Origin of the sequence: Streptantibioticus cattleyicolor NRRL 8057 = DSM 46488, assembly GCF_000240165.1 — a bacterium.
Classification (GTDB): domain Bacteria; phylum Actinomycetota; class Actinomycetes; order Streptomycetales; family Streptomycetaceae; genus Streptantibioticus; species Streptantibioticus cattleyicolor.
Map to the genome: position 1 here is coordinate 165,407 of NC_017585.1, position 230,686 is coordinate 396,092.

Consider the following 230,686-nt stretch of genomic DNA (forward strand, 5'->3'; position numbering starts at 1 on the left):
CTCCTCGTCGCAGGTCGGCGCCTGCGGGGTGACGGCCACCCCGCCGTTAGTCGTCAGCCGTCGGCTCGCAGGGTGCCAGGTGACGGAGTCCGCCGGTGCGGCGGCCCTCGTTGAGTACGTGCCATACGAGGGCGTGCATGTCGTCGTGGAGTTCGCCGACACGGCGGCTCAGCCCCCTTACGGTGCAGACGACCAACTCGTCGTGGCCGGTGGAGGGATGGCGGACCGAGCCGATGGCGCGGCGCCCTCCGGCCCGTGTCTTCGGCACCTCGCCGTCACGGTCGTCGGCCGCCGCCCCCGGTGGTCGGGGTGGGGGGTCGGGACGGGGTCCAGCGCAGGTGGACGTCGGGGTCGGGGTCGTCCGCGCGGAGGAGGGAGAGCCGGGGGCGTACGGCATCGGTGCGGGCGGAGGGCGGTTTGCGGCGGCCGGGCCGGTATTGCCGGGGCCAGTCGGCGCCGGCGCCCAGGTGGTCCTGTTCGGCCGCCGCGTGCAGGGTCCAGTGCGGGTCGTACAGGTGGGTGCGGCCGAGGGCGCACAGGTCGGCGCGGCCCGCCAGCAGGATGGAGTTGACGTCGTCGTAGGAGGCGATGGCGCCGACCGCGATGACCGCGGTGCCGGTGGCAGTGGCGGCCTCGTGCCGGATCCGGTCGGCGAACGGTGTCTGGTAGGAGCGGCCGAACGCGGGGCGCTCGTCCTTGGTGACCTGGCCGGTGGAGACGTCGATGGCCTGCGCGCCGTGGGCGATGAACGCCTTGGCGATCTCGACGGCGTCGTGCTCGGTGTTGCCGTCCGGCGCCCAGTCGGTGGCGGAGATCCGCACGATCAGCGGCCGTTCGGCGGGCCAGACGGCGCGGACGGCGTCGAAGACCTCCAGGGGGTAGCGGAGCCGGTTGCGCAGTGGGCCGCCGTACTCGTCGGTGCGCCGGTTGGCGATCGGCGAGAGGAAGGAGGAGAGCAGGTATCCGTGGGCGCAGTGCAGTTCGAGCAGGTCGAACCCGGCTTCGGCGCCGCGGCGCGCGGCGGCGGTGAAGTCGGCGGTGATCCGGTCCAGGTCGGCGCGGGTGGCTTCGCGGGGGACCGCGGACCCGGGCCCGTACGGCAGTGGGGAGGGGCCGATCGTCTCCCAGTTGCCGTGCGGGAGCGGGTCGTCCATGCCGTCCCACATCAGCCGGGTGGAGCCCTTGCGTCCGGAGTGGCCGAGTTGGAGGCCGATGCGCGCGGTGCTGCGGTCGTGGACGAAGGAGACGATCCGCGCCCAGGCGTCGCGTTGTTCGTCGGTCCACAGCCCGGTGCAGCCGGGGGTGATGCGTCCGTCCGGCGAGACGCACACCATCTCCGTCATCACCAGCCCCGCCCCGCCCATGGCCCGGGAGCCGAGGTGGACGAGGTGGAAGTCGTCCGGCACGCCGTCGACGGCGCTGTACATGTCCATCGGGGAGACGATCACCCGGTTCTTCAGCTCCAGCCCGCCCAGCCGGAACGGCTGGAACATCGCGGGCGCCACCGTGGTGAGCCCCTGCGACGCGGCGAACGCGGTGTCGACGCGGTCGGCGAACCGCCGGTCGCGGGTGCGCAGGTTGTCGTAGGTGATGCGGCGCGAGCGCGTCAGCAGGTTGAAGCAGAACTGGGTGGGCTCCTGGTGGACGTACCTGCCGATGTTCTCGAACCACTCCAGTGACGCCTGCGCGGCCCGCTGGGTGGACTCCACGACGGGTCGCCGTTCGGCCTCGTAGGCGGTCAACGCGGCGGTCACGTCGGGGTGTTCGTGAAGGCAGGCGGCGAGGGCCAGCGAGTCCTCCATGGCGAGCTTGGTCCCGGAGCCGATGGAGAAGTGGGCGGTGTGGGCGGCGTCGCCGACGAGGACGAGGTTGCCGTGGTGCCAGCGTTCGTTGCGTACGGTGGTGAAGGTGAGCCACTTGGAGTTGTTCGCGAACAGCCGGTGTCCGGCGAGTTCCTCGGCGAACAGGTCCCGGAGGCGTTCGACGGCCCGCTCGTCGGAGGCGCCCGGCGGGAACTCGGTCCCCTCGGTGGCGTCGAAGCCGGCCCGGCGCCAGACGTCCTGGCGCATCTCGACGATGAAGGTGGAGCCGCGGTCGGAGTAGGGGTAGGCGTGGACCTGCATGGTCCCCCACCGGGTCTGCTTGATGAAGAACTGGAACGCCTCGAAGACCCGGTCGGTGCCGAGCCACATGTAGGTGTTGTGTCTGCGGTCCAGGGTGGGCCGGAAGGCGTCCGCGTGGCAGCCCCGCACCGTGGAGTTGACGCCGTCGGCCCCCACCACCAGGTCGTGCCGGGCACGCAGCGCCCCGACGTCGGGGGCGGGCGTCCGGTGGTGGACGGTGACGCCGAGGCCGTGGCAGCGTTCCCGCAGCAGGCGCAGGAGTTCGCGGCGGCTCATGGCGGCGAAGCCCTGGCCGCCGATGGTGTGGGTTTCGCCGCGGTAGTGGATGTCGATGTCGGTCCACCGGGCGAAGCGCCGGGCCATGGCGTCGGCGAACCGTGGATCGGCGTTGGCGATGCCGCCGAGCGTCTCGTCGGAGAAGACGACGCCGAAGCCGAACGTGTCGTCGGGGGCGTCGCGTTCCCACACGGTGATGTCGTGGGCCGGGTCGAGCTGTTTCATCAGGGCGGCGAAGTAGAGGCCACCGGGGCCACCGCCGACGATCGCGATCTTCACGGGACGACCTCTCACTTCACTGCCGGGCGGCGGTGTCCTGCTCTTCCTCGACGATCCTGCGGAGCGCGAAGCGCTGGAGCTTGCCGCTGGCGTTGCGCGGCAGCGAGGTGCGAAAGCGCACGTCACGCGGGTATTTATAGGGGGCGATAACCCGTTTGACGTGGTCCTGGATCTCCCGTGCCTTGGCGGCGTCGCCGACCACGCCGTCCCGCAGCACGACGAAGGCGCACACCACCGCGCCGCGTTCGGCGTCGGGGCGGCCGACGACGGCGGACTCCAGCACGTCGGGGTGGGTGTCGATGGCGGCCTCGACCTCGGGCCCGCCGATGTTGTACCCGGAGGAGACGATCATGTGGTCGCCGCGGGCGTGGTAGTGGAAGTAGCCGTCCTCGTCCCGGTGGAAGATGTCACCGGTGACGTTCCAGCCGCCGACCACGTAGTCGCGCTGGCGTTCGTCGTCCAGGTAGCGGCAGCCGACCGGGCCGATGACGGCCAGCCGTCCGGGTTCGCCGGGGCCCAGTTCGGAGCCGTCGGGGCCGAGGACGGTGGCGCGGTAGCCGGGGACGGGTCTGCCGGTGGCGCCGGGCCGGATGTCGTCCCCGGCGGCCGAGATGAAGATGTGCAGCAGTTCGGTGGCGCCGATGCCGTCGATCACCTTGAGGCCGAGCCGGTCGTGCAGTCGTCGCCAGGTGTCGCGGGTGATGTGTTCGCCGGCGGAGACGGCGGTGCGCAGTCCGCGGAGTTTGTGTTCGCTGCCGTCGCGCAGGATGGCCCGGTACGCGGTGGGGGCGGTGGCGAGGACGGTGACGCCCTGCCGTTCGACGAGGTCGGCGAGTCGGGGCGGGGTGGCGGCCTCGGTCAGCAGGGCGCAGGCGCCGGCCCGCAGCGGGAAGACCACCAGCATGCCCAGTCCGAAGGTGAAGGCCAACGGGGCGGTGCACGCCACCAGGTCGTCCGGGAGCAGTCGCAGCACGTGCCGGCCGAAGGTGTTGTCGATGGAGAGGATGTCGCGGTGGAAGTGCACGGTGATCTTCGGGGAGCCGGTGCTACCCGAGGTCGGCGCGAGGAGCGCCACGTCGTCACCGGCGGTGTCCACGTTGGCGAAGTCACCGGATTTGCCCGCCGCACGGGTCGTCAGATCGCCGGGCGCGGTGCCGCCGTACTCCACGATCCGCAGCGCGGGCGCGACGTCCCGCACGGCGTGGACGTCCTCGGTGAAGCGGTGGTCCACCAGCGCGATGGAGGGCCGGGTGCGCCGTGCCAAGGGCGCGATCTCACGGGCCCTGAGCGCGGCCATGGTGGTGACGGCGATGCCGCCCGCCTTGAGTATGCCGAGCCAACTCGCCACCGCCCAGGGGTTGTTGGGTGCGCGGAGCATGACGCGTCCGCCGGTGACCAGGCCGAGGTCCTCGGTGAGCACCTGGGCCACCTGGTTGGCCCGGGTCCGCAGCGTTCCGTAGGTCCACATCTCGCCGTCCGGGGTGCGCAGCGCCGGGGAGTTAGGGCCGAAGGCGGCGGCGGGGACGTCGATGAGTTCGGTGGCGGCGTTGAGCCGTGACGGGTACCGCAGTTCCGGTGTGGTGAACTCGATCACCGGCCACTGTCGTGCGGCCGGGAGGCGATCGCGGGCGAAGGTGTCCTGGTGCGCGGAGGTCGAGGGGGACGACGGAGGGTTCGGCACGGGGGTCCTTCCGGAAGCCGCCGGCGAAGCGGACGGGTCAGACGGTGCGGATCATGCCCTCCTGGACGACGGTGGCCAGATGCCGGTGGTCGCGGGTGAAGAAGCGGCCGGTGGCGACCCCGCGTCCGGCGTCGGCGGCGACCGCGTCCTGGACGTACAGGAGCCAGTCGCCGACCGGGCCCGGGCGGTGGAACCACATGGCGTGGTCGAGGCTGGCGGTGACCAGTCCGGGTCTGGCCCACGGCAGGTCGAGCACCCGCAGGACGGGTTCGAGGATGGTGTAGTCGCAGACGTAGGCGAGGGCGGCGAGGTCGCGCTGGGCGTCGGTGAGCCCTTCGACCGGCCGCAGCGGGTCGAACGGCTTGAGCCACACCGCCTGGTGCGCGACGCGTTCGCCCTCGACGGTGAGGTAGACCGGCCCGGGCACGTGCCGCATGTCGAATCCGCGCCCCGTGGACCAGTACGTCTTCGAGGTGTCGGTCATCGTGCCGCCGTCGCGTCCGGCGAGGTACCGCGCGGAGCTGGGCAGTCGCTCCGGGTCGGGGACGTCCTCGGGCGGCCGGGCGTGGAAGGCGCCGCCGGCCTCCCCGGCGGCGAAGTTGGCCAGGCAGACGTAGAGCGGTTTGCCGTGCTGGTAGCCGCGCACCTGCCGGGTGCTGTAGCCGCGCCCGTCGCGCACCACTTCCACCTCGTAGCGCACGCTCGCGCCGATGTCGGCGGGGCGCAGGAAGTAACTGTGCGTGGAGTGCAGTGTCTTGCCGTCGGTGACGGAGCGCATGGCCGCCGCCGCTGCCTGGGCGACCAGGTCGCCGCCGTACGCCTTGGGCCACGGGCAGGGCTGGGTGACGGCGGTGAAGGCGAGGTCGAAGTGGTGGGGTTCGGCGGGGACGAGGGTGACGGCGGTGGTGAAGACGGCGGAGGTGGCGTGGCTTCCGGTGGCGGTCTTCCCGGCGCCGGTCACCGGCTCGGCCAGTCGCGCAGGTCGGCGTCGGCGATGTCGGGGAGGTTGACCACGATGTTCTCCGGCGTCCGGGTGGTCATCCAGGTCAGGGGGTTGGTGCGGGAGAGGTTGCATTCGATGTGCGGCATGAACGGCGGCACGAAGACCCAGTCGCCCTCGCTCATGTCGACGTAGTCCTCGAGTTTCTCGCCGAAGTAGATGCGGGCCCGGCCGGACAGGACGTATCCGCCGGTCTCGGCCTCGCCGTGGTGGTGGTTGACGGAGCGGTAGCCGGGCTCGTTGCTGACCTTGCCGAACCACAGTTTCGTCGCCGGGGTGTGCTGGATGCTCACCCCCGAGACCCGGATCGCGCCGCCCGAGTCGGCGGTGTTGGTGTCCTCGTGGCCGCCGCGGGTGACCACCGGGGCGACGAGTCCGCCCGGCAGCCGGTACATCGAGTTGTCACCGTCGAGTCGGTACTTGCTGAGGTCGGGCTCCATGGGTTCGGCTCCGTTTCAGTCGTCACGGGGGTGCCGCCGGAGGGCCGTTGCGGGGTGGAGAGCGCCGGGCGCGTACGCGTCCTGCCGAGCGGCAGGGCGAGGATGACGATGTCTCGTATTTTTCACGGTCGTCATTTATTGTCAATACGTTGCTCAGGGCGGGCCGCGTCCCGCCCGGGACCGAGCCGGAGGCCGTATGACACACCTCGCCGTCAACCCGGACGCCCTCCCCCGCCCCCGCGGCTACTCGCACGGCACGCTCGCCGGGAACACCCTCCACCTGGCCGGGCAGACCGCCCTCGACGCCGACATGCGGATCGTGCCGGGCGGCATCGTCGAGCAGTTCCGCCAGGCGTTCACCAACGTGCTCACCACGCTGCGCGCGGTGGGCGGCCTGCCGGAGGACCTGGTCAGCGTCACCCTCTACCTCACCGACATCCCCGGCTACCAGGCGCACGGCAAGGAGATCGGCGAGGTCTGGCGGGAACTGGCCGGGCCGGTCTACCCGGCGATGGCCGGCATCGGCTGCACCGCCCTGTGGCAGCCGGAAGCCATGATCGAGATCCTGGGGGTGGCCGTGATCCCCGAGCACCGGCTGGTGCGGCCGTAGGCCGTATGGTTGCGGCATGGACACCCTGCCGTCCCCGAAGGAGAACAGGGCACTGGACGTCGTGGTGGCCGCCGCGGGGACGCGGCCCCGGCCGGGCCGTGACACCCGCCTCGGCCCGCTGATCCTCACCGTCCTCGGCCTGTACGCGCGCGGCGAGCACAACTGGCTCTCCGTCGCCTCGGTGGTGCGCCTCATGGCCGACCTCGGCGTGGAGGGCCAGGCGGTACGGTCCGCGATATGGCGGCTGAAGCGCCGTGGTGTGATCCACGGCGAACGCCGCGGGGGCGCCGCGGGCTACCGCCTCGCGGAGCCGACCCTGGAAACCCTCGCCGAGGGGGACGTGCGCATCTTCGAACGCACCCGGGCCACCACCGACGACGGCTGGCTCGTGGTCGTCTTCTCGGTGCCCGAGTCCGAACGCGACAAGCGCCACGAACTGCGCACCGCCCTGACGCGGTTGGGGTTCGGCACCGCGGCACCCGGGGTGTGGGTCGCCCCGGGAAACCTGGCCACCGAGACGCGGCGCACCCTGGAACGCCGGGGGCTCGCCGGGTACGTCGACATCTTCACCGGCGACCACGTCGCCTTCGGCGACCTGCGCGCCAAGGTCGCCGCCTGGTGGGACCTGGACGAACTCACCGGACTGTACGCGGACTTCCTGCGCGCCCACCGTCCCCTGCTCGACACCGTCGCGGCCGGCCGGACGACCCCGGCCGAGGCGTTCCGCGCGTACGTGCCCATGCTCACCCAGTGGCGGCGGCTGCCCTACCGCGACCCCGGCCTCCCGCTGGCCCTGCTGCCGCCGGGGTGGAACGGGGTCACGGCGGGGGCGCTCTTCGCCGAGCTGAACACCGCGTTGCGGGCGCCCGCGCGCGAGCACGCCCTGTCCGTGATCCACGGCTGAACCCCGGGTGCCGCCGCCGGAGGCGGGACAGTGCCCAGGCCAGTGGGGTGGGCCGGGGGGCCGCCCCAACGGCGGGGTGGGGACAGCCCCCCGCCGGTCCCGGTGACTGGCAGGCTGTTGTCGCCGTGCCGGGGCCGGGAGACTCGACGGCATGACGATTTCCACCGAGGTTCCCCTCCTGGCGGGAACGCCCGCCGTCCCCACCCGTACGTCCGGCTCCGGGGCCGGCAGCGACTTCGCCCGGCTGTCCCGGCGCATCACGGACGCGGGGCTGCTGGATCGGCGTCCCGGTTACTACACCGCACGGCTCGCTGTGGTCATCGCGTCGCTGGCGGCGGGGTGGGGTGCCTTCTTCGCGCTCGGCGACTCCTGGTGGCAGCTGGCGGTCGCCGCCTTCCTGGCCGTGGTGTTCAGCCAGATGGCGTTGGTCGCGCACGACCTGGCGCACCGGCAGGTCTTCCGGCGCCGGCGGCCGAGCGAGACGTGGGGCCGGCTCTTCGGCAACCTGGGGATCGGCATGAGCTACGGCTGGTGGATGAACAAGCACACCCGCCACCACGCCAACCCCAACCACGAGCAGCTCGACCCCGACGTCGTCCCGGACATCCTGGTGTGGTCCACCGAACAGGCCCGGGTCAGCCGCGGCCTGCCCCGCTTCATCGGCGGCCACCAGGCGTCGCTGTTCTTCCCGCTGCTCACGCTGGAGGGCTTCAACCTGCACCTGTCGAGCGTGCGGGCGCTGCGTTCGCCGGCCATGAAGCACCGGCTGCTGGAGGGCGCCCTGCTCGGCGCGCACATCGCGGGATACCTCTGCGCGCTCTTCCTGGTGCTCTCCCCCGGCAAGGCGGTCGCGTTCCTCGCCGTGCACCAGTGCCTGTTCGGTGTCTACCTCGGCTGCACCTTCGCGCCGAACCACAAGGGCATGCCCACGTTCACCGGCGACGAACGCCCCGACTTCCTGCGGCGCCAGGTGCTCACCTCCCGCAACGTGCGCGGCGGCCGACTCACCGACGTCGTGCTCGGCGGCCTCAACTACCAGATCGAGCACCACCTGTTCCCCAGCATGCCCACCCCCCACCTGCGCCGCGCCCACGTCATCGTCCGCGACTACTGCGCGGAGATCGGCGTTCCCTACCACGAGACCGGACCGATCCAGTCGTACCGCGAAGCCCTCACCCACCTGCACCGGGTGGGCGAACCGATCCGGCGGCAGCGCAAGGCGTCCGCACGGCGGTGACCGGGCGTCACACCGTCCCCGGTCCGAACCGGCGCCGGTATTCCGACGGCGTCAGCCCCGTCCCGCGGCGCATCACGGTGCGCAGGTGGGCGGCGGTGCCCAGGCCGCTGCGCCGGGCCACCACGTCGACGCGTGACTCACCCCGTTCGATCAGCCGGCAGGCCAGGGTGAGGCGTTCTCCCGTCAGCCACGCGAGAGGGGTCGTGCCGAGTTGGGAACGGAAGCGGCGGTGCAGGGTCGCGCGGCTGACGGCGGCGCGCGCGGCGAGGTCGTCGACCGTCAGTGGTGTGTCCAGCCGCCGCTGTGCCCAGGCGAGCACGGGCGCGAGGGATTCGTCCGGGATGTCGGGCACGGGGCGTTCGATGAACTGCCGTTGTCCGCCGTCCCGGTGGGCCGCGAAGACCAGGCGCCGGCTGACGGCGTTGGCGATCTCCGCGCCGTGGTCGCGGCGGACGATGTGCAGCCCCAGGTCGAGCGCGGCGGCGCTGCCCGCGGCGGTGAGGATGTCGCCGTCGTCCACGAACAGCACGTCCTCCGCCAGCCGGACGGCGGGGAAACGGGCCCGGAAGGCGTCCGCCCACTGCCAGTGCGCGGTGGCCCGCCGTCCGTCGAGGACCCCGGCCTCGGCGAGGGTGAAGGCACCGCTGCAGAAGCCGACCAGCCGCGCGCCCCGCGCGTGCGCCCGCCGGATGGCGTCGAGGACGGCGCCTCGGCGGGGCACGTGCACATCGGGGCGGTTGGGGACGATGACGGTGTCCGCGCGGTCGGCCGCGTCGAGGCCGCGGACGCCGCTCAGGGCGAAGAAGCCGTCCCGCATCGACGTGCTCGGCTCGGGCGAGCAGAGGCAGAAGTCGTACAGGTCGCGGCCGATCTCCGGTCGGCGCAGGCCGAACACCTCGGTGGCGCAGCCGAGTTCGAACGGGTTGGAGTTCTCGTCGACGATCCGGTCGAGGGGGCCGGTGCCGGCCCGGCCGGGGCGTGAGGCCCCCTCGGCTCAGTCGCCGGGGGAATCGTCCGGGGAGCGGTCCCCCTTTCCGCGCCGGGGACCGGAGGTGGCGGCGGGGCGCAGGAAGCGCTGGAGGATCAGGCGCAGGGTGGGGAGTTGGGCGGCCGGGTCGAAGGACGGGTCGGTGGCGGCGGTGGTGTAGAGGGCGCCGATGAGCGCCTGGACCCAGGCGGCGGTGGCCTCCGGGTCGAGGCCGGGGTCGATCTGCCCGGCCACGACGGCGTTCCGCAGCACGGTGGTGAGGGTGGACCGCTCCTCGTCGTTCGCCCGGCTCAGCAGCGCCGCCAGGTCGGGGTCGCGGTACGCCTGGACCATCGCCTCCATGACGAGGGCCGGGACCGACGGCCGGGTGGCGGGGGCGGCGAGGAGGTCCACGGTCTCCAGCAGCGCGGTCCACGGGTCGTCGGCGGTGCGGGCGGCGGCGAGGCGCTGTGCCTTGCCGGCGCCGTCGGCCTCGTCCTCCTCGAGGACGGCGTGGAAGATGGCGCGCTTGTTGGGGAAGTAGTGGAACAGGTTGCCCGTGCTCGTCCCGGCCGCCTTGCAGATCTCCGCCGTGGTGGTGCGTTCGAAGCCCTTGGCGGCGAAGAGCCCGGCCGCGGCGTCGACGATCTGCCTGCGCCGCGCCCGGTGTCTGCCGGGGTCGACTGTCCTCACGTTGGCCTCCTTCGGGCCGGCTCCGGCTCGTCCGGCCTCCGGGCTCAATAATAGACCGAGCGCTCGGTCTATTATTGCGGGGACGGCTGGAGTGGAGGGGGAGAGATGCCCATGGAGACAACCCCGGTACGGGGCCGCGACGACGGCCGGCTCACCGTGCTCGGCGCACCGGGCTGGGGCAGCGTGTGCGTCTGCGTGGTCTTCGCGCTGGTGGGGGCGGGTACCGGCCGGTTGCTGGGGCCGCTGGCCCACTGGCTGGTGACGCTGCCGTGGGCCCCGATGCAGGGCCCGGCCCGGCTCGTCGCGGCCCTGCCCGCACCCGTGCTGTACGCCGTCGGCGCGGTGGCCGGGCTGGCGCTCGGACTGGTCGCCCGGCACGAGCAGTTGGTGATCCGCCTCACCGGTGACCACGTCGTCCTGAGCCGCAAGGGCAGGCAGCACGGGTTCGCCCGGGACGCCGTCGCCACGGTGTTCCGGGACGGCAAGGACCTGGTGCTGCTCGGCCACGACGGCGGTGAACTCGCCCGGCAGGCCTGCGACATCGACGCCAACCGGGTCGCCGATGCCTTCGCCGCGCACGGCTACCGCTGGGCGAAGTCCGATCCCCACGGCGACCGGTTCCGCCGCTGGGTCCCCGGCACGCCGGGGCTCCCCGCGGGAGCCGACGCCCTGCTCAAGGCCCGCCAGACGGCGCTGGACAAGAAGGGTCCCACCGCCGACGAGGCCGGCGAACTCCGCGACGAACTGGCCCGGCTCGGTGTCGTCGTGCGGGACGAGAAGCGGCGACAGTACTGGCGGCCCCTCCGAGCCGAGGGTGAGCCGAGCTGAGGCGGAGGTCGGGGGTCGGTCCGAGGGACGAGGGCCGGGCCCCGGCCGCAGCCGGAGCGAGGCGGAACCCGAGCCTCGCATGGCGAGCCGGGCTGAGGCGGAGGGCGAGGGCCGGCCCCGGCCACAGCCCGATCCGAGGCGGGGCCGGGGCCCGCCGCCTGACCGCGGCCGGGGGGACGCGGGTCCCGACCGCGGGGATCGCTCCGGGAGCGGCACGGCCGCCGCCTCGTTCCCGGACGTCAGCGCAGGCGGGCGGCGATGGCCCGGGCGCACGCCATGGGCCCGGTGTGCGTGGTGTCCACCTCCAGGTCGTAGCGGACGCCCTGGTGCACCAGGTCGGCCTGGGCGGCGGCCATCCCCGGGACGCGGTCGCCCCGCGCGATCTCGCGGTCGGCGGCGGCCGAACGCGCGCACCGGACGCCGACCCACAGTGCGGGCAGGCCGTCCAGCGCCTCGTGCCACCGTTGCCGGGACCGTGCCCCGCCGAGGAAGACGTCGTCGACGACGATCCTGGCACCGGCCCGGGCCATCGCCACGACGCCCTGCCGCCAGGCCGCCTCCAGCGCCAGGAACCCCGGCCCGACGTCCACCCCGCCGTCCGCCGTGAACCCGATGCCCTCCTGGGACCCCCGCATCGTGGCGGGCAGCACGTCCACGAACGAGTCGCACCCCAACGCCGGCCATGGATCGGGCAGTACGGCCTGGAGGCACCGTACGATCCCGGTCTTCCCGGAGCTGGAACCACCGTTGAGGATGATCATCCGAAGCGTCACCGGGCCACCGTAGGGCGCGCGCCCGGCCGTGGCGAAGTGAATTTCCGGCACCCCGACCGCCTTTGCCGCCCCTCGGTGTCCCGTGCCGTGTGCGGGGCGCGGATCCGGCCGCGGGGCCGCCTTCGCACGGTGGTGTGGCGCGCGGCGTGAAATCGCCGGGTATTCCGGTGCGGTCTTGAGCGGCCCACCGCGTCGTCCGATGATTTCGGCCGCAGCGTCACGCTCACCCCCGTCCTCCTGGACGTCACCGGGACGCATCTGGTCGTGGCGGCCACCGCGAGCACCGCCCCGGCCGCGACCGCCGGTGCCTCCGCCGGGTCCGATGCCGACTGGCCCTCGGACCAGCAGGTCTTCCTGCTGGTCGGCCGCGACCTCCTCGCCCGCCTGCTGCAAGGCGCCCTCGACCAGTGGCGCGGCACGTCGCTCGCCAAGGACGACAAGGGCAACGCGCTCGGCAGGGTGTGGTGGGAGGCGACGTTCCAGGGGGCGAGCAACGTCACGGTCGACGCGGACGACCCGACCTCGGTCTCCGCCGACTTCGACATCCCCTGGGCGGTGGGGCTCGACCTGTTCAGCCCCGGCCCCGGCAAGGGGTGCGCCCTGTTCAAGGCGTCCCAGGAGTCCTGAACCCGCCCGTGAGCCAAGGGAGTTGTGCAGCAGTGGACGCAGTGATCGACTTCGAGGTCGTCCTCGGCCCGCCCGTCCCCAACGTCACGTTCAAGGCCACCGGCCTGTCCGACACCGCCCTGACCACGACGCTGGAGAAGATCGTCCTCAACTCGGTCGCCATGGTGCCCAAGTCGGCGGGGGCCGCCGTGCTCGCCGGGCTCGCCAACCTGCTGGCGCTGGCCGCCCCCAAAGTCGTCAAGGACAACCTCGAAGGCGTCAAGACCGCCGACATCCCGCTCAGCAAACCGCTGGGCACCGAGATCACCGTCGCGGGGCAGACCGTGTCCGTGAAGCTGACCTCCCCCGAACTCGGTTCCCACGACGGGATGTTCATGGTCAGCGGCGCCTTCACGGTCTCCTGACACCACCCCGCCCCCGGTCGCGCCGGCCCCGCCGCGCGCGCCGCACCCCTGCCAACCGACCACTCCGGGAGACCCGTTGAGCACGCCCCAGCCCCCGCGGTCCGGCGACGCGGCCGAGACGCTCCACCTCGCCGACACCCCCGGCTACCCCCTCGCCCGCAACGTCGAGATGCCCGACACCCTCGGCTACCCCACCGGTTCCCTCAGCTTCCGCCTCGGCGCGCTCCAGGTGCGTCCCGAGGGCCGGCCGGAAGCCGTCGCCGAGGAGACCCGCGACGGGGTGCGCCGCGTCACCCACCGCATCCCGGCGCTCCTCCTCACCGGCCGCTACGCCCTGGACGCCCGGCCCGACGAGATCCGCGAGATCGACACCGCAGGAAACCTGCGCCCGCTCTCCCAGGAGGCCCGGCAGCCCACGCTGCCCGCCGGTGCCCGCGCGGTCGCGCCCCGCCACCCGGACGACGACACCGTCCGCCGGTGGACCGACCGCGCCGACGCCCACCGCACGAAGCTGATGAAGACCGAGAACGGCCGCCAGGTCCTCATCGAGTACGGCACCCACAACGAGAGCTACTTCGACGTCTTCGACGGCACCTCCGCGACCTGCCGCGCGCTGCGCAAGAAGTGGGCCGAGAAGGGCATCACCCAGCGGATGTCGGAACACACCTACGGCGCCACCGACCCGGACACCACCGACGGCCGGCCGCCGGTCAACGACTGGCAGGACCCGCAGGAGGGCGTCGCCTACAACCTGCACGCCTGGCGCCAGCGCACCACGGTGGTCACCACGCTCAGCACCGAGGCCGGCCGCATCGCGGCGAAGGACCCCGACAAGGCCGACCGCTTCCGCAAGGCCGCCGAAGCCTCCGAGCGGTTCTCCAAGGCGGTCCAGCAGACCGGGAACGACGACACGCAGACCACCCCGATGACCCAGGAGAACGTCTACGCGGCCATCGACCGGCACTCCGGGGAGCTGCCCTCGGTCTGCGCCGCCGAGATGGCCCGCTACGACGGACTCGCCCTGCTCGCCCACGACACCGCGCAGGCGGCGCCCGAGGGACACCGGCCCGACTGGATCGCCCACTCCGATGAGGACCGCGCCATCATCCAGGAGATCGGCGCCGCCGCCTACCACGAGGAAGCCCAGCAGGCCCCGCCCGCCACCGACACCCTGCACACCGGCGCGTGCACCGCGCGGCTGACGGACATCCGCGTCACCACCCACCTCGACCCGGACGGCACCCCGGCGGACGTGACGGTGGAACTGCCGCACCTCGCCCTGGAGATCGACGACGGACAGTGGCGGGGCGCCGCCGCCGACGTGGCCCGCGAACGGCTCGCCGCCATGCGGTTCGTCCGCCACCTGCTGCGCGACGCGGTCGCCGAGACCGTCCGCCACGCCGCCTGTACCGGGATGTCCGGATACGCCCACCCGCGCCTCGGGCGGTCCTGACCGGTGCTCATCCTCGACACCACCGCCCCCGCCGAGGACGTCACCGGCGCGCTGTGGACGGACCTGCTCGCCGACGACCTGCCCCGCTTCGAGGCGTTCCTGGAGCAGGCGCTCGCCCCGCAGCGGGAGTACCTCACCGACGGCGAGCGGGCCCTGTACCGGCACGGCAAACGCCTGCGCCCCGCCGTCCTGCTGCTCGCCGCGCGCATGGTGCACGGCGCCGCCCCGCTGCCGGACAAGGTGCTCCAGGGCGCCGTCTCGCTGGAGATGCTGCACGTGGCGACGTTGATCCACGACGACATCGTGGACGGCTCCGCCCTGCGCCGCGGGCTGCCCTCGGTCAACGCCGCCCGGGGCACCGGGACCGCGGTCCTCGTCGGCGACCTCCAGTTCGTCCAGGCCATCCGCGGCTTCGTCCGCGCGATCGACCGGGACAGCGACATGGGCCTGGTCGAACTCGTCCTGGACACCGCCTTCCAGATCGGCTGCGGGGAACTGGACGAACTGCGCACCGACCTCACCGAGGACCCGGTACGCCTGGCGGAGACCTACTGGCGCACCGCCGACCGCAAGACCGCGGCGCTCTTCGGCCTGGCGGCCGAGGCCGGGGTGACCCTGGCCGACGGCCACACCGGGGACGCCCGCCGGGCCGGTTTCTACGGCCGCCGGATCGGGCGCGCCCTCCAGGTCATGGACGACCTGTTCGACCTCGCCCAGGACGAGTCGGCGTCCGGCAAGCCGCGCGGCATGGACCTACTGCGCCGCCGCGCCTCGCTGCCGCTGATCTACGCCATGCGGGAGTGGGGACCCGACCACGCGGTCAGCCGGATCATGCGCGGTGAACCCGTCGCGCCCGGGGTGCTGGACCGCGTCCTCGCCAAGGTCCGCGGCGGCACCGGATTCTCCCGCGCCTACACCGACGCCCGCACCCAGGTCCTGGAGGCCGTCGAGCTGCTGCGTCCGTTCCCGGCCGGCCGTTACCGCTACGCCCTGGAGGACCTGGCCCTGCACATCGTGGACCGCGGCGTCTGAGCGGTCAGGCAGCGCGTCCCCGCCCGACGAGACAAGGAGAGGTCCGTGGCCACCAAGCTGCTCGACTTCATCTACGCCACCATGCTCAAGCGCGTCAACGATCCCGCCGGCCGCTACTGGCTCCCCACCGTCCTGAAGGACGTCCGCACCCCCGACGGCCAGGCGCTCGATCCGCTGGCCGTCGACACCTGGGACATCGGCGCGCTCGCCGGCGACGAGGGCGCCACCATCGGCGACACCATCAGCGACTCGTGGTGGATCTTCGTCGGCAACGCCTTCGACAACGCCAAGGACCAGGGCGTCCCCGATCTCCCCGACGACCTCGACGCCTTCACCAGCCAGCGCGACGCCGACCACCCCTACCCCGCGCTGACGCTGACCGCCGTCACCGTCGAGGGCCTGGCCAACGCCTCGGTCGGCGACCTGCGCGACCTGACCCCCACCGAGGACGGCTACCGCGGCACGATCCGGGTCACCACCGCCGTGTACGACACGCACGGGTTGCGACCGCGGATCACCATCGACGGCACCTACAGCCTGGTGCAGTACGTCGTGGTGATCGACGACCCCGGGGGACGGCGCGTCGGCCGGCGACGGCCTGAAGCCGCCGACGAAGGTCGTGGTCAGCGGGTTGGACGGGGTGGACTGGCCACGCCAACGCATCGAAGGGCACGGCCACTTCACCGCCACCGCCACCGATCTCGCCTTCGACGTGGTGCTCCGCGCCGGGACCGCGGGCACCGGGGCGGAGCGCACCGCGCGGCTGACCGTCGAGTCGGTCACCGCCGTCTCCCAGCCGGTGTTCCACCTCGACGAGAAGTCACTGACCATCGAGGGCGCCACCATCGACCCGTACACCCTCGACGGCTGGAAGAAGGCGGCGACCGATGCCTTCAACAGCGCTCCGGCAGGCCAGGCGATCACCGGCAAGCTCGTCGACGCCCTCACCGACGACTCGCTGCGCGACCGGCTCTCCGCCGCCGTCACCGACCAGCTGGCCAAGGCGCTCGACGGGGTGCTCGGCGCCGTCCCGCCCGGCGCGCTCCCCACCGACGACCGGGGATTCCCCGCGAAGTACGGGCCGTTGGAGGTCTACCTCTTCGACCGGCTGCGGGCCTGCGTCAACGACACCGCCTCCGGCTTCTACCCGCCCACCGTCGTCCTGGGCGCCACCGACCCGGTGCTCGAACCGTACCGGGTCGGGCGGATCGACCTCGGCTCGTACCGCATCGGCGTCGCCCAGGCGCAGCTCACCTTCTACGACGTCACGGTCAACGGCATCTCCAACGTGCTGATCCCGGTCGAGGACGCCCGCCTCACCGAAGAAGGCATCGCGGCGACGCTGCGGCTCGGCCGGCTCCCCGGGGACGGGAAGGTGCCCCTTCCCCCGCTCACCGTCACCGGCACGGGCGTCATCGCCTTCCCCGACACGGCGGACGGCGCGCGGGACGACGACGACACGATCACCGGTGCCATCACCGTGACCGTCGAGGGCCCCTCGGCCACCGCCGGAGTCTCCTTCACCGGCCGCGATGCCGACGAACTCACCATCGGCCTCGACTCGCTCACCCTCACCATCGCCCCGCCGGACCTGAAGGTCACCATCCGCCTCGAAGAATCCAGCCCGTGGGAGAAGGCCATCAACCAGGTGCTCAACAAGGACGAGGTCAAACGCCGCATCGTCGAGGGGACCCAGCAGACGGCCGACGCGCACCGCGCCGACATCGCCAAGGAACTCACCACCAACGCCCGCACGGTCGTCCGCGCCAAGCTCGGGGGCTGACCGCATGACCATCGACGAACTCCGGGCCCTGAACACCCGGTGCACCCGGGCGGACGTCCTCACCCTCCCCGCCGACGCCATCGGCACCGGGCCCGCCGCCGCGCTGATCGGCACCTGGCTCGACGGCACCCTCACCGTCACCGGCCTGCGTCGCGAGGACCACGACGCGACGGTCGTGGTGCACGGCACCGTCACCGTGTCCGGCCTCGGCATCACCGAAGTGCCGGTGACCGGGATCGAGTTCGGCGTCGACCCCGTCGACCACGAGCCCACGCTCTACGTGCCGCTCGTCCTCCCGGCGGACTGGGACTTCGCCACCTCGTTCCCGGAGACCGGCGGGAGCGACCTGGCCGGCCTCGCCTTCCCCGCCCCGCCCGCGCTGCTGCTCACCTCCGCGGCCCGGCCCGCCCGGCAGGCGTACCCGGCGCTCGACGCCGGGGTCACCTTCCACGCCGCCGAGGTGGCCGACCCGGCGCCGCTCGGTACCCTCGTCACGCTGCTCCGGCCCGGGCCCGGGGAGCTGTCGTTGACCGGTCCGATCGCGCGCCGCCCGGCGACCGGCCCGGGGGACACGGTCCGCACCGAGATCACGCTGCGCTCGGCGGGGCGGCCGGAGGAGGCGTTCTCCGCCTCGTTCCACCTGTGGGCCGGTTCGCGCGGTGGCGGGGCGGAGGGGCCCACGGTCGTCTACGGGCTGCGGCTCGCCGCCGACCTGTTCCTGGGGCAGGACGCCGGTGCCACGGTCAGCGCCCCGGCGGACTCCGGGGGCGGGACGGTGGTGCTCACCGCCGACCGGCTGCCCGGGCGGCTCGCCACGGGTGACCTGGCCGCCTGGAACGGCACCGGGGCGGCCGTCCACCGCCTCGTCGACCAGGAGGGCTTCGCGCTCGGTGACGCCGTCCGGCTCACCGGGGTGTCCGCCGCCATCGACCCCGCCAAGCTCGGCCAGGGCGGTCTGGCGGCGGCGCTCACCCAGGTCACCGCCACCGTCGAGACCACGCCCGGCACGGTGTGGCCCATCGCCGGAGACGACCTCGCGCTGACCGGGGTCGGCGCCACCCTGACCGTCACCGACCCGCTGCGGGCGTCGCGTACCGCGCACGTCACCGGCCACGGCGACTTCACCGTCACCGGTGACATCACCCTGCACGCCACCGCGGAGATACCGCCCGGCACCTTCCAGCTCACCCTCGACGAGAGCACCCCGGTCCGCCTCACCGACGTACTCCGGCACTTCCTGCCGCACGCCGACCTCACCGGCGCACCCGACCTGACGCTCACCGCCTTCTCCGGCACCGCGACCCCCAAGCAGGGCGCCTGCGAGGTGGACGCCACCGTCTCCTCCGACTGGCACCTCGACATCGGCGCCGCCCGCGTGTGCCTCACCGAGGCCGGGCTGACGGTCACCCGCCACGGCGACGGGGCGGCACGGCCCGAGGCCCCGACGGCACCCGGCGGCAGCCCCTCCCGGACCACCGGGACCCTGTCGGCCACGGCCGAGGTCGGCCCGGCCCAGGGCGGCGACGGCTCGGCGGTGAGATTCTCCGCGACCTGGGACATCCCCGGCGCCTTCCAACTCACCGGCGCCTTCCCCGACCTCGACCTGACGGCACTGCTGGCATCCCTCGCCTGCCGGGCCGACGTGCCACTGCCGGACGGACTGCCGCAGGTCTCCCTGCTGCGTCCGGCGGTGACCGTACGCCTCGGCGACGCGCTGGCCGGACAGCCGGCCCGGGGGCGGAGCTACGAGCTGGCGGTCGCCACCACGGCGCGGTTCGACGGGACCGAGCTGGCCTTCGTCGGCAAGGCGGGCCGGACGCCGGAGGGCGCCACCCTGTTCGCCGCCGTGCTGTCGCAAGGGGACTGGAGCTGGTCGCCGGGGAAGGTGTCGTCCTGGGCGCCGGCCCTCGCCTTCCTCGACGGCATCACCTTCACCAGGTCCGGGCTGGCCGTCAGCTCCGCCGACGACGTCCCCGTCGACGGCGGGCAGGACGCGCCCGACACCCTGCCCGCCACGCTCGACAAGGGCCTGACCTTCTTCACCGAACTGGGACTGACCGGGCCGCTGGCACCGCTCGGGGCGCTGTTCCAGGACACCACCGGCATCCATCTGACGGCGCGGCTCACCACCCCCGTGCAGAACTCGGAGTTCACCGCGTCCATCGCCGAGCAGAAGACCCGCGCCGGGTTCGGCGGCCTCATCCTCACCATCCGGCCCGCCGCCAGGGAGGTCTCCCTCCAGACCTCGTGGAACTTCACCGTCCCCGGCGTCGGCACGGCCCCGGCGACGCTGCTCCAGTTCGTCGCCGGAGGAGCGCTCAAGGGCGCCGGGTTCCATCTGTTCCTCGTCCTCAAGCCCGCCGGGTCCGCGGCGGAGTCGGTCGCCGGACGGCCCGTTACCCGTCAACTCGCCTACGCCCTGCGGTCGTCCGGTCCCACCCCGCTGCCCGGACCGCCCGACCCCGCACCGCCCGCCGTACGCCGGACCGCGGCCCGCCTCGCCGGGCTCACCGCGGCACCGTCCGCCAAGGACCGGCCCGCCTGGAAGAACGCCTTCGGCGTCGAGGGGTTCGACATCCACGACTTCTTCATGGAGATCGGCTCCGGGGAGGCCGGGCCGACCCTGGGGGCAGGCGGCTCGGTGGTGATCGGCGAGGCCACGCTGGAACTGGACATCGAAGGCGGCTTCGAACCGGAGCCGTTCGTCACCGTCTTCCGCTTCGCCCTGGGCACCGTCCACCAGGGCACCGGCATCTCGCTGTGGGACATGCTCGCCGTCCTCGTCACAGCACCGGACTGGCTCGGCTTCCTCCGGCAGATCGTCCTCCACGAGCTGGCGATCCGCGTGGTGACCGTCCCCGGCGGCTGGACGGATCCGGCGACCCACGAGGAGTGGCCGCAGGGCTTCTACGCCAAGGGCGACATCGACTTCTTCGGCAACAACTGGCGCTTCGAGGTCAACATCGGCGACGAGGGACTGTACGCCTCCAGCGCCATCGCCCAGCCGCTGAAACTCGCCGGCGTCCTCACGTTCTCCGACGCCACCGGCACGAAGGGCCCCCGGTACCTGCTCGACACCCGGGGCATCCGCGGCGGCCACCTGCCGGCGAAGATCTTCCTCCTGTCCGGCAGGCTCGACCTGCTCGGTGTGTCGGCCACCGTCGAAGCACACCTCGGCGACGACGGCTTCGCCTTCGCCCTCGGCGTCGACGTGCTGGAGATCCTCCGCGGCGAGATGAGCTGCGTCCTCGGCAGCGGCGGCCTGCGCGCCAAGGCCCGGATCGAGCTGGACCTCGACGTCACCGTGGCGCGAGGCGTCGTCCTCGGGGGCATCCCGGTGCCCGCCGGAAACCTGGTCGGCGTCCACCTGGTGGGCGGGTTCGACCTCGTCGTCGACGGCACCGGCGTCGACCTGGCGCTGACGGCGGGATGCGACGCCTACCTCCTCGACGTGCACCTGGTCCACTTCGCCTTCGACCAGCACTTCCCGATCGCCAGGTGGGCCGACATCGCCGGCTACCTCAAGGACGACCCGGAGAAGCTCTTCGCGTCGCTGGGCGAGGGCATCTGGGACGCCATCAAGGACTGCGCGACGACGACGGCCGCTCAACTCACCTGATCCGGGGCGGAGTTGACCGCTACCCCGGCGAGCCGCATCAGCAGATGGCCCCGGCGGAAACGTTCGCCCTCGCGCGGCTCGCGCAGCATCCGGCCGGTTTCGGCGAACCCGGCCTCGCGGGCGAGTTCCGCGAGCGCGTCGATCGGCCACCGGTACGCCGTCACCACCTTGTGGTCGAACGGCGTGACCGGTTCGCCCTCCGACTCGAAGAAGGCGAGCAGCAGGTGGCCGCCGGGGGCGAGCACCCGCTTGAACTCGGCGAAGTACGGCGGCAGTTCGCGCGGCGGGGTGTGGATCACCGAGTACCAGGACACCACGCCCCGCAGCGTGCCGTCGGCCAGGTCGAGGGCGTCCATCGATCCGACCTCGAACCGCAGGTCCGGGTAGGTGTCGCGGGCCAGATCGATCATCACCGGCGACAGGTCGACGCCGAAGACGTCCAGCCCGAGGTCGCGCAGGTGCGCCGTGACGGGGCCGGGGCCGCAGCCCAGTTCGGCGACGGGCCCGGGGCCGTCGGCCGTGACGTAGTCGGCGAACGCGGCGAGCACCGCGCGGTCGAGCGAGGGGCCGGTGAGGTCGTCGCGGGCGAGTGCGGCGTAGCGGACGGCGATGGCGTCGTAGGCGTCCACCGTCTCGCGCAGGCAGGAGGAGGGTTCGGTCACGAGGCAGGACCTTAGAGGGTGCCGCCGTGGCGTCACCAGCCGGCGATCACCTCACGTCCGTGCGGGACGGCGAGGCCGAGCAGCCCGGGGAAGCGGGCGTCGAGGTCGTCCCGGCCCTCTCTCGTCCTCGCCCGCGCCCGGGCCGCCGCGCGCGGCGCCGCCAACCCGAGCCGCACCACGACCCGTTGGCCCCGGAGGAACCATGGACACACCGGTCTCGAAGCGGCATACGCCCGTCTGCTCACGGCCGGCGGAGGCGGTCGGCGACACCACCGTGCCGACCGCGGAGGAACGTCCGCCGTCGACTGGCCCCTGACCCACATCGCCCTGAGCGACCGCCTGCTCGCCGCCGCCGCGCGCGACGTGGCCGTCGGCCGGCCCGTGGTGGCGGTCAGCGTCAGGTTCCGCACCCCGGCCGGCGACTTCCGCAGTCCGCGCGGGGGCAGTTGGGCCATCGGCACCAGGGCGGCGACGAGGAGTTCGCCGAGGGCGCTGACCGGTGGGCCGGGCCAGCGGTCCCGCCCTTCCCGGACGAGTTCGGTCATGGAGCGGGGCCGGTCGTCGGCCATGACCGCCCGGCCGGCCGCGGCCACCTCGTCGAGGTCGACGCCGTCGAGTTCCCCCCGGTAGCCGGCCGCGTCATGGCGGGCCCGCCAGGCGACCAGGTGGACGGTGCACCGCGTCAGGTGCGTCCGCACCACCTGCCGGCCGGTCAGCGCATGGTCGAGCCGGTCCGGCGAGAAAGCCCGCAGCCTTGACACAGCCCGGTGAGGGGGTTCCTGCGGCGCCTGGGCCTGCACTCCGCACAACTGGGCCACCGCCTCCGGCACCGGTACGTCGGCGCGATCGAGCAGATACTGGCGGGCCGGGGTCGCGCGGCCCAGGGCGCGTGTGCTCAGCACGGGCATGGCCGCTCACTCCGTGGCGCACCCGTGACGGGTACCGCCTTCTCCTCGCTCGCGGCGGGCGGCGGCCGCGCGTCCTCCACCAGGGCAGGCCGCCCGGCCGGGCGAAGCGCCCCCGCGCCGTCAGATGTCGAGGAACCGGACGTCCTTGGCGTTGTGCTGGATGAAGTGGCGGCGGGCTTCGACGTCCTCGCCCATGAGGACGGAGAAGAGTGCGTCGGCGACGGCGGCGTCGTCGAGGGTGACCTGGCCGAGGACCCGGTGGGCGGGGTCCATGGTGGTGACGCGCAGTTCCTCGGCGTTCATCTCGCCGAGGCCCTTGAAGCGCTGGATGGAGTCGTCCTTGACCCGGTGGCCGTCGCGCCGGCCCCGTTCCAGGACCGTGTCGCGGTCGCGGTCGGAGTAGGCGTATTCGACGTGGTCGCGGCTCCACTTGATCTTGTAGAGCGGGGGGCGGGAGAGGTAGACGTGGCCTCGTTCGATCAGCGGGCGCATGAAGCGGAACAGGAAGGTCAGCAGCAGGGTGTTGATGTGCTGGCCGTCCACGTCGGCGTCGGCCATCAGGATGATCTTGTGGTAGCGGAGCTTGGCGGTGTCGAAGTCGTCGTGCACGCCGGTGCCGAACGCGGAGATGATCGCCTGGATCTCCTGGTTGTGCAGGATCTTGTCGATCCGGGCCTTCTCCACGTTGAGGATCTTGCCGCGGATGGGCAGGATCGCCTGGTACCGCGGGTCGCGGCCGGACTTGGCCGAACCGCCGGCGGAGTCGCCCTCGACGATGAAGATCTCCGACCGCGCCGGGTCGTTCGACTGGCAGTCGGCGAGCTTGCCCGGCAGCGCCGCGGACTCCAACAGGCCCTTGCGGCGGGTCAGATCGCGCGCCTTGCGGGCCGCGACCCGGGCGGTGGCCGCCTGGATCGCCTTGCGCACGATGTCGGCCGCCTCGTTCGGGTTGCGGTCGAACCAGTCGGTCAGGTGCTCGTGCACGACCTTCTGCACGAAGGTACGGGCCTCGGTGTTGCCGAGCTTCGTCTTGGTCTGCCCCTCGAACTGCGGCTCGCCCAGCTTGACCGAGATGATCGCGGTCAGACCCTCGCGGACGTCCTCGCCGGAGAGGTTGGCGTCCTTCTCCCGCAGCAGCCTCCTCTCCCGCGCGTAGCGGTTGACGACAGTGGTCAACGCCGCGCGGAAGCCCTCCTCGTGGGTGCCGCCCTCGTGGGTGTGGATGGCGTTGGCGTAGGAGTGGACGCTGTCGGTGTACCCGCCGTTCCACTGCAGGGCGACCTCGGCCGACAGCAGCCGTCCGGAGTCCTGGGCGGCGATGGAGATCACCGAGGGGTGGACCGGCTCGCCCTTGCGGGCGTTGAGGTGGCCCACGAAATCGGTGATGCCGCCGTCGTAGCGGTAGGAGACCGTCCGCGCCGCGCCTTCCCCGGCGGTGTCCGGGCCGGCCGCGTCGGCGGTGGCCGTCGCCCGCGCGGACGGCCGTTCGTCGGTCAGGGTCAGGGTGAGCCCGCGGTTGAGGAACGCCATCTCCTGGAAACGCCTGGCCAGCGTCTCGAAGGAGTAGGTGGTGGTCTCGAAGATGCCGCCGTCCGCCCAGAACGTGAGCGAGGTGCCCGTCCTGGTGGTGGCCTCGTGGCGGGTCAACGGCGCGGTGGGGGCGCCGTTCTCGTACTCCTGGGTCCACCGGTGGCCGTCGGTCCGGATCTCCGCCGACAGCCGGGTCGACAGCGCGTTGACCACCGACAGGCCCACGCCGTGCAGTCCGCCGGAGACCGCGTACCCCCCGCCCCCGAACTTGCCGCCCGCGTGCAGCGTGGTGAGTACCACCTCGAGGGCGGGCCGCTGCTCCACCGGGTGCGTCCCCACCGGGATGCCGCGGCCGTTGTCGGCCACCCGTACGCCGCCGTCGGCCAGGATCGTCACGTCGATCCGGTCGGCCACCCCGGCCAGCGCCTCGTCGACGGAGTTGTCCACGAGTTCCTGCACCAGGTGGTGGAGGCCCCGCTCACCCGGTGGAGCCGATGTACATGCCGGGCCGCTTCCGCACGGCGTCCAGACCGTCCAGGACGGTGATCGCGCTCGCGTCGTACGACGCCGTCCCGCCCCCGCCGGCCTGCTGGACGTCAGGGGTACCGAGGGCGGTGCGAGTGCCGTAAGTGGTCACAGATCACTCTCTTTCGGGCATGGCTGACCACGCTCCCGCACCACGGTGCGGGAGCGGCCGGACAGCTGGCGCGGACGGAAAACGGCAGCCCGGACAAGGCCCCGGGGCTCGCGCGACCCCGGAACAAGCGGCTACCGGAACGCTGTCCAGAATATCGAAGGCACCCCCTCCCGACCGGGCGTGAAGCCCGCCATGCGCCCCCACGAGGGGCTCGTTCACGGCCGGTCGATCCCCTCTGCGCCGCACCCCTGCAAACGCGCCAGACGGCCGCACGGGGACTTCGGCGGTGCCTTGTCGCACGGCGCCACAGGCACTATTTCGAGCACGCCCCGGTCACCGGTCGCGTCGGGTCGGGAATTGGCCCCCGCTCACCCGTTACGGGCAGGCTCGCGTGGCGGTTTGGTAGAGCACCTGTACCCATCGACCGCGCCGTGACGAGCCCCGCGGGTGGTGACAGCCGTGCGGGGTTGGTGCCGGCCGACGAAGGAGGCCACCTTCCGTGATCAGACGGCGTGAGCGAGACGGTCAGCGGGCCGGAGCCGGTCAACAGGCGGACGGCGAGGAGGAGTTGCGGTTCGTGGACCGCACCGGGAGCCGGGAGCGGGCCGGGCGGCAGATCCGCCTGGTGGACATGGCGCGCCGGCTGCCGCGGCTGGTACGCCGGTCGGTGGTGCTGGCCTGGGCGACGGACCGGTGGGCCGCGGCGGGGCTGCTGGCGTGCCAGGTGCTCTCCGGGGCGATGCAGGCGATGGGGCTGCTGGCGGTGAGCGGGACGCTGGCGGCGCTGTTGCGCGGTGGGGAGGTCTACGCGCGGTTGTGGTCGGCGTGGCCGTCGCTGGCGCTGCTCGCCGGGGCGGCGGCGGTACGGGCCGGGCTGGGGATCACGGTGTCGTGGCTCTCCTCCCGGCTGGGCCCGCAGATGTCCCGCGAGGCCGAACTGGCCTTGCTGGAGGCGGTGATGGAGGTCGAGCTGGCGGCGTACAACGCGCCGGGGTTCAACCACCGCAAGGAGGCCGCCGACCGGGGCGCCGAGGTCGCGCAGGACCTGGTCGGCGAGGGGCAGGACCTGATCGCCTCGCTGGCGTCGCTGATCGCCGGCGCGGCCGTGCTCACCGCCGTCCATCCGCTGCTGCTGCCGCTGTTGGTGCTGGCGAGTCTGCCGCAGGCGGTGGCGCAGGTGGGTGCCGCCCGGGTGCGGTATCTGGCGCGGTTGCGTTCCAACGGCGATCTGCGGCTGCTGTCGATCCTGCGCTGGCACGTGTGCGACGCCCGTACGGCCGACCAGGTGCGGGCCGGGACGATGGCGGACTTCCTGGCCGGGCGTTACCGGCGCACCACCGGGCGGATCAACCGGGCCGACCGGCGGGCCGCCGACACCGGGGCGCGGATGTCGCTGGCGGGGTCGGTGTGCGGCGGGGTGGCGTCGGTCGTGGTGTGGGCGGCGGTGGTGTGGCTGCTGGCCACCGGGCGGCTGAGCGTCGGCCACGCGGGCACCGCGGTCTTCGCGCTCCAGGCGGTGGGCACCGCGTTGCGCGGGCTGGTGGCCGGTGGCGCGCGGATCATGCGTACCGGTCTGTACATGGACGACTGGTCGACGTTCCTGGAGGAGGCCGGTGGTTACCGGATGCGCCGGGGCACCGTGGTGCCGGCCGCGCCGCGGGAGATCGTCGTGCGGGACGTGGTGTTCCGGTACGAGGAGGCCGCCGTGGACGCGGTCGCCGGGGTGTCGTTCACGCTGCGGCGCGGGGAGGTGGTGGCGCTGGTCGGGTACAACGGCAGCGGCAAGACCACCCTGGCGAACCTGCTGTGCGGCCTGTACCTGCCGACGAGCGGCTCGGTGACGTGGGACGGGGTGCCCACCGACGCGTTGGACCCGCGGGCGATGTGGTCCCAGGTCGCCCTCGTGCCGCAGGAGTACGCGCACTGGCCGCTGACCGCGCGGGAGAACATCACGCTGGGCCGGACCACCGGCGAGGGGGACTCCGCCATCCACGCCGCCTGCGCCCGCTCCGGGGCCGACGAGGTCGTGGCCGAACTGCGCTCGGGGCTGGACACGGTGCTGGCGCGCGACTGGCTCGGCGGCCAGGAACTCTCCGGCGGCCAGTGGCAACGCATCGCGCTCACCAGGGCGTTCTACCGTCCGGCCGGGCTGGTGGTGCTGGACGAGCCGACCGCCGCCCTCGATCCGCTCGGCGAGCACCGCATCTTCGCCGGGCTGTGGGAGCTGGCCGCCACCCGTGCCGTGGTGCTGATCACGCACCGGCTGACCAACGTCGCCGTCGCCGACCGCATCCTCGTCCTCGACAAGGGCGGCGTCGTCCAGCACGGCACCTTCGCCGAACTCCTCGACCGCCCCGGGCTCTTCCGCACGCTGTGGGAATACCAGCACGACCGGGGGGACGGCACCCCGTCGGCCGGCCACGCCGGCTCGCCCGCGCCCCGGCAACGCACCGTACCCGGACGGACCGCCACCCCGTGACCGCTCACCGGCTCCGGGCCGGCGGCGGCGGTCAGCGCGGGACGCGTTCGGCGCGCACCTGCGGGAAGGGGTGGAGGGCCCCGGTGAGCAGGGGCTGCGGGGTGGCCCGGAGGGTGTGGTCGAGGAAGGCGGTGAGGTAGGCGTTGGTGATCGTCAGGGCGAGGGAGCCGTCGATGGGGCCGAGGGCGAGCAGACCGCGTACCGGGGCGGCGAGGTAGTAGGCGCCGTAGTCGCTGTAGTTGAAGTGTGCGGTGCCGTCGATCTGGTAGGCCCAGGCCGGGGCGGAGCCGGCGGTGAGCAGGGTGCGCGCCACGGCCCGGTCGGCGGCGTCCGCGGCGGTGGCCGGCCGGCAGGTGCCGGTCACGCAGGAGTTCTCGGAGCCCATGACGAGCACGGGTCTGCCCACGCCGGTGCGGGTGACCGGCCCGTACTGCGCGCCGTCGAGGTCGGCGGCGGCGGCGCAGCGGGGGTCGGTGCGGCAGGCTTCGAGGGAGGCCGCGCCGCCGAGGGAGTGCCCCACGTAGGCGGTGTGCGCGCGGTCGACGTGTCCGGCGAACGGGCCGGTCGCGTCGAGCCCGGCGACCTGGGCGGCGGCGAACCTGGCGTCGGCGGACCACACCCCGACCAGGCGGTCACCGACGGCGGTGATGTCGGACTCCCCGGGGTCGCCCGCGGGGGTGGCGCGGACCGTGTGACCGTGCAGCACGGTCAGGTTGGCGCTGTAGGTGGGCGTGACGCCGGCGACGAGGTAGCCGTGGCCGGCCAGGTTCTCGGCGATCGTGGTGTATTGCGGCGCCGAGAAGCCGAGTCCGGGTTCGAGTACGACGACGGGGAAGCGTCCGGCGGCCACCGGCACGCCGTCGAGGGCGTGCGGACGCACCAGGTCGAAGTCGGTCTCGGCGATCGTCGCGGGTCCGCCGAAGTGGAGTTGTCCCCAGGCACCGGGCGCGTACGGAACGGGCCGGCCCTGCGCGTCCGGCGGCGCCGGATACCACAGCCAGACGGAGAGTTGGCGCGGCATGCCGGGCCGGGGGGCCAGCGGATCGGCGCGGTGCCGGTCGGTCCACTCGAACATGGCCCGGCCGACGTGGTAGTGGCCGGTGGGGGCGGGTAGCGCGACCGGCCGCTCGTGCCGTTCCGCCACGACACCGGCGTAACCGCCGGCCGTGACGAGCACCGCGGCGAGCACGGCGAGGGTCACCCGCAGGAGACGGCGCGGCCAGGTGGTCCGGCCCCGGTCAGTGCGCATGTGCGTCCCCCGTCGCGGACGGCCGGGCGGCACGCAGACCACGGACGCACGAAGTGGCCGTGGTGACCAGCGCCATGCCCATGGTGACGGCGTACGCGGTCAGCGCGGTGGGGTTCAACGGGGCATCCGGCCAGGCGAGTTGGGAGGTGAGGGCGCTCGCTGTGGCGATAGCCATCAGCGCGGTGGCCAGGGCGCCGGCGATCATGGCGTGGGTGAGTGACCGAGGGTCGGGGTGGCTGTGGGTGAGGGCGGACGCCGGGCCGGCGGCGCAGGCGGCGCCGACCACCAGGCCGCCGGCGGCCAGCGCCAGGAACCAGCCGGTGCCGATCCCGTCGCCCGGCCGCGCCGCCGGTGCGGCCAGCGCCGTCACGGCCCGGGCCAGGGCCAGGAAGAGGAGCGCCGCCACGACCGGGACGGCGAGGAGCCGCACGGTACGGCCGTGTTGGGGCGTCCGCCGGGACGCGCGCAGCATGGCCGCCGCCAGCGGAAGGCCGCCGGCCGCCATGACGGCCGCCGATCCGCTCGCCGCCAGGGTGGCGACGTCGTACCAGCGGCTCGCGCCCGGATGCGCGGGGTCGGCGAGGAGGAGCGCGCCGTCGCCGGTGACCTTGGTGAAGAGCACCGTCCCGGCCGCCAGCGCGGTCCAGCCGCAGAGCACCACGGCCGCCGTCGTCCGCAGCCGGGCCGGCCGGTCGTGCAGGTGTGCCGCGGGGCGCGCCCACGCTCCGGCGGCGCCGGCCGCGACGTCGGCCACCGTCCGCGCGCCGACCGGGGTGTCGGCCAGCAGCGCGGCGAACTCGGTGGCGTAGCGGGCCCGCCAGGCCGGCGGGTACAGGGCGACCAGCGCCCTGGTGGCGAGGGTCGGGGCGGGTTCGGTCTCGGGCGGGGGTGTCGTGGTCATGCCCCGGCCCCCGCCGCGCCGAGCCGCCGCAGTCCCAGGTCGGCGATCCGGCGCATCTGCCGTACCTGCTCGGCCAGGACCCGCTGTCCGGCCGCGGTGATGCGGTACGGCCGGCGGCGGCCCTCGGCGGGCAGCGCCTCGATCAGTCCGTCCCCCTCCAGCCGTGTCAGCACCCCGTACAGGGTGCCCGGCCCCAGGGTGACGGCGACCGTCTCGGCGATGTCCCGGGTGATCGCGTACCCGTGTTTGGGCCCTTCGGCCAGGCTGGCCAGCACCAGCACGACCGGATCGCTCTCCGACGTCAACGCCCGCCCCTCTCCTCGGTGTTGGCGTCGACGCTATATCGTGGGGCGATGTATCGGCAAGCGAAGTAGTGAAGGCCGTCGGAGGTCCGACGGCCTTTTCGGGGCGGCCTTCTGCGGGCCGGTCAGTCCGCACACTCACGGTCGAGGGCGGCGACGTCGCGTTCGAGCGCCTCGGTGGCACTGCCACCCCAGGGGTGGCCGTCGATGAACCGCCGCGCGTCGTCGCGTACACCCTGCCAGTCCGTACGGCTGGTGGGCGCCCCGGCGTTCCGCAGGCCGGCCTGGGTCTGCCGTACCGCCTGACCGCAGGTGAGCGCCGCCGCCCGCGCGCCCGGCGCCAGGCCGCCGAGTGCCGCCGCGGCCACGGCGGCACAGGCCATCACCGTGGAAACCCTCACGATCGCGCACCTCTGTCCCGCCGGTGCCCTCCGGCGCCCGGTACCGCGATGGACACACTCGTCGTTGCCGATGATGCGCCCCGTACGCACGCGGGCACCGGGCGGGGCGGGCGGCCGGGTCACACCTCGCGGGCCGGGCCGGGCGGCCGGTGCCCGGGCAGGAACGCCTCGACCCCGGCGCGGTGCGGCAGGGAGGGCTGGGCGCCGGAGCGGGTGGTGCTCATGGCAGCCGCCGCGCACGCCCAGCGCACCGCGGGCTCCAAGGCGTGCCCCTCCGCCAGGGCCACCGCCAGCGCGCCGCAGAAGGCGTCACCGGCCGCCGTGGTGTCCACCGGCGTCACCGGGTACGCGGGGACGTGCAGCACCGAGCGCTCCTCCACCAGCAACTGCGCGGCGCCGGGGCCGTGGTGGTCACCCTCGGCGGGCGAGCGGCCCGCGCGACCTCGTCCACGGAACCGGGCACCGGTTGGCCGGTGAGCGCGGCCAGTTCGGTGCGGTTGGGCACCAACAGGTCGACGCCGGGCGGGATGACGGCGCCGGGGACCGCGGGTGCCGGGTTGTACACCACGGTGCCGCCGGCCAGCCGGGCCGCCGCGTGGTTGGCCTCGTCCGGCACCTCCTGCTGGAGCACGGTGACGGCCGCGGTGCGCAGCGTCCCGGCGGCGGTACGGCAATCCGCCCCGGACAGGCGGGAGTTGGCGCCGGGGCTGACCACGATGGCGTTCTCGCCGTGCGGGTCCACCGTGATCAGCGCGTGGCCGGTGGGCACGTCGTCGGTGCGGGTGACGTGGGTGGCGTCCACGCCGGCGTCCCGCAGCGCGGTGAGCATCGCGGTGCCCGCCTCGTCGGCGCCGACCCGGCCCACCATGGCGACGGGTGCGCCGAGCCGGGCGGCGGCCACCGCCTGGTTGGCACCCTTGCCGCCGGGGTGGCGCGCCAGGTCGCCGCCGAGCACGGTCTCGCCGGGTACGGGGTGGTGGGGTACGGGGGCGACCAGGTCCAGGTTGAGGCTGCCGACGACTGCGATCACGGGGGGGGGATCCTCGGTGTGGGGAACGGGCGAAGGGGTGGGGGGAGGACGCCGACGGGTCAGGAGGTGACCTCGGCGTCCTGCGGGCGCGGCAGGAAGTACGAGGCGCCGAAGGCCGCCAGCGTGACGACGGCACCGGCCAGCATCGCGGTCACATAGCCGGTCGACACCTGGACGGCGGTGAGCAGGGCGAAGCTCAGCCCGGCGCCGAGCCCGAAGGCGGCCGACACCAGCCCGGGCAGGAACCCGGGGTGGTCCTTGGGCGCGAGGACGACGCCGAGCAGGTTGAGCACGATGTTGGCGACCCCGGCGTAGCTCACCCCGAGCAGCACCGTGCAGACGATCATCACCGGCAGCGAGTGGACCCCGGCCACCGCCATCACCACGATGATCACGGCGCTGGCCCCCAGCCCCCACCGCAGCACCCGGCGGTAGCCGAGGACCGGGGCCAGCCGGCCGGTGAACGGTCCGACGACCCAGCCGACCAGCGCGAACGGGGTGAGGAAGGCGAGCGAGGCCAGGCTGGAGTCCATCCCGAAGCCCGCTTGACGGTTCTGCACGAACGACATCAGCACGCCGTTGACGGTGGCGAACACCCCGGTGAGGGTGAGCGTGGTGGTCAGCAGCGGGGCCCAGCTCGCCCGGCGCTTGAGGTCCTCGATACGCACCAGCGGATGGCGGCTGCGCTTCTCCGCCCGCCAGAAGAGCGCGAAGGCGACGGCCGCCACGATCAACAGGGCGGCGGCCAGCGGCCAGTTGGCGGCGCCGAGCTTCTCGGCCTCGTCCACCGCGAGCAGCAGCGCCGCCACACAGAGCACGACCGGCACCACACCGGGCCAGTCCATCGGCGTCCCCGCCGACGGCCGCGACTCCCGGCACCCCACCGTGACCAGCGCGACGGCGACCACGGCCACCACCGCGATCACCCAGAAGACGCTGCGGAAGCCGTAGGCACCCGCCAGCCAGCCGCCCGCCAGGGCGTCCACCCCGGCGATGCCGCCGTTGACCGCGGCCACCACGCCCATCAGGGTGCCGAACCGCTTGGGGTCGGTGACCTCGGAACGCAGCATCAGCAGCGAGATCTGCACCACCGGGCCGGAGGCGCCCTGCACCACCCGCGCGATGTCGAGGACGGTGATGTCGGGCGCCACGGCGGCCAGCACCGTGCCGGCCGCCATCACCAGCAGCATCCACCGCAGCACCCGCTTGCGTCCGGCGATGTCGCTGAACCGGGGCAGGAAGAGCGAGAACATCGCCGAGGCGGTGAAGAACGCGGTCTGCGACAGCCCGGCCCCGGCGTCGTCGGTGTGGAGTTCCCGGGCCATGGTGACCAGGGCGGGGCTGAGCATGCTGGCGTTGAGCTGGAAGGCCACGCAGGCGGCGAGGAGCGCCGTCATCAGCGCCGCGGTCCCGGCGGCCGTCCGCACCGGGCGGGTGGCGGAGTCGGTGGTCATCGCGCGGTCACTCCCCCGGCCGGCACAGGCGCTCGACGAGCAGTTCGGGGAAGGTGCCGTCGGTCTCCAGCACCACGACGGCGTTGGCGCCGGGCAGTTCGGGGTAGCCGCGGTGGATGCCGCGGGTGTCGGCGACGAGCGCGCCGCGGGCGGCCCCGTCGGCGGTGTCGACGGTGACGGGCAGGCGCGGGGCGAGCTTCGGGGTGACCTCGCCGACCGCGATCCCGGCGGCGAGCGGGTCGTGGCAGGCCGAACCGCGGAAGGGCAGCGCCGACTCCTCGTGGAAGGCGAAGTAGAAGTCGAGGATCTCGCCGGCGAGGCGGCTGACCGGGGTGCCGTGGGCCAGCAGCCGGAGCCGGTGTGCCTCGGTGAGGTTCTCCCGCATGGTCACGTCGAGCGGTACGACGGTCAGGTCCCAGCCGGCGGCGAGGACGAGCGCGGCGGCCTCCGGGTCGTGGCCGATGTTGGCCTCGGCCACCGGTGAGATGTTGCCCGGGTGGTGCACCGCTCCGCCCATCACCGTGACGTGGCGGACCAGTTGGGGCAGGCGCGGTTCCGCGCGCAGCGCCAGGGCGAGGTTGGTCAGCGGGGCGGTGGCCAGGATCTCCAGGTCGCCGCCTGCCGCGCGGGCGGTGTCGACGATCAGCTCGGCGGCGTGCCGGGGGTCGAGGGCGGCGGTGGGCGCGGGGAGGCGCACCCCGCCGAGGCCGCCCTCGCCGTGCACGAAGGTCGCCTCCTCGTTGGTGTCGCCGCGCAGTGTGGTGGCGGCGCCCGCGGCCACCGGTACGTCGGTGCGGCCGGCGGTTTCCAGGACCTGGAGGGTGTTGACGGCGGCCTGCTCGGCGCTGGTGTTGCCGGCCACGGTGGTGACGGCGCGCAGGTCGACCCCGGGGGTCAGACACAGGTAGAGCAGGGCGATCGCGTCGTCGATGCCGGTGTCGCAGTCCATGAGCAGCGGGCGCGGTGCGGTTGCGGACATATCACGTTCTTTCCAGGAGGTGCGGGCCTCTCAATTTGTCTGACAAATTGTGGAGGGCTGGGAGAGAGGGTAAGCACGGTGCTGGAGGGAAGACAAGGGGCGGCTATGCTGAGGCGCCACCGCCCTCTGACATATGTCAGACAAAGATCACTGGAGCTGCGATGTCCGCACCCACGGACCGCCGCCACTCGCCGCGCGTCGAGCTCTACCAGCGCATCGTGGCCGCGATCGACGACGGCACCTTCCCGCCGGGGGCGAAGCTGCCCGCCGAACCGGTGCTCGCCGCCCGGCTCGGGGTGAGCCGCCCGGCGCTGCGCGAGGTGCTGATCCTGCTCCAGGAGGACGGGGTGATCACCCGCCGCCAGGGCTCCGGCAGCACGGTCAACCAGCCGCCGCCCCCGCCCGGTCTGGAACGACTGCTGCCGGTGGAGAAGCTGCTCGGCGCCGGCACCGTACGCTGCCGCCGGCTCGCCGTCGAGCTGGAGGAGCCCACCGACTTCTCCGGCTACCACCTGCGCCTCGGCCCGGCCGAGCGGGCCCGGTTCTGGGAGAGCGTGGTGGACGTCGACGGCGTTCCGGCGTGCTTCGCCCACGAGTGGGCGGCCGAGGGGGCGGTGCGCGAACACCTCACGGAGGCGGTACTCGATCAGGCCGCGCCGCCCGGGCAGCCGTGCGCCACCATGCTCGCCACGCTGCTCGCGGCGGCCGGGCGGCTGCCGTTGACCGGACGCAGCACGCTGGGCGCCACCACGCTCGGCAAGGAACGCGGCCAGGCCGTCTCACGTCCGCCCGAGACGCCCGCGCTGCTCGTCACCCAGACCGTCGCGGCGGCCGGCCGGCCCCTGATGGCCGCCAAGTACCTCTTCCCCGCCGGGGCCCCGCTGCTCCACCTCAACCCGCGCCGCTGAGGCGGGCGGCCCGCGGCCGGTCGTCGGTCTTGAGCCGGTCCCCGGTACGGGAGACGAAGACCACCAGCAGCTTGGCGTGTCCGGTACGGCTGGTGTTCTCCGCGAGCAGATGGTGGGCGCCCGGCCGCTCGACCCACTGCTCGCCCTTGCGGTACGTACGCGCGGGCTCGCCGGCCAGGCGGCTGCGTACCGCGCCCTCCAGCACGTAGGCGTAGACGAACGCGGCGCCGTGCCGGTGCGGCACCGCGCGCGCCTTCGGCGGGAAGTCCACGATCACCGAAGTGAACGTCTTCCCGGCGGCGTTGGGCAGTGGCTGCTGGAGCAGGGGCGTCAGCGTCTCGGCCGGCGGCCGGGTGGCGGCGGCTCCGGACGGAGCGGTGGCGGTCGCGTGCCTCGCCCCGGGGGCGAGGACGATCGCGGCGGCCACCACACCGGCGGCCACCACCCCGCCGGCGATCCGCGTTCCGCTCATGGTCGCGCCCTCCGTCGTCCGTTCCCGGGCCATGCCGATCAGGTTAGGGGCGGCCCCGTGGGTCAGCCGTGATTCCACGCCGACCGTGCGGTCGACGCTGCCCGTCCGGTCCCGGGGGTCTGGGCGGCCCCGTCGGGCATGCCCGTCGCCCCTGACCGTGCCGGTGGTCCACGTCCGCGCCCGGCCTACCGCAGGGCCGCGGCGACCAGTCCCTCCAGGGCCTCGCGCGGTACCTCGCCGCCGCTGACGAGCCGGTCGAAGACGAGTCCGTCGACACATGTCAGCAGGGTGTGCGTGCGGTTCTCGACGTCCGTCACGCCGTGCGCGACGAGGAACTGGCGGACGGCCTCGCGGCCGGTGTTCTCGCGGGGGACCAGGATCTCCCGCAGTTCCGGGGCGCGAACGCTCTCGACCGCGCAGGCGTAGCGGGCGAGGGAGCGGCGGCGGCCCTCGCCGGTGAGCCGGCGGCGGGCGAGCAGTGCCATGCCGTCCACCAGTTCCTCGGCGGTGCGCAGTGGCGCGAGGTGCTCGGCCATGGTCCGCAGTTCGGTCTGGTCGAGGTGGACCAGGCGCAGGACGAGCCCGGTGAGCAGTGCGGCGCGGGTGCGGAAGTAGGCCGACGTGGTGCCGGGCGGCATGGCCGCCCGGCGGTCCACGGCGCGATGGGTCAGGCCGCGGATCCCCTCGTCGGCGAGTACGTCGAGGGCCGCGTCCGCGAGCAGGGTGCGACGGTCCGATGCCATGCCTCCCTTTCTACACCTGTAGAGCTTCGGATAAAGTCCTCTTCTACAGATGTAGAAAGTTTGGGGGCTGACCATGGGCAACACGGCGGTGATCGTCGGAGGAGGCATCGGCGGGCTGGCCACCGCGATAGGTCTGCGCCGCATCGGCTGGGAGACGACGGTCGTGGAGCGGGCACCCGTGCTCGACGACGCCGGGGCGGGCATCTCGCTGGCCGCCAACGGCCTGCGGGCCCTGGACGAACTCGGCGTCGGCACGGCGGTGCGGGAGGCTTCGCAGGGCCAGTACAGCGGCGGCACCCGCACCCCGGGGGGCGGCTGGCTGGCCCGGATGGACGGCGCCGCGCTGGAGCGGGCGGTCGGCACGCCGATCATGGGCATCCCCCGCTCCACGTTGCACCGGCTGCTGCGCGAGGCGCTGCCCGCCGAGACGCTGCTGATCGGCTCCGAGGCCGGCTCGGTGGAGCGGAACGGCCCGGGCACGGTGCGGGTCGCCTGCGGGGACACGGTGCTGGAGGCCGATCTGGTGGTGGCCGCCGACGGCGTCGGCAGCAAGGTCCGCCGCCGGCTCTTCCCGGCCCACCCCGGCCCGGTCTACAGCGGTTCGACGGTGCTGCGCGCCATCACCGCGCAACCGGTCGGACTGCGCACCGACTTCGAGCTGACCTGGGGACCGGGCGCCGAGTTCGGCCACATCGCCTTCCGGGACGGACGGGCCGAGTGGCACGCGGTCCTCACCCTGCCGCCCGGGACGCGGTTCACCGACCCGCTGGCCGAACTGCGCCGGCGGTTCCGCGGCTGGCACGACCCGATCCCCGCCCTGCTCGACGCGACCACGGCCGACGCCGTGCTCCACCACGACGTCAACGAACTCCGCGCGCCGCTCCCCTCGTTCACCGTGGGCCGCGTCGCGCTGCTCGGTGACGCCGCGCACGCGATGACCCCCAACCTCGGTCAGGGCGCCTGCCAGGCGCTGGAGGACGCGGTCACCCTGGCCGCCGCGCTCGCCGACGGGCCGACGGTCGAGGCCGGGCTCGCCCGGTACGACGCCGAGCGCCGGCCGCGCAGCCAGGCGGTCGCGCGGGCCGCCCGGCAGGCGGGACGGATGGGCCACCAACTGTCGCACCCGGCGGCCGTCGCCCTGCGCAACGCGGCGATGCGGCTGACGCCCTCCGGCGCCGCCGTGCGGATGATCCTGCGCCACCACGCCTGGGTCCCGCCGCACCTGAACTGACCCGCGCGGCGGTACCCGAGCCCGTCCGCCGGGAACCGGCGGCGGCCCCGGGCCCGGGATATCGCCGATCCGCTCCTCGGCCGCGTGGCGGACCCGGGCCGCGGTGACCTCGGCGACACCTCGGCCGGCCCCCGTGACGGAAACGGCCGGCGACCGGTTCAGCCCGCCAGCCGTTGCAGCCAATCGCGCAGCAGAGCCGTCTCCGTGTCCCGCAGCGGCACCCCGGGCCCGGTGGTGAGCGCCGTTTCCAGCGCGGCGTCGAGGGCGAGGGCGCGCGAGGCCAGGTCCGACCCGGGCGGGGCGGGCGAGTCGGTGGTGACCGAGGCGATGACGGTGTCCCGCAGCCGTGCCGACGTGGTCAGGTCCCGCACCGAGGGCTCTTCGCCGATCAGCGCGAGGGTGGCACCCGTCGTCGCCGCGTGGATGACGCGGGTCGCCTGCTCCACCGGAACCCGGAGGCGCCCGGCGTCGGCCGCCCGGCTCAGCAGCTCCACGAGCAGGGCGTGCGCCTCGTCGGCGGCGGGGGGCCGCTGCCCGGGTCGCACGGTGCCGTACATGAGCATGTAGAACGCGGGGTGCCGCAGCCCGAAGTCGACGTGCAGGTCCCAGCCGCGGTAGAGGTCGGCCACCGGGTCGTCCGGGGTCAGCGCCAGTGCCTCCCGTTTCTCGGCCAGGTACCTCTCGAATCCGTAGGCCGCCAGCTCGGCCAGGAGTCCGTCCTTGTCGTCGAACATCCGGTAGAGCGCGGGGGCCGTGATGCCCGCGGCTGCGGCGACGGCGCGCGTGGAGACCGCTTCGCTGCCGCCCTCCTCCAAAAGCTCGGCGGCCACCTGAAGTACCTGGCGCCGCGCGGCGCGTCGTCCCTCGTTCATGGAACAACGATATCGCATCTTGCGTATCAACGCTTTATCGGTGCTACTGTTCAAGGCGGAACATCGATCCACGCCCTTGGTGGTCGGTGCCGGCCCGCGATGCCCGGCCGGCACCTCGTCGTCCGCCGGCACCCCACCGAACACGCCGCCGTCGCGGCAGAAGAGGAACACCCATGTCCGACATCTCGATCGTCATCGCGTCGCATTCCGGCTACGGCCACACCGCGCAGATCGCCACGGCCGTCGCCGACGGGGCGCGTTCCGTCGCCGGGACGCGGGTCCACCGGGTGGACGTCGCCTCCCTCGGCGACGCCGACTGGGAGCTGATGGACGCCGCCGACGCCATCATCTTCGGCACCCCCACCTACATGGGCACCGCGTCCGGGGCGTTCCACGCCTTCGCCGAGGCCACCAGCAAGCGGTGGATGAGCCGCGCCTGGAGCGACAAGCTCGCGGCGGGGTTCACCAACTCCGGCTCCATGAGCGGCGACAAGCTGCACACCCTCCAGTACCTGTCGCTCCTGGCGGCCCAGCACGGCATGCTCTGGGTGAGCATGAACCTCCTGCCCGGCTGGAACACCACCACCTCCAGCCCCGAGGACGACAACCGCCTCGGCTTCTACCTCGGCGCCGGCGCGCAGAGCTTCAACGACACCCCCGCCGTCCACGACGCCGACCTCAACACCGCCCGCCACCTCGGCGAGCGCGTCGCCGAACACACCCGCGTCCACCGCGCCGGACTGACCGCCGTAGCGCGCTGACCCGACCGTCCGCCACGCATCGCCTTCCGGTGCCGCCGCCGGCCTGCCCCCCCACCGGCACCGGTCTCAAGGCCATCGACGAGATCCAGCCCCAGGGCGGCCCCGGCGCCCGCTACGCCGACGGGCGCGTGCCCACCTGGGTCTGAGGCGGCGCCGCGGTGAGGCGTGCCATCTCCTCCTCCGACAGCCGCAGCGCGCCGGCCGCCACGTTCTGGACGAGGTGGTCCGGATCACCGGTCCCCGGGATCGCCAGCACGTGCGGCCCTTGCCGCAAGGTCCAGGCGAGCCGGACCTGCGCGGGGGTCGCGCCGTGCGCGCGGGCGACGGCACGTATCTCCTCGCTGTCACCGGGGGCCGGGCCCGCCTCGCGGCCGGGACCGGCGATCGCGAAGAACGGGACGAAGGCGATGCCGAGTTCACCGCAGCGCCGCAGGAGCGCCCGGTCCGCGTCCGACGCGCCGATCCCGTACGGGTTCTGCACGCAGACGACCGGGGCGATGGCTCGCGCCTCGGCCAGTTGCTCGCAGGTGACGTTGGAGACGCCGAGGTGGCGGATGAGCCCGGCGTCGCGCAGTTCGGCCAGCGCTGCGAAGTGCTCGCCGATCGATCCGGTCCGCCGGCTCGGTGGCACGCGCAGGTTGACCACGTCCAGGTGGTCGCGGCCGAGTTGGCGGAGGTTCTCCTCGACCTGGCCGCGCAACTGCTCCGGCGCGGCCCACCACCACGCGCCCGAGGGATCGCGGCCGGGCCAGACCTTGGTGGCGATGACCAGGTCCTCCGGGTACGGCGCCAGCGCCCGGTTGATCAGTTCGTTGGCGGAGCGCGTCGCGGAGAAGTAGAACGCGGCGGTGTCGATGTGGTTGACGCCGAGTTCGACCGCCCGCCGGAGCACGCCGATCGACTGCTCGCGGTCGCGCGGCACGCCGTGGTCGAAGGGCGCGGTACCCGTCAGGCGCATCGCACCGAATCCGACGCGGTTGACGGTCAGGTCACCGAGTCGCCATGTTCCGGCGGCTGCTGCGGTGTTCGTTCGTGGGCTCATGGCACGGCTCTCCTGTCGTGGACCGGGAACATAGGGAACTGGCGGCTGGCCGCGGCGAGTTGGGACCCGACGGCTGTCGGCGCCGGGCATGGAAAAAGCCTCCCCTGCGGATCGGGATCCGCGCCGGGGAGGCTTTCCAGTCGACCGGCACTATAGCAGGCAGCGGCAGCTGAGATCCGCCGGCTCCGGTCCACCCGCGGGTCTCAAATCACGTGACGTCACGGAGCCCGGCGCGTTATCGTCGAGGTATGAACGTCACCGGCCGAAACACCACCGCGACCGCGCGAGCGACCAGCTCGCCGGTTGCCGCCGCCTGACGTACCTCCCTCCCATCGGCGACCGGAAACGGTCCGCCGCTGGTGAGTTCACCCCGATTCCGGTGTCGTGCGGACGCGTTCTCCGGTGCCTCCCGTCCAACACGCCAAGGGGCATCCATGAACACCGAAGAGATCACCGCCACGTTCACCGAGTACTTCCAGGAGCGCGGCCACCGCCGGATCACCGGGTCGACGCTGCTGCCGCCACCCGGCGACCCGGTGCTCTTCACCACCTCCGGCATGCATCCGCTCACCCCCTATCTGGAGGGACGGCCGCATCCGCTCGGCAGGCGGGTGGTCAACGTGCAGCGCTGTCTGCGCACCACCGATCTGGACGAGGTCGGCGACCCCACCCATCTGACGGTCTTCGAGATGCTGGGCACCTGGTCGCTGGGGGACTACGAGGGTCCGCTGAGCCTGGAATGGGGTTACGGGCTGCTCACCGAGGGGTTCGGGATCGATCCGGGTCTGCTGCACGCCACAGTCTTCGGCGGCGACGAGCACACCGGCCCGGACACCTCCTCGCTCGAGGTGTGGCAGCGGCTCGGCGTCCCGGTGGAACGCACCGTGGAGGACAACTGGTGGTCCAACGGGCCGACCGGTCCGTGCGGCCCCGACTCGGAGATCTTCCTGTGGACCGGCAGCACCCCGCCGCGCTCGACCCCCACCCGGGACGACCGCTGGGTGGAGGTGTGGAACCACGTCATGATGCGCCACCGCCGGCTCCCCGACGGCTCCCTGGTACCGCTGCCCCAGCGCAACGTCGACACCGGGCTCGGGCTGGAACGCCTGGCCTCGCTGCTCCAGGGGCGCACCTCGGTGTTCGAGTGCGATGTCTTCGCCCCCTGGCGGCTGCTCGTACCGGCCCTGTGGCGGCTGGACGAACCGTCGCTGCGGCTGGTCTGCGACCATCTGCGGTCGGCCGTGGTGGTGATCGGCGACGGGGTGCGCCCGGCCAACACCGACCGCGGCTACGTGCTGCGCCGCCTGGTGCGCCGGGTGCTCACCGTGTTGTGGCGGGGCGATCCGTCGCGCTCCCTGGTGGATCTGCCGGAGGAACTGGTCGAGCACACACTGCACCACTTCCGGCTGTCGACGGGGCCGGATGAGGTGCGTGGTGTGCTGCTGGACGAGGAACGCCGTTTCGTCCGGCTCCTGGAACGGGGCCGGCGGGTGCTGGCCCGGCCCCGGTTCCAACGCCCGCTGGACGAGGAGGACTTGCGCTACCTCCACGACACCCACGGGCTGCCGCGCGACCTCGTCACGATCCTGCGCCCCGCTACCGGGCCTGCCGACGGATCGCCTCGGCGGTGACCGGGGTGAAGAAGTTCACCAGGTTGCCGTCGGGGTCGCGGAAGAGCAGCGAACGGTTGCCCCACGGCTGTGTGGTGGGCTCGACGACGACCTCGGCGCCGAGTGACCGCACCGTGTCGTAGCAGCGGTCGACGTCGGCCACGCGGAACTCCACGATGACGCTGTGGTTGTCGGCCGCGTGGGCGGCGCCGGCGCCGAAGAGGGCGATGGTGTCGCTGTGGGCGACGGCGAGCGTCCCGGAGGCGGTGACGATCTCGGCGAACTGGTCGGTGGCCCAGGCGGGCGTGGCGCCGGTGACCTGTGCGTAGAAGTCGACGAGGCGCTTGACGTCGTCGGTGATGATCCTGATGGAGACGAAGTTCACGGGGGTTGCTTCCTTTGCCGCGGTTGCGTCGGTTGGTGCGTTCAGGTGGCGTTCCGGCCGCCGTCGACGTCGAGGACGGCGTCGTGGACGAAGCTCGCCCGGGGGCCTGGTGACGAGGGGAACGCTACGATCGATACCGGACAGTTTCCGCCCGGTATCACGAAAGTCCTGGAGCATGACACGTCCCACCGCTCGCGTGCTCTCCCTGCTGGAAGCCCTCCAGGGCGGCGGCACCCACACCGTCGCCGGTCTGGCCGCGCGCCTGGAGGTGGACGAGCGCACGGTGCGCCGGTACGTCGAGCACCTCAGGGACCTCGACGTGCCGGTGCGGACGGTGCGCGGGCGCTACGGCGGTTACCGGCTCGCGCCGGGGTTCCGGATGCCGCCGCTGATGCTCACCGAGGAGGAGGCGCTGGCGGTCCTGCTCGGGCTGGCCGCCGGCAGCCGCTCGGGCCTCGCCGCGACGACCGCCGCCGCCGTCGGCAACGCGGCGGCCAAGCTCCGCCGGGTGCTGCCCGAAGCGCTCGTCCGGCGGGTGGACGCCCTGCTGCGCGCGACCGACTTCACCGCGCGGGAACGTCCGGCCGTGCCGCCGGAGACCCGCGTCCTGCTGCTGTTCGCCGAGGCGGCACGGGGCCGCCGACCCGTCGCGATCACCTACACCGATCGCGGCGGCGAACGCAGCGAGCGCGTCGTGTTCCCGTACGGCATCGTCGCCCACTCCGGCCGCTGGTACGTCAGCGGCCACGACTCCCGCAGCGGTGCGGTGCGCACCTTCCGGCTCGACCGGGTCTCCGCGCCCGCCCTGCGTCAGGGCACCTTCGACGTGCCGGACGACTTCGACGCCGCCGCCCACGTCGTGGAGGGGATCGCCCGGACGCCGTGGACGCACGAGGTGTCGGTCCGGGTCAGCTCCACCGCGGAGCAGGTGCGTGGCCGCCTGCCCGTGGGGACGGCGGTCGTGGAGGACGTCGGCGAGGAGCCGGTGGACGGCGGAACGGCTTGGGTGCGCGTCCGGCTGCGGGTGGAACGGCTCGACTGGCTTCCGGCCGTCCTCGCCTCGCTCGACCGCCCGTTCGTCGTCGAGCACCCGCCCGAGCTGCGCGACCTCGTCCGTGCGCTGGCGCGGCGGCTGGAGGAGGCCGCGGGAGGCTGAACGCCTCCGGCGTGAGCGGCTCAGGTCCGGCGGCCGACGGTGGACTCGCGGACCACGAGCCGGTGACCGGGGCGGACGCGGCGGGCCGGGGTGGTGGCGGCGCCGGCCAGCCGCTCGACCACGCAGTCCACGGCGAGCCGGGCGATGGCCTGCTTGTCGGGGGCGATCGTGGTCAGCGACACGGCGGCGAAGCTCCCCTCCTCGATGTCGTCGAACCCCACCACCGCGACGTCCTCGGGCACGCGCAGTCCGCGCACGGACAACTCGCGCATCGCGCCGAGCGCGACGAGGTCGTTGTAGGCGAAGACCGCGTCGGGGCGCTCACCGCGGTCGAGCAGCGCGGCCATCGCCGCCGCGCCGTCCCGCCGGCCGTAGCCGTGGGTGGCGGCGACCAGGGTTTCGGAGGGCTCCAGCCCGGCGGCCGTCAGCTCCTGGCGCCAGCCGCGCAGCCGCAGGTGGGCGGGTTGCCGGGCGCTCTCGTGGCGGGCCCCGAGGAAGGCGATCCGGCGGCGTCCGAGGTCGATCAGGTGGCGCACCGCGGTGCGGGCCGCCGCGACGTTGTCGATGGCGATGTGGTCGCAGGGCACGTCGTACTCGCGCTCGCCGAGGAGCACCAGCGGGACGCCCTCGGTGCGGGCGAGCAGGTCCTCGGTCTCCAGCTCGATCGGGCTGAGGATGAGGCCGTCGATGACCTGGGCGCGGAAGCCCTGGGAGACCAGGAGTTCCTTCTCCCGCAGCCCGTCGGTGTGGTCGAGCAGGACGGTGTAGTCGTGGCCGGCCGCGGCGTCGACGACCGCGCCGGCCAGCTCGGCGAAGTAGGGGTTGCCCAGTTCGGGGATGGCCAGGGCGATGATGCCGGTGCGCCCCTTGCGGAGATGACGCGCCGTCAGATTAGGTCGGTAGCCCAGCTCGTCGATGGCCCGCTGCACCCGTTCCCGGGTGCCGGGGGTGACGTGCGGGTAGTTGTTGACCACGTTGGAGACGGTCTTGACGGAGACGCCGGCGCGCAGCGCGACGTCCTTGAGGCTGACGCCCACGGCACTCCTCGGGTCGATCCGGGCCCCGCCGGTGCTGCGGGTGCGGTCCGGCCGGCCGCCGGGTGGGAACTGGCCGGCCGGACGGGATCCAACGACGTGCTGGACCTTGCGGCATGGCGGACCGGGCTGTCAAGGTCCGCGAAACCCCGTACGTACGGCCCTTGTTGACACGTATCCCGTACCGGCGGGACCGGCCGTGAAGACGGCGGGCGCCGAGGGTGGACACGGCGGCGGTGCCGTGCTGTCATTCAAAGCGCTCCGCTTTTACAACGTTGTCAGCCGCCCTTTCCGCGTTCCGCGCCGTCACCGCCGGGGCACGCACCGAGGCCCTCCGCGCCGTGCCGTACGACCGTGTGTCCTCCTCGCCGTGGAGCGGCACCGGCCGGCGAAGACGGCTCCGGCGACGACCGGCCCGGGCGCGCGCCCTGATACCGCCGCCGTCCCCGAGGCGGCCTACGGAGGAACCGATGACACAGCGAAACGGCAGCGCCGGCCACCTCGGCGACGACACCCGGGAGCCCGGCGGTCCGCTGAGCCGGCGCGGTCTGATGCGCTGGGCGGGCGTGGCCGGTCTCGGCACCGCGGGATCCGCCCTGCTGCCCGGTGCCGTGCCGGACGCGCGGGCCGGGTCCACTGCGGCCGCCCCGGACGTCGCCGCGGTGGCCCCGCCGGTCTTCGATCCGATCCGGCCACCCGCCGTGCCGCTCGCGGTCCGCTCCCCGTACCTGAGCGCCTGGCTGCCGGCCGACGGCGCGGCCGGTACCTGGCCGGTGTTCTGGACCGGCCGTACCACCGCGATGACCGGCATCGCCCGCGTCGACGGCGTGCCCTACCTCTTCCTCGGCGCGCCCAACGTCCCCGGCCAGGTGCTGCGTGGCATGGCGCAGCGCTCGCTGACGGTCACCGCCACCCGGTCGCGCTACCTGTTCGAGGCGGCCGGTGTGGAACTGGCGCTCACCTTCCTGTCCCCGGTGGAACCGGGCGACCTGCGCCGCCAGTCGATGCCGTTGTCGTACCTGACCGCCGAGGTACGCAGCCGCGACGGCCGCGCCCATGACGTCACCGTGTACTTCGACATCTCCGGCGAGTGGGCGCACGGCGACGCCGGAACGAAGATCCGCTGGGCGCGGGAGTCCGTCTCCGGCCCCGGGGCGACCACGGTGACCGCGCTCTCCTTCACCCCCGACGCGCCCCAACCGCTCGGCGAGAACGGCGACATGGCCACCTGGGGCACCGTGGTGTGGAACGCCACCGACCGGCCCGGGCTGACCTGGCAGATCGGCGCCGACACCACGGTGCGCGCCGCCGCCGTCAAGGACGGCGAGCTGGCCGGCACCGCCGACCCCGACCAGCCACGGCGCATCAACGACAACTGGCCGGTGTTCGCGTTCAACTTCGACCTCGGCAGCGTGCACCGCTCGACCGAGACGGCCGTGCTGTCGGTCGGCCACGTCCGCGAACCCGCCGTCAGCTACCTCGGCACCCCGCTGCCGCCGCTGTGGCGGTCCTACTGGCCGTCCTGGCAGCGGATGGCCGCCTTCTTCCACGCCGACGCCGCCGACGCGTCCCGGCGCACCGCCGCGCTCGACCGCAAGGTCAAGCGTGACGCCACCGCGGCCGGCGGCCCCAAGTACGCGGCGTTGTGCGCGCTCTCACTACGCCAGGCGTACGCCGGCACCGAGCTGGTCAGCCGGGACGGCAAGCCGTGGGCGTTCCTGAAGGAGATCTCCAGCGACGGCAACGTCTCCACCATCGATGTGACCTACCCGGCCATGCCGGTCTTCCTCCACACCGACCCGGCCTACCTCGGCCTGCTGCTCGCGCCGATGCTGGACTACCCCGAACACGGCGGCTGGCCCAAGACGTTCGCCGAACACGACCTCGGTTCCAGCTACCCCAACGCCGCCGGGCACAACGACGGCAACGAGGAGGACATGCCGGTCGAGGAGTCGGCCAACATGCTCATCATGTGCGCCGCCTACCTCGCGCGCGCCGACTCCGCCACCGCCCGTGCCTTCGCCGGCGAGCACTACCGCGTCCTTCGGCAGTGGGCCGACTACCTGGTGGACAACGCCCTCGACCCCGGCTACCAGAACCAGACCGACGACTTCACCGGCTTCATCGGCCACAGCGCCAACCTCGCGCTCAAGGGGATCCTCGGGATCGGCGCGATGAGCCGGGTGGCCGCCGCCGCGGGGCGCACCGCGGACGCCGCCCGCTACCGCTCCACCGCCCGGGACTACGCCGCCCAGTGGGCGGACAAGGCCCAGGACACCACCCGCGATCACCTCAAACTCGCCTACGACCAGCCGGGCACCTGGAGCCTGAAGTACAACGGCTACCCCGACGCCCTCCTCGGCCTGGGCCTGGTGCCCGAATCCGTCGCCGCCGAGGAGGCCGCCTGGTACGCCACGCAGGCCAACCCGTACGGCATCCCGCTGGACGTCCGGCACGCCTACACCAAGGGCGACTGGGAGATGTGGACCGCCGCCTGGCTGCGCGCCCACCCCGTCAGCGGCTACCTGGTGGACGCCCTCTACGACTTCGCCCACACCACGCCGTCCCGCGTCCCGTTCACCGACTGGTACGACACCGTCGCCAACAAGCAGAGCGGCTTCCAGGCCCGCCCCGTCGTCGGCGGTGTCTTCGCCCTGCTCACCCTGGACCGCTGACACATCGGGGCGGGGCCGGAGCCGGGTGTCGACCCGGCTCCGGCCCCGCCGGGGGTCACAACGCGATGGGTACGGCCGCCTCGAGCCGGTCGTCGGAGGAGAGGATGGCCTGGTGGATGTCGCGCAGGGCGCGGCAGGGTTCGAGGCCGAGTTCGGCCTGGAGGGTCCGGCGTGCGCGTTGGTAGACCTCCAGGGCCTCGGCCCGCCGGTTGGAGCGGTAGAGGGCGATCATGAGCTGGTGGTAGAAGGTCTCGTGCAGGGCGTGTTCCGACAGCGCTTCGTAGAGGAAGCTGACGACGGTGCGGTGACAGCCCATCAGGAGATTGGAGTCGGCGAGCAGTTCGGTGCACTCCAGGCGCAGTTTCTCCAGCCAGAGGGCGAAGCCGTCCAGGATCAGGCCGCCGCGCAGATCGCCGAGTACCGGTCCGCGCCACAGGCTCAGGGCGGATTCGAAGTGCCCGGCCGCCGCGAGGTGGTCGCCGCGTGCCTGGCAGGCCCGGCCCTGCCCCAGCCGGGCGCGGAAGACGTCGAGGTCGGTCTCCTCACCCTGGAGGTTGATCATGTAGCCCGGTGCCCGGGTGACGACGGGGTGCTCGGCGCCGCGCGGGACGGTGAGCAGCTTGCGCAGTTGTGAGATGTAGACGTGCACCGCGGCGGTGGCCTGGCGCGGCGGGCTCTCCCCCCAGATCTCCGCGATGATCTGCTCGGTGGACACTACCCGGTTTCCCCGGGCCAGCAATGTCGCCAGGAGCACCTGGACTTTGTGGGGAACTTTTCTTTCGGCGGAGGCGGCGCCCGTCATGCCGTCAACCCAAAGTGGACCGAGTAGCCGATATTTCACTTTACCCCCGTCCCGCGTGTACGCGTTCACCGCGTACCTTGTGAAACTTCACTCCACCTGCAAGCGGTCGCCGAGCAGATGAGGCCGACGTCGGTTACGCCGTTCATCGCCAGTGTGATCGACACCCCTAACTTGCACATCAGGGAAACCACTTACGCACATTGCGCAGAAACTGATGCCCCGGCAGATACCGGCCGACCGGCCGCAGGTCAGCGCCCCCGCGATCGGCTCAAACCTCGTTTCGCCCACCATCGACCCGTCCGATTGTGAGCGTCGTCACACCCTTGGGACGGAACAGGCCAGGCGGTAGGCTCCCCGTGCATCGGGAGCGTGAGCTTGCAGGTCATGGCTACGGAGGGGGACTGCGAGCAGATGAGTGCGACGGACGGAACCGCGGCGGCGCCGGTGTTACGGCGGGCCGAGATCGACGCCTGGTCCCGGTCGCTGGAAGCGCCCGGCGGCACGCTCACCGCGGTGGCCGGGGACCCCGGCACCGGCAAGACCTACCTACTCGCCGCCCTCGGCAACGAGGCCCGGCTGCGCGGGGTACGTACACTGACCGTCGGCGCCGCCGAGGCGGAACCCGGCGGACCGTACGGGATGTTCGGCCAGTTGCTGTCCGCGGGCGCCGACACCCTCGGCCCACGCGCCCGGGCGAGCGCGCAGCCGGTACTCGACGCCCTGCGCGGCGCCGCCGAGGACGTCGGAGGCGACGCGGAACGGGGTCTGGTGGCCGCCGTCCGCTCCTGTCTGCTGGACTGGGCGGACGCCCCGCTGCTGATCGCGCTGGACGACTTCCACCAGGCCGGCCCCGGGGACCAACGCCTCCTCGCGCACCTGCTGCGCCGCCCCGTGGACCGCGCCCCGCTCCACCTGGTCTTCGCGCAGCGGCCCCGCCAGGCGTCCTCCTGGCTGCTCGCCGCGATCGCGGACCGCGCCGAGCTGGGCCCCCTGCGAAGGATCGAGCTGGGTCCGCTCGGCCTCGCCGACTCCGCCGCGCTGCTGGGGCTGCGCACCGGTGACGAACTCGCCCGCCGGCTGCACCGGGAGAGCCACGGCATCCCGCTCTACCTGCGGCTGCTCGCCGAGGTCCCGCCCGGTGGCCCGCTCCCCCGCGCGACGGCCGACCGGCTCGCCGTGCGGCTCACCCCGGAGATCGACGCGCTCACCGCCGACGAGATCACGGTGGCCCACGCCGGTGCGGTGCTCGGCGACCGCTTCGACCTCGATCTGCTCGCCCAGGTGGCCGAGTTGAGCCCGGAACGCACCGGTTCGGCCATCGACCGGCTGTGCCGGCGCGATCTGCTGCGGGTCACCGACGACGCCCCCGGACTGTGCTTCCGGCACCCGCTGATCGGCCGTCTGCTGTACTCCCAGGCCGGCTCCCACTGGCGCACCCTCGCCCACGGCAGGGTGGCCGTCGTCCTGGCCGGCCAGGGAGCCTCCGCCGCCGAATGCGCCTGGCACATCGAGCGCGGCCTGGTGGTCCCGGACCCCGAGGACGTGGCGGTGCTCGCCCGTGCCGCCGAGGAGCGGATGGCCTGCGACCCCGACGCCGCGGTCCGCTGGCTCCGTGCCGCGCTGCGCCGGCTGCCCGGCGGCGGGGACTTCGCCGACCGGCGCGTCGAACTGCTGGTCGCGCTGGCCCGCACCCACGTCTCGGCCGGCCGCAGCACCCCCGCCCAGGAGCTGATCCGCGACATCATCAACCAGGCCCGCGCGGCCTCGTACCGGGTGCGCGTCGAGGCGGTGGCCTTCTGCGCCATCCTGGAGGCCACCCTCGGCCGGGACTCCGCGGCCTGCGACCAACTCGCCATCGAGCTGGACACGCTGCCCGCGGAGAAGCAGGCCGAGCTGGTGCCGTTGCTGCTCGGCCGGGCGACCGTGGCCTTCCTCGGCGGCCACCTGGACGACATCGACGACCTGGCCATCGCGTTGCGGCTGGCCCGCAAGCACCACATGATCCCGGCGGAGGCCGGGGCGCTGGTGCTGCGCGGCTTCTTCCACAGCCTCAACAACGACACGGAGACGGCCGAGCAGTCCCTCGCGCCCGGCCGCGCGATCCTCGACTCCTCCCCCGACGTGGCGCTGGCCGCGCACCCGGAGTACCTGCTGGTCCTCGGCTGGGCCGAGATCCTCGGGTGGCGGTTCGGCGACGCGGTGCGCCATCTGACCCGGGCCGCCGCGGTGATGCGCCAGCGCGGCGCCAACCACATGCTGCCGCTGGTCGTCAACGGCCTGTGCTACGCCTATCAGCAGATGGGGCGGCTGGCCGAGTCGCAGCGGGTGCTCGCCGACCACCAGTCGGTCTTCGTCTCGTTCGCCGCCGAGGCCCAGCGGATCCTGGGCTCCGCGCTGGAGAAGCGCGTCACCGTGCTGACCGAGGGCGCGGAGGAGACGGCCGGCGAACGGGTGCACGCGGACCCGTCCGGGCAGGTCGACCCATGCTCGTCGGACTGGAGCCGGCTGGCGGCGCTGTGTCTGGCGGACGCGGCCCGGATGGCCGGGCGCTTCGAGCCGAGCGCGGAACTGGTGCTGCGCGCCGGGGGCGGCCCTGAACTGCGGGAGCTGCCGACAGCGCTGCTGCCCATCGCCTTCGAGGCGCTGACGGCCGCCTCGCTGCACGTGGACGTCCCAGTACCGACGTGGGTGTCGGACGCGCGGGTCACCACCGGGATGCCGCACCACCGGGCCCACGTCCTGCTGGCCCAGGCCCATGTGGCCAAGAACGGGCGGAACTACCGGTCGGCGATGGTGTTGTACCGGAACGCGGCCGGGCTGTTCTCCACCGCGGGGATGATGTGCGCGCAGGCCCGGGCGCTGGTCCCGGCGGCGCAGTGCGCGGCGGAGGACGCCCGGCCGGAGGACGCGATGGCGTTGCTGACGGAGGCCGAGCAGCTGGCCGGGCAGTGCGAGGCCGGCCGGATCGCCTCCGAAGCGGGCCAGTGGCGGCGGCAGTTGGAGGGGCTGCCGGAACTCGGCGGGGCCACGGTGCTGCAACGGCTGGCCGAGCTGACCGAGCGGGAGCGGGAGGTGGCGGAGCTGGCCGCGTCGGGGGTGCGTACCCGGGAGATCGCGGAGCGGCTGACGCTCAGCCCGCGCACCATCGACGTCCATCTCACCCGGATCTACCGGAAGTTGGGGGTCAGGTCACGGGTGGCGCTGGCGGGGCTGCTGGCCACCGGCGGCGCGTACCAGCCCCGCGCCGCGGCCCGCTGAGGTGCGCGGGCCGCGGCGCGGGGGCGGTGCGGGCTGCCGGGTCAGGTCCCGGCGGTCTGCGGCTCGCCCGCCGCGGCCACCCGCTCGGCCGCGGTGTTGTGCCGCCGGATCAGTACGTGGGTGAGTTCGGCGACGATCAGCCCGGCGACGAAGAAGGCGGCGCCGATGAAGCCGAGGTTCTCCCCGCCGACCAGGTCGAGGCCGGCCGCGCCGACGACGCCGGCGAGTGAGGCGCCGACGAAGATGACCGAGCTGTTGAGGGAGATGGACAGCTGCGCGTCGGCCGGGGAGATGGTGATCAGCCGGTGCTGGAGGGGCACGATCAGCGAGAAGCCGGAGAGCCCCCACACGATGACCGCGGCGAACGCGGTGCCGAGCGCGGCGCCGGCCCACGGGGTGACCGCGAAGTCGACGGCGGCGACCAGCGCGGCGATGACGATCATGCCCCGGTTGCCGAGGCGGTCGGTGAGCGGGCCGGAGGCGAAGCTGCCGATCGCGCCGGCGATCCCGGAGGCCAGCAGCAGCACCGCGAGCGTGGTGCCGTTGCCGTCGGTGGCGCGGTGGAAGACCTGGCTGATGTAGGTGTTGATCACGTAGTTGCCGGTGAAGAAGAGCAGCGAGCCCAGCAGCGTGAGCGCGATCCGCGGGTTGCCGAGCGGGGCCAGCCTGCGCTGCCAGGGCACGGCGGGCGGCGCCGGGATCTTCTGCAGGAACGCGGCGGTGCCCACGGCGGCCAGCGCACCCACCGCGGCCACGAACCACATGGTGGAACGCCAGCCGAAGTGGCTGCCGATGAAGGTGCCGAGCGGCGCGCCGAGCGCGGTGGCCACCGACAGCCCGGCGGTGACGATGGAGAGCGCCTGGGCCCGCTTCTCCGGTGGCGCCAGCGAGGCGCCCGCGACGGTCGCCCCGGGTGTCACCGCGGCGGCGCCGACCCCGGCCAGGATCCGGAAGACGATGACCAGGGCGAAGTCGGGGGCGAGCGCGGTGGCGACGTTGGCCAGGATGAAGACGGTGAGCCCGGTGAGCAGGACCCGGTTGCGGGTCCAGCGGGCGGCGAGGACGGCGATCAGCGGCGAGCAGATGGCGTACGCCAGCGAATAGGCCGTCACCATCTGCCCGGCCGAGCCGACCCCTACGTGGAGGGAGCCCGCGACGTCCGGCAGCACACCGGCCACCACGAAGCTGTCCGTGCCGATTGCGAAGACCGCGAAGGTAAGAGGAAGCAGACGGCGAAACATACCAGTGATTGCTCCGTAGAATGAAGGACCCGGAAAAGCGAACGCCATCGGGCACGGACGATGTTAGGGCGGCGCCGGGACTCACGCCATGCTTAACGAGCCTGCGTGAATTCCCTTACCGGCGGCGGAAATTACCTAGCGCGCCGGTGGTTCCGCGGGGGAAACGGGGGGTTCATTTCGCGTGCCGCAGCACGTGTTCCAGATCGCGACCGGGGTTCACCAGCAGCCCGTAGCAGACACCGCCGACGGCGATGGCGACACCGAGCAGCAGGAAGGCGTGGGAGTAGCCCTGCGCCGGGGTCTTCGCCGCGTCCAGGACGACGCCGCCGAGCCAGGGGCTGATCACACCGCCGAGCGCGCCGAACGCGAGCGCCACCGCCAGCACCCGGGCCCGCTGGGCGGGCGGGGCGGTCTCCGCGACGGCCGGGTTGGACACCGACTGGACGGCCAGCGTCAGCCCGTAGCCGAGGACGACGAGCAGCAGCGCGGCGGGCACCGTCGTGGTCAGCGGGATGAGGGCGAGCAGCACCCCGCCCGCGGTCAGCACCGCGCCGCCGGCCACACCGCGTCCGATCCGCGACGAGCCGCCGCGCCGCAGCCGCCAGTCGCTCCACCAGCCCAGCGTGAACAGGAAGACCAGCCCGGCGACGTTGGGGAGCCCGAAGAGCGATCCGGCGGCGGCCTGGGAGAAGCCGAGCCCGGTCTGGAAGTAGGAGGGCAGCCAGGTGAGGACGACGGCGATGAGCATGTTGGAGACGAAGAGCCCGATGACCGAGCCGATGAAGGTACGGGTGAGGAGGATGGTGCGCAGTGGGGCGCGCGGGCCCTGCGGCGCCTGGTCGCGGCCACGAGCGCTCCGGTAGGGGCCGGCCCTACCCACCAGCCCCCACACCGCCGCCCACACCAGGCCGATCAGACCCACCACGAGGAACCCGGTCTGCCAGCCGAAGGCGATGACGACCGCCGTCAGCGCGGGGGCGAGGGCGAGCTTGGCCAGGGAGGCGCCGGAGGTCAGCAGCGCCGCCGGCACCCCGCGCCGGTCGTTGGGGAACCAGGTGTAGACGGTGGCGTGCGCGGCGGGGAAACCCGGCCCCTCGGTGGCCCCGAGCGCGAAGCGGGTGGCCAGCAGGACGGAGGCGGACGCGGCGAAGAACAGCGGGAGTTGGCTGAGCGACCACAGCACCGCCAGCACGCACAGCGCCGCCCTGGCCGGCATGCGGTCGGCGACGAAGCTGTACAGCAGGGCGGCCGGCGGACCCAGCAGGCCGGCCGCGGTGCCGACGAAGCCGAACTGGGCCGCCGACAGGTGCAGTTGGTGGATGACGGGCTGGGCCACCAGTCCCAGGATCACCTTGTCCAGGTAGGCGACGAGCGTGAAGCAGAACAGCAGCCCTGCCATCACCCGCCGCAGCCGGGGCTCGGTCCTGATGGCGGTGGACCCCTCGGTGCGGGACTCCGGCCCGCCTCGCAAGGTGGGGGACGCGGTCATGAGTGGGCTCTCTCGGTGGGTCGCGGGGCCGGGGTCTCGTCCTCGGCCAGCCGTTCGACGAGGTGGGTGACGAGGGCGCCGGGGGTGGCGTGTTCGAGCAGGGCGGTCAGCGGGATCTCCAGGCCGAGCGCCCCGCACAGCGCGTTGCGCAGTTCGAGGGTGGTCAGGGAGGTGAAGCCCAGGGCGAGGAACTCGGCCTCCGACTCGCTCCGGTCGAAGCCCTCCAGGCCGAGGACCCGGCAGGCGTGGTCGAGCACCACGTCGAGGAGGATCGCCGGACGCTCCGCGGGGTCGGCCTCGGCCAGTCGGCCGCGCAGTACGGCCGACTCGGCGTCGGCGACGGTCTCCTCGGCCTCTTCCGCGATCGCCTGCGCCACCACCTCCACCGTGCCGTTGGCGTCCAGCCAGTAGCGGCGGCGCTGGAAGGGGTAGCCGGGCAGGTCCACCCGCCGTCCCTCGGTGACCGCCTCGGCCCACCGCACCGGCGTTCCCGCGGCGAACAGTTCGGCCGCCCCGAGCAGCAGGGAACGTGTCTCCGGCTGGTTGCGGCGCAGGCCGGCCGCCGTGCGGTGATCTCCGGTGACGCCGTCCAGGCACTCCTGGGCCAGCGGGGTGAGCACCGCGTCCGGGCCCAGTTCGAAGAAGGTGGTGACGCCGAGCCCGGCGAGCCGGCCCACCCCGTCCCCGAAGCGTACGGTGCCCCGGATGTGGCGCACCCAGTAGTCGGGGGACCGCAGTTCGTCGGCGCGGGCCAGGTCGCCGGTCTCGTTGGAGACGATCGGGATCGTGGGCGGGTGGAAGGCCAGCCCGGCGAGTGCTTCGCGGAACGGTGGCAGCGCCGCGTCCATGTGCGGGGAGTGGAAGGCGTGGCTCACCTTCAGCCGCTTGGCCTGCCGTCCTCGGGAGCGCCAGCGCGCGGCCACCTCCATGACCACCCCGGCGTCCCCGGAGATCACGGTGGAGACGGGCCCGTTGACGGCGGCGACGGCGATCCGCGCCCGCTCGTCGTCGCGGAGGTCGGCCAGCGAGGCGCGTACCTCGTTCTCCCCGGCGCGGATGGAGACCATCGCGCCGCCGGACGGGGCCTGACCCATCAGCCGTCCCCGGGCGGCCACCAGTCGGCACGCGTCGGCCAGGTCGAGCACCCCGGCCGCGTGCGCCGCCGTCACCTCGCCGATGGAGTGTCCCAGCAGGTAGTCGGGGACCACGCCCCACCGTTCCAGCAGCCGGAACAGTGCCACCTCGACGGCGAACAGGCCCGCCTGGGTGTAGCGGGTGGTGTCGAGCCGGGCCGCCTCCGCGGTGCCGGGTCCGGCGAAGAGCACGTCCCGCAGGGGGGTGTCGAGATGCGGGTCCAGGTGCGCGCAGACCGCGTCGAACGCCTCGGCGTAGGCGGGGACCTCGGCGTACAACTCCCGTCCCATGCCGAGCCGTTGGCTGCCCTGGCCGGAGAAGAGGAACGCGGTGCGCCCGCCGGGACGGGCCCGGCCGAGGACGACGCCGGGTCCGGTGCGCCCCTCGGCGACGGCCCGCAGCCCGGAACGGAGCGCCGCGCGGTCCTCGCCGACGACCACCGCGCGTGACGGCAGCGCCTGGCGGCCGGCGAGGGTGAACGCGACGTCTCCGGCGCGCAGTTCGGGCCGGGTGTCCAGCGCGTGGCCGAGCCGGTCGGCGGCGGCCCGCAGCGCGTCCTGGCCGCGCGCGGAGAGCACCCAGGCGCGGGCGCCCTTGTCGGCCTCGGGGTCCAGTGGTGTCTCGGCGGGGGCCTCTTCCAGGACGACGTGGGCGTTGGTGCCGCTGATGCCGAAGGAGGAGACCCCGGCGCGGCGCGGACCGGGGCCGGCGGTCCACGGGACGGCCTCGGTCAGCAGGGCGAGGGGCCCCGCTGACCAGTCCAGATGGGGCGAGGGGCGCTCGGCGTGCCGGGTGGCCGGGAGGGTTCCGTGGCCCATGGCGAGTACGGTCTTGACGACCCCGGCGACCCCGGCGGCGGCCTGGGTGTGCCCGATGTTGGACTTCACCGATCCCAGCCACAGCGGCCGGTCGCGGCCCTCGCCGAAGACCTGTTGCAGCGCCTGGGCCTCCACCGGATCGCCCAGCGGGGTGCCGGTGCCGTGTGCTTCGATCGCGTCGATGTCCTGCGGGCGCAGCCCGGCGTCGGCGAGCGCGGCGCGGATGACGCATTGCTGGGAGGCGCCGTTGGGTGCGGTGAGCCCGTTGGTGGCGCCGTCCTGGTTGACGGCGGTGCCACGGACCAGGGCGAGGACCCGGTGGCCGTTGCGGCGGGCGTCGGAGAGCCGCTCCAGGGCCAGCAGACCGACGCCCTCGGCGAATCCGACACCGTCCGCGTCGGCGGAGAAGGACTTGCAGCGCCCGTCCGGTGACAGCCCTCGCTGGCGGCTGAACTCGGTGAACAGCTGCGGGGTGGAGAGCACCGTGGCGCCGCCCGCCAGCGCCAGCGAGCACTCGTCGCGGCGCAGCGCGGCACAGGCCAGGTGGAGGGCGACGAGCGAGGAGGAGCAGGCGGTGTCCACGGTGACGGCGGGGCCGTGGAGTCCGAAGGTGTAGGCGATGCGGCCGGAGGCGACGCTGGCGGTCGTCCCGTTGCCGATGAAGCCCTCGCACTCCTCGGGCACCTGCCGCAGCCGGGTGCCGTAGTCGCTGTACATCAACCCGACGTAGACGCCGGTGCGGCTGCCGCGCAGGGCCTCGGGGTCGAGGCCGGAGCGCTCCAGGACGTCCCAGGCGGCTTCCAGCAGGAGGCGTTGCTGGGGATCGGTGGCGAGCGCCTCGCGGGGGCTCATCCCGAAGAACGCGGCGTCGAAGTCGGCCGCGTCGTGCAGGAAGCCGCCGTCGCGGACGTAGGAGGTGCCGGGGTGCGCGGGGTCGGGGTGGTGGAGGGCGTCCAGGTCCCATCCCCGGTCGGCGGGGAACCCGGTGATGGCGTCGCCCCGGTCGGCGAGCAACCGCCACAGGCCTTCCGGGCCGTCGACGCCGCCGGGGAGGCGGCAGCTCATGCCGACGATGGCGATGGGTTCGTGGCGTGCGGCCTCGACGGCGGCGAGTCGCTGCTGGGTGTCGTGGAGGCGGGTGGTGACCCACTTGAGGTATTCGACGAGCTGTTCCGGGTCGGGGGTGGGGTTCGGGGCGGTCTCGGCGGTCATGCGGATCGGCTCCCTTCGGGCGTGGTGGACGGCGGGTTGGTGTCGTCCGCGCGTCCCAGTTCGCGGTCGATGAACCGCATGACGTCGTCGACGCCGGACCGCCGGATGAAGTCGGCGACGGCGGCGTGGTCGGTGGTGTGACCGGGTGTCCTCGGTGTGTGGTGTGCCGGTTCGGCCGGTGCGGGTAGTGTCGGCGGTTCCAGCCGGCTGTTGAGTTCGGCGGCGACGGCGGCCGGGGTCGCGGCGTCGTAGACGAGGGTGGCGGGCAGTCGCAGGCCGGTGGACTCGCCGAGGCGGTTGCGCAGTTCGACGGAGGTCAGCGAGTCGAAGCCCAGGTCGGTGAAGGCCCGGTCGGGGTCGGGCAGGTCGCCGGTGCCGTAGCGCAGGACGGCCGCGACGGTGGCCCGGACGTGGTCGAGCAGCAGCGCCTCGCGTTCGGCGGTGGTCTCCAGCGCGGCGAGCCGGCGTGGCAGGTCGGCCGTTCCGCCGGTGGTGACGCGGCGCCGCACGGTCGGGGCCATCCGCAGCAGGATGTCGGGCAGCCGGTCTTCCTCGGCGAGGCTCCGCAGCGCCGCGGGGTCGGTGTCGACGGGCGCGAGGTGCGGGCGGGGCGTGGCGAGGGCGGCGTCGAGGCGGACCAGGGCGTCGCCGGCTTCGGTGGGCCGTACCCCGCCGCGGGCCAGCCGGGCGAGGTCGTCCTCGTCCAGCCGTCCGGCCATGCCCGCGCCGGACCACACGCCCCAGGCGAGCGAGGCGGACGGCAGGCCGGTGGCGTGCCGGTGCTGGCTGAGCGCGTCGAGGAAGGCGTTGCCCGCGGCGTAGGCGCTCTGCCCGGGGTTTCCGGCGAGGGCGGCGAAGGAGGAGAAGAGCACGAACGCCGTCAGGTCCGCGTCGGCGGTGAGCCGGTGGAGGTTCCAGGCGGCGTGTGTCTTCGCCCGCAGGACGCGGTCGAGTTGGCCGGGCCGGAGGGTGGCGATCGTGGCGTCCTCGACGACTCCGGCGGTGTGGACGACGGCGGTGAGGGGGTGGTCGGCGGGGATGGTGGCCAGCAGTGCGGCGAGGGCGTCGTGGTCGGCGGCGTCGCAGGCGGCGACGCGGACGGTGGCGCCCAGTGCGGTCAGTTCCTCGGTGAGCCGGTCGGCGCCGGGGGCCTGCTCGCCCTGCCTGCTGATCAGCAGCAGGTGGCGGGCGCCGTGCCGTTCGGCCAGGTGACGGGCGACCAGACCGCCGAGGGCACCGGTACCACCGGTGATCAGGACCGTCCCGGCGGGGTCGAGGTGGCCGGCGGGGCGTCCGGCGGGGGGCGCGGGGACGAGTCGGGGTACGCGCAGCAGCCCGGCGCGGAGTGCGGCCTGGGGGTGTCCGGCGGCGAGGGCGGTGGGGAGGGCGCGTACCGAGTCGTCGTCGGTGTCGAGCAGCAGGATCCGGCCGGGGTGTTCGTTCTGCGCGGAACGCAGCAGTCCCCACAGGGGAGCGGCGGCCAGGTCGGTGACGTCCTCCTCGGTGGCTGCGGCGACGGCGCGGCGGGTGACGAAAGCGAGCCGGGTGTCGGCCCACCGTTCGTCGGCCAGCCATCGGGTGATCAGCTCGACGGTGTCGTGCAGGACGGTCTGGGCGGCGGGGACGGGGTCGGGGTCGCCGGATCCGGTGCAGGTGGTGATGAGCAGCCGGGACGGCGGGGCGTCGTCGAGGACGGCGGCGCGGGCGAGCGGGGTGGGGGTGAGGTCGGCGAGGCCGAGCGGGTCCGCACCGAGGAGGGTCCAGCCGGACGTCGTGGTGGGGGGCGTGGGGGTTTCGGCGGCGGGCCAGTCGAGGACGAGCCCGTCGGGGTTGGCGAGCGCCGAAAGCGCGGACGCCGGCACCCGGCCGGTGGTCAGCGCGCCGATGGCGGCCACCGGACGGCCCTGCTCGTCGGTGACGTCGAGGGCGAGGTCGTCGTCGCCGGCGGGGGTGATGCGGATCCGCAGGACGGTGGCGCCGGTGGCGTGCAGGCGGGCGCCGGCCCAGGAGACCGGCAGACGGATGCCGCGGGGGCCGGCCTCGGACACCGCGGCGGCGGCCGGCACGTGGAGTGCCGCGTCGAGCGCCGCGGGGTCGAGGGCGAAGCCGGACGCCCCGTCGCCGGGGTGCGGTTCGGCGGACACCTCGGCGTACAGCGTGCCGTCGTCGCCCCGCCAGGCCGCGCGCAGGCGGCGGAACGCGGGTCCGTACGCGTATCCGTGCTCGGCGAGCCGGTCGTACAGGCCGGTGAGGTCGACGGGTGTGGCCGCCGGGGGCCAGGCCGCCGGGGGTGTGGTGTCGGGGGCGGCGGGACGGGGGGCGGGGGTGAGCAGGCCGGTCGCGTGCCGGGTCCAGGTGCCGGAGGCTCCGGCGGAGTGCACGGCGACCGCGCGCCGCCCGGAGTCGTCGGGCGGTTCGACGGTGATGCGCAGCCGGACCGCGGTGCCTTCGGGGATGGGGACGGGGCTCTCCAGACGCAGTGACTGCACGGCGGGGCTGCCGGTTCGTTCCCCGGCCGTCAGCGCGAGGTCGAGCAACGCGGTGGCGGGGAGCAGGGCGGTGCCGAGGATGGCGTGGTCGGCGAGCCAGGGGTGGGTGGCCAGGGATATCTGGCCGGTGAGCACCGTGCGTTCCCGGTCGGGCGGGCCGGCCGGATCGGTCAGGTCGATCGCGGCGGTCAGCAGCGGGTGGTCGACCCGGTCCAGGCCGAGCGCGTCGGCACCGGCGGGGGCCGGGGCGGGGGCGTCCAGCCAGTGGCGGGTGCGCTGGAAGGGGTAGGTGGGCAGGTCGATGTGGCGGGCGCCGGGGAAGACCGCGTCCCAGTCGGGGCGGTGGCCGTGCACGGCCACCTGGGCGAGTGCGGTGGCGACGGTGTGGCTCTCCTCGGTGTCGCGCCGCAGCACGGGGAAGGCGACGGGTGCGTCCAGGCAGTCCTGGGTCATGGCGGTGAGTACGCCGTCGGGGCCGAGTTCGAGGTAGGTGCGGACGCCCTGTTGGTGCAGGGTGGCGATGCCGTCGGCGAACCGTACCGCCTGCCGGATATGCCGTGACCAGTACCCGGCGGACCCCAGCTCCTCGGCGGTTGCCAGGGCGCCGGTGACGTTGGAGACCAGCGGGATCGACGGCGCACCGAAGGAGAGCCCCGCCACCAGCGCCTCGAACTCCGCCAGCACACCGTCCATGTGGAACGAGTGGAACGCGTGGCTCACCGCCAGCCGGCGCGTACGCCGCCCCAACCCGGCGAACCGCTGCGCCACAGCCTCCACGGCTTGGGCATCGCCGGAAATCACCACGGAACGCGGCCCGTTGACCGCCGCGATCCCCATCCCCTGGACGAGGGCGGCCAGCACCTCCTCCTCGGACGCCTCCACCGCCACCATCGCACCGTCCAACGCCACCGAGCCCATCAGCCGGCCCCGGTGCGCCACCAGCACGCAGGCATCCTCCAGCGACAGCACACCCGCCGCATGCGCCGCCGCCACCTCACCGACCGAATGACCGATCAGGAAATCCGGACGCACCCCGCAATGCTCCAGCAGCCGGAACAACGCCACCTCGACCGCGAACAACGCCGCCTGCGTGAACTGCGTCCGGTCCAGCAAACCCGCATCCGCGCTGCCCGCAGGCGCGAACACCACGTCCCGAAGAGGCCGTTCCAGCAGCCCGTCCAGCCTGGCGCACACCTCGTCGAACGCCGCCGCGAACACCGGCGACGCCGTATACAACCCCCGGCCCATCCCCACCCGCTGACTGCCCTGACCACTGAAGAGGAACGCCAGCTTGGCGTCCGGGGCGTCGGAGGCGGTGAGGGGTGTGGTGTCGCCCTGGGCGAGGGCTGCCAGGCCGGCGCGGAAGTCGGCGAGTCGGCGGCCGACGACGAAGCCGCGGACGTCGAGGGTGGTGCGCCGGGCGGCGAGGACGTGGCCGATGTCGGCCGGGTCGGCGTCGGGGTGTGCGTCGAGGAAGGCGAGGAGCCCGGCGGCGCGGGCGGCCAGGGCGGTGCCGGTGCGGGCGGAGAGCATCCACGGCACGGTGTCGAGCGCAGGGGTCACCGGCTCGTGGACGGGTTCTTCCTCGGGTGCTTCTTCGAGGATGAGGTGGGCGTTGGTGCCGCTGATCCCGAACGCCGAGACCCCCGCCCGCCGCGGACGCCCCTCGGTCCGCGGCCACTCCACCGACTCCCGCACCACCTCCACCGCACCGGAGGACCAGTCCACATGCCGCGACACCTCACCCACATGCAACGACGCCGGCACCCTCCCATGCCCCATGGCCAACACCATCTTCAACACACCAGCCACACCCGCAGCCGCCTGCGTATGCCCCAGATTCGACTTCACCGAACCCAACAACAACGGCCGGACCCGCTCCACACCCCCATACGTCGCCAACAACGCCTGCGCCTCGACCGGATCCCCCAACGCCGTACCCGTCCCATGCGCCTCCACCACATCAACCTCACCCGCACCCACCCCCGACACCGCCAACGCAGAACGCACCACCCGCTCCTGCGACGGACCATTCGGCGCCGTCAAACCATTCGACGCACCATCCTGATTCACCGCCGAACCCCGCACCACCGCCAACACCCGACGACCATGACGCCGCGCATCCGACAACCGCTCCAACAACACCAGCCCCACACCCTCGGACCAGCCCGTCCCATCCGCAGCATCCGAAAACGCCTTGCACCGCCCATCCACCGACAAACCCCGCTGCCGACTGAACTCCACAAACGTCGACGGCGTCGACATCACCGTCACCCCACCCGCAACCGCCAACGAACACTCCCCCGCCCGCAACGCACCCACCGCCAGATGCATCGACACCAACGACGAAGAACACGCCGTATCCACCGTGACCGCAGGCCCCTCCAAACCAAACGTGTACGCCACCCGACCCGACGCCACACTCCCCGCACTCCCCGTCCCCACATACCCCTCAACCACCGCAGGCAACGGACGCAGACGCGACGCATAATCGTTGTACATCACCCCCACGAACACACCCGCATCCACACCCCGCAACCCCGCAACATCAAACCCCGCCCGCTCGAACAACTCCCACGACGCCTCCAACAACAACCGCTGCTGCGGATCAATCGCCACCGCCTCACGCGGCGACACCCCGAAAAACTCCGCATCAAACAAATCCGCATCATGCAAAAACCCACCACGCCGCACATACGACGTCCCCACACAATCCGGATCATCATCGAACAACGACCCCAGATCCCAACCCCGATTCACCGGAAAACCCGAAACCACATCACCCCCACCCTCCAACAACCCCCACAACCCCTCCGGAGACGACACCCCACCCGGAAAACGACACGCCATCCCCACCACCGCAATCGGCTCCGCCGGGTCGGCGACGGTGACCTCGGCGCGGGCCGGCGCACCGCTGCCTTCCGGGAAGAGCGCGGCGTGCAGGTGCTCGGCGAGCGCCAGGGGCGTCGGGTGGTCGAAAACGAGCGTCGCGGTGAGCCGCAGGCCGGTCCTGGCGGCCAGCCGGTTGCGCAGTTCGACGGCGGTGAGCGAGTCGAAGCCCGCGTCGCTGAAGTTGCGGTCGACGGCGACGGCGCCGGGACCCTCGTGACCCAGCACGTCGGCGACCTGGCTCCGTACCAGGGCGAGCAGTTCGCGTCCGCGTTCCTCGGGGGTGCGCTCGCGCAGCCGCTCGGCGAGGGTGTCGCCGCGTCCGGGCCGGGTCTTCTCCCGGCGCGCCGTCCGGCCGGCGAGGCCGCGCAGCAGGGGCAGCGCCGCGTCGCCTTCGGCGCGGATGCGTGCGAGGTCGAACCGGGCCGCGACCGGCACCGGTTCCGTGGTGGCGCGGGCGGCGTCGAGGAGTGCGGTGCCCTGGTCGTCGGAGAGGGCGAGGATGCCGCCGCGTTCCAGCCGGGCCAGTTCGGTGGCGCCGAGGTGGCCGGTGAGCGCGCTCGACCTGCTCCACAACCCCCAGGCCGGTGACACGGCCGGCAGTCCCCTGGCGCGGCGGTGTTGTGCGAGTGCGTCGAGGAAGGTGTTGGCGGAGGCGTAGTTGGCCTGTCCCGGGTTGCCGACGACGCCGGCCAGGGAGGAGAAGAGCACGAACTCCTTGATGTCCAGGCCGGCGGTGAGCCGGTGGAGGTTCCAGGCGGCGTCGGTCTTGGGGCGCAGGACCCGGCGCAGTCGCGGGGTGTCGAGGGCGGTGACGACGGCGTCGTCCACGACTCCGGCGGTGTGGACGACGGCGGTGAGGGGGTGGTCGGCGGGGATGGTGGCCAGCAGTGCGGCGAGGGCGTCGTGGTCGGCGGCGTCGCAGGCGGCGACGCGGACGGTGGCGCCCAGTGCGGTCAGTTCCTCGGTGAGCCGGTCGGCGCCGGGGGCCTGCTCGCCCTGCCTGCTGATCAGCAGCAGGTGGCGGGCGCCGTGCCGTTCGGCCAGGTGACGGGCGACCAGACCGCCGAGGGCACCGGTGCCACCGGTGATCAGGACCGTCCCGGCGGGGTCGACGGCGGGAGCGTGGGGTTCTCCCGTCGGCCGGGTGCGGACGAGCCGGGGGGTGTACACCTCGTCGGCGCGCAGGGCCAGTTGTGCCTCACCGGTCGCCAGGGCGGCGGGGACGGCCGAGGTGGCGCGTGCGGAGCCGTCGGTGTCGAGGAGGACGAGGCGGTCCGGGTTCTCCGTCTGGGCGCTGCGCACCAGCCCCCACACCGGCGCGTGGGCGAGCCCGTCCACCTGGTCGCCGGTCCGGACGGCGAGGGCGTCGCGGGTGACCAGGACGAGGCGGGACGCGGCGAACGTGTCGTCGGACAGCCAGGCCCGCAGCAGGGTGAGGGTGTGTTCGGCGGTGTCGCCGGCGTGTTCCGCGGTGTTCGCGTCGGCGTCTTCGGCGGCGCGTTCGGCGGGGTGCTCGGCGCAGGGGGCGAGGACCCAGCGCGGGACGGGGTGGCGTCCGGTGGCGATCGCCTCGGAGAGGGCTCCCAGGTTGGCGAAGGCCGGAGCGTCGAGGTCGAGGGTGCCGAGGACGGCGAGCGGTTCGCCGGTGGCGGCCGGGGCGGGCAGCCGGGTCCACTCCAGGTGGTGGAGCGGGGGCGCGGGCACGGCGGAGGGGGTCAGGGCGCGCAGCGTCAGGGAGTCGACGGTGGCGACGGTGGCGCCGTCGGCGTCGGTGAGGTGGAGGGCGAGCGTGCCGTCGGCGGCGAACGTCAGCCGCGCGTGGGCGGGGTCACCTGCCTGCGAGAAGAGGCGGACGCCGGACCAGTGGAAGGGGACGCTGATCCGGTCCGCGACCGGTCCGCCGTCCCGGAGGGCGACGGCGTGCAGCGCGGCGTCGAGGAGCGCGGGGTGGACGGCGAAGCCGGGGCGGGGCTCAGGTTCGGTGTCCGCGTGGTGTGCCGGTTCGGGGCCGAGGTCGACGTACAGTTCGTCGCCCTTCAGCCATGCGGCGCGTACGGCACGGAACGCCGGGCCGTAGTGGTAGCCGAGTTCGGCGAGGTGTTCGTAGAGGGCGCCGGTGTCGAGCTGTTGGGCGCCGTGCGGGGGCCGGGTGCCGGGGTCGTCCGTGGCGGGTGCGGCGTCGGGGGTGGGGGCGAGGCGGCCGGTGGCGTGGCGGGTCCACGCCTCGTCGTCCTCGGTGCCGGAGGGCCGGGAGTGGATGGAGACGGGGAGGTGTCCGTCGTCGTCCGCGCGGCCGACGGCGATCTGGAGGTCGGTGCCGGCTCCGTCGGGGATCGGCAGCGGGGCCTCGATGGTGAGTTCGGCGACGGTGCCGTGGCCGAGTTGTTCCCCAGCGGAGCAGGCGAGTTCGACGAAGGCGGTGCCGGGGAGGAGGGGGGTGCCGTCGATGGTGTGGTCGACCAGCCAGGGGTGGGTGGCCGGGGAGAGCCGGCCGGTGAGCAGCAGGCCGTCGTCGTTGGCGATGCGCACGGCGGCGGCGAGCACCGGGTGGTCGACGGTACGCAGGCCCGGGGCGGTGGCGCCGGACGGGCCGGGGGTGACGGCCTCCAGCCAGTAGCGGCGGCGCTGGAAGGGGTAGGTGGGCAGGTCGACGCGGCGGGCGCCGGTGCCGGAGTGGAAGGCGTGCCAGTCCACCGCTCCGCCGCGCACGTGGACGGCGCCGAGCGCGCGGGCGAGGGCGGTGCGGTCGTCCTCCTTGGCGCGCAGGACGGGGGCGAGGTGGATGTGGGGTTCGCCGTCGGTGTCGGTGTCGGCTTCCGGCAGGCACAGGCGGGTCATGGCGGTGAGTACGCCGTCGGGGCCGAGTTCGAGGTAGGTGCGGACACCCTGCTGGTGCAGGGTGGCGATGCCGTCGGCGAACCGTACCGCCTGCCGGATATGACGCGACCAGTACCCGGCGGACGCCAACTCCTCCGCCGTTGCCAGGGCGCCGGTGACGTTGGAGACCAACGGGATCGACGGCGCACCAAAGGAAAGCCCCGCCACCAGCGCCTCGAACTCCGCCAGCACACCGTCCATGTGGAACGAGTGGAACGCGTGGCTCACCGCCAGCCGGCGCGTACGCCGCCCCAACCCGGCGAACCGCTGCGCCACAGCCTCCACGGCTTGGGCATCGCCGGAAATCACCACGGAACGCGGCCCGTTGACCGCCGCGATCCCCATCCCCTGGACGAGGGCGGCCAGCACCTCCTCCTCGGACGCCTCCACCGCCACCATCGCACCGTCCAACGCCACCGAGCCCATCAGCCGGCCCCGGTGCGCCACCAGCACGCAGGCATCCTCCAGCGACAGCACACCCGCCGCATGCGCCGCCGCCACCTCACCGACCGAATGACCGATCAGGAAATCCGGACGCACCCCGCAATGCTCCAGCAGCCGGAACAACGCCACCTCGACCGCGAACAACGCCGCCTGCGTGAACTGCGTCCGGTCCAGCAAACCCGCATCCGCGCTGCCCGCAGGCGCGAACACCACGTCCCGAAGAGGCCGTTCCAGCAGCCCGTCCAGCCTGGCGCACACCTCGTCGAACGCCGCCGCGAACACCGGCGACGCCGTATACAACCCCCGGCCCATCCCCACCCGCTGACTGCCCTGACCACTGAAGAGGAACGCCAGCTTGCCGAGGTGGCCTCGGGCGCCGGTGACGGCGTTGCCGACGGTGCCCTCCTCGGCGAGGGAGCGCAGCGCGCGCTGGAGGTGTTCCGGGTCCTGGCCGACGACGGCCGCGCGGCGGTCCAGTGCGGTGCGGGTGGTGGCGAGGGAGAAGGCGAGGTCGCGGGGGCGGGTGTCCGGGTGGGCGGCGATCCAGTCGGCCAGGACGGCGGCGGTGGCGCGCAGGCCGTCCTCGGAGGGCGCGGACAGCAGCAGGGGTGCGGTCAGGTCGGTGGTGACCTCTTCGGGTTCGTCGTCGAACTCGGGTGCTTCTTCGAGGATGAGGTGGGCGTTGGTGCCGCTGATCCCGAACGCCGAGACCCCCGCCCGCCGCGGACGCCCCTCGGTCCGCGGCCACTCCACCGACTCCCGCACCACCTCCACCGCACCGGAGGACCAGTCCACATGCCGCGACACCTCACCCACATGCAACGACGCCGGCACCCTCCCATGCCCCATGGCCAACACCATCTTCAACACACCAGCCACACCCGCAGCCGCCTGCGTATGCCCCAGATTCGACTTCACCGAACCCAACAACAACGGCCGGACCCGCTCCACACCCCCATACGTCGCCAACAACGCCTGCGCCTCGACCGGATCCCCCAACGCCGTACCCGTCCCATGCGCCTCCACCACATCAACCTCACCCGCACCCACCCCCGACACCGCCAACGCAGAACGCACCACCCGCTCCTGCGACGGACCATTCGGCGCCGTCAAACCATTCGACGCACCATCCTGATTCACCGCCGAACCCCGCACCACCGCCAACACCCGACGACCATGACGCCGCGCATCCGACAACCGCTCCAACAACACCAGCCCCACACCCTCGGACCAGCCCGTCCCATCCGCAGCATCCGAAAACGCCTTGCACCGCCCATCCACCGACAAACCCCGCTGCCGACTGAACTCCACAAACGTCGACGGCGTCGACATCACCGTCACCCCACCCGCAACCGCCAACGAACACTCCCCCGCCCGCAACGCACCCACCGCCAGATGCATCGACACCAACGACGAAGAACACGCCGTATCCACCGTGACCGCAGGCCCCTCCAAACCAAACGTGTACGCCACCCGACCCGACGCCACACTCCCCGCACTCCCCGTCCCCACATACCCCTCAACCACCGCAGGCAACGGACGCAGACGCGACGCATAATCGTTGTACATCACCCCCACGAACACACCCGCATCCACACCCCGCAACCCCGCAACATCAAACCCCGCCCGCTCGAACAACTCCCACGACGCCTCCAACAACAACCGCTGCTGCGGATCAATCGCCACCGCCTCACGCGGCGACACCCCGAAAAACTCCGCATCAAACAAATCCGCATCATGCAAAAACCCACCACGCCGCACATACGACGTCCCCACACAATCCGGATCATCATCGAACAACGACCCCAGATCCCAACCCCGATTCACCGGAAAACCCGAAACCACATCACCCCCACCCTCCAACAACCCCCACAACCCCTCCGGCGACGACACCCCACCCGGAAAACGACACGCCATCCCCACCACCGCAATCGGCTCCACGGCACGGGCCCGGACGTCGGCCAGCTGGCGGCGGGTCCGCTGCAGCTCGCCGGTGGCGCGCTTGAGGTAGTCGCGAAGCTTCTGCTCGTTGTCCATCAAAGGCTCCATAGAAACGCTCTGCCGGGCGGATGACGGTCGTGCCGGAGGGTCGAGGGTGACCCCTGCCGCTTAGGCACCACTTGGCGTCCGCTTAATACCCCGCCGGGCCGCTCCCCCCTGGCTGGTCAGCGGTCCGGTGGGGGCGCCGGGCGGTGCGGGCCGCTTAGCGCGTCGTTAGCCGGGCTTAAGCCCGCTCCCCGAGCCTGACAGCGCTTGGCAGCCATCGGCCCACATTCCTCTTGCATCAGTGAAAGGCCACCGCATGACGGAGAGCGCGCGTCCCCTGCTCGGACTGGCAGCGAAGATCGCTGAGACCTTCGGGCCCGACCTGCCCATCCTCGACCTCTACGGGCCGGACGGCTCCCGGCTCTACGACAAAATGATGAGCAACGACCGGGCCGAGATCGCCGACTTCCTGGAGATCGCCGGCCGGCACCGCGGCACGGTGCTGGAGCTGGCCGCCGGCAACGGCCGCACCACGCTGCCGTTCCTGGAGGACGGTTACACCGTCACCGGCCTGGACGCCTCCGCGGACATGCTGGAGCGCCTCACCGACAAGCTCAAGCAGCCGCAGTGGTCGCAGTACGCCGGCCAACTCGACACCGTGCACAGCGACATGAGCGACTTCGACCTCGGACGCACCTTCGACCTGGTGGTGCTCGGCATGGGCACCGTCTGGATGCTGGACGAGGAGCAGCGGGCCGGGCTGTTCCGCTCGGTGCGCAAGCACCTCAACGAGGACGGCCGGTTCCTGCTGACCCTGCCGGAGCACCCGGACCTGGAGGACAGCGACCAGGCCGTGGAGCAGCGGCACGCGTATGTCGCCCACGACGGGACGGCCCCGGCGTTCTGCTCCCTGATCGAGTACTTCGACCCCCAGCAGAAGCTGCGGCTGATGAGCATCCTCGCCCAGCGGGTCGAGAACGGCGCGGTGACCAGGACGGTGCTGTACGCGCACTGGAACCACCTGGTGTCGGCGACCATGCTGGAGAAGGAGATCGCGCAGGCCGGGATGCGCGTCATCGACCGTCGTGACGTGCAGGAGACCCGGGTGACCAAGGCGGTCGACACCAACCGGCACCGCTGGATGTTCGAGGTCGGCATCTGACCGGTACCGCCCGCGGTACCGGGGCCGCACGCCCCTCGGCGCCCGTCGCACCCGCGGCGGGCGCCGCCCTGTTTCCCGATGCCACCACACGACGTCGCCAACTCGACGAGGAGAGCGGATATGACCCGGTTCGGTGATCACCTCTACGTGGCCGGCGGGCGGTGCGCCTCGGACGGCACCGCCCGGCTGACGGTCGTCAACCCCGCCACGGAGCAGCCGCTCGGGCGGGCCGCGGAGGGGACGGCGGGTGATGTGGACCGGGCGGTGACCGCTGCGCGGGCGGCGTTGCCCGACTGGTCGGGCCGGCCGGGTGAGGAGCGGGCGGCGCTGATGGAGGCGCTGGCCGAGCTGGTCACCGGCCGGGCGGAGGAGATCGCCGCCCTGGTGACCGCCGAGAACGGCATGCCGCTTGCCTTCTCGGCCCGCTTCAATCCGCAGGCGCTCGCGCATCAGCTGCGCTACTTCGCCGGCCTGGCGCGTACCACCCCGGTCGAGAGCCGTCGTACCGGTCACGCCGGTTCCGTGCTGGTGCGGCGGGAGGCGGCCGGTGTGGCGGGGTTGGTGGTGCCGTGGAACTATCCGCTGGCGCTCATCGGCATGAAGCTGGGTCCCGCGCTGGCGGCCGGTTGCACCGTCGTCCTCAAGCCGGCCCCGGAGACGCCGTTCGACGCGCTGCTCCTGGCCGAGCTGGCTTCCGAGGCGGGGCTGCCGCCGGGGGTGTTCAACGTGGTCACCGGCGGCGCGGCGACCGGGCGGGCGCTCGTCGCCCATCCGGGGGTCGGGAAGGTCGCCTTCACCGGTTCCACCGCGGCCGGGCGGGCGATCGCGAAGGCGTGCGCGGAGCGGCTGGTGCCGGTCACCCTGGAGCTGGGCGGCAAGTCGGCGGCGGTGGTGCTGGCCGACGCCGATCCGGCTGCGGTCGCCGCGGGGCTGGGGTTCCTGGGGTTCGCCAACGCCGGGCAGTCGTGTTACCTCAACTCCCGGGTGCTGGTGCCGCGTCGGCGGTACGCGGAGTTCACCGAGGTGCTGCGGGGCGTGGCCGAGGGGTTCCGGCTGGGCGATCCGACGGCGCCGGAGACCACGATGGGCCCGCTGGTGACGGCTCGTCAGCGCGAGCGGGTGGCGGCCCGGGTGGAAGAGGCGGTCGCCGAGGGGGCACGGCTGGTGACCGGTGGCCGCCCGCCGAAGGAGCAGCCGACCGGCTGGTTCTACGAGCCCACGGTGCTGGCGGGGGTCACCCCGGACATGGCGGTCTTCCGGGAGGAGGTCTTCGGTCCGGTGGTGGCGGTGGTGCCGTACGACGGGGAGGACGAGGCGGTGGCGCTGGCCAACGACAGCCGCTACGGACTCGCCGGCAGCGTGTGGACCGCCGACCCCGAGCACGGGCTGGAGCTGGCGCGGCGCGTCGAGACCGGCAGCATCGGCGTCAACGGCTGGGCGATGGACACCGTGGCGCCGTTCGGCGGGCGCAAGGACAGCGGTCTGGGGTACGAGAACGGGCCGGAGGGGCTGGACGCGTACGTGCGGCTGAAGTCGGTCGTCCTGCCCGGCTGAACCAGGCGGCCGGACCACCGAGGGCGCCGCCCCTCCTCGTCGCCGGGGAGGGGCGGCGCCGTGGTGTGCGCGGTCAGCGGGTGAGTTCCTCCGGGTGCTCCAGGGCCGCCTTGAGGTCCTGGAGGAAGTCCACCGCGTCCTTGCCGTTGACGACCCGGTGGTCGTAGGCGAGTCCGAGGTTGACGGTGTCGCGGGCGCGGAACCCGTCACCGTCCGGGACCACCTCGGGCCGGACGCCGGACAGCGCCAGCGCGCAGGTCTGCCCGGGGAAGATCATGGGGATCGCGTGCACGATGTCGGGGGCGTTGTGCAGGGTGACGCCGATGGTGGCGCCGGACAGCTCCGACTCGCGGAACCGGCCGCGCACCGCGGTGCGCCGGAACGCGGTCGTCACCTCGACGAGTTCGGCGAAGGAGAGTTGGTCGGCGTCCTTGACCACCGGGACGTTGAGTCCCTTGCCGACGTCGATGGTGACGCCGATGTGCGGCCGTTCCTCGATCCGCACCGTGTGTTCGCCGGTCAGCCGGGCGAAGCACAGCGGGTGCGCGGCGTGCAGCCGGGCGACGGCCGCGATCAGCAGCTCGGGCAGGCCCAGCAGCCGGCCGAGCGCGGTGGTCTGCCGGGCCACCTCGGCCTTGGCCGGGCCGGCGTCGACGGCGATGACGGTGTAGGCGGCCGGGATCTCCGCGTGCGAGCGGCTCACGGTGCGGGCCACCGCCTGCTGGGGGACGGGCAGTTGGCGTGTGTCGGCGCTGTCCTGTTCGGGGGCGAGCCGTTCGACGTCCGCGCGCTTGACGATCTTCACGTCCAGTTCGCGCAGCCGGGCCGGGTCGATGCCGAGTTGGTCCATCAGCTCCCGGGCCGGGGCGGTGACCACCGGCCCGGGGTCCTCGGCGGCGGCCTCGGTGACGGCGTTCGGCCGTGCCGGGGGCTCCTCGCGCGGGGCGCCGGGCTCGACCACCCGCGCGATGACCTCCCCCGGCGCGCAGGCGTCACCCACCGCGAGTAGTCTGCGCAGGACGCCCTCGGCCCCGCTCACCAGCTCCTCGACGGCCTTGGAGGTCTCCACCTCGGCCACCGGCTGGTCGGGCTTGACCGGCTCGTCCTCGTCGACCAGCCAGGCCACCAGCTGGTAGCCGGTGTCGTTGTTGTTGAGTTTGGGCACGCGGATGTCAGCCACGAAGCGTCTCCACGACGGTCTCGCAGATGGTGCCGGCCTGGAGGAGCACCTGTTCCTCCAGGTGGCCGGCGGTGGGGATGATGCTGTCGGCCGAGTGGATCAGCGTGACCGGATGGCGCAGCCGGCCCCACAGCGCCTGGTGCACCTGCTGCGCCACCTGGTGGCCCCAGGTGCCGCCGGCCGTGCTCTCCTCGGCGACGAAGACGCTTCCGGCGCCACGCAGCAGCGGCAGCAACGGCTCCAGGTCGAAGGGGTACAGCCGGGCCGGGACCAGGATCTGGACGCTGATCTCGTGCTCCAGCAGCAGGCGGCGGGCGGCCTGGAGGGCGCGGTCGGTGACGCCGCCGGGGGCGATCAGCACGCAGTCGCAGGCGTCCGGGTCGTCGACGACGTGGACCCGGGCCACGCCGTCGGCCGGGAAGTCGTAGGAGAACAGGTCGTCCACCGTGCCGTTCTCGAACATCGGCCGGGTGTAGAGCACCTTGTCCTCGAAGAGGAGCGCGGGTTCGGCCCGTTCGACGATCGAGGTGAGCAGGGCGCCGTTGTCGTGGAACGGCGAGACCTCGTAGACCGACAGGCCGGGTACGCCGATGAAGTGTTTCTGCGGGGACTGGCTGTGGGTGGGGCCGTAGCCGCGCCGGCCGCCCGACGGGCAGCGCACCACCAGCGGCATCGGCAGTCTGCGGCCGTACATCGTCAGCGACTTGCTGGCGAAGTTGACCAGTTGGTCGAAGGCGAGCGCCACGAAGTCGGCGAACATGATCTCGACGACGGCCGGGCTGCCGGTGAGTGCCAGTCCGGCGCCGACGCCGACGATGCCGCCCTCGCTGAGCGGGGTGGTGAGCACCCGGTCGGGGAAGGCGGTGGACAGCCCCCGGGTGACCTTGAACGCCCCGCCGTAGGGGTCGATCACGTCCTCGCCGAGGAGGTAGGCGGCCGGGTCGTCGGCCAGGAACGACCGCAGTGCGTGGTTGAGGTTGTCGGCTACTCTCATCGTTCCGTCCGTTCCGTCCGTTCCGTCCAGACGGCCGGCGGCAGTTCCCGCACCTCGGCCGAGACCTGTGCGACCAGTGCCCGGGTCCGCTCGTCCCAGGCCGCGAACCGCTCCGGGAACGCGGCCCGGTAGCGGGGGTACCAGTCGTGCTGCCGGGCCCGTTCGATCTCCTCGGGGCGGCGGGTGTCGTCGCCCTTGCTGTGCGGGCCGACGCGATGGGTGACGAACTCCACGACGAGCGGGCGGTGTTCGGCGCGGACCCGGGCGATGGCCGGGCCGAGCCGGTCCCGGATCGCGGCCACGTCGACGGTGTCGACCCGCTGGTGGTCGATGCCGAAGGCACGGGCCCGGTCGGCGATGGTGCCCGCCATCTCCATCGCGGTGGGCGTCGACTGGGCGATGCCGTTGTTCTCGACCACCACCAGCAGCGGCAGCCGCCACAGCGCCGCCATGTTGAGCGCCTCGTAGACGGCGCCTTCCCCCCAGGTGCCGTCGCCGATGTGCACGCACGCGAGGCGGCCGGGTTCGGTGTGCTTCAGGCGCAGCGCGACACCGGCCGCGACCGGCAGGCTCTGCCCCTGCACCCCGGTGGACAGGTAGCGTCCGCGCAGGATGTGCTGGCTGCCGCCGACCCCGTCGCAGACCGCGCCCTGGCGTCCCATGATTTCGGCGAGCAGGCCGCGCGGGTCGTCGTAGCGGGCCAGGTAGTGGCCGTGGCCGCGATGGTTGCTGAAGACGAAGTCGTCCGGGCCGATCAGGGTGCGCAGCGCCACGGGGACGTATTCCTGCCCGAGGCAGGTGTGGGTGGTGCCGTTGAGGAGTCCGGCGCCGAAGAGGCGCAGCAGTTCCTTCTCGAAGTGCCGGACGGTCAGCAGCAGCCGCAGGTCGTCGTCCTCGGGCGGGGTGAGGTCGGCCGGGTGGGCCTCGGGGGCGAGGACGGGGGCGGTCACCGTGCCTCCTGCGGCTGGGCGGCCAGTACGGCCTCGGCGACCTGGCGGGCGGTGGGCCGTTGGAGGAAGAGCTCCAGCGGGACCTCGGCGCCGTACCCCTCCTCGATGGCCACCGCGATCTTGATGATGGTCATCGACTCGCCGCCGAGGTCGGGCAGGGCGTCGTCCGGTCCGGCGCCGTCGAAGTCCAGCGCCTGCCGGAAGATACCGAGCAGGTGCTCGGTCACCGTCTCCAGGGCCGGCGTCTGTTGTGTTGTCATCGTTCCTCCGCTCCACCGACGGGCAGCTCGACGGCGTACCCGGCCTTGATCCACTTGCTGGCTTCCACGCTGATGCCGATGGCCCGCTCCCCCGGCACCATGTCCGGCAGGATCTGCTCCAGTTGGAAGAACGGGATGGCGTTGACGGTGTTGCCGATCTCCTCGACCCGGCTGATCTCCTCGGCGCCGGGGACGGCGAGGTGGTCCAGGACGCGGCGGGTCATCTTCCCGGAGAGCTGCGGCGGGAGGATGTAGTCCAGCTCCTCCTTCTTCCAGTCGAGGTCGTCGAGGAGGTCCTGCAGGGCCTCGGCGGCCATGCCGGGTGCGGACGCCTCGATGGCCTTGAAGTCCTCCGAGACCGGTTCGCCCGGGTCGCCGCGGTCGGCGGTGCCGTACCAGCGCACCGTCTGCCCCGGCTCGCGCCCGCGGCCCTGGAGGCGGGTGAAGACCCGCCGCAGCACGGGGGCCTGCGGGCGCGGCTCGGTGGTGAGGACGGCGGCGCCGCTGCCGTCGCCGAACAGCATGATGTTGACCTGCATGTTGGGGGACATCCCGGCGAGGTCCATGGCGAGGTCGAGGTGTTTGGCGCAGGTGTCGCCGCCGATCACCAAGGCGGTGCGGTGCCGGCCGGTGGTGAGCATCTGGCAGGCCACGTCGAGGGCCTGGAGGGCGCCGGTGCAGCCGGACTGGAGCTGGTAGGTGGGGACCCCGTCGATGCCGAGCCGGTCGGCGACGATGTTGACGGTGGCGGGCATCAGGGTGTCGGGGGTGGCGGAGGCCATCACGACGAGGTCGATGTCGCCGCCGTCCACCCCGGCGGCGTCGAGGGCCTTGCGGCCGGCGGCGGTGCCGAGGTCGGCGAGGGACTGGCGGACCGATCCGGTCTCCAGGTCGACGCAGAAGTGGCGGCTGCGGGTGCCGACGAACACGTCGATCCACTGCTCCCACACGGCCGGCAGCCGGAAGCCGCGGATGAGGGCCGCGTTGTCGACGGGGTCGCCGGGGAGCGCGGTCCCCACGGAGGCGATGCGTATGACGGGCGATGGCATGCGTGTCCTGTCCTTTGTGAGAGGTCCGGGCGGTGCGGGACGCACGGGTCAGTGGCCGACGCCGTCGTCCAGTTCTTCGTCCAGCAGCTCGAAGAGTTCCTCGTCGGAGGCGGGTTCGAAGATGTCGTCGGCCGGCCGCGGGTCGTCGGTGCGGCCGGTGAGCGCGAGCCTGGTGGTCACCTCGCGCAGCCGCTGGTCCAGCAGGCGGAGGGTGCGTTCGTCGGTGACGGTGCGGACGAGTTCGTCGAGCTGGTCGAGGACGGCCAGCCGGCGGTCCTCCTCGTCGGGCAGCAGCTTGCCGAGCAGGTAGGCCGCGATCGCCCGCACGGTGGGGTGGTCGAACGCCAGGGTGCTGGGCAGTTGGAGGCCGGTGGCCGCGCTGAGCCGGTTGCGCAGTTCGACGGCGGTCAGCGAGTCGAAGCCGAGGTCGACGAGGGGGAGGCCGACGTCGATGGCGTCGGCGTCGCGGTGGCCGAGTACGGCGGCGACGTCGGCCCGCAGCAGCGCCTCGAACTCGTCCTTGCGGGACTCCTCGGGCAGCGCGCGCACCCGGTCGGCCAGGGACGGGCCGTCCGCCGCGGTGGTCGCCGGCCGGCCCGCGGGGCGGGACGTGGCCGCCGGTACGAGGCCGGAGAGGATGGGTGGTACGGCCGACGGGTCGGCGGCGGCCTGGTTGCGCAGGGCGGTCAGGTCCAACCGGGCCGGCACCAGCACCGGCTCGTCCGTCCCCAACGCCCGGTCCAGCAACGCCAGACCCTCATCCGCCGACAACGCCGCGATCCCCCAACGCCCCATCCGCGCCACATCAGCCCGCGACAAATGCCCCGTCATCCCCGACGCATCAGCCCACAAACCCCACGCCAACGACACCCCCGCAAGCCCCGCCCCACGACGCGACACCGCCAACCCGTCCAAAAACGCGTTCGCCGCCGCGTAATTCCCCTGACCCCCCGTACCCAACACACCAGCCACCGACGAGAACAACACAAACGCCGACAACCCCGCACCACGCGTCAACTCATGCAAATGCCACGCCCCATCCACCTTCGGACGCAACACCGACACCAACCGCTCCGGCGTCAACCCCTCCACCGTCACATCATCCAAAACACCCGCCAGATGAAACACCGCACTCAACGGATGCTCCACCCCAACCCCCGCCAACAACCCCTCCACCGACCCACGATCAGCCACATCACACACCACCGACCGCACATCCACCGCACCCAACCCACGCAACTCCTCAGCCAACCCCTCCGCACCCGACCGAGAAGCCAACACCAACCGCCGCACCCCGTACCGCACCACCAACCGACGAGCCACCAACCCCGCCAACAACCCCCCAGCACCCGTCACCAACACCGTCCCCGAACCATCCCAACCCGCAACACCACCCGCAGACCCGGACGCCCCGGCCACCCGCGTCAGACGAGGAACCCACACCCCGCCATCACGCCACACCACCTCACCCTCACCACACCCCAACAACCCATCCCAGCCGGCCCCGTCCGGCTCCCCCTCCTCCACACACACCAACCCGAAACGACCCGGATGCTCCGACACCACCGAACGCATCAACCCCCGAGCCGCACCCACCTCCGGCCCCGACCCCCGCACCACCACAACACACCGACCAACCCCACCCCCACGCAACCACCCCTGCACCACCGACAACACCCGCGAAGCCGCCCCCAACGCCCCCGCAGCACCCACCCCCACCTCACCCAGCTCCACCACAGAACCCACACCACCCACACCCACACCCGAAACCCCCACCCGAACCCACTCGGTCCGCAGCAATGAGCCCTGCTCGCGTCCCGCGGCCAGCCGGTCGGGGTCGACGGCGCGCAGGGTCAGCGCGTCGACGGTGAGCAGGGGACAGCCGTCCGGGTCGGTCAGGAGGACCCGCACCGCGCCGTCCGCGTCGGGGGTCAGCCGGACCCGGGCGGCGGATCCGAGGGGGGCGTGGGCGCGTACGGACCGCCAGGAGAACGGCACCCTCACCCGGCCGTCCTGGGCCGGGTCCGCTTCCAGGGCCAGCAGGTGGAGTGCGCTGTCGAGCAGCGCGGCCGGTTCGGTGCCGTTGACGGACACCTCGGCGTACAGTTCCTCGCCGGTCCGCCAGGCCGCCCGCAGGCCGCGGAAGCCGGGGCCGTAGGCGTAGCCGCGTTCGGCGAGCCGCTGGTAGGCGTCCTCCACCGCGATCGGGGTGGCGTCCGCCGGGGGCCAGGCGGTCGGGGTGTCCTCGGGGCGGTCGGCGTCGGTGCCGAGCGTGCCGGTGGCGTTGAGCGTCCAGGGCGCGTCGGCGTCGGCGGCGTCCGGCCGGGAGTGGATGGTGATGGGGCGCCGTCCGGTGTCGTCGGCGGCGCCGACGTGCACCTGGACGCGTACGGCCGCGTCGGCCGGGACCACCAGCGGGGCCTGGGAGACCAGTTCGGCGAGGGTCGGGCAGCCGACCCACTCGCCGGCCCGCAGCGCGGCTTCCACCAGCGCGGCGCCGGGCACCAGCACGGTGCCGTCGATGACGTGGTCGGCCAGCCAGCCGTGGGTCGCGGTTGCGATGCGGCCGGTGAACAGCGTGCACGAGCCGTCGGCCAGCTCCACCGCGGCGCCCAGCAGCGAGTCGGGCACCGCCTCCAGACCCAGTCCGGCCGCGTCGGAGGGGGTGGGCTGCGGGGCGAGCCAGTAGCGCTCGCCCTGGAAGACGTAGGTGGGAAGTTCGGCCCGGCGGGCGTCGGGGAAGAGCGACGCGGGCCATCCGGTGGTGCCGGAGACGGCCAGTGCCGCGTAGAAGGTGTCGGTCTCCGGACGGTCACGGCGCAGCAGCGGCTGGACGGGGGTTTCCGGCTCCGTCCGGTCGTCGAGGCATTCGCGTGCCATGGGGGTGAGCGCCGCGTCGGGTCCGAGTTCCAGGCAGCCGTCGACACCGAGTTCGCGCAGGGTGCGCATGCCGTGGTGGAAGAGGACCGGGCGGCGGATGTGCTCGGCCCAGTAGTCGGGCGAGCACAGTTCGGCGTCGGTGGCGAGTTCGCCGGTGGCGTCGGAGACGACCGGGATGCGCGGCGGTGCATAGGCGGCCTGGGCCGCCACCGTGCGGAACTCCTCGGCGGCTTCGGCCATGTGCGGGGAGTGGAAGGCGTGGCTGGTGCGCAGCCGTACGGTGCTCCGGCCGCGGGCGCGCCACTGCTCGGCCAGTTGCTCGGCGGCCTGTTCGTCGCCGGCGACGACGGTGGCGCGCGGCCCGTTGACGGCCGCGATGGTGAGCTGTCCGGCGAGTCCGTCGAGGGTGTCGCGGACCTCCTCCTCGGTCGCCCGGATGGAGATCATCGCGCCGCCGGAGGGTGCCGCCTGCATGATCCGGCCCCGGGCCGCGACCAGGGCGCAGGCGTCGGAGAGTCCCAGGACGCCGGCGACATGGGCCGCGGTCAGCGCGCCGATGGAGTGGCCGAGCAGGTAGTGCGGCCGGACCCCGTGGGCTTCGAGCAGCCGGAACAGCGCGGTTTCGACGGCGAACAGGACGGGTTGGGTGTAGCGGGTCTCGGCCAGCAGGGCGGGGTCGTCGCCGGTCAGCAGTTCGTGCAGGGGCCGGTCGAGGTGGTCGGCGAAGTGCGCGCCGATGTCGGCCAGTGCGGAGGCGTAGGCGGGGAAGGCACGTGCCAGTTCCTGGCCGGCCCGGACCCGCTGGCTGCCCTGTCCGCTGAAGAGGGCGGCGAGCTTGCCGGCCGGGCGGGCCCGGTGGCGCAGCACGTCGGGGTGGTCCTGGCCGGCCGCGAGGGCGGTGAGGCTGGCCAGGAACCCCTCACGGTCCCCGGCGACGACCAGTGCGCGGTCGTCCAGCCAGGTGCGGGTGGTGGCGAGGGAGTGGCCGATGTCGTCGGGACGCAGTGCGGGGCGGGCCGAGACGAAGTCGCGCAGGCGGGCGGCCTGGGCGCGCAGCGCCTTCTCACCCTGGCCGGTGACGAGCCACGGCAGGCGGTGCGCCGGGGGTTCGGGACGCTCGGCGGGGGCGGCGGCCGGTTCGGTGTCCTGCGCCTGTTCGAGGATGATGTGGGCGTTGGTGCCGCTGATGCCGAAGGAGGAGATCCCGACCCGGCGCGGTCGCCCGGCGTCGGGCCAGGGGCGGGCCTGGTCGAGCAGGCGTACCGTCCCGTCCGACCAGTCCACCTCGGGTGACGGCCGGCCGGCGTGGAGGGTGGCGGGGAGTTCGCCGGCGCGCATGGCCATCGTCATCTTGATGACGCCGGCGATCCCGGCGGCGGCCTGGGTGTGCCCGATGTTGGACTTGACCGATCCCAGCCACAGCGGGGTGCCGGCCGGCCGTCCGGTGCCGTAGGCGGTCTGGAGGGCGCGGGCCTCGATGGGGTCGCCGAGGCGGGTGCCGGTGCCGTGGGCTTCGACGGCGTCGACGTCCCCGGGGCGCAGCCCGGCGGCGTCCAGGGCCTCGCGCACCACGCGTACCTGGGCGGCGCCGTTGGGCGCGGTGAGCCCGTTGCTCGCCCCGTCCTGGTTGACGGCGCTGCCGCGCAGTACGGCGAGGACCGGGTGGCCGTTGCGCCGGGCGTCGGAGAGGCGTTCGACGAGCAGCAGCCCGGCGCCCTCGGAGAATCCGGTGCCGTCGGCGTCGGCGGAGAACGACTTGCAGCGTCCGTCGGCGGACAGTCCGCGCTGGCGGCTGAACTCGATGAAGGTGGCGGGGGTGGACATCACGGTGACGCCGCCGGCGAGGGCCATCGTGCACTCGCCCGCGAGCAGCGCCTGCCGGGCCAGGTGGAGGGCGACCAGCGAGGACGAGCAGGCGGTGTCGACGGAGACGGCCGGGCCCTGGAGGCCGAAGGTGTAGGCGATGCGGCCGGAGGCGACGCTGCCGTAACTCCCGTTGCGCAGGTAGCCTTCGAGTTCCTTGGGGGCGGTCTGCAGGCGGGATCCGTAGTCGCCGTACATGACGCCGGTGAAGACCCCGACGCGGCTGCCGCCGAGGGAGCGCGGATCGAGGCCGGCCCGCTCGAACGCCTCCCAGGCCACCTCCAGCAGGAGCCGCTGCTGCGGGTCGGTGGCCAGGGCCTCGCGGGGGCTGATGCCGAAGAACGCGGCGTCGAAGTCACCGGCGTCGTGGAGGAAGCCTCCGTGCCGGGTGTAGACCTTGCCGGTGGCCTGCGGGTCCGGGTCGTAGAGCGTGTCGAGGTCCCATCCCCGGTCGCCGGGGAAGTCGCCGACGGCGTCGGTGCCTTCGTGGACGAGCCGCCACAGGTCCTCGGGTGAGCGGACGCCACCGGGGTATCGGCAGCCGATGGCGACGATGGCGATCGGCTCGTCCGGGTCGGCGGCCGGCGCCGGAGTGGCGGGGGCGGCCGGCTGGGTGGCGTGCTGTGCGCCGCGCAGTTGTCCGGCGAGGTGACCGACGAGCGCCTCGGGGGTCGGGTGGTCGAAGACGAGGGTGCTGGGGAGGCGCAGCCCGGTGGCGGCCGTGAGCTGGTTGCGGAACTCGACGGCGACCAGGGAGTCGAAGCCGAGGTCCTTGAACGGGCGGCCGGCGGGGACGTGTTCGCCCTTGCCGTGGCCGAGGACGGCGGCGACCCGGGCGTCGACGAGTTCACGCAGGGCGGCGTCGAGTTCCTCACCGTTCAGGCCGGCCAGGCGCTGGGCCCAGGTGCGGCTCTCGGCCGGGGTGCCGGGACGGTTGCGGCGGGCCGGTGTCGTGACGACGGAGCGGAAGACCGGGGGCAGGGTGCCGGCGGCGGCCTGGTTGCGCAGGGCGGTCAGGTCCAACCGGGCCGGCACCAGCACCGGTTCGTCCGTCCCCAACGCCCGGTCCAGCAACGCCAGACCCTCATCCGCCGACAACGCCGCGATCCCCCAACGCCCCATCCGCGCCACATCAGCCCGCGACAAATGCCCCGTCATCCCCGACGCATCAGCCCACAAACCCCACGCCAACGACACCCCCGCAAGCCCCGCCCCACGACGCGACACCGCCAACCCGTCCAAAAACGCGTTCGCCGCCGCGTAATTCCCCTGACCCCCCGTACCCAACACACCAGCCACCGACGAGAACAACACAAACGCCGACAACCCCGCACCACGCGTCAACTCATGCAAATGCCACGCCCCATCCACCTTCGGACGCAACACCGACACCAACCGCTCCGGCGTCAACCCCTCCACCGTCACATCATCCAAAACACCCGCCAGATGAAACACCGCACTCAACGGATGCTCCACCCCAACCCCCGCCAACAACCCCTCCACCGACCCACGATCAGCCACATCACACACCACCGACCGCACATCCACCGCACCCAACCCACGCAACTCCTCAGCCAACCCCTCCGCACCCGACCGAGAAGCCAACACCAACCGCCGCACCCCGTACCGCACCACCAACCGACGAGCCACCAACCCCGCCAACAACCCCCCAGCACCCGTCACCAACACCGTCCCCGAACCATCCCAACCCGCAACACCACCCGCAGACCCGGACGCCCCGGCCACCCGCGTCAGACGAGGAACCCACACCCCGCCATCACGCCACACCACCTCACCCTCACCACACCCCAACAACCCATCCCAGCCGGCCCCGTCCGGCTCCCCCTCCTCCACACACACCAACCCGAAACGACCCGGATGCTCCGACACCACCGAACGCATCAACCCCCGAGCCGCACCCACCTCCGGCCCCGACCCCCGCACCACCACAACACACCGACCAACCCCACCCCCACGCAACCACCCCTGCACCACCGACAACACCCGCGAAGCCGCCCCCAACGCCCCCGCAGCACCCACCCCCACCTCACCCAGCTCCACCACAGAACCCACACCACCCACACCCACACCCGAAACCCCCACCCGAACCCACTCGGGGCGGAAGAGACCGGCGCCGGCCGCGGGGTCGGCCTTGGCCAGCTGGGACACCGGGACCGGACGGAGCGTCAGCGCGTCCACCGAGAGCACCACGGTGCCCTCGGCGTCCACCGCCGTCATCGCCACCGCGCCGTTGCCGGCCGGGACGATCCGCACCCGCAGCTCCGTCGCCCCGGCCCGGTGCAGCCGGACGCCGGACCAGCTGAACGGCAGCCGCGGTTCGGCCGCGTGGCCGCCCTCGCCGAGCACGACGGCGTGGAGCACCGAGTCGAGCAGCGCGGGGTGAACCTCGAAGCGCTCGACGTCGGCCGGCTCGGGCAGCCGTACCTCGGCGTGGACCTCCTCGCCGGCCGTCCACATCGCCCGCAGCCCCTGGAAGGCGGGGCCGTACTCGTAGCCGGCCTCCTCCAGCCGCTGGTAGTGGCCCGACAGGTCGACCGCGACGGTTCCGGGCGGCGGCCACGCGGCGGCGGAGGCGGTCCCGGCGAGCGCGACGGACTCGACGGCCAGCACGCCGACGGCGTGTTCGGTCCAGTCCGCCGCCTCGTCGCCGGCCGCGCCGGTCCGGGCGTGCACGCGGATGTCGCGCCGCCCCGACTCGTCCGGGGCGGCCACCGTCGCCTGGATCTCCATGGTCGCCCCGGCCGGGATCACCAGCGGGGCCTGGATCGTCAGCTCCTCCAGGTATGCGCAGCCGACCACCGTTCCGGCGCGCAGCGCGAGGTCGACGAAGGCGGTGCCGGGCAGCAGCACCGTGCCGGCCACGGCGTGGTCGGGCAGCCACGGCTGCGCGTCGGCGGACAGCCGTCCGGTGAACACCATGCCGCCGTCCACGGCCAGTTCGGTGCCGGTGGTCAGCAGCGGGTGGCCGTCGGCGGCCCCGGTCGGGGCGGCCGTCGCGGACAGCCAGTAGCCGCGCCGCTGGAAGCGGTAGGTCGGCAGGTCGGCCGCGTCCGTCGGAAAGCCCGCGTAGACGCCGGCCCAGTCGACCTCGGCGCCGTGCACGTGTGCTTGGGCCAGGGAGGCGACGAAGCGGTCGAGGCCGCCGTGGTCGCGCAGCAGGGAGGGGACGACCGCCGCGCCGGCCGGGGCGTCCGCGGTCTGTTCGATGCCGTCCTGGAGGGCGGCGGTGAGCACCGGGTGGGGGCTGCTCTCGATGAAGATCCGGTGCCCGTCGGCGAGCAGCAGCCGCACCGTCTCCGCGAAGCGCACAGTTTCCCGCAGGTTGCGGTACCAGTACTCGGTGTCCAGCGCCTCGGTCTCCAGCTTCCCGGCGGTGACGGTGGAGTAGAACGCGATGCGGGCGGGGCGGGGCCGCACCCCGTCCAGGACGTCGAGCAGTTCCGCGCGGAGCGTCTCGACGTGCGGCGAGTGGGAGGCGTAGTCGACGGGGATGCGGCGGGCCCGCACGTCGTCCGCGGCGCACCGCGCCATCAGCTCGTCCAGCGCTTCGGGGTCGCCGGAGACCACGGTGGCGGTGGGCCCGTTGACGACGGCGACGTCCACCCGGCCGTGGTGCGGGAGGATGAGTTCGCGGGCGCGTTCCTCGTCGACGCCGAGGGAGACCATGCCGCCGCTTCCGGCGAGCGAACGCAGCACCCGGCTGCGCAGCGCGACGATCCGTGCCGCGTCCTGGAGCGACAGCGCGCCGGCCACGCAGGCGGCGGCGATCTCGCCCTGGGAGTGGCCGATCACCGCGTCCGGTTCGACACCACTGGCCCGCCACAGCTCCGCCAGCGAGACCATGACGGCGAAGAGCGCGGGCTGCACGACGTCGACCCGGTCCAGGCCGGGGGCGTCCGGCGCGCCGCGGACCACGTCCAGCAGCGACCAGTCGACGTACGGCGCGAGGGCGTCGGCGCACTCGGCCATCCGCCGCGCGAAGGCCGGCGAGGCGGTGAGGAGTCCGGCGGCCATGCCCGCCCACTGCGAGCCCTGGCCGGGGAAGACGAAAACGGTCCGGCCGCCGGGCAGTGCGGTGCCGAGCACCACGTCCGAGGAGGGCTCGCCGTCGGCGAGCGCGCGCAGTCCGGCGCGCAGCCCCGGCAGGTCGGGGGCGGTGACGGCGGCGCGGTGTTCGAGTGCGGCGCGGCCGACGGCGAGGACGGCGGCGGCCCGGTCCGGGTCGACGTCCTCCACCGTGCTGAGCGCCTGGGCCTGGGCGCGCAGGGCCTCGGGGGTGTGCCCGGAGACCAGCCAGGTCCGCTTCCCGCCGGTGGGGGTGGCCTCGTCGCGGGAGGGCGCGGGGGCGGGGGGTGCCTCCTCCAGGATCAGGTGCGCGTTGGTGCCGCTGATCCCGAACGACGACAGCCCGGCCCGGCGCGGCCGGTCGCCGCGCGGCCAGGGGCGGGCCTCGGTCAGCAGCCGGACGGCCCCGCTCGCCCAGTCGACGTGCGGGGTGGGCTCGTCCACGTTCGCGGTGACCGGCAGCCTCCCGGCGCGCAGCGCCTCCACCAGCTTGATGAGCCCGGCGACACCGGCGGCGGCCTGGGTGTGTCCGATGTTGGCCTTCAACGAGCCGAGCCACAGCGGCAGTTCGGGGTCGCGGCCGGTGCCGTAGGTCGCCAGCAGCGCCTCGGCCTCGATGGGGTCGCCGAGGGTGGTGCCGGTGCCGTGCGCCTCGACCGCGTCGACGTCCTCGGGGCGCAGTCCGGCGGCGGCCAGGGCCCGGCGGACGACGCGTTCCTGGGAGGGGCCGTTGGGGGCGGTGAGTCCGTTGCTGGCACCGTCCTGGTTGACCGCGCTGCCGCGCAGCACGGCGAGTACCCGGTGGCCGTGGCGGTGGGCGTCGGAGAGGCGTTCCAGCACCACCATGCCGGCGCCCTCGCCCCAGGCGGTGCCGTCGGCGGCGGCGGCGAACGGCTTGCAGCGCCCGTCGGGGGAGAGTCCGCGCTGGCGGCTGAACTCGATGAACATCCCCGGGCTCGCCATGATCGCGGCGCCGCCGGCCAGGGCGAGCGAGCACTCGCCCCGGGAGAGCGCCTGCCCGGCCAGGTGGAGGGCGACCAGCGAGGACGAGCAGGCGGTGTCGACGGTGACGGCCGGGCCTTCGAGGCCGAGGGTGTAGGCGATGCGGCCGGAGGCGACGCTGACGGAGCTGCCGGTCAGCAGGTAGCCCTCGTGGCCGGCGGCGGGCTCGTGCATCCGCGGCCCGTAGTCCTGCGCCATGGCGCCGACGAAGACACCGACCGGGGTGCCGCGCAGCGCCGACGGGTCGAGGCCGGCGCGTTCCAGTGCCTCCCAGGAGACTTCGAGCAGGATCCGCTGCTGCGGGTCCATGGCGGCGGCCTCGCGCGGGCTGATGCCGAAGAACTGCGGGTCGAACTGGTCGGCGTCGTGCAGGAATCCGCCGTGCCGGACGTAGGAGTGGCCGGGGCGGCCCGACTCGGGGTCGTAGAGCGCCTCCAGGTCCCATCCCCGGTTCGTCGGGAACTCGGAGATGGCGTCGGCACCGCTGTCCACCAGCCGCCACAGTTCCTCGGGGCTGGTGACGCCGCCGGGGAAGCGGCAGCCCATGCCGACGACGGCGATCGGGTCGTCGGCGGCCACCAGGACGCCGGGGGCCGGGTGGGCCGGTTCCGCGTCCGCCGCCTCGTCGAGCAGGGACGCGAGGCGCTGGGCCAGGGCGCGGGGGGTGGGGTGGTTGTAGATGGCGGCGGCCGGCAGCGGCAGGCCGGTGGTGGCGGTCAGCCGGTCACGGAGTTCGACGCCGCCCAGGGAGTCGAACCCCAGCTCCTTGAAGGAGAGTTCGGCGTCGAGTCCGTCCGGGGTGGCGTGGCCGAGGACGAGGGCGCTCTCGGTGCGGACGACGTCGAGGAGGAAGCGCTCCCGTTCGGCGGGGGTACGGGTGGCCAGCTCACCGCGGAGCCGTGCGGTGGGCTCCGGGGCGGCGGTCCGCCGGGTGGTGGCCTCCTGCGTGGCGGTCTCCTGGACGGCGGGCTCCCCCGGGACGGCGGCCGTGCCCGCCGCGTCCAGCCAGTACCGCTGCCGCTGGAAGGCGTACGTCGGCAGCGCAGTCCGCACGGCGCCCCGCGCGTCGAAGTGGGCCCGCCAGTCGATCTCCGCGCCGCCCAGCGCCAGCCCGGCCAGCGCTCGGGTGAGGGTCTCCGCCTCCGGGCGCCCCTCCCGCAGCGCCGGGAAGACCCGCCCGCCGCCGTCCAGTTCGGCCAGGGTCCCGCGTACCGGCCCGGCGAGCACCGGCTTGGGCCCGACCTCCAGGTAGCCGCGCGCACCGAGCCCGTGCAGCGTGCGCACCACGTCGGCGAAGCGCACCGCGTGGCGGACGTGGCCGGCCCAGTAAGCGGGGTCGCACGCCTCCTCGTCGGTGAGGAGCCGGCCGGTGACGTCCGAGACGACCGGGATGCGCGGCGCGTGGAGTGTCAGCCCCGCGACGACCTCGCGGAACGCGGGCAGCATGGGCTCCATCAGGGGCGAGTGGAAGGCGTGGCTGACCGGCAGCGTCCGGGTACGGCGGCCCTGGGCGCGGAAGTGCGCGGCGACCGCCTCGACGGCTTCCCACTCGCCGGAGACGACGACGGCACGCGGTCCGTTGACGGCGGCGACGTCCGCCCGCCGGTCGTCGGCGATCCGGGCACGCGCCTCGTCCTCGTCGGCCTCGACGGCCACCATGGCACCGCCCTCGGGCAGGGCGTCCATGAGCCGTCCGCGCGCGGCGACCAGCGCCACCGCGTCCGCGAGCGGGAAGACCCCGGCGACGTGGGCCGCGCTCAGCCCACCGATGGAGTGCCCGGCCAGGTAGTCCGGCCGCAGCCCCCACGCCTGAAGGGTCCGGAAGAGCGCCACCTCGACGGCGAAGAGGGCGGGCTGCTGGTATCGGGTACGGTCCAGCAGCGCGGCCTCGGCGCTGCCCGGCGCGGCGAGGACCAACTCGCGCAGCGGGCGGTCGAGATGGGCGTCGAAGGCCGCGCAGATCTCGTCGAAGGCGCTCGCGTACCGCGGGACGTGGCGGTGGAGTTCGCCGCCCATCCCGGCGTACTGGCTGCCCTGGCCGGCCATCAGCAGCGCGACGGGGAACGCCGCCTCCGCGCGGTCGGTGAGCACCAGGGGGGACGGCGTGCCCTGTGCCAGGGACGCGAGGCCGTCCAGCAACGCCGCGCGGTCCGTGGCGACGACCGCGGCGCGGTGGCTGTGCGGCGTCCGGTCGAGCGCGAGGGAGCGGCCCACGTCGTCGGGGTGGACCCGCGGGTCGGCGGTGACGCGCTCGTGCAGCCGGGCGGCCTGGGCCCGCAGCGCGTCGTCGCCGCGGCCGGAGACCAGCCACGTCACCGGGGCGTCGTCCGGTCGCCGCCGCGTGGCGGGCGCGGTGGTGGCGTCGGGCGCCTCGGCGAGGACCACGTGGGCGTTGGTGCCGCCCATGCCGAACGACGACACGCCGGCGACCAGCGGCTGGTCGGGGCGGGGCCAGGGCGTGAGGTCGCACTGCACCCGCAGGTTCAGTTCGTCCAGCGGGATGCGGGGGTTGGGGGTTTCGAAGTTGAGGCTGGGCGGCAGTTCGCGGTGGTGGATGGCGAGCACCGCCTTCAGCAGTCCGGCGATGCCGGCCGCGCCCTCCAGGTGTCCCAGGTTGGTCTTGGCGGAGCCGACCAGCAGCGGCGCGTCCGCTCCCCGTTCCCGGCCGAGCGCGGCGCCCAGCGAGGCGGCCTCGATCGGGTCGCCCACCGGGGTCCCGGTGCCGTGCAGTTCGACGTACTGGACGTCGGCGGGGGCGGTACGGGCCCGGCGCAGCGCGGCACGGACGACGTCGCGCTGGGCGTCGGCGCTGGGGACGGTGAGGCCGGGGGTGCCGCCGTCGTGGTTGACGGCGGAGGCGCGCAGCACGCAGTAGACGCGGTCGCCGTCGGCGAGGGCGCGGCGCAGCGGCTTGAGGACGACCAGGCCGGCGCCCTCGCCCCGGGCGTAGCCGTTGGCGCGGGCGTCGAAGGTGTGGCAGCGGCCGTCCGGGGAGAGCGCGCCGAACTTGGTGGCGACGACGGTCCCTTCGGGCAGCAGGTTGAGTTGTACGCCGCCGGCCAGGGCGAGGTCGGCCTCACCGGAGCGCAGGGCGGCTGCGGCCAGGTGGACCGCGACCAGCGAGGAGGACTGGGCGGTGTCGACGGTCAGGCTGGGCCCGCGCAGGCCGAGGGTGTAGGAGAGGCGGTTGGCGATCAGGCCCCGGTGCAGGCCGGTGGCGGTGTGGCGCTGGATGGCGGCGGCACCGAGGCGGTGCTGGAGGACGGCGTAGTCGTCGGTGACGGCGCCGATGAAGACACCGGTGCGGGTGGCGTGCAGCGCGTCCGGACGGATCGCGGCGTCCTCCAGGGCCTCCCAGCCGAGTTCGAGGACGAGCCGCTGCTGGGGGTCCATGGCGGCGGCCTCGCGCGGGGAGACGCCGAAGAAGCCGGCGTCGAAGGCGTCCACCCGGTCGAGGAAGCCGCCGCGCCGGGTGACGGCCTTCCCGGGCGCGTCGGGCGACGGGTCGTGGAGCGCGGCGGCGTCCCAGCGGTCGGCGGGGACCTCCCCGGTCGCGTCGGTGCCGGTGCGCAGCAGGGTCCAGTAGGCCCGCGGGTCCGGGGCGTGGGGCAGGCGGCAGGCCAGGCCCACCACCGCGATCTCGTCGCCGTCGGCCGGCCGCTCGTCCGTGGCCTGAGAGGTGGGCTGGTCCGCCATCGTCCGCCGTTGCCTTTCTGTTCCGTCTGGCTTGCTGTGAGCTGTTGTCACCGTGCCGTGCGGTATGCGCCGGCCGGTTCGCCGCTACGCGGTGCCGAGCGCCAGGGCCTGGGCCGGGCAGATGTGCACCGCCTGTTCGACCTCGGCGTGCCGTTCGGGCGGCGGCGCGTGGTCGAGGACGACGACCAGGCCGTCCTCCTCGCGCTGGTCGAAGACGTCGGGTGCGATCAGGGCGCACTGGCCGGAGGCGACACAGCGGTCACGGTCGGCGGTCACTCGCATCGTCGGGCTCCTGTCCGGTACGGGGTCACCAGGTGACGGGCAGGGCTGCCACCCCGTTGATCTGGGCGTGGGATTTGAAGGGGAGGTCGTCGAAGGGCACGGCCAGGCGTAGTCCGGGGAGCCGTCGCAGCAGCGTGCCGAAGACGACTTCGAGCTCGACCCGGGCCAGCGGCTGGCCGAGGCACTGGTGGACGCCGTAGCCGAAGGCGACGTGGTCGCGGGCCTTGCGGTGGACGTCGAAGCGGTCGGCGTCCGGGTAGTGGGCGTCGTCGCGGTTGGCGGAGAAGTTGAGCGGGATGATGCCTTCCCCGGCCGGGATGACGGTGCCGCCGATCTCGATGTCCTCGGTGGCCACCCGCAGCACGACCAGGTGGACGACGGTGAGGAAGCGCAGCATCTCCTCGACCGCCTGGGGCATCAACTCGGGCTGCTCCGTGAGGAGTTGGCGTTGGTCGTCGTGGCGCAGGAGCAGCAGGGTGCCGAGGGCCGCCATGTTGGCGGTGGTGTCGTGGCCGGCGACGATGAGGACGACGGCGGTGTTGATGGCGTCCTGGCGGGAGATGGTGCCTTCGCGGACGGCGGTGACGAGCACCCCGAGGATGTCCTCGCCGGGGTCGGTCAGTGCCTCGCGGTCGGCGATGAGGCCGTCGAGGTAGCCCCGCAGGGCCTTGCCGGCGCGCAGGGCACGTTCCCGCGCGTCCTTGTTGTCGGTGTTCTCCCGGTCGAGCAGTGCCTGCGTCTCGGTGTTGAAGAACTCGCGGTCGCCGGCGGGCACGCCGAGGATCCAGCTGAGCACGGTGGACGGGACGGGCAGCGCGAGGTCGCGCACCAGATCGGCCCGGTGGTCCGGGGCGGCGAGCATGGCGTCCACCGTCTCGTCCACCAGCTGTTGGATCCGGGGCCGGAGCGCCAGCATGCGTTTGGTCAGGAAGCACTTGGCGAGCAGGCGGCGGAAGACGGTGTGTTCGGGCGGGTCCATGCGCAGGAACGGGCGCTCGTGGGCGTTGGGGGGCCGGAAGCCGAACCGGGGGAAGCCTTCCCGGGACAGGTCGGCGCTGGCGCGGGGGTCGGCGAGGATCGCGCGGACGTCGTCGTAGCGGGTGATGAGCCAGACGGGCTGGCCGCCGCGCAACTCGACGCGGGTGACGGGCCGTTCCTCGCGCAGGCGGGCGTAGAGGTCGGGTGGGTCCAGGGGGTGCCGGGTCCAGGGGAAGGGGGCGAGGTCGCTGATCACTGGGTGACTCCGTTCACAGTCCGCGGTGCACCAGCACCGGCTTGACGACGGTTCCGGCGGTAGTGTCGCGTTCGGCGTCGTTGATCCCGGCGAGCGGGTACGTCGTCAGCAGCCGCTCGAAGGGGAACCGTCCGTCCTGCCACAGCCTGATCAGCCGGGGGATGAACACCTGGGGCACCGCGTCGCCCTCCAGCAGGTAGGTGAGGGTGCGTCCGGCGGTGAGCGCGCGGGGTGGGATGACCAGGTCGTCGCCGCCGGTGGCGACCAGGGCGCAGGTTCCGCGCGGGCGGAGCACGGCGAGCGCGGAGCGGACGACCGAGGAGCGTCCGGTGGTGTCGAGCGCCAGGTCGTAGCCTTCGCCCCGGCCGTCCCGGACGCGTTCGGTGACGTCGGGGTCGGCGCCGTCGACCGCTCGGGTGGCGCCGAGTTCCAGGGCGAGTTGGCGTCGGGCGGGGTGGAGGTCGACCACGGTGATGTCGGCGGCCCCGGCGGCGCGGGCGGCCATCACCGCGGCCAGGCCCAACGTTCCGGCGCCGTACACGGCGAGGCTCGCGCCCGGCCCGACGGGCACGGCGACGAGGACGGCGCCGGCCCCGGTCTGCAGACCGCAGCCGAAGGGGCCGAGCTTGTCCAGCGGGAGGTCCTTGCCGACCGGGACGAGGTTGCGTTCGGTGGCCAGCCAGTGGTCGGCGAAGCAGGACTGGCCGAACCAGCGGGCCGACACCGCCGTGCCGTCGGCGTCCCGGGCCCCGGTCGAGCCGTCGGCCCTGCGCCCGGTGAGGTTGCGGGCGTGGAAGCCGGTGCAGGCGTTGGGCCGGCCGCTGAGGCAGGCGGGGCAGCGACCGCAGGAGTCGAAGCTGGCGACCACGTGGTCCCCGGGGGCGAGGCCGGTGACCCCGGGGCCGACCGCCTCGACGACGCCCGCGCCCTCGTGGCCGACGACCAGCGGCATCGTCACCGGCAGCCCCTTGCGGGGCAGGAAGTCGGTGTGGCACACCCCGGAGGCGACGGCCCGTACCAGAACCTCTCCGAAGCCGGGCTCGTCCAGTTCGAGGTGGGCCATCTCGAAGGGTTGATCGGGCTTGCGCAGTACCGCGGCTTCGATCCGCATTCGACTTTCCCGCCTCCGCTTCGCTGCCGGTGCCCGTCGTTCTGGACGGCGCCCGGCACATGCTCGACGCGGCCACTAAAGACGGGACTAAGCCGGGCTTACAGCGGGCGCCGGGCGGCGCGAGAGTGTTATGCTAGGACCCAAGTAATCGGATGCGAGTGAGCATGCTCGCCAGGCGGCAGTGGAGTGAGATGACGGTCAAACGCCCCGCCAACCCGTTGGCCCTGGCGGTGCTGGGTCTGCTGCTGGAGCAGCCCATGCACCCCCACGCCATGGCGACGACGCTGCGGGAACGCCGGATGGACGTCGCCTTCAAGGTGACCACCGGCTCGCTGTACGACACCGTGCGCGCCCTGGTCCGGGACGGCTGGATCGAGGTCGACGGCACCGAGCAGGTCGGCGGCCGGCCGGCCCGCACGGTGTACCGCAACACACCTGAGGGGCAGCGGCAGTTCGTCGCCTGGCTCGACGAGCTGATCCGCGAACCGGCCCACGAATACCCCAGGTTCCTCTCCGCGGTCAGCTACCTCGGCGCGCTCGGGCCGCGCCGGGCCGCGCAGGCGCTGCGGGAACGGGCGGCGGCCCTGCGGGAACGCGTCGAGGCCGGGGACGAGGCGTACCGCGCGGCCCGGGAGGAACACCACACGCCCCGGCTCTTCGTGATCGAGGCCGAGTACGCCCAGGAGATGGCCCGCGCCGAACTGCGCTGGGTGGTGCGCACCGCCGAGGAGATCGAGGGCGGCGCCCTGGAGTGGCCGCAGGGCGTGGCCGATGTCTGACACCCGCCCTGGCCCTCCGCTCCACGCCGAGGTGCTCGTGGTGGGCGCCGGTCCCGCCGGGCTGATGCTCGCCGCCGAACTCGCGTCGCGCGGCGTACGCACCGTGGTGCTCGAACGCGACCCCGCTCCCCCGGGCTACTGCCGCGGCTTCAACCTCAACGCCCGCAGCCTGGAACTGCTGGACCGCCGCGGCCTCGCCGGACGCTTCCTCGCCGAGGGCCCCACCGTCGCCGACACCGTCTTCACCGGCGGCGCCCGGCTCGACCTCGCCGCCATGCGCACCGCCCACCCCTACGTGCTGGGGATACCGCAGACCAAGGTGGAAGAACTTCTCGCCGGCCACGCCGAGGACCTGGGGGCCCGCATCCTGCGCGGTCACCGGCTGACCGGGCTGCGGCAGGACGAGGACGCGGTGTACGCCGAAGTCGGCTCAGGCGAGGACGGGTTGACGCTGCGCTGCGGCTGGCTGGCCGGCTGCGACGGGGGCCGCAGCACGGTACGCGAACTCGCCGGCATCGCCTTCCCCGGCACCCCCGCGCGCCGCTTCACGCTGCTCGGTGACGTCGTCCTGGCCGATCCGGGCTCGCTCGGCTTCGGTGTGACCACGGGGCCGGGCGGCTCGGTGTTCGTCATCCCCCGCCCCGGGTACGTACGGCTGATCACGGCGGACGCGCGGCCGCCGGAGGACCGGGACGAGCCGGTGACGCTCCCCCGCTTCCAGCAGGCCGTCGACCGCGCGCTGGGCCGCCACGTCGAGCTGGCCGAGGCCCGTTGGCTGACCCGGTTCGGCGACGCGGCACGGCTGGCCGAACGGCTGCGGGACGGCCGCGTGCTGCTGGCCGGGGACGCCGCCCACATCCATCCGCCGGCCGGGGCCATCGGCGTCAACGCGGCCCTCGACGACGCGATGAACCTCGGCTGGAAACTCGCCCTGGTCGCGCGCGGCCTCGCCCCCGACACCCTCCTGGACACCTACCACACCGAACGCCACCAGGCCGGTGCCGCCCTGCTGCGCAACACCCGCGCCCAGGCCGTCCTCGGCGAGGAGGACGAACGCCTCGCCCCGGTACGCGACCTGCTCGCCGAACTCGCCCGTTTCGAGGAGACCGCCGGCCACCTCGCCGAAACCATCACCGCGGTCAACACCCGCTACCCCGTCCCCCACCCCACCGGCCACCCCTGGGACGGCCGCATGGTGCCCGACGTCGCCCTCGACGGCGACAGCCTGCTGCGCCTGCTCGCCCGCACCGGCGGCGGTGTCCTGCTGACCGAACCCGGCCCGCACGCCGACCCCCTCCACCACGCGGCCACCCCCTGGTCCGACCGCGTCACCACCGCCACCACACCCCCCGGCGCCCTCCACGGCGCCACCGCCGTCCTCCTCCGCCCCGACGGCCACGCCGCCTGGACCTCCCCGGCCCCCACCGCCGAAGCGGCCCGGGAGGCGCTGAGCCGTTGGTTCGGCCCGGGCCGGGCGAGCCCGGCGGCCTGAGTCACGCCTCGCGGGTACGGACGGCCAGCAGTGCCAGCACCGTGCTCGGGACGGCCAGCGTGGCGAAGGCGATCGTGAAACCCGGTACGGCGTGGGCGGATTGGTGGAAGGCGGTGAAGAGGGCGGAGCAGATGGCCATGATGGTGATCTGGCCGAGGTTGCGGGAGGTCTGCATGGCGCTGCTGGCGTAGCCCTGGCGGCCCGGCGGGGTGTGGGCCAGGGACAGCACGGTGAGGGTCGGGGCCGCCATGCCCATGCCGACGGCGGCGACGAGGAGGGCGGCGCCGGAGAGGTACGGGGGGAGGGCGGGGAGGGTGCCGGCCACCGCGACCATCGCCGCGACGGCCACCAACGCCGCGCCGATCGCCACCAGTTGGTGACGCGGGCGGTCGGCGAGCAGATGGCTCTGCACCCAGGACGACGCGGCCCAGGCGATGGCGGCACCGGTGAAGACCAGGCCGGTCACGGCGGGAGACACACGCCGGTCGGTGTCCAGCAGCAGCGGTACGAACGCCTCCAGCGTGAAGAACGTCCCGGAGGCGAGGCATATCCCCAGCACCGTGGCGGGCAGACCGCGCGCGGCCCGCCAGGTCCCCGGCGGCAGGATCCGCCGGATGAACCCGGCCAGCAGCGCCACGGCCACCACCCCGCACACCACGTGCGCCGCGCCCCCACCGGTGACCGCGTACTGACCCAGCGCCGTGCCCAGGCTCACGGCCGCCGCGACCACCAGCCCCGGCCGCGCCGTGTCGTCCGCCTCCGGCGCCACGGTTCCGGCGTGCCGGGAGAGCCTGCGCAGCAGCACCACCACCGCGACCGCCGGCGGCAGCGTGAGCGCGGCCAGGCCGAAGAAGACACCACGCCACGACCACCAGTCCGCCACCAGGCCGGCGACGGGCGGGCCGATGAGCGACGGGCCGATCCAGGAGGCGCTCATCAACGCCAGCACCCGAGGGCGCATCCGGTCCGGATAGGTCTGCCCGATCGCGGTGTTGATGCACACCGTGATCATCCCGGCCGACACCCCGTCCAGGAAGCGTCCGGCCGCCAGTTGCCAGATGGAGACGCTGGTGGCGGAGACCAGCAGGGTCACCACCGCGAGCACCAGGCCGGTGGCGAGCGGGCGGCCGGCCCCGGAACGGTCGGCCCAGTTGCCGCCGATCACCCCGCCCAGCAGGCTCGCGGCCACGAAGGCACTGGCCACCAGGGGGTACAGCCACAGCCCGTGCAGGCCGCGCACGGCGATCGGCAGGGTGGGCACCACCGCGAGCGCCGCCAGCCCGGTCAGCACGTTGACCGCGGCGAAGCTGACAGTGGCCGCCGCGTACCCCTTGGAGAAGAGCCCCTCCTCGGCTGAGGCGGGCTCGGTCAGAACGTCGTCGGTCATCGCCGGTCTCCCCGTCGCGGGTGCTGGTGGTCGGGCTCGGCCACGCGTCGGCGGTGGGTAGGCACCGCCTCGTCGTGCCGCTGGGACTTCTTCGGGTGCCCTGGCGTCGACCGCGGTGCCGGGACGGGTCGTTCCGAGGGGGACCGTAGGGATCGCCTCATACGCGCGTCAAGACGCCGGGACGTCGCGGGCCACCCCGACCACCCGGACCGGACGCCGCGGGGCACCGCCCTCCGGGACGGCCGGCGATCCTTTGACGACAGGACCTAGAGGCGTTCGACATGGGCTTGGGGACGGGCACCGCCGCGGGTGTCGAGCAGCAGCCGCGCGTGGCTGACGACCAGGCCGATGTCGTAGGCCCGGTGCTGCTGGAGCAGGATCGTCAGGTCCGCCCGCTCCAGGGCCTCCGGCAGCGATTCCGTCACGGCGGGCACCGGGATGCCGTCGACCTCCCAGGCCGGTACGTAGGGGTCGTGGTACGAGACGTCGGCGCCGAGGGTGCGCAGGCGGCGGACGACGTGGCGGGCGGATGTCTCGCGCTGGTCGGCGATGTCCGCCTTGTACGTGACGCCCAGCAGCAGGACGCCGGCCCCGCCGAGGGTGCGGCCCGCCCGGTCGAGGAGGTGTTGTGCGCGCTCGACGACGTAGCGGGGCATCCGGGTGTTGATCTCCTGGGCGAGTTCGACCATCCGGAACGGGTAGCCGAGGGTACGCACCTTGTGGGCGAGGTAGTTGGGGTCGATGGGGATGCAGTGGCCGCCGACGCCGGGGCCGGGGCGGAACGCCTGGAAGCCGAAGGGCTTGGTGGCCGCGCAGGAGATGGCGTCCCACAGGTCGATGCCCAGTTCGTGGCAGAAGACCGCCATCTCGTTGACGAGCGCGATGTTGACGTGCCGGTAGGTGTTCTCGATGAGCTTGGCCATCTCGGCCTCGCGGGTGCCGGCCGCCTGGACGACGTTGTCGACGAACTTGCCGTAGAAGGCAGCCGCGGCGGCCGTGCAGTCGGGGGTGTAACCACCCACGATCTTGGGGGTGTTGCGGATACCGTAGTGCTTGTTGCCGGGGTCGACGCGCTCGGGGGAGAACGCCAGGTGGAAGTCGGTTCCGGCGGTGAGCCCGGAGCGTTCCAGGATGGGGCGGACCACTTCCTCGGTGGTCCCCGGGTACGTGGTGGACTCCAGCACCACCAGCGTGCCGGGGCGCAGGTTGCGTCCGATCGCGGCGCAGGCGTCCTCGACCATGGCCAGTTCGGGGCCGCCGTGCTCGGACAGCGGGGTCGGCACGCAGACCACCACGGTGGCGGCGCCGCCGATCACCCGTTCGTCGGTGGTGGCGGTGAAGCCGGCCGCGACCATGCCGGCGACCGCCGCGTCGTCGATGTCGTCGATGTGGGATCTGCCGTCGCCCAGGGCCGCGACCGTCGCCGCGTCCCGGTCCAGGCCCGTGACGGTGAGCCCGGAACGGCACGCTTCCAGCGCGAGCGGCAGTCCGACGTACCCCAGGCCGATGACGACCAGGTCACTGTGCACGATGGTCCCTTTCTGGTGGGTGAGGGGGTCCGGGAGGGTCGTGCCGGGGGCCGGGTCAGTAGGCACGGCCGAGTTGCGGGAGTCCGCCGATCGCGTCGTGGGTGTCGCAGGCCAGCCACTGCGCCAGGGCGCGCATGCCTTCGTGGAGCCGGGCCGACGGGCGCCAGCGCAGTTCGGTGCGGAGCAGATCGGTGGCCATGACGGCGTCGCGGGTGCCGGGCTCGGGCAGTTCCTGCCAGGGCGTGCGGCGGGCGATGAAGGCGACCAGTTCGGCCAGTTCCTCCTCGGTGCAGTCGTGGGAGGCGACGTTGACCACGGGGTGGCGCGGCGGTGCGCAGAGCACCGCGCCGACGGCCGTGGCGAGGTCGCGCTGGTCCACCACCTGGTGCCGGCGGCCGTGGTCGAGCGGCAGCGGGCGCCGGGTCCAGGCCAGCCGCATCCAGCGTGCCGCCGTCCCCTCGACGAGGACGCCGGGCCCGACCGGTTCGGCCGTCCGCAGCACCTGCACCGGGATGCCGGTCTCCCGTCCCCAGCGGCGGCACTCCTCCTCCTGGAGCCACCACTGCCGGGCGTCCGGGTCGCCCGGCGGGGCGGCCGGCACCGTCTCGGTCACCACGCCGTCCGCACCCCGGTGGACGGCGGCGGAACCGATGTGGACGAGCCGCCCGACGCCCGCCTTCTCCGCGGCGGCCAGCACCTCGGCGAGTCCGCCCGGCCGTGGTGATCCCAGGTGCACGACGATCGCGGTGCCGTCGAGCGGCCCGGCGTCCGGAACCTGCGACAGGTGTACGGCGTCGTACCCCAAGTCTCCCATGAGCGCGGCCAGTTGGCGGCCGAAGCCGAGGTCGCCGCCGGTGACGGCGAGCCTGGGCTTGGCCGGGGCGGGGGCGGTGGTGCGTTCGGCGGCCAGCCCGGCGGCGAAGGCGGCCACTGCGAGGTCGCGCACCGGGGGGATCAGCTCGCGCAGTTCGTCGGCGGTGTAGTCCTCGCACAGTCCGCCGGGGCCCAGCGACTCCATCACGGCACGGACGAGTTCCGGGGCCGGCGGCTGCCGGTCGAGGCCGGCCACGACCACCGCCATGGCGAACGCGGTCTCCCACACCGGCCGCGCGATGTCTTCGGGCAGCGTCGTCGGGCCGGCCGCGGCCAGGGCCGAACGGCACTGTTCCGCGAGGCCGACACGGCGCAGGTAGCGCTCGGTCTCGACGTACTCCCAGTCGGCGTCCGGCGCCGGGCGGACGGCACACCGCGCGTCGCCGTACTGGTAGAAGGGGACGACCGCGAACTGGGCGCAGTCGTGGCCCGCGGGACCGGTCGCCGACCCGGCGAAGAGCGCCGCCTGCCGCCACCCGTGGGTGCTGTTGCCCGCGATGCTGGGCACCTCGCTGTGGTCGACCGTGCTGGGCACGCCGACCCGGATCGGGACGCCGAGCCGGTTGAGGTAGCGCTGCATCACCACGTCGTACGGCCAGCCGCCGCCGTGCTCCGCGGCGAACGCGGTGTATCCGCGGGCCACGTCGGCGGGGAGCATCAGCGCCAGGCACGGTGTGTGCTCCTCGATGGCGTACGTCCACTCCTCACCGGCCAGCGCCGCCAGCCGCACGGCGGCCCCGGTACGCCCCTCCCAGCCGGCGTAGAAGGCGACGGCCTCACCGGGGACGGCCGCCGCGACGCGCTCGGCGTGGCCGTAGAAGCCGTCGGCGAGCACCACGTCGTCCTGGAGCACCAAGTGGTGCGTGCTCTCCGGTGGTACGCGGTCCCAGGCCAGCGCGGCCGAACGCAGGGCGGTCGGCGGGCCGTCGGGCTCGGGGTCGGTCACCACGCCGATCCGGCCGGCCGGGTCCGTCCGCGCGAGCAGCCGGGCGGCCTCGATGCGGCGCGGATGTGTCATCACGGATCCGCTGAGCCGGACGGAACCGGTGGTGCCGTGCGGGTGGTTACGTGGTTCCATGTGCGCTTACCTCGCAGGATCGGCGGGGCTGGTGAGGGGTGTTGCGGCGGGGTGCGGGCGGTGCGGTCAGGAGCCGGCGGTCTCCGCGTTCTTGTTGCGCACCTTGCGCTCGTTGTTCTCCAGGCCGTGGTCCATGCCCTGCTCGCGTTCGAGCTGGATCATGGCGGCGGGGCGGTAGTTGAGGATGTAGGCCCGGCGGGTGTGGTCGGTGGTGTTGCCCCGGGAGTAGTGCAGGGTGGTGCCGGAGTGGGCGACGCCTTCGCCCGGGGAGAGCGGCACCGCGGTGGCGCCGGGCTCGTCCTCCGAGCAGTCGCACTCGATGTTGCGGCCGTCGCTGGTGGGACGGTGCACGCGCAGCGGCTCGCGGTGGGAACCGCGTACATACCACATGCAGCCGTTGTCCAGGGTGGCTTCGTCCAGCGCCATCCAGATCGACACGGCACGGGTGTCGGGCAGGTCGACCCAGTAGGCCGCGTCCTGGTGCCAGGGGGTCGGCACACCGGTGTGCGGGGCCTTGTGGATCAGCATGTCGAAGTCGAGCACCGCGTCGTCGCCGATGAGTTCCCTGGCCACGGCGAGGGCACGGGAGTGCAACGGCATCCGCAGCAGCGGCGGGTGGAGCGCCGAGGGCCACATGATCTGGGTGATGTTCTCCTCGACGCCCTCCTTGCGGGGTACGTGGGAGCCGAGGTCGGAGCGCTTGTCGCCGCTCTCGATCCGTCCGCTCAGCATCTGGTCGTAGACGTCCCGGTAGGCTTCGACCTCTTCCGGGGAGAGCAACGGCCCGGTCAGGGCGAAGCCGTCCTGCTGGAACAGCTCGGTCCGCTCCAGGCTGGCGTTGATCGTCATGGCGAGACCCTTTCCTGCTCGTGGTTGTCCGGGCATGCCGAATTCAGCTGATCAGGGCTCTGGCGGGTAGGGGGCCGGCCGTCCTCCGCGCCGGTGCCGTCGGTCCGGTGACGGGGCGCAGGGCTGGAAACCGCCCTGCCGCGGCACATGGGAGAATCGGAGATCGGAATGGCGCGGGACACGCGGGAAAAGCGTCACCGCGAAAGGCCGGCGAACACGGCGGCGTGCGGCCGGCGATTACGCGTCAGGCCGGAGTACGTCCACGCCGAAGGGCGGGACCGGAATCACTCCGAGGCATGAAAAGGGAAGGCAGGGCCATTCCCTGGACACCCACCCACTCGATATTCCCCCCGTTGCTGAGTCGATCTTGGCGACATCGAAAACGTACAACAAGCTGGTCTGGACCAGCAAGGGTTTATGGCCGATCCGCGTCCCGCGCAGGTCCTCGCTAGCTTCCGATGTACGCGGTGACCTGCGTGTTCTATCGGGAGAGAGGGAACCGCCACCCGGCGCGCGGACGTCGGCGGGACGGTGGCGGGGCGAGTGCGCGGATTTGTCTGCCGACACGCCCTCCGGCGGCCAATGGCCGGAGTTGGCACGGAATGGCGATCAATGGGGAGCGCAAAACGTGCACCAGGTCATCCGGCGGTCGTCGGCGCGCGGATCCCGACAGATTGATCCGGACCGGATCTCGCCGGTTGTGCGGTACGTGTTCGCCCGTTGTGCGGAAATCTGCGGAATACGGGTGAGCGTGGCATCCAAGGAGTGCGAGGAGTCTCCTCGGTTTGGCTGGACAACGGCTGCGACTCGCCGTTTTTCGGCCAACTTCGCGGCTGCGCGCGATTATTGAAGGTTTCCTGCGATAACCCGTCGGAGAGGAATTCGGCCAGGTGCCGTCGGGGACGCCGTCCGGGTGCCGTGCCCGCGGTACGGATCCGGTCTCAAACGTGATTCCGGCCACCGGTGATCTTTCGCGTCCGGGGGCCGCACCATGGGCTTCCGTTCCACCGCACATCAGCTCGGAGGCCGCCATGACCGGCGTCGGAACCGTCTCGCCCGAAGGACTCGAGGTCCAGGTCGCCCATCGCCGGAACCCCTACGCGTACCTCTTCGACGACGCGGGGCTCGACGCGCTGCTGCTGGAGCTGGGGGTGCGTCGGGCGGCGAGCGTCTGGCGCAATCACACCACCGAGGAGGAGCGCGCGCCGCGCGGGCGTTATCCCCGTCCCGCGATGGGTTTCGTCCTGCTGGACGCCACCGCCGGCCCCTGGGTCCGCAACGAGGAGGCGGTGCTCGCGGTGATCACCGTCGGCGACGGCGGCCACACCTTCCTGCCCAACGCGGCGGCCAAGGCGGCGGCCCACCGCCGGCTCGGCCGCAACAACGGCGAGGCGGTCCACGTCGACCCCCATCTGCTGGCCACCGGTGACTTCCGCTACGGCCACTCCGCCGACGTGCGCGGCCAGATCGTCGCCGCCAGCTCGCAGAGCACCGACCAGGACCTCTACGAAGCCGCCCGGCTGGCCGCCGACTTCGTCCACGCGGTGGGCGACCGCCACGCCGACTGGGAACGCCGGCGCGGCGCGGGCGACTGGGCCGCCCCCGACGACACCCCGGCCCCGGAACACCGCGCGATGACCGCCTGGTTCCAGCCGAGCTGACACAACGTCAACTCGGACCGGCTCAGGGGGCGATCGGCAACCGCCGCTTGTGCTCGGTGAGCCGGTAGCGGCGGACGATGGCCTCGAAGGCGGCCTCGGAGACCGGCTTGCCTTCCAGGAAGTCGTCGATGTCGTCGTAGGTGACGCCGAGCGCGTCCTCGTCGGGCCGCCCCGGGTTCAGCGTCTCCAGGTCCGCGGTCGGGGTCTTCCACACCAGCTCGGCCGGGGCGCCGAGGGCTTCGGCCACCGCCCGTACCCGCCGCTTGGTGAGACCGGTGAGCGGCACCACGTCGGCCGCGCCATCACCGAACTTGGTGAAGAACCCGGAGACCGCCTCCGCCGCGTGATCCGTGCCCACCACCAGGCCGTCGTGCGCGCCCGCCACCGCGTACTGGGCGATCATGCGCTGCCGTGCCTTGATGTTGCCGTGCACGAAGTCCTGGTGACCCGCGTCACGGAAGACCGTGCCGCCGGCCAGCACCGCCTCCAGCGCGGCGTCGCTCGCGGGCTTCACGTCCACGGTGAGCACCTGGTCGGCCCGGATGAACTCCAGCGCCAGCCGCGCGTCCTTCTCGTCCGCCTGCACGCCGTACGGCAGCCGCATCGCGAAGAACGTGGCCTCCCGTCCCGCGGCGCGGACCCGCTCGACCGCGAGCTGGCACAGCCGGCCCGTCGTCGTGGAGTCCACCCCGCCGCTGATGCCCAGCACCAGCGAACGCAGCCCCGTGACGGTCAGCTGACCGGCGAGGAAGGCCACCCGGCGCTCGATCTCCTCCCGCGCCTCGAAGGACGGGCTCACCCGGAGATCCCTGGCGATCTCCAGCTGCGGGGATATGGACGCCTGGTCGGTCACGGCTGCTCCTCGGTCGGCCCGCCGGCCAGGTTCGGCAGGCGCCGCCCGGCCCGGGCCACAGGTACGTGTAGCGGGGAAAACACTCTAGAGGACGGCGGAGAAGCGCTGCTCACCCCGTACGGGACGGCAACCGTCCCGGAGGTGTCCGCCGTCGTCCGCCGGGTAGCTTCGTCCTCGCCGGAAGACGAACGACACCACGATGCGACGCGACCGTTCGGCTCAGCACGCGGTCGTCGCCGGGCGGAGGTGCCCTCATGGGTCACAAGGAATTCCTGACCGAGGCGGTACGGCTGGCGACCGAGGCCGTGGAGCGGGGCTGGGGCGGGCCGTTCGGGGCGGTGATCACGCGGGACGGGGAGATCGTCGCGCGCGGGCAGAACCGGGTGCTGCTCACCGGGGACCCCACCGCGCACGCCGAGGTCGAGGCCATCCGCGAGGCGGCCCGGCGGCTCACCCCGCACGCGCCCACCATCTCCGCCGAGCACCGCGACGAAGGCACCCTCGCCTGCGTGCCGCGCCCCGAGGGGTCCGACGACCCGCTCCCGCGCCGCGCCCGCATGCTCAAGGGCTGCGCGCTCTACGTCAGCGGCGCCCCCTGCCCGATGTGCATGAGCGCCGCCTACTGGGCGCGTCTCGACGCCGTCTACTTCAGCTGCGGTTTCGAGGCCACCCGGGAGATCGGCTTCGACGACGCCTTCCAGTACGAGGACTTCCAAAAGCCGCTGGACGAGCGGCGGATCCGCATCGAGCAGATCCATCCGGAACTGGGCGCCACGGCCTACGCGGCGTGGTCGCGCAAGCCGGACCGGCATCCGTACTGACGGTTCACCGGATACGGACTTGCGGGCGGTGCCGTCGGCGACGGCCTGGAGCTTGTCGGGGTCGGCCACGTCGTGGATGGTGGTGATACGGCCGTCGGCGTCGGAGGTGACGGTGGCGGCGCCCACCACCGGGCGCAGCGCTGACGGACTTTGCCACCGCCGTCGGTCGCCGCGGCGAGGAACCGCTCGGTGGCCCGGCGTTGCTCCGGGTGGTGGCGTCCAGGAGATGGATGCCGGCCGCCCGTTCGTGACGTGCGCCACGGCGTGGTTCGCGTGTCCTGCCCGGTGAAAGGTGCGGCGGCGTACGGTCGGGGTGGGTGGGAAGGAGTGGGTATGGCGGGCGGCGAGGTGACGGTGGATCAGGTCGTCGTGGCGTACGGGCTGCGTCCGTTGCCGGTGGAGGGCGGGTGGTTCCGCCGAACGTGGGCCGGGCCGCCGGATGCCGCGGGGCGCCCGGCGGGTTCGGCGATCCTCGCCCTGCTCACCGGCGAGGAGGACGGTTTCTCGGCGTTGCACCGGCTGCCCGTCGACGAGGTGTGGCACTTCTACCGCGGCGACCCGCTGGAGCTTCTCCTGCTCGCGCCGGACGGCACCGACCGGCTGGTGGTCCTCGGCGGGGACGGCCCCGGCGCCGTGGTGCAGGCGGTGGCCCCGGCGGGCACCTGGATGGGGGCGAGGGTGGCGCCCGCGGGGCGGTGGTCGTTGGTCGGTACGACCATGGCGCCGGGCTTCGTGCCCTCCGACTACCAGGGCGCCGACACGTCGGACAGAGAGCGGCTGTGCGCCCGCCATCCACGGCACGCCACCCGGATCCGCGCCCTGTGCCGTACCGACGCCCCGACCCGCATGCCGGAAGGAGACGCCGATGTCTGACCCCCGGCTCCCCGACCTGACCGGCCGCACGGCCCTGGTCACCGGCGCCAGTGGTGGCATCGGGGCCGGAATCGCGCGGCAGTTCGCGCGGGCCGGCGCCGCCGTGGCCGTCCACTACCACCACGGCGAGGAGCGGGCCCGCCGGGTGGCCGCGGAGATCACCGGCGCGGGCGGCCGGGCCCGCGCCTTCCGGGCCGACCTGACCCGGGAAGCGGACTGCCACCGCCTGGTCGAGCAGGCCGCCGACTGGCACGGCGGACGCCTCGACGCGCTGGTCAACAACGCCGGTGTGCAGCCCGTCGTCCCGCTCGCCGAGCTGACCGCCGCCGACTGGCACGACATCTACCGGGCCGACACCACCAGCGCCTTCTGCTGCACCCAGGCCGCCGCCGAGGTGATGCGCGGGCACGGCGGCGGCACCATCACCCACATCGCCTCCGTCGAAGGCAGCCGGCCGGCCCCGGGGCACGCGCACTACAACGCCGCCAAGGCCGCGCTGATCATGTTCGCCCGTTCCGCCGCCCTGGAGTACGGCCGGTACGGCATCCGCGTCAACTCCGTCTCCCCTGGCCTGGTCGACCGGCCCGGACTCGCCGGTGACTGGCCCGAGGGCGTCGCCCGGTGGACGGCGTCGGCGCCGCTCGGCCGTCTCGGCACACCGGAGGACGTGGGCAACGCGTGCGTCTTCCTCGCCTCGGACGCCGCCGGCTGGATCACCGGTACCGACCTGGTCGTGGACGGTGGTGTCGGCGCCCGTCCCACCTGGTAGCGCGGCGGCTCAACGTGCCAGGCAGCAGTCACCGCACATCGCACCGGCCGGTGCGCGGTAGTACAGGCAGCAGCTACGGCGGCGGAACGCGAGGTCCGGTCCGGTGACGTGTCCGGTGCCGGCGAGGTCGCCGGCGTCCAGCAGCGCGGTGGTGACGGCGGTGAGCGGGGCGCGCAGCGCGGGGCGGGCGGCCAGCAGGGTGCGGGCGGCCTCGACGAGGGCGGAGGCGGCGTTCCCGGCGAGCAGGCGCGGGGCGACCTTGGTCCGCAGACCGGCCGCGAGGGCGCGCAGATGCGGCATCACCTGGTCACGTATCGCGGCGGCGGCATCGGGGAGTCGACCGGCGTACCAGCCGGCGGGGCGCGGCAGCCGGAGGGCCGGGGCGTCGTCGGCTCGCTGCAACCCTCCGGTGTCCGGGACGATGCCGTGGAGCACCGCGCAGCCGAGGACGGGGGACCACAGGCGGGCGGCGTGGCCGAGTTGGGCGATGGAGACGCCGACGCGTGCCTCATGGGTGCCGTGGCGTTCGGCGACGGCCCCGGCGAGGTCGGCGAAGCCGTCGGCGTAGGAGTGGCGGACCGGGTGCCACCCCTCGTCGGGGCCGCCCACGGTGAGGGCGAAGAAGCCGCCGAGGGACGCGACGTCGGCCAGGGCGGCGGCGACGGCGTCGGCGGGTGCGGCAGGGCGCATGACGATGAGTCTCCTTGTCGACTTCGGTGAGAGGGGCGCCGTTCCGGTCCGGCGGACGGGGCGGCGCCCGCTTTGTGCCGCGGCCCCGGGGAAACGTAGTATCACGCGGGTCATCGCCGCGACGGGAGACAGGAAGCCGGTGCGAATCCGGCACGGTCCCGCCACTGTGACCGGGGAGTGCACCCCTCGACACGCCACTGCGCACGGCGCGGGAAGGCGGGGGGAACGTCGATCCGGGAGTCAGGACACTGGCCTGTCGCGGGCCCGTTTGAGGAGCGCGGACTCCCCAGGAGGCTTACGTGTACCACGGCATGTCATGCCGCCGTTCCCCCCGCCCGGCCCGGTCGCGCCGCCCGCCGCGCGCCGTGGTGGCCGCGGTCGCCCTGTCCCTCACGCTGCTGACCGCCGGCTGCGGCGCGGGCGGCGCCTCCGTCGCGGACGCCCCGCACGCCACCGCGTCACCGGCCGAGGGCTTCCCGGTCACCGTCGACAACTGCGGTGTGCGCACCACGTACCGCGAGCCGCCCTCCCGGGCCGTCACCATCCACCAGCACCCGGCCGAGCTGATGCTCTCCCTCGGCCTGAAGGACCGCATGGTGGGCACCTCGTTCCCCGACTCGGCGGTGCTGCCCGAGCTGAGGAAGGACTACGCGTCCGTACCCCAACTGGCCAGGAAGGCACCGTCGTTCGAGACCGTTCTCGACGCCGACCCCGACTTCGTCTACGGCGGCTACGCCAGCGCCTTCGCCGAGCACGAGGGCCGTTCCCGCGAGGCGTTCGCCGACGCGGGGATCAACACGTACCTCAACCGCGAATACTGCGGCAAGGGACGGGTGACGATGGAGGACACCTACGAGGAGATCCGCACCATCGGCCGCGTCTTCGGCGTGTCCGACCGGGCCGAACGGCTGGTGGCGCGGCTGCGGGGCCGGGTCGGCAAGGCGGTGACCGCGGTGCGGTGCCGTCCCGACGTGCCGGTCTTCGTGTACGACAGCGGTGACAAGGCGGCCTTCACAGCGGGCCGCGGGAGCCTCGGCACCGAGCTGATCCGGCTGGCCGGCGGCCGGAACGTCTTCGGCGACCTCGACGATGTCTTCGGTGACGTCTCCTGGGAGCAGGTGGTGGCACGCAGGCCGGAGGTCATCGTCGTCCACGACTACGGCGGTGCCCGCGACGTCGAGCGGAAGAAGGCGTTCCTGCTCTCCCGGCCCGCCCTGGCCGACGTCCCGGCGATCAGGAACAAACGGTTCGTCACCGTGCCGTTGACCGCGACGCTGGTGGGCGTGCGGTCGGCGTACGCGGTGGAGGACCTGGCGCGCGGGCTGCACCCGGAGAGTTTCCGGTGACGGCGGTCGCGGCCCGGGCCGAGGAGACCGCACCGCGTCGGCGTCGTCCGGGCCGGGTCCGGCTCGCCGTCGTCCTGGTGGTGCTCGCGCTCCTGCTGGCCGCCTCCGTCACGGCCGGCCTCGCCGTCGGCTCGGTGCGGGTGCCACCCGGGCAGGTGTGGGCCATCGTGACGCACGCGCTGGGCGCCGACCGGGCGGACCGGGAGTGGTCCCGGGCGCGGGAGACGATCGTCCTCCAGGTGCGGGCGCCGCGGGTGCTGCTCGGGGCGGTGACGGGCGCGGGGCTGGCGGTGGTGGGCACCGCCATGCAGGCGCTGGTGCGCAATCCGCTGGCGGAGCCGTATCTGCTGGGGGTCTCCTCGGGGGCGTCGCTGGGCGCGGTGGCGGTGATCGTCTTCGGGGTCGGCCTGTTCGGGCCGGTGTCGTTGTCGGTGGTGGCGTTCGCGGGTGCGCTGGGGGCGCTCTTCCTGGTGTACGCGACCGCGCGCACCGGTGGCCGCATCACCTCGGTGCGGCTGGTGCTCTCCGGGGTGGCGGTGGCGGCGGTGCTCACCGCGGTGACGGATCTGCTGCTGCTGACGACCGACCGGGGCAACGAGGCGCGGGCGGTGCTCGCCTGGACCCTCGGTGGCCTCGGCGGGGTGAGTTGGGGCACGTTGTGGTTGCCGGGTGCGGCGTTGCTGCTCGGTGTCGGCGTCCTGATGGCGCGGGCACGCCAGTTGAACCTGCTGCTCGCCGGGGAGGAGGCCGCCGCGATGATGGGGCTGGACGTCGCCCGGTTCCGGGGGCGGATGTTCGTCCTGTTGTCGCTGGTCACCGGGGTGCTGGTGGCGGCGGCCGGGCCGATCGGGTTCGTCGGCCTGATGCTGCCGCACGTGGTGCGCCTCTTCGTGGGCGGGGACCACCGGCGCGTCCTGCCGACCGCCGCGCTGGCCGGAGCGGTCTTCCTGGGCTGGGCCGACATCGCCGCGCGGACGGTGGCGGCGCCGACGGAGATACCGGTCGGGGTGGTGACGGCGCTGTGCGGCGGGCCGTTCTTCCTGTGGCTGATGCGCCGGGACGCCCGGCGGGGGCAGGACGGGGGTGCGGGGTGAGCGCGGCCGAACTCGCCGTGGACGAGGTCACGTTGACCGCCGGGGCACGGTGCCTGGTGCGGGACGTCAGCGTCCACGCCCGCCCCGGTGAGGTGGTCGGCCTGGTCGGACCGAACGGCAGCGGCAAGACCAGTTTGCTGCGTGCCGTCTACCGGGTGCTGCGTCCGGACGCCGGTCAGGTGCGTCTCGACGGGGCCGACGCGTGGTCGTTGCCGGTGCGGAAGCTGGCCGTGACCGTGGCCGCGGTGGTGCAGGAGCCGGGGGCCGACTTCAATCTGACGGCACGTGAGGTCGTCGCCATGGGGCGGACCCCGCACAAGCGGCTGCTCGCCGGTGACACCGCCGAGGACCACGCGCTCGTCGCCTCCGCCCTGGCCGCCGTGGACGCCACCGCGCTGGCCGACCGTCCCTTCGACCGGCTCTCCGGCGGTGAACGCCAACGCGTCCTGATCGCCCGCGCCCTCGCCCAGCGACCCCGGCTGCTGGTGCTGGACGAACCCACCAACCACCTCGACATCCGGCACCAGTTGGACGTCCTCGGCCTGCTGCGCCGGCTGCCCGCCACCGTGCTGGTGGCCCTGCACGACCTCAACCTGGCCGCCTACTACTGCGACCGCCTCTACGTCCTGCGGGACGGCGAGGTCACCGCCTCCGGCCCGCCCGCCGACGTGCTCACCGCGGACCTCCTGCGCGAGGTGTACGGCGTGGCCGGCGAGGTCGTCGTCCACCCCCGCACCAACGCCCCGCACGTGACCTTTCTCCCGGCGGACGAGCCTCCGGCACCGTGATCCGCCCCGGTCGCGGAGACCGGCGTCACGGGCCGGCTTCCACGCCCGCGCACCATACGCGCCGCACGGCCCGGGTGGCGGTGATGTCGGCCAGCGGGTCGCCGTCGATCAGCAGCAGGTCGGCGCGGAGTCCCGGCGTGACGGATCCGCGGTCACCGAGTCCGAAGTGGCGGGCGGGCAGGCAGGTGGCGGCGCGGAGCGCGTCGAGGGGGGTGAGTCCGGCGTTGACGAGGAGTTCGAGTTCGTGGTGGAGGCTCGTCCCGTGCGGGACGGCCGCGGGCGCGCCGGGGGCGGAGTTGGCGTCGGTGCCGGCGAGGACGGGGACGCCCGCGTGGTGGAGCGCGTGGACGGTGGCGCGGGCCGCCCGGTGGTCGCGGCCGGCGCCGGCCCGTTCGGCGACGCCTTCCATCATGGTGAGGGTGGGGACGACGATCCGCCGGTCGCGGGCCAGGCGGGAGACCGCCGCCGCGTCCAGGGCCCGGTCGAGCGGCGCGTGGGTCAGGACGTCGGCGCCGGCGTCGATCGCCATGGCGTAGGCCCCGGTGGTGGTCGCGTGGGCGACGACGAGCCTGCCGTGCCGGTGGGCGGCGTCCACCAGCGCGTCGAGCGTCGGTTGGTCGGGGCCCTCGGGGCTGCCGCGTTCCGCGACGACCTTGATGTAGTCGGCCCCCTCGGCCACCCGCGCGGCCACGAAGGAGCGGGCCCGCGCGGGTGTGGTCACGACGGCGTCGCGGGGGATGCCGGGCATCCGCGCGTGGCCGCCCGCCGGGCCTATCGCGGGTGTGCCCGCGGTACGCAGGTCGGGCAACCCCGGCCTGCCGCGCAGGGAGTTCACCAGGGCGGGCGGCCAGGAGGCCATCACCAGCCCGGTGGTGACCCCGGACGCCCGCAGCTCCCGCAGGTCGGCCTCGCCCGACACGTGGATGTGGGCGTCGATCAGCCCGGGCAGCAGGACGGCCCCGGCGGCGTCCACGACCTCGCCGCCGAAGGGGTCGGTGCCGATGCGGTCGCCGTCGATGACCACCGTCGAGGGTTCGCCCACGCGGTGGCCGTCGAAGACCCGGGCGTTGGTCAGCACGGTCCTGCGGGAGGGGTGAGCAGCAGGCATCGGACGGCGCCTTCGACGAAGGAATGATAAGAGACGGTTGTGTTCACTAAGGAGGCTGCACCCCTCCCCCGAGGGCCGCCGGACGGTCTCCGGACGCCCGCGGTCAGCGTCCGCGGGCGGTCAGGACGGGCAGCAGCACCTCGTCCACGATGGCGTCCACCTCCACCGGACCGACCGTGCCGTGGTCCAGCAGCGCGGCGACGACGAGCCGCGGGCCGACCGCCGCCACCAATGGCGTCACGGCGCCCGGATCGGCCTCACCGCGCTCGGCGGCCTCCCGCAGCAGGGCGGTGATCCACCGCTGGCGCGGCTCGATGACCAGGCGGCGGACCTCGGCGTACAGCTCGGGGTGGCGCGGGCGTTGCGTGATGAGCGGCAACAGCGCGCGGCCGTGCGGCTGGTGCTCCAGGGTGCGCGCGAACCCGTTCAGCAAGGCGGTCAGATCGCCCCGCAGCGTCCCGGTGCGCGGTTCGGCGGCGTCGCCGAAGCCGCACACCGGATCGGTCAGCGCCGCGAGCACCAGCTCGGCCGGGGTGGACCACCGCCGGTACAACGACGCCTTACCGGTCCCCGCGGCGGACGCGATCTTGTCGAAGCTCAGCTTGTCGAAGCCGTTCTCCGCCAGCTCCGTCAGCGTCGCCAGGTGGATCGCGCGGGTCAGGGACGCGCCGCGGCGGCGCGGCCCCTTCGGCCCGGCCGGGGCTGCGGGGCGGGCGGGCGAGGAGGACATGGGTCCTTTATAGCGCCGGGTCGAGCCGGGACGCGGGCGCGGCCCCCGCCGCCGGGGGCCCGGGTGGACGGGCCGGGAGCCGGCTCGGGAGAATACCGGCATGGGACACGACCGCCCGGCCCCGGCCGACGCCGTTCCGCCGCAGCGGCTGCGTCACCTCGCCCAGTTGCGCCGGGTGCGCGACCGGATCGACCGGGAGTACGCGCAGCCGCTGGACGTGGAGGCGCTCGCCCGCGGGGTGCACATGTCGGCCGGGCACCTCAGCCGGGAGTTCCGGCTCGCCTACGGTGAGTCGCCGTACGCGTACCTGATGACGCGGCGCATCGAGCGGGCGATGGCGCTGCTGCGCCGTGGCGATCTCAGCGTCACCGAGGTGTGCTTCACGGTCGGCTGCGCGTCGCTGGGCACGTTCAGTACGCGCTTCACCGAGCTGGTCGGCATGGCACCGAGCGCGTACCGGCGCCAGGCGGCACAGGACGCCGCCGCGGAGGCGCCGCCGTGCCTGACGAAGCAAGTGACCAGGCCGATCCGGAAGCGGTAGGGCCCTGTTCAGCGCGGGGGGCCGCGCGTCCCGCGTCCCGGGCCCACAGGGAGCGGACGTGGCCGAGGTGGCGGGCCATGCACTTCTCGGCGCCCTTGGCGTCGCCGGCCAGCATCAGCTCCAGCAGTTCGAGGTGTTCCTCGGCTGAGGGGATCAGCTCGCCGCGTTCGTCGAGCGTGGTCAGCCCGTAGAGGCGGGAGCGTTTGCGCAGGTCACCGACGGTCTCCACGAGGCGGTCGTTGCCGGAGAGGGCGAGCAGGGACAGGTGGAAGCGGCGGTCGGCCTCCAGGTAGCCGATGAGGTCGTGGTCGCGGGCGGCGCGCACGATCTCCTCGGCCACCGGGCGGAGGACTTCGAGGTCCTGGCGGGCCGCGCTCCGGGTGATCCGGCCGACCGTGGGCACCTCGATCAGGGTGCGGATCTCGGTGTACTGGTCGAGGTCGCGCTCGTCGACCTCGGTGACCCGGAAGCCCTTGTTGCGGACGGGCTCGACCAGTCCTTCGCGGGCCAGGTCGAGCATGGCCTCGCGCACCGGGGTGGCCGAGATGCCGAACTCCTCGGAGAGCGCGGGGGCGGAGTAGACCTGGCCGGGCCGCAGTTCGCCGGAGATGAGGGCGGCCCGCAGCGCGTGGGCGACCTGGTCGCGCAGTCGCTCACCGGTGGTGATGAAGGCGGGCGCCTTCAGATGCCCCATGGTGTTCCCCTCCGTGCCGAGTGGTTCACCAGGGTACAATGTCACGTTGTCCCCAAGGGGGTCGGGGACCCCCGGTCACAACAGGAAGCCCGCGGGGAACGGGTCGTCCGGGTCGAGGAAGTACTGGGCGGTGCCGGTGATCCAGGCGCGGCCGGTGATCTCCGGGACGACCGCGGGCACCCCGCCGACCTCGGTGCGCCCGACCAGCCGCCCGGTGAACCGGGTGCCGATGAACGACTCGTTGACGAAGTCGCGGTGGAGCGGCAGCTCACCCCTGGCGTGCAGCTGTGCCATCCGGGCGGAGGTCCCGGTGCCGCACGGCGAGCGGTCGAACCAGCCGGGGTGGATGGCCATGGCGTGCCGGGAGTGGTGCGCGTTTGAGCCGGGGGCGGCCAGGTAGACGTGTTTGACCCCGCTGATCTCGGGGCGCTCGGGGTGGACGGGCCGGTCGGGCGAGGCGTTGACCGCGTCCATCACGGCGAGGCCGGCGGCCAGCAGCTCGTCCTTGCGCGCCCGGTCGAACGGCAGCCCCAGGGCGTCGAGCCGGACGAAGGCGTAGAAGTTGCCGCCGAACGCCAGGTCGTAGGTGACCGTCCCGTACCCGGGCACCTCGGCCTCACGGTCCAACGCGGCGCAGAACGCGGGGACGTTGGTGAGGGTGGCCGCCTTCGCGGCGCCGCCCTCGACGCGTACCGCGACCCGGACCAGCCCGGCCGGGGTGTCCAGCCGGACGGTGGTGACCGGCTCGGTGACGGCCACCATGCCGGTCTCCACCAGCACGGTGGCGACCCCCAGGGTGCCGTGTCCGCACATCGGCAGCAGGCCGGACACCTCGATGAAGAGCACCCCGTAGTCGGCGTCGGGGCGGGTCGGGGGCTGGAGGACGGCGCCGCTCATGGCGGCGTGGCCGCGGGGTTCGTACATCAGCAGGGTGCGCAGGTGGTCGAGGTGGTCGATGAAGTGGAGCCGGCGTTCGGCCATGGTGGCGCCGGGGATGACGCCGACGCCGCCGGTGATGACGCGGGTGGGCATGCCCTCGGTGTGCGAGTCGACGGCGTGGAAGACATGGCGGGTACGCAACGCGGGTCCTCCCGGTGTCAGTGGTGGCCGTCCGCGGCGGCCTTCTCGGTGGCGGCGCGGACCGCGTCGGCGGCCCGTGGGGGGAGCGGGGTGCGCGGCGGCCGGACGGGGCCGCCGGGCAGGCCGAGGAGGTCCATGGAGAACTTGATGGCCTGGACGAACTCCGTGCGGGAGTCCCAGCGCAGCAGCGGGTGCAGCGAGCGGTAGAGCGGCAGCGCGGTGCCGAGGTCGCCGGCGACGGCGGCGTGGTAGAGCGCGGCGCAGGTGGCCGGGAAGGCGTTGGCGTATCCGGCGACCCATCCAACGGCGCCGGCGATCGCCAGTTCCAGCAGGACGTCGTCGGCGCCGATCAACAGGTCGAGCTCCGGGGCGAGTTCGGCGATGGCGTAGGCGCGGCGCACGTCGCCGCTGAACTCCTTGACGGCCACCACGCCGCCGTCGCCGTGCAGTGCGGCGAGGAGGCCGGGGGTCAGGTCGACCTTGGTGTCGACGGGGTTGTTGTAGGCGACCACGGGCAGCCCCGCCGCGGCGACCTCGGCGAAGTGGGCGCGCACCGAGGTCTCGTCGGCCCGGTAGCCGTTGGGGGGCAGCAGCAGCACGCTGCCGCAGCCGGCCTCGGCGGCCTGTTCGGCCCAGCGGCGGGATTCGGCGCTGCCGTAGGCGGAGACGCCGGGCATCACCCGGGCGCCGTCCCCGGCGGCTTCGACGGCGGTGCGCACGACGCGGGCCCGTTCCCGCTCGGTCAGGGTCTGGTATTCGCCGAGGGAGCCGTTGGGGACCACGCCGTCGCAGCCGCTGTCGAGCAGGCGGCGGACGTGTTCGGCGTAGGCGTCGTGGTCGACGGTCAGGTCGGCGCGCAGCGGCAGCGCGGTGGCGGTCATGATGCCGCGCCAGGGGCGCTCGGGGGTCCAGGTGGTGGTCATGGTGGTCGGCCTCACTGTGGTGTCGTGCTGCGGGGAGGAGGTGCCGGTCGGTCGTCGAGGTCGGCGAGGACGCCCAGGGGTACGGGAACGGCCAGCGGGCGGTGTCCGGCCGAGGGGGTGGTGGTGCCGTCGCCGCCGGCCGCGAGGCAGGCGACGGCGGTGGCGCAGGTGTGCCCCTGGCACCAGCCCATGCCCGCCCGGGTGAGCAGCTTGACGGTACGGGTGTCACGGGCGCCGAGGTCGGCGACGGCTTCCCGGACGCGGGCCGCGGTGACCTCCTCGCAGCGGCACACCTCGGTGTCGCCGGTGAGCCAGTCGGTCCAGCCGCGGCCGGGGGCGTGGGCCTCGGCCATGAGGTCGGCGAAGGCGCGCATCCGCCGCCGGGCCCGGCGCAGCCGCCGGGCGCGGGCGGTCGTGGTGAGCGCGGGCCGGCCGGTGAGCCGGGCGGCCACGGCGAGGCCGGCGAGTTCGCCTTCGACGCGGGCGAGCCGCCAGCCGCCGACGCCACCGGTCTCCCCGGCCGCCCAGACGCCGGCCACGGAGGTCGTCTGGTCGTCGTCGAGCGCCAACCCCGTGGCGGACCGGGGCAGTTGGCGGGTGGCGCAGCCGAGTCCGTCGGCCAGTGTGGTACTGGGGAGGAGTCCGTGTCCGACGGCCACCGCGTCGCAGGGGATGCGGCGTTCCGTCCCCGGCACCGGGCGCCAGGCGTCGTCCACCCGGGAGACGGTGACGGCTTCCACCCGGTCGGTTCCGTGCGCCTCGGTGACCGCGCTGCGGGAGAGTATCCGCACCTGATGTTGTGTCAGGACGGCAGCGTGGTGGACGGCTTCCAGGAGTTTGCGCGGGTTGGCGGCGAGGACGCCGGGGCGGCGGGCGTAGCGCGGGTAGCCGGCGGCTTCGACGACGGCGGGTATCCGGGCGCCGGCGGTGGCCAGGGCGGCGGCGACGGCGAGCAGCAGCGGGCCGCTGCCGGCGACGACGATCCGCCGGCCGGGCAGCACGCGGCCGGACTTGAGCATCGCCTGTGCCCCGCCGGCGGCGACCACCCCGGGCAGGGTCCAGCCGGGGAAGGGCAGGTGGCGTTCGCCGGCCCCGGTGGCGAGCAGCAGGGCGCGGGCGCGCAGCCGGACCGGGCGTCCGCCGTCGCCGTCGGCCCCGGTGAGCGCGTGGACGTCCCACAGGTCTCCGGCGCCGCGGGCCACGGACCACACGTGGTGGCCGAGGAGGAGTTCGACGTGACCGGCGTCCAGGTGGCGGCGCAGCGTGGCGAGGGTGCGCCCGGTCGCCGGGGTGGTGGCGGGGTGGCGGAGGTATTCGCCGCCGAGGTGTCCGGAGGCGTCCAGTACGGCGACGCGCAGGCCGTGTCCGGCGGCGGTGGCGGCACCGGTCGCGCCCGCGCAGCCGGCCCCGACCACCACGAGGTCGTACGGGTCAGACGCCGGGTACGCCATGGCCGTGGCCCTCCTGGGTGGTGATCTCGTCGCCGGGGCGGGCGGGGAGCAGGCAGGCCCTGCGGTTGGGCGTTCCGTTGACCGTGGCGAGGCATTCGTAGCACTGGCCGATGCCGCAGAAGGCGCCGCGCGGCCGGCCGCCGTTCCGGGTGGTCCGCCAGGCGAGGATGCCGGCGCCCCACAGCGCGGCGGCGAGGCTCTGGCCGGGATACGCGGCGACGGTGCGGCCGTCGACGCTGATGACGAAGGCCGGTTCGCGGGGGGTTCGGGTCAACGCGCGGACTCCTTCCGGGGGTTGGGGTTCAGTGCCGCGTCATCCAGGGTCCGCCCCGTCGCGACGCCCGGCACGGCGCCTCGCGGCATTGCCGGATCGACCGAGCGGGCCCGGGCCAGGGGGAGCGAGGCCGATCCGGCGCCTCGCGACGCACCGCACCGGCCGCCGCCCCTCACCGGGCGGACCCTGGCTGACGCGCCACCAACCGGTGGCCGTGGTCGAACCGGCCGGGGTCGAACGGGCCGATGTCCAGGGGTGGTTCGCCGCCGGTGAGCAGCCGGGTGACGATCAGGCCGGTCGCCGGGGCGAGCCCGATTCCCGCCCCCTCGTGGCCGCAGGCGTGGAGCAGTCCGGGCACGTGGGGGTCGGCTCCGATGGCGGGCAGGTGGTCGGGGAGATACGGGCGGAACCCCGGGTAGGCGCGCATCACCCGCACCCCGGCCAGCACCGGGAACAACGCGGTGGCCCCGGCGGCGAGGCGGCGCAGCGCGGCGGGCGACAGGGTGCGGTCGAAGCCGACGCGTTCCCGGCTGGCCCCGATCAGCACCGGTCCGGCCGCGGTGCCCTCCACCACCGCCGAGGTCTGGAGCCCCGCCGAGTCGCTGGCCACGTCGGCGACGTAGTCGGCCGCGTAGACCTTGTGGCGCACCAGGGGCGGCAGTGCCTCGGTGACCAGGACGAAGCCGCGGCGCGGCTGGACGGGCAGGTGGGTGCCGGCCGACCGGGCCAGTGCGCCGCCGTGGACCCCGGCGGCGTTGACCACGTGGGGGGCGTGCAGTTCGCCGGTGCCGGTGGCCACGCCGCTTACCTCGCCGTGCGGTCCGGTGAGGACGGCGGTGACCTCCTCGCCCAGGCGCAGCCGTACCCGGTCACCGGCGGCGCGCAGCAGGTGGGCGGCGGCGAGGGCGGGTTGGACCTGGGCGTCCTGGGGGTAGTGGAACCCGCCGGCCGGTCCGGGGGCGAGGTGGGGTTCGAGGTCGTGCAGGCGGTCGGCGGGGACCTCCTCGGCGACGACGCCGGCCGCGCGCTGCCCGGCGGCGAGGTCGCGCAGCGCCGCCATCCGTGCCGGGTCGGCGGCGACCACCAGGCCGCCCTTGGGTTCGTACTCGATCTCCGGCCCGAACCGTCCGGCCAGCCGTCGCCACAACTGGGCGGAGAGCAGGGCGAGTCGCAGTTCGGGGCCGGGTTCCTTGTCGGAGACCAGCAGGTTCCCCTCCCCCGCGCCCGTGGTCCCGCCGGCGACGGGACCGCGGTCGACCACGGTGACGGACAGGCCGGCCCGGGCCGCGTAATAGGCGCACGCGGCGCCGGTCATGCCCGCACCGACGACGATGACGTCCGAGCTCCTCATGGACACGCCAGTAATATTTCACATTGCACTTTGACTGCCAAGGGATCGGACGCCAATCGCGTTCGTTTCCCTTCCCGGGGGCCGCCCTCACGACCGCAACGACAGGGTGGTTATCATCTGAGCACCGCCTAGCTCGAAAGATGGACCAGTGACTGCGACCGTGGACTCGTTCACCAACTGGAAGAACCGCGAGGAGATCGCGGAGTCGATGATCCCGATGATCGGGAAGCTGCACCGGGAACGGGACGTGACGGTCCTGCTCCACAGCCGGTCCTTGGTGAACAAGTCGGTGGTCAGCATCCTCAAGACCCACCGCTTCGCCCGGCAGATCGCCGGCGAGGAGCTGTCGGTCACCGACACGCTGCCGTTCCTGCGCGCCCTCACCACGCTCGACCTGGGCCCCTCGCAGATCGACATCGGCATGCTGGCCGCGATGTACCAGGCCGACGACCGCGGCCTGTCGGTGGAGGAGTTCACCGCCACGGCCGTGGCCGGCGCCACGGGTCCCGACAAGATCGAGCGCCGCGAGCCGCGCGACGTCGTCCTCTACGGCTTCGGCCGCATCGGCCGCCTGCTCGCCCGGCTGCTCATCGAGAAGGCCGGCTCCGGCAACGGCCTGCGGCTGCGCGCCATCGTCGTCCGCAAGGGCGCCGGCCAGGACATCGTCAAGCGCGCCTCGCTGCTGCGCCGGGACTCCATCCACGGCCAGTTCCAGGGCACCATCACCGTCGACGAGGCCACCAGCACGATCGTCGCCAACGGCAACGAGATCAAGGTCATCTACTCCGACGACCCGACGACGGTGGACTACACGGCGTACGGCATCAAGGACGCCATCCTCATCGACAACACCGGCAAGTGGCGTGACCGCGAGGGCCTTTCGAAGCACCTGCGCCCCGGCATCGACAAGGTCGTCCTCACCGCCCCCGGCAAGGGCGACGTCCCCAACATCGTGCACGGCGTCAACCACGACACCATCAAGCCGGACGAGCGGATCCTGTCCTGCGCCTCCTGCACCACCAACGCCATCGTGCCGCCGCTGAAGGCGATGGCCGACGAGTTCGGCGTGCTCCGCGGCCACGTGGAGACCGTCCACTCGTTCACCAACGACCAGAACCTGCTGGACAATTACCACAACTCCGACCGCCGTGGGCGCTCCGCGCCGCTCAACATGGTCATCACCGAGACCGGCGCCGCCTCCGCCGTCGCCAAGGCGCTGCCCGACCTCAAGGCGAAGATCACCGGCAGCTCGATCCGCGTCCCGGTGCCGGACGTCTCGATCGCCATCCTCAACCTGCGGCTCGCCCGCGAGACCACCCGCGAGGAGGTCCTCGACTACCTGCGCAACGTGTCGCTGACCTCCCCGCTGAAGCGGCAGATCGACTTCATCAGCGCGCCCGACGCCGTCTCCAGCGACTTCATCGGCTCCCGCCACGCCTCCATCGTCGACGCCGGCGCCACCAAGGTCGACGGTGACGACGCGATCCTCTACCTGTGGTACGACAACGAGTTCGGCTACTCGTGCCAGGTGGTCCGCGTCGTCCAGTACGTCTCCGGCGTGGAGTACCCGACCTACCCGGTCCCGGCGGTCTGACGCGTCGGAGCGGCGGATGCCCCCGTCGCCTCCCGGCCGGAGGGCCGGCCTGATCACGGGCGTGCAGCACAGCCGGTCCGCCCCGCGGTGAAGTTCGCCGGAAGGTCTCCGACCGGCCGCGGGCATCACCGCCGGTACCGCCGTGACGCGCGGGGTGTGGCCCTGGCCGCGCCGGGCACGGGGGATGTCCCGCGGTGTGCACTCGCGGCCCTGCTCCGTCGCGACGGTGCCTGGTAAGCGTGGCACGGGCATCCGCGTGGCGCGGCTGCCGCGGCGAAGGGAAGGGCTTGTGCACGAGCGCGCGAAGAACCCGCGGAAGGACACGGCGTCGCGCACGGCGCCCGGCCGCCGGACCGCTGCCCGGCCGTCCGCCATGGATCAGGAGGTCGGGGCGGACGCACCGATGACTCCGCAGCGGGCTCTGTTCCTCCAGACCACCGTCGGCAACGCGGCGGTCGCCCGGATGATCCAGCGACAGCGGCGCGCCCACCGCCCCCCTGGCGGCGGACGGGAAGCCGCGACCGGCACGGAGACCGAGGCCGCACCGGTGCGGCGCTCCGCCGTGCACGACGTCCTGCGCTCCCCGGGCCGGCCACTGGCCGAACCGGTGCGCACCGAGATGGAATCGCGCCTGGGGGAGGACTTCCGTGCCGTGCACGTCCACGACGACACCCCGGCCGCACGGTCCGCGGCCGAGATCGGCGCCCGCGCCTACACCTCGGGCGACCACGTCGTGCTCGGCCGCGGCGGCTCGGACGCCCACACCCTCGCTCACGAACTGACCCACGTGATCCAGCAGCGGCGGGGCCCGGTGGCCGGCACCGGGACCGGATCGGGGCTGCGGGTGTCGAGCCCCTCCGACCGCTTCGAGCGCGCGGCCGAGGCGAACGCCACCGAGGCCCTGCGTCGCCCGCTGCCCGCGCCGGCGGCCCGGCCCTTGCCGGCATCCGGTCCGGTGCCGCTCGGGGGCCCGCGGACGAACGACCACTCGCGGGCGCCGATCCAGCGTGCTCCCGCGGCGCCCACCACCGCCGCCCCGGTCGCGACGCAGGCCGTCTTCACGCACCTGGCGAAGGACGATGTGGAAGGCGAGTGCGGCGGCTTCGAACGCAGGCGGGCGTTGAGCGTCAACCCGCCTCAGCAGGGAGTGATCGTCCAGGAGATCACCCGGGTCTTCGCCGTGGAACAGTGGGACGGTTCGGCATGGACCGCCCTGCCGAACACGGCCATCGACGACTACGTCACGGCGAAGAACTCCACCGTGCACGCCACTGTCGGCCGCTACTGGGAGTTGTGGCAGGTCGACGCGGAGGGCAACGTCTCCGACGGCGCGGAGGACACCTTCGGCCTGCCCTCCATCATCCCGGGAAGGACACGCAAGAACACCACGCGGGGGACCTACACGATCACGGGGAAGGCGGTGTTCCACCCCACCACCGCGGCGCCGGAGACTCTGGGATTCACCCGGCGCGGGGCCGCGCCCGCCGGGGACCTGTACAGCACCCTGTCCGACCCGACGGGGGCCATCACGGCCAACGGACTCACCACCACCGGCCAACCGGTGCACTGCCAGGTCCACGTCACGTGGGACAGCTCCGCGAAGGACAGGTACTCGGTGGTCACCATGGCGTGAGCCGACCGGGGCGGGGCCGGCACGCTGGTAGAACGCGACCTCGCCACGGGCGATGGGGCACCCGGGCCCGGTTCCGGCCGCGTCGTGGATCACGGCCCCGGGGAACACCGGCACCGTGGCCGACGCCGAGCCGGTGATCACGGGCGTCCAGCACAGCCGGTCCGCCCCACCGCGCCGGACGACAACACGCGGGACGGATCTTTCGACCCGGCTTTTGTGGGCACCTGTGCTGGTATGGGCAGTCCCAGCCCGCCAGGGGCGGCGTCACGTCTGTTGCCTCCGGGGCCCCGGAGTGTCGCGCTGGCCCGGCGGTTCGTGCGCTCGGTGCTGGACGGTGTCGCGCCGGATGTGGTCGACACCGCCGAGTTGCTGACCGACGAGCTGATGACCAACGCGGTGGTGCACGCCCGCACCGAGATCGAGATGCGGGCCTGGTCCACCGGCGGCCGGGTGCACGTACGGGTCAGCGACCGCCGGCCGTCGTGCGGCCTGGTCCCGCACGAACACCGGCCGTACGCCACCACCGGACGCGGCCTGGGCGTCGTCGAGCAGCTCGCCTCCAGCCACGGCGCCCACATCTGCGAGGACCGCAAGACCGTCTGGTTCGAGCTGTGGCCCGGGCTGCCCGCGCCCCCGGCCTCCGCCTGGGAGACCGTCCCGCCGCCCGGCCCGACGGTGACCGTGACCCTGGTCGACGTGCCGTACGTGCTCTACTGGGCCGCGCAGCAGCACTGGGAGGCGCTCCTGCGCGAGATGCTGCTGGTGGCGTCCGCCGGGGAGCGGATCGGCTCGGTGCCGCCGGAGGAGCTGTTCCTCGCCCATGACACGGCCAACGTCATCAGTGCCTGCATGACGGCCGCGGCGCAGGAGGAGACGGCCGGCAGCGCCACGCTGTCGTTCCTGGTGGAGTTCCCCGCCGACGCCGCGCCGGCCGTGGCCACCTTGTGCCGGGTGCTCGACGCGGCCGAGGAGGCGGCCCAGTTGGGGAGCGTGCTCACGCTCCCGGCGCTGCCGCACATCCGGGCGTTCCGCCACTGGCTGCTCGACCAGATCGCCGAGCAGGTCGCCGGGGGGCCGCCCACTTCCTGGGCACTCGCCGGTGACGCGCCGGTGGCGACCGCGACGGAACTGTCGCCCTGGGACGCGAGCGACATCGAGGCCGCCAGCGTGCCGACCATCGTGGCCGACGACGGGGACCGGATCATCGCGGTCAACACCGCGGTGGCGAGCCTGCTGGGCTGGCAGGCCGACGACCTCATCGGACGCCCGCTGACCGTGCTCGTCCCCGAGCACCTGCGGGAACGCCACACGGCGGCCTTCAGCTCCCTGCTGCTCACCGGCCAGCCGCGCATCCTGGGCCGCTCCGTTCCGCTGCCGGCGTTGCACCGGGACGGCCGGCTGATCCCCATCCGGCTGCACATCCAGACCCAGGAGGCGGTCGACGGACGCACCGTCCTGGTCGCGCAACTGACCCCGCGGACGGCCGCCCCGGAGGCGTCGTCCGCGCCCGTCGAGAGGCGGGTCGCGGTCCGGGCGGAGCCACGCCCGGGATCACGCCCGGTTCGACCGCCGTCCGGGACGACGCAGCCACGGCGGATGAGCCGCGACGAGATGGGCGACGCGCTGCACCGCCTGTCGCTGCTGGCCGAAACCGGCAACGCGCTGGCCGGCACGCTCGACCTGGACGAGGGGCTGCGCCGGGTGTGCCAGGTGCTGACCCGGCGGCTGGCGGACTGGTGCGCGGTGGACCTGCTGGACGAGCAGGGGGACGTGAACCGGGTCTGCGTCGTCCACCGCGACCCCTCGGCGCTCACCCCGGGGGTGGAGTTGGGCACGCTGCCGCCGCTGTCCGAGGCGGAACGGGGGCCGCTGCCCCGGGTGCTGCGGGGCGCGGGCCCCCTGCTGCTCACCGACATCCCGCCGCCCGGCCCGGACCACAGCCCGCTGGACACCCGGCAGTTGGAGCTGTTCCAGCGGCTCGGGGCGAGCAGCGCGGTCATCGCCCCGCTGCGGGCCCGCCGGGAGGTGCTGGGCGCGCTGATCGTGGTCCGTACCCGGGAGGAGGACCCGTTCACCGAGGAGGACCTGCCGCTCGTGTCGGACCTGGTGCGCGGCATCTCGCTCGGGGTGGACAACGCCCGGCTGTACCAGAGCACCCAACGGACCGCCGAACGCCTCCAGTTCTCGCTGCTGCCCCAACTGCCCGACGTCGCCCACCTGGAGATGGCCGCCCGCTACGCCCCGTCCAGCACCACGGCGCAGGTCGGCGGTGACTGGTTCGACGCGTTCGTACTGCCCAACGGCGACACCGCCGTGGTCATCGGAGACGTGGCCGGGCACGACCTGCAGGCGGCGGTGGCCATGAGCCAGTTGCGCAACATGCTGCGCGGCATCGCCGTCGACTGCCAGGAACCCTCGGGCGTGGTGCTGCACCGGCTCGACCGGGCCTGCCACGCCTTCTACCCGAACGCCACCGCCACGTGCGTCTACGCGCTGGTGAAGGGGGGCGACGCCGGCCCGTGGGAGCTGCACCACGCGTCCGCCGGCCATCTGCCGATGCTGCTGACGACCTGGGAGGGCGAGACCCGTTATCTGGAGTCGGGCGCGGGCCTGTTGATCGGCATGGACCCCGGCGCCCCCCGGACGACCGCCCGCGATCCGCTGCCGCCCCGCTCCACCCTGCTGCTCTTCACCGACGGACTCATCGAACGCCGCGGCGAGTCCCTGGACGACGCCATGGCCAGGCTCCGCCACGACGCCGCCACCCTGGCGCGCTCCCCCCTCGACGTCTTCTGCGACGAACTGATCATCCGGCTCGGCTCCGACAGCACCGACGACATCGCGCTGCTCGCCGTGCGCCCCGCGCCGCCCGGCCGGACGGGTCAGTAGGCGTGGTCGGCGGTGACGTCGGCGGAGAAGCGCAGGGCGGTCTCGGCGGCGGCGCCGCGCAGGGTGCGCAGGGTCAGGGTGAGGGCGTCGACGACGGCCAGGTGGGCGAGGCGGCTGGCCACGGTCTCCAGGCCGAAGACGAGGTCCTGGCCGCCGGCGACGAGGGTGTGGGTGCTGGTCTCGCTCAGGGGTGAACGGGCGTAGCTGGTCAGGGAGATGACGGCGGCGCCGGCCGTCCGGGCCCGGCGGGCGGCGTCCACCGTGCTGCGGGTCGCCCCGGTGTGGCTGACCGCCAGACAGACGGCGGCGGGGGCGAGTTGGGAGGCGGCGAGCTGGGCGGTGAGCGGGTCGGCGGGGGCGTCCACGACGAGGCCGAGGGCGCGCAGCCGGTAGGCGGCGTCCAGGGCCACCGCGCCGGAGAGCCCGGCGCCGACGACGAGGACGGACGGCGCCACGGCCAGCGCTTCGGCGGCCTGGCGCAGGGTGGACGCGGGGAGGGTGGTGGCCAGTCCGTCGAGGGCTTCCCGGGCCGCGCGCACCGTGTCGGCCAGCGCGCGGGCGGCCGGGTCCGGCTCGCTGGACGGCGTGGCGGCCGGGGCCTCCCGGGCCGCGGCGATCTTCAGTTCCTGGTAACCGCGGAAGCCCAGCCGCTGGCAGGCCCGGACCACGGACGAGGGCGCGGTGCCGGCGAGCGCGGCGACGTCGCTGACGCTCAGGTGCACCAGGTCGGCGCCCTTGTCGAGGACGACCCGGGCGACCCGGGCCTCGGTGTCGCGCAGCCCGGACAGCTGGGCGCGGACGTGGGCGGAGAGCCGCCGTTCACCACTTCCGGAATTTCCTTCCATGTGATTAGTCTATCGTGGAATTCTGTTCCGCAGGCACCGCAGGGAGGTATCCGATGCCGCAGTCCGTGTCGTCCCCGGGGACGTCGGTCGCCGTGCCCGTCGTCGTACTGACGGCGGCGCTGCTGCACGCGGTGTGGAACGGGCAGGCGCACCGGGTCGGCGACAAGCTGGCCGGGTTCACGCTGATCAGCCTGGCGTACGCGGGGTTCGGCGCGGTGCTGGTGTGGTTCACCCCGGTGCCCGGCGCGGCGGCGTGGCCGTACCTCGCCTCCTCGGCCGCGTTGCAGGTGCTGTACCAGTTCCTGCTGCTGCGCGCCTATCAGCTCGGTGACTTCGGGCAGATGTATCCGCTGGCCCGGGGTACGGCGCCGTTGCTGGTGGCCGTCGTCTCCGCCGCCGTCCTCGGCCAGGCGCTGCCGGCCGGGGAGGCGATCGGGGTGCTGGTGATCTCCGGCGGCCTGGCCGGTCTGGCGCTGGCCGACGGCATACCCGGACGGGACCGGCTCCCGGCACTGGCCGCCGCCGTGGGCACCGGTGTGGTGATCGCCGCGTACACGGTGGTGGACGGCACCGGGGTCCGGCACAGCGGCACCGTCACCGGTTACATCGCCTGGCTCTTCCTGTGCCAGGGCCCGGTGCTGCCGCTGCTGGCCTGGGCGTCGCACGGCAGGTCGCTGCCGGACCGGCTGCGTCCGGTGTGGTGGCGGGGGCTGACCGGCGGGGTGCTGTCACTGCTGGCCTACGCGCTGGTGGTGTGGGCGCAGGCGCACGGCAGTCTGCCCGCGGTCGCCGCGCTGCGCGAGACGAGCATCCTGATCGCCGCGCTGCTGGGCACGCTGGTGTTCCGGGAACGCTTCGGCGCGCGGCGGATGGCGGCGAGCGCCACCGTGCTGGCCGGCATCACCGTGCTCGAACTCACCCATGGCTGACGGCCTGTTCTCGCGGCGCCGGGACGTCGCTGGGACCGCGCGGGATCGATAGCATCGCGGGGGAACCGACAGCGTCCAGCCCGCCCGTGAAGGAGCGCCGACGTGCGACTGAGCCCGCGAACCGTGCACGAGCCCGACTCGCCGATGGGCGCGACGTACGCCCTGCTGGCGGGGCGCAGCGGCGAGCGCGCGCTGCTCGACCTGGCCCAGGCGGCGCCGAGTTACCCGCCCGCGCCCGAGATGGTCGAGCACGTCGCCAAGGTCGCCCACGAACCCGACGGCGCCGCGTACGTACCCAGCCCCGGGCTGCCCCGGCTGCGGGACGCCTTCGCCGCCGACCTCACCGAGGCGTACGGCGCCCCGGTGGGGGCCGGCCAGATGGTGGTCACCGCCGGTTGCAACCAGGCGTTCTGCCTGGTGGCCCAGGCGCTGACGGTACCGGGTGACGAGGTGATCGAGGCCCTGCCGTACTACTTCAACTACGACATGTGGCTGCGGATGAACGGCGTGGTGCCGCGCTACCTGGAGCCCGGGCCCGGCCTGGTGCCCGACCCGGCGGCGGCCGAGGCGCTCATCACGCCGCGCACCAAGGCGATCGTGCTGGTCACCCCGGGCAACCCGAGCGGGGTGACCATTGCGCCGGAAGTCCTCGCGGAGTTCTACCGGTTGGCCAAGGCGCACGACATCGCGCTGATCCTGGACGAGACCTACCGCACCTTCCGCGACGCCGCCGAACCGGCGCACGGGCTCTTCGCCGACCCGGAGTGGCCGCGGACCCTGATCAGCCTGCACAGCTTCTCCAAGGACCTGGCGATCCCGGGCTACCGGGTGGGCGCGGTGGTCGCCTCGCCGGAGGTCAACCGCGAGGTGATGAAGCTCCTCGACTGTGTGGCGATCTGCCCGCCACGCGTGGGACAGGAGGCCGCCTGGGCCGGGCTGGCCCTGTCCCGTCAGTGGCGGCGTGCGCGCGCCGAGGAGCTGACCGGCAAGCGGCGTTGGCTGGAGACCGTGCTCGCCGACCGGCCGGGCGGCTTCCAACTGCTGAGCTGCGGCGGGTTCTTCGGCTGGATCCGCCATCCGTTCACCGGACGCGCCACCGACGAGGTCGTGCGCGACCTCGTCACCCGCTACGACACGCTCGTCATCCCCGGCACCGCCTTCCTCCCCGACGACCGCCAGGTCTTCCGGGTCAGCTTCGGCAACGTCGACCAGGACGGCCTCACCGAGTTCGCCGGACGGCTGCGGCTGATGTCCAAGGAGTTCCCGGGGTAGGGCGGGGGCCCACCCGGTTCCCGGCGGCCGGAGCGGGCCTCGCCGGGGCGCGGCGCCCTCGGCGCGGCCTGTGAAAACCCTGTGAGAGAGTTCCGGAGGACTGTGGCAGAGCGACGCTTCGCTCGTGCCATTCGGCAACGCAGCAGGGGGACTTCCCATGCCTTTCGTCAGACCGGGCCGCGCGGTCACGCGCGTGCTCGCCACCACCGTGGCCGCCGCCGCGCTGGCCACCGCGGCCGGCACCGCCACCGCCGCCGGGTCCCCGGCCGGTGCGGAGCGGGCACGCGCCGAAGCCGGGGCGCGGGAGCACGCCCACGCCTCCAAGGCCGCCTTCGCCGCCCCGCTCACGGGCGCCACCGGCCAGGTGAACACGCCCACCTTCTCGATGACCGCGGTCGACCGGAGGACCGGGGAGCTGTACCTGTACTTCCCCGACGGTACGGGTGCCTTCAAGCCCCGTCAGGACATCGGGGTCACCTACGACTTCGCCGTCACCGACATGGACGTCGACAACGACAAGGACGGCCGGGACGACGGCACCTGGCAGGTCCGCAAGGACGGCTCGCTCTACTACACCTGGAGCAAGGACCTACAGGCGCACACCAAGCGCATCGGCGGCGGCTGGAACATCTACACCAAGGTGCTCTCCCCCGGGAACCTCGGCGGCGCCCCGGAGGCCGACCTGCTCGCGGTCGACAAGTCCGGCGTGCTGTGGGAGTACCTGGGCTACCCGGACGGCCGGGTCACCAAGCGCATACGCGTCGGCGAGGGCTGGAACCGGTACACCGAGATCGCCGGCCAGGGCGACCTGACCGGCGACGGCAAGGCCGACGTCGTCGCCCGCGACACCGCGGGCGTGCTGTGGCTGTACCAGGGCACCGGCGACGCCAAGGCCCCGTTCCAGCCCCGCACCCGCGTCGGCGGCGGCTGGAACGCCTACAACCGCCTGCTGTCCGTCGGCGACCACGACGGTGACGGCAAGTCCGACCTGATCGCCCGCAACGCCAAGGGCGAACTGTTCCGCTACTCCGGCACCGGCGACGCCCACGCCCCGTACCGCCGGCCGGTCAAGATCGGCTGGGGCTTCACCATCTACAACCTGCTGTGACCGCCCCGCTCGGGCCGGCCGCCCAGTAGCCGGCCCGAGCGGCGCCCGCGCGCGGCGGTGATCCGCCGCCGGTACGTCGGCTACGACGCCGCGCGGCCCCGTACCCGCTGGAGGATCTCGGCGAGTCGGTTCAGCTCTTCCGGTGAGCAGGTGGCGAACGGGGTGCGCGCCAGGGTCAGGCGGATGACGCGTCCGCGTACGCGCCGGCCTTCGTCGGTCAGGACGACGACGCGTGACCGGCGGTCGCCGGCGGCCACACCGCGCTCGGCGAGCCCGCGCTCGACCAGTTGGTTGACGAGGAAGCTGAGGTTGGGCGCGTTGCAGAAGAGCCGGTCGGCCAGCACCTTCATCGACGGGGCGGGTTCCGCGGGGTCGATGACCCACAGTGCCTGCGCGGTGGCGTGGGTGAGCCCGAGTTCGCCCAGCGCTTCCGTGATCCGGTCGGTGGTGAGCATGAGGATCTCGTGGCTGGCGCGTACCACCGCCTCGAGCGCCTGATTCATCATACGCCGAGGCTACCAGTTTGCTTCGAGGCTCGAAGCTGTTACCTTGCTTCGAAGCTCGAAGTAAACGGCCGCGTCACCTGCCCGCCCGCGGCCGGCCTCGGCCCCTCTCCCAACAGCCCCGATGTACAGCTACTCCGGCATCACCGCACTCGTCACCGGCGCGTCGAAAGGCCTCGGCAAGGCATACGCCCATGAACTCGCGCGACGCGGCGCACACCTCGTGCTCGTGGCACGCTCCGGCGACGCGCTGCGCGAGGTCGCCGCCGGAATCCGCGCGGAGCACGGGACCGACGTCACCCCACTCGTGGCCGATCTCACCGACGCCGGCCAGGTCACCGCGCTGATCGCGGAGCTGGACCGCCGGGAACACACCATCGACCTGCTCGTCAACAACGCCGGAGCGGGCACCGTCGGCCCCTTCCTGACCAGTTCGCTGGCGCGCAACGTCAGCTCGGTGGAGCTCAACGTCATCGCGCTGCTGCGCCTCACGCATCTGCTCGGTGGCCGCATGGCGGACCGGGGACACGGCGGCATCATCAACGTGGCGTCCATCGCCGCCTTCCAGACCATGCCGTACCAGGCCAGTTACGCCGCGAGCAAGGCGTTCGTGCTGTCGTTCACCGAGGCGCTCGCCGAGGAGCTGCGGGGCACCTCGGTCAGGGTCATGGCGGCCCACCCCGGCGCCACGGACACGGGGTTCTTCGACACCAGCTCCGCCACCATGAACCCGGCCTTCACCGACGCGCCGGAACACGTCGCGGCGAAGACCCTCGACGCCTTCGCCAAGGGCGCCCTCAACTCCTACCCCGGGCGGGCCCTCTTCCGGCCCGTGACATGGATCACCCGCCTGCTCCCCCGCGCCACGGCCACCCGGCTGATCGGACGACTCAACCGGAGCCTGGGACTGCACCGCGCCCACGACCTCGACGGCACGGCGCCCCAGGACCCGGCCGCCGGGTGACGCGACCATGTCGCCGACGGACCCCGCGTGGTTATGATCGCGACGACCGACGACCACGACGACGTGGGCAGGAGCATCCGGTGACGGACGGGATACGAAGGACGGACGGGGGCGGGGAGCGGGAACCGGGGGTGACCCGGCGCGGGTTCACCGCGCTGGCGGCCGTACCGGTGGCGTTGGCGGCCGTACCCGCGGCGGCCACCACGGCACGGGCCGACGGCGGCCGGCCGGGGGCGGAGCACAGACCGGCGGCCACCGGCCCGGCGGAGAGCGACCTCACCGATCTGCTGGATCTGCACGGGCTGCCCGGCGCAGCGCGGCCTCCCGGCAACAACCCGCTCAACGTCTTCGCCGACCTCGGCGCCTGGCACGCCTACGGCTTGCCCGCCGCCACCGACCGGGACCATCTCGGAGGCTTCACCGGGCCGCTGTACCTCGCCGAGGAATACCCCTGGTACCTGAGCCGTGCCTTCACCCGGTTCGGGCTGGCCGACGAGGGCTCGGGGAGGCCGCTGGTGTTCGCCGCGCGGGGTGCGGCGGCGCTGCGTTCCGAGCCCGGGGTGCTGCGCCAGGAGCTGACGGCGGACGGGGTGCGCGTCACGCTCGACCTGCGCTTCGCCGGCAACCGTACCGCGCTGGTCACCGCCGTCGTACGCAACGTGTCCGGCACCGCGCTCAGGCTGCGCGCCCGGTGGTCCGGGGAGTTGCTGCGCCATGACACCGAGCCGGTGCGCAGCGCGCCACGGCTGCGCCGGACGGCGACCGGGGTGGCGGTGGACTTCGCCCGGGTGCGGGAGTTCGCCTCGTTCCTGACGACGGATCAGACGCGGTTCGAGGTGACGCACGCCACGCCGGTCGTCACCGAGGTGCGCGGCGACGGCTACACCACCACCGCCGTCCACGCCGAGCTGCTGCGGCCGGGCGCCACGGTGCGGTACGTCTGGGCCGAGTCGTACACCTTCACCGAGGCCGAACGGCGGGCCGCGCACCCCGTGGTGGCCGCCGCGCTGCGCCGCCCGGAGGAGATCACCGACGCCACCACGCGGCGCTGGCAGGGGTATCTGGACCGGGCATTGCGCGGGGTCCCGGCGCGACTGCGCCGTCCGGCGGCCAAGGCGGTGCAGACCCTGGTGACCAACTGGCGCGGTCCGGCGGGGCGGTTGCGTTCGGACGGCATCACGCCGTCGATCACCAACCGCGACTTCGCGGGCGGTCTGTGGGCGTGGGACTCCTGGAAGGAGGCGGTCGGCACCGCGCTCTTCGACCCGGCGCTGGCGGCCTCGTCGATCCAGGCGCTCTTCGACCACCAGATCACCCCGGACTCCCCCGTCCGCCCGCGGGACGCCGGGATGATCCCGGACGCCGTCTTCTACAACGACCCCGCGCAGGGCGGGCTCAACTGGAACGAACGCAACTCCAAGCCCCCGCTGGCCGCCTGGGCGGTGTGGACGGTGTACGAACGCGGCGCCGGCCGTGACTTCCTGCACCGGATGTACCCCAAGCTCACCGCGTACCACGCCTGGTGGTACCGGAACCGCGACCACGCCCGCGACGGCCTCGCGCAGTACGGCGCCACCGTCGACCCGGCCAACGACAGCACGGCGCAGCGCCGGCTCGCCGCGGCCTGGGAGAGCGGCATGGACAACGCCCCGCGTTTCGACCACAGCGCGGTGCTGGCCAACACCGACCGCGCGGGGCGCGTCGTGGGCTGGTCGCTGGACCAGGAGTCGGTGGACCTCAACAGCTACCTGTACGCGGAGAAGACCGTACTGGCCGAGATGGCAAGGGAGTTGGGGCGGCCCTCGGACGCGGTGCGGTACCGCCGGGAGGCGGAGTCGCTGCGCGACCGGGTCCGGGAACGCTGTTACGACCCGGGTACCGGTTTCTTCTACGACGCGGCGCTGCGGGACGGCCGGCCCCGTACCGCCCCGGGCAAGGGGATCGAGGGCGCGATCCCGTTGTGGGCCGGGGTGGCCACCGGACGGCAGGCCGCCGCGGTACGCAGCGCGCTGACCGATCCCGCGCGGTTCGGCACGTACCTTCCGTTGCCGACCGTGTCCCGGGACAGCCCGGCGTTCGACCCGACCGGCTACTGGCGCGGTCTGGTCTGGCTGGACCAGGCGTACTTCGCCATCGAGGGCCTGCGCCGCTACGGCTACCACCGGGACGCCGACGCGACGGCCGAGCGGTTGCTCTCCCGCGCCGCCGGGCTCCTCGGTGACGCCCCGATCCGGGAGAACTACCACCCGTTGACCGGTGGCGGGGAGAACTCCGCCAACTTCTCCTGGTCGGCCGCGGCCTTGCTGGAGCTGGTGCGTCGGGGCTGAGCCCGCGCGGCGGCCCGGTCGGTGCCGGGCCGCCGCGCGGGGACGGGGTGGCGCCTCAGACGGCGCCGGGGGTGCGGTCGGCGTCGGCCGGCCCGGTCGTCCAGGCGGCCACCGGGTTGCCGAGCCACCGGGTGTCGGCCGGCAGCCGTTCGCCCCGCATCACCAGCGAGGCCGGGCCCACCACCGTGCCGTCCGCCACCGTGGTGGCCGGCAGCGCGATGGAGTGCGGGCCGAGCGTGGCGCCCCGGCCGAGGTGGACGGCGTCCACCCGCATCAGGCGGTCGTGGAACAGGTGGGTCTGGAGCACGCAGCCCCGGTTGACGCTCGCCCCGTCGTCCAGCCGCACCAGGTCGGTCTCCGGCAGCCAGTGGCTGTCGCACCACACGCCGCGTCCGATCCGCGCGCCGAGGGTGCGCAGCCACGCGTTGAGCAGCGGGGTGCCGATGACGGCGGAGCCCAGCCACGGCATGGCGACCTCCTCGACGAAGGTGTCGTACAGCTCGTTGCGCCACACGAACGAGCTCCACAACGGGTGCTCGGCGGCCCGGAACCGGCCCACCAGCAGCCACTTGGCGGCCGTGGTGAGCAGGCAGGCCACCACTCCGGCGGCGAACAGGATCACCCCGGCGAGCAGCCCGGCCGCGGTCCAGCCGTCGGCGTCGACCACATCCTGCAACGCGGCGAACGAGACGTCGGCGAGCAGGACGGTGCACAACACCGGGACGACGCGGCACAGTTCGACCGCGGCGCGGGCGGCGACCAGCCGGCGGGGCGGGTCGTAGGTGCGGCTCGGGTCGCCGCCGTCGGCCTTGCGGGGCACCGGCAGGGTGGGGCGGCCCAGCCACGAGCCACCCGGCTCGGCGTGTGCGGGGGCGTCCGACAAGACACCGACCAGGGCGTTGTCGGGCAGGGCGCGGTCGGGGCCGACGATGCCGGAGTTGCCGACGAACGCCCGCTCGCCGATCGCGGAGCGGCCCAGCCGCAGCCAGCCGCCGCGCACCTCGAAGGGGGCCACCAGGGTGTCGTCGGCGAGGAAGGCACCGTCGTCCACCGTGGTCAGCCCCGGCAGCGCCAGCACGGTGGAGATCTCGGCGCGGCGTCCCACCCGCGCGCCGAGCGCCCGCATCCAGGTGGGCGTCAACAGGCTGGCGTAGAGCGGGAAGAGCGAGCCGCGCGCCTGGTCCATCAGCCGGGTGACCACCCAGGCGCACCACGCGGCGCGGCCGTCGGCCGGGTGGTGTCCGGGGGTCAGGCCGCGTCCCACGATCCGTACCGTCAGCGCCAGCAGACCGGCGTAGCACACCAGGGACAGCAGGGTCAGCGGCACCGCGGTCCACAACAGGACGGTGACGAGCCCACCGAGTGTGGTGGTCTCCCTGGCGAGCCACCACAGCACCGCGAGCGCGGGCACGGCGGCGAGCAGCGGCAGCGCGTTGAAGCCGAGCAGCGCGGCGCCGTACGCGGCGTGCCAGCGGCGCGAGTCGGCGGTACGCGGCTTCGGCCAGGTGTGGTCGGCGGTGTCCTGGTCGGGGCGGGCCGGGCTGCCGGTCCACCGCTCGCCGTCGGGCACCTCGCCGGTGACGGCGGCACCCGGCGCGATGTCGGCGCCGGCGCCGACCCGGGCGCCGGGCAGCAGCGTGGCGCGGGTGGCGACGCGGGCGCCGGGGCCGAGCCGGACCGGGCCGAGCCGCAACTGGTCGCCGTCGAGCCAGTGCCCGGACGCGTCGGCCTCGGGTTCCAGCACGCAGCCGTCGCCGAACTCCGCCATGCCGGTCACCGGCGGCATGGCGTGCAGCACCACGCCGCGTCCGACCCGGCATCCCAGCAGCTTGGCGTAGAGCCGTGCCCAGGGCGTGCCGAGCAGCGAGGGCACGCCGAAGGCGGCCACGACGCGTTCGGCGGTCCACACCCGCAGGTGGACCCGGCCGCCGCGCGGGTGGCTGCCCGGGCGGATCCCCCGGGTGAGCAGCCGGGCCGCGCCCGCGCCGATGAGCAGCCGGGCGGGCGCGCTGGACAGCGCCAGCCATCCCGCGCCGATCGCCCACCAGGACGCGTGGGGTGCCCAGCGCACCGGTCCGACCAGGTCGTCCATGGCCGCCACGGCCAGCAGCCAGCGGATCCCGGTCACGGTGAAGAGCACGAGGAGCACGAGGAACTGCACGACGCCGGTGCGGCGCGGGACCGGGCGCACCTCGCGCCGGGCGGTGCCGGAGTCGGCGAACTCGTCGAGGCGGGCGGCGAGTTCGGTCAGCGTGGGGTGGCGGTAGACGTCGGCCACCGACACCTCGGGGAACCGTTCCCGCAGTACGGTGACGAGCCGGGCCGCCGCCAGGCTCGATCCGCCCAGCGCGAAGAAGTCGGCCCCGGCGTCCACCGGGACGCCCAGCACGTCCTGCCAGCGTCCGGCGAGCCATCCGGCGGTACCCGTCGGCGCCTCGCCCGCGTCGGCCGGCCGTTCCTGGGTCGGCAGTGGCCAGGGCAGGGCGGCCCGGTCGACCTTCCCGGAGGTGCGTACCGGCAGCCGGTCGACCACGGTCAGTACGGGGACGAGGGCCTGCGGCAGGGCGTCGAGGAGCCGGTGCCGCAAGGCCGCCAGGTCCAGCGGCCCGTCCTCGGCGACCAGGTAACCGACGAGCACCTGGCCGCCGGCCGGGCTCTGCCGTACCGCCGCGGCTGCCGCGCGGACCCCCGGCAGCGCGCTCAACGCCGCGTCGACCTCCCCCAGTTCGATCCGGCGCCCCGCCAGCTTCACCTGCTCGTCCGCACGTCCGGCGAAGACCAGACCCGCCCGCTCCGCCCGCACCAGATCACCACTGCGGTACACCCGACGCCCCGGAAACACCGGATGCGCACCGAACTTCTCCGCATCCTTGACCGCGTCCAGATAACGAGCCGTCCCCACCCCCGCGATCAACAACTCACCCGTCCCACCCCACGCCACCGCACGGCCACGGGCGTCGACGACCGCCACCTCCCACCCCGCCAGCGGCACCCCGATCCGCACCGGCTCACCCGGCACCAGCCGCGCCGCCAACGCCACCACCGTGGTCTCCGTCGGACCATAGGTGTTCCACATCTCCCGCCCCGCACCCAGCCGCTCCACCAGCTCAGCCGGACACGCCTCACCCCCCACGATCAGCAACCGCACCCGCGCCAACGCCTCCACCGGCCACAACGCCGCCAGCGTCGGCACCGTGGAGACCACCGTCACCCCACGCTCCACCAGCCACGGACCCAAGTCAGCCCCCGCCCGCACCACCTCCCGCGGCGCCGGCACCAGACACCCCCCGTGCCGCCACGCCAGCCACATCTCCTCACACGACGCATCGAACGCCACCGACAACCCCGCCAGCACCCGGTCCCCCGGACCCAACGGCCGCTCCCGGCAGAACAACCCCGCCTCCGCGTCCACGAACGCCGCCGCCGACCGATGACCGACCGCCACCCCCTTCGGCCGCCCCGTCGTCCCCGACGTGAAGATCACCCACGCGTCATCCCCCGGACCCGGACCACGCTCCACACCCCCCACCGCCACCTCCGGACGGAGGTGTACCGCGAGGCCCGCTCCGACGACGGCGCAGACCCGCGCGTCCGTCCAGATCATCTCGGCCCGCTCGTCGGGGTCGTCGGCGTCCACCGGGACGTAGGCGGCGCCGGCGTGCAGCACGCCGAGCACGGCCACGTACAGATCGGCGGTGCCGGACGGGACGCGTATCCCGACCCGGTCACCGGGACCGATGCCGTGCGAGCGGAGTTTGCCGGCGAACGCGGTGACGTCGGCGAGCAGGGCACGGTAGGAGAGCACGACGGTTCCGTCGTCCACCGCGGGCGCCTCGGGGTGGGCGGCCACGGTGGCCGCCAGGATGTCGACGAGCGTCCGAGGGGGCGCCGGGGGTTCCGCGGGCCAGACCGCTCCCGCGGATAGGGTCGCCGCCGCGAGGTCCGGGGCCGACGGGCTCCGGAGGGTCGGTTGAACTGTCAAGGCCGTCTCCTGATTCATCGCCCGCCGGGTGTGGCGGGCACTTGCTCTGGTGGAGACGCGCCCCGGGGCCGTTTCGTCAGCGACAGTTGCGCAAACGATGAACCAAGTCTTCGGAATATTTTACAAAATACTCATGAAAAGCCGCTTAAGCGAACTCATGTCGATAAAACGGTGACACGAAGTCAACGCGCGCGTTGCCGAAGAGTGGCACACGTCACCATCACCGCGTGCCGGGGGCCCGGCGGTGAGCCACCGTCGGCGGAGCCGGGATGATGGTGCACGACCATTGTCACCATCCGGCCCGGGCGTGCGCGCGGCGGGCCGTCGAGTCGGGAGCGTGTTGTGAAGAGCCTGGAGGGGAAGGTCGCCGTCGTCACCGGGGCGACGAGCGGTATCGGAGCCCGGATCGCCGAGCTGTTCGTCGCCGAGGGCGCCCGGGTCGTCCTGGCCGGGCGCCGGGAACGCGAAGGGGAGGAACGCGCCGCCGCGTTGGGCTCGTCGGCGAGCTTCGTGCGCTGCGACGTCTCCGTGGAGGCCGACGTCGAAGCGCTCGTGGGCCACGCGGTCGAACGCCACGGACGGCTCGACGTGATGGTCAACAACGCCGGCGGCCCGGGGAACATGGCGTCGGTGACCGACTTCGACGCGGAGGTCTTCGCCCGGACGTTGTCGGTGCACGTCACCGGCGTGATGCTGGGCATCAAGCACGCCGGGCGGCAGATGGTGGCCCAGGGTTCTGGGAGCATCGTCAACGTGGCCAGCCTCGCCGGGAAGATCGCCGGCTGGTCCGGGCTCGACTACTCCACGGCGAAGGCCGCGGTGCTCCATCTCACCCGGTGCGCCGCGATCGACCTGGGTGAACACGGGGTGCGGGTCAACAGCGTCTCCCCCGGCTTCGTCCCCACCGGCATCTTCGCCAAGGGCGCCGGGGTCGAGGCGTCCGCCGCCGACGCCTCCGCCGACTCCGCCGTGGCCGTCTTCGAGACGCTGATGAAGGACAGTCAGCCGATCTTCCGGACCATCTCCACCGACGACATCGCCGCCGCCGCGCTGTGGTTCGCCTCCGACGCCAGCCGGCTCGTCACCGGACAGGACGTCGGGGTCGACGGCGGCGTCTCGGCCGGCCGCCCCGCGTCCGTCTCCCGCGCCGACCGCGAACGCATCCGGGGCCTGCTCTCCTGAGCCGGCCCCCGCGGAACCCGGCGGCCGTCACCCGACCCGCCGCCGGGAACCTTCGCGGCCGTACCGCGGTCCTTCAGACGAGTGGAACGGAGCCCCGTGCGGGTGGACAGTGAAGGCGGACCGGTGCGGCGGATGGCACGGGGTGCGAGGCGGTTGTGGGGTACGGGGGCGTACGTGGTGGCGCTGGTGGTGACCGCCTGCTGGCTGGCGGGGCAGCCGGCCGCCGAACGGGCCCGTTTCGTCCGCCACAACAGCAGCAACGTGCACCACATCGACGTCGGCAAGTGGTGGACGCTGTTCACCAGCGGGCTCGTGGTGGACGGCGTTCCGGTGGTGGTCGGCATCGGCGCGGTCGCCGCCGTGCTGGGCTGCGCGGAGTGGCGCTGGGGCACGGCGCGGGCCCTTGGTGTGTTCCTCTACGGGCATCTGGCGGCGACACTGCTCACCGAGGGCACGTTGTGGGTGGCGCACGCGACGCGGGTGTTGCACGTGCCGACCCGGGCCCGGGACGTGGGCATCAGCTACGGCCTGGTCACCACGGGCGCCTGTCTGCTCGCGCTGGCCGGCGGCCGGCTGCGGCGTCACGCGCTGCCGCTGCTGGCCGTCGCGCTGGCGGTGGCCTGCGCCGTCGACCAGGCGCTCGCGGACGCCGGGCATCTGATCTCCGTCGGCCTCGGCGTCCTGGCCGCCGGCACGCCCTGGCTGCGCGACCGCGCGGCGGCTCACTCGGGCCGGGTGGCCGCGCCACGGTGGCGGTAGACCACGTACGGGCGCACCAGGTAGCCGATCGGGGCGGCGAAGGCGTGGACGAGGCGGCTGAACGGCCACAGGGTGAACAGCGCCATGCCGAGCAGCGCGTGGAGCTGGTAGGTGAGCGGGGCGCCGGTCATGGCGGCCACGTCGGGGTCGAGGGTGAACAGGCTGCGGAACCACACGGCGACCCCGGTGCGGTAGTCGTACGCGCTGGTCGAGGTGGTGACCAGGGTGGTGACGAGCCCGGCGAGCAGCGCGGCGGCCAGCACCGGATACATCACGCGGTCGCTGCGTGAGGTGGCGGCCCGCACCGCCGGTACCCGCAGCCGGCGCCAGCACAGCACGGCGAGCCCGGCGGTGGCCGCGCAGCCCGCGAGACCGCCCACCACCAGGGCGTTGGCGTGGTAGAAGGATTCGGACACGTGCAGCCGGCGGGTGAGGTCCTCGGGGACGACCAGGCCGACGACGTGTCCGCCGATGACGAAGAGCAGTCCGATGTGGAAGAGCGGTGAGCCGACGCGCAGCAGCCGGCTCTCGTGGAGTTGGCTGGAGCGGGTGGTGAAGCCGAAGCGGTCGTAGTGGTAGCGCCAGGCGCTGCCCGCGATCAGGGTGCCGGCGCACAGGTAGGGCAGGACGGCCCACAAGGTGATGTGCAGGTGTGTCACGGTCGGGTGTCCTCGCGCGTGCGATGGGTGGGGAACGGTTCCAGGCCGACGAGTTCGGTGCCGGGCGGGGTGACGGTGGCCGGGACGGCGGCGGCGCGCCGGCCGGGCAGGGTGGCGCGGACGGCGTCGAGCACGTGGGTGTAGGGGGTGCCGTGGCGTTCCAGGCCGGTGCGCAGGGCGTCGACGGCGGCGCGGTGGTCGAGCAGCAGGCGGCTGCCGGGCCGGGGGCAGCGGGCCGCGAACTCCAGCATCATCGGCAGGAAGTCGGGGAGTTCGGCCGGGTCGGGGAGCCAGCCGTGGGCGCGGTAGGTCTCCTTCAGCCGGGCCAGGGAGGCGCCACGGCGCCGGGTGTCGCCGTCGGTGTAGTAGGTCAGGTGCAGGGTGCGGCGGCGGCTGCGGTCGAAGACGGCGACGTAGTCCCGCGCCGCCCGCAGCGGCGGCAGCGGCGCCGCGTGGTGGCAGAAGGCGAGCAGGTGGCGGGTGGCCGGGTCGCCGGACGCGGTGAGGTGGGTGGTGACCAGGCGCAGCCGGTGCGGCCAGTCGTGGTCGGGGTAGCGCAGCAGCAGCGAGGCCGCCTGGTGGACGGCGGCGGTGTTCACGGTGTGGTCCCCTTGCCGTGCGGTCGGCGGGCCGGGAAGAGTCCGGCCGGGCGTCCGTGGCCGTTCCAGCCGAGGAGGTTGACCCGGCCGCGCGGCGGGGCGGTGTCCTCCAGCATGCCGGGGCCGCCGGTGTGTTCCAGGCTGCACCCGGTGTCCAGGGCGCTGCCCGGGGTGGCGTGGTAGGCGGTGGGGATGACGTAGCGTTCGTCGTACTTGGCGAGCGCCAGCAGCCGGTACATCTCCTCGATCCGGCCGGGGGTCATGGCGACGCCTTCGGCGATGGACGGGTCCGGGGGCTCGCCGAGGTTGACGCGGCGCATGTGGGCGCGCATGGCGGCGAGTCGGCGCAGCGCGGCCTCCACCGGTGCGGTGTCGCCGGCGGTGAAGAGTTCGGCGAGGTAGGCCATCGGGATGCGCAGGCTGCCGATGGCGCCGAAGAGGTTGCCGGCGTCCTCGCCGTCGTGTCCCCCGGCGGCGAGGGCGTCGACGATCGGGGAGAGCGGCGGGATGTACCAGACCATCGGCATGGTGCGGTATTCCGGGTGGAGCGGCAGGGCCACCCGGTGGCGGGCGATGAGGGCGTACACCGGTGAGCGGCGGGCCGCGGTGATCCACTCGTGCGGGATGCCGCACTCCTCGGCGGTGCGCGCCACCTTCGGGTCGTCGGGGTCGAGGAAGCAGCCGAGCTGCGCCGGGTACAGCTGCTTCTCGTCGGGCACGGAGGCGGCCTCGCCCACCCGGTCCGGGTCGTAGAGGACGACGCCGAGGTAGCGCAGCCTGCCCACGCAGGTCTCGGAGCAGACCGTGGGCGCCCCGGCCTCGATGCGCGGATAACACAGCGTGCACTTCTCCGCCTTGCCGGTGCGGTGGTTGAAGTACACCTTCTTGTACGGGCAGCCGCTCACGCACATCCGCCACCCCCGGCAGCGGTCCTGGTCCACCAGGACGATGCCGTCCTCGACGCGCTTGTACATCGCGCCGGACGGGCAGGCGGCGACACAACTGGGGTTGAGGCAGTGCTCGCAGATGCGTGGCAGGTAGAACATGAACGCCTGCTCGTACTCCAGGCGCACCTGGTCGCCGACGCGCTCCAGCAGCGGGTCGGCGGCGGTGTGTTCCGGGCCGCCGCCGAGGTCGTCGTCCCAGTTGGGTCCGCCGGTGACGGCCATGGGTGCCCCGTCGATCAGGGAGCGCGGGGCGGCGGTGGGCAGGTCGTCGCCGAGCGGTGCGGTGGTGAGGGTCTCGTAGTCGTACGTCCAGGGCTGGTAGTAGTCGTCCAGCGAGGGCAGTTCGGGGTTGGCGAAGATCCGGGCCAGTCGGCGCAGCCGGCCGCCGGAGCGCGGGACGAGCCGGCCGTGGCGCAGTTGCCAGCCGCCCTTGAAGCGCTCCTGGTCCTCGTAGCGGCGGGGGTATCCCTGGCCGGGGCGGGTCTCGACGTTGTTGAACCAGGCGTATTCGGTGCCGGCCCGGTTGGTCCAGGTCTGTTTGCAGGTGACCGAGCAGGTGTGGCAGCCGATGCACTTGTCGAGGTTCATCACCATCGCGACCTGTGCCATGACGCGCATGTGTCAGTACTCCACGTTCTGCGAGCGGCGGCGGATGACGGTGACCGCGTCGCGCTGGTTGCCGGTGGGCCCGTAGTAGTTGGGGGCGAAGGAGAGCTGGGCGTAGCCGCCGATCAGGTGGGTGGGTTTGACCAGCAGCCGGGTGAGGGCGTTGTGCACGCCGCCGCGCCGTCCGGTCGCCTCGGACTTCGGGACGTTCACCAGGCGTTCCTGCACGTGGTACATGAAGACGGTGCCGGGCGGGATACGGTGCGAGACGACGGCGCGGGCGACGACGACGCCGTTGGGGTTGACCGCCTCGATCCAGTCGTTGTCGGCGGCCCCGACGGCCTCGGCGTCGGCGGGGCTCATCCACACCACGGGGCCGCCGCGCGCGAGGGTCTGCATCAGCAGGTTCTCCTGGTACTCGGAGTGGATGGACCACTTCGAGTGCGGGGTGAGGTAGCGCACGGTCACCGTGCGTCCGCCGTCGGGTGCCTCGTCCTGATGTGGTGTTCCGCCGAGGGTGAGCGGGTCCAACGGGGGCCGGTAGACGGGGAGTTGTTCGCCGAACTCGGCAATCCAGTCGTGGTCGAGGTAGAAGTGCTGGCGGCCGGTGAGGGTGTGCCAGGGCTTGAGGTTCTCGGTGTTGATGGTGAAGGGGGCGTAGCGGCGGTCGGCGCCTTCCTTGCCGGACCATTCGAAGCTGACGCCGGCCTGGGCGGGGCGGGCCTGGGTGTCGGAGAAGAGCACGCGGTGGCCGTGGGCGGATTCGGCGAGTTCGGTGAAGTCCGAGGCGGGTCCGCAGCGTTCGGCCAGGCGCGCGAAGCCTTCGGCGGCGACGCGCCCGTTGGTGGTGCCGGACAGGGCGAGGACGGCTTCGCACAGCTTGGCGTCGGTGTCGAGGAGCGGGCGGCCGGCCGCGGACCCCGCGGTGGCGGTGCCGCACCGGGCGGCGAGCCACCGGGTCTCCGGGCCGGTGCGGACGGTGACCCCTTTGACCTGCATGCCGTCGTCCTCCAGCAGGGGTCCGAGGGCCGCGAGCCGGTCGGCGACCGTGGTGTAGTCGCGTTCCACCACGGTGAGGTGGGGCAGGTTGTGGCCCGCCTCGGCCGCCCGGTCGTCGTCGCGCCAGTCGGGGACGGTCCCGCCGGGTTGTGCCATCTCGTACGGGGTGTCGTGGCCGAGGGCGGTGGCCACCAGGTCGTAGGCGCGTTCCAGGCGGCCGGCCGCCAGTTCCGACAGCTTGGCGGCGAGGCCGTGGAAGATCTCGAAGTCGGTGCGGGCCTGCCACGGCGGGCTGATCGCCGGGGAGAAGGCGTGCACGTAGGGGTGCATGTCGGTGCTGGACAGGTCGTGTTTCTCGTACCAGGTGGCGGCGGGCAGCACCAGGTCGGCGTGGAGGGTGGTGGAGGTCATCCGGAAGTCGACGGCCAGCAGCAGGTCGAGCTTGCCGTGCGGTTCCTCGTCGCGCCAGACGACGTCGCGGGGGCGCCGGCCGGGCGGCAGGGGCGGTGCCGTGGCGTTGTCCCGCGCGCCGAGCAGATGGCGCAGGAAGTATTCGTTGCCCTTGGCGGACGAGCCGATGAGGTTGGCCCGCCACACGGTGAGCACGCGGGGCCAGTTGGCCGGGGCGTCCGGGTCCTGGCAGGCGAAGCGGAGGTCGCCGGCGGCGATCCGGGCCGCCGCCCAGCGCGCCGGGTCCTGCCCGCTGGCGTGTGCCGCGCGCCCGAGGTCCAGCGGGTTGGTGTCGAACGTCGGGTAGGAGGGCATCCAGCCCAGGCGTACCGACTGGGCCACCAGGTCGGCGGTGTGCCGTCCGGCGAAGAGCCGGCGTCCGGTCGGCGCGGCCAGCGCGTCCGGCGTCGCGGTGTCGTAACGCCACTGGCCGGTGTGGAGGTACCAGTACGGGGTTCCGGCCATCTGCCGGGAGGGCCGGACCCAGTCGGCGGCGGTGGACAGCTGCTGCCAGCCGGCCAGCGGGCGCACCTTCTCCTGGCCGACGTAGTGCGCCCAGCCGCCGCCGTTGACCCCCTGGCAGCCGGTGAGCAGCAGCAGGGAGAGGAAGGATCGGTAGATGGTGTCGGAGTGGAACCAGTGGTTGGTGCCCGCGCCCATCACGATCATGGCCCGGCCGCGGGTCTGCTCCGCGGTCCGCGCGAACTCGCGGGCCACCCGCGTCACGGCGGTCGCCGGCACCGAGGTGATCTCCTCCTGCCAGGCCGGGGTGCACGGCACCGACGCGTCGTCGTAGCCCTCCGGCCACCGGCCGCCGAGCCCCGGCCGGCGTACCCCGTACCGCGCCAGCAGCAGGTCGAAGACGGTGGTGACCGGGCGGCCCCCGATCCGGCGTACCGGCACGTCGCGTACGAGCACCTCACCGGGGCCGTGCTCGAAGCGCGGCAGTGCCACCGGGACGCGCGGGCCACCGGCTTCCTGATACAACGTCAGCACCGGGTCGGTGTCGCCGAGATCGAGGTTCCAGCGGCCCTCGCCGCTCTTGTCCCAGCGGTCGGCCAGCGTGCCGTTGGGGGCGACCGGGCGGCCGGTGACCGAGTCCAGGAGCACCGGTTGCCAGCGCCGCGCCGGGGAGTCGGTCTCCATGCCGAGGTCGGCGGCGGTGACGAACTTGCCCGGTACGTAGGCGTCGGCGCCGCGCTGCTCCAGTTCGACGAGGAACGGCAGATCGGTGAAGCGCTTGACGTAGTCGGTGAAGTAGGCGACCCGGCGGCGGACGAAGAACTCGGTGAGGATGACGTGTCCCATCGCCATGGCCACCGCGCCGTCGGTGCCCGGGTGGGGGTGGAGCCATTCGTCGGCGAACTTGGTGGCGTCCGCGTAGTCCGGGCAGACCACCACCACCTTCTGCCCCCGGTAGCGGGCCTCGGCCATCCAGTGGGCGTCCGGGGTGCGGGTGACGGGCACGTTGGAGCCCCACAGCACCAGGTAGGCGGCGTCCCACCAGTCGCCGGACTCCGGCACGTCCGTCTGGTCGCCGAAGACCTGCGGCGAGGCGATCGGCAGGTCCGCGTACCAGTCGTAGAACGAGATCATCGGCGCGCCGATCAGCGCCATGAAGCGGGCGCCGACCGCGTGCGAGGCGATCGACATCGCGGGGATCGGCGAGAAGCCGGCGATCCGGTCCGGCCCGTACGTCCGCAGCGTGTGCACGTGCGCGGCGGCGGCGATCTCCAGCGCCTCGTCCCACTCGATGCGCACCAGCCCGCCCCGGCCGCGGGCCGACTGGTAGCGGCGGCGCCGCTCCGGGTCGCCGGTGACCTCGGCCCATGCCGCCACCGGATCGCCCAGCCGCGCCCTGGCCTCCCGGTACATCTCCACCAGCACGCCACGGGCGTACGGATGGCGCACCCGGGCCGGCGAGTAGGTGTACCAGGAGAACGAGGCGCCGCGCGGGCAGCCGCGCGGCTCGTACTCGGGCCGGTCGGGGCCGGTGGACGGGTAGTCGGTCGCCTGGGTCTCCCAGGTGATCAGGCCGTCCTTGACGTACACCTGCCAGGAGCACGAGCCGGTGCAGTTGACGCCGTGGGTGGAGCGCACCACCTTGTCGTGGGCCCAACGCTCCCGGTACCGCGTGTCGTTGACCGCCTTCCTCGCCTGGAAGACCGCGCGGGAGTCGTCGGTGGCCGGCGCCCGGCTCAGCAACCGCCCCGCCGCCAGCAGTGCCTGCGACACGGCGTCGGCGGAACGCCCGGCACGGTCACGGAACGGGACGGACCTCATGACCACCTACTCCTCACAGCGGACTGTCGGCTTCCGGGCGGAAGACTCGCGCACCACACGCGGGATAAGGCGGGCGTTCCGGGAGGTTTGACCGCAAGAGACGCCATTCTTTCCTTGTACTTTGCAGGCGTTTTAGGCGAAACGTTTTTCCCGTGACGACACGATGGCCAGATCGAGGAACATTGCAGTCCGCAATACTTGGGGGGTAAACGAAGCCTGCCGTTTGCCGCCGACGGCGCGACGGGGGAAGGTGTCACCCATGGTCTCCCGGTACGCGCAGTGGCAGCCTTCGGTGGCGCCGCGTCGTCATGTGGTGTGTGTCTGGGTGCGGGAGAACGGCGGTGGCGACGCGCACGGGCAGCTCGTCGTGCCGGACGGCTGTGTCGACCTCATGTGGTGTGACGGTGCGCTGGAGGTGGTCGGGCCGGACCGGGGGGCGCGGACGGTGCCGGTGCGGGCCGGGGCGGGCATCGCGGGGGTGCGGTTGCGGCCGGGGGCGGCGGGGTTGCTGCTGGGACGGCTGCCCGCGCGGGAGGTGTGCGACCTCCAGGTGCCGCTCGCGGAAGTGCTGCCGCGGGACCGGGTCCGGCGGCTGGCGGACCGGCTGGCCGGCGCCGAGGGGCCACGCGCCGCCGGGGTGCTGGACGCGTTCGCGGCCTCGCTGCCCACCGATCACGCGCCCGATCCCGTGGTGGAGCACGCCGTGGCGGTGCTCGGCCGCCCCGCGCCGGTGCGGTTGTCGTCGCTGGCCGGGCACGTCGGCCTGTCCGAGCGGCAGTTGCGGCGGCGGGTGACGGACGCGGTGGGGTACGGGCCGAAGACACTCCACGCGGTGCTGCGTTTCCAGCGGGCGCTGGCCCGGGCCCGGGCGGGCGGCGCCGGCCTGGCCGAGGTCGCGCTGCGCGCGGGCTACGCGGACCAGGCCCACTTCACCCGAGAGGTCCGCCGCCTCGCCGGCGTGCCGCCGACGGTGCTGCTGGGCGCGGGGCGGACGGCTCAGGGCGTGCGGTCGTAGGCGCGCAGCGTGAGCAGCGCGGCGAGCGTCACGCCGGGGCGGGCCTCCACCTCGGTGGTCGCCGACCAGCGGGCCCAGGTGATCGGCCAGCCCCCGTCCTCCCGCTGCGCGGCGGCGAGATGGCGCAGTCCGCGCCGCGTCTGCGCGTCGGTGAACCACGCGCGCGCCAGGCTGTCCGGACGCGGGGCGACGTCGTGCGGCAGGTGGTATTCGCCGGGGGCGTACCCGGGGGCGAGTCGCACCCGCTCGGGGTGGTCCGGATCGAGGAGTACGAGGCGCTGCTCGCGCACCAGGTCACCCAGGCGTTCCGCCTGCCGCCGCGCCCAGGTCCGGTCGGGGGCCGCGTCGAGGAAGGCGACGGCGGCCCGGACCTCGTACGGATGGGTCTGCCGCAGCCCTTCGACGGCGGCGCGGCAGAACTCGGTGGCGGTGCGCGGCCAGGGGTGGTCGACGCCGAGGCGCAGCAGCGGGCCCAGGATCTGCCCGGTGGCCAGCAGTTCGCCGTGGGGTTCGCCGGAGATCGGCAGCCACGGCGGACGCGGGTAGGGGCGCAGGGTCGGCAGTACGGCCGGCACGCCTCCGTCCGGGGCGGTGACGCCGGCCAGCCAGTCGCACAGGCGCCGGGCCCGGGACGCGTCCAGCGCCCCGGTCTCCTCCAGCACCGCCAGGGCGGCGGGCAGCGCGATCGGCTGCGGTGCCGGTCCCCTGACGTCGGGTTCGAGCCCGTAGGCGTATCCGCCGTCCCGGCCGCGGTAGGCGTCCAGGGCGGTGAGCACCCCGGCCGGATCGTCCTCGTCGCCGAAGAGGAACGCGAAGCGGCGTTGTTCCAGCACCCGTCCCGAGGCCCACAGGAAGCGTCCGGCCCGCTCGATCACGGTGTCGTTGATCCATGCCATGCCGCGACGGTACGCGGGGGCCGGGCCGCGGGTCTTGAACGGATCGGCCACGGCGTCCGGGGCGTGCCCGCCTCGTGGTCTCCCGGGCCGGCGGTCGAGGTGGGCGTCGAGGTGGCCCGCGACTTCGGCGGTGCCCGGCGTCCCCGTCGACGGGCGGCGCTTCGGGCCGGACGTCGTGACGGCCAACGAGGCCCAACCCGGCCTGCCGCACTCCCCGTTGGTGCTGCGGGCCATCGCCCGGGCGCACGACACCCGGCTGGACGCGCTCGCCACGGTGGTGGCGCCGGGCGAGCTGCGGGTCGGGGAGTCCGTCGTGCTCCGGTGACTCCCGGCAGGCCCCGCAGGGTTCTTTGATCTTCCTTTGCTCACGTCACCTTGTTGACGCGTGAATGACAACTGTACGTTTCCCGCACGTCACCACTGAACGTGGTGGCACCCCCTGCACCGCCCTGCACTGCTCCGTTCCCCCACCTCAGGAGGCAGTACGTTGCGTCACATACCCTCACCCCGAACCGCCCTGTCCGCGGCGGGCGTCGCCGCGCTCGTCGTCTGCGGTCTGGCGACGACCGCGCCGGCCGGGGCAGCCGCCACGGCCCACCACCCGGGCGTCTCGTGGACCCGCGCCTGCGCCCTGCCCGCGGCTCCCGGCACCGCCGCCTGCAACGCGCTGCACGTCACCAGCGTGACCGAACACATCAACGCGACGGGCGTGACCCCCGCCGCCACCCCGTCCGGCTACGGCCCCGCCGACCTGCGCAGCGCCTACAACATCCCGGCGGGCGGCGGCTCGGGGCAGACGGTCGCGATCGTCGACGCCTACGACGACCCCAACGCCGAGTCCGACCTGGCCACCTACCGCAGCCAGTACGGCCTGCCCGCCTGCACCACCGCCAACGGCTGCTTCAAGAAGGTCAACGAGACCGGAGGCACCAAGTACCCGCGCGCCAACAGCGGCTGGGCCGGGGAGATCTCCCTCGACCTCGACATGGTCTCCGCGATGGCACCGAACGCGCACATCATCCTCGTGGAGGCGAACACCGCCAACATGACGGACCTGGGCGCCTCGGTCAACACCGCCGTCAAGCTCGGCGCCAAGTTCGTCTCCAACAGCTACGGCGGCTCGGAGTCCTCCTCGGACACCGGCTACGACTCCACCTACTTCAACCACCCGGGCGTCGCCATCACCGTCTCCTCGGGCGACGGCGGCTACGGGGTGGAATACCCGGCGTCCTCGCCGTACGTCACCGCGGTCGGCGGCACCGCGCTGAAGCGTGACTCCAGCACCGCCCGCGGCTGGAGCGAGAGCGTGTGGTCCACCTCCAGCACCGAGGGCGCCGGCTCCGGCTGCTCCGCCTACGAGCCCAAGCCGTCCTGGCAGACCGACAGCGGCTGCGCCGAGCGCACCGTCGCCGACGTCTCGGCCGTCGCCGACCCGGCCACCGGTGTCGCCGTCTACCAGACCTACGGCGGCTCCGGCTGGACCGTCTACGGCGGAACGAGCGTGGCCGCCCCGCTGATCGCCGGCGTCTACGCCGACGCCGGTGCCCCGTCCGCCAGTTACCCCGCCGCCGACGCCTACGCCCACCCCGGCGCGCTCAACGACGTGACCACCGGCTCCACCGCCAGCTGCTCCCCCGCCTACCTGTGCACCGCAGGCACCGGCTACGACGGCCCCACCGGCCTCGGCACCCCCAACGGTCTGGCCGCCTTCACCGGCTGACCCCACCCGGCCGGGGCGGCCCGGACGCCTACGCGTTCCAGGGCCGCCCCGCGTCGAGCAACGCCAGCTCCAGCCCGCGCAGCCGGTCCGGGGCGGCGACCAGTTCGTAGCCGGTGACCCGGTCGCCGGCGCTGGTGACGAGGACGGCGAGCCGCAACCGGCCGTACGGCGCCACCGCGATGCCCACGACGCCGTCGACCAGCAGTGCCTCCGCGAGGTGCGCGTTCCGCCCGAAGACGGCGATCTCCCGGGCCACGGCGTGGGCGCCGGTCACCTCGGCCGGCCGGCCCGCGACCGGCGCCGCGGGGTCCGCGCGCCGTACGACGTCGGGGGCGAGGACGGCGAGTATCGCGTCGAGGTCGCCCGCCCGCGACGCCGCCAGGAAGGCTTCCACCACGCCGCGCTGGCGCGCGAGTTCCGCACCGGACACGGCCGGGGCGCCGCGCACCTTGCGGCGGGCCCGGCTGGCGAGTTGCTTGGCGGCGGCGAGCGAGCGGCCGACGACGGGCGCGATCTCGCCGAACGGCACCGCGAACATGTCGTGCAGCACGAAGGCGACCCGTTCGGCGGGGCCCAGCCGGACCAGGACGACCAGCACGGCGCGTCCCACCGAGTCGGCCAGCAGTGTCCGCTGTTCCGGGTCGCCGTCCACGCCGGTGTCCCGGTCCTCCTCGGGCCCCGGCAGCCCGGCCGGCCTCTCCCGCCGGGCGGCGCGGGAACGCAGCATGTCCAGGCAGATCCGGGAGACCGTGGTGGTGAGCCAACCGCCCATGGTGTCGATGGCGTCCGCGTCGGCGCGGGCCAGCCGCAGCCAGGCCTCCTGCACGGCGTCCTCCGCCTCGCCGTGCGAGCCGAGCAGGCGGTGGGCGACCGCGCGCAGGCGGTCGCGGTGCGTCTCGAAGTCCGCCGCGAGGGCGTCGTGCGCGTTCAACCGGTCACCTTTCCCCGTGGTCGTCCGTCAACACGGTAGGACCCTCCGGCCGTTGGACGGCCGGGGGGCGGACGACCGAGGAAGGAAGGGGCATCTTCGTGGATGTCTACGAGGCGGTGGCGAGCCGGCGGGCGGTGCGGCGGTTCAGCGCGGAGCCGGTGCCGCGCGAGGCGCTGGAGCGTGTGCTGCGCGCCGCGAGACGGTCCCCGTCCGGCGGCAACCTCCAGCCGTGGCACCTCTACGTGCTGACCGGCGCGCCCCTGGCGGACCTGCGGAAACGCACCGCGGCACGGGTGGCCGCCGGCGACCCCGGTGACCCGCGGGAATACCCGATGTACCCGCCGGAGCTGCGATCCCCGTACCGGGAACGCCGGTTCGCGGCGGCCCGGCAGCGCTACGCCGCGATGGGCATACCCTGGGAGGACGAGCGGGCACGGCACGAAGCCGTCGCCGCCAACTGGGACTGCTTCGGCGCACCGGTGGCCGCGTTCTGCTACCTCGACCGCGCCATGGGGCCGGGCCAGTGGGCCGACACGGGGATGTACCTGCAGACCGTGATGCTCCTGCTGCGCGCCGAAGGGCTGCACAGCTGCGCGCAGATGGCCTGGTCGGTGTACCGGTCGACGGTCGCCGAGATCGTGTCGCCCCCGTCGGACCTGATCCTCTTCTGCGGTTTGTCCATCGGTTACGAGGACGCCGCCGCGCCGCAGACCCGCACCGACCGGGCACCACTCGGCGAGACCGTGACGTTCCTGGACGGGTAGGTCAGCCGGACCCGGTCGGGCGGGCGACGGCGTCCAGCGCCGCGAGCGTGGTGGCGTCGAGGTGGATGGCCCCGGCGGCGATGTTCTCCTCCAGGTGGCGGGGGTTGGCGGTGCCGGGGATGAGGAGGACGTGGGGCGCGTGGCGGAGCAGCCAGGCGAGGCCGATCTGGGCGGGGGTGTGGCCGAGGGAGCGGGCGACGGCGAGGACGGCCGGGTCGTCGGTGACCTTCGGCACGCCGGGGAAGGCGCCGCCGAGCGGGAAGAACGGAACCCACGCGATGCCTTCCGCGGCGCACAGCCGCAGCATCTCCTCGTCGTCGCGGGTCACCAGACTGTAGGCGTTCTGGACGCAGACGATCCCGGCCGGGACCGCCCGGCGCAGTATGTCGAGGGTGACGCCGCTCAGGCCGATCGCGCCGATCTTGCCCGCGTCGCGCAGCGCGGTGAGCACCGCCAACTGGTCGTCGAGGTCGACCCGTTGATCACCCTCGGCCCGCAGTCCCGGACCGGCGTCGAGGCGGCGGAGGTTGACCACCGGGATGTGGTCGAGGCCGAGGCCGGTCAGGTTGGCCTCGACGCTCGCCCGTAGTTCCTCGGGCCGCTGTGCGGGGCGGAGCGTGCGGGCGGCGCCGGGGTCGGGTTCGGGGTCGGCGCCGACCTTGCTGACGACCGTGATGCCGTCCTCGGGGCGGAACGCGTCCCGGATGACGTCGTTGACGAAACCGTCGCCGTAGAAGTGGGCGGTGTCGACGTGGTCGACGCCGAGTTCGGCCACGCGGCGCAGCAGGGCGATCGCGGCGCGGCGGTCGGCGCGCAGGTGTTCCAGTTGCATCGCGCCGTAGCCGATGCGGGAGACCGTCCGGCCCGCCAGGTCCGCGGCCCCTCCGGCACGGGGCGCGCCGGAGGCCGTGTGCTGCGGGGTGAGGGTGCTGTCGGTGGTCATGGGCGTCCGTCCTCATGAGACGATGAGTGAAGCGGAGGAACCTCCGCTATGGCGACTGTAGCACTATTACCGGAGGTCCCTCCGTTTTGAACCGCGCCCACTCCACACCACCGGAAAAGGAACCCGGACCGAAGCGGCGAGCCGCCCGCGCGCCCCGCGCCGACGCGCTGCGCAACCGCGACCGGCTGATCGCCGTGGCCCGGGCCGCGTTCGCGTCCGCCGACGACACCGTCCCGCTGGAGACCATCGCCCGCGAGGCTGGCGTGGGGATCGGCACCCTCTACCGCCACTTCCCGACCCGGGAGGCGCTGGTGGAGGCGGTGTACGCCGCCGAGCTCGACGACGTCACCGACGCCGTCCCGGCTCTGCTGCGGGAGCTGGCGCCGGACGCGGCGCTGCGGGCGTGGATGGACCGCTACGCCGCGTTCATCGCGACGAAGCGCGGGATGCTCGACACGCTCCGGGCCGGCTGGGCGTCCGGGCGCATCGCCACCCCGTCCACCCGGGAACGCGTCACCGCCGCCATCGCAGAACTCCTCGCCGCCGGGGCCGAAGCGGGGTCGCTCCGCTCCGACGTCGAGCCGGACGACGTCACCGCGATGCTCGTGGGCGTGCTGCTCTCCACGGCGGAGGCCGACCCCCCGGAACGCACCGGGCGCCTGCTCGACCTCGTCATGGCCGCGCTGCGTCCGACCGGCGTTCCCGCCGACGAGGCGTAGCCGCCGGGGAGTTGACCGGCTTACGCCCGCTCGCCCGCCGCACCGCCGCCACTCCAGCCGTGGTCGAGGAGGTCGAAGATCCGGTCGAGGGCGGCCTCGGAGTCGGCGCGGCCGTGGACGAGGGCGACGGCCTCCAGGGCGAAGTGGGCCAGCGCCTGGCAGCCGGGGTCGCCGGCGGGCAGTCCGGCGTCCTCGGCGATCGCCGAGGCCAGGGCGTTCTCGTGCCGCAGCCACATCCGGCGGGCGTACTCGCGCAGCGCCGGGGTGGTCTCGATCAGGCGGAGGAAGTCGGGGAAGCGGGGGTCGTCGCGCACCTGGCGGGCGCGTTCGCCGCGGAGCATCCGGCGCAGCGCCTGGGGGACACTGTGGCCGGCGGGACGGTCGCGGACGGCGGCGGTCAACGCGGCCTCGCGGTCGGCGTCCTCGTCGAAGACGAGCGCTTCCTTGCCGTCCGGGAAGTGCTTGAACAGCGTGGTCACGGAGACGTCGGCGGCCTCGGCGACGTCCCGCACGCCCACCGCGTCGTACCCGCGTTCCAGGAACAGCTCCAGCGCCGCGTCCGCCAGGGCGCGGCGAGTGGCGGCCTTCTTGCGCTCACGGCGCCCCATCTCGGTCACCCCGCCACTTTAGCGCATCGGATCAAAAAGTTGAGCTGTTGCATATATTTAGCGGCTTCACTTACTGTGGTGGCGTCCGGTCGCCCCGGCCGGACCGGCGACACGACAAGGACCCACCCATGACCACCACACCCCGCATCGCCATCGTCGGCGGCGGGCCCGCCGGGCTGATGTGCGCCCGCGTACTCCAGCGGCACGGCATCGAAGCGGCCGTCTACGACGCGGACACCGCCGTGGACTCCCGCGACCCGGGAGGCACCCTCGACCTGCACGCCGACTCGGGCCAGATCGCCCTGGAGGACGCCGGTCTGATGGACGCCTTCATGGCGCTGGCCCGTACCGAGGGCCAGGCCAAGACCAGCCGCGACCACCACGGCACCGTCCGCGCCGCGTTCGTCCCCACCGACGACGACACCGCGGCCCCCGAGATCGACCGCGGCCAGCTGCGCGCCATGCTCCACGCACACCTGCGGCCCGGCACCGTCCGCTGGGGCCACAAGCTGCTGCGGGTCGCCCCCGACGGCGACGGCGCGCATCTGCTGGAGTTCGCCGACGGCGGCCGGGTCTCCGCCGACCTGGTCGTCGGCGCGGACGGCGCCTGGTCGAAGGTCCGCCCGCTGCTGACCGACGCGGTACCGGAGTACCTCGGGGTGTGTTTCCTCGACGTCCGGTACGACGACGTCGACACCCGCCACCCCGGCATCGCCGAACTCGTCGGCCACGGCCACATGTTCGCCAACGACGGTGACGGCCGCGCGGTGATCGTCCAGCGCAACAGCGACGGTGTGGTGCGCGGCTACATCGCGTTCCGCGCCGAGGCCGACTGGCACACCCGGGCCGGTGTCGACCTCACCGACCGCGCGGCCGTCCGCGCCTTCCTGCTGCGGGAGTTCAGCGGCTGGTCGGCGCTGATGCGTCCGATGCTCACCGACAACGACAGCGACTACCTGCCCCGTGCCTTCCACGCCCTGCCCGCGCCGCTGACCTGGCGGCGGGTGCCCGGCGCCACCCTCGTCGGCGACGCGGCCCACCTGATGGCACCGTTCGGCGGGCACGGCACCAACCTCGCCCTCCTCGACGCCGCCGAACTCGCCCGCGCCATCGCCGAGGAGGCCACCGTGGACGCGGCGGTGGCCCGTCACGAGGCGGCCATGTTCGCCCGCTCCGGCGAACTCGCCGTCCAGTCCAACGCGGCGCTGCGGCGCTTCTTCGCCACCACCTCCCCCGACGCCCCGCACCTGCCCCCGGACCACGCCGCGGAGCACGAGGAGTACCGGGCGAGGGCGGCCGAGTACCGCCGTCGGCAGGGCGAGGCCGGCCGCGCGTAGGGCGCCGGGGACGACCGGCCGGTCAGCCGTCGAGGGCGGCCCGCGCCGCGGCCACCAGGGCGGGGTCGGTGACGTGGTGGGTGTCCGCCTCGGCCGACGAGCCCGCGGCGCCCATGGGCACCCAGGCGCCGCCGCGCCGGGCGGGGGCCGGGCGTTTGGCGGAGAGGTGGACGGCGGCGGCCCCGGCGGCGACGAGACGGGGGATGTCCGACGGGCGCACACCCGCCCCGGCCATCACCTCGACCCCGGGCGCGGCGGCGGCGATCCGGCGGATCGTGGCGACGCCGTCCACCGCGGTGACCGCGCCGCCGGAGGTGAGCACCCGGTCCACCCCCAGCCCCGGGGCGAGCGCGGCGGCGGCGACCGGGTCGGCGGACTGGTCGATCGCCCGGTGCAAGGTGACCTCCACCGCACGCCCCGCCGTCACCGCGGCGTCCCGCGCGGCGGCGACCCACCGGCGCACCGCCTCGGTGTCGAGCGCGCCCTTCTCGGTGAGCGCGCCGACGACGACGCCCGCGGCCCCGGCGGCGACCACCGACCGCACCTCCGCCGTCATCAGCGCGATCTCCTCGGCGTCGTAGACGAAGTCACCGGGGCGGCAGCGCACCAGCGCCTGGACCGGCACCCCGGTGGCCACCGCCGCCGCCACGAGCGCCTGCGACGGGGTCACCCCGCCGAGTTCCAGCGATGCGCACAACTCCACGCGGTCCGCGCCGCCGTCCCGGGCGATCCGGGCCCCGGCCGGGCTGGTGACGGCGATCTCCAGGGCGGTCCCGGCTCCGGTTGCCGCCGTCACTCGTCCGCCCCGGTCATCGGCTGGTCGGCGGGGGCGATGACGCGGGCGGTCAGATCGGGGTCGGCCATGTCCGGGTCGAAGGGGAACATCGGGCGGCGGATGCGGCGGTGGCCGAGCCGCACCAGGTCCTGGTCGACCCCGCCGGGGGTGAGGGCGAGCTTCCAGTCGGCGGCCATGGCGAACAGTTCCGGTTCGAGGTAGCCGATCTTGACGATGACGAGGTCGGCGGCGCGCGGGTCGAGCGCCAGGTCGGTGAAGTCCTGCTCGTGGTGGTAGGGCTTGCGCAGTTCGGTGAGGATGACGCGGACGCTGCCGACGCGCAGGACGACCTCGGTGACTGCGTCCCGGTCGCCGCGCTTGACGGCGTGGACGACCCCGGTCATGGTGAGCGGTCCGGCGTGCCGGTCGTCGACGGCGGCGCCGCCGGTGACGGTGACGGTGGCGCCGACCCCGGCCTCCAGGGCGGCGGCGACGGCCTGCGGGGCGGGCAGCGAGGCGTAGATGACGGCCGGGCCGTCGGGGCGCTGGAACTCCGGCCGGGCCAGGACGTGTCGCAGCCCCCAGGTGACGTCACCGGCGCCGCCCGCGGTCGGGTTGTCACCGGTGTCGCTGATGAAGTAGGGGCGGGCGGTGGAGGCGAGCGCCTCGTCGATGCAGGCGTCCAGCGATCCGGTCGGCGCGACGAAGGCGAAGTCGCGCCGGGCCCGCCAGAAGCCGCGGGCCAGGCGTTCGGCGCCCGCGGTGACGGCGTCCCGGGAGGTTCCGGTGACGACCACCGCCGCGCGGTTGCGGGGTTCGTCGGCCCAGGCGTAGCCGACCCAGATCGCCGCGTCGATCACCCCGTCCATCGCCTCGACCTCCTCGACCGCCGCGTAGACGCCGCGCCCGGGCTCGATGCGGGTCGAGGTCTGCTCCCCGGCCAGCAGGACGGGCACCGGGACCCACGCCTTGACCGGCCGCGGGGCGCCGGTGGTGAGCAGGTGCACCAGGTTGCGCGCGGCGCGTTCCTTGGTCTCCATGTGGTCCTCGTGCGGGGCCATCCGGTAGCAGGTGATCAGGTCGCTGAGGTGGGCCAGTTCGCGGGAGACGTTGCCGTGCAGGTCCATGGAGGTCGACACCAGGACGTCGGGGCCGACGACCTCGCGGACCCGGGCGAGGAGTACCGCCTCGGCGTCGTCGATGCCTTCGACGGTCATGGCCCCGTGGATGTCGAACCAGACGCCGTCCAGGTGCGGCGTCGCGCGCAGCCGGTCGAGGAGTTCGGCGGAGAGTTCGGCGAAGGCGTCCGCCGTGACCATGCCGCCGGGCAGCGCCTTGCCCACCAGCGCGCCGCGCCAGTCGGCCGCGTCGGCGAGCGGCCGGCCCGGGGCGAGGAAGGGGTAGCGGGAAAGGACCTCCGGTCCGCGTTGCGGGTGGAAGGCGGCGGCCCCGGTGCGGGCCGGGGAGAACGTGGACGATTCGATCCCGAGGCCGGCGATGGCGATGACGGGACGGGCGATGGCGGTACGCGGTTGCGGCATGGCTCCTCGTGCGGGTGGTGACGGCGTCAGGCGCCGGAGCGGGCGGGGTCGTGGTGCGGCGGGAGAGGGACGGGCGCGGTGGTGCGGGGGTCGCCGGAGACGGCGTCGAGGGCGCGTTCCAGGGCCCGTTGGAACGCGAACTGGCCGGCGCCGACGAGGCCCGCCTCCGCGCCGAGGCTGGCGCTCTCGATCACCAGGTGCTTGGTGACCAGCGGGTGGCACCCCTCGTACAGCTGGCTGCGCACCGCCGCGACGAACGGTTCGAGGGTGGACAGGATGCCGCCGAGGTAGACGGCGTCGGGGTTGAAGAAGTTGACGTTGGCGGCGAGGACCATCCCCAGGTACCTCCCGGCGCGGCGTACCGCGCTGGTGGCCGCCGGGTCGGCCTCGGTCGCCAGCCGGACCACGTCCTCCGGGGAGCGCACGTCGGCGCCGCCGGCCCGCAGGACGCGGACGAGTGCGGCGCCGGAGGCCACGGTCTCCAGGCATCCGGTGTTGCCGCAGGAGCAGGGGGTGTCGTCGGCGGCGTCGATGCGCACGTGGGTGATGTCGCCGGCGGCGCCGGTCGCGCCCCGGTAGAGCCGTCCGTCGACGATGATGCCGGCGCCGATCGCGGAACCGATCTTCACCATGATCGACTGCCGTCGTCCGGCGGGCCGTACCGCGTGTTCGCCGACGGCCATGCAGTTGGCGTCGTTGTCGACGGCGGCGGGGACCCGGAACCGTTCCTCCAGCCAGGCCGCGACCGGGAAGCCGTTCCAACCGGGCATCCGGGACGGCAGGTTGACGGTACCGGTCGCCACGTCCACCGGCCCGGGCAGCGAGAGGCCGACGCCGCGCAGCAGGTGCCGGCCGCGCCGCTCGGCGAGTTCTTCGAGCAGGTCCGCGAGGCGGGGCAGGGCCGCCTCGGGCCCGTCGGCGATGGCGAACGGCACGGTCGAGACGTCGGCGAGCGTGCCGCCCGGGAGCACCACGGCGATGCCGGCGTGGCTGCCGCCGAGGTCGGCGGCGAGGGCGAACTCGTCGCTGCCGCCGAGCCGCAGCACCTTGCGGGGGCGCCCGCCGGTGGACGAGTGCGTGCCCTGCTCGGCCACCAGCCCGCGGTCGATGAGCTGGCCGACCGCGGCCGAGATGGTCGACGGCGCGGCCCCGAGCAGCTTGGCCAGCTCGGTGCGGGAGGTCGCCCGGCCGGAGGCGATGAGCTGGAGCACGCGCGCGGGCAGGGACGGGGCGCCGGTGCCCGTCCGGTGCGCGTCACTTTTTTCAGGCATGGAGAAAATAACTCCCGGAACGGAGATCGTGGTGTGACACTACGCCCCGATCCGGTGGTGTGGGAACGGTGGTGTGTGGTGTTCCCGCACGGTCACCGTGCGGCGAATTGCCGTTATCCATGCAGGTCAAGTGGGGTGCTTGTCTTCTTCTGCGGTTTTTTCAGGACCGCAGAAACCAACTTGTTACGGAAGTCGGGCTGTTTTTTCGGCCATCGACGTCGTTGACTGGCGGCTCCGTGCCACCTCGAGGAGTGCCATGTCACCAGCTCGCACGGCGGCGGGCCGCCGCCGCACGCTCGTCGCGGGCGCCGCCGTCTCGGCGGGCCTGCTGCTCGCAGGCTGCGCCGGGGTTGGCGGCGTGCGGCCCGCCTCCCACGACGCGATCAACTACGCGCTGCCCGCGAACTTCACCCCCAACTGGATCCTGCCGATCGGCACCGCGGCCCATCTGAACACCAACAACGCCTCCATCTCGGCCGCGCTGTGGGAACCGCTGGTCTCCTACGACGGCTCCACCGGCACCGTCGGCTGGAACAAGGCGGCCTCCATCGCCACCGCCGCCGACTTCGCCCCGGACGGCAGAAGCGTGCGGATCACCCTCGGGGACCGCCACTGGAGCGACGGCCACCCGATCACGTCACGCGACGTCGACTTCTGGTACCGCCTCATCAAGGCGGACAAGGCACAGTGGGCCGGCTACAACCCGGGCCAGGCGCCGGACAACTGGACCTCGCTGAAGATCGCCGACGACCACCACTTCACCCTCACCTTCGACAAGGCGTACAACGCCAACTGGATGCTCGCCAACGAGCTGAGCCTGATCAGACCGCTGCCGCAGCACGCCTGGGACCGGACCGGCCCCTCCGCGCCCGTCTCCGACGCCGACACCACACCCGAGGGCGCCCGGCGGGTGTGGGACCACCTCAACACCGTCGCCAAGGACATCTCCGGCTACGCCACCAACCCGCTGTGGAAGACCGTCAGCGGCCCCTACACCATCCGTTCCTTCTCCACCTCGGGCACGGTGCGGCTCACCGCCAACACCGCGTACGACGGCGGCGAGAAGGCACACATCCGCACCGTCAACCTGCTGCCGTTCACCACCAAGGCGGCCGAGGAGAACGCGCTGCGCACCGGGCAGGTCGACTACGGCTACGTCGACCCGGCCGACCTCGGACAGCGGAAGCTGTTCACCTCGCACGGGTACCGGATCGAACCGTGGACCGGGTGGGCCATCACCTACATGCCGTACAACTTCGAGAACCCGGCGATGGGGGCGGTCTTCCGGCAGTTGTACGCCCGGCAGGCGATCCAGCTCTCGATCGACCAGGACAGCCTGGTGAAGGCCATCTTCAACGGGACCGCCGTCCCCGGCTACGGACCCGTCCCGCAGGCGCAGGCGTCCAACTTCCTGTCGCCGGCGCAGAAGGCCAACCCGTACCCGTACTCCACCGCCCGGGCGAGGGCGCTCCTGACCGGACACGGGTGGAGCGAGCGGGACGGGGTGATGGTGTGCGTCCGGCCGGGGACCTCACCGTCGCAGTGCGGCCCCGGGGTGAAGGGCGGCACCCGGTTCCGGATGCAGGTGCTCTCCCAGTCGGGTTCGACGGTGACCGACAACATGATGAGTGCCATCCAGTCCTCGCTGTCGGAGAGCGGGATCGCCCTGTCCATCAAGACCGCGCCGGTCAACTCGGTGCTGGCGCAGACCCCGCAGTGCACCGCCGACCAGCCGTCCTGCGACTGGCAGTTGTCGTTCTTCGGCACCGCCGGCAGCTGGTACTTCCCGGCCTTCCCCACCGGTGACTCGCTCTTCCAGTCCAAGGGCGGCTCCAACTTCGGCAACTACTCCGACCACCCGGCCGACCGGCTGATCACCGCGTCCACCACCTCCGACTCACCGCAGGCCATGCTCGACTACAGCGCGGCCCTCGCCAAGGACCTGCCGGTGATCTGGCTGCCGGAGCCCGACTACCAGATCTCGGTGATCAGAGACGGCCTCGGCGGCTTCGCCCAGGACTCGCTCGCCAACTTCCACCCCGCCCAGTGGCGGTGGACGAAGCCGGCCACCGAAGGCGCCGACCCGACCCGAGCGGAACGCCCATGACGACCCTCCTGTACCTGACCAGACGCGTCCTCCAGGCCGCCGTGGTGATCCTCATCGTGACCGTGGTGGTCTTCTGCCTGCTGCACGCGCTGCCCGGCGGACCCGCCCGCGGCATCCTCGGTCCGCAGGCGACCGCCCAGCAGATCACCCAGTTCAACCACGAGCAGGGGCTCGACCGGCCACTGCCGTTGCAGTACGTCCACTACCTCGGCACCATGCTCCACGGCGACCTGGGGACCTCCTACACCCTCAACGAGTCGGTCTCCCAGCTGATCTGGCAGCGGCTGCCGAAGACCCTGGTGCTCACCGTCCTGTCGGCGGTGGTCGGGCTGGTGCTGGCGATCCCGCTCGGCATGTGGCAGGCGGTGCGGCGCAACAAGCCGGCCGACTACGTCATCACGGCGCTGAGCTTCGTCGCCTACGCGACGCCGGTGTACTTCCTCGGGCTGGTGCTGGTGCTGGTGTTCAGCATGGTGCTGCCCTGGCTGCCGCCGCAGGCACCGCAGGGCGAGACCCTCGGTGCGGTGCTGTCGGACCCCGCCGCCCTCGTGCTGCCGGTCGTCGCCGGTGCCGCCTCGATGGTCGCGGTCTTCAGCCGCTACATGCGCGCCGCGACGCTGGAGAACCTCTCCGAGGACTACGTCCGCACGGCGCGGGCCGGCGGCGCCGGCCGGCGCGCCATCCTGTGGCGGCACGTCTTCCGCAACTCGCTCACCCCGGTGGTGGCGATGCTCGGCTACTACGTGCCGGTGCTCTTCGGCGGCGCGCTGGTGGTGGAGCAGTTGTTCAACTACCCGGGGATGGGGCTGCTGTTCTGGAACGCCGCCCAGTCCTCCGACTATCCGGTGCTGCTCGGCTGCGTCCTGGTCATCTCGGTCGCCACCGTCACCGGCACGCTGCTGGCCGACATCGTCCAGCGGATCATCGACCCTCGTGTGAAGGCAGGTCGCGCATGAGCGCCGTGCTGCAACCGGGCCGGGCGCTCGGCACCGGGCCGTCCCCGCAGAGTCCGGCGGCGCCCACGGGCACCCGGCTGGCCGTGCGCCGTTTCGCGCGCAACCGGCTGGCCGTCGCCGGCCTGGTGGTGGTCGTCCTCTTCGTGCTGTTCTGCTTCGTCGGCCCGTTCCTGTACCGCACCGACCAGATGCACACCGCGCTGTCGGAGGTCAACCTCCCCCCGAGCCTGCGGCATCCGCTGGGCACCGACGCGGTCGGGCACGACGAACTCGGGCGGCTGATGTACGGCGGCAAGGTGTCGCTCCTGGTCGGCCTCGCGGCCGGTCTGCTGGCGACCGTGATCGGCACGCTGTGGGGCGCGGTGGCCGGGTACGCGGGCGGCTGGGTGGACGCGGTGATGATGCGGGTCGTCGACGCCGGCATCGCCATCCCGGCGCTCTTCATCCTGCTGGTCATCTCCGCGATCCTCACCCCCGGCGTGCCCGGGCTCGTGCTCATCCTGGGCATCGTCTCCTGGCTGGTGCCCTCGCGCCTGGTGCGGGCCGAGACGCTCACCCTGAAGAACCGCGATTACGTGCACACGCTGCGCGCCATCGGCGGCACGCACACCCGGGCGATCACCCGCCACATCCTGCCCAACACGGTCTCCACCATCGCCGTCGCCGCCACCTTCCAGGTCGCCGACGCGATCCTGCTGGTCGCCTACGTCTCCTACCTGGGCCTGGGCGTGCAGCCGCCGGCCACCGACTGGGGCGGGATGCTCTCCGCGGGCCTGACCGCCGTCTACTCCGGCCACTGGTGGCTCATCCTGCCGCCCGGCCTCGCCGTCATCCTCGTCGTGTGCGCGTTCAACGCCATCGGCGACGGACTGCGCGACACCTTCGACGTCAGGGGACGGGGATGACCGCCACCACCACGCACGAACCGATCCTCCGCCTCGACGACCTGGACGTCGCGTTCACCACCGAGACCGGGCGGGTGCCCGCGGTGCGCGGGGTCTGTCTCGACGTACGCCCCGGCGAGACCCTGGCGCTCGTCGGCGAGTCCGGCTCCGGCAAGTCCACCGTCGCCCTGGCCGCCATGGGCCTGCTGCCCGGGAACGCGCACGCCACCGGCCGGGCACTGATCGCCGGGACCGACGTCCTCGCCGCCCGCGAGTCCGACCTGACCGGGTTGCGCGGACGCACCGTGTCGATGGTCTTCCAGGAACCGGCGACCGCCCTCGACCCGCTCACCCGCGTCGGCGCCCAGATCGCCGAGGTGGTGCGCAACCACCGTGACGTCTCCGCCCGCGAGGCCCGGCACGCCGCCGTGGAGCTGCTGCGCCGCGTCGGCATCCCGGACCCCGAGCGGCGCGCGTCGGCCTACCCGTTCCAGCTCTCCGGCGGTCAGCGGCAGCGCGTCGTCATCGCCATGGCCATCGCCAACGACCCCGGGCTGCTCATCGCCGACGAACCCACCACCGCGCTCGACGTCACCGTGCAGACCGAAATCCTCGACCTGCTGCGCGAGTTGGCGGTGGACGCCGGGACCGGGGTGCTGCTCGTCACCCACAACATGGGGGTGGTCGCCGACTTCGCCGACCGGGTCGCCGTCATGCTGCGCGGCGAGATCGTGGAGACCGGGCCGGTCGAGGAGGTCCTGCTGCGCCCGGCGCACGAATACACCAAGCGGTTGCTGGCGGCGGTGCCGAGGCTCACCGTCGCGGAGGCCGGGGCGGCGGACACGGACGGCGCCGGGGACCGTGCGGAAGGCAGCGGCACGGCGTCGGAGGCACCCGTGGTCGACCTCGACCGGGTCGGTGTGGTCTTCGGCCGCGGCAGCCGTGCGGTGCGCGCGCTCGACGGCGTGTCGCTGACCGTCCGGCCCGGGGAGACCGTCGGACTGGTCGGGGAGTCCGGCTCGGGGAAGTCGACCGCCGCCCGCGTCGCGCTGGGGCTGATCCGACCGTCCTCCGGCAGCGTGTCGCTCTTCGACACCGATCTGCGCAAGGCGTCGGCACGCACCCGCCGTACCCTGCGTGCGGGCATCGGGGTGGTGCTCCAGGACCCGGTGGCCTCGCTGGACGCCCGGATGACGGTGGGCGAGTGCGTGGCCGAGCCGCTGCGCGTCCACCGCCGCGACCTGCCGGCCGCGGAACGCCGGGCGCGGGTGGCGGAGGCGCTCGAACGCGTCCAGCTCCCGCGGGCCCTCGCCGACCGCGCCCCGCGGGAACTCTCCGGCGGCCAGCGGCAGCGCGTCAGCCTCGCCCGCGCCCTCGTCCTCGAACCGCAGCTCCTGGTGGCCGACGAGCCGACCAGCGCCCTCGACGTCAGCGTGCAGGAAGCGGTGCTGACCGTGATCGCCGAGTTGCAGCGGGACCTCGGTTTCGCCTGCCTCTTCGTCTCGCACGACCTGGCCGTGGTGCAGCGCTTCGCCCAGCGCGTCGTCGTCATGCGCGGCGGACACGTGGAGGAACACGGCACCACCGGGACGACGTTGCTGCGTCCGCGGACCGACTACACCCGGCGGCTGCTGGCCGCCGTCCCCGTCCCCGACCCCGTTCTGCAACGCCAACGCCGCCTGCGACGGCAGGCCGCCGGATCAGGAGCCGACGCGTGACCCGACCCCTGACACACCCCACGGTCGTCGCCGGCGTCGACATCGGCGGCACCACCACGCAGGTGGTGCTGTGCACCCCCGACCTGGCCGTAGTGGCGCACACCCAGATCCCCACCCCGGCGGCCCAGGGCGGCCCGGCGATGATCCGCGCCGCCCTCGACGCGCTGCGCCGGCTGCTCGGCCAGTCGCCCCGCAGGCTGGCGGGCGTGGGGGTCGGCGCGGCCGGGGTGGTGGACACCGCGACCGGCCGCGTCCTGGTGGCCAGCGACTCCTTCCGCGACTGGGCCGGCTTCCCGGTCACCGCCACCATCGAGGCCGAACTGGGCGTACCGGCGTTCCTCGACAACGACGTCAACGCCTTCCTGCGCGGCGAGGTCGCCAAGGGCGCCGTCCAGGGCGAGCGCGACGTGCTCGGCATCACCCTCGGCACCGGTGTCGGCGGCGCCCTGTGCCTGGGCGGGACCCTGCTCGACGGGGCGCACGGCGCGGCCGGGGAGATCGGCCACATCCCCGGCTTCGGCGACCTGCCGTGCACCTGCGGCGGACGCGGCCACCTGGAGACCCTCGCCTCCGGCCGCGCCGTCGCCACCCACTACGCGCGGCGTACCGGACACCGCACCACCGCCCGGCACATCGCCGCCGCGGCGGAGAACGGTGACGCCGACGCCCGGGCCGTCTTCCACGCCGCCGGAACCGCCGTCGCCCGTGCCGTCCTGATCACCGCGGGCCTGCTCGACGTCACCACCGTGGTCCTCGGCGGCGGCCTCACCCACGCCTGGCACCTGCTGCACCCCGCGATCCGCCAGGCGCTGGAGGCCGAACCGCCGGTCAGCGCCCAGCCGATCCGCCTGGAGCGCACCCGGCTGGCCGGTCACGCGGCGGCCATCGGCGCGGCCTGCCTGGCCGGTCCGCGCCCGGCGCCGGTCGGGGCGTAGCCGTCCGGCCGTGGCGGGTCCGGCCGGTGTGCGCCGGGCCCGCCGCCACCCTCACCGGTCATTCGCCGGCTTCCAGGTCGCCCTCGGTCTCCAGGTACACCTCCCGCAGCGCGGCGAGCACCGCCGGGTCGGGCTTGGCCCACATCCCGCGCGACTCGGCCTCCAGCAGCCGCTCGGCGATGCCGTGCAGCGCCCAGGGGTTGGCCTGCTGGAGGAAGGCGCGGTTGGCCGGGTCGAGCACGTACGCCTCGGTGAGCCGGTCGTACATCCAGTCGGCGACCACGCCGGTGGTGGCGTCGTAGCCGAACAGGTAGTCCACGGTGGCGGCGAGTTCGAAGGCGCCCTTGTAGCCGTGGCGGCGCATCGCTTCGATCCACCTGGGGTTGACCACGCGGGCCCGGAAGACGCGGGAGGTCTCCTCGACGAGGGTGCGGGTGCGGACGGTCTCGGGGCGGGTGGAGTCGCCGATGTACGCCTCGGGGGCGGTGCCGCGCAGGGCGCGTACGGTGGCGACCATGCCGCCGTGGTACTGGAAGTAGTCGTCGGAGTCGGCGATGTCGTGTTCGCGGGTGTCGGTGTTCTTGGCGGCGACCGCGATGCGCCGGTAGGCGGTCTCCATCTCCTCGCGGGCCGGGCGGCCGTCGAGTCCGCGGCCGTAGGCGTAGCCGCCCCAGACCGTGTAGACCTCGGCGAGGTCGGCGTCGGTGCGCCAGTCGCGGGAGTCGATGAGCTGGAGCAGCCCCGCGCCGTAGGTGCCGGGGCGGGAGCCGAAGATGCGGGTGGTGGCGCGGCGTTCGTCGCCGTGCGCCGCGAGGTCGGCCTGGACGTTGGCGCGTACGTGGTTGGCCTCGGCCGGTTCGTGCAGCGCCGCGGCCATCCGTACCGCGTCGTCCAGCAGGCCGATGGCGTGCGGGAAGGCGTCCCGGAAGAAGCCGGAGACGCGCAGGGTGACGTCGACGCGGGGGCGTCCCAACTCCTCGTACGGTACGGGTTCGAGGCCGGTCACCCGGCGGGAGGCGTCGTCCCACACCGGGCGGATGCCGAGCAGCGCCAGGGCCTCGGCCACGTCGTCGCCGGCCGTGCGCATGGCGCTGGTGCCCCACAGGGACAGGCCCACCGTCTCCGGCCAGTGGCCGTGGTCGGCGCGGTACCGCTCCAGGAGGGAGTCGGCGAGCGCCTGGCCGGTCTCCCAGGCGAGGCGGGAGGGGACGGCCTTGGGGTCGACGGAGTAGAAGTTGCGGCCGGTCGGCAGGGTGTTGACCAGGCCGCGCAGGGGTGAGCCGGAGGGGCCGGCCGGGACGAATCCGCCGGCCAGCGCGTGGACGCTGTGGTCGAGTTCGGCGGTGGTCCCGGCGAGCCGGGGGACGACCTCGCGGGCGGCGAAGTCCAGTACGCGGGCGACCTGTTCGCCCTCGCCGGTGGGTACCGCGGCCGGGTCCCAGCCGGCGTCCTCCATCGCCTGGACGAGGGCGCGGGCCCGGGCCTCGGCCTCGTCGGCCGTGGTGCGGGTGGCGGCCGACTCGTCGAGGCCGAGGGCTTCGCGCAGCCCGGGCAGGGCGGTGGTGCCGCCCCAGATCTGGCGGGCGCGGAGGATGGCGAGCACCAGGCTCACCCGGCTCTCACCGGTCGGCGCGGTGCCCAGTACGTGCAGACCGTCGCGGATCTGGGCGTCCTTGACCTCGCACAGCCAGCCGTCGACGTGCAGCAGGAAGTCGTCGAAGCCGTCGTCGTCGGGGCGGTCGGCGAGGCCGAGGTCGTGGTCGAGCCGGGCGGCCTGGATCAGCGTCCAGATGCGGGCGCGGATCGCCGGGAGCTTCGCCGGGTCCATGGCGGCGATCTGGGCGTGTTCGTCGAGGAGTTGTTCCAGCCGGGCGATGTCGCCGTAGGACTCGGCGCGGGCCATCGGCGGCACCAGGTGGTCGACGAGGGTGGCGTGCACCCGGCGTTTGGCCTGGGTGCCCTCGCCGGGGTCGTTGACCAGGAAGGGGTAGATCAGCGGGAGGTCGCCGAGGGCGGCGTCCGGGGCGCAGGCGGCCGACAGACCGGCGTTCTTGCCGGGCAGCCACTCCAGGTTGCCGTGCTTGCCCAGGTGGATCACCGCGTCGGCGCCGAAGCCGCCCTCGTCGCGCGGGGCGGCGATCCAGCGGTAGGCGGCCAGGTAGTGGTGGGAGGGCGGGAGGTCGGGGTCGTGGTAGATGGCGATCGGGTTCTCGCCGAAGCCGCGCGGCGGCTGGATGAGGACGAGCAGGTTGCCGTGGCGGAGGGCGGCGAGCACGATGTCGCCCTCGGGGTTGCGGCTGCGGTCGACGAACAGCTCGCCGGGCGCCGGGCCCCAGTGTTCCTCGACGGCGGAGCGCAGTTCGGGCGGGAGGGTGGCGAACCAGCGGCGGTAGTCGGCGGCCGGTATGCGCACCGGGTTGCGGGCGAGTTGTTCCTCGGTGAGCCAGTCCTGGTCGTGGCCGCCCGCCTCGATGAGCGCCCGGATCAGTTCGTCGCCATCGCCGGAGGCGAGTCCGGGGACCTCCGCGCCGGTACCGAAGTCGTACCCCTCGTCCCGCAGCCGGCGCAGCAGCGCGACGGCGCTCGCGGGGGTGTCCAGGCCGACCGCGTTGCCGATGCGGGAGTGCTTGGTGGGGTAGGCGGAGAGCACCAGCGCGACGCGTTTGGCGGCGGGCGGGATGTGGCGCAGCCGGGCGTGGCGTACCGCGATCCCGGCCACCCGGGCGGCGCGTTCGGGGTCGGCGACGTACGCCGGGAGGCCGTCGGCGTCGATCTCCTTGAAGGAGAACGCCACGGTGATCAGCCGGCCGTCGAACTCGGGCACCGCGATCTGGCCGGCCGCGTCCAGCGGGGAGACCCCCTCGTCGCCCGCGGCCCAGTCGGCGCGCGAGCCGGTCAGGCAGAGGGCTTGCAGGATCGGGACGTCGAGGGCGGTCAGGGCGCCGGCGTCCCAGGACTCGTCGTCGCCCCCGGCGGAGGCGTCGGCGGGCCGGGTGCCGCCCGCGGCGAGGACGGTGGTGACGACGGCGTCGGCGGCCCGCAGCGCGTCGATCAGCTCCGGTTCCGGCGCCCGCAGCGAGGCGACGTACAGCGGCAGGGGCGTGCCGCCCGCGTCCTCGATCGCGTCGCACAGGGCGTGGACGAAGGCGGTGTTGCCGGCCATGTGGTGGGCGCGGTAGTAGAGCACGGCGACGACGGGGCGGCCGGTGCCGTCGTCGCGCGCGACGCGTTCCAGCGGGCCCCAGGTGGGCGCGGGCGCCGGGGGTTCGAAGCCGTGGCCGGTGAGCAGGACGGTGTCGGAGAGGAACCGGGCGAGGTGTTCGAGGTTGGCCGGGCCGCCGTGGGCGAGGTAGGCGTGGGCCTCGGCGGCGATGCCGACCGGGACCGTGGAGGCGGCCATCAGCTGGGCGTCGGGGGCCTGTTCGCCGGTGAGGACGACGACCGGGCGGCCGTCGGCGAGCAGCAGGTCGAGGCCGTCCTGCCAGGCGCGGACGCCGCCGAGGAGGCGTACCACGACCAGGGCGACGCCGTCGAGGAGGTCCGGGAGGCCGTCGAGGGGCAGCCGGGCCGGGTTGGCGAAGCGGTAGCGCACCGGGCCGCCGGCCGCGCGGGCGCTGAGCAGGTCGGTGTCGGAGGTCGACAGGAGCAGGACGCGGGGGTGCGTGTCGCGCTCCCCGGATGACGGCTGCATGCGGTCGCTGGCCTTCCTCGGGGTCCGCGCCCCGGGCGGTGTCGGATGGCTCCGCCGCGCGCCAAGTGGTGCGCGGCGGAAGGGAGTTCCTGGCTCACCCGGCCCCGGGGGGCGGGCTCACAGTGGCGGGACCGCGCCGGATTCGCACCGGGCTTCCTCCCTGGTCGCCATGGTGGCGGTGGTGGAACGGATGATCCACCGAGGAGCATAGTAAGGGGCACCGAGGAATGGCGGGGAGTACACCGGGTGCGATCATCGGTATGCTCGCGGCCATGTCAACGGCTTCCACCCCTCCGTCGTCCCAGGCCGCGGCGGTCTCGCGGGATCGCGGTGACGCCTGCCCGGGGGCGCTGCGGCTGCACGCCGCGGACGACGGGGCGCTGGCCCGCGTCCGGCTGCCCGGCGGTGTGCTGACGACCCGTCAGGCCGAAGCGCTGGGGTCGGCGGCACTGCGGCTGGGCGACGGCGACCTGCATCTGACCTCACGCGGCAACGTGCAGTTGCGCGGGCTGCCGGCCGGGTGCGGTGCCGAACTGGCCGGGCTGCTGGAGGCCGCCGGGCTGCTGCCGTCCCCGGGACACGAGCGGGTGCGCAACGTCGTCGCCTCGCCGCTGTCCGGGCTCGACGGGCACGGGCTGCGGGACGTACGGCCGTGGCTCACCGGCCTCGACGCGCTGCTGTGCGCGAGCGAAGCGGCCCGCGAGCTGTCCGGGCGCTTCCTGTTCGCGCTGGACGACGGGCGCGGGGACGTCGCCGGGCTCGGCGCCGACGTCACGGTGCGGGCGGTTCCGGACGGGGACGCCCTGGTGCGCCTCGGGGCGTCCGGGACGGCGCTGCGGGTGCCCGGCGGGCAGGCGGCGCGGGCCACGCTGACGGCCGCCGAGGTCTTCCTCGACGCCGCGCGGGCGAGCGGGACGCGTGCCTGGCGGGTGGCCGAACTCGCGTTGCCTGCCGAGGAGTTGACGGCCGCGCTCGGCCGCCGTCTGACGGCGGACGGCATCAACCACGCGACGGGCGTACCGGAGGCCACCGGCACCGGCGGTCCGCTCCCCGGGGTGACCGGCGACGCCTTGTCGGTCCACGTTCCGCTCGGCCGGCTGTCCGCCGCGCAGTGGCGGGAGCTGACCCGGGCCGCCCGCGGTGAGCTGCGGCTGACCCCCTGGCGCGGCGTCGTCCTGCCCGCACCGGGCCTCACCCCCGAGCGGGCGGCCGACGCGCTCGCCCGGCTGCGCGCCGTCGGCCTGGTCACCGACCCCGACTCGCCCTGGCCGCGGGTGGGCGCCTGCGTCGGCCGCCCCGGCTGCGCCAGGTCACGGGCGGACGTGCGGACGGACGCCGCCGCGGCCCTGGACGCGGCCGGACTCCCGGGCCTCCCCCTGTACTGGTCCGGGTGCGAACGCCGCTGCGGTCACCCCGTGGGCGACCGGATCGACGTGGTGGCCGCCGAGGACGGCGGCTACCGGGTGAGCGTCACCGCCTCCGGCCGGGCGCCGCGCACCGCCACCGTGGACCACCCCTCCCGACTCGCCACCGTCCTGGCGGCGATCACCTCATGAGCCGTATCCCCGACGAGAGCAGCGAGAAGAATACCGTGTCCCGCTACGACTACGAGAAGGACGGCGCGGCCATCTACCGCCGGTCGTTCGCCACCATCCGCGCGGAAGCCGATCTGGCGGGGCTGCCCGCCGACGTCGCCCAGGTCGCCGTGCGGATGATCCACGCCTGCGGGATGACCGACCTCGTCGGCGACCTGGCGTACACCCCCGCCGTGGTCGCCCGGGCCCGCGCGGCGCTGCGTTCCGGCGCGCCGATCCTGTGCGACGTCCAGATGGTGGCCAGCGGCGTGACCCGCAAGCGGCTGCCCGCCGGCAACGACGTGCTCTGCACGCTCTCCGACCCGGCCGTCCCGGAACTGGCGGCGAAGCTCGGCACCACGCGGACCGCCGCCGCGCTGGAGCTGTGGCGGGACCGGCTGGAGGGTGCCGTGGTCGCCGTGGGCAACGCGCCCACCGCGCTCTTCCGCCTGCTGGAGATGGTCGAGGAGGGCGCCCCCCGGCCCGCCGCCGTCATCGGCGTGCCGGTCGGCTTCGTCGGCGCCGCCGAGTCCAAGGACGCCCTGGCCGCCCACCCGTCCGGGGTGGACCACCTCGTCGTCCGGGGCCGCCGGGGCGGCAGCGCCCTCGCCGCCGCCGCGCTCAACGCGATCGCGAGTGAGGAAGAGTGAGCGCCAAGCTGTACGGGGTCGGGCTCGGCCCGGGTGACCCGTCCCTGATGACCGTCCGGGCGGTCGAGGTGATCGCCGAGGCCGACGTGATCGCCTACCACAGCGCCCGCCACGGCCGTTCCATAGCCCGGTCCATCGCCGCCCGGCACATCCGCGCCGACCACGTCGAGGAGCCGCTGGTCTACCCGGTGACCACGGAGACCACCGACCACCCGGGCGGCTACCGGGGCGCGATGGAGGAGTTCTACGCCCAGGCGGCGGCCCGGCTGGCCGCGCATCTGGACGCGGGGCGTACCGTCGCCGTCCTCGCCGAGGGCGATCCGCTCTTCTACGGCTCGTACATGCACATGCACAAGCGGCTCGCCGACCGCTACCCCACCGAGGTCGTCCCCGGTGTCACCTCGGTCTCCGCCGCCGCGGCGCGGCTGGGCACCCCGCTCGCCGAGGGCGAGGAGGTGCTGACCGTGCTGCCGGGCACGCTGCCCGAGGAGGAGCTGACCGCCCGGCTCGCCGCCACGGACGCCGCCGTGGTGATGAAGCTGGGGCGCACCTTCCCCAAGGTCCGCGCGGCGCTGGCCGGTTCGGGACGGCTGGCCGAGGCCCGGTACGTCGAGCGGGCCACCATGGCCGGGGAGCGGCTGGCCCAACTGGCCGACGTGGCCGAGGAGTCGGTGCCCTACTTCTCGGTGGCGGTGGTGCCCGGCCGGGCCGGCGCCGGACGGCCCGCGCCGGACGGGCCCGGCGAGGTGGTCGTGGTCGGCACCGGCCCGGCCGGGCCGCAGTGGCTGACCCCGCAGACCCGTGCCGCCCTGGCCGCCGCCGACGACCTCGTGGGGTACACCACGTATCTGGACCGGGTGCCGGAGCGTCCCGGTCAGCACCGGCACGGCTCGGACAACCGGGTGGAGTCCGAACGCGCCGAGTTCGCCCTCGACCTGGCCCGGCGCGGCCGTCGCGTCGCCGTCGTCTCCGGCGGCGACCCGGGGGTCTTCGCGATGGCCACCGCCGTGCTGGAGGCCGCCTCCCGCCCGGAGTACCTGGACGTCCCGGTACGGGTGCTGCCGGGGGTCACCGCGGCCAACGCGGCAGCCGCCCGGGCCGGCGCCCCGCTCGGCCACGACTACGCCGTCGTCTCGCTGTCCGACCGGCTCAAGCCCTGGGAGGTCATCGCCGGCCGGCTGCGTGCCGCGGCCTCGGCCGACCTGGTCCTCGCGTTGTACAACCCCGGCTCCCGCAGCCGTACCTGGCAGGTGGGCAAGGCCCGGGAGGTGCTGCTGGAGCACCGGGCGCCGACCACCCCGGTGGTGGTCGCGCGTGACGTGGGCGGCCCCGGCGAGCGGGTGCGGATCGTGCGCCTGGCCGAGCTGGACCCGGCCGAGGTCGACATGCGCACCATCCTGCTGGTCGGCTCCTCGCAGACCCGCACCGTGCGGCGGGGGGACGGCGAGGAGGTCGTCTGGACCCCGCGCCGGTACCCGACGGGGTGAGCGCGGGCGGCGCCGCCCGGGGGCTCAGCCGTCCTGCCGGGCGGCGCGCTCGCCGATCCAGCGGGCCGCCTCCTCGGGGCCGGACACCACCGGCACCCCCTCGGGGACCGGCGGGCGGCGGACCACCACCACCGGAATCCCGGCCTCCCGGGCGGCGGTCAGCTTCGGCGCGGTCGCCGCTCCCCCGCTGTCCTTGGTCACCAGCACCTCCACGCGGTGGCGGCGCAGCAGTTCGCGTTCCCCGTCGAGGGTGAACGGGCCGCGGTCGAGGACGACGTCCATCCGCGCCGGGTGCGGGGCCTGCGGCGGGTCCACCGAACGCACCAGGAACCACAGGTCGTCCAGGGCCGCGAAGGTGGCCAGACCCATCCGTCCGGTGGTGAGGAAGACCCGCCGGCCGAGGTCCGGCAGCAGCCGGGCCGCCTCCTCCAGCGAGGCGGCCTCGTGCCACCGGTCGCCCTCGACGGGGACCCAGCCGGGGCGGCGCAGGGCGAGCAGGGGAACATGGGCGGTGGCGGCGGCCCGCGCCGCGTGGAAACTGATCGTCCCGGCGAAGGGGTGGGTGGCGTCGATGAGCACGTCGACGGCGTGGTCGCGCAGCCACCCGGCGAGCCCCTCGGCCCCGCCGAAGCCGCCGACGCGCACCTCGCCCGGGGGCATCCGGGGGCTGGCGACCCGCCCGGCGAGCGAACTGGTCACCCGCCGGCCGGGGACGGCGTCCAGCACCTCGGCCAGCCGCCGGGCTTCCGTGGTTCCGCCCAGTATCAGTACGTGCATGGAGGTCCGGGTCCGTTCATGAGCAATGACGTGCGAGGGGCCGGCGAGCCCACCGGGGGCCGCGGTGCCCAACTCAAGCACACCGGGCTGCGGCCCGGCTGGACCACCGGTGCCTGTGCGACGGCGGCCACCACGGCCGCGTACACCGCCTTGCTGACCGGGGCCTTCCCCGACCCGGTGACGGTGACGCTGCCGAAGGGGCAGACGCCGTCGTTCGCGCTGGCGGCGGAGGAGCTGACCGGCGGGTACGCGATGGCGGGGATCGTGAAGGACGCGGGGGACGACCCGGACGTCACCCACGGCGCGCTGGTGCGGGCCACGGTACGGCGGTTGCCGGCCGGATCCGGTGTGGTCTTCCGGGCGGGCCCGGGGGTGGGCACCGTCACCCGTCCCGGGCTGCCGCTGCCGGTCGGCGAGCCCGCGGTCAACCCGGTGCCGCGCCGGATGATGCGCGAGCACGTCGCCCGCGTCGCCGAGGCGCACGGCGGCACCGGGGACGTCGAGATCACCGTCTCCGTCGACCACGGCGAGGAGATCGCCCGCTCCACCTGGAACCCGCGGCTGGGCATCCTGGGCGGCCTGTCGATCCTGGGCACCACCGGCGTCGTCGTGCCGTACTCGTGCTCGGCGTGGATCGACTCGATCCGGCGCGGTGTCGACGTGGCCCGGGCGGCCGGGCGCACCCATGTCGCCGGGTGCACCGGGTCGACCTCCGAGAAGACCGTGGTCGCCGAGTACGCGCTCCCCGAGGACGCCCTGCTGGACATGGGGGACTTCGCGGGCGCGGTGCTCAAGTACGTCCGCCGGCATCCGGTGGAGCGGCTGACGATCTGCGGCGGCTTCGCCAAGTTGTCGAAACTCGCCGCCGGCCATCTGGATCTGCACTCCGGGCGTTCCCAGGTCGACAAGGGCTTCCTCGCCGAGGTGGCCCGCCGCGGCGGCGCGGACGAGGCGCTGGCCGCCGAGGTGGCCGCCGCCAACACGGGCCTGGCCGCGCTCCAGTCGTGTCTGGTGGCCGGGGTGCCGCTGGGTGATCTGGTCGCCACGGCCGCCCGCGACCAGGCGCTGGCGGTGCTGCGCGGGGCGCCGGTCGCGGTGGACGTGATCTGCATCGACCGGGCGGGGACCGTGGTGGGCCGCAGCGCGGTGGCCTGAACGGCGGTCAGTGCGGGTGGCGTTCGCGTTCCGGCGAGTACAGGTGGCTGTCGCGGAAGTGCTCGGCGCCGAGCGTGCGTCCCACCATGATCACGGCGGTGCGCACCACCCCGGCCTCCTTCACCTTCCCGGCGATCTCCGCCAGCGTGCCCCGGATGACCAGTTCGTCCGGGCGGGAGGCGTAGGCCACGACGGCGGCGGGGCAGTCGGCGCCGTAGTGCGGCAGCAGTTCGCCGACCACGCGGTCGACGTACCGGGCCGCCAGGTGGAGCACGATCAGCGCGCCGCCGCGGCCGAGGGTGGCCAGGTCCTCGCCGTCGGGCATGGCGGTGGCGCGCTGGGCGACGCGGGTGAGGATCACCGTCTGGCCGACGGTCGGCACGGTCAGCTCCCGCTTCAGCGCGGCAGCCGCGGCGGCGAACGCGGGGACCCCGGGGACCACCTCGTACGGCACCCCCGCCGCGTCCAGCCGCCGCATCTGCTCGGCCACCGCGCTGAACACCGACGGGTCCCCGGAGTGCAGCCGCGCCACGTCGTGCCCCTCCTGGTGCGCGCGGACCAACTCGGCGGTGATCTGGTCCAGATCGAGGCGCGCGGTGTCCACCAGGCGTGCGTCCGGCGGGCATTCGGCCAGCAGCTCGCGCGGCACCAGGCTCCCCGCGTACAGGCAGACCCGGCAGGCGGCGAGCGTACGGGCACCGCGCACCGTGATCAGGTCGGCGGCGCCGGGTCCGGCGCCGATGAAGTACACGGTCATCTGTCTGCTCCCGCGAGGTCGTACGGCTTTGTTGCACCCTAGTCGCAGCAGCGGCACCCGTACGGAGCCGGGGTCGGCCATCTGACGTTGCGTCAGATGGCGGCCACCGCGGGCTTGAGGGTGTCCTCGCACCACTGCCGGAAGGTGGTCGGGCCGGTCACCGCGTTCGGCAGCGTCCGGGTGGCGCCGCGGTCGTAGCCGTCGTCCTTGGCGGCCATCATGTCGAGCATGGCCTGGGCCATGGCGTCGGAGAACCCGGCGCCGGTGAGCCGGTCCCGCAGCGCTTGGCCGGGGATCCGGCGGTAGCGCACCGGGGTGCCCAGCACCTCGGAGACGACGGCGGCCATGTCGTCGTTGGACAGGTCCTCCGGTCCGAGCACCGGGACCTCCTCCTGACCGCTCCACGAGGTGTCCAGCAGCAGGCGGGCGGCGACGTCGGCGATGTCGCGGGTGGCGACGACCGGCGACGGCAGATCGGGCGCGGTGACGTCGAAGAAGGCACCCTGTTCCCTGATCGCCCCGGCCTGCCGCAGCATGTTCTCCATGAACCCGGGCAGGCACAGCGCCCGGAACGCCACCCCGGTGCTCGCGATCAGGTCGTCCATGGCGAGCGAGGCGGTCACGTGCCCGGCCCGCCCGGCGTACGGGGTGCCGCGGCCCAGGGTGCTCACACCGACGACGCGTTTGACGCCCGTGGCGCGCATCGCCTCGGCCGCGGGGCGGGTGAAGCCGACGTACGCCTCCTCGGCGCCGGCGGCGCGACGGTCGGCGGGCAGCAGCCAGAACACGGCGTCGGCGCCGTCGAAGGCACGGGAGACGACCCGGGCGTCGCCGTGCGAGCCCTGGACCACCTCGGCCCGGTCGCGGACGGCGGCGTCGAGCCGGGCCGGGTCGCGCGCGATGACGCGGACGGACTCGCCGGCGGCGAGGAGCCGGGTGAGGACCTGGCGGCCGATGTTCCCGGTGGGAGCGGTGATGACGATCACGGCATCTCTCCAGCAGACTGGGGGCGGATGATCGAGCTAGGTAAACTAGACCGTACCGTTTACTTTTTGGGGACACAAGTCGATGAGCCGAGCAAGCGAGCCGCGGCGGCGGGGCGAACAGCGGCGCGGTGCGGAACTGCGCCGCCACATCCTGTTCGTGGCCAAGGACGTCTTCCTGGAGACCGGCTACGAGCGGGCCTCGATGGACACCGTCGCCTCCCGCGCCGAGACCTCCAAGCGGTCGCTGTACGCGCACTTCGAGAGCAAGGAGAAACTCTTCCTCGCGGTGCTCGACCTCATCCGCGAGCTGTACCTGGGCAAGCTGCGTACCCCGGACGCCTACGCCGAGGACCCCGCCGAGGCGGTGACGCTCTTCTGCGGGCGGTTCCTGGAGCTGATGACCTGGGAGGCGCAGGTACGCACCTGCCGGCTGGCCATCGCCGAGGCCGAACGCCTGCCGGGCAGCTCCACCGCCTACTTCGACGCCGTCTTCGCCACCACCCACGAACGGCTCACCACATACCTGGCCGACCACTCCCCCCTGGCCGGCCCGGACGCCACCGCGCTCGCCGAGGACCTCCTCGCCCGCACCGTCCTGCCCAAGCTCTTCCGCACCCTCCTCGGCGTCGACCCCGCCCTCACCGCCACCCCCGGCGACGCCGCCGCCGTCGAGAACGTCGACCTCACCGAGATCCGCCGCACCGTGACCACCGCCCTGCCCCGCTGACCCCCTCGCCCCGTGCCGGACTCACGCCCCTCCGGACGCCCCGACCCGCTCCGTCGGCCCACCGAACGCCAGCACCAGCGTGCGGGAGGCGAGCAGCCACTCGCCGTCGACCACGCGGAAGACGTCCTCGTAGTGCCCGACGTTGGCGGGAAGACGGGGCGGCAGCATGCCGGAGGTGTGGCCGTCGACGCGGTAGGTGGTGAAGTAGGTGGTCGCCACCGCCGTCGTCGCGGAGGTGACGGTGACCAGGAGGTTGGTGCACATCCGGCGCGACAGCCGGTCGGCGGGGCGGGAGCCGAAGTAGTCGCGCAACGCCTCCCGCCCCGCCACCCGCCGACCGCCCTCGGGCCACTGCCACACACCGTCCGGCGTGAACAGGTCCGCCACGGTGGCCGGGTCACCCAGGTCGAGCCTGCGGACGAGCTCGAGGATCAGCCGCTCGCAGGCCCGCTCGGCGAGCAGGAGGTCGGTCGAGGACAGGGACTCGGTCGGCGCCAGGGGCTCGGTGTCCATGCCCCAGTCCTACCACCTCGGACCGGGACGGTGCGGGTCCGTTGAGTCGTCGGCGGGGGCCGGGGGGCGACGAAACACCACAGGCTGCCCAAGCCCTCACTCAAGGGGTCAGCCGGTGCAGGTCACGCGGGAAGAGCGCGGTGCGGCGGATGTTGTCCGCACGCACCAGGCGGGCGGTCCACCGTTCGAGGCCGAGGGCGAAGCCACCGTGCGGCGGCATCCCGTGCCGGAAGGCGGACAGGTAGCCGGCGTACGGCTCGGTGGCCTCGCCGCGCGCGGCAAGCGCGGCCACGTAGTCCTCGTAACGGTGCAGCCGCTGGCCGCCGGTGACCAGTTCCAGCCCGCGGAAGAGCAGGTCGAAGCTGTTGGAGTGGGCCGGGCGGCCCGGTTCGGGGTGGGTGTAGAAGGGCGCTTGGCCATCGGGTAGCCGGTGACGAACAGGAACTCGCTGCCGTGTTCACGCAGCGCCCACTCGCTCAACGCCCGCTCGTGCGCCGTGGCGAGGTCGGGCTCGTCCGCGCCGAGCAGGGCCATCGCGTCGGCGAAGTGGACGTGCGGGATCTCGGCCGGCACCTCGGGCAGCGTGGCCTGAAGCAGTCGGACGGCCTCGCCGGCCCGGCGGGCGACCTCCTCCGTCATCGCCGCGACGACCTCCCGCACCACGGCCATCACGTCGTGGTGGACGCCGATGAAGCCCAGTTCGGCGTCGAGACTGGTGTACTGCGCCAAGTGGCGTGCGGTGTCGTGGGGTTCGGCGCGGAAGACCGGCCCGGTCTCGTAGACCCGCTCGAAGACACCGACCATGGTCTGCTTGAAGAACTGCGGGGACTGGGCGAGGTGGGCGGGGCGGCCGAACCAGTCGACGGTGAAGACATCGGCCCCGGACTCGGTCGCCGAGGAGACCACCTTCGGGGTGTGGATCTCGGTGAACCCCTGGGCGTCCAGGGCCGCACGGAAGCCCGCCACGGAGGCGGCGGAGATCTGGTGCGGAGCCCGCAACCGCGGGTGCCGCAGGGTGACCGGGGCGTGGTCCAGGACGGTGGGCAGGGCGGCGGGCACGGTGGGCCGGTGCAGCCCGAACGGCGGTGCCTGCGCCGGGCCGGACAGCGGCTCGACCACCGGTGAGGTCAGCTCGACCCCGCCGGGCGCCTGCGGGTTGGCGGTCACCGTGCCGCGCACCCGCAGCACGGTCTCCTCGGGGAGGCCGCCGTCCGCCCCGGACGCCACGATCTGGCCGAGTCCGGAACGGTCGCGCAGGACGAGGAAGGTGACGTTCTTCAGCTCACGGCGGCGGTGCAGCCAGCCGCAGACTTCGACGGTCTCACCGACGTGGGCCGCCAGCTCGGCGGCGAGTACACGGGTGGCAGGACGGATCATCGCGGCCCTCCAGGGGCGTCGTGGTGATCCCTTGGGGGTGCGGGCGAGAAGGGTGACTCGCTGTGCCACCGCACCTTCGCCGCCGCCTTCGGCAACGGCCTCGTTCGGGCCCGATGACGGGGGCCGGCCGGCGGGGCATGGGGCCCACGGGCCGTTCCTCCCCGCACTCGGGAGGGTCTTCACCCCGGTACGCGGGACTGCCTTCACAGCTGCCAGCAGCTCTCTCGACCCGCGCGGATCCGGGGATACTCGGCTCCGTCGACGCGTTGCACGCCAGCGTAGGGGGGAGCGGCCGACGGCGACAACGGAATTGGGCCCGCAGCGGATCCGGCGCCGGCCGACGGTCGTCACGCGGGACGCGATAACCGTTTGACGCCCTTTCCCCGACGGCGGTGGGATGGGAGCCGTGACCACCGAGCAGACGGATCCCGGCCCGCGCCTCGTCGACGAGGGCCTGGTGCGGCGGCTGGTCGCCGGGCGGTTTCCGCGGTGGGCCGACTTGCCGGTGGCGCGGGTCGCGTCCGGCGGCACGGTCAACGCGATGTACCGGCTCGGTGACGACATGGTCGTACGGCTGCCGTTGGTGGCGGGCGGGGTGGAGGACGTCGTCCGGGAGCGGGAGTGGCTGCCGCGACTCGCGCCCCTGCTGCCCACGGCGGTGCCGGAGGTGCTCGCCGCCGGGGAGCCGGCCGAGGGGTATCCGTGGCCGTGGTCGGTGTACCGGTGGCTCGCGGGAGACAACCCGAGGGAAGGCGCGGTACGCCAACCGATGGCCCTGGCACGGGAGTTGGCCCGCTTCGTGACCGCGATGCGCGGCGTTTCCCTGCCGGGAGCGCCCGACGCCCACCGTGGCGGTCCGCTGGACTCCCTCGACGCGTCGACCCGTTCGGCGATCGAGGCGCTGCGCGGCATCCCGGAGGAGGGGATCGACTGCGACGCCGTGACCGCCGTGTGGGAGGACGCGCTGCGCGAGCCGGGGTGGTCGGGGCCGCCGGTGTGGCTGCACGCCGATCTCATGCCGGGCAACCTGCTGGTGGACGGCGGCCGGCTGACCGCGGTGATCGACTTCGGCTGCCTGGGCGTCGGCGACCCGGCCTGCGACCTCTTCCCCGCCTGGAACCTCCTCCCGGCCGACGCGCGCGACGTCTTCCGCGCGGCGCTCGACGTGGACGACGCCACCTGGAACCGCGGCCGGGCACGGACGCTCTCCCAGGCCCTGATATCACTCCCCTACCACCGTGACAGGAACCCGGCGATGGCCCGCAACGCCCGGCACGTGATCCGGGCCGTGCTGGACCCGCGCTAGACGCGGCGCACCCTCCACCGGCGCCGCGCCCCACCGGGCGGACGCGGCGGCTGCGCGGGCCCGCCGGGTCAGACGAAGACGGCGAAGGCCAGGAAGAACGCGGCGAAGAGGGCGACCGCGATCAGGATCAGGGTCATGGGGAGTTTGCCCCAGCCCTTCGTCGGGTTGTGCGTCTCGCGGGGGCCGGCGCCGGGCATGCTGCTCTCCGCCGGGGGCGTCTCCCCCGGCGGCACACCACCACCCGGCTCCAGACCGGGCGCGGTCCGCGGATCGGGATCAGGGTTCGGCTGGGTCATGGCCTTCGGGTACCCGTTCCGGACGGAAAGCCACGGCTCGAATGCGTTCCGGGGCGGGAGAACGCGTCCTCACCCGGTCGCGTCGTAGGCAGGGAGGCGCCGACCGTCCGGCGCGCGGACCTTCCGGACGGTTCCTCGCCCGGGTCGGTGACCGCCAGGTCACGTCGGTTTCGCGCCCGGCGCCGGGCACCCGCCGCGGGGCGGCTGTCACCGCATGCGTACTCACTCTTTCGTGGGGCGCACCGGCCTGTCGGCCCTCCGCGGGGCGAGCGGTTGGGACGATCCGGCGGGTAGCGGAACGACACGGAAAGGCGCATCCATGGACACCCTCACGGCGAAGCGGCACATCTTCACCATGCTGGACACCGACGGTGACGGCGTCATCTCGCGGCGGGAGTATCTGGCCCGGCCGGAGCGGGCGGCGAGGGCGCTGGGACGGGACGGGGACGATCCCCTGGTGCGGGCGGCGCGGGTGGCCCATGAGCGGGTGTATGCCTCGATGGACGCGGACGGCGACGGCAGGGTGACGTTCGAGGAGTACGCGACGTGGGCGGGGGGTGAGGTGTTCGACGGGGTCTGCCGGCAGGCGTTGGGGGCGTTGTTCGACCTGGCCGACGCCGACGCGGACGGGGCGCTGGCGCGGGCGGAGTTCACGCGGCTGCGTTCGGTGCTCGGGAACGACGCCGGCAACGCGGCGAAGGCGTTCGACGCGCTGGACACCGACGGGGACGGACGCGTGGGCCGCGACGAGTACCTGGCGTCCATCCGGTCCTACGTGGCCGAGGGCGCCTCGCCGATGGCCGAGGCCCTGCACGACGGCGGCGGCCAGGTCGCCGGCGGCCCCTTCGCCTGATGTTGTGTCAGATTCCGTGACGGCGGTCGCCGAGGACCTGTTCGGACACGTCGCGTTCGGCCCGCGCCGAGAAGGCACCGGGGGCCCGCCGGGCGGTGACGGCGCGGCGGGTCTCCTCGGCGATCAGGTCGGCGTTGACGGCGGCGGCGGCCCGGACCCCGGCGGCGGCGGAGCCGATGACCTGTTCCATCAGGTTGGTGGCGTTGCCGGCCACCCACACCCCGGGCACCTCGGTGGCGCCGGTGGGGTCGGCCGCGAGGTAGGTGCCGATCACGGTGCCGGCCACCTCCTGGGCGACCGGCTTCAGGCCGAGGCCGGCCAGGAAGTCCACCCGGGCGGTGAGGCGCGAGGCGACGGCGAGGGCGCGGCGGCGCACGAGGGTGCCGTCGGCCAGCCGTAGTCCGGCCAGCCGCCCGCCGTCCTGTTCCACCGCGGTGACCTCGCCGTCGACCACCGCGATGCCACGGGCGGCCAGTTGCTCGTACTCCTCCTCGTCCGGCTCCGGCGCGGTGTGCAGGAAGAGGGTGACGTCGTCGCTCCACTGCCGCCACATCAGCGCCTGGTGCACCGCCATGGGTCCGGTGTTCAGGACGCCGATCGGCTGGTCGCGTACCTCCCAGCCATGGCAGTAGGGGCAGTGCAGGACGTCCTTGCCCCACAGCGCGGCGAGGCCGGGGACCTCGGGGACCTCGTCCACCAGGCCGGTGGCCACCAGCAGCCGCCTGCCGTGCGCGGTGCCGCCGTCGGCGAGGCGGACGGCGAAGCCGGTGCCGTCCCGTTCCACGTCGGTGACCCGGCCGGAGCGGATCCGGCCGCCGTAGGACCGCACCTCGTCCCGTCCGGCGGCCAGCAGCTCGACCGGCGGCCGGCCCTCCGAGCCGAGGTAGCCGTGGACCCCGTCCGCCGGGGCGTTGCGCGGTTCGCCGCCGTCGACGACCAGCACCGACCGTCGCGCCCGGGCCAGGATCAGCGCACCGCTCAGACCGGCCGCGCCGCCACCGATCACCACCACGTCGTACCGTGCCGTGTTCTCGTTCATAAGGCTTCCTCCTTCTGACCGCAGCGTGCGCCCGCCCTTCCGTTCTTGACAAACCTCCTTGCCATAACAGCAAATGGGACCGTGGCTGACGACGATCACCTGGCAGACGTCCTGACCGGACTGGGACCTCGGCTGCGTGCTCTGCGGCAGGCACGCGGGCTCACCCTGACCCGGCTCAGCGCGGTCACCGGGATCTCGGTGAGCACCCTGTCGCGGCTGGAGTCGGGGCGCCGGGAGCCGACGCTGCGGCATCTGCTGCCGCTCGCCACGGCGTACGAGGTGCCCCTGGACGAACTGGTCGGCACGCAGACCGGCGACCCCCGCGTCCACCCCCGGCCGTTCACCCGGCACGGCCAGACCTGGATCCCGCTGACCCGTTACCTCGGCGGGATACACGCCTACAAGCAGGTGCTGCCCGCCGCGCGGACCCCGCGCACGGGGCGCCCCGCGCAGAACACGCACGAGGGCTACGAGTGGATCTACGTCCTCTCCGGCCGCCTGCTGCTCTCCCTCGGCGACCGCGATCTGGTGCTCACCGCCGGGGAGGCCGCGGAGTTCGACACCCGCCTCCCCCACGGCATCGCCAACGCCGGGGAGCACCCCGTGGAATGGCTCGCGCTCTACGGGGCGCAGGGCGAACGCATCCACGTACGCGCCCGCCCGGCGGACGGCTGACGTCCGTACCCGGTGGACCCGGTGACGGCTCAGCCCTCTCCCGCCGCCACCGCTCTGACCTGGGCGAAGTACGCACGGTGGGCGCGGCCCTCGCCGATGGCGCCGCTCACCACGCCGACGGCGCCGAAGAGCAGCGCGCCGCCGCCGACGAGCCATTCCGGCACGGTGCCGCCGGAGGCGGGCAGCACGTAGGAGGGGTCGCCCGGGTCGTAGCGCACGGCGACCTCGGCGCCCCGCGGCAGCCCCTTGACGCGGCCGTTGTCGGCGTCGTACGTACGGCCGCCGACGGTCCAGTGGTACGAGCAGGTGCCGCCCTTGGCGGAGCCGCCCCGGCACTCGTCGATCACCGCGGAGGTCCGGGTGCGCAGCACGATGTCGTCCCGCACCTGGCTGACGACCCCGCCCAGCCCGCCGACCGCGATCAGCCCGCACAGGAAGGTCACCGGGAACCACGCTTCGGTGCGGGCGGCGACCCCCGACTCCTCGGCGAGTTCGGCCGCGGTGTTGTTGACGCGTACCGCCAGCGGTCCGCCGGCGATCAGGGTGAGCAGCCCCGCGGCCATGAAGCTGACGATCAGGTAGCGCAGTCCGAGCAGCGCCTCCAGCACCAGCACCGCGGCCACGACGGCCAGGTAGGCCGCCCCCAGCGCGGTGGTCCGGCGGCCGAGCCGCAGCACCCGCTGAGCCGCCTTCGTCCCCCCGTTGATCACGCCCGGACGATAACAGACGGTTTCGAGGGCCTCTGCGCCCCGGTGCCGGCACCTCCGGTCCGGTTGAGGACGGGTTCCCTGCCGAGCAGCGCGCCGCGCAGCCGCAGGTGAGCCTCGCCGCCATCGACGACCGCTACACCGAAGCGAATTGACACCCCGTCAGACACTCACCCGCGCGACGAACGCGGTGACGTTGGCCACCGTCCGGCCGACCTTCTCCTCCACCGTGAGCGTCTCGTGCAGGCGGATGCCCGAGCCGCTTTCCTTCCTGCCTCGTACGTAGAGCGAGCAGGAGAGGTCGTCGCAGATGTAGGCGCCCACGGAGTCGCCCTGTTTGCCGGCCTTGCCAGCTTTCGGGGCGACCATCAGTGAGACGCCGCCGTCGCGGGTGGTCAGGCAGATCGAGCACATGCTGCGCCGCGTCTGCCAGGAGGCGGCGGCGGGGCAGCGCAGGGCGAGGCCGCGCGGGCGGCCGTCGACCATGGTGACCAGGTAGGCGCGGTCGGGTGCCTGGGGGTCGCGCCAGCCCAGGTAGTCGAGGTCGGCCCAGGGCCGCTCCGCGAGGTCGCGCGGGACGGCCAGGCGCTTGGCCTCGCCCTTGGTGCAGTTCACGAAGGAGGCGCGGATCTCTTGTTCGGTCAGCGGTTCCATAAGGGCAGCCTAATTTGCCTAAAGGCTTTAGGCAAGTGCATAATCGTTTATGGCACAGAGGAGGAAGCCGATGGCACGCGTAGGACTGACCACGGAACGTCTGGTCCGGGCCGGGGCGGAGCTGGCGGACGAGGTCGGGTTCGACCAGGTGACCGTCTCGGCGCTGGCCCGACGGTTCGACGTGAAGGTCGCGAGCCTGTACTCGCACGTGAAGAACTCGCACGACCTGAAGACCCGGATCGCCCTGCTCGCCCTGGAGGAACTCGCCGACCGGGCCGCCGACGCGCTGGCGGGACGGGCCGGCAAGGACGCCCTGGCCGCCTTCGCCGACGTCTACCGCGACTACGCCCGGGAGCACCCCGGCCGCTACGCCGCGGCCCAGTTCAGGCTCGACCCCGAGGCGGCGGCGGCCAGCGCCGGCGTCCGGCACGCGCAGATGACCCGGGCGATCCTGCGCGGCTACGACCTGACCGAGCCCGACCAGACCCACGCCGTACGCCTGCTGGGCAGCGTCTTCCACGGCTACGTGAGCCTGGAGCTGGGCGGCGGCTTCAGCCACAGCGCCCCCGACTCGCAAGCGACCTGGGAACGCGTCCTCGACGCCCTCGACGCCCTGCTGCGCAACTGGCCCACGCCGTCCTGACCGACCCGTACCCCTCCCCCTCCCCCGCACCTCGACCGAGAGGCGATCACCATGAACGCCGGCACCGACTGGATCACCACACCCATCACCGAAAGCCTTCTGCGCGGCGCCATCGAGCTGGAACCCACCACGCACGGTGTGCTCCCGCACCGGCTGCCCGCCTGGGCCCGCGCGCAGTGCACCGACGGCCAGCTCGCCATGGCGGAGTCCCAGCCCTCCGGTGTACGGCTGGCCTTCCGCACCCGGGCCACCACCGTGGAGCTGGACACGCTGCCCACCAAGCGGGTCTACCCCGGCATGCCGCCCCGCCCGGACGGCCGCTACGACCTGATCGTCGACGGCCGCCTGGCCGGCCAGGCCAGTGTGACCGGCGGCAACGTCCTGACCATCGACATGACCAAGGGCACCTTCACCACCGAGGCCGGCCCGGTCGGCACCCTGCGCTTCGGCGGTCTGCCCGACCACGCCAAGGACGTCGAGATCTGGCTGCCGCACAACGAGACCACCGAACTCGTCGCGCTGCGCACCGACGCCCCCGTCGAGCCCGCCGACGACCGGGGCCGCAAGGTCTGGCTGCACCACGGCAGTTCGATCAGCCACGGCTCCGACGCCGCCAGCCCCACCACCACCTGGCCCGCGCTCGCCGCCTCCCTCGGCGGTGTGGAACTGGTCAACCTCGGGTTCGGCGGCAGCGCCCTGCTCGACCCGTTCACCGCCCGCACGATGCGCGACACCCCGGCCGATCTGATCAGCGTCAAGATCGGCATCAACCTGGTCAACAACGACCTGATGCGGCTGCGTGCCTTCACCCCGGCCGTCCACGGCTTCCTGGACACCATCCGGGAGGGCCACCCCACCACACCACTGCTGGTCGTCTCCCCCGTCTACTGCGCCATCCACGAGGACACCCCGGGGCCGACCATGCCGGACCTGGACGAACTCAGCTCCGGACGGCTGCGGTTCCGGGCGGCCGGCGTCCCGGCCGAACGCGCCCAGGGCAAGCTGACCCTCAACGTCATCCGCGACGAACTGGCCCGGATCGTGGCCCAGCGGGCCGACGACGACCCGAACCTGCACCACCTCGACGGCCGGGAACTCTACGGCGCCGCCGACTACGCCGAACTCCCGCTGCCCGACGAGGTCCACCCGGACGCCGCCACCCACCGGCGCATGGGCGAACGCTTCGCCGGCCTCGTCTTCTCCGGCGACGGCCCGTTCACGAGCCGCTGACGGCGAACCAGCGCACGGTGGCGGCCAGGGCGTCCGGCAGCGGGGTGGCACCGACCCCGAACGCGGCCGTGAAGGCGCTGTCGTCCATCACGAACGGTTCGGTGTGCCAGTAGAACAGCTCGGCGTACTCGGCCATGAAGGCCTCGTCGAAGGGCCCCCAGGGGCGCGGTTCGGCGACCACGTCGACGTCGAGCGGCTTGCCGGTGATCTCGCCGATCAGGTCGAAGACCTGCCGGGTGGTCCTGGCCGGGGCGACGGGCAGGTGCCACAGGCGGCCCGCCGCCTCGTCGCGTTCACCCAGGGTGGCCAGGCCGCGGGCGAGGTCGGGGACGTAGGTGTAGCTGCGCGGCAGGTCGATGTCGCCGAAGGCGGCGACGTTCGCACCGCGCAGGGCGGGCGGGAAGACACTGGCGCCGAGCGAGGCGACCAGGGTGCGGGGCCCGAAGAAGTCGGCCGCCATGCCGAGGGCCACCCGTACGTCGCCGGCGCGGTGGGCGTCCAGGTAGCGCCGGGCGATCCCGGCGCGGACCCGGCCCTTGCGTGAGGTGGCGGCGAACGGCGTGTCCTCGGTCATCGGCACGCCGCCGGTCGGCCCGTACAGGTTCAGCGTCTCGACGGTCACCAGTGTGGCCTCCCCGACGGCCGCGAGCAGCGCCCGCTGGATGCGGGGCAGCGCGTCCGGCTGCTGCTGGTAGGGGACGTGCGTGCAGTTGTAGACGACCGCGGCGTCCGCGACGACCTCACGCAGCCGCGCCGCGTCGGTGACGTCGGCCGTGACGAGTTCGACCCCGTCGGGCAGGGCGGCGCGGCCGGACCTGTTGACGGCGCGCACCCGGTGCCCGCGGGCGAGGAGTTCGTCGACGAGGGCGAGTCCGGCGGGTCCGGTGCCGAGTACCACGTGCCGGTTGCGATCGCTCATGCCGTCTCCAGATCTCGATGTGTTAGTTGGTCGTACTTTTGTTACACCCCTTAACTCCCGATACAGTGACTCGCGTGAGTGAGAATGTCAAGAAGCCGACGAGTCCACGCCAGCGCTACCGGGTGCAGAACCGCGAGGAGATCAAACGGCTCGCCACCGAGCAGCTCGCCCGCTCCGGCCCGGCCGGCATCTCGCTGTCGCGGATCGCGGGGCGGATGGGCTTCACCGCCCCCGCGCTCTACCGGTACTTCGCCAACCGCGACGAGCTGATCACCGAGCTGATCGTGGACGCCTACGAGGACCTGGCCACGGCCGTCGAGGCCGCCGTCGAGGAGGGCTCCGAGCCCCGGCACCAACTCGGCGAGCTGGCCGGGGCCGTCCGGCGCTGGGTGCTCGCCCACCCGCACCGCTATCTGCTGATCGCGGGCGCCCCGCTCCCCGGCTACCGGGCGCCGGAGCGGACGACGGAATCGGCCCGCCGCGTCCTCGGACCGTTCGTCGCCGTCTTCGCCCGGCTGCCCCGCGACCCCGGCACCGGCCTCGACCGGCAGTTCCAGCACTGGCTGGAGACCGACGACGCGGCCGGTGACTGGGTGCGTACCTACCACGGGGACGCCGCCGCGCTACGGGCCGCGGTGAGCGCCTGGTCCCGCATGCACGGCGTGCTCAGCCTGGAGCTGCAAGGCAACTTCGGCGGGATGGACTTCGACCCCGAACTCCTCTTCGTCACCGAGGTGATGGCGCTCGCCGGGGGGTGACGCCACCGACGGACGGGGTCAGGCGCGCATGCCGCCGTCGACGCGCAGGACCGTGCCGGTGACGTAGGAGGCGCGGTCGCTCAGCAGCCAGGCCGCGACCTCGGCGATCTCCTCCGGCTCGGCCGCGCGGCGCAGCGGGGTCCGCGCGTTGAGCCGGTCGATGACGCCGGGGGAGTTCGCGTCCCACGCGCGCAGCATCTCGGTGAGCGTGGTGCCCGGGGCGATGGCGTTGACGCGGATGCCTTCCGGGCCGTAGGTGACCGCGGCCGACTCGGTGAGGCTGTTGAGGGCCCGCTTCATCGCGCCGTACACGGGCAGTTCGGAGTTGGCCCCCAGGCTGCCGACGCTGGAGGTGTTGACGATGGCGCCGGTCCGGGCGGTGGCGCGGATGGCGGCCACCTCGGCGGCCATGGCAGCCCACTGGCCCTTGAGGTTCACGGCGTAGACGTGGTCGAGATCGGCCTCGGCCACCTGGTCCAGCGGGCCCGGCGGCACCCCCGTCGCGCCGTTGTTGAAGGCGACGTCCAGCCTGCCGTAGACCTCCACGACGCGGTCGACCGCGCGGCGCACCTGGGCCGCGTCGGACAGGTCGCACACCACGTGGTCGGCGGTGCCGCCGGCCGCCCGGATCTCCTCGGTCACCGCCGCCAACTGGGCCTCGGTACGCGCCGACAGCATCACCAGGGCGCCTTCCCGGGCGAACAGCCGCGCCGCGGCGGCGCCGATGCCGCGGCCGGCACCGGTGATGAAGGCGACCTTGCCGGCCAGCAGTCCGGGTGCGGTGATGTCGGTGTTGGTTGTCTCGTTCATGGCGGCAAGCCTGTACCGGACCGCGCGGCCCAGCCAGGCACCAGCGGTACCTGGCTGATCCCCCGGCGCCCGCGCACACTGGGGGCGTGGACAAACGAGAACTCGCCGGTTTCCTGCGCAGCAGACGTGAGCGGATCTCCCCCGCCGACATCGGTCTGCCCGCCGGGCCGCGCCGCCGTACCCCGGGGCTGCGCCGGGAGGAGGTGGCGCAGCTGGCGTTCATCTCGACCGAGTACTACACGCGGCTGGAACAGGCCCGCGCCCCGCGTCCGTCCCGCGAGGTGCTCGCCGGGCTGACCCGCGCGCTGCGCCTGACGGACGCCGAACGCGACCACCTCCACCACCTCGCCGGCACCCCGCCCGGCCCGCCGCCCGGCCCCTCCCGCGAGGTGCGTCCGAGCCTGCTGGACCTGCTGCGCCGGCTGCCCCAGGCCGCCGCGCTCGTGCTGTCGGCGACGTACGAGGTGATCGCCTGGAACGACCTGGCGGCGGCGCTGCTGGAGGACTTCTCCGCCCTGTCGCGCCGCGACCGCAACCTGGTGCGCCGTGCCTTCCTCGGGCCGCGCCCGGACGGACGGCGACTGTACGGGCTGTCGGACGCGGACACCTTCGCCCACACCATGGCGCAGAACCTGCGGGCCACCGCCGCCCGTTACCCGGACGACCCGGAGGTGACCGGCCTGGTGGACGAACTCCTGGCCGGCAGCGCGGAGTTCGCGGGGGTGTGGGCCTCGCACGGCGTACGGGCCGAACCCACCTTGTGCAAGACGCTCCACCATCCGCTGGTGGGCCCGGTGCACGTCAACTGCGACGTGCTCGACGTCACCGACCGGGACCAGCGGGTCGTCATCTACACGGCGGCGCCCGGTTCCCCGTCCGAGGAGGCGCTACGGCTGCTGGCGGTGGTGGGCACGCAGCGGATGGAGGTGTCCGGCTGAGCGAGGGGCCGGCCGATCCGGAAGCCGGTGACGACATCGGTGCTGATCCGGATCGCGTGCGCCATCGCGCCGCCGACCCACGGCCGCAGGGTGTGGTGGTAGCGGCGCAGCCGTTCCGGATCCGTCACCGGGGCGGCGACGCCGGTGACCACGACGCTCCATCCGGTGCGCCGTACGGGGTCGAGCGCGTCGGCCTCGTAGGCGACCACCGCGCCCTGGCCGGCCGGACCGAGCAGGGCCGCGCCGCAGTGGGTGCGGATGATCACCTCGTCGCCGTCGAGCAGATGGTTGACCGGCCGGATCGCCGGCAGCGCCCGGTGGCTGAAGACCACCCGCCCCACCGGCACACTCGCCAGCAGGTCCAGCGCCTCCTGGCGTGACATCGCCGGTCCGGGCGGCGGTTCGGCGTCGCCGGGGCGGCCGGCCGCTCGCCCGCGGTCGCTGACGGTGCTCATGGCCCCCATTCACGCACGCGGCCACCGGGGTCCGGTAGGGCCCAAGGTCCCTGGGCCGTGTCGTCAGGCCGTCACGCCGCGAAGCCCACGGTGGTGACGTATTCGTACTGGCCCCACTGGGAGCCGAGGTCGGTGATGTGGTCGGTCCAGGCGTTGTCGAGTGCCTGGTCGTCGCCGGCCGCCCAGGCGTCCACCAGGCGTTCCCAGTGGCGGATGTTGAGGGTGCGGTAGGGGACGACGCGCTGGCGGGGACGGAGGACGTGGCTCTGGTCGAGCGGGTGGATCTCGACACGGGTGCCCCGGCCCTGGCGGTTGAGGCGGCGCAGCAGGTAGCGGGCGACGTTGTGGCGGCGCACGGTGCGGTAGGCGGTCTCGACGGCGTCGAGGTTGGCCCGGGTGGGGCGGCGTCCGCCCTTGAGCCAGGCGTTGAGGGTGCGGTCGGTGACGGTCAGCCCGGCGGACCGGGCGGCGGCGCGGGCGTGCGGGGTGCGGGTGAGGTAGTGCAGCCGGGCGAGGAGGCCGCGGTTGGTGGTGACGGGGGTGGCGATGAACCCCGCGAGGTCGTCGAGGCGGGCGGCGACGGCCTGGTGGCCCTTGACGCCGCGGGCGCCGTACTTGCCGAAGTCGATGGTGCGTTCGGGCACGCCAGGGGCTCCTTCGTCGCGGTCAGTCGTCGTGCCCGTCGGCGGCGGCCGGGCCGTGCGGGTCGTCGCCGATGGTGTAGGTGTCCTTCACCTTGACCTCGAAGACACCGCGGCCCTCGGGGAAGACACGCCGCCAGTCGCCGGTGACGTGGAACTCGTCGGTGCCCATCGCGCGCACCACCATCAGCCCCTCGCTGTGCGCCTTGTACGTCTTCATCCACAGGTTGGCGAACGCCTGCGAGCGGATCAGGTGCATCCAGTCCGGGCGGTACAGCTCCCGGTTGTAGTTGGACTCCCCCATGGTGGCCACGAACTTCGAGTACATCGCCTTGACGTACTCCATGGTCACCTCGTCGCCCTCGGCGAGCGCCCGCTCCCGCGCGTCCTTGAGGGCGACCCGGAACTTCTCCAGCAGGTTCTCCGTGGCGCCGGAGGTGAACGACTCGTGGATCTCGGGCGGGTCGCACAGCCCGTACGCGGGCGAGGAGAGCCGCAGCAGCAACCGCAGGGTCGGCTCGGTGACCCACAGCGGCCCGGGTTCGTCGCGGGCGCCGAGCGGGTTGGGCAGGACGTCCTCGTGGTGCCACGCGGGCGGGGTGATCAGGTGGACCCCCGCGCGGCGCCGGTCGTGGCCGGGACCGGCGGAGTGTTCCAACTGGCCGATCGGCAGATGGGTCTTGAGGGCGGACAGGTAGGCGCCGTTGACGTCGAGCGCGGTGACGTGGTGGGTGCCGGCGGGCAGCGCGGGCCGCGTCCACTTGGGGCGGGCCTCCCACACCTGGTCGGCGTCGCGCGCGGTGGGCTTGCGGAGGATGTCGGGGAGCCAGGGGTGGGCCACGATGTCGTACCGGCCCCCCTTGCGGCAGTGGTCGAGCAGTCGCATCGCGTCCGGGATCGCCCGCCTGACCAGCGCCGCCGTCGCCGCCTCCACGTCACCGGAGTGCTCGGCCAGCGCCGCGGCGACCGCCTCCCCGATCAGGTCGCTCCGCTCGGCGACCGGCCGCACCCGGCGCCCCACCGGCTCGACGGGAACCCCGGCCCGTTCGGCGGCCCCGCTCCCCCGGACCGCCGCCGCGCACTCGGCCGGGTCCAAGTGCTGCGGAAACCCCGCGAGTTCGTGCCCGGCGTCCCGCCCGCACAACACGCAGGGCCGTGGGACGGCCAGGCGTCGGGGGCTGTCGGCGGAGTCGGGGGTGTCGCCGGGGGTGGCGGTGTCGGCGGGCGCGCCGTCCGGACCGGCGGGCGCGGCGTCGCCGGGGGTGACGGGTACACCGTCGGCGATCCGCCCGGCGGTGGCGGCGGGCGCCGGGGATTCCGCCGGTGCCGGGGGGAGTTTGTCTTCGGCGCCGCGGAGGAAGTAGGCGTACTTGGCGCGGGTCTCGCCGCCGGGGTCGCGGCCGGATTCCCAGCCGGCGACGGTGGAGGCGGCGACCCCGAGGGCGCGGGCGACCTGGGCGCGGGAGAGGCCGAGCGCTTCGCGCAGGGCCCGGCGGCGTTCGGGTGGCGGGAGTTCGTCCTCGTGCCCGGCCTGGGCGAGGAGCGCGTCGATCGCCTCGAAGCCGTTCACCGGGCCGCCTCCGGGCGGGACGGGCGGCGGTGGGCGGCGGGCAGCGCCTCGCAGGCCCGGGTGGGCCCGGCGAGCAGGTCGAGCACGTCGATGCCGTAGTGCGCGGCGAGCGTGTCGCAGTCGGCCAGGCTCCACGCCGCGGTGCCCGCCTGCCGGCGGCTGACCTGTGTCTGGTTGAGGCCGAGGGCCGCGGCGACATCGGCCTGCGACTCCCCGGTGATCTGCATCAGCGCGGCCACCGCGGCCCGCACCCGCTCACCCGACCCCATCCGCATGGCCCCGATACTACCAGCGGCCATGCGGAAACCGACTGAGGTATGCGGTGCGGCACCGCGGCGCGTCCGGCCGTCCCGGCGTCCGGTCGGGAATCGCCGGGGTAAACCGGTCCAGTTGTCCCATCACACCGTAAGCTCCGCGTCCACGGCAGCAGGTGATTTCCGTGCGCAATCACCCGTTCCCGTGGGGTGCCCGGAACGTCTCGTCGAGGGCCGACGACGCCTCGGCGGGGTTTCCGGCGGCGACCGCGCGGTAAAGGGTGCGGTGGGCGGCGGTCATTCGGGACCGGTTATCCGGCAGACGGTTCACGGCGGCGTTACGCTCGGTGGTGAGTTCGCGCAGCGGGCGGCGCAGGGCGTCGGCGAAGAAGGAGAGGGCGGGGTTGCCGGCCGCGCACAGCAGGGCATCGTGGAATTCCCGGTCCGCGGTGTCGTTCTCCTCGGCGGTGACCGCGGTCTCCATCGCCTCCAGGGCGGCGCGCACCGGGGTCAGCCGGCCGGGGTCGCCCGCGGCGGCCAGCTCGATGGCGGCCTGGCGTTCCAGGGCGGCGCGTACGCTGAGCAGATCAGTCGCGGTCAATCCGCAGGCGGCGACGGCGAGTTCGAGGACGAGGGCGAGCCCGGAGGAGTCCAGCGCCTGCACGTAGGTGCCCGATCCGGGCACGCGACGCAGGATGCCCAGTCCTTCGAGGAGTTGGATCCGGTCACGTAGCGCGGTGCGGCTGACGTCCAGCCGTTCGGCCAGGGCACGCTCGCTGGGCAGGCGGTTTCCGACCCCGACCGTGCGGATCGTCTCGCAAAGGTGCCTGATCAGGTGGTCCGGGCTCCAGCGCTCGCCGGTGACGGGGGCCGGGGCCGCCGGTGCCGGGGTCGCCTTGTCGGACATGGCGTGCAACCTCGTTTCGCTGAGTTCGCGCTGGCGCGTTTTCGTTTGGTCCCGGCATGTCACGTGCCCGAAACACCGGAATGGTTGCGGCGATTGGTCGTACCAATTTAAGGTGCCGTCGGTTTGTTGGTGTTTTGGTGACCAGGTCAGGTTGTCCCGTGGCGGTGTCCGCGTCCAGCGGCATTCGCAGAAGTCTCGCCTGGGTGACGAGGGGGCATGGTGGAAATTCGGCAACTCGTGACGTTCCGTAAGGTGGCGGCCGTCCTGAGTTTCACGAGGGCGGCTGCGGAGCTGAACTACGCGCAGTCCAGTGTGACCAGCCAGATCCGCAACCTGGAGGCGTCGCTCCAGGCGGAGCTGTTCGACCGGCTCGGGGGACGGATCCAGCTCACGGAGGCGGGTCGGCGGCTGGTGGGGTACGCGGACCAGATCCTCGCCCTGGTGGAGGAGGCGCGGGCACAGGTACCGGGCGGCGGCGAGCCCGCCGGCACACTCGCGATAGGGACCATGGAGTCCATCACCTCCTACCGGCTGCCGCCGCTGCTGGAGATGTTCCATCACCGATATCCGAGAGTGCAGTTGTCGCTGCGGCCGAGTCTGTGCGCGGAGACCTGCCAGCGGCTGCGGCAGGGCACGTACGACGTCGGCTTCATGATGGAGGCGGAGACCGAGCACGAGGGCGTCGAGACCGAGGTGCTGGTCCGCGAGCCGCTGGTGCTGGTGGCGGCCCCGCACCATCCGATGGCCGGTCCGGCGGCCGGGCCGGTCACGCTGGAGGCGCTGCGGTCGGCCACCGTGCTGGCGGCCGAGCCCGGATGCGCCTACCGCGACCTGTTCGAGCGGGAGTTGAGCGCGGGGACCGCGGAGCCCTTCTCGTTCCTGGAGTTCGGGACGATCGAGGGGATCAAGCGGGGGGCGATCGCCGGGCTCGGGGTGAGTCTGCTGCCGCAGATCACGGTGGCCGAGGAGATCGCGGCCGGGGAGCTGGCGGTGCTGCCGTGGGAGCCCCCGTTCGAGGTCTTCACGCAGCTGGCGTGGCGTCAAGGCAAGCGGCTCTCTAGGGAGTTGCGGATGTTCATCGACGAGACGGTGCGGCTGGTACGCGAGGAGGTCCCGGCCCGCAGCGCCTGATCCGTGCCGTTCGGCGCCCGCGTTCCGGCGCGGTGCGCGGCGGCGGATGTGCCACGTGACGCGGTCCGCGCCCCCTGGTGGGGGACGCGGACCGTTCGCGTGACCGCCTTCGTCAGAAGTGGACCCGGCGGTTGTCGGGGGTCACGCGGTAGCGGATGCTCCACTGGTTGCGGCGGACGTAGGTGCGCTGCAGCCAGCGGTCGGCGCCGTCGTAGCGGGCGGTGAACTGCGAGCGGGCGTGCAGGCCCTTGCGGTTGTTGATGAGCAGGGCCTGGCCGGGCCGGAGGAAGACCTCGTGGGCCACTTCCCGGCAGGCCGCCTGGAGGCGGTCGAGCGCTGCCTGCCCGCCGCTGGTCATCGCGCGGACGCCGTTGGCGGAGACGGAGATCTCCGGGGAGTCGTCGGGACCGCTGATCACCGGCACCGGATCGGAGAGCACGTCGTTGCCGCCGGCCACCTCCCGGACGTAGGAGCCGGGGGCGTTGAGCCGGAAGACCGGGGAGCGCAACGTCTCCAGCGTGCCGGCGTCCAGGGCGCGGCTGATGTCACGGGCGTCGGCGTAGTAGGTGGCCGCCACGCCCTCGTGGTCGGCGCGCAGGCAGCTGAGGACGAGGAAGTCGGGGTTGCTGACGTCGTAGCGGCCTATGGAGTCGTGGACGATGTCGTTGTGGAAGTTGAGGAAGACGGTGGAGCCCTGGTTGGTCTGGGTCATCGAGCCGCCGGCCACCGGGATCACGTCGTGGACGAGCTGGCCGCGCTTCTCGGTCAGGAAGCCGACCGGCTCGCCCAGCAGCCCGGTCAGTCCCAGCAGGACGCCTTCGGCGACGTAGCTCGCCTTGTCGCGGCTGGGACCGCCGTCGGACGGGGTGTCGGGGAGCCCCCGGTCGACGGGGAGGTTGCGGACGTAGCCGACGCCGGCGGTGTCGATGTGGCGGCCGAAGTCGAGCATCTGCTGGAGGATGCCGATCGGCAGCCCGGCGAAGATCTGGTGGTAGCGGGCCATCGCCAGGTCGATGTCGGTCGTCGGATCGGGGAGGGCGGCCAGCTGCTCGCCGATGGCGTCGCGGACCGCGTCCGGCAGGACGATCTCGGTGAGTGTGCGCACCGGGGCGTTGTTCGTGGCGTCGGCGGAGGCGGCGGCAGAGGTGGCGGCGGTGGTGGTGACGGTGGTGTGGTCGATGACGGTCATGTCAATCACTCCGGTTCTCGGTTTCCGATGGTGCTCGGGACGACGGGTTTCGGGACGTGGTCGTGGGTGGTGCGGCGGGGCCGGGCGCCGGGGAGTCGGGTGCTGCCGCCTCCCCGGCGACGGACGCCCCGGGGTCATACCGCGGTCAGCCGGGGCTCTTCGGCGTACAGCTCGTCGTGGAGCCGTTGGGCGAGCCCGACGGCCTCGTGCTCGTCGGCGGCGGTGTGCACCTCGGCCTGGCTGCCGCGCAGCGCGGTGACCGGGATCCCGGTGATCTCGGCGGGCGGCAGGTCGTGGCGGCGCTGGAACTCCGCCAGGTCCAGGAATCCGCCGATGAGCGCCACCCGGGGGCCCTCGCTCAGCCGGACCGCGTCCACGCCCTGGGTGCGGAAGGTGCTGTAGGCGAGGTCGGCCTCGGTGTCGTCGCGGTGGTTCAGGACGACCGAGCGCCGGTTGACGATCACCGCGGCGGCCGGGTCCCCGGTGGCCCCGATGACCGTACCGGCCCGGAAGGGCTCGGTGTTGAGCCGGCAGACGATGCTGATGCCGTGCTGCCGAGCGAGTTGGACGGCGCGGCGGTGCAGGACCTTGGCGCCGTAGGTGGACAGGGCCGCGGCGGTCTCGTAGGAGACCTGGCGCATCAGGCGGGTGCCGGTGACCAGGTTGGGGTCGGCGCTGTAGATGCCGTCGACGTCGGAGTGGATCTCACAGCGGGAGGCACCCAGCGCCGCGGCGACGATGATCGCGGAGAGGTCGGAGCTGTTCTTGCCGAGCCAGGTCGGGCGCCGTTCCGCGTCGACCGCCTGGCCGCCGGGGACGATCACCACGTCGTGTCCGGCCACCGCCCGCTGGAGCGGCGTCGGGTCGATCTCCTCGATGCGGGCCCACATGAAGGACGAGTTGGTGGTCACCCCGAGCTGGTGGCCGGCGAGGACGGTGGCCCGGCGGCCCTCCCGGTGGACCGCGGCGGCCAGCAGCTGGGCGCTGACGGTGTCGGCGAGGGTGAGCAGTGCGGCGGCGTTCGAGTCGGCGGGGTGCGGGTCGATCTCGTGCAGCCGGTCGCGCAGGGCCTCGGTCTCGCCGGGCATCGCGCTGACGATCACCGCCAGCGGCCGGCCCTCGTTCTCGACCCGCTGGACCAGGGCCCGGGCCAGGCGGCCGTACGCCTGGGGGGTGGGGAAGCTGGATCCGCCGAACTTCAGGACGTCGGGTGTGGTGTTCACAGCGTGCCTCGCTCCAACAGGGCCTCGGCGATCTGGATGGCGTTGAGCGCCGCGCCGATGCGGATGTTGTCGGCGACCAGCCACAGCCAGAAGCCGCGCGGGTTGTGTTCGGCCACCCGGACCCGTCCGACGTGGACGTGGTCGGGCCGGTCGGCCACGGTGCGGGGGGTGGGGAACGCGCCGGGGGTGTCCTGGTCGTGGACGGTGACCTCGGGCAACGCGGCCAGCAGGGCGACGAGTTCGGCGCGGTCGACGGGGTTGTGGCATTCGATCCAGGCCGCCTCGGAGTGGCTGTTGACCACGGGGACGCGCACACAGGTGGTGGTGACGTCGAGGTGGGGCAGGCCGAGGATCTTGCGGGACTCCTGGAGCATCTTCTGCTCCTCGAAGGTGAACCCGCTCTCCAGCAGCCGGTCGATGAAGGGGACGACGTTGAACGACAGGGACGGGGTGAACTCCTCGGCGGGGCCCGGGTCGGCGGGGTCGGCCAGGGAGGCGGCGGTGGCCTCGCGCAGTTCGGCGACGCCGGAGTGGCCTCGTCCGGAGGCCGCCTGGTAGGTGCTGACGACGGCCTGCCGGATGCCCCAGCGGGCTTCCACCGGCTGCAGCAGCCGTACCAGCGGGATGGTGGAGCAGTTGGGGTTGGCGATCACCCCGCTGACCGGGCGGCGGTCGAGTTCGTGGGCGTTGACCTGCGGGACGACCAGGGGTGAGTCGGGGTCCATCCGGAAGTGGCTGGTGTTGTCGATGACCAGCGCGCCCTGGGCGACGGCGTGCGGGGCGTACTTGGCGCTGACCGAGGCTCCGGCGGAGAAGAACGCCAGGTCCACCTGGGAGAAGTCGAACCCTTCGAGGTTCTGCACCGGGTAGGGGCGGCCGTCGACGGTGAGTTCGCGGCCCACGGAGCGGGCGGAGGCGACCAGGTGGACGTCCCGGTAGCGGAAGCCGCGTTCCTCGATGAGCTGGATGAGGGTGTTGCCGACCAGGCCGGTGGCGCCGACCAGAGCGATACGGGGGGCGGTGGGATCGGTCACGAGAGTCATCGGGTCGCTCCGCTGGTCGAGGGGACGGTGGCGGTGGTGGCAGCCGCTGCCTTGCGGCGCGGGGCGAACTTCCAGCCCAGGTTGTTGCCGAGGCTGGCGGCGACGATGAGCGGCAGCCCGAGCGCCTGGAGCACGGTGATGTGGTGGCCGTAGACGATCCAGTCGCCCAGCATCGCCACGGCCGGGTAGACGTAGGCGAGGACGGCGATCTTCGCGGTGGGCAGCTTCTGGTACGAGGAGTACATCAGGATGTACATCAGGCAGGTGTGGATGACGCCGATCCCCACCAGCCAGGCCCAGCCGGAACCGAGGTGGCCGGTCTGGCTCAGGTTGGTGAAGGGCAGCAGCAGCGGGATGCCGACGACGACCTGCACCAGGGCGATCAGATGCGGGCGCACCCCGGTGAGCTTCTTGGCGATGATGGTGGCGAACGCGTACAGCAGCGCGGCCAGCAGTGCCTGCCCGAGTCCGACGAGATAGCGGCTGCCCGAGGTGAGGTCGGACGGTGAGATGTCGGCGACCAGGATCAGTCCGACGAAGGCGACGGCCAGCCAGCCCATCTTGGTGCGGGTGATCTTGTCGCGGAAGACGAGGGCGCCCAGCAGCACCACGTAGAAGGGTTGGGTGTGGTAGACGACGGTCGCCATCGAGATCGAGGTGGACTTGTACGCCTCGAACAGGAACGCCCAGTTGAAGACGATGAACACGCCGCCCAGCGCGGCCAGCGCCAGCTTCTTGGGGGTGAAGCCGTGGTTCTTGAACAACCCCCGCACCAGGCAGTACAGGCCCAGCGCCACCGCGCCGAAGACGCAGCGGAAGAAGACGGCGTTGAACGGGGAGGCACCGGACTCGGTGACGAAGATGCCGAGGGATCCGGAGAGCACCATCGCGGCGGTGAGTTCGATGGCTCCCTTCTTCTCCATGATGCGCGTTGTTGATTCGGACATGACAGACTCCTTCTCGGAAGGGTGGTGCGGGCGTTCGCACAAGGGCGCGGGAGGTCCGCGGGGTCGGGTGGGGCGGCGCGCTCGCCGGGCGTTCGCGGTGGTCGCGGTCTTCGCCGGAGCGGCGGCGCGGCGGGGGAGGCGGCGGCAGGGCCGCGGGTGGATCAGTGCAGCGGGTGGGCGTAGTGCAGACCGCCCCTGGTGAACAGCTCGTTGAGGCCGCGGGGGACCGACAGTCCCGAGTCGGGGCCGAGGTTGCGGTCGTAGATGTCACCGTAGGTGCCGACGGCTTCCAGGACCCGCCGGGCCCAGCCCTCGTCCAGGCCGAGGGAGACACCGTGCTCGCCGGCGGTGCGGGCCGCCTCGGCGAGCGCGTCGCCACGCCGGGCCGGCGGTGCCTGCTGTGCCGCGTACTCGGCGCTGACCAGGAACCACAGCACCCACCGGCACACCCGGAACCACGCCGCGTCGTCGTCGCGCACCGCCAGCGCCATCGGCTCCCGGGAGATCGCGGTGTCCAGGATGCGGTGCGCCCCGGGGTCGGCCAGCGCGGCCCGTTCGCCGGCCAGCGCGATGCGGTCCAGCACGTAGGCGGCGCACTCCCCGCTGTCGTACCCGGCCCGTGCCTCGCCCGGGGTGGGGTACTCGACCGGTTCGACGCTCAGCCCGCGCGGGCCGAACCAGGCGGCCAGGTTGGCGGCGCTGGTGGTGCCGGCCTGGACCGCCAGCCGCCGTCCGGCGAGTTGTTCCGGCTCGGTGATGCCGTCCGCGGCACGCACCAGGAACCCCTCGCCGTCGTAGGCGGTGACGCCGGCGAAGAGCACCGGCCAGCCGGCCTCCCGGCCCAGCGTCCAGGACACGTTGCAGGTCACGATGTCGGCCTCGCCGGCCACCAGCCGCTTCAGCCGGTCGGCCGGGTCGGTGGGCAGCCACTCCACGGCGTCGGCCGAGCCGAGTACCGCGGCGGCGACCGCCCGGGCGATGTCGGCGTCCAGCCCGCTCCAGCCGCCCTGGCCGTCGGGGAGCGAGAGCCCGCGGATCCCCCGGCTGACCACGGCACGGACCACCTTCGCCGAGCGGACGGCGGCCAGCGTCGGGGAGGAACGCAGCGCGGGCGGTGAGTGCGGGGTACGGTCCGTCGGTGGCGCCGAGGCCGTGGTCGTCCTCGTGGGCGCGGGTGCCGTCGTCGTGGCCGCTGTCGTCGTGGAGGTGGCCGGCGGTGTCGTGGTGGTGGTGTTCACGCGAGCTCCTTGAAGTGCGGTCCGATGAGCTGTTCCCGGTCGAAGCGGCGCTCGTTGAAGCCGAGCATGTCGATCAGTCCGCGGGCGGTCAGCCGGTGCTGCGCGGTCTCCTCGGCGCGCAGGGTCCGTACCGGCATCGCCCCAGGGTCCGCCCACACCAGCCGTCCGTGGTGGTCGATCCGGGCCCGCGAGCGGTTGGCGTTGTCGCGGTGGAGGCAGAACGGGACGTCCAGGTGGCCGGAGGAGAACGCCCGGACCAGTGCGGAGCCCACGTCGTCGCCGAGTTCGAGGGTGGAGGTGAGCAGCATGCGCGCCTCCTCGTAGATGCCGGTGTCGGAGGCGGTCGCCGCGGTGGGCGCCAGCGCCTCGTCCTCGGCGACGGCGGCGGCGAACTCCAGCGCGTCGATGTTCTCGCCGATCGAGGGGATCCGCGCGGCCTCCGCCGGGGTCTTGACGATGAGCCGCTCGGTGCCGGTGCGCACCGCCAGCCGGACGCTCTCCTCCAGGATCCGGTAGGCCCCCACCGGGGTGCGCGGGAAGACCCCCATGTAGGTGTAGAGCACCACGTGCCACTCGGCACCGCCCAGCCATTCCCCGGCGAGTCTGCGCAGCGCCGCCAGCGCCTCGACGTCCTGTTCCGGATGGGTCTGCTGGGCGTAGCTGACGGAGATGTCACGCAGCCCGTTCTCCCGGAAGAACATCCCCTCCAGGACCGAGAGCGCCACCAGCAGGCTCGGCGGGCACAACTGGCCCAGCATGCAGCCGCCGAAACTCTCCAGGTGCACCGGCTCGTCCAGCCCGGCCAGCAGCCGGCAGCACTCCGCCCACGCCTGCACCGCCTGGGGTAACGGCACTCTGCTGTAGGGCAGGCAGTACGAGACGGGGCCGCCCTCGGTGGCGTCCGCGCCGGCCTGGACCAGCGCGGTGAACAGTTCGTACGGCAGCGCCGAGCCGTGCCGCACCTGGACGGGGAAGTCCTCCCCGGCCACCGATTCGAGCATCTCCCGGGTCGCGCCGGAGCCGTGCGCCACCACCGGGAAGCCGTTGAGGTCGGCTCCGGCGGCCAGCGCGTCCCGGGCCGAGGCGTGGTCGTTGACCCGCGTGTAGCTGTCGACGGTGATCGTGCCCACGGTCGTCCCGCGGGCGGCGCGGACCGCCTCCAGCCCGGCCCGCATCTGGTCGCTCCGGCCGAACCCCATCCGCGGCTGCACCACCAGCCGGCCCTCGTCGGCGGCGCGCCGCACGAACCGGGAGAAGCGCCCGGCGGGGGCCGTCGTCGTTGTCGTCGGGGCCGTTCCGGCGGCCCGTTCCAATGTCGTTCGGGTGCCCATCACACCTCTCCCGCCTGCGATCCGACCAGCGCCGGCCGGGCCGGTTCACCGCTGACCGCGAGGAAATCCTCGAAAGCCTGGAGTCCCGCGTCGGCCTCGAATACCCCGTCGAATCCCCCTTCGATCAACTCGCCGCTGAATCCGGCGTTCTCCGCTCCGCGGATTCCGAGTTTTCCGCCGATGACCACGCGCAGTTCGCCGAGTTCCGGGTCCTGCCGCAATCTGCGGATCAACCGCAGCCCGTCCAGGTGGCCGTGTCCGTTGACGGTGCTGATGACCAGCACGTCCGGCCTGACCCGGCGGCATTCCTCCAGAATGACGTCGTCGGGAACGCAGGCGCCGAGGTTGACGACCTCACCACCCCGCTCCTCCAGCAGAAGCTGAAGGAAAACCAGGTTCCACATGTGGGCGTCGGACGAAACACTAGAGACGATATACCGGCCACTTACGACCGGAGACAGTACGTTCACCGGAGTTCTCACCTCCAATTCCTGGGCACGTCAACAACGTTAGGCGTGGCCGCGCACACTCGTCCACGTTCCGCCTCACCACCGTCCCGATGGCCCCCATCGATCCGCGCGATGGCCCCGATTCCCGCAGGCCACGGCGTCGCCGCCGGGCGGAGGACGGTGGTTGACGCCCTTCGCGCGGCGGCTTCGGGGTCACATCGGCCCGTCCGCCGCCCCGGTCGCGGACGCCGGTGACGTAGGACCGCAACTCCCGCCCGCAGTGCGGTGGTTGGGCCGTGGACCATTTCTAGGTCGGGTGACCTATATTGGGGATCATGCGTGATGAACTCACCTTCGACGCCGACGGCCCGGTGCTGCTCGTCGGCGGATACGGCACGGTCGGCGCGGAGTTGGCGCGGATGGCGGCGCCGGTGTGGCCGCTGGTGCTGGCCGGGCGGAACGTGCGGCGGGGAGCGGGGCTGGCGGAGGAGACCGGGGCGGAGTTGCGCCGCTGGGACCTGGCGGATCCGGCGCCGTTCCGGGCCCGGGTCGCCGCGGTGGCCACCGTGGTCAACGACCCCGACGACCGGGTGCTGCGGGCCGCGATCGCCGGCCGGGTGCCGTACGTGGACGTGACCCGGTGGACGGCTCGGGTGCAGCGCGCGGCGACGGTCGCCGCCCTGGCGGCGCCGGAATCGCCGGTGCTGTTCTCCTCCGCGTGGATGGGCGGGGTGACCAGCCTGGTCGCGGCCCATCTGGCCGGGCGGCTCGGTGGCGCGGACCGGATCGACGTGGCGATCCGCTGGGACGTGAAGGACCGCGCGGGCGCCGACTCGGTGGAGTTCATGGACCGCCTCGGCCTCGACTACGAGGTGGTACGGGGCGGGCGGCGACACACCGTCATGCCGCTCGGTGACGTCCGCCGGGTACGCGTCGGCGACTCGCTCACCCGGGTCGCCGGGATCGACACGCCCGAGCAGTTCACCCTCCCCCTCACCCTGGCCGCCACCACCGTCACCACCCGGATCGGCTTCAGCTCGCCCGCCTCCACGGCGGCCCTGCTGGCCGTCGGACGCCTCGGGTTCTTCCGCTGGGGTCGCGGTGAGCGCTTCGCCGCCGCCCGTCGCGGACTGCTGTACGCGCCCGGCGACGGCGGCACCGCCCAGCTGCGCGTCGACGTCCACCACGGCCACGACACGCTCACCGCCATGGTCACCGACCCGGCGGGCCAGGCCCATCTGACCGCCGTCGGTGCCCTGTCGGCGCTGCGCCGGGTCCGTGGCGAGGACGGCGCCGCCGCGCCCCGGGGCGTCGTCTTCCCGGAACAGCTTCCCCACCCCGGCTCCGTACCCGGGGCCCTCGCCGCGCACGGCGTCCGGCTCACCGTCGAGTCGACCGCCACCGGCAGCGGGGCGGCGGCGTGAGCGACCCGGCACGTTCCGCCCCGGAGCAACGCCCCGCGGCGACCGGCAAGGGCGCCCGGCGGCGCGCCGAACTGCTGGACGCCGCCGAGCGGATCCTGCACGAGTCCGGCTACCCCGAGCTGACCATGCGTGCCGTCGCCGCCCTGGCGCGGACCCGTCTCGGGCACCTCCAGTACTACTTCCCGACCCGCTCCGCCCTCGTCGCGGCCGTGCTGCGGCGCACCCTCGACCGTTCCCTGGACAGGCTCACCCCGCTGCTCGACGGCGGCGCCGCGGGCACCCCGCCGGATCCGGAAGGCGTCGTGCGCCGGCTGCTGACGGAACACGACGACCCCCGGCTCGTCCGCGTCTACGCCGAGTTGTGGGCGCTGGCCGGGCGGGACGAGACCGTGGCCGAGGTGGTGCGCGCCTTCTACCGCGACTACCGGGACCAGGTCGCCGCGTTCGTCCGGGCCCGCGACCCCGGCCTGCCCGAGGCGACCTGCCAGGCGCGTGCCGAGGTGTTCACCATGCTCCTGGAGGGCGCCTCCCTGTTCCGTTCCGGGATCACCGCCCACCGTGCCGAGCGCACCGACGCCCAACTCACCGCGGTCGCCGCCGCGTTGCTCGACGGCGGGACGAGGATTACCACCGGGGGTTCCGGGGCACCCGCGCATCAGGGTGGTGACCGGTAGGCCCCCGGGGCGGGTGGAGCTGGTGGTGCGAACCCGTCCCGGGGCTCCCCGTGGCCGGTCACCAGGTGACGGGCAGTGCGGCGAGGCCGCCGGTGAGGCGGTCGTGGCGCAGCCGGACGGCGTCGCGGGGAACGGCCAGGCGCAGGCCGGGCAGCCGGGCGGGGACGCGGGAGAAGACTTCACGCAGTTCGATCCGGGCGAGACTGGCGCCGACGCAGTAGTGGAAGCCGTGCCCGAAGGACAGGTGCGGGTTGGGGCGGCGGGTGATGTCGAACGCGTCCGGGTCGGGGAAGACCCGGTGGTCGCGGTTGGCGGCGTGGGTGGCGAGGAGCACGGCGCTCCCGGCGGGCAGTGTCGTGCCGCCGACGGCGATGTCGTCGTGGGCGTAACGCGGCAGCCCGCCGGTGGTGGTGAGCGCGGACAGGCGCAGGATCTCCTCGACGGCGCCGTCGGCGAGTGCGGGGTCGGCACGGAGCGCGGCCAACGCCTCGGGGTGGTCCAGGAGCAGCAGGATCCCGAGGTCGATGCGGGTCACGGTGGTCTCGTGGCCGGCGAAGAGCAGCATCGCCGACAGGTCCGCGATGTCGTCGTCGGTGAGGGCGGCTTCGCGCTGCGCGGCGACGAGGTCGGAGATCACGTCCTCGCCGGGGGTGCGGCGCTTGTCCGGGATCAGGTCGCGTACGTAGCCGACGAGTTGGTCACGGGCCGCGCCGGCCAGGTCGGGGTCGGTGAGTGAGGTCAGTTCGGTGGCCCAGCGGCGGAAGCGCGGATGGTCCGCGTAGGGGACGCCGAGCAGTTCGCAGATGACCATCACCGGCAGCGGTACGGAGAAGACGTCGTGCCAGTCGGCGGGCGGCGCGGGCAGCTCGTCGAGGAGGCGGTCGACGAGGTGGGCGATCCGGGGCTGGAGCGCGCGCATCCGGCGGGCGGAGAAGGCCGGGGTGAGCAGCGCGCGCATCCGGCGGTGGCGGGCCCGTTCGGTGTCGTGGTCGCCGACCGGGCCGCCGAGCAGCACGGACGCCGACACGCGTGCGGCGCGCTCCGGTTCGGGGTGGGACCGGCCCAGCCGTTCGTCGCCGAACAGGGCGGTCACGTCCGCGTGCCGGGTGACCAGCCAGGCCGGGTCGCCCACCGCGGTGTGCACCGGGGCGACCGGCTCGTCGTCCTGGAGTTCGCGGTAGCGCGGCGCGATGGCGAGTACGTCGTCGGCGGGCGGAAAAGGCAGTCGTTCCACGGGGTCGTCTCCTCGGTCGGCCGGGGTGGCGCCTTCTGTATACGCGAGAGTGTACACATGGACGTCTACACACCTTCGGGAGAGCGGACGGGATGGGAGGATGAGGACATGACGCGCACCGAGGAGAGACCGGGAGGCAGGCGGCTGCTGCCGCGGGACGAGCGGCGCGCGCAGCTCATCCGCGCCGCCGCCACCGCCTTCGCCCGCCAGGGCTTCGCCGCCACCGGCCTGGAGGACGTCGCCCGCGAGGCCGGCGTGACCCGGGCGATCATCTACCGGCACTTCGCCTCGAAGACCGTGCTCTACCAAGCCGTGCTCGACGACACCCAGGAGCGGCTGCGGGCCCGCCTCGGGCCACCCGACCGGTACGACGAGGGCACCGTGCGGGCGCTGGTGGAGGCGGCCTGCGACGACCCCGACGGGTTCCGCATGCTGTTCCGGCACGCCCAGCGCGAGCCGGAGTTCGCCGCGCACGCCGAGGAACGCAGCCGCGCAGCCGCCCGCACCGCCGAACGCCACCTCCGCGATGTCCTCCCCGACCCCGGCCACCGCCGCTGGGTGGCCGGACTGATCCCCGCGCTCACCATCGAGCTGGTGCTCTCCTGGCTCGACGCCGGCCGGCCCGTCGGCGAGGACGACCTGGTGCGGACCATCCGCGCCACCTCCCGCGCCCTCGCCCGCCGGGGGTGAGGGCGCACCGCCCCGGTGTTCGCGGCGGCCGTGACTTGACCTTCACCCTGGCGTCAACGTCGAGGCTGCTGCCATGCGAACGACACGGAACCCCTCGACCCAACCCCGGCAGCGGCCGGGCGCCTCGTGGGCGCTGACCGTCCTGACGGTGTGCGCCTTCACCCTCGGCACCGGGGAGATCATGATCGCCGGGCTGCTGCCCCGGATGGCGTCGGACACCGGGGTGTCCCTGGCCACCGCCGGGCTGCTGGTGAGCGCCTTCGCGCTGACGGTGGTGGTGGGCGGCCCGGTGCTGGCGCTGACCTGCGGCCGGGTACGCCGCCGCCGGCTGGTGGCGGCCTGCATGGCCTGCTACGCGGTGGGCAACGTGGTCTCCGCGGTGGCCCCCTCCTACCTGCCGTTGGCGCTCGGCCGGGTCCTCGCGGCGCTCGCCCACTCGGCGCTGATGCCGCTGTTCTTCGGGCTGGCCGCGGACGTCGTCCCGGCGCACCGGCGCGGTTCGGCGGTGGCCCGGGTCTCGCTGGGGTTCGCGCTCGCCATGATCGCGGGGTTGCCGATCGGCACCGCGCTCGGCCAGTGGCTCGGCTGGCGCGCCACGTTCTGGGCCGTGGCGCTGCTCACGGTGGCGGTCGCGGTGCCGTTGGCCGCGCTGACCCCGGACGCGCCGGGCGGTGAAGAGTCCGGTTCCCGCGGGGAGTTGAGGGTGCTGGGCGATCGCCGGGTACGGATGGTGACCGCGGTCACCGCGCTCGCCGCCGCCGCGGCGTTCACCGCGTACACCTACGTCACGCCGCTGCTGACCGACACCGCCGGTTTCCGCCCGTCGGCCGTGACGGTGCTCCTGCTGCTGTTCGGTGTCGGCGGTACGGTCGGCAACCTGGTGGGTGGCAAGCTCACCGACCGGTCCGTCCTCGGCGGGGTGTGCGCCGGGCTGGCGGCGCTCGCCGGTTCGCTGCTGCTCCTGGGTATGACGGCACACGTTCCGGCGGCGGCCGTGGTGTGCCTCTTCGGGTTCGGCGCCGCCTACTACGCGGTGATCCCCGCGGTGAACACCCGGATGCTCGACGTCGCCTCCGGCCGGGCCCGCACCCTGGCGCTGACGGTGCAGAGTTCGGCGTTCAACCTCGGCACGGCGCTGGGCGGTTGGCTCGGCGGCCGGGTCATCGCCGTGGGGGCCGGCTTGCGGTGGCTCCCGCTGGCCGGCGGGGTGGTGGCGCTCGCGGCGCTGGCGCTGGCCGCCGGGGAGGCGGCGGGCGAGCGCCGTCGGTCGTCGCGCGGTCAGGTGTGCCGGGACAGGAAGGTGACGAACGCGATGTAGGCGAGGGCGGCGGTGGCCAGGAACCAGAAGTACGGGTCGCCGCTCCTTCCGGACGCCAGCTCACCGATGAAGGCGCAGAGGTTCCCCACGGTGAGCACCACGCCCGTGCCGGCCCAGGCCCGCCCGCCGATCCGGGCGAACCGCTCGTCGGGTTCCTTGTCGGTGAGGCCCTGGTACGTCTCGCTCCGGCGCCCCAGCAACACCAACGCCAGGCTGCACGCCGCCAGGATCCCGAACGTCACCAGGCCGACGACGAGGCGGCCGCCGACAGCGGCGGCCACCAGGCAGGCGGCTCCGACGGCGAGGAAGAAGCCGGGGACGGACCGCCTGGCCGTGTCACGGGGCGTCTGCCGGGCTCTCGTCGACATGGAACATCTCCTCAACGCTGACCTGGAAGAACTTGGCCATGGACAGGGCGAGCGGCAGGGAGGGCGTGTACCGCTCGGTCTCGATGGCGTTGATCGTCTGCCGTGAGACCCCGAGTGCCGTTCCCAACTGGCCCTGCGAGAGCCCCCGCGCCGACCGCAGTTCCCTGACGCTGTTCCGCACGTGTAAAGCGTACTTGTCACCCCGTGCGCGGTGTCAAGCGTGCTTTACATCGCTGGGCGGGCTCGCGGGGGAGGTGGCGGTTGACCTGGCACTAAACTCCCGTACGCACCACCCACGTCCCGGAGGAGACACCATGCGCATCGGTGAACTCGCCCGCGCGACCGGCACCACCACCCGGGCACTGCGCTACTACGAGGAGCACGGGCTGCTGCGCCCGGGGCGTTCCGCGAACGGGTACCGCGACTACCCGGCGGACGCCGTGCGGGTGGTGGCCAACATCCGGACGCTGCTCGCCGCCGGGCTCACCACGGACGACCTCGCGCTGATCGACGGCTGCCTGCGGGACGAACTCGTCGGCGGCCACGTGTGCGACGACCCCGCCCCGAAGAGGGAGGTGTTCGAACAGCGCCTCGCCCTCGTCCAGCAGCGCATCGACGACCTCACCCGGGTCCGCGACCAACTCCGGGACCGCCTCGCCGGGTTGTGCCCGGAGGCCGCCGCGTCCGCGGCGTGAGCGCACACCTCACCCGTCCCGCCGTGGCGCTCACGGAGTTTCACCCCGGCGCACCGGGCTGACCGCCCGAGGTTCCTCCGCTCGCGGCGGTCACCTGCCGGGATTCCCCACACCTCGCGCGGTCCGGACCATCGAGACGGACCCGGCCGTCCGTACCGTCGAACGCGTCCGCGCTCCGCCGGGGTCGGGGGCTGCCCGGAAGGGCCGGGGCGGTTGCCCGGTTGATCAGATGTAACCTTCCCGAAGGGCATAAGCGACGGCGTGCGCCCGGTTACGCAGGTGCAGCCGGGTGGTGAGCCCGTGGATGACGTTCTTGACCGTGCGTTCGGAGTAGGCCAGCTTGCGCGCGATCTCGCCCGTGTCGAGCCCCTCGGCGACCAGCCTGAGCACGTCGGCCTCGCGCGGCGCCAGACCGGAGGAGGGCTGACCCGGATGGCCGGACGCGTTGCGCTGGAGGGCACCGACCCGGTCGATGAGGCGGCCGAGCAGGTCGGCGGGGAGGTCGCCGTCGCCCCGGAAGGCGGCCAGGACCGCTTGGACGAGGCGTTGGGCGGTGGCCTCATGGCGCCAGACGACGACGCCGACGCCGCACTCGATCACCTGGATCAGTTCGGCGTCGCGGATCACGCCCGCCACGAGTACCGGCCGGGCCTTGTCGGTGTGCACCAGGGTGCGCAGCCGGGTCAGGGCGGCCTCGTCGGGAGTTTCGGTGATGAGCACCGCAACCGCGCCCGCCGGTGTCTCCGTCTCATCCACCAGGTCGAGCGCCGGGTGCCGGCGCAGGTGGCTGAGGGCTCCTGCCCGGGAGATCGGGTCCGGTGCGTGTATCGCCACCGGGATCCGCGCTCCGGGCTCCGTCTCGCTGGGTGTGGTCCGGATTGAACTACGCAAACCGCTTCCCCTGGCTCGTCACCCGCCCCCTGCCCTGCGGCGGACCGGCACCACGATGCCGTGGTCCGGGCCGTCCCGGCATCGTGGAACGCCGCGCCGGCACCACGAGATCGGCCGCACCGGCACCACGACACCCGAACCGACACGTCCACGATGGGAGGCAACGATGTCCGGCCCGCTGCCGCTGCGGGAACGCGGCGAGACCCTGGCCTCGGTGGCCACCGAGGCCGCCCGCGCCCGCGCCGGATCGGGCCGCCTGGTGCTGATCCGCGGCGCCACCGGAACCGGCCGCACCGCGCTGCTGGAAGCCGTGGCCGAACACGCGGCGGCCGGCGGCATGCGGGTGTTGCGGGCCCGCTGTTCGCCGGAGGACACCGCGGTGCCCTTCGCCGCCGTGCACCAACTCCTCGCCCACGGGCCGGAGCCGGCGGATCCGGAGCCGCCGCCTCCGGGGCTCGGCGGTGAGCCGTCACCGGCCGGCGACGGGTACGACCGGGACCGGGCCGCGTGGCTGTGGCACCGGTTGCGGGCCCGCGCGGCCGGCGGACCGCTGCTGGCCGCGGTGGACGACGTCCACCTCGCCGACCCCGCGTCGCGCCGCTGGCTCACCGAGGCGGCCCGGCGGATCGACCACGCGCCGGTGCTGCTGGTGGTGACCGAACGCAGCCAGTACGACATCGATCCCCCGGCGCCCGGGCTGGCGCACGCGCTCTCCCCCGCGCTGGTGCGTACCCACACGCTCGCCCCGCTCGGCGCGGACGCCGCCGCGGAGTTGGTGCGCGCCGCCGTTCCGGGCGGCGACCCCGGGACGGACTGGGTGGACGACTGCGTACGGGCCGCCGCGAGCACCCCGTTGCTGCTGCGGGCGCTCCTGGACGACCTGCGCACCGGCACCGGGCAGAACGCGGGCCCCGCTCCCGTCCCGGAGTCCTGCGCCGCCCTGTACCCGGGCAGCTATCCGGCCACCGTGTCGTGGTGGCTGGAGAGCGCCGGGCCGGCCACCGCGGAGGTGGCCCGGGTGCTCGCCACGCTCGGCTGCGGCGGGCCGGGCGACGCGTGCCACGGCGAGGGCGACGCGGAGTTGCTCGCCGAGGTGACCGGCGCCGATCCGGCCCGGGTACGCGGCTGGCTCACCGCGATGACCCGCCTCGGCCTGCTGGCCGTCGACGCGCACGGCCGGGTGCGGTACGCCCATCCGCTGCTGCGTGACGCGGTGTTGTGCGGCTGGCCCGCGTCACGCCGGCGGGCGGCGCACCGTACGGTCGCCGAGGCGTTGCTGCGGCGCGGGGAGTGCGCCGGGGCGGTGGCCGGGCAGTTGCTGCCGGCCTTCCCGGTGGGCGCGCCGTGGGCGGTGGAGGTGCTGCTGGACGCCGCCGCGGGCGCGGTACGGGACGGCCGCGCCGATGACGCCCTGGCGTTCCTGCGCCGGGCGCTGGACGAGCCGTTGGCGCCCGCGCGGCGGGCCGCGGTGCTGACCGAGCTGGGTTCGCTGGAGTTCGCCGCGGCCCGCCCGTCGGCCGGGATACCACGGCTGGTGGAGGCGGTACGGGTGCCGGGGGCGGCCCGGGACCGGGTGCGGGCGGCGGTGGCGCTGGGCACCGCGATGGCCGAGCGCGGTGAGGTGCGCGCCGCCCTCGACGTGCTGCGCGACCTGGGTCCCCAGCTCGCCGGCCACCCCGATCTGGCCCGCGCCGTCCACCTCGCCTCGGCGCTGCTGTCGGACCAGGACCAGGGGGCGCGGCGGGAGGTGTACGAGTGGTTGCGGGAGACCGCGGAGCGGACGCCGGGCGCGCTCGGCCCGGCCGGGCAGGCGCTGTTGGTGCGGTACGAGTCGACGGCCGGGCTGACGTCGGCGCGGCGGGCGATGGAACGGGTGCGGGGGCTGCTGGAGGAGCCCGCCGACTCCCTTGGCGAACCGTTCCTGCTGGGCACCGCCGCCGCGGTCGCCCAGTGGGCCGACGAACTCGACGAGGCCGAACGCCTGGTCCGGCGCGGACTGGCCGGGCAGCGCGCCTCGTTGCTCCACCCGATGCAGGCGGCGATGGTCAACACCCGGGCGGACATCGCCGCGGCCCGCGGGGACTACGCCGCCGTGCTGGCGCTGCCCGAGGCCCGGCCGTGCCCCGAGAACCCCCCGAAGGCCGCCCGCCGGCTCAACGTCCAGGCGCACGCGGTGATCGCGCTGGTGGAGACGGGCCGGATCGGGGAGGCCGAGCGCCTCGCGGCCGGCTTCGATCCGCGCAGCGTCAACGACGGGTGGGAACGCAACCGGTTCCTGTACGCGCGGGGGGTGTTGCGCGCCGCCACCGGTGATCCGGCGGGCGCGCTGGACGACTTCACCGAGTGCGGGCGCCGTCAGTCGGCGCGGGACGTGATCAGTCCGGTGGTCACCCCGTGGCGTTCGGCGGCGGCCGGCTGCCGGCTGGCGCTGGGCCGCCCCCGGGACGCCCTGGTGCTGGCCGAGGAGGAGCTGCGGCTGGCCGAGGTGTGGGGTACGCCGCGGCTGGTGGGGCGGGCGCTGCGGGCGCTGGCCGAGGCGACCGGTGGCCGGCGCGGGGTGGAACTGGCCGCGGAGTCCGTCCGGTTGCTGCGGGACACCCCGGTGGCCACCGAACTCGTCCCGGCGCTGATCGCCTACGGCCGGCAGCTGACCGCGTCCGGGGAACGCGCCCGGGCCCGCGAGCCGTTGCGCGAGGCCGCCGAACGGGCCGAACGGCTGGGCGCGGTCCGGCTGCGCGCGGTGGCCGAGGAGGCGCTGCGCGAGGGCGGCGTCCGGCGGGCGGCGACCGCCCGTACCGGCTCCGCGGCGCTGACCGGCAGCGAGCGCCGGATCGCCGCCCTCGCCGCCGACGGCCGCACCAACGACGAGATCGCCGCCCTGCTGCACGTCGCCCGGCGCACCGTGGAGACCCATCTGACCAGCGCCTACCGGAAGCTGGGGATACGCCGCCGGACGGCGCTGGCCGCCGCCCTCGCCCACCGTCCGGCCGAGGCCGCCGTACCCGGCGACGCCCTGGAGTCCGCCCGTCCCGGCGCCGACCCCTGCCCGCTGCGCCGCGCCGCGCAGCACCCGGCCGGGAGCCGCCGGCCGTCGGTGCGGGACGGCGGCGGCTGAACGGGCAGGAGCAGTACGAGGGTTCGCGGCCCGGACCCGGCCGAGCCACGAGGGAGGAGAGGATCCGATGGGTGCGCAGGGGCAGATACCGATGGCCTGGCACGACGGGCAGCTCCACATGCCCGCGGCCGATGTCGCCCGGCTGTTGCGCAGCATCGCCGCGCTGTGGAGCGAGTGGACGGCGGCCGGGGAGCCGGAGTTGGACCGGCAGACCGCGGACACGCTGGCGGGCACCCTGACCGATGTCGCCGACCAGCTCGACCTGGCCTGCATCGCCGAGGTGACCGACGCCCGCCTCGGCCCCGGGGCGCAGGGCGGCGCGGGGGCGGACCCGGGGACGGGCTGAGCGGCCGGCCCTGGTCGCTCCGTCAGCCCTCCGCGTCGGATTTCCCCGTCAGCCTTCTCCGTTGACGCGCCGGAGCAGTTCCAGCAGGGTCGCGCGGTCGGCGTCGGTCAGGGCGGCGAAGCAGGTGGTGAGGACCTGGTCGGCGACGCGGTGCCCGGCCGCCAGGATCCGCTCGCCGGCCGGGGTGAGGTGGTGTTCGATGCGCCGGCCGCGGCCAGGCCGCCGGTCGACCAGGTCCTGCGCGGCGAGGCGGCCGACGAGCGTGCCGAACGCCTGCTCGCTCTGGAACGTCGCCGCGGCCAGTTCGCGGGCCGACGCTCCGGGGGAACGGCTGATCGCGCGGAGCGCGTCCCATTGCGCCAGCGTCGTGCCGACGGCCGCGAGCGCGCTGTCCAGCGCCCGGTGCTGCCGGTACTGGGCCTGTTTGACCGCCCTGCCGAGGGCCTGCGGATCACCATGCATGGGGCAAGCCTAACCCAACGACTAAGCTAGCTTATATAAACATCCTTAGTTACTCTGTCGGCATGGCTACCGACATCACCACGGTCGTCCACGACGACCTGCCGCTGACCCTGTCCGAGGCCGGAACGGGCCGCCCCGTGCTGCTCCTGCACGGCGGCGGAGGCCCCGCCACCGTCGCCGGACTCGCCGCGCGCCTGGCCCGCGTCGCCCACGTCATCGCCCCCGTCCACCCCGGCTGGGACGGCACCCCCCGCCCCGCGTGGTGCACCGGGATCGACGACCTGGCCCTCGCCTACCTCCACCACCTGCACGACCGCGGCCTCGACGACGTCCTCGTCATCGGCTCCTCGCTCGGCGGCTGGGCCGCGGCCGAGATGGCGGTGCGTGACACCGCGGGCCTCATCTCCGGCCTGGTCCTGATCAACGCGGTCGGCGTGCGCGTCGAGGGCGAGCCGATCGCCGACTTCTTCGCCCTCGACCCCCGCGGTCTCGCCGAACACTCCTGGCACGACCCGGACCGCCACTTCCAGGACCCCGCCCTCCTCCCGGCCGCTCAACGCGCCGTCCGCCAGGCCAACGCGGCCACCATGCGCGTCATCGCGGGCGACCCCTACATGCACGACCCCAAGCTGCTGCGTCGGCTGGGGCGCGTCGACATCCCGGCCCTGCTGCTGTGGGGCGAGAGCGACCGCGTCGTCACCCCGGCCTACGGCGCGGCCTTCGCGGACGCCTTCCCCCACGGCCGCTTCGAGACCATCCCCGAAGCCGGCCACCTTCCGCACATCGAACAGCCCGAGGCCACCTTCGCCCGGATCGAAACCCAACTGCTCCGCACCACCGCCTCTCCGGTCAGAACGGGGAGGTGAATTCGACGCCGGCGCCGTCGTCCGTGAGGCTGAATCCGAGCTTTTCGGCGACGAGCGTCGTGCCGTCACTGAAATAGAGCGTGACCCGCGCGTCGTCGATGGGCCAGTGGTCGTGCCCGTTGGTCTTGATCCACATGCGGACCTTGAAACCCTCGCAATCCGGCTTGGTCGCGCCGGGCGCCTCCACCACCAACGGCACGATGTGGTGCGAGTCGTCGTTGTACGTGGTCATGTCCTTTCCGGAGCTGTCCGCGTTGTTGACCGAGGCCAGCAGGCCCTTGTCGTCCCGTGTCTTGACGGTGACGTAGATGCCGGTGTCGTGGTCCTTGTCCTCCTCGTCGCCGGTGAGCGTGAAGAGCGTGGCCCGGACGCCGGGCGGCGTCCGTTCGTCCGCGCCGGCGGCCACCGGGCCCGCCCCGGATTCGTCGGTCATGGCGGAACCCCTTTCAGCGGGCACCCGTTCACCGGGTAAGCGGCGGGCGGGAAAAGGGAATTCGGCGGCTCCGGCGGCGGAAGGGGAGAACACCATCACCGCCGCCGCCTTCGCGTCCGCCCCCCGTGGTTTCGGACCCGTGCGGGCGCGTCAAGAGGCGTAACTCCGGAGATTCCGCCGCGAGAAGACCCCTTTCCGTCCGGCGCGAGGAAAAACGAATCCCCCACGCGATTCCCCGGACGCACGGAGATCACCGGCCCCGAAAACGGGCGCACGACACCGGCGCGGGAATTCACCACCACCCCCCCGAGGGCGACGCCGCCCCGGGCCGGCTCGCGGCGAGCACGCCGCACCACGTGCGCACGCGTCGCGGACGGCCCGGGCGCCGAGATGGTTGCATCACCCACGTGATCGACGGGGGCGCGGACCGGACATCCGGCGACGGCCGATTCATAAACCCGGGTAACAGGGCTTTTAACGAAGACTTATGGTCCCCGCCATGTCGTTTTCGCCGCGCGGCCCGTCAGGGCGCTTCTGACCGGCCGGTTTGTGACGGTCGTCTCCGCGCGGACCGGGAACCCGAAATGGCTGGCATCCGTCCGCGCGCGCCCAAGTCGCCCAGCACCGGACGCAGTTGGCGCAAACGCGTCCCGAATGATGAGATAGCATTCGTCCTCGGACGCCCCACCGTTCCCCTCCGGATACCCGTCACGGCATTCCGGTGGAAGCCCGCTGCGGGATCGCGCGGCATTCCCGGAGCGTCCGTCGTCTCCGCGCGCCGACCCACCGTCGGCCACCCGCGGCTCCCCCGAACATCTCATTGAACAGGAAATTGATGCCCGTTCAACAACTCGCCGAGCTGATACGGTTCGTGCGCCGCAACTCCCCGTTCTACCAGGAGCTCTACGCCCACCTGCCGGAGCGGGTCGAGTCCCTCGAAGACCTTCCGGTGGTGCCCCAGACGGAATTCTGGCGGGCCAACTCACCGCGCGACAACCGGCTGCTGACCGCGCCGCTCGACGAAGCGGTGGTCTTCCGCAGCGGCGGCACCACGGGATCCCCGAAGTTCTCCGTGTACACCCGCACCGAATGGGAGGAGTTCACCACCGCGTTCGGTGCCGGGCTCGTCACGGCGGGGCTGCGGCCGGGTCACCGGGTGGCCGATCTTTTCTACGCCGGTGATCTCTACGCCAGCTTCATGTTCATCCTGGATTCACTTCACCGTTCCCCGGTGGCCAATGTCCGGCTGCCCGTGGGCGGTGCCACTTCCTGGGAATCCACCGCGGCCACCCTGGAGGAGTTCCGGGCCCAGGTGATCGCCGGCACCCCGACGACGTTGTGCGCCCTGGCCGATCGCCTGGTCGCGGCCGGCCGTCCGCTGCCCGACGTGGAACTCCTCTTCTTCGGCGGCGAATGCGTCTTCGGCGACCAACTCCCGCTGCTGAAGCAGGCGTTCCCCGCCGCCGAGGTGCGCTCGATCGGCTACGCCAGCGTGGACGCGGGCCTGCTCGGCGAGGCGGTGCCGGGCGAGGACCCCCGGGTGCACCGCGTCTTCGCCCCGCACACCGTGGTGGAGATCCTGGCGGACGACGCCGACACCCCGGTGACCGCCGAGGGCGTGCCGGGCCGCCTGGTCGTCACCGACCTGCGACGGCGGCTGATGCCGGTGCTGCGCTACCCGGCGGGCGACCGCGCCGAGTGGGTCGACCGCGCCGCTGGGCTCTTCCGGATCCTCGGCCGCGCCGAGGAAGGGGTGCGCCTCGGCCCGGTGACGCTCTACACCCAGGACGTGCACGACATCGTCGCCGCCACCGACGATGCGGGCCGGATCACCGGCGTCCAGCTCGTGGTGCGGCGCCAGGACGGCCGCGACGAACTGCTGCTGCGCCTGGCCGCCGACGAACTCGCCGGTGAGGACGACAAGGTGGCCGAGGCGATCACCACCGCGCTGCTCACCGGCCGTCCGGCCTACGACTCCGCCGTCTCGGCCGGTCACGTCAACGCGCCGGTGGTGGAGTGGGTGCGCCACCGCGACCTGGCGGTCAACGCCCGTTCGGGCAAGCTGATCCGCGTCGTCGACGAACGGCCGCACTCGTGAGCGCCTCGGCGCGCCGCCTGCCCGTCGTCCTGCGGAACCGTTCCTTCGGCTCGGTCTGGGCCGCCCAGGTGCTCACCCAGGGCGCGGGCCGGATGTTCCAGGTCGGCGCGGTGTGGTGGCTGGTGGGGTATGCCGCCGGGGAGCACCGGGGGCTGGACTCCGGTCTCTTCCTGATGGCCGGCACCCTGCCTCCGGTGGCGCTGGCGCCGGTGGTGGCCCGGATCGTCGCCCGCCGTTCACACCGCGCGGTGCTGGCGGTCTCCGCCTCGGCGGCCGGCCTGGTCGCCGCGGGCATGGCCGGGTGGACGTACGCGGCCACGCCCCCGGTGGCCGCCGTCTACGCGGCCGGGCTCGCCCTCGCCTCCTGCCAGGCGGTCTTCGACCCGTGCCTGACGACGTCGGTGCCGGAGCTGGTGGCGGACGCCGACATCGAGGCGGCCACCGGTTTCGAGCTGTCCACCCAGTCGCTGGCCGGGCTCGCCGGCGGGCTGCTGGGGCCGCTGCTGGTCGACGCGTGCGGCATCGCCGGTGTGGTCGCCGGAAGCGCCGGCGCCTATCTGCTGGCCGGCGCGCTGCTGTCGGCCACCCGTTTCCCGCACCGCGCCACGCCGACCGGCGCGGACGGTCCGGCGGACCAGGCCGACGGGCGGGCCGCGCGTCCGCTGCGCGCCGTCCTGGCCGGACTGCCGTTCATCCGCCGGGTGTTGCTCTGCTTCGCCGCGGCCAACGTCTTCACCACCGCCGTCTACGTCGTCATGCCGCTGTACACCCACGACGTGCTGCACTCCACCGGCTCCACGGTGGCCTCGCTGGAGGCCGCGCTCGGCGCCGGGACGCTGATCGGCTCCTTCACCGGCGCCCGGGTCCCCGGCCGCCCCACCGCGATCGGCGCGGCCTGCCTGCTGCTGACCGGCGCCGCGCTGGCCCTGCCGGCCGCCGTCCCCGGCCGGATCGCCGCCCCCGCGGCGCTGGTCGTGGCGGGCTGGTGCGTCGGGGTGATCGGCGTGCGGTTCGTGGCGCTCTTCCAGCGGCTGGTGCCGGCCGCCGACAAGCCCGGGTTCTTCGCCGTGATGCAGGCCCTGCTGGGTGCCACCTTCCCGGTCTCCTCGCTGCTGTTCGGCGCGCTCGGCGACCACGTGCCGGCGCGGGCGCTCTGCCTGCTCCAGGGCGTCGGGCTGCTGCCGGTCGCCGTCGCGCTGTGGTGGCTGGGCAGCCGAGGCGACGCGGGGTCCGAGGCGTCCGCCCGCCCCGCCGCCCGTACCGTCGCGGCCACCGGAGGCGCGCGGTGACCGTCACCCTGGCCCCCGCGGCCCTTCAGGACATCGCCGAACTGCGGCAGTTGTACTTCGAGGTGTACGGCCACGGCTACCCGGTGCCGCTCGGCAGCGACCCGGCGGTGATGCGCGAGCTGATCACCGGCGGCCACGCCCACTGGCTGACCGCCCGCACCGACGACGGCCCGCTGATCGGCTCCGCGGCCGTCCAGACCGAGCCCGGCAGCCGCATCGGCAAGCTGGTCGGCCTGGTCGTCCACCCCTCGCACCGCACCGGCGGACTCGCCTCGCGGCTGACCGCGGCGGTGTGCGACGAGGCGTTCGCCACCGGCCGCCTGGACTCGGTGTACACCACCGCCCGCGTGGTCACCGAGGGCCCGCAGCGGATCGCGGTGCGCAACGGCTTCCGCCCGCTCGGTCTGCTGCCCAACGCCGTCGAGGTCGAGGGGTGCGAAACCCTGGCGCTGTTCGCCCGGTACGCCGACGGCGTGCTGGAGCGCCGGGCCCCGGTGCGGCGGGTACCGGCGCAGCTGACCGGGTTGCTGGCCGCGGCCGAGCAGGCCGTCGGCATCGACTACGGGGCCACCCTGACCGACCCGGCCGGACCGGTGGCGCCCCGGCCCGTGACGCCCGGCGCCGAGCCCATCGAGCTGATCGCGGCGCCCTCGTTCGTCCGCCGCCGTTTCCACGACCGCTTCCCCGGCACCGACGACCGGTTCTTCCCACTGCACGCCCCCAACGCCGTCCTGGTCGCCCACGACGGACGCTTCGAGGCGTACGCGGAGCTGGACCCGGTGGCCGCCAGTTGCGCCCTGATCGCGGTCCATCCGCGGCCGGCCGCGGTCGACGGCGCCCTGGAGGCGCTGATGAACGCGGTCACCCGGGCCGGCGCCGACTACGTGGAGACCCTGCTGCCGCTGACCGACACCACGGCACTGGAGGTCTTCCTCGCCGCCGGCTTCGTCCCCGGCGCCGTCTACCCGGCGATGCGCCGGATCGGCGACCGCTTCCACGACCATGTGGTCCTCTCCCGCACCAGCCGGCAGATCGACTTCCGCCGGGCCGCCGTCAGCCCGCTGCTCCAGCCCTACCTGAGCGCGTACCTGACCGCCTGGAGCGCCACCTATCTGCCCCTTCACGAGGTTGTCCGATGAACCCCCATCTCGCACCGGTCCAGGTCCCCGATCCGGCGGCGCTGGCCAGGTTGCAGCGACTGTGCGACATCACCGAGCCGTACGCCGCCGGCGAGGAGGCCGACGCGCTCTTCGCCGACGCGATGCGCGAGGTCCACGACTGGCACGCGCGGCGCGGTGACTTCTTCCGCGCCCTGCTGGCGGCCCCGGCCCCGACCCGCCCCACCGTGGGCGCCGACGTGCTCGCCCCGCTGGTGCACGCCACGTTCTTCAAGCGGCACGAGGTCCTGTCGATCCCGCGCGAGGAGGTCGCGCTCCATCTGACCTCCTCCGGGACGACCGGCCAGAAGTCGCAGATGTTCTTCGACACCTGGACGATCCGCGCGGCCCAGCGCATGGTCGCCCGCATCTTCGACCACTACGGCTGGATCACCCCCGACCAGCCGGTCAACTACCTGCTGTACAGCTACGAACCGGCTCCCGGGCTGCGCCTGGGCACCTCGTTCACCGACAACTACCTGTGCGACTTCGCGCCGGCCCGGCAGGTCGTGCACGCGCTGCGGCACACCGGTTCCGGCCACGAGTTCGACGTGCACGGCTGCGTCGCCACGCTCCAGCGGTTCGCCGAACAGGACGTGCCCGTGCGCATCCTGGGGTTCCCGGCGTTCCTCCACTTCACGCTGGAACGGATGCGGGCGATGGGGCTGCCGCCGCTGCGGCTGCCCGCCGGGTCGCTGGTGGTGCTCGGCGGCGGCTGGAAGGGGCACGCGGACCGCCAGTTGCCCAAGGAGGAGTTCTACGCCGAGGTCACCGAGCGGCTCGGGATACCCGGCGACCGCATCCGCGACACCTTCGGCTCGGTGGAGCACAGCGTGCCGTACGTGGAGTGCGCCCACCACCGGCTGCACGTACCCGTGTGGTCACGGGCCGCGGTCCGCGACACCGGGACGCTGCGCCCGCTCCCCTACGGCGAACGCGGCTTCCTCCACCTGGTCTCGCCGTACATCACCTCGGTGCCCGCGCACAGCGTGGTCATGGGTGACCTGGCCTCGCTCCACCCGGGTTCGGAGTGCCCGTGCCCGTCGCCCACCGACTGGTTCACCGTCCACGGCCGCGCCGGGGTGAGCCGCAACCGCAGCTGCGCGGTGGCCGCCGCCGAACTGATGAAGGGAATGTCGTGACCACCACCTCCCCGAAGGCCCGACTCCAGCTGTGGCAGGGCGAGTTCGTCGACGACGCCGAAGCGGAGCGGCGCCTGGCCGGCCTGTCCGCGCTGGCCGACCAGGTGCTGGCCGATCCGCTGCCGGTCGAGGTGGTGCTCGCCGCCTGCGCGACGCTGAGCGAGGGCCTGCGTGACGTGAACGGCGCCGTACGCGCCCGGCTGGCGCCGTGGGCGGGGCCGGAGGACGACGGCGTGCTCGACGAGGTGGCCGCCGCGCTCGACCGCGAGGCGCTGGAACGCAAGGTGCGCCGCGAACTCGGCGGGCTGCGGCCGGACCGGCTGACCCGCCCGGACGCCCGGGAGACGGTGTACGAGGCGTGGGCGCCGGTGGGTCTGCTGGCCCACGTCGCCCCCGGCAACGCCGCCTCCGTGGCGCCGCTGAGCGTGGTCGAGGGGCTGCTCACCGGCAACCTCAACGTGCTCAAGGTGAGCGCGTCCGACTCGCCGCTGGCGCTGCGGATCCTCGCCGAGCTGGGCGCCGCCGATCCGACCGGGCGGGTCGCGGAGCGGATCGTCGCGCTGCGGTTCCCCTCCGCGCGGCGCGAGTGGCTGCGCCTGATGTGCGCCCACGCCGACGCGGTGGCCGCGTGGGGCGGGGAGGAGGCGGTGGCCGCCGTCGCCGAACTGGTGCCGCCGGGCTGCCGGGTGGTGGAGTGGGGTCACCGGATCTCCTTCGCCTACCTCACAACGCGCGCCGCCGCCGACGACGGCACGCTGGACGCGCTCGCCGGCGACGTGTGCCGCTTCGAGCAGCAGGCGTGCTCCAGCCCGCAGGTGGTCTACCTGGACACGGCGGAACCGGACGAGGTGTTCGCCTTCGCGGAGCGCTTCGCCGCGCGGCTGGCCAAGGTCTCCGGACGGCACCCCGCCGCCCCGTCCTCGGTCGCCGAACGGGCCGAGGTCACCACCACCGAACTCGTGGCCAGGCTGGAGGAACACCTCGGGCTGACCCGGGTGTTCGCCGCCGAGGACGGCTCCTGGCGGGTGCTGGCCGACTCCCGTCCGGCGCTGACCGCCTCCCCGCTGCACCGCAGCGTGTGGGTCAAGCCGCTGCCCCGGCACGAGGCGATCGCCACGCTGCGCCCGATGCGCCGTTACCTCCAGACCGCGGCGGTCGGCGGCGGCCCCGCCGAGGCCGCCGAGGTGGCCCGGGTGCTGCTGGCGGCCGGGGTCACCCGGATCACCCCGGTCGGCTCGATGCCCGACGGCTACCCGGGCGAACCGCACGACGGCGTCTACCCGTTGCAGCGCTACAGCCGCCGGGTCGCGGTCCGCGCCGAGGGCGCCGGATGGGACGCGGTGGCCTGCCTGGACGACCTGGCGGCGCCGCCGGTGCTGCCGCCCGCGCCGACCGGTCCGCTGCTGGGCAAGGCGGACGTGCAGCGGGCGCTGGCCACCCTCGACGACCGCCACGCCCACCTGTACTTCCGCAGCGGCGGCACCACCGGCGCCCCGGCGCTGTCGGTCTTCACCAACGCCGACTACGACCACCAGATGCGGGTCGCCGCGGACGGACTGCTCGCCGCCGGCTTCGACCCGGCGCGCGACCGGGCGGCCAACCTGTTCTACTGCGGCGCGATGTACGGCAGCTTCATCAGCTTCTTCTCCGTCTTCGAGCGGCTCAACGCCACCCAGATCCCGATGGCGGCCGGGACCGACCACGCCGCGGTGGCCGAGGCGCTGGTGGCCTACCGGGTGGACACGGTCTTCGGGATGCCCTCGTACCTGTGGCAGCTCTTCCACGCCGAGGCCGACCGGCTGCGGGCGTACGGCGGCATCCGCAAGGTGTTCTACGGCGGCGAGCACTTCACCGCGCGCCAACGCCGGGTCCTCACCGAGGAGTTCGGGGTGGAGGTGATCCGTTCGGCCGCCTACGGCAGCACGGACCTGGGCCCGCTGGGCTACCAGTGCACCTCCTCCGAGGGCTCGGTGCACCACGTGCTCACCGATCTGCACACCCTGGAGGTGCTCGACCGCGAGGAGGACCGCCCGGTGGCCCCCGGCGAGCCGGGACGGCTGGTCTTCACCTCCCGGGCCCGCCTCGGCCAGCGGCTGGAACGCTACGAGATCGGCGACCTGGGCCGGCTCGTCCCCGGCCGCTGCCCCTGCGGCAGCCACGCCCCCCGGGTGGAACTGCTCGGCCGGTACGGCGACGTGGTGCGGGCCGGCACGTACTTCTTCAACTACCGCCGCTTCGTGACCGTCGCCGACGAGGCGCTGGACTACACCGGTGAGCTCCAGTTGGTGCTGAGCGCCGAGGACGGCCGGGAGCGGCTGACGCTGCGGATGGACGAACGGTACGCGCCGGAGGCGGACGTGGCCCGGGAGGCGTTCCTGGCCGCGGTGCCGGAGCTGGCGGAAGCGGTGGCGGAGGGGCTGCTGTCCTGCTCGGTGGAGACCGCGGGGATCGCCGCCTTCGAGCGCACCGCGACCAGCGGCAAGCTGCGTTCCGTGGTCGACCTGCGGTGACCCGGCGGTGTGGTGCGGGCCCGGTCCGCACCACACCGGTCGTCGGGGCGTGGCCGCCCGGCGTCCGCAGCCGCCGGGCGCCGTCAGCGAGGATGTCCGGGGACGGGGACGCCGTCGAGCCGGTGGAGCCTTCTTCCGGACGCCCGCCGCACCACCTCGTCCACCACCGGCTCGCCGGGCCCGGGACGGCCCTGCCCCGGGATCCGAAGTCACCGGCACAGCACGCCGCGTCACCGCCGCACCGGCCCCGGGTCGTTCCCGCGCGCCCGTCGGCCGCGCTCCCCCGCCGGGCGCCCGCGGGCCACGCCTTGGCCGGGCCGGCCGGCGTACCCGCGGTCGCGCAGCAGGAGTTCGGCGTGGCCCCGGCGGATCAGCAGGTGGCGTTCGCGGTGGGTGAGCAGCGCCTGCCAGACGTCCCGCCGGTCGCGGGAGCGCTGCGGCATCAGGGCGGTGGTGACGGCCAGCACCAGCAGTCCGGCGGTCACGTGCCAGGGGGCGCCGAGGACGATCCCGCCGGCGGTGGCCGCGCCCGGCAGCGCCGCGGTGACGGCCGCCGTGGCGCGGGCGCGTGGGGAGGGGCCGCGGCGGGAGGTCGGGGCGGGCATCGGTGTTCTCCTTCGGTCGGTGGGGTGCCGTGGGCCCGGTGCGCGGGACGGGGGTTGCGCGGGGCGGCTGCGGTGACGGCCGCGGTCGGGCATCCTGGTAGCGGCCCCGTGCCGTGTCGGGCGGTGGCCGGGTCCGTTCAGACTGCGTGGGCGGCGGGTTGTTGCGGAAGACACCAAGATCGTTGTTGCCCCGGATCCGCGGAACCGGCAACAACGGCACAGCGGGAGGCTGCGGTGGCGGTCGGTGGCAAGGGCGGCAGACCGAGCTGGCGTGACAAGCGCGGGCCGGAGGGCGGACGCGCCCGCTGGACGCCGAAGCCCGGGCACCCCCGCCCGGCCGAACTCGCCGACTGGGTCGAGCACGTGCGGGACCTGCTGGAGTTCTTCCCCACCGACCAGGAGGCCGCCCACGCCCTCAACGTCGACAAGAGCGTGATCTCCCGCTACGCCAACGGCGGCGAGGTCCCGCACAAGGACTTCGTCGGCCTCCTGCTGCGTACCGTCCACCCGCACGGCACCCCGGTCACCGACGAGGTCCGCGAACGCACCCGGCACCTGCACCTGGCCGCCGTCAAAGCCGTCAACCCACAGGCCGGCGAGCGGTACGAAGGGCTCTACGAACGCGACGCGTTACGCGACCGGGTCGCCGAACTCACCGCCCGCGAGGCCCTGTTACGACAGGAGATCGCGGCGGCGGACGCCAGGGCGCGGGACGTCGGCGAACGCCTGCGGGCCCAGTGGTCCGCCGAACGCCACCGGCTCACCGACGCCCTGCGCCACGCCGAGCAGCGGGCGGCCACCCTGGAACGGCGACTGGCCGCCGCTCAGCGGGATGCCGAGCACACCGCCCTGGAGGCCGCCCACCGCCACGTCGACGCGCTGCGGACCGAGGCCGCCGAACTGCGCCGCCGCCACGAGGACGAGACCGCCCGGCTGTCGGCCGCCGCCACCGCCCGCATCGCCGAACTCGAGGCCGAACTCGTCCGCACCCGGCGGGCCCGCGCCCAGGCCGAGGCCCGCGCCGACGAACTCCTGACGCGCCTGGCGGCCGTGACCGACGAAGCCCGCCAACTGCACGCCGAGACCGAGCGGTTGCGCACCGAGGCGGACCACCACGCCGCCGAGGCCGACGCGCTCGCCGAGGCCACCTCCGTGGTCAACCAGGCGTGGCACGACCTGGACCACGACACCGAACCGGTCTTCGCCACCACCGCCCCGGCGGTTGTTGCCGACTCCGCGACAACCGCCGCCCAGCGCCCCGTTCCCCGGCCGCCCGCCCCCGGCCCCGGCTCCCCGGCCGCTGACGCGGAGGGGGAGCGGGTCCGCCCCGCCGTGCGGCGGGTGCGCGCGGCGGTCCGCCGTCAGACGCCGCGGACGCTGCTGATCCACGCGGTGCGCGTGGTCGCCGTCCTCGCCGGGCTGACGTCGGTCGTGCTCGGCGTGGGCCGCTGGCTCGACGCGCACAGCGAGATGGTGGCCGTGCGCAACGCCCCCCTCTGCGCCCCCGGGACACCGCAGCCGTGCACCACCGCCGCGTCGGGACGCGTGGTGGACAAGTACTCCGGCTCCGACAACGGCGACGAGCTGACCATCGCCACGGGCACCGGGCGCCCCCGTACCATCCCGGTGAACAGCGCCGTCTACGGCGTCGCGCAGCGCGGCTCCCACGCCGACCTGAGGATGTGGAAGGGCGACGTCGTCCGGGTCACCGTGGCCGGCCGCAGCAGCACCGGGACGCCCGGAAGCTGGCTGCCGTTGGTGTGGATCACCCTGCTGCTCGCGCTCGGCACCGAGACCGCGCTGTGCGGCGCGCTGGCCGGCGCGGGCACCTCACCGGGCGGCACCCTCTTCCTGGCCCTCCCCTTCAGCATGATCACGTCCATCCCGGTCGCCTGGCTGCTGAGCACCACCGCGTGGTGGGCGTACCCGCCGACCATCGCCTTCTGGCTGTTCTCCGCCGCCGTCGTGGGCCTCATGGTCCGCAAGGACCCCGACTGGGCCGCCGCCTGGGGCCGCACCTCCCCCCGCCGCTTCCCCCGCCCCCGCCCGAGGCTGCGCCCGCGGCGGGTCTAGCTCCCCAAGTCCCGCGCGATCCGCAGGAATTCCGCGTCGGTGACGAACGGGTCGGCGGCCCAGACGGTGATGGTGTATCCGTCCTGCGGCCACACCACCGTCCACGACGGCCGGGACGTCTTCTCCAGCCGGGCGGGGTGACCGTTGACGGTGGTCGGGGTTCCCCGGGTGGGTGTGGTCTCGCCGGTGGTCACCGTGATGCTGACGGCTCCGGCTTGCCCTCTTTTGCCGGTGTTCCGTTGGTAGCTGCAGGTCCAGGTGGGCTTGTCGCTTCTGGAAGGGGGACTTCCCGTCCCGCCCACCATGATGGCTCTCCCCGCGGGAGTGAAGCCGGGCGGCAGGTATCGGGGGTGCGGGAAGTGCGTGTCGTCGAAGGGGACGATGCGCTCCCTGGTGACGGAGTCGGTGATCTCCCTGTCCCCCACCGGACTGCCGAGGGAGATGCTGGCCAGTCCTTCGTGTGTCTCACCGCACGAGTCGTTGACACCCAGCGCCGACCGTTGCCGCTCCTTCAGCACCAACGTGATGCCGTGGGCGGATTCATGGGCTTCCAGCCGAGGCCTGTCCTCGCAGTCCGCCCATGCCACGGGGGTGGTCAGGGTACGCCCGTGATCGCTCACGAGCACGTCGTCCAGCACGGCCGAGTCGTGACTGTACGAGTCGGCCGTGCAGCCGGTCACGGCTCCCGCGAGGCAGACGAACGCGACGCCCGCCCACATCACGCGGCGGAAGCGTCGGGGGTTCCTCACCCGTCCAACCTAGCTCCCCTCTCCCCTGCCCGCACTCGTGACCCGGCGGAATCGCGTGGCCAACTCGTGGACGTGGTCGAGGAGTTCGAGAGGTCCGACGATGCGGAAGTCGGCGTCGAGGAGGCCGAGGGCCATGGTGGGCCAGTCGAGGGAGTAGGCGGTCATGCGGACGCGGCAGTGGGCGGCGTCGAGTTCCTCGACCGTGCTCCAGCGGCCGATCCGTTCGCGTACCGTCGCGGCGGGGGCGTCCACCAGGGCCTCGACGGGGAAGGCGGAGGCGGTCTTCTCGATGCCGCCGCGGACGAAGGCGGCGGCGTCGGTGGCGGGGAGGGCGCGGGGGCGGAAGCGGTCGCCGGTGCCGTGCGGGGCGGTGAGGCGGTCGACCCGGAAGCTGCGCCAGTCCTGCCGGGTGAGGTCGTAGGCGACCAGGTACCAGCGGCGGCCGGGGCAGACCAGGCGGTGGGGTTCGACGTGCCGCTCGGTGCGGCTGCCGTCGGCGGCGGTGTAGTCGAAGCGGAGCCGTTCGGTGTCCCGGCAGGCGAGGGCGACCACGGTGAGCACGGCCGGGTCGACGCCCGTTCCCACCGAGCCGCCCCAGTCGGCGGGGACGGTCACCTCGCGCAGCGCCTCCACCCGGCGCCGCAGCCGGGCCGGCATCACCTGCGTCACCTTGGCCAGCACCCGCACCGACGACTCCGCGATGCCCTCCACCGCCCCCTGCGCCGCGGCCTGCAACCCGACGGCCAGGGCGACCGCCTCCTCGTCGTCGATCACCAGCGGCGGCAGCGCCGCGCCCGCCGCGAGCTGGTAGCCGCCGTCCACCCCGCGCTGCGCCCGCACCGGGTAGCCCAGCTCCCGCAGGCGGTCGACGTCCCGCCGCAGGGTGCGCACCGAGACCTCCAGCCGCTCGGCCAGCTCGCCGCCCGGCCAGAAGCGGTGGGTCTGGAGCAGGGAGAGCAGTCGGATGATCCGGGTGCTGGTGTTCGCCATGTTTCGATCCTCCCGCAATTGAGGACGGAAAGTGACCGTTGTGACCGCCAACATGGTTGTTGTCCACAGGGACGAGCGACAGCGGACGACGAACGAAGGACGCCGACGATGAGCGAGACCGCCACCGGTCAGGACACCGCCACCCGCACCGACGCGGCCACCGGAACCCCGTCCGGCGAGCACGCCGAGCTGCTCAAGGCGCTGGCCAAGCAGCGCCACTTCCTGCGCTTCACCACCCGTGACCTCACCGACGAGCAGGCCGGGCTGCGAACCACCGCCAGCGAGTTGTGTCTGGGCGGCCTGATCAAGCACGTCACCTCGGCCGAGCGGATGTGGACGCGGTTCATCGCCGAGGGTCCGTCCGCGATGCCGGACTTCACCGCGCTGACCGAGGAGGACCGGGCGCACTGGGCCGACATGTTCCGGATGCTGCCGGGTGAGACGCTGGCCGGGGTGCTGGCCGAGTACGCCGAGGTGGCCCGCGCGACCGAGGAGTTGGTGGCGGGGCTGCCCAGCCTGGACGTCACCCGGCCGCTGCCCAAGGCGCCGTGGTTCGGGGAGGACACCCACTGGTCGGCCCGCCAGGTGCTGCTGCACATCATCGGCGAGACCGCCCAGCACGCGGGCCACGCCGACATCATCCGCGAGTCCCTGGACGGCGCCAAGACGATGGGGTGACCCCGCCCGGGTCCGCGTCCGGGTGCCGGGAACCCGGACGCGGAGCCGGCGTTCCGCGCCCGTGGCTCAGGGACCGGGGACGGAACGGTACCCGCCACCGGCCGGCGGCTCCCAGGCCGCGGCCGGGAGGCGCTGGCCGTGCACCGCGGGGACGGCCGACCGGTTCTCGGCCGTCAGCACCCCGGCGATGGAGCCGAGGGCGGTGGCGGCGAGCGCGATGAAGCCGACGGTGAGGGCGAGGGCGGCGGACCGCAGTTCGAGGGCTCCGGTGCGGCCCTGGGTGCCGACGGCGACCGGCTCCGGCACCGGTCGGGCGCCGACGGCGGCCACGGGCGGCTCCGGCGGCGGTGACGGCGTGGCCGCCGGTTCCCGGCGGCCGAGTCGGGCGGCCACCTCGCGCCAGCGCTGTTCCCACTCGGCGGGGTCGCCCCCGCAGGCGGTGACGTACGCCAGCGTCACCGCCAGCGACGGCAGGCCCAGCCCTCGCGCGGCCTCCGACAAGGTGGCCCCGGAGTAGTGGGCGTGTTCGGCCATGGTCCGGTAGGACGGGTTGCCGGCGGCCTGGCGGAGCCGACGCAGCTCCAGGGCGAACCGTTGCGCCGGGCCGGCCGACGGGTCGATGGGTCGTTCGGGTCTGGGCACTGTTTCTCCTCGGTTGCGCGCCGGTGAGAGGTTGCCGCCTTCCCGCTACGACCACGCATGCTACGCATCCGCCTGTCATCGGGATGTAACTCAGGTCACCAGAGCGCCTTTTGGCTTGTCTGGAAGGCTGCCTGTCTTCCAACGCCCGTGGGTTGCCGGGCGCAAAACCCCATCAATGGGGTGCGGGCTGTCATCCGCCGGGGCCGAAGGCGCCGCCTACCGTCGGCGGATGTGGACGTACGAGAAGCGATCAGAGAAGAGACCACGCTCGCCCCGGTGCCGCTGTCCGCGGCGCCGGAGGTGAACCGGCTGCTGGCGAGGGCCGGTCTCGGCACGCTGCGCCCCGACGACGTGGTGGCGCTGCCGGGGCGCAACGACAACTGGTCGGGGCCGACGACCGGGGGACACCACGTCTTCGTCAAGCGCATCGGGGGTCCGGCGCGGGAGGCGCGGCGCAGGGTGGAGCGGGCGCTCGCCTTCGAACGCCTCGCCTGCCGCCGGCCCCCGGACGATCTGCTGTGGCAGCCGTGTCCGGGGTGGGACGAGGACGACCGGCATTGCGGTCGCCGAGTACGCCGAGGCGGTCCGGGCGCTGCTGGCGGGCGGCCGGGTGGAACGGGAGGGCGCCTACGTCACCGTGCGGGCCGAGCTGCCGCCCTTCGACCACCCGCCGGTGGAGATCGGGCTCGGGGTGCTGCGGCCGGGGATGGCGCGGACCGCCGGGCAGGTCGCGGACGCGGCCATCACGTGGCTGGCGCCCGCCGCCTATCTGCGGGACGTGCTGGTGCCGGCGCTGGAGGCGGGGGCGCGGGAACGGGGGCGGGCGGCGCCCAGGGTGGTGTCGGTTTTGCACGCGGCGCTCACCCGGCCCGGCCGTGACCCGTACCTGCTGGCGTACGCCTGCTCGCACAACCACCTGGGCGCCCCGCACTACACCGACATGCTGCGCCGCGCGGGGCTGGCGGTGGACCCGGCCGATCCGAGGGCCGGGGCCAGGGCGCTGGTGGACGGCGGTGTCTTCGCCTCCGGCGGCCCCGGTGAGGTGGCGGACGCGGTGGCCGCGTTGCGTGCCGCGGGGGCGGACGAGGTGGTGGTGAACGTCAGCGGGGTCGCGGCCGTCGAGGGGTTCCGCAGCGCGCTGCGCGACCTGGAGGAGATCCTGGAGGCGGTGGCCGGCCGCCCGGGGGCCGGGTGAGCGGCGGATGCCGCCGGGAGAACGGGACGCCCTGGCCGGCGTCGGCGGATCGCACGGCCAGGGCGGTTCGGGGAGGGACCCGCGGGCGCGGGTCCCTTCGTGGATCAGCCCTTGAGCAGGCTGAGGATGGCCTCGGTCGAGTCGACCTCGCCGAGCCGCGGGAAGATCTTCTCGACGCTGTGCTCGTGGGACTGCGGGTCCCGGTCGGTGGTGGCGTCGTGGGCGATGGTGACGTGGTAGCCGTGCTCGTAGGCGGCACGGGCGGTGGACTCCACGCCGATGCTGGTGGCGATGCCGGCGAGCACGATGCCGGTGACCCCGCGGCGGCGCAGCTGGACGTCGAGTTCGGTGCCGTGGAAGGCGCCCCAGTGCCGCTTGGTGATCACGATGTCGCCGGTGGTGTCGCCGAGTTCGTCGACGAAGGTGGCGAAGCCCTCCGGCAGCGGGGCCTTGGGGCCGGGCGCGGTGGTACGGCCGGTGGGCAGGTCGCCGCCGTCGTCGGACCAGTGCACGCGCACCAGGACCACGGGGAGCTTGCGGGCGCGGAACGCGTCGGCCAGCTTGGCGGCGTTGGCCAGCACCCCGTCCAGCGGGTGGACGGTGGCGCCGGCGGCGATGCCTTTCTGGAGGTCGATCAGGACGAGTGCGGTGTTGTCGTCGAGCACGGTGGCGGGCATGGGAGAACCTTCCGGTGTTGTGAGTCGGTCGTCAGTCGTGGTCAGTTGTCGTCAGTCGTGGTCAGTGGTCAGTGGTCAGTGGTCATATGGGTGCTATTCCTCGACGAGTCGGCGCAGCAGGTGGAGTGCCTGGATGACGACGGCGCGCTCGTGCGGGTCGAGCCGGTCCTCCAGCGCTTCGACCAGCCAGCCCTCCCGGGTGCGCCGGACCTCCTTGAGGTGGTGACGGCCCTTGTCGGAGAGCTGGATCAGCGACTGGCGGCCGTCGGAGGGGTCCGCTGTCCGTTCCACCAGTCCGGCCTCCTCCAACGCCATGATGGTCGCTCCCATGGATTGCGGGCGCATGCGCTCGGCCTTGGCCAGCGCGGCGGTCGTCGCGGGACCGTGGCGGTCCACCAGGCTGAGTACGGATGCCTGCGAGAACGTGATCGGTGCGTCCTCCGACACGGCTCGCAGCCTGCGCATCAGCCGTCCGACCAGGAACCGCAACTCCGAGGCCGCGTCCTCCAGTTGAGGGTCGCTCATCTTCGCTCACCACCAAGCGCCGATTCGGTAAGGGAGACTGCTCAGTCTAGCCTTTCAAGCTGTGCTCACCCGGTCCGCTTCCGCCGCCGGACGACGCTGGGGTCGACCACGGTGGCCAGCAGGAGCAGCACGCTGAGGGCGCCGAGCACCATGCCGATGGTGTGCAGTCCGCCGGTGGTGGCGCGTTCTCCGTAGAAGAGGCTGATCAGGCTGGAGGAGGCGATGGCGCCGATGTACTGGGCGGTGCGGAACAGGCCGGCCGCGGTGCCGGTCTGCTCGGGCGGTGCCTGCTGGTAGAGGGCGGCCTGGTTGCCCACGGCGTTGAGCCCGTTGGGGATGCCGAAGACGATGCCGATGGCGGCGAGGAACCACACGGCCGCGGTGGCGGAGACGGTGCTCAGCCCGACCGTGGCGACGATCATCGCGATGGTGCCGATCACCAGCGGCCCGAGGATCTTCTTCTTCCGGGACCCGAACCACGAGCACAGCGCGGCCACCACGGACATCGGCAGGGTGATCAGGCCGACGGTGCCGGCCGAGTAGTGGCCGGCCTCCTGCATCCACTGCGGGTAGCCGTACAGGATGCAGTAGATGACCAGGTAGGCGGCGCCGTAACGGGCGTAGGTGCGCACCAGCGGGCCGTTGGCGGCCAGCATCCGCAGGTCGATGAAGGGCTTGGGGGCGCGCAGCTCCCAGCCGGCCATGACCGCCGCGATCACCACGCTGAGGCCCAGGCTCCACCAGGCCGGGTGCTTGAGGTCCATCAGGAAGACCAGCAGCGGCAGCAGCAGACCGGTGAAGAGCACCACACCGAACGGGTCGAGGGAGACCCAGGCGCTGTCCTTGTGGTGTTCGGGCTCGTCCTTGGGGAGCCACAGCAGGGTGAGGATCAGGCCGATGACGGCGAGCGGGATGTTGACCGCGAAGATGGCCCGCCACCCCGCGGCGCTGATCAGCAGGCCGCCGAGGGCCGGGCCGATGGCGGCGCTGACCAGGCCGGCGATGGTCAGCCAGCCGAGCACGATGCCGGGCACCTCCTGCCCCAGCGTCTGCGACTGCTTGCGGACCATGGCCATCGCCGCCGGGTACGCGGCCGAGGTGCCGATGCCGATGAAGACCCGCACGGCGATCAGCCACCCCAGCGAGGGCGCGAGCAGACCGCCGATGCCGGCCAGGCCGACGATGATCAGGCCGCTGATGTAGACCCGGCGGGCGCCGATGCGGTCGGCGACCTTGCCCATGGCCGGCTGCGCGATGGCGCTGGCCACGTAGAGCCCGGAGACCAGCCAGATGGTGGCCGCCGCCCCGGCCGAGAAGGACTTGCCGATGGGGACGAGTGCCGTGGAGATCATCGTGGAGTTGATCGGGTTGAGCATGGAGCCGATCACCACGGGGGCCACGAAGCGCGGGCCGAACCCTATTCGGCGCCGGGCGTCGCCCACCCGTTCGCCGGCGCTCACAGCGGTGGAAACCATCGCGTCTTCTTTCGTCGTCGCGTCAGGGACTGTGCCAGTGGCAGAGCCCGGCGTGACGGCACCACGTCGTCGTCGACGCCTTCGCGTCCGCGTGCCGTCAGCGGGACCAGCCTAGCCATTCGACAGGATACCTTGCAAGGCTACCTGTCTATATCGACTGCCTGTCCATACCGATAGCGGGCCGGCCGGGGGCCCGGCGCGCGTTCCAACCCCCGGCCGGCGGCTGTGGTCCGGCTACGACAACGGCAGCGCGGTGACCGTGAAGGGCAGTGAGGGGGTGGCGGTGTTGTGCTGGAACTCGGTGACCAGCAGCGATCCGTCGACCGGCAGCGCGGCGCTGGGCTGGGCGAAGGCCGGGTCGGTCAGCTGCCGCACCAAGGTGGCCTTGGAGTAGTCGGAGTTGAACGTCAGCTCGCTGACGATGTTGGCGGTGTTGCCCGCGATGTAGCCGGTGCCGTCGACCAGGTTGAACCCGTCGGGGTAGCCGAGGTCGGCGCCGGAGGTGTCGATCCAGGCGACCGTGCCGGAGGAGATCTCCACCCGGAAGAGCGCGTCCTTGTTGGTCTGGTCGAGCAGCAGGTAACGGCCGTCCGGGGTGACGGCGAGGCCGTTGGCGTTGACGCCGGCCACCCCGCCGCCGGAGGTGTACGTCATCGCGGTGCCCGACAGCGACAGCCACTTGTCCACCGTGAAGGCACCCGAGGAGTCACGGGTGATCCGGAAGACGTAGGGCAGGTAGGAGTCGGTGACGTAGCCGGTGCCGTCCGGGCCGAAGGCGATGTCGTTGAGCATGCCGCCGGAGCCGAAGGACGCGGTGGACAACTCGGTGACCAGGGCGCCGGTGGTGTCGTCGTAGACGTCGATCAGCTGCTGCCTGCCGCGCACCACGAACAGGTGGCCCTGGCCGTCGTCCTTCACCCCGGCGGCCACCGTGTGGTTGCTGTCGCCGGCCACGAAGACCGACATGGCGGCGGTGCCCACGGTGCCCCGGTAGACCGAGCCGTCCCCGTACCCGGAGACGAAGAAGGTGGTGCTGCCGGGGCGTTGGGTGATGCTTTCCGGGTAGGCGGTGCTCCCGGGCAGGGTGTAGCTGGTGACGCCGTCGGCCCAGGCCGGCGCGGTGGCCCCGGCGGCGGCCAGCAGCCCGGTGGCGGCCAGGGCGGCGGCGACCAGGGTTCTCAGCCGGGTGAGTCTCATGACGGTTCTCCTTCGGGCAGGTGGGAGCGCCCGGCCGGAACGCCGGTGCGCGTGAGGGGGCCCGCCGCGATGCGCGGGCGGGACGTACCCCGCCGCCGCGAGACGCGCGGGCGGACGGGGAAGCGATGGGGTCGCGGACGTGGCCGGGACCGGGCCCGTGACGGGCGTACGGGTGCGTACGGGACGCACGGCGGGAGGCCCACGGCTCGGCGCGAGCCTCCCGCGTTCCGGGCGCCGCCGGGGCGCCCGGGGCGGATCACACGGTCAACAGGGCGGCCAGCCGGGCCGTTTCCCGCTCGCCCTCCCCGGTGACCTCGGGCAGGGCGGCCAGCAGTGCGCCGAGTTCGCGTCCGCGCTCCTCGGGCATGACCAGCGCCGCGTTGTCGTGGAACTTGGCCAGCAGGTCGTCCGGGCCCAGCTCGTTGCCCTCGCCGCCCCGGCTGACCGGGACGTGGGCCAGCATGCCCTCCTGGCCGCCGCGGATGCGTACCAGCAGCCCGGCCGGGAGACTGCGCGGGAAGAGCGTGTCGCACACCGGGTCGGCGGCGCAGCGCACCCGCGCGGCGAGGGCGAGACGGGCCGGGTCGGTGACCGCCTCGTCGGTGAAGTCGGCGAGCCCGACGCCGAGTCCGGCCCCGCCGAGCAGGGCGGTGGCGATCACGTACGGCGCCGAGAACTTGGCGGCGTAGCCGTCGGCGGGTGCCTTCTTCACCTCGGCCGGCTCGGCCACCGTCCGCAGCACCGCGGTGGGGAAGGCCGCCTCCACCGCCTCGATGTCGTCCACCCGCAGCCCTCGCCGGCGCAGTTGCAGCGCCGCGTCGACGGCCGCGTGCAGGAAGTGGTTGCACGGATACGGCTTGATCTGGATCCGGGCGCTCTCCCAGTGGTCGCCCAGGTCGCGGGTGACCGCCTCGGGGTCGGCGGGCTCGTCCAGCCAGGCCCGCAGGAAGCCGAAGCGGCCGTCGAGCACGGTCGGCGGCGCGGTCAGGCCGCCGAGGGCGAACTGCGCGGCGGTGATGCCGCTGTGCGCCGCCCAACCGCAGTGCACGCGCTTGACGGTGCCGCCGGTGCGGTTGGCCTCCAGCAGCCCCGAACCCATGCTGGCCGCGATGCCCACGGCGTGGGCCAGCCCGTCGGCGTCGAGCCCGTAGAGCACCCCGGCCGCCAGCGCCGCGCCGAGCGCCCCGCAGATGGCGGTGGCGTGCTGACCGCGTTCGAAGTACTGCGAGTTGCCCAGCACGGTGTCGTAACCGGCCATGCCCAGGCGGACGTTGAGTTCGTTGCCGAGGGTGAGGGCGTCCAGCAGGCGGGCCGGGCTCGCCGCGGTCTCCTGGGCCACCGCGAGCGCGGCGGGCACCACGGACGCCGACGGGTGGAGCACCGAGGGCAGATGGGTGTCGTCGAAGTCGAGCGAGTGCGCCAGGGTGCCGTTGACCAGCGCCGCGTCCGCCGCGGGCAGCGGTTCGGCGACCCCGATCGCGGTGGCCGC

The 230,686-nt window shown here is 73.6% G+C and carries 181 protein-coding genes, 4 pseudogenes and 2 riboswitches (1 of these 187 only partly in view); of the genes and pseudogenes, 80 read left to right on the forward strand and 105 right to left on the reverse strand.

The annotated features are described in order from the left end of the window. Positions 1 to 46: 46 nt before the first annotated feature. The 5 genes from SCATT_RS28380 to SCATT_RS28400 are packed head-to-tail and all read right to left on the reverse strand — an operon-like array spanning position 47 to position 5,799. A complete protein-coding gene (locus tag SCATT_RS28380) occupies positions 47 to 268 on the reverse strand; it encodes a hypothetical protein (protein WP_014151979.1) in 222 nt (73 codons plus the stop codon). A 7-nt stretch (positions 269 to 275) separates the two neighbouring features. Further along, positions 276 to 2,678 (reverse strand): bifunctional salicylyl-CoA 5-hydroxylase/oxidoreductase, encoded by a 2,403-nt coding sequence (locus SCATT_RS28385; RefSeq protein ID WP_014151978.1) that lies wholly within the window; start codon positions 2,676 to 2,678, stop codon positions 276 to 278. Between the two features lie 16 nt (positions 2,679 to 2,694). Beyond that, positions 2,695 to 4,359: an AMP-binding protein gene (locus SCATT_RS28390; RefSeq protein WP_014151977.1), complete on the reverse strand. Its 1,665-nt coding sequence runs from the start codon at positions 4,357 to 4,359 to the stop codon at positions 2,695 to 2,697. Positions 4,360 to 4,396: 37 nt separating this feature from the next. Beyond that, the gene (locus SCATT_RS28395; protein ID WP_014151976.1) at positions 4,397 to 5,320 is read right to left on the reverse strand and encodes an acyl-CoA thioesterase; all 924 of its coding nucleotides are present in this window, start codon (positions 5,318 to 5,320) and stop codon (positions 4,397 to 4,399) included. Further along, positions 5,317 to 5,799: a cupin domain-containing protein gene (locus tag SCATT_RS28400; RefSeq protein WP_014151975.1), complete on the reverse strand. Its 483-nt coding sequence runs from the start codon at positions 5,797 to 5,799 to the stop codon at positions 5,317 to 5,319. The genes SCATT_RS28395 and SCATT_RS28400 overlap by 4 nt, the downstream gene beginning before the upstream one ends. A 196-nt stretch (positions 5,800 to 5,995) precedes the next feature. On the opposite strand from SCATT_RS28400, the gene SCATT_RS28405 reads away from it, so the two are divergent. From SCATT_RS28405 to SCATT_RS28415, 3 genes are all read left to right on the forward strand, one after another. Continuing rightward, complete coding sequence (locus tag SCATT_RS28405; protein WP_014151974.1) at positions 5,996 to 6,409, forward strand: RidA family protein; 414 nt, start codon at positions 5,996 to 5,998, stop codon at positions 6,407 to 6,409. A 16-nt stretch (positions 6,410 to 6,425) separates the two neighbouring features. Next, positions 6,426 to 7,313 (forward strand): PaaX family transcriptional regulator, encoded by an 888-nt coding sequence (locus SCATT_RS28410; protein ID WP_014151973.1) that lies wholly within the window; start codon positions 6,426 to 6,428, stop codon positions 7,311 to 7,313. Positions 7,314 to 7,464: 151 nt separating this feature from the next. Beyond that, complete coding sequence (locus tag SCATT_RS28415) at positions 7,465 to 8,550, forward strand: fatty acid desaturase family protein (RefSeq protein ID WP_014151972.1); 1,086 nt, start codon at positions 7,465 to 7,467, stop codon at positions 8,548 to 8,550. 7 nt (positions 8,551 to 8,557) lie between these two features. On the opposite strand, the gene SCATT_RS28420 is transcribed toward SCATT_RS28415, so the two are convergent. After that, complete coding sequence (locus tag SCATT_RS28420; protein ID WP_014151971.1) at positions 8,558 to 9,445, reverse strand: GlxA family transcriptional regulator; 888 nt, start codon at positions 9,443 to 9,445, stop codon at positions 8,558 to 8,560. A gap of 99 nt (positions 9,446 to 9,544) precedes the next feature. After that, a complete protein-coding gene (locus tag SCATT_RS28425) occupies positions 9,545 to 10,210 on the reverse strand; it encodes a TetR/AcrR family transcriptional regulator (protein WP_014151970.1) in 666 nt (221 codons plus the stop codon). 111 nt (positions 10,211 to 10,321) lie between these two features. On the opposite strand from SCATT_RS28425, the gene SCATT_RS28430 reads away from it, so the two are divergent. Beyond that, positions 10,322 to 11,038, forward strand: a complete 717-nt coding sequence (locus SCATT_RS28430; protein WP_014151969.1) for a YqeB family protein — start codon at positions 10,322 to 10,324, stop codon at positions 11,036 to 11,038. 239 nt (positions 11,039 to 11,277) lie between these two features. Here the strand turns inward: SCATT_RS28430 and cpt are convergent, their stop codons facing one another. Further along, positions 11,278 to 11,799 carry a chloramphenicol phosphotransferase CPT gene (cpt, locus tag SCATT_RS28435; protein WP_014626721.1) on the reverse strand — a complete coding sequence of 174 codons (522 nt, stop codon included), beginning with the start codon at positions 11,797 to 11,799 and terminating at the stop codon, positions 11,278 to 11,280. A gap of 276 nt (positions 11,800 to 12,075) precedes the next feature. On the opposite strand from cpt, the gene SCATT_RS28440 reads away from it, so the two are divergent. The 6 genes from SCATT_RS28440 (at position 12,076) to SCATT_RS28465 (ending at position 20,729) form a co-directional block, all read left to right on the forward strand. After that, positions 12,076 to 12,438, forward strand: a complete 363-nt coding sequence (locus SCATT_RS28440) for a hypothetical protein (protein WP_014151967.1) — start codon at positions 12,076 to 12,078, stop codon at positions 12,436 to 12,438. 32 nt (positions 12,439 to 12,470) lie between these two features. Beyond that, entirely contained in the window at positions 12,471 to 12,842 is a 372-nt protein-coding gene (locus SCATT_RS28445; protein WP_014626722.1) for a hypothetical protein, read from the forward strand. Positions 12,843 to 12,918: 76 nt separating this feature from the next. Then, entirely contained in the window at positions 12,919 to 14,295 is a 1,377-nt protein-coding gene (locus SCATT_RS28450; protein WP_014151965.1) for a hypothetical protein, read from the forward strand. A 3-nt stretch (positions 14,296 to 14,298) separates the two neighbouring features. After that, positions 14,299 to 15,327, forward strand: a complete 1,029-nt coding sequence (locus tag SCATT_RS28455) for a polyprenyl synthetase family protein (RefSeq protein WP_014151964.1) — start codon at positions 14,299 to 14,301, stop codon at positions 15,325 to 15,327. 619 nt (positions 15,328 to 15,946) lie between these two features. Next, a complete protein-coding gene (locus SCATT_RS28460) occupies positions 15,947 to 17,110 on the forward strand; it encodes a hypothetical protein (RefSeq protein WP_014151963.1) in 1,164 nt (387 codons plus the stop codon). Positions 17,111 to 17,114: 4 nt separating this feature from the next. Then, positions 17,115 to 20,729 (forward strand): hypothetical protein, encoded by a 3,615-nt coding sequence (locus SCATT_RS28465; RefSeq protein ID WP_014151961.1) that lies wholly within the window; start codon positions 17,115 to 17,117, stop codon positions 20,727 to 20,729. Here the strand turns inward: SCATT_RS28465 and SCATT_RS28470 are convergent. From SCATT_RS28470 to gyrB, 3 genes and pseudogenes are all read right to left on the reverse strand, one after another. Beyond that, positions 20,717 to 21,391, reverse strand: a complete 675-nt coding sequence (locus SCATT_RS28470; RefSeq protein ID WP_014151960.1) for a class I SAM-dependent DNA methyltransferase — start codon at positions 21,389 to 21,391, stop codon at positions 20,717 to 20,719. The two genes, SCATT_RS28465 and SCATT_RS28470, sit on opposite strands and share 13 nt — an antisense overlap. A gap of 32 nt (positions 21,392 to 21,423) precedes the next feature. Next, complete coding sequence (locus SCATT_RS28475) at positions 21,424 to 22,299, reverse strand: DNA glycosylase AlkZ-like family protein (protein WP_014151959.1); 876 nt, start codon at positions 22,297 to 22,299, stop codon at positions 21,424 to 21,426. A 120-nt stretch (positions 22,300 to 22,419) separates the two neighbouring features. Then, positions 22,420 to 24,466: pseudogene (gene gyrB / locus SCATT_RS28480) on the reverse strand (DNA topoisomerase (ATP-hydrolyzing) subunit B). 499 nt (positions 24,467 to 24,965) lie between these two features. Here gyrB and SCATT_RS28485 point away from each other — a divergent pair. Beyond that, complete coding sequence (locus SCATT_RS28485) at positions 24,966 to 26,945, forward strand: ABC transporter ATP-binding protein (protein ID WP_014151957.1); 1,980 nt, start codon at positions 24,966 to 24,968, stop codon at positions 26,943 to 26,945. Between the two features lie 31 nt (positions 26,946 to 26,976). Here the strand turns inward: SCATT_RS28485 and SCATT_RS28490 are convergent, their stop codons facing one another. The 7 genes and pseudogenes from SCATT_RS28490 to SCATT_RS28525 all read right to left on the reverse strand — a co-directional run bounded on the left by SCATT_RS28490 (position 26,977) and on the right by SCATT_RS28525 (position 33,261). After that, positions 26,977 to 28,194, reverse strand: a complete 1,218-nt coding sequence (locus tag SCATT_RS28490; RefSeq protein ID WP_014151956.1) for an alpha/beta hydrolase family protein — start codon at positions 28,192 to 28,194, stop codon at positions 26,977 to 26,979. Continuing rightward, a complete protein-coding gene (locus tag SCATT_RS28495) occupies positions 28,184 to 29,095 on the reverse strand; it encodes a hypothetical protein (protein ID WP_014151955.1) in 912 nt (303 codons plus the stop codon). The genes SCATT_RS28490 and SCATT_RS28495 overlap by 11 nt, the downstream gene beginning before the upstream one ends. After that, a complete protein-coding gene (locus tag SCATT_RS28500) occupies positions 29,092 to 29,400 on the reverse strand; it encodes a PadR family transcriptional regulator (protein WP_014151954.1) in 309 nt (102 codons plus the stop codon). Before SCATT_RS28500 ends, SCATT_RS28495 begins: the two co-directional genes overlap by 4 nt. 122 nt (positions 29,401 to 29,522) lie before the next feature. Continuing rightward, positions 29,523 to 29,798 carry a hypothetical protein gene (locus SCATT_RS28505; RefSeq protein ID WP_014151953.1) on the reverse strand — a complete coding sequence of 92 codons (276 nt, stop codon included), beginning with the start codon at positions 29,796 to 29,798 and terminating at the stop codon, positions 29,523 to 29,525. A 119-nt stretch (positions 29,799 to 29,917) separates the two neighbouring features. Beyond that, positions 29,918 to 30,828 (reverse strand): annotated as a pseudogene (locus SCATT_RS28515) (ribokinase). 59 nt (positions 30,829 to 30,887) lie between these two features. Further along, positions 30,888 to 32,282, reverse strand: a complete 1,395-nt coding sequence (uriT, locus tag SCATT_RS28520) for a uridine transporter UriT (RefSeq protein ID WP_014151950.1) — start codon at positions 32,280 to 32,282, stop codon at positions 30,888 to 30,890. Positions 32,283 to 32,289: 7 nt separating this feature from the next. Beyond that, complete coding sequence (locus tag SCATT_RS28525) at positions 32,290 to 33,261, reverse strand: nucleoside hydrolase (protein WP_014151949.1); 972 nt, start codon at positions 33,259 to 33,261, stop codon at positions 32,290 to 32,292. 161 nt (positions 33,262 to 33,422) lie between these two features. Here SCATT_RS28525 and SCATT_RS28530 point away from each other — a divergent pair, with 161 nt between their 5' ends. Next, complete coding sequence (locus tag SCATT_RS28530; protein WP_014151948.1) at positions 33,423 to 34,169, forward strand: GntR family transcriptional regulator; 747 nt, start codon at positions 33,423 to 33,425, stop codon at positions 34,167 to 34,169. Here the strand turns inward: SCATT_RS28530 and SCATT_RS38225 are convergent. Both SCATT_RS38225 and SCATT_RS28540 read right to left on the reverse strand, forming a co-directional pair. After that, complete coding sequence (locus tag SCATT_RS38225; protein ID WP_041824172.1) at positions 34,153 to 34,641, reverse strand: cupin domain-containing protein; 489 nt, start codon at positions 34,639 to 34,641, stop codon at positions 34,153 to 34,155. The two genes, SCATT_RS28530 and SCATT_RS38225, sit on opposite strands and share 17 nt — an antisense overlap. A 185-nt stretch (positions 34,642 to 34,826) precedes the next feature. Further along, positions 34,827 to 35,384 carry a TetR/AcrR family transcriptional regulator gene (locus SCATT_RS28540; protein WP_014151946.1) on the reverse strand — a complete coding sequence of 186 codons (558 nt, stop codon included), beginning with the start codon at positions 35,382 to 35,384 and terminating at the stop codon, positions 34,827 to 34,829. 73 nt (positions 35,385 to 35,457) lie between these two features. On the opposite strand from SCATT_RS28540, the gene SCATT_RS28545 reads away from it, so the two are divergent. Beyond that, entirely contained in the window at positions 35,458 to 36,615 is a 1,158-nt protein-coding gene (locus tag SCATT_RS28545) for an FAD-dependent monooxygenase (protein ID WP_014151945.1), read from the forward strand. A 158-nt stretch (positions 36,616 to 36,773) separates the two neighbouring features. On the opposite strand, the gene SCATT_RS28550 is transcribed toward SCATT_RS28545, so the two are convergent. Then, a complete protein-coding gene (locus tag SCATT_RS28550) occupies positions 36,774 to 37,487 on the reverse strand; it encodes a TetR/AcrR family transcriptional regulator (RefSeq protein WP_014151944.1) in 714 nt (237 codons plus the stop codon). A 173-nt stretch (positions 37,488 to 37,660) separates the two neighbouring features. Between SCATT_RS28550 and SCATT_RS28555 the strand changes: the two genes are divergently transcribed. Then, positions 37,661 to 38,248 carry a flavodoxin family protein gene (locus SCATT_RS28555; protein ID WP_014151943.1) on the forward strand — a complete coding sequence of 196 codons (588 nt, stop codon included), beginning with the start codon at positions 37,661 to 37,663 and terminating at the stop codon, positions 38,246 to 38,248. 112 nt (positions 38,249 to 38,360) lie between these two features. On the opposite strand, the gene SCATT_RS28560 is transcribed toward SCATT_RS28555, so the two are convergent. Beyond that, positions 38,361 to 39,290, reverse strand: a complete 930-nt coding sequence (locus SCATT_RS28560; RefSeq protein WP_014626728.1) for an oxidoreductase — start codon at positions 39,288 to 39,290, stop codon at positions 38,361 to 38,363. A 434-nt stretch (positions 39,291 to 39,724) separates the two neighbouring features. On the opposite strand from SCATT_RS28560, the gene SCATT_RS28565 reads away from it, so the two are divergent. Next, positions 39,725 to 40,921: an alanine--tRNA ligase-related protein gene (locus SCATT_RS28565; protein WP_014151940.1), complete on the forward strand. Its 1,197-nt coding sequence runs from the start codon at positions 39,725 to 39,727 to the stop codon at positions 40,919 to 40,921. Here the strand turns inward: SCATT_RS28565 and SCATT_RS28570 are convergent. Continuing rightward, on the reverse strand, positions 40,887 to 41,285 hold the full coding sequence (locus SCATT_RS28570) for a VOC family protein (RefSeq protein WP_014151939.1): 399 nt from the start codon (positions 41,283 to 41,285) through the stop codon (positions 40,887 to 40,889). The genes SCATT_RS28565 and SCATT_RS28570 overlap by 35 nt on opposite strands. Before the next feature lie 175 nt (positions 41,286 to 41,460). On the opposite strand from SCATT_RS28570, the gene SCATT_RS28575 reads away from it, so the two are divergent. Further along, a complete protein-coding gene (locus SCATT_RS28575) occupies positions 41,461 to 42,441 on the forward strand; it encodes a helix-turn-helix transcriptional regulator (protein ID WP_078590557.1) in 981 nt (326 codons plus the stop codon). Positions 42,442 to 42,461: 20 nt separating this feature from the next. On the opposite strand, the gene SCATT_RS28580 is transcribed toward SCATT_RS28575, so the two are convergent. Continuing rightward, positions 42,462 to 43,478 (reverse strand): LacI family DNA-binding transcriptional regulator, encoded by a 1,017-nt coding sequence (locus tag SCATT_RS28580; protein ID WP_014151937.1) that lies wholly within the window; start codon positions 43,476 to 43,478, stop codon positions 42,462 to 42,464. Between the two features lie 467 nt (positions 43,479 to 43,945). On the opposite strand from SCATT_RS28580, the gene SCATT_RS28585 reads away from it, so the two are divergent. Further along, positions 43,946 to 46,150, forward strand: coding sequence for a glutaminase family protein (locus tag SCATT_RS28585; RefSeq protein ID WP_014151936.1), 2,205 nt, complete (start codon positions 43,946 to 43,948; stop codon positions 46,148 to 46,150). Between the two features lie 55 nt (positions 46,151 to 46,205). On the opposite strand, the gene SCATT_RS28590 is transcribed toward SCATT_RS28585, so the two are convergent. Then, entirely contained in the window at positions 46,206 to 46,952 is a 747-nt protein-coding gene (locus SCATT_RS28590; protein WP_078590555.1) for an AfsR/SARP family transcriptional regulator, read from the reverse strand. 384 nt (positions 46,953 to 47,336) lie between these two features. On the opposite strand from SCATT_RS28590, the gene SCATT_RS28595 reads away from it, so the two are divergent. Next, positions 47,337 to 50,210, forward strand: a complete 2,874-nt coding sequence (locus SCATT_RS28595; protein ID WP_014151934.1) for a helix-turn-helix transcriptional regulator — start codon at positions 47,337 to 47,339, stop codon at positions 50,208 to 50,210. A gap of 41 nt (positions 50,211 to 50,251) precedes the next feature. On the opposite strand, the gene SCATT_RS28600 is transcribed toward SCATT_RS28595, so the two are convergent. The 4 genes from SCATT_RS28600 to SCATT_RS28615 all read right to left on the reverse strand — a co-directional run bounded on the left by SCATT_RS28600 (position 50,252) and on the right by SCATT_RS28615 (position 66,846). After that, positions 50,252 to 51,451 carry an MFS transporter gene (locus tag SCATT_RS28600; protein ID WP_014151933.1) on the reverse strand — a complete coding sequence of 400 codons (1,200 nt, stop codon included), beginning with the start codon at positions 51,449 to 51,451 and terminating at the stop codon, positions 50,252 to 50,254. A gap of 172 nt (positions 51,452 to 51,623) precedes the next feature. Then, a complete protein-coding gene (locus SCATT_RS28605) occupies positions 51,624 to 52,940 on the reverse strand; it encodes an MFS transporter (protein WP_014151932.1) in 1,317 nt (438 codons plus the stop codon). Next, a complete protein-coding gene (locus SCATT_RS28610) occupies positions 52,937 to 56,110 on the reverse strand; it encodes a type I polyketide synthase (protein WP_231904995.1) in 3,174 nt (1,057 codons plus the stop codon). The genes SCATT_RS28605 and SCATT_RS28610 overlap by 4 nt, the downstream gene beginning before the upstream one ends. Further along, positions 56,101 to 66,846 (reverse strand): type I polyketide synthase, encoded by a 10,746-nt coding sequence (locus SCATT_RS28615; protein ID WP_407696583.1) that lies wholly within the window; start codon positions 66,844 to 66,846, stop codon positions 56,101 to 56,103. Before SCATT_RS28615 ends, SCATT_RS28610 begins: the two co-directional genes overlap by 10 nt. Positions 66,847 to 67,108: 262 nt before the next feature. Here SCATT_RS28615 and mpaM point away from each other — a divergent pair, with 262 nt between their 5' ends. Both mpaM and SCATT_RS28625 read left to right on the forward strand, forming a co-directional pair. Next, the gene (gene mpaM / locus SCATT_RS28620) at positions 67,109 to 67,954 is read left to right on the forward strand and encodes a daptide-type RiPP biosynthesis methyltransferase (RefSeq protein WP_014151929.1); all 846 of its coding nucleotides are present in this window, start codon (positions 67,109 to 67,111) and stop codon (positions 67,952 to 67,954) included. A gap of 120 nt (positions 67,955 to 68,074) precedes the next feature. Then, entirely contained in the window at positions 68,075 to 69,508 is a 1,434-nt protein-coding gene (locus tag SCATT_RS28625) for an aldehyde dehydrogenase (RefSeq protein WP_014151928.1), read from the forward strand. 73 nt (positions 69,509 to 69,581) lie between these two features. On the opposite strand, the gene SCATT_RS28630 is transcribed toward SCATT_RS28625, so the two are convergent. The 9 genes from SCATT_RS28630 to SCATT_RS28670 all read right to left on the reverse strand — a co-directional run bounded on the left by SCATT_RS28630 (position 69,582) and on the right by SCATT_RS28670 (position 90,095). Next, the gene (locus SCATT_RS28630) at positions 69,582 to 70,688 is read right to left on the reverse strand and encodes a 2-oxo acid dehydrogenase subunit E2 (protein WP_014151927.1); all 1,107 of its coding nucleotides are present in this window, start codon (positions 70,686 to 70,688) and stop codon (positions 69,582 to 69,584) included. Continuing rightward, on the reverse strand, positions 70,681 to 71,682 hold the full coding sequence (locus tag SCATT_RS28635) for an alpha-ketoacid dehydrogenase subunit beta (RefSeq protein ID WP_014151926.1): 1,002 nt from the start codon (positions 71,680 to 71,682) through the stop codon (positions 70,681 to 70,683). Before SCATT_RS28635 ends, SCATT_RS28630 begins: the two co-directional genes overlap by 8 nt. Then, positions 71,679 to 72,632: a thiamine pyrophosphate-dependent dehydrogenase E1 component subunit alpha gene (locus tag SCATT_RS28640; protein WP_014151925.1), complete on the reverse strand. Its 954-nt coding sequence runs from the start codon at positions 72,630 to 72,632 to the stop codon at positions 71,679 to 71,681. Before SCATT_RS28640 ends, SCATT_RS28635 begins: the two co-directional genes overlap by 4 nt. Next, positions 72,629 to 72,892 (reverse strand): acyl carrier protein, encoded by a 264-nt coding sequence (locus SCATT_RS28645; RefSeq protein ID WP_014151924.1) that lies wholly within the window; start codon positions 72,890 to 72,892, stop codon positions 72,629 to 72,631. The genes SCATT_RS28640 and SCATT_RS28645 overlap by 4 nt, the downstream gene beginning before the upstream one ends. After that, positions 72,889 to 73,941 (reverse strand): 3-oxoacyl-ACP synthase III family protein, encoded by a 1,053-nt coding sequence (locus SCATT_RS28650; RefSeq protein WP_014151923.1) that lies wholly within the window; start codon positions 73,939 to 73,941, stop codon positions 72,889 to 72,891. Before SCATT_RS28650 ends, SCATT_RS28645 begins: the two co-directional genes overlap by 4 nt. Before the next feature lie 48 nt (positions 73,942 to 73,989). Next, entirely contained in the window at positions 73,990 to 87,468 is a 13,479-nt protein-coding gene (locus SCATT_RS28655) for a type I polyketide synthase (RefSeq protein WP_014151922.1), read from the reverse strand. 84 nt (positions 87,469 to 87,552) lie between these two features. Further along, positions 87,553 to 87,750, reverse strand: coding sequence for a ferredoxin (locus SCATT_RS28660; protein ID WP_014151921.1), 198 nt, complete (start codon positions 87,748 to 87,750; stop codon positions 87,553 to 87,555). A gap of 25 nt (positions 87,751 to 87,775) precedes the next feature. Then, positions 87,776 to 88,984 carry a cytochrome P450 gene (locus tag SCATT_RS28665; RefSeq protein WP_014151920.1) on the reverse strand — a complete coding sequence of 403 codons (1,209 nt, stop codon included), beginning with the start codon at positions 88,982 to 88,984 and terminating at the stop codon, positions 87,776 to 87,778. A gap of 13 nt (positions 88,985 to 88,997) precedes the next feature. Continuing rightward, entirely contained in the window at positions 88,998 to 90,095 is a 1,098-nt protein-coding gene (locus SCATT_RS28670; protein ID WP_014151919.1) for an NAD(P)-dependent alcohol dehydrogenase, read from the reverse strand. Positions 90,096 to 90,286: 191 nt separating this feature from the next. Between SCATT_RS28670 and SCATT_RS28675 the strand changes: the two genes are divergently transcribed. Both SCATT_RS28675 and SCATT_RS28680 read left to right on the forward strand, forming a co-directional pair. After that, positions 90,287 to 90,874, forward strand: coding sequence for a PadR family transcriptional regulator (locus tag SCATT_RS28675; RefSeq protein WP_041823735.1), 588 nt, complete (start codon positions 90,287 to 90,289; stop codon positions 90,872 to 90,874). Beyond that, entirely contained in the window at positions 90,867 to 92,366 is a 1,500-nt protein-coding gene (locus SCATT_RS28680) for an FAD-dependent monooxygenase (protein ID WP_014151916.1), read from the forward strand. The genes SCATT_RS28675 and SCATT_RS28680 overlap by 8 nt, the downstream gene beginning before the upstream one ends. Before the next feature lies 1 nt (position 92,367). Here SCATT_RS28680 and SCATT_RS28685 read toward each other — a convergent pair whose 3' ends face one another. From SCATT_RS28685 to SCATT_RS28700, 4 genes are all read right to left on the reverse strand, one after another. After that, entirely contained in the window at positions 92,368 to 93,753 is a 1,386-nt protein-coding gene (locus tag SCATT_RS28685; protein WP_014151915.1) for an MFS transporter, read from the reverse strand. 266 nt (positions 93,754 to 94,019) lie between these two features. Continuing rightward, complete coding sequence (locus SCATT_RS28690; protein WP_014626738.1) at positions 94,020 to 95,282, reverse strand: nucleotide sugar dehydrogenase; 1,263 nt, start codon at positions 95,280 to 95,282, stop codon at positions 94,020 to 94,022. Positions 95,283 to 95,337: 55 nt separating this feature from the next. Next, entirely contained in the window at positions 95,338 to 97,233 is a 1,896-nt protein-coding gene (locus tag SCATT_RS28695) for an NAD-dependent epimerase/dehydratase family protein (protein WP_014151913.1), read from the reverse strand. Positions 97,234 to 97,299: 66 nt separating this feature from the next. Next, complete coding sequence (locus SCATT_RS28700) at positions 97,300 to 98,082, reverse strand: phytanoyl-CoA dioxygenase family protein (RefSeq protein ID WP_014151912.1); 783 nt, start codon at positions 98,080 to 98,082, stop codon at positions 97,300 to 97,302. 1,031 nt (positions 98,083 to 99,113) lie between these two features. Between SCATT_RS28700 and SCATT_RS28705 the strand changes: the two genes are divergently transcribed. Further along, on the forward strand, positions 99,114 to 99,743 hold the full coding sequence (locus tag SCATT_RS28705) for a hypothetical protein (RefSeq protein WP_014151911.1): 630 nt from the start codon (positions 99,114 to 99,116) through the stop codon (positions 99,741 to 99,743). A 22-nt stretch (positions 99,744 to 99,765) separates the two neighbouring features. Here the strand turns inward: SCATT_RS28705 and nadE are convergent, their stop codons facing one another. Then, positions 99,766 to 100,596: an ammonia-dependent NAD(+) synthetase gene (nadE, locus tag SCATT_RS28710; RefSeq protein WP_014151910.1), complete on the reverse strand. Its 831-nt coding sequence runs from the start codon at positions 100,594 to 100,596 to the stop codon at positions 99,766 to 99,768. Between the two features lie 254 nt (positions 100,597 to 100,850). Between nadE and SCATT_RS28715 the strand changes: the two genes are divergently transcribed. From SCATT_RS28715 to SCATT_RS28725, 3 genes are all read left to right on the forward strand, one after another. Continuing rightward, on the forward strand, positions 100,851 to 101,417 hold the full coding sequence (locus tag SCATT_RS28715) for a nucleoside deaminase (RefSeq protein WP_014151908.1): 567 nt from the start codon (positions 100,851 to 100,853) through the stop codon (positions 101,415 to 101,417). A 333-nt stretch (positions 101,418 to 101,750) separates the two neighbouring features. Next, positions 101,751 to 102,290: a cupin domain-containing protein gene (locus SCATT_RS28720; RefSeq protein ID WP_014151907.1), complete on the forward strand. Its 540-nt coding sequence runs from the start codon at positions 101,751 to 101,753 to the stop codon at positions 102,288 to 102,290. Next, positions 102,283 to 103,059: an SDR family NAD(P)-dependent oxidoreductase gene (locus SCATT_RS28725; protein ID WP_014151906.1), complete on the forward strand. Its 777-nt coding sequence runs from the start codon at positions 102,283 to 102,285 to the stop codon at positions 103,057 to 103,059. Before SCATT_RS28720 ends, SCATT_RS28725 begins: the two co-directional genes overlap by 8 nt. Before the next feature lie 9 nt (positions 103,060 to 103,068). On the opposite strand, the gene SCATT_RS28730 is transcribed toward SCATT_RS28725, so the two are convergent. Next, entirely contained in the window at positions 103,069 to 103,749 is a 681-nt protein-coding gene (locus SCATT_RS28730; RefSeq protein WP_014151905.1) for a (2Fe-2S)-binding protein, read from the reverse strand. A 90-nt stretch (positions 103,750 to 103,839) separates the two neighbouring features. After that, positions 103,840 to 104,020: riboswitch (cobalamin riboswitch) on the forward strand. A 40-nt stretch (positions 104,021 to 104,060) separates the two neighbouring features. On the opposite strand from SCATT_RS28730, the gene SCATT_RS28735 reads away from it, so the two are divergent. Genes SCATT_RS28735 through SCATT_RS28745 form a run of 3 tightly spaced genes read left to right on the forward strand, consistent with a single transcriptional unit; the run spans position 104,061 to position 106,977 of the window. After that, entirely contained in the window at positions 104,061 to 105,095 is a 1,035-nt protein-coding gene (locus SCATT_RS28735; protein WP_041824152.1) for an ABC transporter substrate-binding protein, read from the forward strand. After that, positions 105,092 to 106,189, forward strand: a complete 1,098-nt coding sequence (locus tag SCATT_RS28740) for a FecCD family ABC transporter permease (RefSeq protein WP_014151903.1) — start codon at positions 105,092 to 105,094, stop codon at positions 106,187 to 106,189. The genes SCATT_RS28735 and SCATT_RS28740 overlap by 4 nt, the downstream gene beginning before the upstream one ends. Next, on the forward strand, positions 106,186 to 106,977 hold the full coding sequence (locus SCATT_RS28745; RefSeq protein WP_014151902.1) for an ABC transporter ATP-binding protein: 792 nt from the start codon (positions 106,186 to 106,188) through the stop codon (positions 106,975 to 106,977). Before SCATT_RS28740 ends, SCATT_RS28745 begins: the two co-directional genes overlap by 4 nt. 25 nt (positions 106,978 to 107,002) lie before the next feature. Here the strand turns inward: SCATT_RS28745 and SCATT_RS28750 are convergent, their stop codons facing one another. Beyond that, positions 107,003 to 108,085, reverse strand: coding sequence for an amidohydrolase family protein (locus SCATT_RS28750; protein WP_014626740.1), 1,083 nt, complete (start codon positions 108,083 to 108,085; stop codon positions 107,003 to 107,005). Between the two features lie 103 nt (positions 108,086 to 108,188). Next, on the reverse strand, positions 108,189 to 108,815 hold the full coding sequence (locus SCATT_RS28755; protein WP_014151900.1) for a TetR/AcrR family transcriptional regulator: 627 nt from the start codon (positions 108,813 to 108,815) through the stop codon (positions 108,189 to 108,191). A gap of 100 nt (positions 108,816 to 108,915) precedes the next feature. On the opposite strand from SCATT_RS28755, the gene SCATT_RS37035 reads away from it, so the two are divergent. After that, positions 108,916 to 109,356, forward strand: coding sequence for a helix-turn-helix transcriptional regulator (locus tag SCATT_RS37035; protein ID WP_014151899.1), 441 nt, complete (start codon positions 108,916 to 108,918; stop codon positions 109,354 to 109,356). Between the two features lie 22 nt (positions 109,357 to 109,378). On the opposite strand, the pseudogene SCATT_RS28760 reads toward SCATT_RS37035, so the two are convergent. The 6 genes and pseudogenes from SCATT_RS28760 to SCATT_RS28785 all read right to left on the reverse strand — a co-directional run. Then, positions 109,379 to 110,050, reverse strand: a pseudogene (locus SCATT_RS28760) (GntR family transcriptional regulator); the annotation flags it as partial. Between the two features lie 75 nt (positions 110,051 to 110,125). Further along, positions 110,126 to 111,130, reverse strand: coding sequence for a proline racemase family protein (locus tag SCATT_RS28765; protein ID WP_014151897.1), 1,005 nt, complete (start codon positions 111,128 to 111,130; stop codon positions 110,126 to 110,128). 17 nt (positions 111,131 to 111,147) lie between these two features. Next, on the reverse strand, positions 111,148 to 112,053 hold the full coding sequence (locus tag SCATT_RS28770) for a dihydrodipicolinate synthase family protein (RefSeq protein ID WP_014151896.1): 906 nt from the start codon (positions 112,051 to 112,053) through the stop codon (positions 111,148 to 111,150). An 11-nt stretch (positions 112,054 to 112,064) separates the two neighbouring features. Next, positions 112,065 to 113,504 carry an NAD(P)/FAD-dependent oxidoreductase gene (locus SCATT_RS28775; RefSeq protein WP_014151895.1) on the reverse strand — a complete coding sequence of 480 codons (1,440 nt, stop codon included), beginning with the start codon at positions 113,502 to 113,504 and terminating at the stop codon, positions 112,065 to 112,067. Beyond that, entirely contained in the window at positions 113,485 to 113,778 is a 294-nt protein-coding gene (locus SCATT_RS28780; protein ID WP_014151894.1) for a (2Fe-2S)-binding protein, read from the reverse strand. The genes SCATT_RS28775 and SCATT_RS28780 overlap by 20 nt, the downstream gene beginning before the upstream one ends. A 172-nt stretch (positions 113,779 to 113,950) precedes the next feature. After that, on the reverse strand, positions 113,951 to 115,129 hold the full coding sequence (locus SCATT_RS28785; protein WP_014151892.1) for an NAD(P)/FAD-dependent oxidoreductase: 1,179 nt from the start codon (positions 115,127 to 115,129) through the stop codon (positions 113,951 to 113,953). A 148-nt stretch (positions 115,130 to 115,277) separates the two neighbouring features. On the opposite strand from SCATT_RS28785, the gene SCATT_RS28790 reads away from it, so the two are divergent. The 3 genes from SCATT_RS28790 to SCATT_RS28800 all read left to right on the forward strand — a co-directional run bounded on the left by SCATT_RS28790 (position 115,278) and on the right by SCATT_RS28800 (position 121,245). Then, a complete protein-coding gene (locus SCATT_RS28790; protein WP_014151891.1) occupies positions 115,278 to 116,723 on the forward strand; it encodes a glyceraldehyde-3-phosphate dehydrogenase in 1,446 nt (481 codons plus the stop codon). A 403-nt stretch (positions 116,724 to 117,126) separates the two neighbouring features. Further along, on the forward strand, positions 117,127 to 118,356 hold the full coding sequence (locus tag SCATT_RS28795; RefSeq protein WP_231904944.1) for an eCIS core domain-containing protein: 1,230 nt from the start codon (positions 117,127 to 117,129) through the stop codon (positions 118,354 to 118,356). 234 nt (positions 118,357 to 118,590) lie between these two features. Next, the gene (locus SCATT_RS28800) at positions 118,591 to 121,245 is read left to right on the forward strand and encodes a SpoIIE family protein phosphatase (RefSeq protein WP_014151889.1); all 2,655 of its coding nucleotides are present in this window, start codon (positions 118,591 to 118,593) and stop codon (positions 121,243 to 121,245) included. Here SCATT_RS28800 and SCATT_RS28805 read toward each other — a convergent pair. Beyond that, complete coding sequence (locus SCATT_RS28805; protein ID WP_014151888.1) at positions 121,239 to 122,090, reverse strand: MurR/RpiR family transcriptional regulator; 852 nt, start codon at positions 122,088 to 122,090, stop codon at positions 121,239 to 121,241. The two genes, SCATT_RS28800 and SCATT_RS28805, sit on opposite strands and share 7 nt — an antisense overlap. 53 nt (positions 122,091 to 122,143) lie before the next feature. On the opposite strand from SCATT_RS28805, the gene SCATT_RS28810 reads away from it, so the two are divergent. The 3 genes from SCATT_RS28810 to SCATT_RS28820 all read left to right on the forward strand — a co-directional run bounded on the left by SCATT_RS28810 (position 122,144) and on the right by SCATT_RS28820 (position 125,399). Continuing rightward, positions 122,144 to 123,019, forward strand: a complete 876-nt coding sequence (locus SCATT_RS28810) for a DMT family transporter (RefSeq protein ID WP_014151887.1) — start codon at positions 122,144 to 122,146, stop codon at positions 123,017 to 123,019. Between the two features lie 102 nt (positions 123,020 to 123,121). Further along, a complete protein-coding gene (locus SCATT_RS28815) occupies positions 123,122 to 124,291 on the forward strand; it encodes an aminotransferase (RefSeq protein ID WP_014626747.1) in 1,170 nt (389 codons plus the stop codon). 157 nt (positions 124,292 to 124,448) lie between these two features. Beyond that, the gene (locus SCATT_RS28820) at positions 124,449 to 125,399 is read left to right on the forward strand and encodes an FG-GAP repeat domain-containing protein (protein ID WP_014151885.1); all 951 of its coding nucleotides are present in this window, start codon (positions 124,449 to 124,451) and stop codon (positions 125,397 to 125,399) included. A gap of 80 nt (positions 125,400 to 125,479) precedes the next feature. Here the strand turns inward: SCATT_RS28820 and SCATT_RS28825 are convergent, their stop codons facing one another. Beyond that, a complete protein-coding gene (locus SCATT_RS28825) occupies positions 125,480 to 125,905 on the reverse strand; it encodes a MarR family winged helix-turn-helix transcriptional regulator (protein WP_014151884.1) in 426 nt (141 codons plus the stop codon). A gap of 121 nt (positions 125,906 to 126,026) precedes the next feature. On the opposite strand from SCATT_RS28825, the gene SCATT_RS28830 reads away from it, so the two are divergent. Further along, on the forward strand, positions 126,027 to 126,866 hold the full coding sequence (locus SCATT_RS28830) for an SDR family NAD(P)-dependent oxidoreductase (RefSeq protein WP_014151883.1): 840 nt from the start codon (positions 126,027 to 126,029) through the stop codon (positions 126,864 to 126,866). An 80-nt stretch (positions 126,867 to 126,946) separates the two neighbouring features. Next, entirely contained in the window at positions 126,947 to 129,193 is a 2,247-nt protein-coding gene (locus tag SCATT_RS28835) for an MGH1-like glycoside hydrolase domain-containing protein (RefSeq protein ID WP_014151882.1), read from the forward strand. Between the two features lie 55 nt (positions 129,194 to 129,248). Here the strand turns inward: SCATT_RS28835 and SCATT_RS28840 are convergent, their stop codons facing one another. Continuing rightward, positions 129,249 to 133,043: a Pls/PosA family non-ribosomal peptide synthetase gene (locus SCATT_RS28840; RefSeq protein ID WP_014151881.1), complete on the reverse strand. Its 3,795-nt coding sequence runs from the start codon at positions 133,041 to 133,043 to the stop codon at positions 129,249 to 129,251. A 474-nt stretch (positions 133,044 to 133,517) separates the two neighbouring features. Between SCATT_RS28840 and SCATT_RS28845 the strand changes: the two genes are divergently transcribed. Then, positions 133,518 to 134,357, forward strand: a complete 840-nt coding sequence (locus SCATT_RS28845) for an SDR family NAD(P)-dependent oxidoreductase (RefSeq protein ID WP_014151880.1) — start codon at positions 133,518 to 133,520, stop codon at positions 134,355 to 134,357. A 132-nt stretch (positions 134,358 to 134,489) separates the two neighbouring features. Continuing rightward, positions 134,490 to 135,116, forward strand: a complete 627-nt coding sequence (locus SCATT_RS28850; protein ID WP_042507745.1) for a rhomboid-like protein — start codon at positions 134,490 to 134,492, stop codon at positions 135,114 to 135,116. Here SCATT_RS28850 and narI read toward each other — a convergent pair. The 4 genes from narI to SCATT_RS28870 are packed head-to-tail and all read right to left on the reverse strand — an operon-like array spanning position 135,080 to position 141,659. Beyond that, positions 135,080 to 135,775, reverse strand: a complete 696-nt coding sequence (gene narI / locus SCATT_RS28855; protein WP_014151878.1) for a respiratory nitrate reductase subunit gamma — start codon at positions 135,773 to 135,775, stop codon at positions 135,080 to 135,082. The genes SCATT_RS28850 and narI overlap by 37 nt on opposite strands. Then, positions 135,772 to 136,374 (reverse strand): nitrate reductase molybdenum cofactor assembly chaperone, encoded by a 603-nt coding sequence (narJ, locus tag SCATT_RS28860; protein ID WP_014151877.1) that lies wholly within the window; start codon positions 136,372 to 136,374, stop codon positions 135,772 to 135,774. The genes narI and narJ overlap by 4 nt, the downstream gene beginning before the upstream one ends. After that, complete coding sequence (gene narH / locus SCATT_RS28865; RefSeq protein ID WP_014151876.1) at positions 136,371 to 137,939, reverse strand: nitrate reductase subunit beta; 1,569 nt, start codon at positions 137,937 to 137,939, stop codon at positions 136,371 to 136,373. Before narH ends, narJ begins: the two co-directional genes overlap by 4 nt. Positions 137,940 to 137,942: 3 nt before the next feature. Then, positions 137,943 to 141,659: a nitrate reductase subunit alpha gene (locus tag SCATT_RS28870; protein ID WP_014151875.1), complete on the reverse strand. Its 3,717-nt coding sequence runs from the start codon at positions 141,657 to 141,659 to the stop codon at positions 137,943 to 137,945. Between the two features lie 259 nt (positions 141,660 to 141,918). Between SCATT_RS28870 and SCATT_RS28875 the strand changes: the two genes are divergently transcribed. Then, a complete protein-coding gene (locus SCATT_RS28875) occupies positions 141,919 to 142,674 on the forward strand; it encodes a helix-turn-helix domain-containing protein (RefSeq protein WP_014151873.1) in 756 nt (251 codons plus the stop codon). Here SCATT_RS28875 and SCATT_RS28880 read toward each other — a convergent pair. Then, a complete protein-coding gene (locus SCATT_RS28880; RefSeq protein ID WP_014151872.1) occupies positions 142,656 to 143,570 on the reverse strand; it encodes a hypothetical protein in 915 nt (304 codons plus the stop codon). The genes SCATT_RS28875 and SCATT_RS28880 overlap by 19 nt on opposite strands. 130 nt (positions 143,571 to 143,700) lie before the next feature. Between SCATT_RS28880 and SCATT_RS28885 the strand changes: the two genes are divergently transcribed. Both SCATT_RS28885 and SCATT_RS28890 read left to right on the forward strand, forming a co-directional pair. Further along, positions 143,701 to 143,895, forward strand: a complete 195-nt coding sequence (locus SCATT_RS28885; RefSeq protein WP_014151871.1) for a hypothetical protein — start codon at positions 143,701 to 143,703, stop codon at positions 143,893 to 143,895. A gap of 162 nt (positions 143,896 to 144,057) precedes the next feature. Next, on the forward strand, positions 144,058 to 145,290 hold the full coding sequence (locus SCATT_RS28890; protein WP_014151870.1) for a S53 family peptidase: 1,233 nt from the start codon (positions 144,058 to 144,060) through the stop codon (positions 145,288 to 145,290). 28 nt (positions 145,291 to 145,318) lie between these two features. Here the strand turns inward: SCATT_RS28890 and SCATT_RS28895 are convergent, their stop codons facing one another. Continuing rightward, positions 145,319 to 146,221, reverse strand: coding sequence for a sigma-70 family RNA polymerase sigma factor (locus SCATT_RS28895; RefSeq protein ID WP_014151869.1), 903 nt, complete (start codon positions 146,219 to 146,221; stop codon positions 145,319 to 145,321). A 98-nt stretch (positions 146,222 to 146,319) separates the two neighbouring features. On the opposite strand from SCATT_RS28895, the gene SCATT_RS28900 reads away from it, so the two are divergent. Further along, positions 146,320 to 146,985, forward strand: a complete 666-nt coding sequence (locus tag SCATT_RS28900) for a nitroreductase (protein WP_014151868.1) — start codon at positions 146,320 to 146,322, stop codon at positions 146,983 to 146,985. Between the two features lies 1 nt (position 146,986). Here the strand turns inward: SCATT_RS28900 and SCATT_RS28905 are convergent, their stop codons facing one another. Beyond that, positions 146,987 to 147,928: an aldo/keto reductase gene (locus SCATT_RS28905; protein ID WP_014151867.1), complete on the reverse strand. Its 942-nt coding sequence runs from the start codon at positions 147,926 to 147,928 to the stop codon at positions 146,987 to 146,989. Positions 147,929 to 148,014: 86 nt separating this feature from the next. Here SCATT_RS28905 and SCATT_RS28910 point away from each other — a divergent pair, with 86 nt between their 5' ends. Continuing rightward, entirely contained in the window at positions 148,015 to 148,647 is a 633-nt protein-coding gene (locus SCATT_RS28910) for a TetR/AcrR family transcriptional regulator (RefSeq protein ID WP_014151866.1), read from the forward strand. Positions 148,648 to 148,667: 20 nt separating this feature from the next. Here SCATT_RS28910 and SCATT_RS28915 read toward each other — a convergent pair whose 3' ends face one another. Next, the gene (locus SCATT_RS28915; RefSeq protein ID WP_014626751.1) at positions 148,668 to 149,255 is read right to left on the reverse strand and encodes a TetR/AcrR family transcriptional regulator; all 588 of its coding nucleotides are present in this window, start codon (positions 149,253 to 149,255) and stop codon (positions 148,668 to 148,670) included. 128 nt (positions 149,256 to 149,383) lie between these two features. Between SCATT_RS28915 and SCATT_RS28920 the strand changes: the two genes are divergently transcribed. Continuing rightward, positions 149,384 to 150,592, forward strand: a complete 1,209-nt coding sequence (locus SCATT_RS28920) for an FAD-dependent oxidoreductase (protein WP_014151864.1) — start codon at positions 149,384 to 149,386, stop codon at positions 150,590 to 150,592. Between the two features lie 22 nt (positions 150,593 to 150,614). Here SCATT_RS28920 and SCATT_RS28925 read toward each other — a convergent pair whose 3' ends face one another. Genes SCATT_RS28925 through SCATT_RS28935 form a run of 3 tightly spaced genes read right to left on the reverse strand, consistent with a single transcriptional unit; the run spans position 150,615 to position 154,179 of the window. Continuing rightward, a complete protein-coding gene (locus tag SCATT_RS28925; RefSeq protein WP_014151863.1) occupies positions 150,615 to 151,388 on the reverse strand; it encodes a copper homeostasis protein CutC in 774 nt (257 codons plus the stop codon). Beyond that, on the reverse strand, positions 151,385 to 152,908 hold the full coding sequence (locus tag SCATT_RS28930) for a M81 family metallopeptidase (RefSeq protein ID WP_014151862.1): 1,524 nt from the start codon (positions 152,906 to 152,908) through the stop codon (positions 151,385 to 151,387). Before SCATT_RS28930 ends, SCATT_RS28925 begins: the two co-directional genes overlap by 4 nt. 26 nt (positions 152,909 to 152,934) lie before the next feature. Continuing rightward, positions 152,935 to 154,179, reverse strand: a complete 1,245-nt coding sequence (locus SCATT_RS28935; protein WP_014626752.1) for an ROK family transcriptional regulator — start codon at positions 154,177 to 154,179, stop codon at positions 152,935 to 152,937. A 256-nt stretch (positions 154,180 to 154,435) separates the two neighbouring features. Here SCATT_RS28935 and SCATT_RS28940 point away from each other — a divergent pair, with 256 nt between their 5' ends. The 5 genes from SCATT_RS28940 to SCATT_RS28960 are packed head-to-tail and all read left to right on the forward strand — an operon-like array spanning position 154,436 to position 160,779. Continuing rightward, the gene (locus tag SCATT_RS28940; RefSeq protein WP_014626753.1) at positions 154,436 to 156,286 is read left to right on the forward strand and encodes a peptide ABC transporter substrate-binding protein; all 1,851 of its coding nucleotides are present in this window, start codon (positions 154,436 to 154,438) and stop codon (positions 156,284 to 156,286) included. Beyond that, on the forward strand, positions 156,283 to 157,242 hold the full coding sequence (locus SCATT_RS28945) for an ABC transporter permease (RefSeq protein WP_014151859.1): 960 nt from the start codon (positions 156,283 to 156,285) through the stop codon (positions 157,240 to 157,242). The genes SCATT_RS28940 and SCATT_RS28945 overlap by 4 nt, the downstream gene beginning before the upstream one ends. Continuing rightward, positions 157,239 to 158,147, forward strand: a complete 909-nt coding sequence (locus tag SCATT_RS28950; protein ID WP_014151858.1) for an ABC transporter permease — start codon at positions 157,239 to 157,241, stop codon at positions 158,145 to 158,147. The genes SCATT_RS28945 and SCATT_RS28950 overlap by 4 nt, the downstream gene beginning before the upstream one ends. Continuing rightward, positions 158,144 to 159,844 carry a dipeptide ABC transporter ATP-binding protein gene (locus SCATT_RS28955; RefSeq protein WP_014151857.1) on the forward strand — a complete coding sequence of 567 codons (1,701 nt, stop codon included), beginning with the start codon at positions 158,144 to 158,146 and terminating at the stop codon, positions 159,842 to 159,844. The genes SCATT_RS28950 and SCATT_RS28955 overlap by 4 nt, the downstream gene beginning before the upstream one ends. Continuing rightward, on the forward strand, positions 159,841 to 160,779 hold the full coding sequence (locus SCATT_RS28960; RefSeq protein ID WP_014151856.1) for an ROK family protein: 939 nt from the start codon (positions 159,841 to 159,843) through the stop codon (positions 160,777 to 160,779). Before SCATT_RS28955 ends, SCATT_RS28960 begins: the two co-directional genes overlap by 4 nt. Positions 160,780 to 160,837: 58 nt before the next feature. On the opposite strand, the gene cobN is transcribed toward SCATT_RS28960, so the two are convergent. Continuing rightward, entirely contained in the window at positions 160,838 to 164,470 is a 3,633-nt protein-coding gene (gene cobN, locus SCATT_RS28965; RefSeq protein ID WP_014151855.1) for a cobaltochelatase subunit CobN, read from the reverse strand. A gap of 63 nt (positions 164,471 to 164,533) precedes the next feature. After that, a riboswitch (cobalamin riboswitch) is annotated at positions 164,534 to 164,685 on the reverse strand. Positions 164,686 to 164,730: 45 nt separating this feature from the next. On the opposite strand from cobN, the gene cobG reads away from it, so the two are divergent. From cobG to SCATT_RS28980, 3 genes are read left to right on the forward strand one after another with little or no spacing between them, the layout of a single operon-like run. Then, positions 164,731 to 166,026 carry a precorrin-3B synthase gene (cobG, locus tag SCATT_RS28970; protein ID WP_193789274.1) on the forward strand — a complete coding sequence of 432 codons (1,296 nt, stop codon included), beginning with the start codon at positions 164,731 to 164,733 and terminating at the stop codon, positions 166,024 to 166,026. Then, the gene (locus SCATT_RS28975; RefSeq protein WP_014151853.1) at positions 166,023 to 166,694 is read left to right on the forward strand and encodes a precorrin-8X methylmutase; all 672 of its coding nucleotides are present in this window, start codon (positions 166,023 to 166,025) and stop codon (positions 166,692 to 166,694) included. The genes cobG and SCATT_RS28975 overlap by 4 nt, the downstream gene beginning before the upstream one ends. Next, complete coding sequence (locus SCATT_RS28980) at positions 166,691 to 168,181, forward strand: precorrin-2 C(20)-methyltransferase (RefSeq protein WP_014151852.1); 1,491 nt, start codon at positions 166,691 to 166,693, stop codon at positions 168,179 to 168,181. The genes SCATT_RS28975 and SCATT_RS28980 overlap by 4 nt, the downstream gene beginning before the upstream one ends. Positions 168,182 to 168,205: 24 nt before the next feature. On the opposite strand, the gene SCATT_RS28985 is transcribed toward SCATT_RS28980, so the two are convergent. Beyond that, on the reverse strand, positions 168,206 to 168,958 hold the full coding sequence (locus SCATT_RS28985) for a cobalt-precorrin-6A reductase (protein WP_014151851.1): 753 nt from the start codon (positions 168,956 to 168,958) through the stop codon (positions 168,206 to 168,208). Positions 168,959 to 168,976: 18 nt separating this feature from the next. Here SCATT_RS28985 and SCATT_RS28990 point away from each other — a divergent pair, with 18 nt between their 5' ends. Next, complete coding sequence (locus tag SCATT_RS28990; protein WP_041823728.1) at positions 168,977 to 170,113, forward strand: cobalt-precorrin-5B (C(1))-methyltransferase; 1,137 nt, start codon at positions 168,977 to 168,979, stop codon at positions 170,111 to 170,113. A 7-nt stretch (positions 170,114 to 170,120) separates the two neighbouring features. Here the strand turns inward: SCATT_RS28990 and cobM are convergent, their stop codons facing one another. After that, positions 170,121 to 170,870: a precorrin-4 C(11)-methyltransferase gene (gene cobM, locus SCATT_RS28995; RefSeq protein ID WP_014151849.1), complete on the reverse strand. Its 750-nt coding sequence runs from the start codon at positions 170,868 to 170,870 to the stop codon at positions 170,121 to 170,123. Between the two features lie 92 nt (positions 170,871 to 170,962). Further along, positions 170,963 to 171,856, reverse strand: a complete 894-nt coding sequence (locus tag SCATT_RS29000; RefSeq protein WP_014151848.1) for an NAD(P)H-binding protein — start codon at positions 171,854 to 171,856, stop codon at positions 170,963 to 170,965. Between the two features lie 82 nt (positions 171,857 to 171,938). Between SCATT_RS29000 and SCATT_RS29005 the strand changes: the two genes are divergently transcribed. After that, entirely contained in the window at positions 171,939 to 172,583 is a 645-nt protein-coding gene (locus SCATT_RS29005; RefSeq protein WP_014151847.1) for a TetR/AcrR family transcriptional regulator, read from the forward strand. A 21-nt stretch (positions 172,584 to 172,604) separates the two neighbouring features. Here SCATT_RS29005 and SCATT_RS29010 read toward each other — a convergent pair whose 3' ends face one another. Then, a complete protein-coding gene (locus SCATT_RS29010; RefSeq protein ID WP_014151846.1) occupies positions 172,605 to 173,096 on the reverse strand; it encodes a nuclear transport factor 2 family protein in 492 nt (163 codons plus the stop codon). A 100-nt stretch (positions 173,097 to 173,196) separates the two neighbouring features. Beyond that, positions 173,197 to 174,887: pseudogene (gene aspS / locus SCATT_RS29015) on the reverse strand (aspartate--tRNA(Asn) ligase). Here aspS and SCATT_RS29020 point away from each other — a divergent pair. Next, the gene (locus SCATT_RS29020; RefSeq protein ID WP_041823726.1) at positions 174,871 to 175,779 is read left to right on the forward strand and encodes an aminoglycoside phosphotransferase family protein; all 909 of its coding nucleotides are present in this window, start codon (positions 174,871 to 174,873) and stop codon (positions 175,777 to 175,779) included. The pseudogene aspS and the gene SCATT_RS29020 sit on opposite strands and share 17 nt — an antisense overlap. A gap of 68 nt (positions 175,780 to 175,847) precedes the next feature. On the opposite strand, the gene SCATT_RS29025 is transcribed toward SCATT_RS29020, so the two are convergent. Continuing rightward, positions 175,848 to 176,075, reverse strand: a complete 228-nt coding sequence (locus SCATT_RS29025) for a DUF6480 family protein (protein WP_041823724.1) — start codon at positions 176,073 to 176,075, stop codon at positions 175,848 to 175,850. Positions 176,076 to 176,394: 319 nt separating this feature from the next. Between SCATT_RS29025 and SCATT_RS29030 the strand changes: the two genes are divergently transcribed. Further along, a complete protein-coding gene (locus tag SCATT_RS29030) occupies positions 176,395 to 176,928 on the forward strand; it encodes an EF-hand domain-containing protein (RefSeq protein ID WP_014151841.1) in 534 nt (177 codons plus the stop codon). A gap of 7 nt (positions 176,929 to 176,935) precedes the next feature. On the opposite strand, the gene SCATT_RS29035 is transcribed toward SCATT_RS29030, so the two are convergent. Then, a complete protein-coding gene (locus SCATT_RS29035) occupies positions 176,936 to 177,967 on the reverse strand; it encodes an NAD(P)/FAD-dependent oxidoreductase (protein WP_014151840.1) in 1,032 nt (343 codons plus the stop codon). Positions 177,968 to 178,048: 81 nt separating this feature from the next. Between SCATT_RS29035 and SCATT_RS29040 the strand changes: the two genes are divergently transcribed. Next, a complete protein-coding gene (locus SCATT_RS29040) occupies positions 178,049 to 178,642 on the forward strand; it encodes a helix-turn-helix transcriptional regulator (protein WP_014151839.1) in 594 nt (197 codons plus the stop codon). A 29-nt stretch (positions 178,643 to 178,671) separates the two neighbouring features. On the opposite strand, the gene SCATT_RS29045 is transcribed toward SCATT_RS29040, so the two are convergent. Both SCATT_RS29045 and SCATT_RS29050 read right to left on the reverse strand, forming a co-directional pair. Continuing rightward, positions 178,672 to 179,352 (reverse strand): DUF3592 domain-containing protein, encoded by a 681-nt coding sequence (locus SCATT_RS29045; protein ID WP_014151838.1) that lies wholly within the window; start codon positions 179,350 to 179,352, stop codon positions 178,672 to 178,674. Between the two features lie 159 nt (positions 179,353 to 179,511). Next, positions 179,512 to 180,003, reverse strand: coding sequence for an FBP domain-containing protein (locus tag SCATT_RS29050; protein ID WP_014151837.1), 492 nt, complete (start codon positions 180,001 to 180,003; stop codon positions 179,512 to 179,514). A 70-nt stretch (positions 180,004 to 180,073) separates the two neighbouring features. On the opposite strand from SCATT_RS29050, the gene SCATT_RS29055 reads away from it, so the two are divergent. Then, on the forward strand, positions 180,074 to 180,646 hold the full coding sequence (locus SCATT_RS29055; RefSeq protein WP_014151836.1) for a TetR/AcrR family transcriptional regulator: 573 nt from the start codon (positions 180,074 to 180,076) through the stop codon (positions 180,644 to 180,646). 51 nt (positions 180,647 to 180,697) lie between these two features. Further along, positions 180,698 to 181,876, forward strand: coding sequence for a GDSL-type esterase/lipase family protein (locus tag SCATT_RS29060; protein ID WP_014151835.1), 1,179 nt, complete (start codon positions 180,698 to 180,700; stop codon positions 181,874 to 181,876). On the opposite strand, the gene SCATT_RS29065 is transcribed toward SCATT_RS29060, so the two are convergent. Beyond that, positions 181,863 to 182,795: an NAD-dependent epimerase/dehydratase family protein gene (locus SCATT_RS29065; RefSeq protein WP_014151834.1), complete on the reverse strand. Its 933-nt coding sequence runs from the start codon at positions 182,793 to 182,795 to the stop codon at positions 181,863 to 181,865. The two genes, SCATT_RS29060 and SCATT_RS29065, sit on opposite strands and share 14 nt — an antisense overlap. Positions 182,796 to 182,869: 74 nt before the next feature. On the opposite strand from SCATT_RS29065, the gene SCATT_RS29070 reads away from it, so the two are divergent. Beyond that, on the forward strand, positions 182,870 to 183,553 hold the full coding sequence (locus tag SCATT_RS29070; RefSeq protein WP_014626758.1) for a TetR/AcrR family transcriptional regulator: 684 nt from the start codon (positions 182,870 to 182,872) through the stop codon (positions 183,551 to 183,553). An 18-nt stretch (positions 183,554 to 183,571) separates the two neighbouring features. Here SCATT_RS29070 and SCATT_RS29075 read toward each other — a convergent pair whose 3' ends face one another. Further along, entirely contained in the window at positions 183,572 to 184,363 is a 792-nt protein-coding gene (locus tag SCATT_RS29075; RefSeq protein ID WP_014151832.1) for an SDR family NAD(P)-dependent oxidoreductase, read from the reverse strand. A gap of 86 nt (positions 184,364 to 184,449) precedes the next feature. Between SCATT_RS29075 and SCATT_RS29080 the strand changes: the two genes are divergently transcribed. Next, positions 184,450 to 185,301: a helix-turn-helix transcriptional regulator gene (locus tag SCATT_RS29080; protein ID WP_014151831.1), complete on the forward strand. Its 852-nt coding sequence runs from the start codon at positions 184,450 to 184,452 to the stop codon at positions 185,299 to 185,301. Here the strand turns inward: SCATT_RS29080 and SCATT_RS29085 are convergent. The 5 genes from SCATT_RS29085 to SCATT_RS29105 form a co-directional block, all read right to left on the reverse strand. Further along, on the reverse strand, positions 185,214 to 185,756 hold the full coding sequence (locus SCATT_RS29085) for a pyridoxamine 5'-phosphate oxidase family protein (protein WP_014151830.1): 543 nt from the start codon (positions 185,754 to 185,756) through the stop codon (positions 185,214 to 185,216). The two genes, SCATT_RS29080 and SCATT_RS29085, sit on opposite strands and share 88 nt — an antisense overlap. A gap of 71 nt (positions 185,757 to 185,827) precedes the next feature. Then, positions 185,828 to 186,400, reverse strand: coding sequence for a hypothetical protein (locus tag SCATT_RS29090; RefSeq protein ID WP_014151829.1), 573 nt, complete (start codon positions 186,398 to 186,400; stop codon positions 185,828 to 185,830). 22 nt (positions 186,401 to 186,422) lie between these two features. Continuing rightward, complete coding sequence (locus tag SCATT_RS29095; RefSeq protein ID WP_014151828.1) at positions 186,423 to 187,967, reverse strand: helix-turn-helix domain-containing protein; 1,545 nt, start codon at positions 187,965 to 187,967, stop codon at positions 186,423 to 186,425. After that, positions 187,964 to 188,242 carry a helix-turn-helix domain-containing protein gene (locus SCATT_RS29100; RefSeq protein WP_014151827.1) on the reverse strand — a complete coding sequence of 93 codons (279 nt, stop codon included), beginning with the start codon at positions 188,240 to 188,242 and terminating at the stop codon, positions 187,964 to 187,966. Before SCATT_RS29100 ends, SCATT_RS29095 begins: the two co-directional genes overlap by 4 nt. Before the next feature lie 172 nt (positions 188,243 to 188,414). Continuing rightward, the gene (locus tag SCATT_RS29105) at positions 188,415 to 189,128 is read right to left on the reverse strand and encodes a FadR/GntR family transcriptional regulator (RefSeq protein WP_014151826.1); all 714 of its coding nucleotides are present in this window, start codon (positions 189,126 to 189,128) and stop codon (positions 188,415 to 188,417) included. 216 nt (positions 189,129 to 189,344) lie between these two features. Between SCATT_RS29105 and SCATT_RS29110 the strand changes: the two genes are divergently transcribed. Continuing rightward, complete coding sequence (locus SCATT_RS29110; protein WP_014151825.1) at positions 189,345 to 190,259, forward strand: LysR family transcriptional regulator; 915 nt, start codon at positions 189,345 to 189,347, stop codon at positions 190,257 to 190,259. 112 nt (positions 190,260 to 190,371) lie between these two features. Here the strand turns inward: SCATT_RS29110 and SCATT_RS29115 are convergent, their stop codons facing one another. The 7 genes from SCATT_RS29115 to SCATT_RS29145 all read right to left on the reverse strand — a co-directional run bounded on the left by SCATT_RS29115 (position 190,372) and on the right by SCATT_RS29145 (position 197,700). Then, positions 190,372 to 191,448: a TauD/TfdA family dioxygenase gene (locus SCATT_RS29115; protein ID WP_014151824.1), complete on the reverse strand. Its 1,077-nt coding sequence runs from the start codon at positions 191,446 to 191,448 to the stop codon at positions 190,372 to 190,374. Between the two features lie 134 nt (positions 191,449 to 191,582). Continuing rightward, positions 191,583 to 192,671: an amino acid kinase family protein gene (locus tag SCATT_RS29120; protein ID WP_014151823.1), complete on the reverse strand. Its 1,089-nt coding sequence runs from the start codon at positions 192,669 to 192,671 to the stop codon at positions 191,583 to 191,585. Further along, positions 192,668 to 193,714 carry an aspartate-semialdehyde dehydrogenase gene (locus tag SCATT_RS29125; protein ID WP_014151822.1) on the reverse strand — a complete coding sequence of 349 codons (1,047 nt, stop codon included), beginning with the start codon at positions 193,712 to 193,714 and terminating at the stop codon, positions 192,668 to 192,670. The genes SCATT_RS29120 and SCATT_RS29125 overlap by 4 nt, the downstream gene beginning before the upstream one ends. Further along, positions 193,711 to 194,661: a DMT family transporter gene (locus tag SCATT_RS29130; RefSeq protein ID WP_014626761.1), complete on the reverse strand. Its 951-nt coding sequence runs from the start codon at positions 194,659 to 194,661 to the stop codon at positions 193,711 to 193,713. The genes SCATT_RS29125 and SCATT_RS29130 overlap by 4 nt, the downstream gene beginning before the upstream one ends. A 161-nt stretch (positions 194,662 to 194,822) precedes the next feature. Then, positions 194,823 to 195,899: a transporter substrate-binding domain-containing protein gene (locus SCATT_RS29135; RefSeq protein ID WP_014626762.1), complete on the reverse strand. Its 1,077-nt coding sequence runs from the start codon at positions 195,897 to 195,899 to the stop codon at positions 194,823 to 194,825. Beyond that, complete coding sequence (locus SCATT_RS29140) at positions 195,896 to 197,230, reverse strand: methylaspartate mutase (protein ID WP_014626763.1); 1,335 nt, start codon at positions 197,228 to 197,230, stop codon at positions 195,896 to 195,898. The genes SCATT_RS29135 and SCATT_RS29140 overlap by 4 nt, the downstream gene beginning before the upstream one ends. After that, complete coding sequence (locus SCATT_RS29145) at positions 197,230 to 197,700, reverse strand: cobalamin B12-binding domain-containing protein (protein WP_231904942.1); 471 nt, start codon at positions 197,698 to 197,700, stop codon at positions 197,230 to 197,232. The genes SCATT_RS29140 and SCATT_RS29145 overlap by 1 nt, the downstream gene beginning before the upstream one ends. Before the next feature lie 314 nt (positions 197,701 to 198,014). On the opposite strand from SCATT_RS29145, the gene SCATT_RS29150 reads away from it, so the two are divergent. Together SCATT_RS29150 and SCATT_RS29155 are read left to right on the forward strand one after the other, a co-directional pair. Continuing rightward, on the forward strand, positions 198,015 to 199,103 hold the full coding sequence (locus SCATT_RS29150) for a saccharopine dehydrogenase family protein (protein ID WP_014151817.1): 1,089 nt from the start codon (positions 198,015 to 198,017) through the stop codon (positions 199,101 to 199,103). Further along, positions 199,100 to 199,777, forward strand: a complete 678-nt coding sequence (locus tag SCATT_RS29155; protein WP_014151816.1) for a TetR/AcrR family transcriptional regulator — start codon at positions 199,100 to 199,102, stop codon at positions 199,775 to 199,777. The genes SCATT_RS29150 and SCATT_RS29155 overlap by 4 nt, the downstream gene beginning before the upstream one ends. Positions 199,778 to 199,835: 58 nt before the next feature. Here SCATT_RS29155 and SCATT_RS29160 read toward each other — a convergent pair whose 3' ends face one another. Next, the gene (locus SCATT_RS29160) at positions 199,836 to 201,011 is read right to left on the reverse strand and encodes a cytochrome P450 (RefSeq protein ID WP_014151815.1); all 1,176 of its coding nucleotides are present in this window, start codon (positions 201,009 to 201,011) and stop codon (positions 199,836 to 199,838) included. Positions 201,012 to 201,119: 108 nt separating this feature from the next. Between SCATT_RS29160 and SCATT_RS29165 the strand changes: the two genes are divergently transcribed. Further along, positions 201,120 to 201,701, forward strand: a complete 582-nt coding sequence (locus SCATT_RS29165; protein WP_014151814.1) for a TetR/AcrR family transcriptional regulator — start codon at positions 201,120 to 201,122, stop codon at positions 201,699 to 201,701. A gap of 73 nt (positions 201,702 to 201,774) precedes the next feature. Then, entirely contained in the window at positions 201,775 to 203,019 is a 1,245-nt protein-coding gene (locus tag SCATT_RS29170; protein ID WP_014151813.1) for an MFS transporter, read from the forward strand. On the opposite strand, the gene SCATT_RS29175 is transcribed toward SCATT_RS29170, so the two are convergent. Further along, positions 202,980 to 203,387, reverse strand: coding sequence for a hypothetical protein (locus SCATT_RS29175; RefSeq protein WP_014151812.1), 408 nt, complete (start codon positions 203,385 to 203,387; stop codon positions 202,980 to 202,982). The two genes, SCATT_RS29170 and SCATT_RS29175, sit on opposite strands and share 40 nt — an antisense overlap. Next, positions 203,356 to 203,568 (reverse strand): helix-turn-helix transcriptional regulator, encoded by a 213-nt coding sequence (locus SCATT_RS29180; protein ID WP_014151811.1) that lies wholly within the window; start codon positions 203,566 to 203,568, stop codon positions 203,356 to 203,358. The genes SCATT_RS29175 and SCATT_RS29180 overlap by 32 nt, the downstream gene beginning before the upstream one ends. A gap of 133 nt (positions 203,569 to 203,701) precedes the next feature. Here SCATT_RS29180 and SCATT_RS29185 point away from each other — a divergent pair, with 133 nt between their 5' ends. Next, the gene (locus tag SCATT_RS29185; RefSeq protein ID WP_014151810.1) at positions 203,702 to 204,082 is read left to right on the forward strand and encodes a MerR family transcriptional regulator; all 381 of its coding nucleotides are present in this window, start codon (positions 203,702 to 203,704) and stop codon (positions 204,080 to 204,082) included. Between the two features lie 225 nt (positions 204,083 to 204,307). Here SCATT_RS29185 and SCATT_RS29190 read toward each other — a convergent pair whose 3' ends face one another. Next, positions 204,308 to 204,973 (reverse strand): helix-turn-helix transcriptional regulator, encoded by a 666-nt coding sequence (locus tag SCATT_RS29190; RefSeq protein ID WP_042507707.1) that lies wholly within the window; start codon positions 204,971 to 204,973, stop codon positions 204,308 to 204,310. A gap of 166 nt (positions 204,974 to 205,139) precedes the next feature. Here SCATT_RS29190 and SCATT_RS29195 point away from each other — a divergent pair, with 166 nt between their 5' ends. After that, entirely contained in the window at positions 205,140 to 208,088 is a 2,949-nt protein-coding gene (locus SCATT_RS29195) for an ATP-binding protein (RefSeq protein ID WP_014151808.1), read from the forward strand. A 67-nt stretch (positions 208,089 to 208,155) separates the two neighbouring features. Continuing rightward, entirely contained in the window at positions 208,156 to 208,434 is a 279-nt protein-coding gene (locus SCATT_RS29200) for a DUF6213 family protein (RefSeq protein WP_014151807.1), read from the forward strand. 48 nt (positions 208,435 to 208,482) lie between these two features. Here SCATT_RS29200 and SCATT_RS29205 read toward each other — a convergent pair whose 3' ends face one another. Further along, entirely contained in the window at positions 208,483 to 208,896 is a 414-nt protein-coding gene (locus SCATT_RS29205) for a MarR family winged helix-turn-helix transcriptional regulator (RefSeq protein WP_014151806.1), read from the reverse strand. A 62-nt stretch (positions 208,897 to 208,958) separates the two neighbouring features. Here SCATT_RS29205 and SCATT_RS29210 point away from each other — a divergent pair, with 62 nt between their 5' ends. Beyond that, positions 208,959 to 209,762 carry an alpha/beta fold hydrolase gene (locus SCATT_RS29210; protein ID WP_014151805.1) on the forward strand — a complete coding sequence of 268 codons (804 nt, stop codon included), beginning with the start codon at positions 208,959 to 208,961 and terminating at the stop codon, positions 209,760 to 209,762. On the opposite strand, the gene SCATT_RS29215 is transcribed toward SCATT_RS29210, so the two are convergent. Then, positions 209,746 to 210,195, reverse strand: a complete 450-nt coding sequence (locus SCATT_RS29215) for a hypothetical protein (protein ID WP_014151804.1) — start codon at positions 210,193 to 210,195, stop codon at positions 209,746 to 209,748. The genes SCATT_RS29210 and SCATT_RS29215 overlap by 17 nt on opposite strands. Before the next feature lie 835 nt (positions 210,196 to 211,030). Here SCATT_RS29215 and SCATT_RS29225 point away from each other — a divergent pair. The 5 genes from SCATT_RS29225 to SCATT_RS29245 are packed head-to-tail and all read left to right on the forward strand — an operon-like array spanning position 211,031 to position 218,391. Next, positions 211,031 to 212,293 (forward strand): phenylacetate--CoA ligase family protein, encoded by a 1,263-nt coding sequence (locus tag SCATT_RS29225; RefSeq protein WP_014151802.1) that lies wholly within the window; start codon positions 211,031 to 211,033, stop codon positions 212,291 to 212,293. Continuing rightward, positions 212,290 to 213,582 (forward strand): MFS transporter, encoded by a 1,293-nt coding sequence (locus tag SCATT_RS29230; RefSeq protein ID WP_014151801.1) that lies wholly within the window; start codon positions 212,290 to 212,292, stop codon positions 213,580 to 213,582. Before SCATT_RS29225 ends, SCATT_RS29230 begins: the two co-directional genes overlap by 4 nt. Further along, the gene (locus SCATT_RS29235; RefSeq protein WP_014151800.1) at positions 213,579 to 214,721 is read left to right on the forward strand and encodes a GNAT family N-acetyltransferase; all 1,143 of its coding nucleotides are present in this window, start codon (positions 213,579 to 213,581) and stop codon (positions 214,719 to 214,721) included. Before SCATT_RS29230 ends, SCATT_RS29235 begins: the two co-directional genes overlap by 4 nt. Beyond that, on the forward strand, positions 214,718 to 215,881 hold the full coding sequence (locus tag SCATT_RS29240; protein WP_014626766.1) for a LuxE/PaaK family acyltransferase: 1,164 nt from the start codon (positions 214,718 to 214,720) through the stop codon (positions 215,879 to 215,881). Before SCATT_RS29235 ends, SCATT_RS29240 begins: the two co-directional genes overlap by 4 nt. After that, a complete protein-coding gene (locus tag SCATT_RS29245; protein ID WP_014151798.1) occupies positions 215,878 to 218,391 on the forward strand; it encodes an acyl-CoA reductase in 2,514 nt (837 codons plus the stop codon). The genes SCATT_RS29240 and SCATT_RS29245 overlap by 4 nt, the downstream gene beginning before the upstream one ends. Before the next feature lie 230 nt (positions 218,392 to 218,621). On the opposite strand, the gene SCATT_RS29250 is transcribed toward SCATT_RS29245, so the two are convergent. Beyond that, entirely contained in the window at positions 218,622 to 218,996 is a 375-nt protein-coding gene (locus tag SCATT_RS29250; protein ID WP_014151797.1) for a hypothetical protein, read from the reverse strand. Positions 218,997 to 219,230: 234 nt separating this feature from the next. Between SCATT_RS29250 and SCATT_RS29255 the strand changes: the two genes are divergently transcribed. After that, positions 219,231 to 221,069 (forward strand): hypothetical protein, encoded by a 1,839-nt coding sequence (locus SCATT_RS29255; protein WP_014151796.1) that lies wholly within the window; start codon positions 219,231 to 219,233, stop codon positions 221,067 to 221,069. Here the strand turns inward: SCATT_RS29255 and SCATT_RS29260 are convergent. Further along, positions 221,066 to 221,818, reverse strand: coding sequence for a hypothetical protein (locus SCATT_RS29260; RefSeq protein WP_014626768.1), 753 nt, complete (start codon positions 221,816 to 221,818; stop codon positions 221,066 to 221,068). The genes SCATT_RS29255 and SCATT_RS29260 overlap by 4 nt on opposite strands. Before the next feature lie 9 nt (positions 221,819 to 221,827). Beyond that, positions 221,828 to 222,808, reverse strand: a complete 981-nt coding sequence (locus SCATT_RS29265; protein WP_014151794.1) for a helix-turn-helix transcriptional regulator — start codon at positions 222,806 to 222,808, stop codon at positions 221,828 to 221,830. A gap of 108 nt (positions 222,809 to 222,916) precedes the next feature. Here SCATT_RS29265 and SCATT_RS29270 point away from each other — a divergent pair, with 108 nt between their 5' ends. Beyond that, on the forward strand, positions 222,917 to 223,486 hold the full coding sequence (locus tag SCATT_RS29270; RefSeq protein WP_014151793.1) for a DinB family protein: 570 nt from the start codon (positions 222,917 to 222,919) through the stop codon (positions 223,484 to 223,486). Positions 223,487 to 223,552: 66 nt separating this feature from the next. Here the strand turns inward: SCATT_RS29270 and SCATT_RS40635 are convergent, their stop codons facing one another. Beyond that, entirely contained in the window at positions 223,553 to 224,128 is a 576-nt protein-coding gene (locus SCATT_RS40635; protein ID WP_014151792.1) for a helix-turn-helix domain-containing protein, read from the reverse strand. 610 nt (positions 224,129 to 224,738) lie between these two features. Here SCATT_RS40635 and SCATT_RS29280 point away from each other — a divergent pair. After that, positions 224,739 to 225,323: an LLM class flavin-dependent oxidoreductase gene (locus SCATT_RS29280; protein WP_014151790.1), complete on the forward strand. Its 585-nt coding sequence runs from the start codon at positions 224,739 to 224,741 to the stop codon at positions 225,321 to 225,323. A gap of 104 nt (positions 225,324 to 225,427) precedes the next feature. On the opposite strand, the gene SCATT_RS29285 is transcribed toward SCATT_RS29280, so the two are convergent. The 5 genes from SCATT_RS29285 to SCATT_RS29305 form a co-directional block, all read right to left on the reverse strand. Beyond that, the gene (locus SCATT_RS29285; RefSeq protein WP_014151789.1) at positions 225,428 to 226,000 is read right to left on the reverse strand and encodes a hydrolase; all 573 of its coding nucleotides are present in this window, start codon (positions 225,998 to 226,000) and stop codon (positions 225,428 to 225,430) included. 93 nt (positions 226,001 to 226,093) lie between these two features. Further along, complete coding sequence (locus SCATT_RS29290) at positions 226,094 to 226,525, reverse strand: MarR family winged helix-turn-helix transcriptional regulator (protein WP_014151788.1); 432 nt, start codon at positions 226,523 to 226,525, stop codon at positions 226,094 to 226,096. A 65-nt stretch (positions 226,526 to 226,590) separates the two neighbouring features. Continuing rightward, positions 226,591 to 228,000, reverse strand: a complete 1,410-nt coding sequence (locus SCATT_RS29295) for an MFS transporter (RefSeq protein WP_014151787.1) — start codon at positions 227,998 to 228,000, stop codon at positions 226,591 to 226,593. Between the two features lie 234 nt (positions 228,001 to 228,234). Next, positions 228,235 to 229,197, reverse strand: coding sequence for an SMP-30/gluconolactonase/LRE family protein (locus tag SCATT_RS29300; RefSeq protein WP_014151786.1), 963 nt, complete (start codon positions 229,195 to 229,197; stop codon positions 228,235 to 228,237). 256 nt (positions 229,198 to 229,453) lie between these two features. Further along, positions 229,454 to 230,686: the 3' portion of an MmgE/PrpD family protein gene (locus SCATT_RS29305; protein ID WP_014151785.1), read on the reverse strand. It continues 186 nt past the right edge of the window; the window shows 1,233 of its 1,419 coding nt (coding positions 187–1,419); its start codon lies beyond the right edge, outside the window; its stop codon occupies positions 229,454 to 229,456.

Bases quoted from the DNA above. Each gene is read 5' to 3' on its own strand.
- SCATT_RS28675 (WP_041823735.1), top strand. From the start codon at position 90,287: ATGACGGTCAAACGCCCCGCCAACCCGTTGGCCCTGGCGGTGCTGGGT.
- SCATT_RS28695 (WP_014151913.1), bottom strand. From the start codon at position 97,233: ATGGAACCACGTAACCACCCGCACGGCACCACCGGTTCCGTCCGGCTC.
- SCATT_RS28770 (WP_014151896.1), bottom strand. From the start codon at position 112,053: ATGACCACCACCTGGACCCCCGAGCGCCCCTGGCGCGGCATCATGACC.
- SCATT_RS28605 (WP_014151932.1), bottom strand. From the start codon at position 52,940: ATGACCGCGTCCCCCACCTTGCGAGGCGGGCCGGAGTCCCGCACCGAG.
- SCATT_RS28720 (WP_014151907.1), top strand. From the start codon at position 101,751: ATGGCGGGCGGCGAGGTGACGGTGGATCAGGTCGTCGTGGCGTACGGG.
- cobG (WP_193789274.1), top strand. From the start codon at position 164,731: ATGCTCGCGGCCATGTCAACGGCTTCCACCCCTCCGTCGTCCCAGGCC.
- SCATT_RS28875 (WP_014151873.1), top strand. From the start codon at position 141,919: ATGGTCTCCCGGTACGCGCAGTGGCAGCCTTCGGTGGCGCCGCGTCGT.
- SCATT_RS28410 (WP_014151973.1), top strand. From the start codon at position 6,426: ATGGACACCCTGCCGTCCCCGAAGGAGAACAGGGCACTGGACGTCGTG.
- SCATT_RS28525 (WP_014151949.1), bottom strand. From the start codon at position 33,261: ATGTCCGCAACCGCACCGCGCCCGCTGCTCATGGACTGCGACACCGGC.
- SCATT_RS28490 (WP_014151956.1), bottom strand. From the start codon at position 28,194: ATGCGCACTGACCGGGGCCGGACCACCTGGCCGCGCCGTCTCCTGCGG.
- cpt (WP_014626721.1), bottom strand. From the start codon at position 11,799: ATGATCATCCTCAACGGTGGTTCCAGCTCCGGGAAGACCGGGATCGTA.
- SCATT_RS28775 (WP_014151895.1), bottom strand. From the start codon at position 113,504: ATGGCGTACCCGGCGTCTGACCCGTACGACCTCGTGGTGGTCGGGGCC.
- SCATT_RS28545 (WP_014151945.1), top strand. From the start codon at position 35,458: ATGGGCAACACGGCGGTGATCGTCGGAGGAGGCATCGGCGGGCTGGCC.
- SCATT_RS28870 (WP_014151875.1), bottom strand. From the start codon at position 141,659: ATGAGGTCCGTCCCGTTCCGTGACCGTGCCGGGCGTTCCGCCGACGCC.
- SCATT_RS29110 (WP_014151825.1), top strand. From the start codon at position 189,345: ATGGTGGAAATTCGGCAACTCGTGACGTTCCGTAAGGTGGCGGCCGTC.
- SCATT_RS28465 (WP_014151961.1), top strand. From the start codon at position 17,115: ATGACCATCGACGAACTCCGGGCCCTGAACACCCGGTGCACCCGGGCG.
- SCATT_RS28805 (WP_014151888.1), bottom strand. From the start codon at position 122,090: ATGGAAGGAAATTCCGGAAGTGGTGAACGGCGGCTCTCCGCCCACGTC.
- SCATT_RS29140 (WP_014626763.1), bottom strand. From the start codon at position 197,230: ATGGGCACCCGAACGACATTGGAACGGGCCGCCGGAACGGCCCCGACG.
- SCATT_RS29205 (WP_014151806.1), bottom strand. From the start codon at position 208,896: ATGCATGGTGATCCGCAGGCCCTCGGCAGGGCGGTCAAACAGGCCCAG.
- SCATT_RS29250 (WP_014151797.1), bottom strand. From the start codon at position 218,996: ATGCCCGCCCCGACCTCCCGCCGCGGCCCCTCCCCACGCGCCCGCGCC.
- SCATT_RS29265 (WP_014151794.1), bottom strand. From the start codon at position 222,808: ATGGCGAACACCAGCACCCGGATCATCCGACTGCTCTCCCTGCTCCAG.
- SCATT_RS28730 (WP_014151905.1), bottom strand. From the start codon at position 103,749: ATGCGCCCTGCCGCACCCGCCGACGCCGTCGCCGCCGCCCTGGCCGAC.
- SCATT_RS28830 (WP_014151883.1), top strand. From the start codon at position 126,027: ATGTACAGCTACTCCGGCATCACCGCACTCGTCACCGGCGCGTCGAAA.
- SCATT_RS29175 (WP_014151812.1), bottom strand. From the start codon at position 203,387: ATGTCGACGAGAGCCCGGCAGACGCCCCGTGACACGGCCAGGCGGTCC.
- SCATT_RS28540 (WP_014151946.1), bottom strand. From the start codon at position 35,384: ATGGCATCGGACCGTCGCACCCTGCTCGCGGACGCGGCCCTCGACGTA.
- SCATT_RS28400 (WP_014151975.1), bottom strand. From the start codon at position 5,799: ATGGAGCCCGACCTCAGCAAGTACCGACTCGACGGTGACAACTCGATG.
- SCATT_RS28560 (WP_014626728.1), bottom strand. From the start codon at position 39,290: ATGAGCCCACGAACGAACACCGCAGCAGCCGCCGGAACATGGCGACTC.
- SCATT_RS29005 (WP_014151847.1), top strand. From the start codon at position 171,939: ATGAGCCGAGCAAGCGAGCCGCGGCGGCGGGGCGAACAGCGGCGCGGT.
- SCATT_RS28600 (WP_014151933.1), bottom strand. From the start codon at position 51,451: ATGTTTCGCCGTCTGCTTCCTCTTACCTTCGCGGTCTTCGCAATCGGC.
- SCATT_RS28810 (WP_014151887.1), top strand. From the start codon at position 122,144: ATGCCGCAGTCCGTGTCGTCCCCGGGGACGTCGGTCGCCGTGCCCGTC.
- SCATT_RS28725 (WP_014151906.1), top strand. From the start codon at position 102,283: ATGTCTGACCCCCGGCTCCCCGACCTGACCGGCCGCACGGCCCTGGTC.
- SCATT_RS29150 (WP_014151817.1), top strand. From the start codon at position 198,015: ATGCGTGATGAACTCACCTTCGACGCCGACGGCCCGGTGCTGCTCGTC.
- SCATT_RS28565 (WP_014151940.1), top strand. From the start codon at position 39,725: ATGAACACCGAAGAGATCACCGCCACGTTCACCGAGTACTTCCAGGAG.
- SCATT_RS28920 (WP_014151864.1), top strand. From the start codon at position 149,384: ATGACCACCACACCCCGCATCGCCATCGTCGGCGGCGGGCCCGCCGGG.
- SCATT_RS29055 (WP_014151836.1), top strand. From the start codon at position 180,074: ATGGCACGCGTAGGACTGACCACGGAACGTCTGGTCCGGGCCGGGGCG.
- SCATT_RS28575 (WP_078590557.1), top strand. From the start codon at position 41,461: ATGACACGTCCCACCGCTCGCGTGCTCTCCCTGCTGGAAGCCCTCCAG.
- SCATT_RS29225 (WP_014151802.1), top strand. From the start codon at position 211,031: ATGCCCGTTCAACAACTCGCCGAGCTGATACGGTTCGTGCGCCGCAAC.
- SCATT_RS28475 (WP_014151959.1), bottom strand. From the start codon at position 22,299: ATGCCCGTGCTGAGCACACGCGCCCTGGGCCGCGCGACCCCGGCCCGC.
- SCATT_RS28700 (WP_014151912.1), bottom strand. From the start codon at position 98,082: ATGACGATCAACGCCAGCCTGGAGCGGACCGAGCTGTTCCAGCAGGAC.
- SCATT_RS29060 (WP_014151835.1), top strand. From the start codon at position 180,698: ATGAACGCCGGCACCGACTGGATCACCACACCCATCACCGAAAGCCTT.
- SCATT_RS28735 (WP_041824152.1), top strand. From the start codon at position 104,061: ATGTCATGCCGCCGTTCCCCCCGCCCGGCCCGGTCGCGCCGCCCGCCG.
- SCATT_RS29290 (WP_014151788.1), bottom strand. From the start codon at position 226,525: ATGAGCGACCCTCAACTGGAGGACGCGGCCTCGGAGTTGCGGTTCCTG.
- SCATT_RS28785 (WP_014151892.1), bottom strand. From the start codon at position 115,129: ATGAGGAGCTCGGACGTCATCGTCGTCGGTGCGGGCATGACCGGCGCC.
- SCATT_RS29185 (WP_014151810.1), top strand. From the start codon at position 203,702: ATGCGCATCGGTGAACTCGCCCGCGCGACCGGCACCACCACCCGGGCA.
- SCATT_RS28795 (WP_231904944.1), top strand. From the start codon at position 117,127: ATGACTCCGCAGCGGGCTCTGTTCCTCCAGACCACCGTCGGCAACGCG.
- SCATT_RS29050 (WP_014151837.1), bottom strand. From the start codon at position 180,003: ATGGAACCGCTGACCGAACAAGAGATCCGCGCCTCCTTCGTGAACTGC.
- SCATT_RS37035 (WP_014151899.1), top strand. From the start codon at position 108,916: ATGGGACACGACCGCCCGGCCCCGGCCGACGCCGTTCCGCCGCAGCGG.
- SCATT_RS28680 (WP_014151916.1), top strand. From the start codon at position 90,867: ATGTCTGACACCCGCCCTGGCCCTCCGCTCCACGCCGAGGTGCTCGTG.
- SCATT_RS28800 (WP_014151889.1), top strand. From the start codon at position 118,591: ATGGGCAGTCCCAGCCCGCCAGGGGCGGCGTCACGTCTGTTGCCTCCG.
- SCATT_RS28660 (WP_014151921.1), bottom strand. From the start codon at position 87,750: ATGCGAGTGACCGCCGACCGTGACCGCTGTGTCGCCTCCGGCCAGTGC.
- SCATT_RS28670 (WP_014151919.1), bottom strand. From the start codon at position 90,095: ATGCGGATCGAAGCCGCGGTACTGCGCAAGCCCGATCAACCCTTCGAG.
- SCATT_RS28405 (WP_014151974.1), top strand. From the start codon at position 5,996: ATGACACACCTCGCCGTCAACCCGGACGCCCTCCCCCGCCCCCGCGGC.
- SCATT_RS28930 (WP_014151862.1), bottom strand. From the start codon at position 152,908: ATGCCGCAACCGCGTACCGCCATCGCCCGTCCCGTCATCGCCATCGCC.
- SCATT_RS29115 (WP_014151824.1), bottom strand. From the start codon at position 191,448: ATGACCGTCATCGACCACACCACCGTCACCACCACCGCCGCCACCTCT.
- SCATT_RS28650 (WP_014151923.1), bottom strand. From the start codon at position 73,941: ATGCCATCGCCCGTCATACGCATCGCCTCCGTGGGGACCGCGCTCCCC.
- SCATT_RS28850 (WP_042507745.1), top strand. From the start codon at position 134,490: ATGGCACGGGGTGCGAGGCGGTTGTGGGGTACGGGGGCGTACGTGGTG.
- mpaM (WP_014151929.1), top strand. From the start codon at position 67,109: ATGACGGAGAGCGCGCGTCCCCTGCTCGGACTGGCAGCGAAGATCGCT.
- cobN (WP_014151855.1), bottom strand. From the start codon at position 164,470: ATGCAGCCGTCATCCGGGGAGCGCGACACGCACCCCCGCGTCCTGCTC.
- SCATT_RS28990 (WP_041823728.1), top strand. From the start codon at position 168,977: ATGAGCAATGACGTGCGAGGGGCCGGCGAGCCCACCGGGGGCCGCGGT.
- SCATT_RS29270 (WP_014151793.1), top strand. From the start codon at position 222,917: ATGAGCGAGACCGCCACCGGTCAGGACACCGCCACCCGCACCGACGCG.
- SCATT_RS28905 (WP_014151867.1), bottom strand. From the start codon at position 147,928: ATGACCACCGACAGCACCCTCACCCCGCAGCACACGGCCTCCGGCGCG.
- SCATT_RS29210 (WP_014151805.1), top strand. From the start codon at position 208,959: ATGGCTACCGACATCACCACGGTCGTCCACGACGACCTGCCGCTGACC.
- SCATT_RS29165 (WP_014151814.1), top strand. From the start codon at position 201,120: ATGACGCGCACCGAGGAGAGACCGGGAGGCAGGCGGCTGCTGCCGCGG.
- SCATT_RS28750 (WP_014626740.1), bottom strand. From the start codon at position 108,085: ATGCCTGCTGCTCACCCCTCCCGCAGGACCGTGCTGACCAACGCCCGG.
- SCATT_RS28985 (WP_014151851.1), bottom strand. From the start codon at position 168,958: ATGCACGTACTGATACTGGGCGGAACCACGGAAGCCCGGCGGCTGGCC.
- SCATT_RS28715 (WP_014151908.1), top strand. From the start codon at position 100,851: ATGGGTCACAAGGAATTCCTGACCGAGGCGGTACGGCTGGCGACCGAG.
- SCATT_RS28705 (WP_014151911.1), top strand. From the start codon at position 99,114: ATGACCGGCGTCGGAACCGTCTCGCCCGAAGGACTCGAGGTCCAGGTC.
- SCATT_RS28685 (WP_014151915.1), bottom strand. From the start codon at position 93,753: ATGACCGACGACGTTCTGACCGAGCCCGCCTCAGCCGAGGAGGGGCTC.
- SCATT_RS29085 (WP_014151830.1), bottom strand. From the start codon at position 185,756: ATGAGCACCGTCAGCGACCGCGGGCGAGCGGCCGGCCGCCCCGGCGAC.
- SCATT_RS28975 (WP_014151853.1), top strand. From the start codon at position 166,023: ATGAGCCGTATCCCCGACGAGAGCAGCGAGAAGAATACCGTGTCCCGC.
- SCATT_RS38225 (WP_041824172.1), bottom strand. From the start codon at position 34,641: ATGAGCGGAACGCGGATCGCCGGCGGGGTGGTGGCCGCCGGTGTGGTG.
- SCATT_RS28880 (WP_014151872.1), bottom strand. From the start codon at position 143,570: ATGGCATGGATCAACGACACCGTGATCGAGCGGGCCGGACGCTTCCTG.
- SCATT_RS28635 (WP_014151926.1), bottom strand. From the start codon at position 71,682: ATGAGAGTAGCCGACAACCTCAACCACGCACTGCGGTCGTTCCTGGCC.
- SCATT_RS29130 (WP_014626761.1), bottom strand. From the start codon at position 194,661: ATGTCCGAATCAACAACGCGCATCATGGAGAAGAAGGGAGCCATCGAA.
- SCATT_RS28655 (WP_014151922.1), bottom strand. From the start codon at position 87,468: ATGGCGGACCAGCCCACCTCTCAGGCCACGGACGAGCGGCCGGCCGAC.
- uriT (WP_014151950.1), bottom strand. From the start codon at position 32,282: ATGACCACCGACTCCGCCACCCGCCCGGTGCGGACGGCCGCCGGGACC.
- SCATT_RS29295 (WP_014151787.1), bottom strand. From the start codon at position 228,000: ATGGTTTCCACCGCTGTGAGCGCCGGCGAACGGGTGGGCGACGCCCGG.
- SCATT_RS29025 (WP_041823724.1), bottom strand. From the start codon at position 176,075: ATGACCCAGCCGAACCCTGATCCCGATCCGCGGACCGCGCCCGGTCTG.
- SCATT_RS29285 (WP_014151789.1), bottom strand. From the start codon at position 226,000: ATGCCCGCCACCGTGCTCGACGACAACACCGCACTCGTCCTGATCGAC.
- narH (WP_014151876.1), bottom strand. From the start codon at position 137,939: ATGCGCGTCATGGCACAGGTCGCGATGGTGATGAACCTCGACAAGTGC.
- SCATT_RS29020 (WP_041823726.1), top strand. From the start codon at position 174,871: ATGGGAGCCGTGACCACCGAGCAGACGGATCCCGGCCCGCGCCTCGTC.
- SCATT_RS28945 (WP_014151859.1), top strand. From the start codon at position 156,283: ATGACGACCCTCCTGTACCTGACCAGACGCGTCCTCCAGGCCGCCGTG.
- SCATT_RS29240 (WP_014626766.1), top strand. From the start codon at position 214,718: ATGAACCCCCATCTCGCACCGGTCCAGGTCCCCGATCCGGCGGCGCTG.
- SCATT_RS28495 (WP_014151955.1), bottom strand. From the start codon at position 29,095: ATGACCACGACACCCCCGCCCGAGACCGAACCCGCCCCGACCCTCGCC.
- SCATT_RS28555 (WP_014151943.1), top strand. From the start codon at position 37,661: ATGTCCGACATCTCGATCGTCATCGCGTCGCATTCCGGCTACGGCCAC.
- SCATT_RS28595 (WP_014151934.1), top strand. From the start codon at position 47,337: ATGGCTACGGAGGGGGACTGCGAGCAGATGAGTGCGACGGACGGAACC.
- SCATT_RS28820 (WP_014151885.1), top strand. From the start codon at position 124,449: ATGCCTTTCGTCAGACCGGGCCGCGCGGTCACGCGCGTGCTCGCCACC.
- SCATT_RS29105 (WP_014151826.1), bottom strand. From the start codon at position 189,128: ATGTCCGACAAGGCGACCCCGGCACCGGCGGCCCCGGCCCCCGTCACC.
- SCATT_RS29010 (WP_014151846.1), bottom strand. From the start codon at position 173,096: ATGGACACCGAGCCCCTGGCGCCGACCGAGTCCCTGTCCTCGACCGAC.
- SCATT_RS28625 (WP_014151928.1), top strand. From the start codon at position 68,075: ATGACCCGGTTCGGTGATCACCTCTACGTGGCCGGCGGGCGGTGCGCC.
- SCATT_RS29035 (WP_014151840.1), bottom strand. From the start codon at position 177,967: ATGAACGAGAACACGGCACGGTACGACGTGGTGGTGATCGGTGGCGGC.
- SCATT_RS29195 (WP_014151808.1), top strand. From the start codon at position 205,140: ATGTCCGGCCCGCTGCCGCTGCGGGAACGCGGCGAGACCCTGGCCTCG.
- SCATT_RS28935 (WP_014626752.1), bottom strand. From the start codon at position 154,179: ATGCCTGAAAAAAGTGACGCGCACCGGACGGGCACCGGCGCCCCGTCC.
- SCATT_RS29170 (WP_014151813.1), top strand. From the start codon at position 201,775: ATGCGAACGACACGGAACCCCTCGACCCAACCCCGGCAGCGGCCGGGC.
- SCATT_RS28825 (WP_014151884.1), bottom strand. From the start codon at position 125,905: ATGATGAATCAGGCGCTCGAGGCGGTGGTACGCGCCAGCCACGAGATC.
- SCATT_RS28430 (WP_014151969.1), top strand. From the start codon at position 10,322: ATGGAGACAACCCCGGTACGGGGCCGCGACGACGGCCGGCTCACCGTG.
- SCATT_RS28415 (WP_014151972.1), top strand. From the start codon at position 7,465: ATGACGATTTCCACCGAGGTTCCCCTCCTGGCGGGAACGCCCGCCGTC.
- SCATT_RS28755 (WP_014151900.1), bottom strand. From the start codon at position 108,815: ATGTCCTCCTCGCCCGCCCGCCCCGCAGCCCCGGCCGGGCCGAAGGGG.
- cobM (WP_014151849.1), bottom strand. From the start codon at position 170,870: ATGACCGTGTACTTCATCGGCGCCGGACCCGGCGCCGCCGACCTGATC.
- SCATT_RS28590 (WP_078590555.1), bottom strand. From the start codon at position 46,952: ATGACGGGCGCCGCCTCCGCCGAAAGAAAAGTTCCCCACAAAGTCCAG.
- SCATT_RS29300 (WP_014151786.1), bottom strand. From the start codon at position 229,197: ATGAGACTCACCCGGCTGAGAACCCTGGTCGCCGCCGCCCTGGCCGCC.
- SCATT_RS29100 (WP_014151827.1), bottom strand. From the start codon at position 188,242: ATGCGGATGGGGTCGGGTGAGCGGGTGCGGGCCGCGGTGGCCGCGCTG.
- SCATT_RS28585 (WP_014151936.1), top strand. From the start codon at position 43,946: ATGACACAGCGAAACGGCAGCGCCGGCCACCTCGGCGACGACACCCGG.
- SCATT_RS29030 (WP_014151841.1), top strand. From the start codon at position 176,395: ATGGACACCCTCACGGCGAAGCGGCACATCTTCACCATGCTGGACACC.
- SCATT_RS28950 (WP_014151858.1), top strand. From the start codon at position 157,239: ATGAGCGCCGTGCTGCAACCGGGCCGGGCGCTCGGCACCGGGCCGTCC.
- SCATT_RS28915 (WP_014626751.1), bottom strand. From the start codon at position 149,255: ATGGGGCGCCGTGAGCGCAAGAAGGCCGCCACTCGCCGCGCCCTGGCG.
- SCATT_RS29125 (WP_014151822.1), bottom strand. From the start codon at position 193,714: ATGACTCTCGTGACCGATCCCACCGCCCCCCGTATCGCTCTGGTCGGC.
- SCATT_RS28645 (WP_014151924.1), bottom strand. From the start codon at position 72,892: ATGACAACACAACAGACGCCGGCCCTGGAGACGGTGACCGAGCACCTG.
- SCATT_RS29075 (WP_014151832.1), bottom strand. From the start codon at position 184,363: ATGAACGAGACAACCAACACCGACATCACCGCACCCGGACTGCTGGCC.
- SCATT_RS28955 (WP_014151857.1), top strand. From the start codon at position 158,144: ATGACCGCCACCACCACGCACGAACCGATCCTCCGCCTCGACGACCTG.
- SCATT_RS28550 (WP_014151944.1), bottom strand. From the start codon at position 37,487: ATGAACGAGGGACGACGCGCCGCGCGGCGCCAGGTACTTCAGGTGGCC.
- SCATT_RS28940 (WP_014626753.1), top strand. From the start codon at position 154,436: ATGTCACCAGCTCGCACGGCGGCGGGCCGCCGCCGCACGCTCGTCGCG.
- SCATT_RS29215 (WP_014151804.1), bottom strand. From the start codon at position 210,195: ATGACCGACGAATCCGGGGCGGGCCCGGTGGCCGCCGGCGCGGACGAA.
- SCATT_RS29200 (WP_014151807.1), top strand. From the start codon at position 208,156: ATGGGTGCGCAGGGGCAGATACCGATGGCCTGGCACGACGGGCAGCTC.
- SCATT_RS29065 (WP_014151834.1), bottom strand. From the start codon at position 182,795: ATGAGCGATCGCAACCGGCACGTGGTACTCGGCACCGGACCCGCCGGA.
- SCATT_RS28530 (WP_014151948.1), top strand. From the start codon at position 33,423: ATGTCCGCACCCACGGACCGCCGCCACTCGCCGCGCGTCGAGCTCTAC.